Genomic DNA, 195270 nt, shown 5'->3' on the forward strand with positions numbered 1-195270 from the left:
CCTACGGCTTCCACCACGTGAACAACCTCATCGCCCTGATCATGCTCCGATGCGGAGGACTCGACATACACCTACCCCAACCAAGAACCTAACCCACGAAAACAGCAGAAGCCTCCTTTATGTTTTGGTGTGTATGCCTCGTGCGACTCTGGCTTTTCCTCCCGCTGGCGGGAGGTGGCGCGCAGCGCCGGAGGGTGGCCGCGGGGCCAAGGTGTTGGGACGGCGGAGGCCGGCTCCGCTTCGATGCCCTTCGCTTCGCATTGTCTGTCATCGAAGAGGACGGTCCTGAAGGTTTCATGGCATTCCCTGATGGGGATTCGGGCCGGGAATATGGGGGTTCAATGTGGTGTGCCGGAATCCGGTTCCCATGTCGCCCGTCGAACCGGCTTGCGCCTCGGAGTCGCTGTTTCCCTCTCGGTAGGGGGTTGCCGTATCCGCCCCGGCAGGACGACGCACGTCGATATGCGCCCCGGCATCGCAAATCCTGGAGATGAATGGCTTCATCCGGAATATGCGTCGCGCCCTCTCTCAGCGTCCCGGATTCGGGAGGACGGACCCGTCGTCCGGGGTCCTGATGTCGGGAGGAGCGGGACTGGACGGGGAAGCGGCCTTCAAGGGGGATGTGGTCAGCCGGCCTTCGAACCGGGGCGTCTGGGTGCTTCACACTGATCTCATGGCTGCATCGTGCTTCGCAACCGTTTGATTCCTTGTGCTTCACACGTTGGGTCGATTCGCGCCGTGAGGAATTGGCGGCGATGCTCCGCTACGGCGTGTAGGGATTGCGTCATGGCGCGGCCGTGTGCCATTGTGATGTGCGGAATCCGCACCGCGGGGCAGTCGTAAGGGCGACGGCGCTCCATTACGGCGTGCCGGAATCGCGCCGTGGGGTGCGATGGTGCTCCACAACGTTGCTTGGGGATTGTGTTGTGGCACGGCGGTGCGCCACAACATGGTTGCGGGAGGCGATTCACGGGAGTTGTGGCGCGATATGGGGGCCCTTCTGCTCCACAACGCGCGGTGGGAACGATACCGGCGGCTGTTGTGGAGCAGGCCCGCTCCACAACAGGAGCCGGAGCCGGGATTGCGGGGAGTTGTGGCGCGCTTTACGGGTCGGGAACGCCGAAAACAAGGGTTTGCACGGAGGTCGCGGCGGGACGCCGCTCCACAACAGGCCCTCCGGCACGTGTTGTGGAGCAGTCCTACCGGAGACATGGAGATGGGCAACCGCGCGCCGCGCGCGACCGACCGGCCCCTCACCGGCGAACGCACCGAATCCCGGCGCGACCACCCTCCGACGCTGCGCGCCTCCTCCCGCCAGCGGGAGGGGGATGGCGATCATCGCGCAATATATCCGCGACCTGACCGCCACCTCCCGCCAGCGGGAGGGGAGAAGAGACGAAAGCCAGCTCGCGCACATCACCTCCCGCCAGGGGAGGAAGTAAGAGAGCTGCAGGCGCATGGTCCGGCATCACGGCACCTTCGACTCGCGACCACCCTCCGACGCTGCGCGCCTCCTCCCGCCAGCGGGGAGGATAGTGATCATCGCGCAATACATCCGCGACCTGACCGCCACCTCCCGCCAGCGGGAGGGGAGAAGAGACGAAAGCCAGCTCGCGCACATCACCTCCCGCCAGGGGAGGAAGTAAGAGAGCTGCAGGCGCATGGTCCGGCATCACGGCACCTTCGACTCGCGACCACCCTCCGACGCTACACGGCACCTCCCGCCAGCGGGAGGAGGATAGCGATCATCGCGCAATACATCCGCGACCTGACCGCTATCTTCCGTCATCGGGAGGGGAATGCGAGTCGCAACCGCACGGGCCATACGCGCCACAATGCGAAGAGATGCTGTTCTTCACGGCTCAGCCCGCGGGGGCACTTCGTGCCGCAATCTGCTGGCTCACTGTCGTTCGCCTTCGCCTAACAACGCCTCTGCCGTGTTCTTCACGGCTTAGCCCGCGAGGCGCTTGGTGTTGTGGTGTGGAATGTCGGAGCCGTGGTCTATCATCCACTAGGTTCCGGTTCACGCCAGCCACAGGGGCGAGGCGACCCGGGTCACCTGAATTCCTTAGGAGACACCATGAAGCAGGGTATCCATCCCGATTACCATGCCGTCGAGGTTCTGTGCTCGTGCGGCAACACCTTCGTCACCCGTTCCACCTACAAGGGCGACCACATGACGGTCGACGTGTGCTCGAAGTGCCACCCCTTCTACACCGGCAAGCAGAAGATCCTCGACACCGGTGGCCGCGTCGCCCGCTTCGAGCGTCGCTACGGCAAGAAGACCAAGTAGCATACTTGACGCCAGTCCCACGAGACGGATCGGCGCGCTTCGGCGTACCGTTCCGTCATCAATCGCGGGACTGGCGTTTTTGTATGCCCGCATACCCATCCGACCCCAAGGAAGAGAAGACGCCCCATGGCAGACGAGCAGTTCCCCGCGGCGGCGACCGCGTTGGAGGAATACCAGTCCATCGAACAGGAGATGGCCAGCCCCGAAGTGGTGACGAACCCGGACAAGATGCGCAAGCTGGGCCGTCGTCACGCCGAGCTTGGCGCGATCGTCTCCGCATACAAGACCTACCTTTCCGTTCGCGACGACCTTGAGGCCGCCCGTGAGATGGCCGGCGAGGACCCGGACTTCGCGGCCGAGGCGAAGCGCCTCGAAGCCGAGCTGCCGGAAGCGGAGGAGAAGCTTCGCACCGCGCTCATCCCGCGCGACCCCGACGACGCGCGCGACACCATCATGGAGATCAAGGCCGGCACCGGCGGCGAGGAGGCCGCGTTGTTCGCCGGCGACCTGCTGCGCATGTACACCCGTTACGCGGAGAAGCGCGGCTGGACCGTCACCATCCAGTCGGAGAACGGCACCGAGCTCGGCGGCGTCAAGGACGTGCAGATCGCCATCCGCGCCAAAGGCACGCCCGCCCCGGAGGACGGCGTGTGGGCGTCGCTCAAGTACGAGGGCGGCGTGCATCGCGTGCAGCGCATTCCCGTCACCGAATCGCAGGGCCGCATCCAGACGTCCGCGGCCGGCGTGATCGTCTTCCCCGAAGCCGACGAGGACGACGACGAGATCGAGATCGATCCGAAGGACCTCAAGATCGACATCTTCATGAGCTCCGGTCCAGGCGGCCAGTCCGTGAACACCACGTACTCCGCGGTGCGCATGACCCACCTGCCCACCGGCATCACCGTGAACATGCAGGACGAGAAGTCGCAGATCCAGAACCGCGCCGCCGCGCTGCGCGTGCTCAAGAGCCGCCTGCTCGCCATGAAGCACGAGCAGGAGGCCGCCGAGGCCGCCGACATGCGCCACTCGCAGGTACGTTCCCTCGACCGTTCCGAGCGCATCCGCACCTACAACTTCCCGGAGAACCGCATCGTCGATCATCGCACCAACTACAAGGCGTACAACCTCGATCAGGTGCTCGACGGCGACCTGCAGGCCGTGATCGACTCCGACATCCAGGCCGACGAAGCCGAGCGTCTCGCCAATCAGCAGTGATGAACGTCGACGACACGATCCGCAAGACCGCCGCGCGACTGCGTGAGGCCGGTGTCGACACGCCGGAGCATGACGCGAAGCTCCTGCTCGCCGAAGCGGCGGGCGTGGAGCTTCGCGACGTGGACAAGGCGCTGCTCATGGGCGACGCGCTCGACCTGACGGACGAGAGCGCCGTGCGCTTCGACGCGATGGTCGCCCGTCGCGCCGCGCGCGAGCCTCTGCAGCACATCACCGGGCATGCGCCGTTCCGCTATCTCGATCTGAAAGTCGGTCCCGGCGTGTTCATCCCACGGCCGGAGACCGAGACCGTCGTGCAGGCGGGCCTCGACTGGATCACACGCCACGGGCTGTACCATCCGACCGTCGTCGACCTGTGCGCCGGCTCGGGCGCGATCGGCCTCGCCGTCGCGACCGAGGTTCCCGGCGCCGAGGTGTGGGCCGTCGAGAAGTCGCCGGAAGCATACGCATGGACGGAACGCAACCGCGATCTCGTCGCGCGCGCGAACCCGACCGCCGGCTACAACTACCACCTCGAACTGGGGGACGCGACCAGCCCGCTCACTCTGCCGCAGCTCGACGGCCGCGTCGACATCGTCATCACGAACCCGCCGTACGTGCCGCTCGACCAGATTCCCGAACAACCCGAAGTGCGCGATCACGATCCCGCGCTCGCGCTGTACGGCGGGTCCGCGGACGGCACGCTCATCCCCGAGCGGATCGTGCTGCGCGCCGCGGGGCTGCTGCGCTCCGGCGGTGTGCTGGTGATGGAGCATGATGTGACGCAGGGAGAGCGTCTCGTCGCCTGCGCGCGCGCCAACGGATTCGCATCCGCGCGCACCGAGAACGATTGGACCGGCCGCCCGCGGTTCCTCTTCGCCGAACGCGCCTGACCGTCGCCCGTCGCCCGTCGCCGGCCACATGCATATGTCGCACGCCGACGTGCGGCAGGCGACCCCGGTCGGCCGGACCTGCCAAAGCCGTCCGCAATGCGAGATTGTTTCGCAATGCGGGCGGCTTTGTGGGTTGTCTCACAATAAGAAACACCATTGCATCCGGTACCGGCATGCCTGTATAACAGTCGGCGGCAAGCATCGTAGGAGAGAGGGCTTCGGGTGCCGTCCATGGCCACAAGCCATGAGACCGCACGCCGCCTGCAATCGCCTCGCGCGCACATCATGCGCGTTCCCACATGTCCGGCCCGGCCCATAACGGCCCGCCCGGGCGTGGCCTCGATGCGATATTCACGAAGAAGAAAGAAGGAAGAACAGACATGTTCTCCAAGAAGATGATCGCGGCCGGCGCGGCCGCCGTCATGGCCATGTCGCTCGCCGGCTGCTCCGGCGGCAGCATGGACGACTCCTCCAACTCCAGCTCCGCGGCTTCGGGCGACACCATCACCATCGGCTCCGTGACCACCAACTCCGGTACCGCCGCCGCATACGGCGAGGCCGAGGTCAAGGGCTTCGAACTGGCCGTCTCCGAGATCAACGCCAAGGGCGGCATCAACGGCAAGAAGGTCAAGCTCGAGTCCATGGACGACAAAGGCGACGCCACCGAGGCGTCCAACGCGTACAACAAGCTCGCCGCCGACAACAACGTGATTGCCGTGGCCGGCCCGACCATCTCCGCCACGACCGCCGCCGTCGCGCCGCTGGCCGACCAGACCAAGCTGGTCACCATCGCCCCGGCCGCCACCTCCGACTCCATCGAGACCGGCAACTACCTGTTCCGCACCTGCTTCAAGGACTCCTACCAGGGTGAGGTGGCCGCCCGCTTCGCCGCCGAGAACCTGAAGGTCAAGAAGGTCGCCGTGCTCTACGGCACCGGCGATCCGTACTCCTCCGGCGTGGGCGAGGCCTTCGCCAAGGCCGCCGAAAAGCTCGGCATGCAGGTCGTGGCCAAGGAGAGCTCCTCCTCCGCCGACGACACCGAGTACTCCGCCCAGCTGCAGAAGATCCAGGCCTCCGGTGCCGAGCTCCTGTACGCTCCGTACTACTACTCCGTGGCCGGCCCGTACATCATCCCGCAGGCCCGCTCCGTCGGCTTCGAGGGCTACGTGATGGGCCCCGACGGCTACGACGGCCTCAAGCTCACCGGCGACAAGTCCCAGTACAACAAGACCTTCTACACCACCCACTACTCGGCCGACGACACCTCCAACACCAAGGTGCAGGACTTCATCAAGTCCTACAAGTCGAAGAACAACGCCGAGCCGAACACCTTCGCGGCCCTCGGCTACGACACGATCTACATGATCAAGCAGGCCATCGAGAAGGCCGGCAAGAACGCCACCCGCGAGGACGTGCGCAACGCCGTCGCCGGCATGAGCTTCGAAGGCGTGACCGGCAAGTTCACGATGGACAAGTCCGGTTCGCCGACCAAGTCCGTGATCGTGCTCGAACTCAAGGACGGCAAGCCCGTCTACAACACCACCGTCCAGCCCAAGTGAGCCACGCTCCAGTGAGCACCGCCCACCAAGGTCGCGGCGTGTGACGCGACGAGAACAGGAGAGCGGCCGGTTTCGCCGGCCCTCTCCGTTTTTGCGTTTTCATGCGCCCGCTCCATTCGATTCAACCGATACGTCAAGTTAGTTTCGCTTAGTCTCATACTGAGTCTCATACAAGAAAGGGGGAGCGATGACCGATCAGATCATCATGTTCATCAGCCAGCTGTTCAGCGGCCTGAAGATCGGCAGCGTGTATTCGCTCGTGGCCTTGGGTTACACCATGGTCTACGGCATCATCCGACTGATCAACTTCGCCCACGGCGATTTCATCATGGTCGGCGCCTACGCGCTGATGCTCACCATTCCCGCCGTCGTCGCCGCGGGGCTGCCCGCCTGGGTGGCGGTCGTCCCGGCCATCCTCGTGTGCGTGGCCGTCGGCATCATCGTCGAGAAGGCCGCCTACAAGCCGGTGCGTGAGAAGGGCAACTCGATGACCGCCCTCATCACCGCCATCGCCATGTCGCTGCTGCTGGAGAACGGCTCGCAGGCCATCTTCGGCGCCGACTTCCAGACCGTCCCGACGATCTTCCACCTGCCGTCCATCGCGTTCGGCAAGCTCAAGCTGCCCGGCGACACGATCCTGACGATCGTGCTCGGCCTGATCATCATGGTCGGCCTGCAGCTGTTCGTCAAGTTCACCAAGCAGGGCAAGGCCATGCGCGCCGTCTCCGAAGACAAGGAGGCCGCCGTGCTCATGGGCATCAACGTGAACTCCACGATCGCCCTGACCTTCGCGATCGGCTCCGGCCTCGCCGCCGTCGCCTCGCTCATGTACTGCGCCGCCTACCCGCAGGTCTCTCCGATGATGGGCGCCATGCTCGGCCTCAAGGCGTTCGTCGCCGCCGTGCTCGGCGGCATCGGCTCGATCCCCGGTGCCATGGTCGGCGGCATCGTCATCGGCCTCGTGGAAAGCCTCACCAAGGCGTACATCGGCACGATCACCGGAGGCGTGATCACCTCGGCGTTCTCCGACGCCATCGTGTTCGCCATCCTGATCGTCGTGCTGCTGGTCAAGCCGTCCGGCATCATGGGCAAGAACGAGGGGGAGAAGGTCTGATATGAAGAAGTCCATGCTTTCCGTGAAGCAGTCGTACCTCGTCTGCTTCCTCGGCATCCTCGCCTCGTTCGGCGTCGTCATGGCGCTGTGCGAGTCCGGCATCGCCAACTCCTACATCAAGGGCATCATGATGACCGCGTGCATCGCCATCATCATGACCACCTCGCTGAACCTCACCATCGGCGTGCTCGGCCAGCTCACGCTCGGCTGCTGCGGCTTCGAGGCGATCGGCGCGTACGTGGCGGCACTCGCCTCCAAGTACATGGTCGCCACCGGTATGCTCGTCGATCCGACGCTGCGCTTCCTCGTCACCACGCTGCTCGGCGGCGTCGTGGCCTGCGTGTTCGGCATCCTCATCGGCATCCCGGCCCTGCGTCTGCACGGCGACTACCTCGCCATCATCACGCTCGGCTTCGGCGAGATCATCCGCGTGATCATCCAGAACCTCAAGGTGGCCGGCGGCATGGGTCTCGACAAGGGCGCGGCCGGCCAGGCGCTCATCGGCATCGAGCGCACCGCCAACCTGTACATCGTGTTCTGGATCATGGTCATCACCGTCGTGGTGCTGTTCATGTTCGGCCGTTCCCGCTACGGCCGCGCCGTCAAGGCCATCCGCGACGACGAGATCGCCGCCGGCGCCTCCGGCCTCAACACCACGTACCTCAAGGTGCTCGTCTTCGCGATCTCCGCGTTCTTCGCCGGCATCGCGGGCGGCATCTTCGCCCAGTACATCGGCTCGCTCAATCCGACGATGGCCGGCTGGCTCAACTCCATCAACTACGTGATCATGGTCGTCTTCGGCGGCATGGGTTCGATCACCGGCTCCATCGTCTCCGCGATCGGCCTGACGATCCTGCCGGAGCTGCTGCGCGCGTTCTCCGACTACCGCATGCTCGCGTACTCGGTGGTGCTCGTGCTCGTCATGATCTTCCGCCCGCAGGGCATCTTCGGCTCCTGGGAGTTCTCGCTGCCGCGCCTCGTGAACCGTCTGCTGTTCCGCAACCCGAAGGCCGAGGCCGAGGAGAAGGCCGAAGCCGCCGCGGATGAAGCCGCCGCGGGCGAAGCCGTTGCGGCCGAGGCCGTTGCGGCCGAGGCAGAGACCCCCGCAACCGCCACGGAAACGAAGGAGGCGTGACATGGCCGACGCGAAGAACGACGCGAAGAACGATGTGAAGAACGGCGAACAGCCCATCCTCAAGGCCGAGCATCTCGGCATCACCTTCGGTGGTCTCAAGGCCGTCTCCGACTTCAACATGACCATCAACAAGGGTGAGCTCATCGGTCTGATCGGCCCGAACGGCGCCGGCAAGACCACCGTGTTCAACCTGCTGACCGGCGTGTACAAGCCCACCGAAGGCGACTTCTGGCTGGACGGCGAGCACATGAACGGCAAGAAGACCTATCAGGTCGTGCGCGCCGGCATCGCCCGCACCTTCCAGAACATCCGCCTGTTCAAGCAGCTGACCGTCGAGCAGAACGTGCTCGTCGCCTTCGACGAGTCGTTCACCTACCACATGGGCGGTGCCATCTTCCGCACCCCGCGCTTCTGGAAGCAGGAGAACGAGATGCATGCCAAGGCGATGGATCTGCTCAAGATCTTCGACCTCGACGGCCTCGCCTCCACGCAGGCCGCGAACCTGCCGTACGGCCAGCAGCGCAAGCTCGAGATCGCGCGCGCCCTCGCCACCGGCATGAAGCTGCTGCTCCTCGACGAGCCGGCCGCCGGTATGAACCCGACCGAGACCGAGGACCTGCTGCGCTGCATCAACACGATCCGCGACCGCTTCGGCATCGCGATCCTGCTCATCGAACACGACATGAGCCTCGTGATGAGCGTGTGCCAGCGCATCCAGGTGCTCGACTACGGCCGCACGATCGCCTCCGGCACCCCCGAGCAGATCGCGAACAATCCGCAGGTCATCTCCGCCTACCTGGGCGCCGACGATTCCGACGACGCCGAAGCCGACTCCACCGACCACGCGACGCCCGAACCGAGCATCGCCAAGACCATGCAGGAAGGGGCACGCTGATGCTGGAAATCAAGGATCTGTGCGTCTCCTACGGCGCGATCGAGGCGGTCAAGGGCATCAGCCTGACCGTGAACGACGGCGAGATCGTCTCGCTCATCGGCGCGAACGGCGCCGGCAAGACGACGACGCTGCACACCATCACCGGCCTCGTGCCGGCGAAGTCCGGTTCGATCACCTACGACGGCCATGATCTGCTCAAGACGCACGCGAACAAGATCGTGACCCTCGGCATGGCGCACGTGCCGGAAGGCCGCCACGTGTTCACCCGCATGACCGTGCAGGAGAACCTGGAGATGGGCGCGTTCAGCCTCAAGGACCAGTCGGGCCTCACCAAGGATCTTGAGATGGTGTTCGACTACTTCCCGCGCCTCAAGGAGCGCCGCCGCCAGCTGGCCGGCACGCTCTCCGGCGGCGAGCAGCAGATGGTCGCCATGGGCCGCGCCCTGATGAGCCATCCGAAGACCATCCTCATGGACGAGCCGTCGATGGGCCTGTCGCCCAAGCTCGTCAAGGAGATCTTCAACATCATCGTGACGCTGCGCAAGGAGGGCATCACCGTGCTCCTCGTCGAGCAGAACGCGAAGATGGCCCTGTCCATCGCCGATCGCGCCTACGTCCTCGAGACGGGCCGCATCACGATGGAGGGCAAGGCCTCCGACCTGCTCCACGACGAGAAGGTCCGCAAGGCCTACCTCGGCGCGTGATACGCCGGATAGCCCGATATGAGAACGCCTCCCTTCCGATGAGGGAGGCGTTCTCATATCCGGGACGAATCTGCTTGGAATCCGTGTATCTACTTGGCGTAGTCCTGGTAGACGCTGGCATCCTTGTCGGTGATCGTCTTGATCACGCGGGCCGGATTGCCGACGGCCACCGAGTTCGCGGGGATGTCCTTGGTGACGACCGCGCCGGCGCCGATCACGCAGCCGTCGCCGATGGTCACGCCGCCGAGCACGGTCACGTTGCCGCCGAACCAGCAGTTCGACCCGATCACGATCGGTTCGCCGTACTCGTAGTCGTAGGCGGTGCCGTCCTCGCGCGTGCGCACGTTGCGGTCCTGCCACCGAAGCGGGTGCATCGGCGGCAACAGGGAGACGTTCGGCCCGAACAGCACGTCGTCGCCGATGGTGACCGGCGCGCAGTCGAGTACGGTGAAGTTGAAGTTCGCGAACACGCGGTCGCCGATGCGCGTGTGACATCCGTAGTCGAAGAAGACGGGACCCATCACGTCGAGGTTCTCGCCGTGGCCAGGCAGCAGCTCGTCGAGGATCGCGGCGCGCGTCGCGTCGTCGTGGCGGGAGGTCGCGTTGAAGCGGGTGCACAGGTCGCCGGCCTTGCGGCGCATCGCGTCGAGTTCGCTGTCGGAGGCATCATACAGTTTGCCGTCGAGCATCTCCTCGAGTTCGCTGCGGCGCGGCGTGCGCAGCTCGACGGGCGGTACCGCGGACGCGGCGGAATCGTTGGAAACGTTGTCATCGGTGGTGACGTCGGTCATGATGCTCCTTTGCGATGGGGTGATAGGGCCTGCGCTGCGGCATGGTTTCCGCTTCAGCATACGTGTACGACCGTACATAACGGATGGTGTGTGGCGGTCGAGGTGCGATGGTGCAATGATGGACTGTGGAAAACAGGTGTCAGGAGGCGTTCGATGAGTGAGATTCGTGCGATCGACGACGATGCGCTGCGCGAGGCGGCCGCGATCGTGAGGGACGGCGGACTGGTGGTGATCCCCACGGACACGGTGTACGGAATCGCCGGAGACCCGCGTTCCGACCGTGCCATCGACCGCATCTACGAGCTCAAGCGCCGCCCGCGCTTCAAGGCGCTGCAGGTGCTGCTCGCCAGCGTCGACCAGCTGGACGAGATCGGCCTTGACCTGCCGGCCCCGCTCAACCGTCTCGCCGCGCGGTTCCTTCCCGGCGCGTTCTCGCCAATCGCCGTGGCGCGTGAGGGCTGCACGCTGAAGACGATCGCGAAGGACGGCACGCAGGGCATCCGCGTGCCCAACTCGGCGCTCGCATTGCGCGTCCTCAGGGCCACGGGCCCGCTCGCCGCGTCGAGCGCCAACCTGTCCGGCGGCGAAAGCGCGCAAAGCGTCCACGAGGCCGTCGAAGCGTTCGGTGACGCGGTCGCCCTGTATCTCGATGGCGGTTCGACGCCCGGCCACGTCTCCAGCACCGTCGTCGCCGCCGACCCGCACGAGCGCGACGGCATCGCCATCCTGCGCGAAGGCGTGATCGGACAGAACGAGATCCGCGCCGCGCTGCACGTCAACGGGGGAGGACTCGGCGCATGAGAATCTACCTGTTCATCGCCGCCATCGCCGGCGGAGCCACATACCTGCTGACGCCGCTCATCCGCCACATCGCGATCGAGATCGGCGCGGTAGGCGAGGTGCGCGCCCGCGACGTGCACACGATCCCGACGCCGCGCATGGGCGGCCTCGGCATGATGCTCGGCTTCGCCGTGGCCATGCTGTTCGCCAGCCGTATCGGCTTCATCCGGGGATTGTTCCAGGACAGCCACATGCCATGGGTCGTGCTCGCCGGGGCGATCATGATCTGCCTGCTCGGCATGGCCGACGACCTGTGGGATCTCGACTGGATGCTCAAGCTCGCCGGCCAGCTGCTCATCTCCGTGTTCGTCGCGTGGGGCGGCCTGCAGATCATCTCCCTGCCGCTCGGCTCGCTCGTCACCGCCTCGCCGAGTCTGTCGATGGCGATCACCGCGTTCCTCATCGTCGCGTCGATCAACGCGGTCAACTTCGTCGACGGCCTCGACGGCCTCGCCTCCGGCATCGTCGCGATCGGCGGCATCGCGTTCGCGATCTACTCGTACATCCTCGCGCGCACGTCGCCCTCCTACGCGTCGATGGCGACGCTCATCGACGTGGCGCTCGTCGGCATCTGCATCGGGTTCATCCTGCACAACTGGCATCCGGCGAAGCTGTTCATGGGTGATTCCGGTTCGATGCTGCTCGGCTACCTCATCACCTGCGCGTCGATCGTGATGACCGGCCGCATTGATCCCGCATCGGTGCACACCAGCATGTACCTGCCCGTGTTCATGCCGATCCTGCTGCCGATCCTCGTGCTGTTCCTGCCCGTGCTCGACATGTGCCTCGCAATCGTGCGCAGGCTCGCGAAGGGCCAATCGCCGATGCACCCCGACCGCATGCACCTGCACCACCGGATGCTGCGCATCGGACACAGCGTGCGCGGCGCCGTCGCGATCCTGTGGTCGTGGGCCGCGCTCATCTCGTTCGGCTCGCTGATGATTCTGTTCTTCAAGGCGTGGCACGTGTTCATCGGCATGATGGTCGTGGGCGCGGTGCTCGCCGTCGTCACCATGTACCCGTATCTCAAACGCCGCGTGCCGGAAATCATCGAGGAGAACGCGCGCGAGGCGGTCGCCAAGGCGGCGCACGCCTCGGGGCGTGTGAACGAGGACGCCGAACAGGACGGGAAAACCAAGGAATGACGGGGCGCGCGGCGTTTCGCGGCGATGCGCGAGGTGACTCCCGCGCCCCGATACGACGGTGATGGCGACAGGTGCCGGACCGGACGCGGCACCCCGCGTGAACCGGCGGCGGAACGCCGTATACACGATGATCGCACGTAACGTCACCCCACGTTCTTATAGTGGTCACATGGCTACAAACCCCGATATGAACGCGCAGTCCGCGTACGCTCCGCTTCCTCCGATCTTCGCCAAGCTCGGCCTCGCCTATGACGATGTGCTGCTGCTGCCGAACGAGACGGACGTCATCCCCTCCGAGGTGGACACCACCACCCATCTGACCCGTAAGATCACGATGAAGGCCCCGGTCCTCTCCGCCGCCATGGACACCGTGACCGAGTCCGAGATGGCCATCGCCATGGCCCGCAACGGCGGCATCGGCGTGCTGCACCGCAACCTTTCCATCGACGACCAGGCCGCCCAGGTCGACGTCGTCAAGCGCTCCGAGTCCGGCATGATCACCGACCCGCTGACCGTCAACCCGGACGTCACCCTCGCCGACCTCGACAAGCTGTGCGGCAAGTTCCACATCTCCGGCCTGCCGGTCGTCGACAAGGACAACAAGCTCGTCGGCATCATCACCAACCGTGACATGCGCTTCATCGCGTCCGAGGACTACGACCACCTCAAGGTCAAGGACGTCATGACCCGCGAGAATCTCATCACCGGCCCGTCCAACATCTCCAAGGAGGACGCGCACGACCTGCTCGCCAAGCACAAGGTCGAGAAGCTGCCGCTCGTCGACGCCGAAGGCCATCTGACCGGCCTGATCACCGTGAAGGACTTCGTCAAGACCGAGCAGTACCCGGACGCCACCAAGGACGAGCAGGGCCGCCTGCGCGTCGCCGCCGGCGTCGGCTTCCTCGGCGACGCCTGGCAGCGTGCCTCCGCCCTGATGGAGGCCGGCGTCGACGTGCTCGTCGTCGACACCGCGAACGGCGAGGCCCGTCTCGCCCTCGACATGATCTCCCGCCTCAAGCATGATTCCGCCTTCGACGGCGTGCAGATCATCGGCGGCAACGTCGGCACCCGTTCCGGCGCGCAGGCGATGATCGACGCCGGCGCCGACGCCGTCAAGGTCGGCATCGGACCGGGCTCCATCTGCACCACGCGCGTGGTCGCCGGCGTCGGCGTCCCGCAGCTCACCGCCGTGTACGAGGCCGCCCAGGCCTGCCGTGCGGCCGGCGTGCCCTGCATCGCCGACGGCGGCATCCACTACTCCGGCGACATCGCCAAGGCCCTCGTGGCCGGCGCGTCCTCCGTGATGCTTGGCGGCACCCTCGCCGGCTGCGAGGAGGCCCCGGGCGAGAAGGTGCTCCTGCACGGCAAGCAGTACAAGCTGTACCGCGGCATGGGCTCCCTCGGCGCGATGGCCCCGCGCGGCAAGAAGTCCTACTCCAAGGACCGCTACTTCCAGGCCGACGTCACCTCCAACGACAAGGTCGTGCCGGAGGGCGTCGAGGGCGAGGTCCCGTACCGCGGACCGCTCAACGCCGTGCTCTACCAGATGCTCGGCGGCCTGCACCAGTCGATGTTCTACATCGGCGCGCACAACATCGGCGAGATGGCCGAGAAGGGCCGCTTCATCCGCATCACCGACGCCGGCCTGCGCGAGTCACATCCGCACGACATCGTGATGACGGCCGAGGCGCCGAACTACTCCGGCTTCCACGCCAACTGATCGGCGCGTCCAGTCGGGTAGCGTATGACGCGTAAGTGGGGTCCCACCGTTTCCGGGTGGGACCCCACTTCGCGTATGTGTGCGGTGAACCGTGCGCCGCCGTCGCGTCTACGCCGTGAGCCGTATACATGATGGTGGGCCATTGAAACCTGGAACTCGATTCAGAATCGCGTTTTACCGTATCATGCAGAAGCCGTGGCGGAGTTGTCCGGTCATGTATAGTGACAAGTGCAAATCAGGGTCGAGTGTGTCCGCAGTCGAGGCGAGGGAGGGGAATATGGCGAAACTGGTTCATTTCGTCGATAATCGCAAGCGCTCTTTGGGGGAGATGCTGCGTCAAGTGGCTTCCGACCCCGCATACAAGGATTTGTCCATCGTCACCGGCTATTGGGATATGGCCGGAACGTCGATGCTGATCGACCTCATCAAGGACTATCGTTCCGTACGTATTCTGATTGGAGCGGAACCCTATTCCAATCCCAAATTGAATTTGGTGAATCTTTATAAGGATTTTCCTGCGTCGGACATCACCGAAGATCTCAGGGAACTGGGAAGGCTTCCTGAGGATGCTGTGGCGAAATACCGCGAGACTGCACGTATTCTCGCCATCATGATTCATGAAGGGCGTCTTCAGGTGCGCATCTGCAAGAAGCCGTTCATTCACGCGAAGGAGTATGTGTTCGGCTCATATGATACCCAAGGCGCCGTAGGTATCATCGGTTCCTCCAATTTTACGGGCAAAGGCCTTTCTGACATCGTGACCGGCGGCAATGCCGAGCTGAACTACCTTGAAGACGAAGAAGCCGTGGTGCTGTATCGTCCGGTGAATGACCAACAACAGTATGGACATCTCTCCTGGTTCGATATGATGTGGAATCTTCCTGATGTGGAGGATTGGACCGGCGATTTTCAGGAGATTGTGAGCTCGTCGCCGGTGGGCAACAAGACATATGGGCCATATGACGTCTATATCGGCATTCTGATGCGTATGTTCCCTGACGAGCTGGCTTCGGAGACGAATCCGGAAGAGGGGGAACGTTCTGATGCCATGTACTTCTACCAGAAGCGCAATGCCGGTATCCTAATCAATAAGCTGAACCGTTCGGGAACGGCGATCCTTGCGGATTCTGTGGGTCTGGGTAAGACGGTAACCGCGGGCGGGGTCATCCGCCATTATCGGGATAAGGGCAAAAGAAACATCGTCATTCTTCCCCCGGCCAAGCTGAAAAGCCAGTGGCGTATGGATCTGAACGAGTTTTTTGGACTCGGGGAGGGTGATTACGAACTCGTCTCCCAGCAGGATATTCATGCAGTACAGGCACTGCGTGCCTCCTACCGCAAATCGTATCCGGCCGATCTCATCGTGATCGACGAGGCCCATAATCTCCGTAACGAACGTTCCGAAAGATTCAAGGCCATTTTGGGACTGATTGCGGATAATCCAGAGGCGAAGGTGTTGCTGCTGACCGCGACGCCCATCAATAACGGATTCAAGGACTTGGTCAGTCAATTGGAGCTTGGATTGGGCGGTCGCACGCAATCCGGGGTCATCGTATCGTATGAGGATCCGTTGAAGCGCGGCGATACGGTGCAGAGCAAGGATTTCTTCGAGTTCCTCCGCGAACTGGAGAACCGCCGCAAAGCAGCCGAGCGTCGGAACGAACAATTCGAGTGGGAACGATACCGTCAGCCGCTTTCGCAGGGAATCGGCCATTTTGTGGTGAGATCCACCCGTCAAGGCGTGCAGGAAGAGTCAAAACTGCTTGGCTTTGCCTCATCGATTCGATTCCCTGAGAACCGGTTCGAGACGATTGGCTATTCATTCTCGGATACGGCAACCACCGTGACCGAGAAAGTGATCGCCCAGCATGCAGACGTTTTCGAATCGGTGGACCCGTTTGCGGTGGATTTGGATGCATTGGCGGAAGAGACGCAGCGTTTGGCTCATCCGATTGACATCGTCAAGCAGGATCGAACCCGTTTCCTTGGAGAGGTCCGGAAATCTCGTTCGCTGGTCGATTTGGTGTTTCGGTTGATGTCCCTGCTGGGATTCTCCGCCTACCGTTCCATGCTCTACCAATGGCGATACCGTGAGGCCACACTCGACGACATTGCTTCGATGGATCTTTCGGATGAAGAGTCTTCGATGATTCAGTCATGTCTGACCATGCACAACATCTTGCAGACGCTTTGGCTGAAACGTTTGGAATCCTCCTTGGAGGCGCTTCGTCTGTCCGTGGAACGGTACCGCGAACGTCTTGAGCTGTTCCTGAAATACTTGGATGCCGGACACATCATGAAAATGGCTGATCTAGCGATGCCGGATGAGGACGATGATTCGGATTCCTCCTCGTTGTGGGATGACGATTCCCAAGACGTCGAGCGGACGCTTCAAGGAATAGAGGATTCATCCGTTGCGGCGGACGGGACGGTTTTCGATGTGGAGGGATTGCGCCGCGACGTCTGCAGGGACCGGGCTATCGTCGACGTATTGCTTGAATCGTTGGCAGCATGCATCGATGGCAACCTGGATTCCAAGCTCGATGCGCTGTGCGACGAGTTCAAGCGGGTGCTCGATGGTGGCGGACATGGACGGAAGATCCTGGTGTTCAGCGCCTATGCGGACACCATCCGCTACCTGCAGCGTCGACTTCCGTCTTTGCTGGGGACAAAAATCGACAGATTCTCGGAGAAATCAGCGTTTCTGACCGCCGCTTCCACCGATCTGGAAACGACGGTGAAGCGTTTCTCCCCGGTTTCCAAGAAATATGTGTTGGCCAGCGGAGAGCACGAGCTGGATTACCTGTTTTCCACCGATGTGCTTTCGGAGGGACAAAACCTGCAGGATGCCGGTGTGCTCATCAATTACGATCTGCATTGGAATCCGGTGCGCATGGTACAGCGCAATGGTCGTGTGAACCGTCTGGGATCGCCATATGAGGAGGTGCTTATCGGCAATATGGCTCCGGCCGCGGATCTGGAGTACTATCTGGGGTTGCTTTCCAAACTGCAGGGCAAGATCGAGACGATCAAGCAATCGATAGGCACCGATCAGGGCATCCTGACCGTCGAAGACGAGAATCCCATCGAATACATTCAAGACATCTACAGTGGCGATGAGGAACGGACCCAAGAGGCCGTGGCGCGGATGGAAGGGGACAACGATATGCTGTCCTGGCAGAACGAGCATGTATACGCGCTCAGGGAATTCCTGCATCAAGCCACGCCTGCGGATATGGAGCGAATCGAATCCATGCCCGTCGGCAAATGGAACTATCTGCCGGCCAAGACGGCTTCGGCCCGTACCGTGGTGACGTTGTGTGAAAGCCCGAACGGTTCCGGAGCCTTCTCGAACCATCGATTCATCCGCGTGGATGTGGCGGCGAGGAACCGGGCGGAGCTGATTGCTCCGGAAACGGCTTTGGAGTTGTTCAGGACCGATTCCGGTGATAATGCGAGACGTGTGGATCACTCGCACATGAATCGTAATGAGATCGAACGATTGTCAGTGGCGATGGCCGGCGTGAGGAAGCAACGCGCGTCCTCGCAACCCTTCCATCCGAAGAACGCGAAAGACGTACCTTATCTGGGTCTGTTGCAGAAGCGACTGAACATGGGAAACCTGTTGATGGCGCTCAGCAAGGTTCCGGAGCTGTTGCAGGCGGGGCGACGATACAACGAGTTGATGCGGCGGCTCAAGAAGGAAGGAGACGCCGTGCCCGATTTGTCTTCCTTGACGATCAGCGAGAAACTGCTTGATGACTGGCGGATGTTCATCACCGATCTCGAGACGGAGGAAGGCGCCGACTCCGGACAGCGGTGGCGTTGCGTCCTCAGCAGCATGTCCCCGGATCTGTAGAGCCACGGACGCGATAGAATCCATTATCGTGGTGAACCATGGAAGGAGCGTGAGACATGGCCTCGTTCACAGGGCTGCAGCAATCGCTTGACGACTATTCCCGCTATGACTGCACTCAGGCGGAACCGAACGACGACCGTACCATCGCGGCCATGCGCGTGGCCTTGGAAGTGCTTGCGCTGTTGCGAAACCGGACGTTGGCGGAATCCGACATCGAAGACGCACTGTTGAACGAGGTCGGAACGTCCTCCCACGAGGACTGGTTCGTCAGGCATCCGCAATTGGCGGCTCCGATGGTGTGCGAACTCGCCGATCAGGGCTTGCCGTACTCGGCCACGTTCATGGCGTTGAAGGGGTCCGCGGTGAAGGCCCGTGTCAGCGCCTGCGTGTCCATGCAGCCGCATTGGGAAGACGGATTGTCGCTGATCTCCAACCTGTATGAGTTCTATCCGGTGGGTATCCACTTCTTCGCACCTTCCAATAAGAAGTCGGTCATCGTTGTGGTTTCGAAGTGTGGGAACCTGCGTACGATGGAGCTGAGCGGAACGCTGTCAAACACGCAGAAGCGTATCCTGGAGAAACTATCGGGACTGTTAGCTCCGGATGATCTGACCGATGCCGATAAGAGCCGTATTCACACCGCGCTCTGGGACGCGTTCAGCGTGACGGAAGTCAACAAGAACTTCTATCAGGGCATTGCCGTGCGTTTCAACGAACTGGTTCATGCAATCGTCGGATCGGGGCGACGCGAGGAGGACGCGAAGCTGTTCGCCAGTCGCCTGATCGGTCGTATCCTGTTCGCATGGTTCCTCGACAGGAAGGGATTCCTCAATCCTCAGGAACGCTATCTGGAGACCGACGGGCTTGACGCCGCCACCTACTATGAGCGGAAGCTCAGGCGGTTGTTCTTCGCTACGCTGAATACGGCAAAGACCGATCGTGACGATGATGGGGACTTCATCACGCCGTTCCTGAACGGCGGATTGTTCGAGGAGCAGCTTACCGATTTCCCGGACGAGACGATAGCGTTCCCTGACGGATTCTTCACGAGTCTGTACGGGCATTTCCTCCAGTATGATTTCACCACCGACGAATCCACGCCGGACTATGAGCAGGTCGCCATCGATCCGGAGATGCTGGGACGGATCTTCGAATCGCTGCTCGCCGAGCAGATGGACGACACCGGCAAGACCGCGCGAAACGCCAAGGGCGCTTTCTATACGCCAAGGCAGATCGTCTCCTACATGTGCAGGGAATCCCTGCGACAGTATCTGTACAACGTGTTGGGTGACTCCAAGGGCGTCCATACAGGTGTGGACAAGCTGCTGGACACTCCAGACGGTGAGTGGGAGAGAAACGGCGATTCCCGCAGATCCCTGTGGGGCGGCAATACGAACACGATGCTGCCGCTCGCAATTCAGGCGCTTGACGACGTGCACGTGCTTGATCCGGCGGTTGGATCCGGCGCGTTCCCCATGGGCATGCTGCAGCTGCTGATGCGCTGCCATACGAGGCTTCAAGGCAGGAAGGCCGCGGCGGACGCGTATTCGCGGAAGATGCGGATTCTGCAACGGAACATCTTCGGTGTGGATATCGAACCCATGGCTGTGGAGGTCGCGCGACTGCGCGTCTGGCTGTCCATGATCGTGGAGCGCGGGTCCATAGACGAAGTGGAGCCGTTGCCGAATCTGGACTTCAAGTTCGTCTGCGCCGACTCCATCGTGCCTTTGGCCGTGGGGGAGGATGCCGCGGATCTGCTCCCGGCCAACGGGGCTGATTACGATCAGGTGCTTTTGGCTTTGAACGGTGATGATGCGGCCCTGATGGGGGAGCTGGAGACGATTCGCTCACGGTATTTCACCGTCACGGGAACCGAGAACAAAAGTCGTCTGATGAAACGGTTCGAGGGCATCGTGCGGCAACTCGGCCACGGCGATATGGCCTCGGAACGCAGTCGGCAGCTCGCCTCCTTCCACCCGCATGCATCGGCGTCCGCCGAAGCCGGCCATGCGCCGTTCTTCGATCCGGACTTCATGTTCGGTGTGAACAGGTTCGACGTCGTCATCGGCAACCCGCCGTATGTGCAGCTGCAGAAGATGGCGAACAAACAGAAGTATGCATCCTTGGCATACGAGTCGTACAACCGGACCGGTGACCTGTATGAACTGTTCTATGAGCGTGGTCTGAGGATACTGTCCGATAGGGGCGTGCTGGACTTCATCACCTCCAATAAGTGGATGCGCAACAAGTACGGCGCGGAGCTCCGTGCATATCTGGCGCGGAACGCCGAGGTGATCACGCTCATCGATCTGGGTGCCGGACGCTTCAGCAGCGCCACCGTCGACACCAACATCATGTTGCTCAGGAAGGGGCATGTGAACGGCGTGCTCCAAGCGGTGCGTTACACCGGCGAATCGTTGGACGATATCGGCGCGTATGTCGAGGAGAATGCCACGAATATCCCGTTCGCTACTGGCGAGTATGTCAAAACGGGAGTGGTGCGGGGTTCCGAGCCGTGGGTGATTCTCAGCAACGTGGAACGCTCCATCAAACGCAAGATGGACGATGCCGGTACGCCGCTCAAGGAGCTGGACGTTCGCATTTACCGCGGCGTATTGACTGGTTTGAACGATGCGTTCATCATCTCCAAGGAGAAGCGCGACGAACTGGTCGCCGCCGATCCGAAGAGCGCCGAGATCATCCGCCCGGTGCTTCGCGGCCGTGACATCAAGCGTTACCATTACGAGTTCGCGGACCGCTATATCATCGCGGCACACAATGGATACTCTCGGAAGGATTCCGAAATTCCGGCTGTGAACATGGATGACTATCCCGTAATCAAGGAATGGCTTGACTCCCATGAGCCGAAGTTGTCCAAGCGTAGCGATCAAGGGGACACTCCTTACAATCTGCGTGATTGCGCTTATATGGACGATTTCTCGCAACCGAAGATCGTATGGGGTAATCTCAGCCTGAACGCGAGGTATGCGATGGTGGAGGACGACGCAATCGTCTGTGCCCCGTCCCCGTTCATTGCGACTGACGACTGGTTCCTGCTGGGTGCGTTGAACTCCTGTGTCGCGGACTGGTATGTGCATCAGGTCGCAGTTACCCGTAGCGGCGGCTACATGGAATACAAGCCCGTCTTCGTCGAGCAGATTCCTATCCCGATCACACTGGAAGCGGATGTCCGAGAGCGGATTGCGGCTTTGGCGCAGACTGCTCAACGGCAGCGACAGAAAGGACTTCCATCGACGTCCGAGGAACGGGAGATCGATGAGCTGATGTGCGCCGCATTCGGCATTACGCACGAGGAACGGCAGGAAATCGAACGCTTTTCACTGGCGTGAGAATCGTTCGATGAAGTCCATCTCGGAGCGGGTCAGACCGATTCGAGACGCGATGAACTCATCGATGGTACGATCCAGTTCCTGCGGGTCTCCGTCATCTTGGCACCAATCAAGCCTTTGATGGACCAACCGCAGGAACTTGTCCCGTTCCTCATCATCGAACAGCGCTATCGGCAACTGTTCGATGGTGTATTTCTTCCAACGGACGGTTCCCATACCGGTGGTGGTTCCCAACGTCGAGAAGTAATACTCTGCCAAACTGGAGTTAAGGAAACCCAGAGTCGACAGCAGGTCGGATCCCACCATCAGGAAGGTGGTGGCTTCCGGAACATATTCCCCGTCACGGTCGAACGCGAACTTCGCCTTATCGGAAATCTCTCCCCATACGATCTTCGGTTGCGAGAAATCGTCCGGTTATCTGCACCATAGGAACCATGATCTATGGGTACATCAGAGTGAGCAGCGACAAACAAACCGTGGAGAACCAGCGGTTTGAAATCATTCGGTTCGTTGAGTCTGAAGGGTCGAAGGTGGATGGCTGGATCGAGGAGACCATCAGCGGCACCAAAGCTGTGAGCAAGCGTAAATTGGGTGAACTGCTTGAGTCGATAGAGGAAGGTGACTTGATCATATGCTCCGAGCTGTCCCGACTCGGGCGCAGTCTCTTCATGATCATGGACGTGCTCAACCAATGCATGAGCAAGGGATGCCGCGTGTGGAGCGTCAAGGAAGGATACCGGCTTGGCGACGATATCCAAAGCAAGGTTCTTGCCTTCGCCTTTGGCCTGTCTGCGGAAATCGAACGAAACCTTATCAGTCAACGCACTAGGGAGGCCCTCGCTCGTCGCCGTCAGGAAGGAGCGGTGTTGGGGCGACCTGTGGGACGTCGGTCGGATACAGTCAAGCTCTCCGGATGTGAGCGGGATATTCGGATGATGCTGGATGAAGGCATGAGCAAGGCCGAAATAGCACGAAGATATCATGTGCATCGATCTACTGTCGGGAGATTCATTGATACACGGATGGCGGATCTTGTCTAATCGGAGATTGTCATCGCGGCAATACATAACAATACACACATGACGTAGGAACCACCGTTCGGGTAGGTTCCATGTCATGTGTGGGGTGGTCATGTGTCGCGCGGCCGGTGTGCGCGTGGCGACTGCGCGCCGTCGTCACGCCGTGAGCCGCGCCGTGGTCGCGCGCATGAGCAGCGACGTCGGCGCCACCGTGTGCGCCTCGTCCGGCTCGTCGCCGCGCATGAGCGCGAGCGCCTTGCCGGCGGCGGCGCGTCCCAGCTGTACCGGGTTCTGGCGCACGGTGGTCAGGTCGACGACGTCGCCGACGTTGTCGCCGTCGAAGCCGATGAGCGACACCTCCTCGGGGATGCGCCAGCCGAGCCGTCTGAGCTCCTTGAGCAGCATGACCGCGCACCGGTCATTCTCCACGCAGATGCCGGTCGGCTGCGAGAACGCGCCGACGAGCTGCGCGGCGATGTCGGAGATGGCGGCAGCCTCGCCGCCGACCGATTCCTGCGCGTCGTCGTCATCCTCGGAGCCGGCGCGGGTGAGCGAGGGAATCGTGAGGATGTGCTCCTCGTCGTACCCCTGTTGTTCGGCGGCGTCGAGGAATCCCTCCAGACGCACGGAATCGCTGCAGACGAACGGGGAAAGCTGCACCGGCTGCTCGACGTAGGCGATGGACTCGTGGCCGAGCGAGCGCAGCAGGCGCACGACGCCGTGCATCGCGGCCACGTCGTCGATGCGCACGGACGCGTCGAAGCCTTCGGTGGACGGCACGTTGATGCCGATCATCGGGATGGTGAGCGTATCGAGGAACTCGCGTTGCGCGGCGTCGAGGATGAACGAGGTGACGATGACCGCATCGAAGTTTTGCGTGCCGGGCAGTGTGTGGAAGAACCGGTTGAGGTCGCGCTCCTCCCACATGACGTACGGCACCACGTCGTAGCCTTCACACGAGAGTACCTCGTACACGCCTTCGAAGGTGTTCGAGTTGAACCAGCTGTTGATCTCGTTGGGCAGCAGCACGGCCACGCGCATCGATTTGCCGCTGGCCAGCGAGGAGGCGGTCTTGGAGAAGGTGAATCGCAGTTTCTCGGCGGCGGCCTCGACGCGGGCGCGCGTGTCCGGATTGACCTTGTCGAGACCCCGCAGGGCACGTGACACGGTGGATACGGAGACGCCGGCCTCCTTCGCCACGTCCGCGATCGTCGTGCGTTCCGTCTGTTGTCCGGGCATGGATGCTCCTCCTTGTCATGATCGTGTATGTGCGTGCCGCGTACCGCCGGCCGTCTGCGGCTCTGTCACGGTCCTACCGCATACCGTCGGGCTTCGACTGCGAATCCATTGACGGCCTGCCGGTATCGTGCCCGTGCGGTCGTCCGCCTTCGGATTGACGCCGATACTACGATACTCCATGCGTTCAAAGCGCTTTTATCGATATTCTATAAAAGCGCTTGCAATATTGCAAATCCGCCATTTGGTGTCAATGTCAAACCCGTTCGACACGCCGATTTCACCTCGTTTTGCATATCGTCGTGCAAGCGCTATTATGCAAGAGTCACGAAAACGCAGAACATGTTGGAACGCTTGCTTGCAAGCGTTTGTATTCAAGGAGGAACACATGGTCGAAGCCACCGATCCCGCCCTGTGGTGGAAGCAGGCGGTCGTGTATCAGGTCTATCCGCGCAGCTTCAAGGACACTAAGGGCGAGGGCCTTGGCCAGATCGCCGGCGTCACCGAGAAGATCGACTACCTCGCCGACCTTGGCGTCGACGCCATCTGGCTCAGCCCGTTCTACCCCTCCCAGCTCGCCGACGGCGGCTACGACGTGGATGACTACCGCAACGTCGACCCGAAGCTCGGCACCATGGACGACTTCGACGCGCTTGCCAAGGCCGCGCACGAACGGAACATCAAGGTCGTCGTCGACATCGTCCCCAACCACTCCTCCAACCTGCATCCGTGGTTCAAGGAGGCGCTCGCCGCCGCCCCCGGCTCCCCGGAGCGCGACCGCTACATCTTCCGCGATGGCAAGGGACCGAACGGCGACATCCCGCCGAGCAACTGGGAGAACCACTTCGGCGGTCCGGCCTGGACCCGCGTGCCCGACGGCCAGTGGTACCTGCACATGTTCACCAAGGAGCAGCCCGACTGGAACTGGAACAACCGCGAGGTGCGCGAGGACTTCCTCAAGACCCTGCGATTCTGGCTCGACCACGGCGCCGACGGCTTCCGCGTGGACGTCGCCCACGGCCTGGCCAAGGACCTCGACCGCGACGACCTCGATAACTACGTCGTGTGGTGCACCTCCGACCAACCGGACGACGGCTCCCACCCGGTCATCGACCGCGACGAGGTTCACGAGATCTACCACGAGTGGCGCAAGGTCTTCAACGAGTACAACCCGCCGGCGTTCGCCGTCGCCGAGGCGTGGGTGCAGCCCAACCGCCAGTACCTGTACGCCAGCCCGGACGACCTCGGCCAGATCTTCAACTTCGAGTTCGCCAAGAAGGACTGGATCCGCGACAACATGCACCAGGCCATCGAGGAGGGCATTGAAAGCGCCGAACGCTCCGGCTCCTCCGCCACGTGGGTGATGAGCAACCACGACGTGGTGCGCCACGCCACCCGCTACGGCCTGCCGCAGGTGCCGACCAGCGAATACCACCAGCTCGCCAAGGATTGGGTGCTGCGCGACGGCACCACCTACCCGCTCGACAAGGAGGCCGGCACCCGCCGCGCCCGCGCCGCGATCCTCATGGAGATGGCGCTGCCCGGCTCCGCCTACGTCTACCAGGGCGAGGAGCTCGGCCTGTTCGAAGTGGCCGACATCCCGTGGGACCGCGTCGAGGATCCGTCCGGCCACCGCACCTCGCAGGCCGCGTCCACCAAGGGCCGCGACGGCTGCCGCGTGCCGCTGCCGTGGACGGCCGATCCGGCGAACTCCTACGGCTTCACCCCCGCCACCAAGGCGGACGGCACCCCGGCCGAGGAGGCCCACCTGCCGCAGCCGGCCTGGTACGCGGACTTCGCCGCCGACAAGGAGGCCGCCGATCCGGACTCCATGCTCAACCTGTACCGCCGCACGCTGGAACTGCGCCACAAGCTGCAGACCAACGACCTGAGCCTCGAATGGCTGCCCGAGGATCGTTCCACGGGCAAGCCGGACGGCGCGAACGGTTTCACCGGCGGCACCATCGCCTACAAGCGCGCCAACGGATGGGCGTCGATCACCAACTTCGGCGCCGACCCGGTCGACCTGCCCGCCGGCGAGGTGCTCCTCACCTCCGGCCCGCTGACCGACGACGGCAAGCTCCCCCAGGACACCTCCGCCTGGATCCAGCTCGCCTGACACCTGTCTCCCGTCCGGCTCCGCCGGGCCAGGCGGGAGGTGAGCCATCTCAACAACCCAGACTTACCCAAAACTCAACGCAGAGAAAAAGGAAAGAAACCATGACAACAACAGAAGCGGCACCGATCCGCAACACCCCGACCGAGAAGTGGCGCTACGTCGCCGGCTTCATGGCCTTCGCCGTCCTGTCAGGCGTCGCCTTCTTCGGCACCATGTCCGTGCTGGTCCCGCAGCGACTGCGCGCCGACCTCGGCATGGGTGCCGTCGAGTCGACCGCCGCCCTCGGCGCGATCAACTCCGCCGGCTCCATCGCCTCCATCTTCATCGCCCTGTTCATCGGTGCCCTGTCCGACCGCACGCGCAGCAAGTGGGGCAAGCGCACCCCGTGGATCTTCACCGGCGCGTTCATCTACGGCGTGTGCTTCTGGTCGCTGAGCCGCCCGTCCACCGCCGTGCTCATCGGCATCTTCTACGTGCTCGCCCTCGTCGGCCTCAACATGGTGCAGGCCCCGATCTACGCCCTCATCTCCGACCGCGTCGAGGAATCCAACCGTGCTACCGTCTCCGCGGCCATCGGCGGCGGCGGCGTGATCGGCCAGGGCATCGGCACGCTCATCGGCTCCCGCTTCATGGAGAACGTCGAGGTCGGCTTCATCTGCACCGGCCTGTGCGCCCTCGCCGCCGGCCTGCTCGCCGTCTTCCTCACCCCGAAGGAGCCGTCCAGCAAGGACATGCCGAAGGACACCTCCAAGTCCATGGGCAAGGTCATCCTCGAGTCCCTCACCCCGCCGCTCAAGAACTGCGGCGACTTCTAGCGCGCGTTCATCTGCCGCACCTGCCTCATCGTCGCCTACCAGATGATCTTCAGCTACCAGCTGTACATCCTGACCGACCACATCGGCGACTCCGACAAGCAGGCCGCCAACGCCATGATGATCATCTCCACGCTCACCATGGTCGCCTCCCTGGTCGCCTCCCTCATCTCCGGCCCGATCGCCGACGCCCTCCACCGCCGCAAGGCCCCGATCGCCGTCGCCTGCGCCGTGTTCGCCATCGGCTTGGCCATGCCGTGGATCTTCCCGACCGAGATGGGCATGTTCCTCTTCGGCGGCATCGCCTCCTTCGGCTACGGCATGTACCTGTCCGTCGACCAGGCGCTGAACGTGGACGTCCTGCCGAACAAGGAGACCGCCGGCAAGGACCTCGGCTTCATGAACATCGCCACCTGCGCCGGCCAGGCCATCGGCGTGGCGATCACCTCCAGCATCGTCGCCGCCACACACTCCTACACCTTCGTGTTCCCGACCGCCATCGCCATGGCCGCGATCGCCGCGATCGCCGTCCTCGGCATCAAGCGCGTCAAGTAGCACCCCTCCTTCGTCTCCGGCCCGCTCGTTGGCGGATCGGGGCGAGACCCCGAACTTCTCCTACGGCCCGTCGAGGACGGGCCGCGGGAGGAACCACACTTCCCCTTCCCATTCCCTTTCCGACAATGGCCTCCGCCGGTTTCGACCGGTGGAGGCCATTCGTCGTTTGCGCGGTATAGTCTGTACTGTTCTGCCCAGGCATAGGCTAACTAGGAAAGAGGCACACGATGGTGGATGCGCATGATGCGGAGACGTACACGGCGGAGGGCTCCCGCCTCATTTGGATCGACTGCGAGATGACCGGACTCGACATCTTCGGCGGCGACGAGCTCGTCGAGGTGTCCGTCGTGCCCACCGACTTCGACCTGAACGTGCTCGACGAAGGCGTCGACTACGTCATCAAGCCGAGCGAGAAGGCCGTGGCGCACATGAACGACTTCGTGCGCCAGATGCACACCCGTTCCGGACTCATCAACGAATGGGAGCACGGTCTGAGCCTCGAAGAGGCCGAGCGCAAGGTCACCGAGTACGTGCTCCGCTTCACGCCCGACGGCGTCAAGCCGCTGCTCGCCGGCAACACGATCGGCTCCGACAAGAAGTTCCTCGACCACTACATGCCGAACCTGATGAGCCACCTGCACTACCGCAGCATCGACGTGAGCACGTTCAAGGAGCTCGCCCGCCGCTGGTACCCGGCCGTGTACGAGAACCGTCCGCCGAAGAACGGCGGCCACCGTGCCCTGGCGGACATCATCGAATCGCTCGATGAGCTGCGCTACTACCGCGCCGCCGTCATGGCCCCCGCGCCCGGTCCGGACGCCGCGCAGGCCAAGAAGATCAGCGACCGCATCGTCGCCACCAGCCTCAACGCCTGATTCCGCCAGATTCCCCTCCCCGTAGCTCAACAAGCCGGTAGCCATTGGCCGGTGCCGAATCCCCTCCCGCTGGCGGGAGGTGGCGCGTGGCGTATGGCTATGGTGGAGACCGTGGTTCACGAATCCCTCCCGCTGGCGGGAAGTGGCGCGCAGCGTCGGAGGGGGTCGTACCGGCCAGCCGGGAACCCCCTCAGTCTCACTTCGTTCGACAGCTCCCGCCTGCGGGAGCGGAGAGGAAAGACCTATGAGGCAATCCGAGGCGCTGGCGATCCTCAACGCCGGGGCGAACGTGTTCCTCACGGGCGCGCCCGGCGCGGGCAAGACGTATGCGTTGAACGAATTCATCCGTCAGGCGCGCGCAGACGGCGCGAGCGTGGCCGTGACCGCCTCCACCGGCATCGCCGCCACACACGTCGACGGCCAGACCATCCACTCGTGGAGCGGCGTGGGACTCGCGAACGTGCTCACGCCCAGCCTGCTCAAGACGATCAAGACGCGTCGCAAGCGCAAGATCCAGGCGACCGATGTGCTCGTCATCGACGAGGTGTCGATGCTGCACGCCTGGCTGTTCGACATGGTCGACCAGGTGTGCCGCGAAGTGCGACGCGATCCGCGTCCGTTCGGCGGCCTGCAGGTCGTGCTCTCCGGCGACTTGTTCCAGCTGCCGCCCGTTTCCGTCTCCGGGCGCAACCGCGACGTGATCCCGCCTTCTCCCGAGTTCACGGCGTCGCGCGAACGATACGCGCGCGCCGGACTCAACCCGGAAGGCTTCGTCACCGAATCACTGGTGTGGGCGGAACTGGATCCGGTCGTCTGCTATCTAACCGAGCAGCATCGTCAGGACGACGGACGCCTGCTCACCGTGCTTACGCACATCCGTGAAAGCCGCGTCGACGATGCCGATCGTGACACGCTCGTGACCAGACTCGGCGTCGCGCCCGAACCCGGAACCGTCGCCACGCACCTGTTCCCCGTGAACCGCCAGGCCGACAACCTCAACGACCTGCGACTCGCAAGCATCATGCTCGATCCCCACGAGTTCCACGCCCGGCAGGCGGGGCCCGCGAACCTCGTCGAACGGCTCAAACGCAACATGCTCGCGCCCGAACGGCTCGTCCTCAAGGAAGGGGCTGCCGTCATGGCCCTGCGCAACGACGCCGACCGCCAGTTCGTGAACGGGTCGCTCGGCACCGTGCGCGGCTTCGCGAACGAGAACAAAGGCGGCTGGCCGATCGTTGAATTCGAGAACGGCAACATCGTGACGATGAAACCCGCCACATGGGAGATGATGGACGGCGACACCGTGCTCGCCTCCGTCGCGCAGGTGCCGTTGCGCTGCGCGTGGGGCATCACCATTCATAAATCGCAGGGCATGACGCTCGACCGTGCCGTCATGGACCTGAAACGCACATTCGCGCCCGGCATGGGCTATGTGGCGCTCTCCCGCGTCGAATCGCTCGACGGCCTCTACCTGGAGGGCGTCAACAACCGCATGTTCACGGTCTCGCCCGACGCGGTCGCCTTGGACGACGATCTGCGCGAAGCGTCCGCGGCCGCCTCCGAGCTGCTTGCAGGGCGCGGTGCCGCGGCGTTCAAACCGGGCGCTGGCGGGCATGCTGGTACCGGCGGCAGCGGTGTCGGCAGCGGTGTCGGTGGTATCGGTGACGGCAGTATCGGAGACATCGGCGACATTGGTGACGGGACGGCTGGATCCGCTCTCACTGACGGATTCGCCCAGTCCGCCCTCTTCTGACCTCCGGTACACGCGTACGCCACGTTCCCTCCCCGACAAGCACGGTTCCCGTCTTGTTCCGTACGGTTCCCTCCCGTGGAATCACGCAAAACGAGAAGCGGATCGTAACGGATTGGGGGAGTGCACGGCATTGTCCACGTTCGTTGACTGGACAGGGATGCTGGGAGCGGTCCCGTCGCGGATCATGTGGGACAATGAGGTGAGAAATCATCGTGGGGAGGGACATCATGTCCGACAACGAACGTATCGACGACGGCGATGACGGATACGCGTCCGAAATGTTCCGGGAATTCGGGGGCGACGAGGCGGAGTCCCCGGCTGACGGTGCTGCGCCGACGCAATCGGACGCGACGGACACTGCGGAATCATCGGATGTGACGGATGCCGGGGAATCCTCGGAATCAACGGGGATGTCGGGTACGTCGGCATCGTCGGACGTGTCGGATGCGCCGCAATCATCGACTGGGACGGATGTGTCGGACGTATCGAGGTCGTCGATGGTAACGGACATGACGGAGACGCCGATCGTGACGGGCGCGACGGATGACGCGAGTGTCACGGATGACGTGAGCGCGACGGATGACGCGACCGCGACGGCGCGACGGCGGCCGAAGCCGCTTGCCGTCGCGCTCGTCGCCGCGTTCGCGGCAGGCGCGGTCTTCGCCGGCGTGGCCATCACCCGCTCGATCCTCGACCTGAACGCGCGCAGTCACGCATCTGCGCTCGCCGACTGCCGCAGCGCACGTGCGCAGTACACGGAAACACTCACCGGATACACGCCCGTCGCGCGCAAAGCCTCCGCACTGCTCAAGGCTACGGCGTCGCTCACCGGCAGCGAATCGCGCGACCGTCTCCAACAGCAGGTGGACAGTTTGCGCGAAGCCGACGTGACGTCACCCGCCAAACAGGATTGCGCGGCGGACGCGAGCACCAGGGACCTCGCCGCACTCGGCGACCGGTATGCCGCCGCGTCGAGCGCCATGGCCGACGGGCTCATCTCCATCCGCTACGATGCGGACACACTGCAACAGGTGAAGGACGGTCTGACCGTACAGGACGCGCGCAAACAGCTCACCGCGCTCATCGCCCGCGCGCAACTCGCCTACGACCGGTCCTCGGGCAAGGCGGACGAGACGGTTCGCGGCACGCTCAACAACGCGATCGACACGGCACAGGCCGTGCTTGATACGACGGCCTCCGACGACAGCACCGCCGTGAACGAGCAGATCCAGCCGCTCACCGAAGCGACGGCGGCCGTGATCGCCCGGATGCCGCTCGACTGCCATTTCACCGACTGCGTGGCCCTCACTTTCGATGACGGGCCGAACAAGCAATACACGCCGAAAGTGCTCGACGAACTGAAAGCCGCGGGGGTACCGGCCACGTTCTTCCTGCAGGGACAGTTCGTCAGCGGCTCGAACGTGAAACTCGTCAAGCGCATGGCTTCCGAGGGGCATAGCGTCGGATCGATGTCGTGGCGGCACACGCAGATGCACGCGATGCCCGCCGACCAGCTCGCCAAATGGTTCAAGGACACGGATTCGGTGATCTCATCCGCCTCCGGCAAACCGGTCACGCTGTTCCGGCCGCCGGACGGCGCGTGGAGCGACACGCTGCGCGACCAGGCCAAGGCGAACGGGCAGGCGATGATTCTGTGGGGCGTGGATTCGGGCGACTGGGGCAAGCTTGACGCGGCCAAGATCGAGAAACGCACGCTTGATGGCGCGTACGCCGGCTCCATCATCTCCCTGCGCGACGGGAACCCCGAAACGGTGAAGGCGCTGCCCGGCATCATCAAGGGGCTGAAGGACAAGGGCTACCACATCGTCACCGTGGATACGCTGCTCGCCGGCGACATCCGGCCCGGATCGGTCGCCTACGGGCTGAACGACGTGCAGTAGTCGCGTCCCACGTCGTGGGGTGGGGCGTGTCCGTCGTCGCGGCCGCCCGCCCGTGATCCGCCGTGGGCGACTACTGTGATGGGTAGAGGTGATGGCCATGGTGTAGCCTGTGTTCCCGCTGAAGGGGCCCGTACGTCCCGCGGCGGTGGCGGGATCGTTCTATCCGGCCGACCGCGCCGCGCTGGAGGCGACGATTGGACGTCAGCTCGACTACGGCTGGCAGATGCTTGCGCGCCTCGCGCCGGCGCCGCCGGATGGCGCGCCGAAGGCGGTGATCGTGCCGCACGCCGGCTATGTGTATTCGGGCACGACGGTGGCGCTCGTCTACGCGTTGCTCGAACGGGGGAGGGGGACGATCCGCCGCGCCGTCATCGTCGGCCCCACGCACCGTGTGGGCGTACGCGGCGTCGCCTGTCCGACCGCGTCGGCGTTCGCCACCCCGCTGGGTGAGACGAAGGTGGACGTCGACGCGGAGCGACGTGCGCTGGGGTTGGACGAGTCGGGCGTCGTCATGCCGCTGCGCTCCGGCATGCGAGCGATGTCCGGGGCGCGGGCGCGCCGGCTCATCGTCAACGACCTGACTCATGCGCGCGAACACGCGGTCGAGGTACAGATCCCGTTCCTGAGGACCGTGCTTGGACCGGACCTCGCAATCGGCCGCTCAACGTGGGGCTTGCTGAGCCGATGGAGGTGGGCGACGTGCTGCGCGCGTTCTGGGGTGGTCCGGAGACCGTCGTCGTGATCAGCTCCGACCTGTCCCACTACCATCCGCACGAGGTCGCCCGCGCACTCGACGACGATATAATCGGCGCGATCGGACGGCTCGACCTGCCGATCCATCCGGACCGGGCATGCGGCGCGTATCCGATCGACGGACTGCTCGACGTGCTCAGGCATGGACGTCGGTTCTCCGGCAAAGGCGGCCGCGTCAACCGGGGGTGCCCGACCGTGCGGTTCGACCTGCGGCTGCTCGGGCGGTCCACGTCCGGCGACGACGGCGTGGTCGCGCCCGCCGAGATCGAGGAGGCCACCGAGGAGGATCTGAAGCGGCGTCCGGAACTGGTGCTCGGCTACATCGGACCGATGGTGCTCGGCCCGCAGGCCGAGGCCGCCGGCGTCGCCGACCCGTGCCGCTACTTCGTGGACGCCCACGTGGTCAAGGGCTCCGCCTGGTTCACGGGCGCCGACGAGCACGAGGTTGACTACTACGATCTCGTCTATGGCCGCGACTTCGAGGCGGATGGCGTCGAGGTCATCTACGACGACCGCAGGAAGGTCTCCCCGGGCGTCAAGTTCAAGGACGCCGAGCTCATCGGCGTGCCCGTCGTCGCCGTGGTCGGCCGCGACTACGGCGACGACGGGCACTATCGAGATCCGTGACCGCGACGGCGAGAACAAGGTGGTCGTGCCGGCCGCCGACGCCGTCAAGGAGCTCCTCAGGCGCCTGTGAGGCACGTCCGTAGCGCACGGACGATCGCGTCCGCGGCGCTGCGGTGGCTCATCGGTCCCGGATGCAGCGTCGCGCCGTACCCGTCCGGGCCGCATGCGGGCAGCGTGAGATAGCGCACGCGGTCGTCGCCTGTCGCTCGCGCGTACCGTTCCACGGCCGTGCGCAGCGTCGGCTCGATCGCATGCCCCAGCATGCCGTAGCACCATACGATCCACGCGTGCGGATGCCGGGCGCGCACGTCCCCGAGGAACCGCATGACGGCGTCGCCGATGAAGGCGAGGTCGTCGGCGCAAGGGGTCCCGTCGTCGTCCAGTCGCAGGCCGAACGTGCGGCCGGTCGCCGGATCGCGCCACGCGGGCGCATGGAAGGCGGTCGCGTCGTTCGTGCCCAGATTGACGATCACGGCGTCGAAGCCGTGTCCGTCGTCCCCGTCGTGACCGGTGTCGGGCGCCAGCCGCCCACCGCTGCCCGCCGCGAGGTTCGCCTCGCCCTCGGCCGGCGCGCAGACGTACGGATAGACCGAGGGGATCGTGCATCGCGGATCGTTCTCGCAGTTGCAGGTCACGCCCCAGCCGGACTGCGAGACCAACTCGAACGCGGCGTCGAGACGGTCGGCCACGAGCCGTGGGTAGGCGTCCCACGCGCCGAAGATCTGCGAACAGTACGTGCGGCACGAGGCCGGGCCAGCCACGCCCTGACCGCTGGTGATGCTGTCGCCGACGAACTCGAACCGGAACCGGTGCGGCGCCGGTTCGTGGAACACGCCTCCGTCATGCAGCACTCCGGCGACGACGAACGTCTGCGTCGGGTCCTCGTGCATGAACTGTGTCTCCTTGAGCAGCCGCACCCGTCCGACCGCGCCGTCGCCGCCCATGCCGCGGAACACGGGGACGAGGTTCATGCCCGGATGCAGCGCGGTGCGCGTGACGCGCACGCCGTCCACGTCGATCGAGACCCATGGCTCGAACAGCGTGTACCGGGCCTCGACGCACAGCCACAGTTCGCCGCCCTCGTAGGCGAGCTCCACGCCGGACGCCGTCCAATACAAGTGGCCTTCATACGCCGGCCGCGGGTCGCGCCGTCCGAGCGTCAGGTGCCGGATCGCGTCGAGCGGCGCATACGCGAGGCCAGCCTCGGCGGCCCATGCCGGCAGGACGGTGCCGTCGCCGTCCGACGCCGTGCCGTTCATACCGTTCATACCGTGCGCCTTTCCGGCGTTTCCGTTTCCGTTTCCGTGTCTGTGTCGGTCGCCGTCCCGCGCAGCAGGTCCGCGTACCAGCAGAGCACGTCGTGGATGCGTCTGAGGCCCGCCTCCTTGCCGATGGTGCGCCAACGCGCGTCGTAATCGACGAGCCAGTCCCCGATCGCGTCGGCCAGCGCGCTGCCGTCCTCGCGGTGTCCGTCGCCGTTCCCCGAGCCGTCGGCGTCGTCGGTCGCGGCGAGCAGACATGCGCCGATGCGGTTGAACAGCCGCTGGCCGCGCATCATCAGCGCCGCCGTCGCCCGGTATCCGGCATCGCCGACACGTTGCGACGACAGCTGCCCGATGTACGCGTCAAGCGCCGCCTCGGCCTCGGCATTCCGTCCGATCGACGCCCGACGGTCGTCGAGGAAGCGCCGGCGTGCCTCGTCCAGGCTTTCGTCGGCGGGCTGGCCGAGCACGAACAGCACGTCCTGGTTGGCCGCGCCGCGGTCGTCCAGTTCCTTGTACTGCACCAGGTCGGCCCAGCTGAACGTCTGGGCGTGCCCCGCCCTGCGCAGGAGACCGGTGAACGAGCCGGTCGCGTCGCCGAAGGCCAGCGCGGCGATGCGCCGTTCCATCGCGTCCCGATCCGGCGTGCCGGCGTTCCACACGCATTCGGCCGCGAGCAGCAGGCCCGGCAGGCTCATCATCGGATCGTTGACATGCCCGTAGTCGCCCCAATCGGTGGCGATGACGCCACGCGCGCCGTACTGGTGCCCGTACCCGCACATGCCGGTGATGTTCGTCCACGCCGCGTCGAGGTCCGGCAGCAGACGGTTCCAGGTCTGGACGCCCGGGCAGACGACCTGCACGCAGCCGCTGTCCGCCACCTTGCGGATGTTCGCCTCGTTCGGATGCGGCATGTAGTCCCAGTTGGCGAGCAGCACGTCACGCGGCAGCGCGCCGAGCAGTTCGGGATGCTTGATGGGGATGTCCGCATACATCATCGGCCTGAGTCCGTGCGACTTCAGATGTACGCACAGGTCGCCGACGTAGTCCGCGTACAGCCGTGGCACGCCGCGCTCGCGGGCGGCCGCGGCGCTCGTGCCGGTGCCGAGGTCGAAGGTCTCGTCGCCGCCGATGTTGAACCGGTCGGAGCGGAACAACGCCGCGTAGTCGTCCACGCGGCGCTTCATGAACGCGCGCGCGTCCGGGTCGATGGGGTCGAGCGTGTGGTGCAGCATGCGCTCGACGAAGCCGAACGGCCGGTCGGCCCACTCTGGGTGTTCGCCGAGGCGGCGGAACCGTCTGGTGCGCAGGATGTCGTACAGGTGGCCGAAGGACGCCATGGCGGGCACGAGTTCGATGCCGAGTCCGGCGCAATGGTCGTCGAGTTCGACGATCTCCTCTGTGGTGAGCGGGTCGTCGCCCAGCCACGCCTCGCGCGTGTCGTCGAAGTCGACGATGTGCTCCACGTAGAGCTGGAGTTGGTTGAACCCGTACAGGCAGAGCATGTCCGCGAGTCCCATGAGCGTGTCGAGGGTGGGGACGCGTCCGCGCGAGATGTCGTAGGACAGGGCGCGGATCGGCATGTCCGTATGGTCGTTGATGGTCATGGCGGGCAGCGCGTCGCCGTACCGGCGGATGAGCTGGCGCAGGATCTGTACGCCGCGGCGCAGGCCGGCCATGTCCGCGCCGGTGACGTCGATGCGGTCCGCGCCGATTGTGACGTGGCAGGCGTCGATGCGGTCCGCGCCTATGGCCGGGTCGACGTCGAGCGTGATGCCCGCCGTACGGCCGCCTCCGGCGCCGATCGGCCAGTGCCGGCCGGTCGCGGAGAGCAGTTCGTCGCGCAGCTGTCGTGCGGCGACGAGGCAGGCGTGGCGGTCGGCCGCGTGCGGGTCGGCCATGATGACGATGGCGTGCGGTCCGTCCGGCGCGAATGCGCCGTCATGGCGGACGAGCAGTTTCGGGTACGGGATGAGCGCCAGCTCGGCTGCTGCGCTCGTTGTGATAGCGTCCATGTGGACTCCTTTGCGCATGCGCGCGCGATGCATCGCGGCGCGCACGATGGATGATGATGCACCGTCGCCTGTTGTTGCGGCCATCAGTCGCCGGGCGTCGGCTGCGGCTCGCGCAGACGGTCCTGCAGCACGGCGATGCTTTCGCCGCAGATGACGAGGTTGCTGCCGCATTCGCAGCGGCGCACGGTGACGGGACGGTGGTAGGTCGAGGAGATGCAGGCGTTGACGGTCTCCTCGACCGCTTTGAGGAACACGTCGTTGACGATGTCGGCGGGGCCGTAGGCCACCACGTCGCTCAGGTCGAGCAGACTGACCGGCAGGGCGAGCGCCTTGCCGAGCCACCGCCCGGCCTCGGCGAGGATGTCCTGCTGCCGGTCCGGCCGGTCGGCGACGTCGCGGCGTATGCGCGAGGGGGAGATGATCGCCTCGAGGCATCCGCGTTTGCCGCACACGCATGCCGGGCCGTCCGGATCGACGACCACGTGGCCGATCTCGCCTGCCGCATGGTTGACGCCGAGCACGGCGGCGTCGTCGACGAGCACGGCCGCGCCGACGCCCATCGCGAGCTGCACGAAGATGGAGTTCGGCGTGGCGCATCCGAAGAAGCGTTCGGCGAGCAGTGCGCTGTTGGCGTCGTTGTCGATGCACACCGGCACGTGGAGACGGTCCTCGGCCAGCCGCCTGAGAGCGACGTCGCGCCAGCCCAGATTGGTGGAGTCGATGACGACGCCGTCGCGGGTCACGACGCCCGGTACGGCGATACCGACGCCGAGCACGCGGCCGTGCGCCTTGCCGATGAGCGTCTCGCACAGGTCGACCACCGCCTCCGGGGTCTCCTGACCGGGGCGCGACACCGGCGTCTCGACGTGCTCGATGGGGATGCCGAGCAGGTTGGTGACCGCGCCTTGGGGCAGGTACGGCTGCGACAAATCGACCGCCACGATGTTCCAGTAGTCGGGGCGGACGCCGACCAATGTGCCGCGCTTGCCGGGGCGCTTGTGCGTCTCGGCGCCGAACTCCTTGAGGATGCCGTGGTCGATGAGGTCGAGCACCACTTCGGAGACCGAGACCTTCGACAACCGCGTGCGCCGGCCGATGTCGGCGCGGGAGAGCCTCATCTGGGGGAACAGCATGCTGAACACCATCATGCGGTTGTTGATGCGCGCATCCGCGGGCTCGGTCTTCTCGGAGAGCGTCATCAGCTGGTACAGCGTGGATGGGGTGCCGGGCGTCGACTCCGTCGTCGGTGTGTGCTGGTCCATGGTCGGGACTCCCTTTTCGTTGGTGTGGTTTCCGTCTCCTCGCTGACGACATCGGAAGCGGAGGAGGCCGGACTTGTGCGCCGTGCATCTGTTCTTCTTTTCAACTATAGGTGCGGGGCCGTTGTCCGCCAAGGTTCCGTCTTGCGGCGGAAGGAATGGCGCGTGCCCTCACCAGCATTGGTTTGTGTAATTAACGATTAATACTATCCGGATGGATGCGCTGTAATCGTATGCTTTGTTAACAATGTTGCGACATGCCGGAAGAATGGCTTCATTTCAATGAAATTAGGCGTGTCGCGACGGGGCGGCTTGCTGGGTGGAAATCCGTATGTAATAATCAGTTAACCAACTTAACTAACAAACTCATGTATACCGTTTCGCAGTGGAGACGGCACATGGAAGGAAGGTCGAAGACGATGGTTGAGTCCCGGTTGGACGCCCGAACGAACCCGGCGGAGGTCCGCGGCCCGGTCCGCGTCGGCATCGACGTCGGCGGCACGAAGACGCTGTGCGTCGTCGTCGATGCCGCCGGGCGGATCGTCGCGCAGGTCAGGACCTCCACCGGGCGTGGCGGCGACCGGGTGGCCGGCGATACGGTCGCCATCGTCGCGGACGCCCTGCGCGCGGCCGGCTTCGACCCGCGTACGGCGCCGGTCCTGGGCATCGGCGTCGGCATCCCCGGCACCGTGGACCGCGCCACCGGCAAGGTGACGCAGGCCGTGAACCTCGGCGCCGACGAGATCGACCTCGGCGCGGCCCTCATCTCCGCCTACGGCGTCAGGGTCGTCGTCGAGAACGACGTCAACGCCGCGGCGATGGGGGCGTGGGGCCTGAACGGCTGCACGCCGGCCGACGCCGCGTTCCTCAACCTCGGCACCGGCGTGGCCGCCGGGTTCATCGTCGACGGCCGTCTCGTCCATGGCTCCATGGGCGTCGCCGGGGAGATCGGCCACATGGTCATCGACCCGGACGGCCCGCGCTGCGGCTGCGGACAGCGCGGCTGCGCCGAGGCCATCATCTCCGGTCCCGCCGTGGCGCGCGCCTGGCCCACTAACGCCGTCTACCCGATCGTCGACCTGCTCGCGCGGGCCGACGCGGGGGACGCGGACGCCGTGCGCGTGCGCGACGTGTTCGCCATGGGCGTCGCCCGCACCGTGCAGCTCATCACCCTCGCTGTCGATCCGGCCGTCATCCTGCTCGGCGGCGGCGTCACGAACGCCGGCCGGCCGCTGCTCGACTGCATGCGGCGCGCGATCGCCGTGCTGGAGGCGGGGTCCCCCTTCATCGCCTCGCTCGCCATGGGCGATCGGCTGCGGCTCGTGGACGCGAGCCGGCCGGCAGGCGCGCTCGGTGCCGCCCTGCTCGTCGGTCGCGATCCGGCCGACGGCGGCATGGGGGAGGGTGCCGAGGCGGCCGCCGCGGACGCCGCCCCCGTCGGAAGGGAGGCGGGACTTCCGGTATGACGCGGCGCGACGACGCCCCGGCCCAATGCAAGATTTCCCCGATTCCATCGGGAGCGGGAAAGGAAAGGAAAATAACCATGAACAAGATCCTCAAGAAGGTGCTGGTCGCCGGCTGTGCGGCGGCGACGGTGCTGTCGATGGCCGCCTGCGGTTCCGGCAGCAGTTCCGGTGATGCGAACACCATCAAATTCCAGACCTGGAACCTCAAGAACGACACGTTCAGCCCGTACTTCAAGAAGGCGATCGCCAAGTTCGAGAAGGAGAATCCCGGCACGAAGATCGAATGGGTCGACCAGCCGGGCGAGAACTACGACCAGAAGCTGTCCACGGACGCCGCCGCCGGCCAGCTGCCGGACGTGGTGAACGTCTCGGAGACGCAGGGGTACAACCTAGCCAAGGCCGGGGCACTGCTCAACCTCAGCCAAGAGATGCCCGATGCGGCGAAGGACTATTTGCCGCAGGTGTGGAAGGGCAGCACGTTCAAGGGCAACGGCATCGACGAAGGCGTCTACGGTTTCCCGTGGTACCTCAACATCGACGTGGCCTACATCAACAAGCCGCTGTTCGAGGAATGCGGATTGGACCCGAACAATCCGCCGACCACCTATGACGAATTCTTCGAGCAGGCCAACACCTTCGCTGAGAACTGCGCGTCCAAAGGGAAGTATTTCCTCGCCATCCCCCGCATCATGACCTCCGAGTTCGAGGAATACGGTGTCGACACCCTCAACAAGGACCACTCCAAGTTCACGCTCAACTCCGCCAAGGGCGTCGAATACGTGCAGAAGTACGTCGACCTGTATAAGAAGGGCGCCTTCCCCAAGGATGGTCTGACCTCCAACACCATCAGCGCCGAGAAGCTGTACTTCCAGGGCAATATCGCCTACATGCCGAATTCGACCTCCTCGATCGCCAGCTTCAAGACGAACGCCCCGGATCTGTACAAGAACCTGGACGTCGCCCAGCTCGTCACCAACAATGACAACACCATCAATCCGATGACCATCGCCGTCAGTTCCCAGACGAAGAACAAGGAGCTGTCGCTCAAGTTCGCGAACTACATCACGAACAAAGAGAATCAGCTGGCGTTCGGCAAGCTCGCCAATGTCTTCCCCTCAGCCGCCGGTTCGATGGATGACAAGTACTATCATCCGACCGACACTTCGAAGATCGAGAACAAGATCATCGAAGTGGCTTCCAAGGAAATCGACAATGGTGACACGGGCAACCGTGCCCCCGAAGTCTCCGACAGCGACGATACCAACACCATCAGCCCGCAGATCGCGAAGGCCATTCTCGGCCAGCAGACCGCCAAACAGGCCATGGACAACATCGTCAACACGCTGAACGAAAAGTTGGGTGAGTGATCATCATGCCGACGATGGAGAAGAACATCTACGGAAGCGCTTCCTCTGTGAAGCGTTCTCCACGCCCTGCGGCGGCGAAAGGCAGGGGGTTGACCGATGACGGTCCCACGTCATGGCTGTTCGCCGTGCCGGGTCTCATCATTCTGGTGACGTTCTGTCTGTATCCGTTCATCAACACGGTCAGACTCTCGTTCACCAATGCGAGAATGCTCACCGCAGGGCGCTTCGTCGGCATCGACAACTACATCAAGCTTTTCTCGGACGCCCGATTCCATACGGCGTTCCTCAATTCGACGCTGTATGTGGTGTGCGTGGTGCCGTTCATGGTCATCCTGCCGCTGATTCTGGCGTCGCTGGTGACCGGGAACTCCCGCATCATCGGTTTCTTCCGTACGACGTACTACTTCCCCGTGGTGCTGTCCGCCGTGGTCGTCGGTCTCATCTGGACCAACATTCTTGACACCAAGGGCCTGGTCAACTCGATGCTGCAGGCGCTGCACATCATCACGGAGCCCATTCCCTTCCTGACCGATCGCTGGTTGACGTTGTTCAGCGCCATGTTTGTCACCATCTGGTTGGGATTGGGCTACTACATGATCATCTACATCTCGGCTTTGGCGAACATCGACCGTTCGCTGTACGAGGCCGCCCAGTTGGACGGTGCTGGACCGGTCAGGCAGTTCCTGCACATCACGGTACCGGGATGCAAGTCCACGATGTTCCTCATCCTTCTGTTGTCGTCCGTGTCGGCCTTCCGAGTGTTCAACGAAGTGTATGTGATCACCCGCGGTACCGCCGGCATTGGCGGCGAGGACATCACCATGACCTATCTCATCCAGCAGGAGGGCACGGGACTGAACGCCCGTACCGGCTACGCCAGCGCCATCAGCGTGGTGCTGCTGGTCATCGTGGGCGTCATCACCATCATCCAGTTGGTCGCCGAACGAAGGGGCGGGGATAATGACTGAGACAAGACGACGGTTCCGCATTGGCACGGTCATCCAATACATCGTGCTCGTACTGGTGTTCATCCTGCTGGCCGGCCCGCTGGTGTGGGAGATCGCTTTGGCCTTCAAGGGGCCGCAAGACAACGTGTACGCCATGCCTCCATACCTGTTCCCGAAGTCTCCGACATGGAACAATTTCGTGCAGGCGATGAGCCGCATCTCGATGCTGCAGTACTTCAAGAACACGATTCTCGTAGTCATCATCAGCGTGCTCGGCAACATCATAGGATGCACGATGGCCGGCTATGCGTTCGGATGCCTGAAATTCAAGGGCAAGTCCATCGGTTCCGCGTTGTTCGTCGTCGCCATCCTGGTGCCGATGGAAGGCATCATGATCTCGAACTTCCTGACCATCAAGGCCATGGGACTGACCAACACGTTGCTCGCTGTGGCTCTGCCGACTCTCATCGCGCCGCTGAACGTGCTGCTCATGACCAACGCGTTCAAAGCGGTCCCATTGGAACTTATCGAGGCGGCCAAGGTCGACGGTGCGAACCAATGGCAGCGATTCCTCCACATCTGTGTGCCGCAGGTCAAGGGCACGATGACCGTCGTCGGCATTCTTTCCTTCGTGAACGCGTACAACGACTTCCTCTGGCCGCTGCTCGTACTGAACGACGATGCGAACTACACGCTGACGCTGGGGTTGAACCGCTTGCAGGGCACGTTCTTCACCGATCCACGACTGGTCGCCGCCGGCGCGGTTGTTTCCATGGTCCCCATCATCGTATTCTTCGCGTTCTTCCAGAAGTACCTGTTCCAGGGCCTCCAGGAAGGCGGATTGAAGGGCTGACATGCGCATCCTCCTGCTGCCGCTCGACGAGCGGCCCTGCAACGCCAAGTTCCCGGCGATGATCGCGCGCGGCGGCGGCGTCGAACCCGTCGTCCCGCCGCGCGCCATGCTCGGCGACAAGAAGACCCCGGCCGACCCGGACGCCCTGCGCGGCTTCCTCGCCGCGCACGCGCCGCACGCCGACGCCGCCGTCGTCTCCCTCGACATGCTCGTATACGGTGGGCTCATCCCCTCCCGCCTGCACCACCTGCCGCTGGAGACGGCGCTCGCCCGGCTCGACGCGGTGCGCGGTCTCAAACGCGCGAACCCGGGGCTCATCGTGTACGCGTCCATGTCGGTCATGCGCGCGCCGCAATACGACAGCGACGACGAGGAGCCCGACTACTACGCGACCTACGGCCGCGACCTCTTCCGCCGCGCCTGGCTGCGCGACCGCGAGGCACGCGAAGGGCTCGACGCCGCACAGCGGGACGAACTCGACCGCATCGCCATCCCGGACGATGTGGTCGGGGACTACGAGCGCCGCCGCCACGTCAACCTGATCGTCAACGAGGCATGCCTCGACCTGCTGCGCGAAGGCGCGATCGACTTCCTCGTGTTCCCGCAGGACGACTCCAGCCCCTACGGGTACACGGCCGTCGCCCAGCGTCGACTCCAGCGTGCCATCGAGGCGAAGGGCGTGCGCCGCCGCGTCATGGTCTACCCTGGCTCCGACGAGATCGGCTGCACGCTGCTCTCCCGTGCCGTCTGCGCGCTGCGCGGCGAGACCCCGGCCATCCGCCCCCGGTTCGCCTCCACGCTCGGTCCGTCGATCGTGCCCCTCTACGAGGACCGCCCGATGATGGAAAGCCTCAAATCGCACGTGCGCGCCTGCGGCGCCCGCCTCGCCGACCCCGACGAGACGGCGGACATCGAACTCATGGTCGACGCGCCCGGACGCGTCATGCAGGAGGCGCAGTCGGCCGTGGACGGCCGAGACCCCACCTACGACACCTACCGCAACCTGCCCGTCTTCGTCGACGACGTCGCACGGCTGCTGGACCGGGGGCGCCGCGTCGCCGTCTGCGACAGCGCGTACGCGAACGGCGGCGACCCGCAGCTGCTCCACGACCTCGACGCCGCCGACGCGCTCGCCGGACTCGCCTCCTACGCGGGCTGGAACACGAACTGCAACACGCTCGGCACCACGCTCGCGCAGGCCGTCGTCGGCCATGTGGAGTCCTCGGACCGCACGCGCAACCTCGCGTACCGCCTCATCGAGGACGTGCTCTACCAGAGCGACGTGCGCTGGCGGGTCGATGCGCTCCTCGCGGACCACGGCGGCTCCTACCAGGACGTCCGCCCCTGCGCGGACTGGGCGCGGAACACCGCGCGGGAGCTCCTCCAACGCTCCTACGACAGTCTCGCGCTGTCGCGGACACTGCCCGCGGCCATCGACGAAGTGCGGTTCCCGTGGCGCCGCATGTTCGAGATCGACATGGATCTGACCATGGAGGCCACGCGATGAGCGGCACGATGCGACCGCCCGTCACCGCGCCCTTGACCGCGGACGAACGTCGGCTGCTGGCCGGGCCGGTCGACCGCGCGACGATGGATGGCCTGTACACGGACATCGGATTTGCGGACGACGTCATCGCGCGGTTGCGTGCTGTCGACGCGCGGCCGACCGTGGACGACGCCCGTGGCGGGGACATCGCCGACGTGCTCGCCGGCCTGTTCGAGCCGGAACGCTGGAACGACGCCGTGGCGCGGCTCACAATGCTGTCTGGCGACCCGAGCGGCATGACCCTCCTCGCGTGGTTCATGCGCGCGGCCGTCGTCACCCGCGTGCGATACGCGGCGCAGGGCGTCGACGACGAGGTGTTCCGCGCCACGATGGGATTCTTCCCGCGGTTCATCGAACGCCGGCGGGCCGTATACGGCGACATCCGGTTCGACCAAGAGTTCTGGGCCGTGCGGCAGATCGCGATGACGATCTTCCGCATCGGCGAACTCGAATTCGAACTCATCGGCGCGGGGGAGGAGACGGACGACGGCGCGACGACATGCGTGGGCGTCCACATCCCCTCCGACGCACGGCTGGAACCCGACGTGCTGATCCACACGTTCGACGCCTGCGCACGGTTCCTCGCGCGGCATCGCCCCGGATTCACCGGACGTCCCCTCCGCTGCGACTCCTGGCTGCTCGACCCCGCGTTGGGGCCGATGCTGCCCGAAGGTTCGCGGATCGGCCTGTTCCGTTCGCTGTTCGACGTGGACGGGCTGCAATACGGCGACGACTACAAGCAATGGCTGTACGGCCGACCGGACATCCCGGACGCCGACCTGCCCAGACGTACCAGCCTGCAACGGGCGGTCAAGGCGTTCGTGCTCGCCGGCGGACGCATGGGCATCGGCTACGGCACGCTGCGGCCCGACGCTCTGCGGCGACTGGAGGACGTATGACGGGAACACGTATGACGGGAGATGACGATACGACGCCGCGCACGGTGATCGCCATTGACATCGGCGGCACCAAGATCGCCGGCGCGGTGCTGGAGGTCGAAGCGGGACGGTCGACGGCCGCTCCGCGTGCGCTCTGCCACATGTCGCAACCGACGATGGCCGACCGCGGTGGCGCCGACGTACTTCGACGCGTCGCCGCGGCCGCCGTCGAACTGCTGCACCGATGCGAGGACGAGGGCCGTCCCGTCGCCGGCATCGGCGTGAGCGCCGCCGGTGTGATCGACGATCAGGGGTGCGTGGCGTCGGCCACCGACCTGTTGCCTGGATGGGCCGGTATCCCGCTCGGCGCCGCCCTGCATGAGGCCACCGGGCTGCCGGTCCGGGTGATGGGCGACGTGCACGCCCACGCGTTGGGTGAAGCCCGGTGGGGCGCGGGTCGCGGACTCGACTCGATGCTGCTTGTCGCGGTCGGCACTGGCATCGGCGGGGCTGTGGTCGAAGCGGGCCGTGTCCGGCTCGGCGCGCATCACGTGGGCGGCCACATCGGCCATGTGATACACCCCGCGGCGGCGGGACTGCGCTGCTCGTGCGGCAGGATCGGCCATATCGAGGCGATCGCCTCGGGCAGCGGCATCGAGGAACGATACGAGGCCGCGACCGGCGAGCGTGTGTCCGGCGTCGAGATCTCGCGGCGGGCCACATCCGGCGAACGGACGGCGGCTGACGTGCTCGCCGTGGCGGGCCGTGCGCTGGGGAACGTCCTCGGCTGCGAGGCCAATATGACCGATCCCGCCGGCATCGTGCTGTCCGGATCGGTATGCGCGGCCGGCCGTCCTTGGCTCGACGCCGTGTTGGCCGGCTACGCGGAGCAGGCGATGGACGGGGTGGCCGGCGTGCCGCTCATCCTCGGCGCGCTCGGCGGCGACGCCCCGCTGTTCGGCGCCGCTGCCGCGCTGCTCGGCCATACGTGTGAGGTGGCGTCGATGTCCGCGGCGGGGCCATCGACGACGGCAAGGAACGACGACAGGCAATGACGACAAGGAAGGCATGACATGGAATTGGTGATCGAACGCATCCGGCATCAGCTCATCGTGAGCTGCCAGGCGTACCCGGGGGAGCCGATGCGGCATCCGGAGACGATGGCGCAGATTGCGCTCTCCGCGCAGATGGGCGGCGCGGGCGGCATCCGTTGCCAGGGTCTCGCCGACATCAGCGCCATCAAGGGCCAGGTGTCGGTGCCGGTGATAGGCATCTGGAAGGAAGGCGACGACGGTGTGTACATCACGCCCACCCTGCGCCACGCGCGCTGTTGCGTCGCCGCCGGCGCCGACATCGTGGCGTTGGACGCCACTGACCGGCCGCGCCCGGATGGATTGACCCTCCGTGAGACGGCGGCCGCGCTCAAACGCGACGGCGTGACCATCATGGCCGACTGCGGATGCCTTGACGACGCCCGCAACGCCGTCGACGCCGGATTCGACATCATCTCGACCACGCTGTCCGGCTACACCGGGGCGAGGCCCGCCACGCCCGGACCCGATTGGGAGCTGCTCGAGGCGATGCTCCGCGAGTTCCCCGACGTGCCCGTAATCTGCGAGGGGCGCATCCACACGCCCGCCGACGCGCGACGCGTCATGGACATGGGCGCGTGGGCGGCGGTCGTCGGCACCGCCATCACCCATCCGATGCGTATCACCGGATGGTACACGGACGCGTTGGCCCGATGACCACGGACCGACGGCAAGAACGATGAACGATCGACTCGGCCTGTCCGACCGGGGTCGGAGCCGCGACGACGCAGAATATTGAGACGTCGGTGATGCGGTCCGGGTTCCGTCGGACGGCCGGCGTCGAAGTGGATGTCGGCGGCGCGCGTCACGAGAAGCAGAGCGTGTGTGCGCGGGCGCATGAACGTATCAGGAACCGCATTATCAGAAAGGAAATCAATCATGGCTGAAGTGATCATCGTAAGGAACGAGGAGGAGGCCGGCGAGATCTACGGCCGCTCGGTCGCGGACCTCATCAAGGCCAAGCCGGACGCGGTGCTGGGCCTGGCCACCGGTTCGAGCCCGCTGGCCGCCTACCGTGCCCTCGCCAAGATCGTGCATGAGGAGTCGATCGACGTCTCCAAGGTGCGCGGCTTCGCGCTCGACGAGTATCTGGGCCTGCCGCTGACGCACCCGGAGTCCTACCATTCGACCATCCACCGCACGGTCGTGGAGCCTTTGGGTCTCGACCCGGCCAAGGTGCACGTGCCCGGCGACGTGCTGGACGGCGCGCCCCTGGAGGCCGGTGACAGGATCGCGGCCGCCGGTCCGGCCTATGATGCGGCGATCGAGGCCGCGGGCGGCATCGACGTGCAGATTCTCGGCATTGGCACCGACGGTCATGTGGGATTCAACGAGCCGGGGTCGTCGCTCGCGTCGGGCACTCGCGTGAAGACGCTCGCCAAGCAGACGCGCATCGACAACGCGCGTTTCTTCGATGACGACATCGACCAGGTGCCGACGCATTGCATCACGCAGGGCATCGGCACGATTCTCAAGGCGCGTCATCTCGTGCTGCTGGCGTTCGGCGCGGGCAAGGCCGAAGCCATCGAGGAGACCGTCGAAGGAGGCGTGTCCGCGTTCTGCCCGGCCTCCGCGCTGCAATTGCACCCGCACGCGACGATCATCATCGACGAGGAGGCCGCGTCCCGCCTGCGCCACAAGGACTACTACCGCTACGCCTACGCACACAAGCCCGCCTGGCAGGGCATCTGAGCGTAGCCTGTAATCAAGCCGGAACCGGGCTCCCCTTTTCGCTCGTGAAGGGGAGCCCATACGCATATCAAGGAGGCCATGATGGCACAGGACAGAAGCGAGACCGTCGCACGGGTGACGGCGGCGTTGGAGGGCGAGGCCCGGCCGGTCGCGATCCGCGGGGCGCGCAAGGTGGACGCCCGCGGCGAGCAATCCGGATGTTGGGTGGTTGCGGACGCGCGCGGCGTGATCGTCGCGTCCGGCGCGAGTGCGGCGAACGGCGATGGCGAGGAGGCGTTCGAGCACGCCTGCCGCACGGTCGGCATCGACCCGGCCGGTGCGGATGGTTCCGTGATCGACGCCGACGGGCGGATTCTCACGCCCGGTTACGTGGATATCCACGCCCACGGCGCGTGGGAGAAGTCGTTCGACGATGGTCCGGACGGCATCGACGTGGCACGTGCCGGCCACGCGGTGCACGGCACGACCCGTCAGGTGCTTTCGCTCATCACGAACCCGATGGATGTGATTTGCCGCAACATCCGCACTGTGCACGAGAAGATGGCCTCCGGCCGCCCGGACATCCTTGGCTGCCACTTGGAGGGGCCGTTCCTCGCGTTGAAGCGCAAGGGCGCGCACGACCCGAACTGCCTCAAGGACCCGGTGCCCGAACTCGTCGATGAACTGTTGGAGGCCTCCGGTGCCGACCCGGCCGCCGGCAGGCTTGGCTGCATCCGTCAGATCACCATCGCCCCCGAACTGGAACACGGCATCTCCGCCATCAAGCAGTTCGCCGCCGCCGGGGTTGTGCCCGCGGTGGGCCACTGCGACGCCGACTACGAGACCGCTCAGGCCGGTTTCAATGCGGGCGCGGGCATCATGACGCACATGTTCAACGCGATGAACGGCCTGCACCACCGCGAGCCCGGCCCGATTCCGGCCGCCGTGGAGGACCCGCGCGTCGTCATCGAGCTCATCAACGACGGCTTCCACGTGCAGAACCCGATGGTCCGCCTGGGCTTCGGCTTCGCACCGCACCGGATTGCGTTCGTCACTGACGCGATGGCCGCCACCGACTGCCCCGACGGCGCGTACAAGCTCGGCGAACTCGACGTCAACGTGGTGGACGGCCACGCCAGGCTCGTCTCCAACGGTGCCATCGCCGGATCCACGCTGACCTTGGAGGTCGCGGTCCAGCGTGCGGTCAACGAACTCGGTTTGAGCCCGGTCGCCGCCGTCGAGGCCGCCACCCTCACCCCGGCCCGCGCCTTCGGATTTGACAAGGCCAACAGTGTCACCGGTGCGCCGCTCGGCCTCATCGCCCCCGGATACGCCGCCGACCTTAACCTCCTCGACTCCGCCGACTGGGCCGTTGACCACGTGTGGTGCGCGGGGCGGCGGCTTCGTTGACGCGGCATCGTGCTGACGCAGCCGCGATGTCATAGCATCACGGATGACGGCATGACGCGACGGAAGGGGAGGTCATGATGGTCGGGGACGGTCGTATGGCGGCGGAAGACGACGTGACGGAAGGCGCGGCGCGGACGGGGACGACGTCCGACGTGACGTTGCCGGACGTGAGCGCGATGCCGCGGCTCGGCATGGGCACGTGGTATTTCGGCGAAGGCCGCCGGCCGGCGTCACGGGAGATTGAGGCGCTGCGGACCGGACTGGACGCAGTCATCCGACTCATCGACACGGCGGAGATGTACGCGGACGGCGGCACCGAACGGCTCGTCGGCCGAGCCGTCGCCGGCTATGATCGCGATTCGCTGTATCTCGTCTCGAAGGTGTACCTGCACAACGCGGGACGTCGCCACCTGCGCCGCAGTCTCGAGGCGAGCCTCGGACGGTTCGGCACCGATCATCTCGACATGTACCTGCTGCACTGGCGCGGCTCCGTCCCGTTGCGCGAGACCGTCGCCTGCATGCAGGAGGCGGTGGGGGCGGGCTGGTGACGGTCTACGCCAACCCGGCCTTGATGGTCACGCTGTTGGCGGTTTTCGTCGTGGAGTGCGTGATGGTGCCGCCGTACGAGCCGGTGGAGTAGTTGAGCGTGAATTTCACGCCCGTGAGCGTGGTCTGGTAGGCGTCCACGCCGGAGATGGTGAGCGTGTCCGTGGCCAGTTTCGCGTTGCTGGTGTTGGCCTGGTTCTGGTAGGCCATGGTGGACGCGTTCATGGACGGGGATGACGGACGCCTGAGCAGGAGATCGACGACTATGTGAACAACGGCGTGGTGCCGGTCCGCTTCGCACTGCAGGATTGGGGGCGGATCGGGCAGTGAGTCGTGTCGGCGCGGGGTGGCGATGAGGCGGTCTTCGCATGCGACACGCCGGATGTCTTCTGAATAGGCGGGATGACGGAGAAAAACCGGTACATATGTACCGGTTGGTGATTGTTCGGTTTACGGTGGGCGAAGACGACATACAGGTTGGTCGGCGGCGTATCCGCCGATCCGGACGGAAGGAGCCGTCATGAGGGTGCTGCACACCTCCGATTGGCATATCGGGCGCCGGTTCAAAGGCGTCGATCTGCTTGACTATCAGCGCACGGCATTGGAGTGGCTGATCGGCCTGATCGAACGCGAGCATGTGGATGTGCTGTGCGTGTCGGGCGACGTGTACGACCTGTCCGTGCCGTCCGCCGAATCGATTCGCCTGTTCGACACGATGTTCGACCGGCTCGGCCGTCTCGAAGTCGATGGGAATCCGCTGGAGGTCATCATTACGCCCGGCAACCATGACTCCGCGATCAGGCTCGGCGCGGGTGCGGGGCTGATGCGTCCGAACGTGCACATGCGATGCGGCGTCGAGTCTCTCGCCGATCCGATTGTCGTCTCGCGCGGGGAGGAGACGCTCGCCGTATACGCTCTGCCGTATCTCGATCCGGACACGGCACGTTCCGGATTGCAGCTGTTGCTGGAACAGGCGGGCGTGGACTACCGTATCCCGCGGTCTCATGAGGGCATGATGCGCGCCGCCTTGGAACTCGTCACCCGCGACCTCGCCTTCCGGCGCGATGGCGATCCGCATCTTGCGGCGGCGCTCATGGCGCACGTATTCGTTTCGGGAGCCGCCTCCAGCGAATCCGAACGCGGCATCGCCGTCGGCGGGGTCGACAGCGTCCCCGCCTCCCTGTTCACGGGCAGCGGGCTCGACTATCTGGCGCTCGGGCATCTGCATCGCCCGCAGCTGGTGACCATACCGGATGCTCCGGCAGGGGAGTCCGTGTTCGCTCTCGACCGCACGCCGCAGGCGCGTTACAGCGGATCGTTGCTCGCCTACTCGTTCTCGGAAAGCCGCACGCCGCCGGTCGTCGGCAACGGCAAAAGCGTCGTGCTGTTCGATGTGTCGGAAGGAACGGTAGGTGGCATCCGCACGGTGGACGTGCAGTCGGACGAACCCGCGTTCGTGCGGCTGGAAGGCACGGTGGAGGAGATTCTCGGCGGTCTCGCCGCTGCCCATCGCGACGACTGGGTGTCGTTGACCGTGCACGCCTCGGAATTTCCGCAAGGGCTTTACCAGAAGATCGATGACCGATACGCGCACGCTTTGGAGAAGAACATCGTGTACGACCGTCGGCCGGCGGCGGCGCATCGGCGGGCGGTGGACCTGCGCAAGGCAGTCTCGGAAATGGACGTGCTCGAACAGTTCGTCCGTCATCAGCTCGACCGCGACCCCAACGCCAAGGAACGCCGCGTACTGGAATCGGCCGTGGAAGCGGCGTTGAACGGTCATGCCGAGCATGCGGGCGGCGGGGCTGGCATCCCAGAGGCCGGCGGTGTCGGCATGAGGAACGGCGTCGGACGCGTGCCGGCCGAAGCGGACAAGGAGGACTGACCATGAAACTCATCGCCATGAAATTCCGCGGCATCGGACCGTACAAAAGCGAATACGCCATCGACTTCGCCGCGTTGACCCGGTCGGGCATGTTCCTCATCGACGGGGAGACCGGCGCCGGCAAGACGACGATTCTCGACTGCCTCACGTTCGCCCTGTACGGCAACATCTCCGGCAACGAGAAGGACACGTTGGACTCCGGTGGCGACGGCCAGCGCGTCCGCTCGCGGTTCCTCGCCGACAGTCGCGAGGAAACCTACGTCGATCTGATCTTCCAATCCGGAGACGACTACTACGAAGTGCGACGCACGCCGAAATACGATCATCCGAAAGCCAACGGCGAAGGCACGACCGCACACAACGCCACAGGAAAACTCATGCGTCTCGACCGGGGCATCGCCGCGCTCGCCGGGACGCCGGGCGACGGGGCGGAACGATATTTCGACTACGCCGAACAAGCCGGGCACGCCGAGGCGATCACATCGCGCGCCGGCGACGTGCGACCGGAGATCACACGCCTGATCGGACTCAACCGCGAACAGTTCTCCCGCACCATCATGCTCGCCCAAGGCCAGTTCGCCATGTTCCTGTCCCTGAACCCCGAGAAACGCACCGAACTCGTAGAGAACCTGTTCGGTGCGAAAATCTACGAGGACATCCAGAACGAACTCGCCGAACGCCGCAGAACGATGAAAAGCGACATGGAACGCTCCGGAATCCGACTCTCCGGGAACATCGCCGCAGCCAAGGTCACGGCCTCGCGGGTTCTCGCGGAGCGCGGCGTCGGCCTCGAAGGAGGCGACGAGCCGGAGATCCTATCCAATGCGCGCTGGGGCCTCGACCGGGACGACGCCGGCAGGCTCGCCTACCCCGCACGCGAGCCCGATGAGATCAGGGAGACGCTCCACTCCGTCGTCGTAGGAGTCGACGCGGAATGCGAGAAACTAGTGGCGGACGGCGAAACCGCGAATACGGCGGCCGGACAGGTTCTCGAACGCGCACGCGCGCATCATGCGCATGCCGTGGCGTTGCGTGATGCGGCGGCGCACGAGTTGCGAGATCTCCGATCGTTGCACGACGTGCAGGCCGACGGTCCCGTCATCGAACAGGACCGGCACATTCTGGGACTGGCCGACGAAGCCCGGCCGATCGTCGACCTCGCCACGCAGGTCGAATCCCTGGAAGGGGAACGGCAACGACTCGTCGAACAAGCCGCGGCACTGCAACGGCAACTGGAAGGCATGGAAGACCGGAGCGAGTTGGAGCAGCGTCGCGAACAGGCGTTGAAGGCGGCGGCCGGCATCCAGGCTGCCCGATCCGATCTGGAGAACGCCGATGCGCACGAGCGGCTCATCGAAGCCGCCGAGCAGGCCCGAACGCGGCATGAGCAGGCGAAACAGGCTCTCGCACAGGCACATGCCAAGGCGGAAGACGCGCGGAAAGCATTGGACGAGCTGCCGGACGGCGACGACATCGAGCAGGAACTCCAACACATCGCCGAACGGCTGGGCGGCGCGCAAGGATTGGCTTCGGAACTCGAGCAAGCCAACCGCATACTCCAGCACGCGCGACAGGTCGAACGTCTCCGGGACGAACTGCCCGAGCTCAAACGCCGCAGCGAAACCGCCGAAACCGCGCACGCCGCCGCGAAACGAACCCTGCAACTCGCCGACGCCACCATCAGGCAATCCGGAGCCGCCCAATACGCGGCCCTGCTCGAAGACGGGGAACCGTGTCCCGTATGCGGCAGCATCGAGCATCCGTCACCCGCGCTTGCTCCCGACGACGTGGCCGACGCCGCGGAACGTGCCGAATTGGAGCAGCGTGTCGAGAACAAGCAGGCCGAAGCCGAGCAGGCGCGCGCCGTGGTGCGCGACGCCGAACGTGACCTCGCCTCGCACGTCGAACACAGCGAAGGACTCGACGTCGAGCAGGCCGAAGCGCGCATCGCGCGCATCGAAGCCGACCTCGCCGCATTGGATGGACAACGCCACCGGCAGGACGCGCTGCACGCCACCCGACAGACCATAGCCAAGGCGGAGGAGACGTTACGGCAGGCCACAACCGAGCTCGCCGCAGCGGAGGCGAAAGCGGAAGCGGCCGGTGCCAGCGCGGCGGATGCCGCCGAGCAGGCGCAAGGATATACCGCGGCGACGGTCGAACGGGAACGTGCCGACGCCAACGCGCGCATCGCCGAAGCCGAAGCGCGGCAGAAGGAAGCCGAACAGCTCAAACAGGCCATCGGCGAACGCGACGAACTTGAACGCCGATACACCGGGGAACAAGCCCAGGCGGACGCCGCCGCGCACCAGGCTGCCGAAGCCCAAGCGAACCTGACCGACGCCCTCGCACACAGTGGCCACTTCGACACTGTGGGCGCCGCGATCGCAGCGGGTCTCGACGAACAGGAACACGCCGCAATCCAGCAGCGGATACAGCGCCACGAGCACATGATCCAAACCGCGCAGACCAACCTCGCCCGATCGCGAGACGACTTGGGAGCCAGCCTCGCCGGCATCGACGAGCAGGAACTACGCGCGTTCGGCATCGACCTTGACGCGATGGAAACCGATGCAGATGCCGTCGGTCAGGCCATACCGGTCACCGGTGCCACCGGTCTGGCCGCGCCGGCATCCGGTGCGGTCTGCGTCGCCTACACGGATGACGGTAAGCCGACGCCATTGGGCATGGCGATCGACGCCATCGACGTCGACGCATCCAATGCCGCCGTACGCGAAGCCGAACTGCACGCCGACGAAACCGGCAGGCGAGTCGGCGCACTCGCCACGCTCAGGCAGGACTGGAACACCCAAGCCGCCGCCATGGAACAAGCCGCCGTGCAATGGGAACACCAAGCCGCTCGATTCGCGCCACTGGAACGCATGGCCGCCCTCACCAACGGCGACAAAAACGCCTCGGGAGCCCCCGACCGCCTCACCCTCATCACCTACGCCGTCACCGAACGGTTCCGTGACGTGCTCGACCGCGCCAACGAACTGCTCGGCGACATCCAAGGCGGCATCTACGAACTGCGGCTCGTGAAGAACGCCTCGACCGGCAACCGCAAGACCGGACTCGACATCACCGTGTTCGACCGACGCACCGAACGGACACGCAACCCCGGCACCCTCTCCGGAGGCGAGACGTTCTTCGTCTCCCTCGCCCTGGCGCTCGCGCTCGCCGACATCATCCAGGCGGAGAACGGCGGCATCAGCATGGACACGCTGTTCGTCGACGAAGGCTTCGGCACCCTCTCCGAAGACTATCTGTCCGACGTGATGGACATGCTCCGCCGCATCAGCCGCACCCGCGACGTCGGCATCATCTCCCATGTCGACTGGCTCAAGGACCAGATCGCCGAACGAATCGAAGTGAGCCGTGTCACGCCCGACGGGGAAAGCCGATTGGAGGTGATAGCCTGAAGCCGATAGGTGACAGTTGACAACCGACAGTTGGCAGTCGACAGGCGGCGAACGTCAGGGAGAGCGGGCGGAATATGACCGACAGGAAGAAACTCATACTGGATCTCGACACCGGCATCGACGACACGCTCGCCATCGCCTACGCGCTCGGCAGCCCCGACGCCGAACTCATCGGCATCACCGGCACCTACGGCAACGTGACCGTCGAACAGGGCGTACGCAACGCGCTCGCCGTCACCGAGCTGTTCGGACGCGCCGACATCCCCGTGTACCGGGGCGTCGACCATCCGATCAACGCCGACCCGCGCAACGGCGGCGACGGCACGTTCACCGTGAGCAAGGGGTCCGCGTTCATCCATGGCGGCAACGGCATCGGCGAAGTGAGGATTCCCGATTCCACGCGCGAAGCCGAAACGCAGACATCCGTCGACTTCATCATCGACGCCGCCGAAACTTACGGCAAGGACCTGTGGCTCGTGCCGACCGGCGCGATGACCACCATCGCCGCCGTGCTCGAACGCGAGCCGCGCGTCAAGGACATGATCGGCGGCATCGTGATGATGGGCGGCGCGCTCACCGTCCCAGGCAACGTGAACGCATGGACCGAGGCGAACATCGCGCAGGATCCGGAGGCCGCCGACCGGATCTTCCGTTCCGGCGCGCACGTGACGATGATCGGACTCGACGTGACCATGCAGACGCTCCTCACCAAGCGCGAGACCGCATGCTGGCGCGCGACCGGCACGCCGGCCGGCCGTTTTCTCGCCGACATGACCGACTACTACATCGACGCGTACGCGGTCAGCGCGCCCGGCATGGGCGGATGCGGCCTGCATGACCCGCTCGCCGTGGCCGTCGCGCTCGATCCGACGCTCGTGACCACGCTGCCCATCAACCTGAAGGTCGACCTCGACGGTCCCACGCGCGGGCGCACCATCGGCGACTACGACCGTCTCAACACGGCCGACAAGACCGTCGACGCGGCGGTGGGCGTGGGCGTCCGCCGGTTCCTAGACGAGTTCATGGCGCGCGTCGGCGCCGTCGCGGCGGGAGGCGGCGCAACCGCGTGAGACGCGTCTTGCGCGGGGCACGCGGCGTGCTACGATGTGCAACCGAAGTCAAGACATCGATCCGTCATCAGCGGGGAGTCTTCGGAAGAACGGCGAGCAGCCGCCATACCGACGGCCGTGGTCATCGTACCCGGCTGCGTCTGGCGCATATCCTCGCTTATTAGACCCGACGGGATCGGCCCGACATAGCCGAACTCAAGCGGTCGCGGCGTGAGGCGTCTTCAGAAGACGCGATCCGGCGCGGCAAGCGAGGTGGTACCGCGGTGGCGGTGCCGGTGGACTGCACGCACGTCGCATGGAGCGATAGGCGTGGGCACGCCGGAACCAAAGTCGTCCTCGTAAGGAAACCAACGAAGCATTACGAGGAGCCACACGGTGAGCGACAACGTATATCCCAAGGCGAACGAGGGCGGCGAGACCGCGCACGTCGCGCCGAACCCCAGCTTCCCCCACATGGAGGAGACCGTCCTCAACTACTGGGACAAGGACGACACCTTCATCAAGTCGGTGGAGCGCAACCCCTCCGGCGACCACAGCCAGAACGAGTTCGTGTTCTTCGATGGCCCGCCGTTCGCGAACGGTCTGCCGCACTACGGCCACCTGCTGACCGGCTATGCGAAGGACGTGATCCCGCGCTACCAGACCATGAAGGGCCGCAAGGTCAACCGCGTGTTCGGCTGGGACACGCACGGCCTGCCCGCCGAGCTCGAAGCGCAGAAGGAGCTCGGCATCGACTCGGTCGACCAGATCGAGAAGATGGGCATCGACAAGTTCAACGACGCCTGTCGCGCCTCCGTGCTCAAGTACACGCACGAATGGCAGGACTACGTGCACCGTCAGGCCCGTTGGGTGGACTTCGAGCACGGCTACAAGACGCTGAACATCCCGTACATGGAATCCGTGATGTGGGCGTTCAAGCAGCTGTACGACAAGGGCCTCGCCTACCAGGGCTACCGTGTGCTGCCGTACTGCCCGAAGGACCGCACGCCGCTGTCCGCGCACGAGCTGCGCATGGACGCCGACGTCTACCAGGACCGTCAGGACACCACCGTCTCCGTCGCCGTCAAGATGCGCGACGAGGACGCCTACGCCGTGTTCTGGACCACCACTCCGTGGACAGTCCCCACCAACTTCGCGATCGTCGTCGGCGCCGACATCGACTACGTCGAGGTCAAGCCCACCGAGGGCAAGTACGCCGGTAAGAAGTTCTACTTCGGCAAGGCCCTGCTGCCGCACTACGAGAAGGAACTCGGCGAGAACTACGAGATCGTGCGCGAGCTCAAGGGCTCCGAGCTGGAAGGCCGCCGCTACTGGCCGGTCTTCCCGTACTTCGCCGGCGAGAAGGCCGAGGCGCAAGGCAACGTGCCCGGACCGAACGGCTACACGATCTTCACCGCCGACTACGTCGACACCGTCGAGGGTACCGGCCTCGTCCACCAGGCCCCCTACGGCGAGGACGATATGAACACGCTCAACGCGAAGGGCGTCAAGAGTACCGACGTGCTCGACGAAGGCTGCCGCTTCACCGCGCAGTGCCCCGACTACGAGGGCATGTACGTGTTCGACGCGAACAAGCCGATCCTGCGCGATCTGCGCAACGCGTCCGGCCCGCTCGCCGAAATCCCCGAGGAGCGTCGCGCCATCCTCTTCCAGGAGAAGAGCTACGTGCACTCCTACCCGCACTGCTGGCGCTGCGCCACGCCGCTCATCTACAAGCCGGTGAGCTCCTGGTTCGTGTCCGTCACCAAGATCAAGCCGCGTCTGCTCGAACTCAACCAGCAGATCAACTGGATTCCGGACAACGTGAAGGACGGCCAGTTCGGTAAGTGGCTCGCCAACGCGCGCGACTGGTCGATCTCCCGCAACCGTTTCTGGGGCTCCCCGATCCCGGTGTGGGTGTCCGACGACCCGAAGCACCCGCGCGTCGACGTGTACGGTTCACTCGAAGAGCTCAAGGCCGACTTCGGCGACTACCCGCGCGACAAGGACGGCAACATCAATATGCACCGTCCGTGGATCGACAACCTGACCCGTCCGAACCCGGACGACCCGACCGGCAAGTCCACGATGCGCCGCATCTCCGACGTGCTCGACTGCTGGTTCGAGTCCGGTTCCATGTCGTTCGCGCAGTTCCACTACCCGTTCGAGAACAAGGAGAAGTTCGAGCAGCACTTCCCGGCCGACTACATCGTCGAATACATCGGCCAGACGCGCGGCTGGTTCTACCTGCTGCACGTGATGGCGACCGCCCTGTTCGACCGTCCGGCGTTCAAGAACGTGATCTGCCACGGCATCGTGCTCGGCTCCGACGGCCAGAAGATGTCGAAGCACTTGCGCAACTACCCGGACGTGAACGGCGTGTTCGACAAGTACGGTTCCGACGCGATGCGCTGGTTCCTCATGAGCTCGCCGATTCTTCGCGGCGGCAACCTGATCGTCACCGCCGAGGGCATCCGCGACACGGTGCGCCAGGTCATGCTGCCCGTGTGGAGCTCCTACTACTTCTTCACCCTGTACGCGAACGCCGCCGGCTACGACGCGCGTCAGCTCAAGGCCGACGAGGTCGCGTCCCTGCCGCAGCTGGACCGCTACCTGCTGGCCCGCACCCGCCGTCTCGTGCTCGCCGCCGAGAAGTCGCTCAACGAGTTCGCGATCTCCGACGCGTGCGACGCCGCCTCCGACTTCATCGACGTGCTCACCAACTGGTACATCCGCAACAGCCGCGACCGCTTCCTTGCCAAGGACGAGAACGCGTTCAACACGCTGTACACGGTGCTCGAGGCGTTCATGCGCGTGCTCGCGCCGCTCGCCCCGATGGAGGCGGAATCCGTGTGGCGCGGTCTGACCGGCGGTGAGTCCGTGCATCTGGCGGACTGGCCGTTCGTCGTGGACGAGAAGACCGGCGAGAGCACCGAGCTCGGCCGCGTGCTCGTCGACGATCCGGCGCTCGTCGCCGCGATGGAGAAGGTGCGCGAGGTCGTCTCCGGCACTCTGTCGCTGCGCAAGGCCGCGAAGATTCGCGTGCGCCAGCCGCTCTCCAAGCTCACCGTGGTCGCCGAGGACGTGGACGCCGTGCGCGCCTACGCTGAGGTGCTCAAGTCCGAGCTCAACGTGAAGGACGTGGAGTTCTGCACGCTGGAGGACGCCGCCTCGCAGGGTCTCAAGATCGTGCACGAGCTGCGCGTCAACGCGCGCGTCGCCGGCAAGCGCCTGCGCAAGGACGTCCAGTTCGCGATCAAGGCGTCCAAGTCCGGCGCCTGGCACGTGGATGCCGTTTCCGGTGCCCCGGTCGTCGAGACGCCTTCCGGCGAGATCGCGCTTCAGGATGGCGAGTACGAGCTCATCAACCGCGTGGAGGAGAAGGACGCCGCCGAGGAGGCCGTGTCCGTGTCCGCAGCGCTGCCGACCGGCGGCTTCGTGATTCTCGACACGGCGCTCACCTCCGAGCTGGAGGCCGAAGGCTACGCCCGCGACGCGATTCGCGTCGTGCAGGACGCCCGCAAGTCCGCCGGCTTCGACGTGGCCGACCGCATCGCGCTCAAGCTGGTCGTGCCGGCCGACGCCGTCGCCAAGGTCGAGGCGTTCCGCGACCTGATTGCCGCCGAGACCAAGGCCGACGCGTTCGACGTGGTCGAAGGCGCCGAGCTTGCCGCCGAGGTGACGAAGGCGTGAACCCTATGGCAACACGCCGATGAATCGGCTTGATTAAGCCGATAATGAGGAATCCGGATGTCTTGGGAACAAGGCATCCGGATTTTTCTTTGGAAAAATTCCGGTATAGATGCACCGGTTGTTTGAGGCACTTCTATACTGATGCCAATACCGCACGCACAACATTCGGTAAGGAGGATGAAAGGCGGGTCATGTGTCGGCCGGCTCGTCGCGGTGTACTGGCTCTTAACACAGCCTTATTGGATAGGGACACGGGAGTTCCTCGGAAAAGAAAGGTAATGACATGACGGACGATAAGAAGGACATGAGAGAACTGACCCTCGACGATTTGAATCGGGCGGCGAAGCTGGGCGGTCCAAGCACGTTGACCGAACGGACGCTGCTGGAACCGGCGGCTGGCATGGACGGCATTGTGGCACCTGCCAAATATGCCGGTGCCGGAGGGGCCACCTATGTATTCGAAGACCGGTTCATGCCGCTCGATGAGAACGGCAGAGTGACAGTCTCCGGCAGGCCGGTCAGGAGCGGCGAGTGCAGGCGTGTCGTGCTCATCGACTCCCGAACATCGCAGAGCAACCGTGCCGAGGCATATATCGCCCAAGCCATTGAGGACGGGCATCCGGTGTTTTCCAAGATGCCGCGTATGCGTGTGACGTATATGTCCAAGGACGAGCTGGGCGCACCGATTGAACGTGCGGCGTACGACGTGACGTTGCCGCAGCGTGCATTCGACGGACATTTCCGTATCGGTGAGATCGATGGGCAATCCGTTTCCAAGAACCCCGCATACGTCCGGGCCCGCAACGCGACGCTGGCCAATCTGATGCCGTTGTTCGACCTGTCTCCCATCACGGTCGCCTTCGGCGGCTGGGATTCGACGCGTAGGAACAACCAGCTTCGTCTCGCCTCCCCGTACAACGGGGAGATCATCGGAGTGACCGCCCAGCAGGGGAGGGATGCCGCCGTCATCCACCGTGCCGGCGCGCGAATCGATCCCATCGCTGCCAGCATCCGATTCGATAAAAACGACGCCAAGTCGCTTCTCGATGATATTGGGGCGGATCTCACCAATGCGACAAGGAAGAACTTCGGGGACAAGGGTGAGGGCTCCCGTATCGGCGTTGGGGCGATTCCGCCGCAGGTGGACGCCATTGATGGCATCTCCGTCAGTGATATCGTGCGTACGCATGTGCTGAGTTTCTCCATATTGCGCACGCTGCATTTCGGCTGCGGTACCGAAGGTGACCAGTCCATCCGCGTGCTGCTCGCCGCGATGATTCTCGATGCCATGGCAGGCAGCAACCAAGAGCTGAACCTGCGGGCCAACTGCCTGCTGCGCGAGGCCTCCGCTCCGGTGACTGTGCTGGATGAACGCGGTGGCGAGTCCACTGAACTCGCGCCGCTGTCGGTGGAGCATGCCGATGCGCTGCTGGAGGAGGCGTATGAGCAGGCTCAGACGAAAGCTGGGGTGGACTGGCAGGGACAGATGTTCGACATCACCGGCAACCCCTTGGTGATGAAAGTGGCGTCCGCCGAAGGCACCGACGAGTAATCGGAGCTGGGAATGCCATTCACTATTCGAGTTTCCTTCCTGATGCACACGTATCAGGGAGCTGGCGAGACGGGGGAGCCTGAGCTCTATCCGTCCCCGGAACGCTTCTACAAGGCCATGGTGGCCGCCGCCTACAATGCATTCGGTTTTGAATCCGAACATCATGATGGCGGCCATCCTCTGGACGACAAGGAGATACGCGGTGCGCTCTCGTGGCTGGAAGGCAATCCCCCCGACGCGATTCGCCTCCCCAAGGAACGGCATCTGGTCTCGCGGGCCATCGTGTACCGGGATCGCGGCAGCTGGGATCAAAAAAACGCCCGGCCGGCGATTAAGGACGCCCCGGCCTGGCCATCGGTCGCCTACGACTCCTCGGAACAGGGTGACCTGATATGGCAGTGGGAGCAGGCTCCGTGCCAGGAGGTTCAGGACGTATTGGCTGACCTGTGTTGGGAGGTGCCGTATTTAGGAGAAGCATGCACTCCGGTACGTATCACAGTGGAGACCTCCGATGCATACCCGTTGCCGGAATCGTTAATCCACGCGACGGATCTTTCGCTTTCGTCGCTCTCTTCCGTGACGGAATTCCTTGTTCCCCTGCAAGGTCATTTGAAGGATCTGCAACACGGGCATGAACGCGCCTACCCCAAACGGGTATCGGTGCCGTCCGGCAGCGAGAGCGAGAAGAACGTGCTGCCTGACACGTTGTACCCGACCGTCGGCAGCGCCGGATACATCAAAGCGGAGACCCCTGCAAAGCATCAGTTCGTCAAGCCGTGGAATCGATGCTTCTTCATTCCCGTGACGGGTCCCCAACAGTGGTCGCCTCAGGAACGGCAGCTCGTGGCATGGTCCGTGGCCATGCACCGGTTGCTGATACGTCAATGGGGATACGGTGCATCGCCGATGCTGACCGGGCGATACGACCTCGTCTGGGATGCCAGACAGCGCCCCGCCAATAACGTCGCCATTCACGTGTTGACTGCCGATTTCAAGGGAAGCGTGGACAGGAAGCTGCGTGATATTCTTCCAGGGTTCTTGGTGATGGTTCCCCATGACATGCCTATGGATGAGGTCGAAAGGCTTGCTGACGTATGCGCCTCGGTCGAGGGGAAGAGGCTTTTCTTCTCCCGGAACGGAGACACGCTTTATCTCGGTAAGATGCGGGAGATCGATGCCGATGCCGTTTGGGCCGAAGTCCCCGACGGAAGTGTGCGATTCTGGATTCCCTATCCGTTATGCATCCGTGAAACCCACCCCGTGAAACGTCTGAAAGGACGCAGTGCGTCATGGGGAGTCAACGAGAGCATGGCACTGGCCGTAGGCCATGTGCTGCGTGATCGATTCGCCGATGATGACGCCGTCGACGCAGGTGGAACCGGCACTGCAAAGGGCCGGAAACAGTCCTATTGGTCCCTTGTGGACCGCGTATGCGCGAAAGGATCTCCGGTGAGAATGTTCAATGTGCACGCGGAGTCCCGCACATCGATGATCGATTACGTGCACAAAACGCAGCCCGGGACGCTGGTGGCAGGCATGAGTGCATGGCTCTCCTTCTCCGACGTATGCGACATGGACCGCACGGTCATGGCCGTCGGCCAGAGCCGACATCTGGGCGGTGGATTACTCGTCCCCGTCGATGTGCCACGACAATTGATCGACGATTCCGGAAAGCCGGTGATCATATGACGAATACGATGCCCATTCCTGACGAGATCAGGGAACGAATCGACGATGAGTTCGGCAGGTATGTCTCCTGCGTCCATTCTGGTCGTAAACCGTACCAGTGGCAGTATCGGCTGCTGCACAGCGTCATCGATCGTGGCAAATGGCCGGACCGTCTTGAGGCACCTACCGGTGCCGGCAAGACCATGGTCATAGACATACACGTTTTCCTGAACGTACTGGCTGGACTGGCGGCGGATTCCGGGGACGACGGGAACGAATGGCATGGGCTTCTGGCCGGGTTGAAGCTGGATAGGCTGCCGCGTCGTCTGGTGATGACCGTCAACAGGCGCTCTCTGGTGGATGACCAGTATGAGGAGGCTCTCGCGCTGGCGGACAAACTCGGCGAGGAGACCGGCGACCCCGTGCTGAAGGAAATCCGACGGGGTCTCATGCTCCGTGAATCCTCGGGCGCCGATGACGCCGATGACGCGTCGTGCCGGTCCCGCGTCACCCCGTTGCGTGTCACCCGGCTGCGGGGCGGCGAGGCAATTGACGAGACGACCCGTGAATGGCGGTATCATCCGACGGAATGCCAGATTCTGTGCGCCACCCCCGACATGTTCGGCAGTCGGCTGCTGTTCCACGGGTACGGCACGCGTGCGGCTGCTCGGCCGATTGAAGCCGGATTGCTGGCATACGATACCGTTCTGGTCGCTGATGAGGCGCACCTTAACCGGCAGCTGGTCGTCACTGCGAAATCCGTTGCTCGCTTGGAAACGTTATGTGACAGTCCGGTCATGGAATCGCGGCCGGTGCTCCAGGTCGTCTCCACGACCGCGACGCAGAGCGGCCCGTCCACCGACGACATCAGCATCGGCGTCGAGGAAGCCGACTTCGCAGTGGATTCTACGCTTGCCGCCCGCATGATGACGCCCAAGCCGGTGGACCCAGTGAAAGAAGTGAAGACGGACAAGGCCTTGGTGGAGACATTGGCGGAACGATGCATGGAAGCCATTGTGTCCGAGGAGGAGCATGGCGATGATCGCGGCGTGGTCGGATGCATCGTCAATACGGTAGGCACCGCGAGAGCGGTGTTGAAGGAGTTGCGGGAAAAGTATGAGAAGCGCCAGAAGGAATCCGATGCCGATAAAGGCGCGGATGCGAACTCGGTGATTCTCGGGTTCATCGGCCCCATGCGTCAATACGACAAGAACCAACTGATTCGGGGGAAGGTCTTCGAGGCCTTGCGAGGGGATGCCGACGCAATCCGGGAGACGGGATTGCGATGCGTGGTCGCCACACAGACGATGGAGGTGGGCGTCGACGTCGACTTCGCCTCACTGATCACCGAACTGCCTTCGGGAAGCGCGCTCGTCCAACGAGCCGGACGCGTGAACCGCCGTGGCCTGCGCGACCGGGGCGAAATCACGGTGGTGACGCGGGCGATTGATGCCAAGCATGCGGCTCCGTACCGTGCGGAGGATGTGGAAGAGGCCCGGCACTGGTTGGAGAAGCTCCGCGAAGGCGACGGACTATCCGCCTGGCGATGCGCGCAGCAACCGCCCAAGCAGACGACCCCGACGCGCATGCTGTGGCAAAGGCCCGAGATCTGGGATATCGAGAACCTGTCCCATACGGATGAGGAACTTGCCGCCGACATGGGGCTTGCCAATCAGGGGAAGGCTGATCTCGACCTATGGCTGCGTGACGACCTATCCGCGACGGATGGGCCGGACATCGGCTTGGTTGTTCGTGACCTGCCCGAAAACGACGAGACCGCAATAAGCCTGTTGCAGGATATCCCTCCCGTGGCGGATGAATCGTTCCCATTGGCATGGGGGAACATCGACGGCATCGGTAAGAGACTGTCCTCTGGTGATTCGCAATCCCGCATCTTCATCATGAAGCCGCAGCGGCATGGGGTGCAATCCTCTGTATCCCGTTGGAACGGTTCAGGGAGATTGCTGGATTCATTGCAGGCGGGCGACATGCTGATCGTGGACTCCACGGCCAAATTGTTCGACAAAGACATGCATATCGTCAGTCCGGATGCCAGGAAGCCGGAGAAAGAGGAAGACGTTTATAACCAGTGCCAGAGTGGGAGCGTCGTCATCAAAGCCGATTCCAAGCCGGATTCCACGACCAAAGCTTTATACGACGCTATTGTCGCAATCCGGGAAGAGGAGATACAGAACAATGAACCGTCGGAAGACCGGGGAGCTCCCTCCGGCGCATCCTCCGGTGGCGTAGATGGTCGGGTTTTGGCCGATTTCACGCTCGAAATGCGCGAGGCCGTGCAGGAAGCCAATAAACGGTTCGCCATGGATCATGGCGATGCCGAGCTGCTCCTTCCCACGGTGTATCCCGGCGTCGAGACCTTCGACTCGTCCGAAGTGTGGATGGTGCTGAAACCACTCTCCACACTTTCCGATGGTCGGGAACTGCAGGAGATGCGCGCCTCCGATGCGCGCAAGCCTGTGCGGTTGAACACGGAGTCGGGGCATCAACGCGCCGTGGAACGTCGCGTGGAGCGATTCGCGTTCAACCTTGGCCTGCCTGAGGGCATGGTCTCGGATTTGAAGAATGCGGCACGGCACCATGACGACGGCAAAAAGGACTTCCGATTCCAGATGCTGCTGCGGCTGTCCTCCCATCTCCCGGATACCTATTTGGGCGACGATTACCTTGCGAAAAGCGCGATTCGTTCCCCGAAGCGCGAGGCGCGTATCCGTCGTGAGATGAATCTGCAGGGCTGGCGGCATGAGCAGCGGTCCGCGGCGGAGTGTTGGGCATTAGGTGATGATCTGCAGGCCGATGACATCGAACTGGTGACGCGTCTCGCTGGCACGTCGCATGGGCATGGCAGGTCGTGTTTCCAGGACAACGCCGATGCTCTGATTCCCCAAGCGGTGCGGAACCGGGACGACAAGCAGACGCCGCCCATCGACGCCGTCTACGCGTCCGCCCGACGATTGTTCGACGAAGGCGTCTGGGAACGCATCATCGAGCATACTGACGTCCGCTATGGATATTGGGGTATGGCCTACTTGGAGGCGATTCTTCGTTCCGCCGACATCACCGTGTCCGAGGAGGGAAACTGATGGCAAGTGAACTGGAATTACACGGGCGCTTCGACGACGCGTTCGCGCATCTGCTGCTCGTCGGACTCGCCTCGATTCTCGAGGATGCCGACGAGCAGCGGACATGCGAGATATGGTGGAGCGACCATGAGCACGCCCGCATCCGCATCAATGACGACGATTTTGATTGGAGTGCATGCGCGCGAATCGTACACGAGCATGTGCGTCGCTGGCACGAGTCCTCATGGCTCGGCGCTGATGGAACATATTCCGGCACCGCGAAGAAACGGGCGACCCTCAGTCCCCGGTTAGGCATGCCATCCCAGCGCGGAGGGTGGGAATCGTTGCAACATGACAGATGCGAGGCCATCGACGCATTACAGACGGTACTGGACCGACGATACGTGGGAGCGTTGGGTGAGCCGGCCTATTGGGCGGGGTCCATGGATGCGCAGGGCTATACGCCGGATAGGGGTGCATCTCGCTGGGAGATGGTGCCGCGTAACCGTGGCCAGGAATTCATCACTGGTCGTTTGGCGCCTTTGGCGCAAGCGGTCGCGAGCAGAACGGACGAACAGATTGCGAAGGGCCTGTCCGGCGGTTCCAGCGTCGATGAAATCGGCAAGAACAAGCCCGACAGCAGGAGTCCCACAGGTTTGCGTCATCCGTCTATGACCGATAATGCGCAGGTTTGGTGCGCATTATTCGGAGTGTCCGCTTTTCCGGTGTTCCGGTCGACCCAAGCGAAACGTGGTCCGACGACCGCGTTGTTCCAGGTCAAAGGTCAGAATCCGTTCGCGGTGCTGCCTCTATGGGATGAGCCATGGACCTTGCAACGGTATCGCGCCGTGGTGCGTAACCGTGCGTTGCTGATCGTCGCTCTGGAATCCGTGTTGGATGCTCCGACGGGAAACAACGAGGAGAAGAACGACGTCGATGCGCAATCGCTCACGGTGATGAACGTCCAGAAGAGCAGACAGTGGCTTACAAATAAAGGCGTACGGGCATGTGTACTGTTTCCCCAGTACAAGTCCAGCAACGTTTCCGCGCCGGAACGATGGCTCCAGAAAGGCAGAATCATGCCTGTGCAGCCTGAAGGAGAATCCCATGGACGATGATCCCATTCCGATTAGTCTGGTGGCGAACTACATGTTCTGCCCTCGCCGGGCGTGGCTGGAGGCTGCCGGCGAGAAGGTCGACAGCGCGCAGATGGCTCACGGTATGTACGATCATCGCAAAGTCGACCGCATCGATGCCGCCGGCGATGCCGATGAATATCAGGCGATCGACATTCGTCATGAGGCATGGAACGTGTCGGGCCGTCTCGATGCGGCGAAACTTACCGACGATGGCGTCGTCATACGAGAATACAAAGCCACTCCAATCAAACGGGAGATGATCGTCACCGACGCCATGCGCATCCAGTTGGCGTTGCAGGCCGCATGCCTTGAGGATATGGGGTATCGTGTGGCCCGAACCGAGGTCTTCTTCACCTCGCATCACCGCAACGTGGCCGTCGAATTGGATGAAGACGACTATCTGAAGGCGCATGAGGCGGTGGAAAAGACACGGCGTCTCATCGCCGCGGATGCGGCTCCGGAGCCGTTGGAGGACAGTGCGCGCTGCATGCGGTGCTCGCACGTCGGCATCTGCCTGCCGGAGGAACGCAAATTGACGCCGGTGTCCAAGCGTGTCATGGTCTCGTCCCCGGACAACCAGGTCACTCATCTGGCCTGTCCTGGTGCGAAAGCGTTCAGCAGATCCGGCAGAATGGTGGTGTTTAAGGACGGCGAGCAGCTCGCGTCCATCCCATTGGACACCATCCAAGGATTGCAGGTACATGGCAACACGGATTTGTCCAGCGGCCTGATTCATGAACTGATGTGGCGGAACATACCGATTCTGTGGTGCAGCGGCACGGGGCGTCTATACGGTTGGACGATGCCATCATATGGGCCGAATGGTGAACAACGTGCCGATCAGCATGTCGCCTCGCGGGAGGGACGGTTGGGTCTGGCGCGCGAATTCATCATCGCGAAAATCCACAATCAGGCGGTGCTGCTGCGACGATCGGATAAAGCCAATCCCGCGGTCGGCGAGCTTCTTTCCATCGAAAAGACCGTTCGCAACACGAACCGTTGGCAGGACGTGCTGGGACTGGAAGGAGAAGCCGCCTCCATATATTTCGGTCAATTCGGGCAACTCATCAAACCGGACAAGCGTGATGAATGGCCGTGGACATCACGTCGGCGCAGGCCGGCACCCGATGCCGTGAACGCGTTGCTTGACTATGGGTATTCGATGTTACTGTCAGATTGCGTGCGGGCGTTGATTTCCTGCGGATTGGACCCTCACGCGGGATTCCTCCACAGCAGCAAACGCAACAAGCCCGCTTTGGCGCTTGACCTGATGGAGGAATTCCGTGCGCCGGTCGTGGATTCCGTGGTTCAAACGGTCATCAACAACGGAGAGGTGAAACCCCGAGGATTCTCGTATGCGCTCGGATCGGTCAGATTGGGTGATTCCACGCGCAAGTCGTTCATATCCGCATATGAGCGACGTCTGCAAACCGAATTGACGCATCCGATTTTCGGATACAAGGCGTCATGGCGCAGAATCATCGAAATCCAGGCCAGAATGATTCTTGGATATTTGGATGGAACGCAACGTGAATACAGGGGAATTCGTATACGATGAGCGATGAGCAACGAAGCTATTTGATTGCGTACGACATCAACGATGACGTACGGCGCTCGCATGTCGCCAAAGTGCTGCAAAGCCATGGTGAGCGTCTGCAATACAGTGTGTTCCTGCTCCGTATACGTCCCGCGCAGTTGTTGCGGTTACAGGCGACATTGGAACGTGAGATCGATGGAGCATCGGATTCCGTTCTGGTGTGTGACGTTGGTCTGAGCAGCCGAACGAAACGGGATTTGATATTCCTCGGACGTCGACGGTATGAGGACACCGTGATTCCCACGGTGATCTGACAGATCTGATTGAACTCTGTGCGTCATGCATGCGTGATGCTTGATAATAGAAGAGTGGACAGGATTCCGCGAGGGCTGAATCAGAGGTTGTTTACCGGGGAAGCGCTCGCACCTGTCAGTGGCAGAGATTCGACGGTGATGGCGTCGTTTTGCGGCGGTCGGTACTATACTCATGAGCTAAGCGCTCGCGAATACTCGCAGAAGACGAGTCTTTGCAAGTGTTTTACGCACGGCCACCGCCGGAGTAACCTCCGGCGGTTTTCATTGAGGGGCGCTTGTATTGGGCGCGGTGGAACGGTTCGGACAAACCGCCGGAGTAACCTCCGGCGGTTTTCATTGAGGGGCGCGGATGCGGGAGGAGGAGAACCGTCGTCGGCGCGACCGCCGGAGTAACCTCCGGCGGTTTTCATTGAGGGGCAATCCGGGACGGGACGCGTAAACACGGCGACGGGACCGCCGGAGTAACCTCCGGCGGTTTTCATTGAGGGACCTGTGCCATCGTCCACAGTTCAATCTCGTTCACATACCGCCGGAGTAACCTCCGGCGGTTTTCATTGAGGGGCGGATATCGGCGAGGCGGAACCGGTTGAAATCAGGTTACCGCCGGAGTAACCTCCGGCGGTTTTCATTGAGGGCAGACCATCCGCCGACACATCAAGGACCACACCGCATACCGCCGGAGTAACCTCCGGCGGTTTTCATTGAGGGACCGACATGATCGAGGTGCGGAAGCTGAAGGCACCCCACCGCCGGAGTAGCCTCCGGCGGTTTTCATTGAGGGGGCGGCTACACCACCCTGTCGCGCCAGACCATCCAGACCGCCGGAGTAACCTCCGGCGGTTTTCATTGAGGGGCGAACGCGGTTGCCACGGCGGGAATCGTGCCGAACCGCCGGAGTAACCTCCGGCGGTTTTCATTGAGGGCGCAACGCGTTCGCCAAGGCACGTGAACAGGTGCCCACCGCCGGAGTAACCTCCGGCGGTTTTCATTGAGGGTCGGCCTCCTTACCGGCGTCTGCGAGCGCCTGTTCGCATCACCGGAGTACCCCTCCGGTGACTTCATTGAGGGAGGTAGTTACGCACCGCCGTTTCAGTCGCCTTCGCATCACCGGAGTACCCCTCCGGTGACTTCATTGAGGGACCGATTTTGTGAATGAATCCCAGCATAATTTCGACATCACCGGAGTACCCCTCCGGTGACTTCATTGAGGGGCGGTCGAATGTCTTGGCTGGCAGGAAGGCGATCAGATCACCGGAGTACCCCTCCGGTGACTTCATTGAGGGTGAGCGTGATCGGAGATGAGTTTCCATCTCCTGTATTGTCTTGGGGCATAATTGACAGGTGTCTTGGGGCATGGTTGACGTGGTCTCTTGGGGCATGGTTTACATGTGTGCTGGGGCATGGTTGACATCGGGCATGGGTTTGCGGCGTTGGTAGTCGCGTGTGGTGTCGAGGGTCTGTTCGGCGAGGATCTCGCCGGTGGCGGGGTCGGTGACGGTGATGGTGCCGTGGTCGACTTCGAGTTCCACGGTCCTGCCGGCGTTCTCCTTGCCGATGTTGATGGTGCGGCGCCGGCCGGCGATGTTTTCCTGCATGACGCAGCCGCGCGGGTCGGCCTTGTGGATTCTGGGCGGGACGGTGACGTCCGCGGGGACTGGTTTGGCGTGTCCGGCGGCGCGCGCGTTCGCGCGGCGTTCCTCCCCGTCGCGCCTGGCTTGCTCGCGCGCTGCGATCTCGGGGTCGGGCAGCGCCTTGCCCTTGGCTTCGTACGCCTCCTTGGGGGTGCGTCGGTTCAATGCCCGGTGGGGGCGTTCCTCGTTGTATTCGCGGCGGAACTCGTCGAGCTGCCGGTTGAGTTCGTCGAGATCCGCGGCCAGGGGTCGGGCGGCGAGCCATTGCTTCAGCGTGCGGTGCCAGCGTTCGATCTTGCCCTGCGTCTGGGGATGGTAGGGCCTGCCGTTCTTCTGCCTTACGCCCATCAGGGCGAGCAGGCGTTCGAACGAACCGGGATCGGCCGACAGGAGCCGGGTCGTGTACACGGTCCCGTTGTCGGTCAGCGTGGACGCGGGTATCCCGTATCCGGCGCACGCCGTGCGGAACGATTCCTCGATCGTGCGCATGGTGACCGTCCCGTACGCGCGCGAGTACAGGAGGAACCTCGAGTGGTCGTCGAGCCAGGAGACGATGAGCGCGTCGGTGCCGTCGGTGAGGGGCCAGTGCGTGAAGTCCGACTGCCACGTCTCGTTCGGCAGCGACGCCTCGAACCGCGCGTAGCTGGATTTCGGACGTTTCCTCGGCTCGGGGCGCACCAGGCCCGCGTTCACAAGGATGCGGTGGATCGTCGAGTTCGCGGGCGGTTTGACGCCCTCGCGCTCCAATCGGGCGGCGATGGACTCCGCGCCCGAGTCCAGTCCCTTGGCGTCCAGCTCGCGGCGTATCGCGACGATGCAATCCGCCAGGTCCTTGCCGGTCTTGTTCGCGATCCTGTGCGCGCGACGGGAACGCGGCAGCAGACCGGCCTCGCCCTGCGCCTCCCACCGGCGCTTCAGCTCGTACGCCTACTGGCGGGTCACCCCGTACCGTCGCGCCGCCTGCGCGGCCGGCACGCCGTCCGCGATCGCCGCGACGATCGCCTTGTTGCGCAGGAACTCGCTGCGAGCGGTGCTATCGGATTCCGACTGATGCGATTGTGATTGTGATTGTGTATCCATGCCACGATTAACAACAACCACCCGTCAACCATGCCCCAAGACAGATGTAAACCATGCCCCAAGAGACACCTGTAAACCATGCCCCGACACATGCGTCAACTATCCGCTCGGACTAGACAGATTGGAAGCCGCCGGCCCAAATCACCGGAGTGCCCCTCCGGTAACTTCATTGAGGGTACAGCCACTGCGAACAGTGCGGTAAAACCCTCTGCGATCACCGGAGTACCCCTCCGGTGGCTTCATTGAGGGACGTACACGGGCCGGACATGGCACGGGATGCTCGCATCATCGGAGTACCCCTCCGGTGGCTTCATTGAGGGACGAAATGCAGGGTCAGGATCCCCGCCGACGACGCGATATCACCGGAGTGCCCCTCCGGTGACTTCATTGAGGGGTGCTCGACGAGCGGGGCGAGCGGGTGCCGCTCATCATCACCGGAGTGCCCCTCCGGTGACTTCATTGAAGAAGGTTGGTGGCCACGGCAAGCTTGTAATCCGACTGATCATCGGAGCAGTTCTTCAGTGGCTTTGTTGTGAGGAGATTGCTGCTGAGGGTGTTTTCAAAGACAGTTATGGTAGATAAATATTAGACAACATGACCATTATTGACGATGGTGAGAATTAGACAGATTGTCTAGCATGGTGGCAGGCGGATCGACATAGGTGGGTGGACCACGGGTCGACGGACACAAGGAGGTCATCATGACGAACGTCAATCCGAATTTCGATCGGAACCCCGACAGCCCGTATGGGACCGAACCTCGCGCCGGGCAGGGAGGTGACCCGTACGCCAACCCGTATGCGGACCAATCCAACAATCCATATGCGGGTCAGTACGGTCAGGGTTCCCAAAACAGCCAGTCCGGTCGTCCCGGTCGGTGCGGTGGGACGGACGACCCGTTCAAACTCATCGAAAGCCTGTTGCCGCAGCAGACGAAGAACTGGGTACGCGGCTTCTACGCCGTGATCGGCGTCGCGGCCGTCATCCTCGGCGTCGCGTTGCTCGTCTGGCCGGGCATCACCCTGAAGATCGCGGCCGTCATTCTCGGCGTATACCTCGTGGTCTCCGGGCTGGTGCGCGTCGTCGTCGCCATCGTCGAACTCGGCCTGCCGGGAGGTTGGCGCGTCCTCGACATCCTCGTCGGCGTGCTGCTCACCATCGGCGGCGTGCTCATGCTCAAGAACGCGGCCGTCTCCGGTCAGGCACTCGCGTTGCTCGCAACGATGACCGTCGGCATCGGATGGATGCTCGAAGGATTCATGGCTCTCGTCGAATCGTGGAGACTTCCCAGCTCCGGGTGGGCCGTGCTGTACGCGATCGTCTCCATCGTCGCGGGGTTCGTCGTACTCATGTCGCCCGTCAGCTCCACCGTGTGGCTCGTCGTCTTCGGAGGCTGCGCGCTGGTCGTCATGGGCGTTTCCGCACTCGTGCGCGCCTTCACCTTCGGTCGTCTGCCGAAGAGGTGAGCTCGGGACTGTGCCGGACAATGCGGATTCGATCTCTATTCGGGTTGACTGGCACGGAACCTTGCCGGTCAACCGACTGGGGCGCAGTTTTCAGGTTGTCCGGCAGGAATCTCTGCCGGACAACCTGGTGCCGGCCTGTTCGCTGGTTGTCCGGCATCGGCTCCACGTCCTTTAGGGCAGTAGGTGCGAATCGGGGGAGGAATCTGAATGCAATCCGCGACGCGGCGCGTGACGCATTGACGAGGCGGCGCACTATCGTGAGAACCATTCCACGGCGGGACGCCTGGCCCTGCCGCATCAAGGTAGAAAGAATCTCATGATCGAACTGAAGACCCCTCGCGAGATCGAGGAGATGAAGCCCGCCGGCCGCTTCGTCGGCTCCATCCTGCGCGAACTCAAGGAATACACGAAGGTCGGCACCAACCTGCTCGACATCGACGAATTCGTCCACAAGAAGATCGTCGACCGCAAGGGCGCCGAATCCTGCTACGTGGACTACGCGCCCGACTTCGGCACCGGCCCGTTCGCCCACTACATCTGCACCTCCGTCAATGACGCGGTGCTCCACGGCGTGCCCTACGACTACAACCTCAAGGACGGCGACCTCGTCTCCCTCGACCTCGCGATCAGCGTCGACGGCTGGGTGGGCGATTCGGCCATCAGCTTCGTGGTCGGCAAGGATAAGGACCCGGAGGACCTGCGCCTCATCAAGTGCACCGAGGAGGCGCTCGCCGCCGCCATCGAGGTCGCCCAGCCCGGCAACCGCCTCGGCGACGTGTCGTCCACGATCGGCGACATCGCCCGCGAATACGGCTATCCGATTAATCTCGAGTTCGGCGGCCACGGCGTCGGCCACATCATGCACGGCGATCCGCACGTGCCGAACGACGGCAAGGCACGCCACGGCTACAAGCTGCGCCCGGGCCTGGTCATCGCCATCGAACCGTGGTTCCTCAAGACCACCGACGAGATCTACCAGGATCCGAAGGACGGCTGGACCCTGCGCTCCGAGGACGGTTCTCGCGGCGCCCACAGCGAGCACACCATCGCCATCACCGAGAACGGTCCGGTGATTCTCACCACGCGCGACTAGATCGTGATGCAGCCCCGTCAGATCGACGGGGCTGCTCGTTTTTCGGAGCGATTGCGGCGATGCGGCGTGGCGCCCACCCCCAGTCGGCTTCGCCGACAGCCCCGCAGGCGGGCGGAATCATGGTAATGGGCGTCAGGGGCGGCCATGCGGGACTGGTCGGGCCTTTGGCGTCCCGCGTAGTGGGCAATGGCGGCGGGCGGTAACACAAGACGGCTATGGTTGCCGGCAACATCGAACAGGAAAAGGGGACCCATGGCAACAGCACAGCTGAACGTCGACGAAAGCAAGTACACGCTGCCGGTCGTCGAGGCCACCGCCGGGCCGGACGGCATCGTCGTGTCCAAACTGCGCAACGACGGCTGGGTGACGCTCGACCCCGGCTTCCTCACCACCGCGCAATGCGAGTCGAAGATCACGTACATCGACGGCCAACATTCGATCCTGCGCTACCGCGGCTACCCGATCGAGCAGTTGTGCGAGAACTCCGACTTCCTCGAGGTCGCGTGGCTGCTGCGCCACGGCGAACTGCCCAACAAGGAGCAGTACGAGAAGTTCGTCTCCGCCATCAACCACCGCACGATGGTGGGGGAGGACTTCCGCACGTTCATGGGCTCGTTCCCGCGCACCGCGCATCCGATGAGCGTGCTCGCCTCCGCGATCAACGCGCTCGCCACGTTCTATCCGGACACGACCGACATCACCGACTCCGACCAGCTCGACGAATCGGCGATTATCATCATGGCGAAGGTGCGCACCATTGTCTCGTACATCTTCCGCCGCCGCCGTGACGAGCCGATGCTGTACCCGGACTACGCGCGCGGCTACGTGGACGACTTCCTGCGCATGTGCTTCGCCGTGCCGTACGAGCCGTTCGAATCCGACCCGCTGTACGTGCACGCGCTCGGCCGCCTGCTCATCATCCACGCCGACCACGAGCAGAACTGCTCCACGTCGGTCGTGCGCATCGCCGGCAGCGCGCACGCGAACCTGTATTCGGCGGTCGCGGCCGGCGTCAACGCGCTGTCCGGACCGCTGCACGGCGGCGCGAACGAGGCCGTGCTACGCCAGTTGAAGGCGATCCGCGACTCCGGCAAGTCGGTGCGCGAGTTCGTCGAGGACGCCAAGCGCGACGGCCACCGCATCTCCGGACTCGGCCACCGCGTCTACAAGTCGTACGATCCGCGCGCGGCCATCGCCAAGACGTATCTCGAGAAGATCATGGACCGCGAGGACACGTCGAAGCTGCCGGCCGACGAACGCGCCCTGTTCGACGTGGCCACCGAGCTCGAGGACATCGCGCTCCACGACGACTACTTCGTCTCGCGCCACCTCTACCCGAACGTCGACTTCTACACGGGCCTGATCTACCGGGCGATCGGCTTCGACCCGGCCATGTTCACCACGCTGTTCGCGCTGGGCCGCATCCCCGGATGGATCGCCCAGTACCGCGAGATGCTCGACGACCCGGCCACCAAGATCGGCCGACCGCGCCAGGTCTACACCGGCGCCGTCAAGCGGGATTACGTGCCGCTGGAAGAGCGGTAGCAACGACGTGGCACCCGCTGGCGGGCCGATGAACGGCCCGTACGGGATTCACGCCGCTGAGTGGCGGCCGTATGACTTGGCCCCCGCCAGCGGGGGCTGTCGAACGCAGTGAGACTGGGGTGGTCGCAGGCGGAACGCTTATGTTCCCGCCGTGACCACCCCCAGTCCGCTAACGCGGACAGCCCCCGCCAGCGGGGGCCGATATGGGTCAGTTCTTATGCAACTTGGCGTTGAGTTCGATGCCGGTCTTGCGGTAGCGGGCCTCGATGCGGCCGTTCACCGAATTGCGGATGAACAGGATGTTGTCCTTGCCGGACAGGTCCGCGCCCTTGACGACTTCGAGCGGTTCGCCGGCGGCGGCCTTCGCCTTGTCCCAGATGGTGACCTTCGTGCCGGCGGTCACGTACAGGCCGGCCTCGACGACGCAGTTGTCGCCCAGGGAGATGCCGATGCCCGCGTTCGCGCCGAGCAGGGAGTGCTCGCCGATCGAATTGCGCAGCTTGCCGCCGCCGGACAGCGTGCCCATGATGGACGCGCCGCCGCCGATGTCGGAGCCGTTGCCGACGACCACGCCCTGCGAGACGCGGCCCTCGACCATGGAGACACCGAGCGTGCCGGCGTTGAAGTTCACGAAACCGGCGTGCATGACGGTGGTGCCCTCGGACAGGTGGGCGCCGAGGCGCACGCGGTCGGCGTCGCCGATGCGCACGCCGGACGGCACGACGTAGTCGATCATGCGCGGGAACTTGTCGACGCTCAGCACGTTGACGGCAGCGGCCGGAGCGGCGGCGGGCAGGCCGGCGTTCGCGGCGAACGACTGGGCGGCCGCGGTGGCGGCGGCTTCCACGTCGGCCTTGCGGGCGTTGAAGTCCTCGACGGCGAACGGGCCGTAGTTGGTCCACACCACATTGTTGAGCGCGCCGAAGATGCCGTCCAGGTTGAGCGTGTTCGGCTTGGCGAGACGCATGCTCAGCAGGTGCAGCCTGAGGTAGGCGTCGGCGGCGTCGGCGATGGGGGCGTCCAGATCGCTCACGGTGAACACGGGGATGCGGCGCACGCCGCGGGCGTCGGCCTCGTCGTGGGCGAGCACGCCGAAGTCATGGTTCGGTCGGTCGGCCTCGGCGGGGGCGGTGCCGAGTGCGAGGCTCGGATACCACACGTCCAGGGTGTTGCCGGCGGCGTCGACGCTCGCCAGACCCCAGCCGTACGCGGTGCGTTCATCAGTCATCTGCGGTTCTCCTTCATACAAGCGGATTGCAGGTTCTTCCCTGTCCACCATAGCGCCTTCGGCCGAGCGCCGAACGCCGTTGACCAAGCGGTGGGGTACAATCGCGCAACGTGAACGACTTTCAGCAGGATGAGCGCGGCAACCGCGAGCGCCGCCGCCGCACCATGGTGCGCGCGGTGTGCATCGTCATAGCCGCCGCCATGCTGATCTCCTTGGTGGTTCCCGCCATCTACGCCGGTCTTTGACGTTCCGTTGCGCGTGTTCCCGCGTGACGTTCAGCCTCGCATACCCTCGGCAGGTTCGCGGCCGGGCGGGTCTGCGGCGCAAGGCACGTCCCGCATCGGCCGGACGGGGCAGGGAGCACGAGGCCCGACGACGGGCGGCACCCCAAGGTTTTTCAAAGGTACGAAACATAAGGTAGACAACGATGGCTGAATTTGATTATTCCCAGGCGATCGCCGACGTGCGCGCCAAGTACGACTCCATCGCCAAGGCGCTGGACGTGGACCGCATGAAGGCGGACATCGCCGAACTCGAACAGCAGGCGGCCGCTCCGGGCCTGTGGGACGATCCGGAGAACGCGCAGAAGGTGACGAGCAAGCTGTCCGCAGCCGAGTCGCAGCTGAAGCGTCTCACCTCCGCCGGCTCGCGCATCGACGATGTGGAGACGCTCGTCGAGCTTGGCCGCGAGGAGGAGGACCAGGAGTCGCTTGACGAGGCGCAGACCGAGCTCGGCTCGATCGCCGACGACCTCGCCGCGATGGAGATTCAGACGCTGCTCGACGGCGAATACGACGAGCGTTCCGCCGTGGTGACGATCCGCTCCGGCGCGGGCGGTGTGGACGCGGCCGATTTCGCGCAGATGCTGCTGCGCATGTACCTGCGCTACTGCGAGCGCATGGGCTTCAAGGCGAAGGTGATGGACACCTCGTATGCCGAGGAGGCTGGCATCAAGTCCGCGACCTTCCAGGTGGACGCCCCGTACGCGTACGGCCGTCTGAGCGTCGAGGGCGGCACGCACCGCCTCGTGCGCATCTCCCCGTTCGACAACCAGGGCCGCCGTCAGACCAGCTTCGCCGCGGTCGAGGTGGTGCCGCTCGTCGAGGCGACCGACCACATCGACATCCCGGACACCGACATCCGCGTCGACACGTACTGCTCCTCCGGCCCCGGCGGCCAGGGCGTGAACACGACCTACTCGGCCGTGCGCATCACCCACCTTCCCACCGGCCTCGTCGTGACGATGCAGGACGAGCGCTCGCAGATCCAGAACCGCGCCGCCGCCATGGCCGTGCTCCAGTCCCGACTGCTCGTGCTGCGCCACGAGGAGGAGGCGAAGAAGAAGAAGGAGCTCGCCGGCGACATCAAGGCCAGCTGGGGCGACCAGATGCGCTCCTACGTGCTGCACCCGTACCAGATGGTCAAGGATCTGCGCACCGGCTACGAGACCAGCCAGACCCAGGCCGTGTTCGACGGCGACCTCGACGGCTTCATCCAGGCGGGCATCCGCTGGCGTCACGAGCAGCGCCGCGCCGCCAAGGAAGAGAACTAGACCGCATGATGTGCCGCCGGCCGCGCCCCGCGCAAGGCCGGCGGCACGTCGATGAAGGAGAACCATGGCACTCATTTCGCTGGATCATGTCAGCAAGATCTACCCGAAGGGCACGCGTCCCGCGCTCGACGACGTCAACCTTCACATCGAACGCGGTGATTTCGTGTTCCTTGTGGGCGCGTCCGGTTCGGGCAAGACCACGCTGCTGAGCCTGCTGCTGCGTGAGGAGGAGGCCACGGACGGCGAGATCCGCGTGGCGGGCAACGACCTCAGGCGCATCTCCGACCGTCAGGTGCCGCAGTATCGCCGTACCATCGGCTTCGTGTTCCAGGACTACAAGCTGCTCAACAACAAGACGGTGTGGCAGAACGTGGCGTTCGCGCTCGAGGTGATCGGCACGCGCCGTTCCGCCATCAAGTCGATGGTGCCGAAGGTGCTGGAGACCGTGGGGCTGACCGGCAAGGAGAACAACTACCCGCATGAGCTGTCCGGTGGCGAGCAGCAGCGCGTGGCCATCGCCCGCGCCTATGTGAACCATCCGCAGATCCTGCTCGCGGACGAGCCCACAGGCAACCTCGACCCGACCACGTCGCTTGGCATCATGGAAGTGCTCGATGCGATCAACCGCACCGGCACCACCGTCGTTATGGCGACGCATAACGAGGAGATCGTCAATTCGATGCGCAAGCGCGTCGTCGAACTCCACACCGGGCGTATCGTGCGCGACGAGGAGCATGGCTCCTATGATTCGTCCACCTACTTCCCGGATGCGGAGGTCACGTCGAAGGCCCATCAGGCCATCGGCGCCGACGTGCGGTTCCGTGCGGACAGCGCGGATGCGACCGAACGCATGGACGCGCATGCCGCCATCGAGGCGGGGGCGCTTGCGGCCGGCGCGATGGACGGCGACGAGGGCATCGCCCGTCTTGCCCAGTCCGTGCATTCCGGTCGTACCGGCCGTTACGGCGAGGCGTTCGCCCCCGTCGAAACGACGCTCACATGGGGCAAGGGGCTGAATCTTGAGGAGGAGGCCGAGCGGGAGCGTCAGGAACGGGAATCGAAGGCTTCGGCGGGTGAACTTGCGGGATCGCAGGGGGATTCTGCGGAATCGCAGGGGGGATCTGCGGAGTCCGAGGCACATCCTGTGGAATCCGAGGCGCAACCTGCACCCGAGCAGAGCGGATCTGTAAGGCGCACTTCCGAAGCGGACGATCCCGACGCGAAATTCAAGCCGCAGAACGGCTTGTTGACGCCACCCGCTCCGCCGGCCAAGAACGGTGTATCCAGAGAGGTGCTGCACAAGAGCGGGGAAACCGCACAGAAGACAGCGCGAACCATGCAGGAAAGCCCCTCGGTCATGCAGGAATCCTCGTCGACCGTACAGGTCCCCGCGGAAACCCCGCTGACCCCACCGGCTCCGCCAGTGAGCGGCAGGAACGATACGAACGATGGTGTTGCTGACGGCGACGCCGAGAAGAAGAACGAGGAGGAGACCCGATGAGGGCGCGATTCATCCTGTCCGAGACATGGACGAGCCTCAAGCGCAACGTGCCGATGATCGTGTCGGTCATGCTCGTCACGTTCATCTCCTTCGTGTTCATCGGCGCGTCCGCGCTCATGCAGGCGCAGGTCACGCGCGCGAAGGGTGAATGGTACGACAAGGTCGAGGTCATCGTGTGGCTGTGCCCGGACGGCACCAGCCAGGCGGCCAGCTGTGCGACCGGCAAGGCCCCCACGCAGCAGGAGATCGTCGAGCTCGAGGACTTCATCCACCAGGAGCTGCGCGACAACGTCTCCAAGATCTCCTACGTGAGCCGTGAGGACTTCTTCAAGAACACGTTCCTCAAGCAGTACCCGAACGGCGAATACCAGGGCCGCACGCTGACCGCCGCCGACATGCAGGATTCGTTGCAGCTGAAGCTCAAGGATCCGACCAAGTACAAAATGGTCGCCGAAGTGCTCAACGGCAAGACCGGTGTGGAGGAGGTCGTCGACCAGAAGCAGATCTTCGACCCCGTGTTCGCGGTACTCAACCGCGCGACCGTCGTCACCGTGGTGCTCGCCGTCGTCATGGTCGTCGTCGCGATCCTGCTGACGGGCACGACGATCCGCATGTCCGCCGCGTCGCGCAAGAACGAGACGGAGATCATGCGTCTTGTCGGCGCCTCCAACTGGACGATCCGACTGCCGTTCATCCTCGAAGGCGTGGTCGCCTCGCTCGTCGGCTCGTTGCTCGCCTCCGGCGCGCTCGCCGCGATCGTACAGGTGTTCATCACCGACGGCGTCGCCAAGTCCGTCAGCTGGATGCCGTTCGTCACGCAGGGCACCGTGTGGCTTGTCGCGCCGGGCCTCGTCGCCGGAGCCGTGCTGCTGTCCGTCATCGCCTCCGCGGTCTCGCTCCGACGCTATCTCAAGGCGTGACGGGCGTGCGGTCCGGCAGGTGGATGTCGATATATATGTACAGGTGATACCGGGTACCGCGCCCGCAACATGACGGGGGTTGCCGTTTCAGGAACCTTCGTTACAATGTGCGGGAGCAGCCCGAAGGAAGGACCGAAGTGTTGAAACGTTCGAAGACGTTGCAGGCCGGACTCGGATTCATCGTGTCCGCCGCGATGGCGGCGACGTGCGGCCTCGCCATGACCGCCGCGTACGTGCCCGAGGCCAAGGCCGTTTCCGTTCAGGAGTACCAGCAGAAGGTGGCCAGCCACGCCGACCTCAAGGCCAAGCTCGCCGGTGTGAACGCCGACCTCGCCAATCAGATCCTCGAATTGGATTCGTTGGCGAACGAGCAGATTCCGGCGGCGCAGGAGGCGGCCACCAAGGCGCAGCAGGCCGCGCAGCAGGCGCAGGATCTCGCCGACGCCACCAATGAGCGTCTGGATGCGGCCAAGAAGGACAAGTCCGATCTGGAGCAGAAGATCAAGGACACCGGCATCGAATACGACGATGCGAAGGATGCCGTCGCCGAATCGGCGCGCGACAGCTTCCACGGCTCGCAGGCGTCCACGGTGATGAGCGTCGTCACCAACGCCACCACCACCGACGATTTCGTCAACCAGATGCAGTCCGACGCGGCCGCCACACGTTCCGCGGCCAATGCGGCCAACGACGCCGCCATCTCGATGAACACGTCGATGAACCGCAAGGATCGTCTGGCCGCCATCGAAGACCAGATTACCCAGCTGAAGAACCAGGCCGACAAGCAGGCCGCCAGCGCCCAGGCCGCCGCCGAGAACGCGGCCGCCAAGCAGGCGTCGCTCGAAGCGCTGCAGGCCAAGGGCACCGCCGCGCGCGAGTCCTTGGAATCCCAGAAGAGCAGTCTCACCACGCAGTCGGCCAAGGAAGCGGCGGAGATCGCCTCGCTGCAGGCGCAGCTCGCTTCGCAGAGCACCAGCGGCAGTTCCGGCTACACGCCTGGATCGGGAGGGCAGCAGCAGTCCGGCGGCAACACGGGAGGCTCCACCGGTGGTTCGTCAGGAGGTTCGTCCGGTGGTTCCTCTGGTGGTTCCTCTGGTGGTTCCTCTGGTGGAACCAGCTCGGGTGGCGGTACCGCCAACGGCATGGACTACGCGGTGCCTGGCAGCTGCCCGGAGGGGTCGAGCTTCTGCTACAACCACAACACCGGCAACACGGTGGGCGGCTCCGCCTATCCAGCCCGCCAGTGCACGCTGTGGGCGTATATCCGCCGCTCCCAGCTGAGCCTGCCCGTCGGCTCCTACATGGGCAATGGCGGCCAATGGGCGGCCACCGCCCGCAGCCTCGGCTACTACGTGAACAACACGCCGCACGTCGGCGCGGCCATGGTGTTCCTGCCCGGGCAGAGCGTCGGCGGGCACTGGACCGCCGATTGGCAGTACGGCCACGTGGCCGTCGTCGAGCGTGTGAACTCCGACGGATCGGTGCTCATCTCCGAAGGCGGCACCGGATTCGCCACGTTCCCCGCGCAGGAGATCATCTCCAATCCGGGTGCCTATCAGTACGTCCACTACTGATCGTCACGGGGTCATGGGGTCGGTCGCCGCTGGCCGGCTGCCCAATTACCCCAGACTGACCTCGCGGGCTACGCGCCCGGCGTAGGAAGCGCCGTCAGGCTTCGGCCGGCGGCGCTTCGTGCTATCGTGGTGTGCCTTGCCGGCACCCGCGTGCCGCATCGGGGTGGAGCGCGGGAACGAACAGAACGAAAGGAGGTCCCCGATGGCCAAGGAGGAGGGGACGAAGCTCATCGTCCAGAACAAGAAGGCGAGACATGACTACGTCATCGAGGACAAGTACGAGGCTGGCGTCGTGCTCACCGGCACCGAGGTGAAGTCGCTGCGCGAGGGGCGCGCGTCGCTCGCCGAGGCGTTCGTCAGCATCGACCGGCGCAACGAGATCTGGCTGGAGAACGCGAACATCCCTGAATACCTCAACGGCACATGGAACAACCACGCGCCCAAGCGTAAGCGCAAGCTGCTGCTGCATGAACGTGAGATTCTGAAGCTCGCTCGCCAGATCGAGGCGAAGGGCTACACGATCGTGCCGATCAGCCTGTACTTCAAGAACGGGCGCGTCAAGGCGGAGATCGCGCTGGCGCGCGGCAAGCGCGAATTCGACAAGCGTCAGGCGCTGCGCGAGGCGCAGGACAAGCGCGAGGCGCTGCGTGCGATGCGGTACGCCAACAAGCGTTCCAACTGAAATCAAAGAGCTGACGATTTCCCGGACACCCCCGGTTCTCGGTTTTGCCCGATGCGAGACCAAGAACCAGGGGTGTCCACGTTGTGGAACGTATTGGTGAGATTTACGGTCTCGTAGCATAGGAAACCTACTCTCGCGAATCAGTCGGGAAACATACCCGCCCGACCGACATTTTCTGAGAGAGGAAATCCAATGTCATTCAGCAAGGGAATCAAGACCATCACGGCCGCGGCGTTGGGCGCGGCAATGCTGTTCGCCGCGGCCGCCTGCGGCACCTCGGACACGTCCGGCGATTCGACCTCCGGCGCGAAGTCCAGTTCGTCCGATTCGTCGTCCAAGATCGAAAGCTTCGACGTCTCCGGCATTCAGAAGGACGAGGAGATCGCCAAGCTGCTGCCCGAATCCGTCACCAAGGACGGCGTGCTCACCGTCGGCACCGACACCTCCTACGCTCCGGCCGAATTCCTCGCCGAGGACGGCAAGACCCCGGTCGGCTACGACGTCGACCTCACCAAGGCCCTCGGCAAGGTGTTCGGTCTCAAGACCGAGAACGTGACCAGCACCTTCGACTCGATCATCCCGTCCGTCGGCTCCAAATACGATCTCGGCATCAGCTCGTTCACCATCACGGACGAACGCGCCAAGGCCGTCGACTTCGTCAGCTACTACAAGGCGGGCTCCACGTGGGTCGTCAAGAAGGGCAACCCCGAGAAATTCGACTCGTCGAACCTGTGCGGCCTGAAGATCGCCGTCCAGACCGGCACCACGCAGGAGGAGGAGGTCACCGCCGCCAACGAGAAGTGCCCGGCCGACAAGAAGATCGACATCCTGTCCAACAAGCTGCAGACCGATGTGACCACCAATGTGGTCACCGGCAAGGCCGTCGCCTTCTACGCCGACTCGCCGGTCGCCGGATACGCGATCAGCCAGACCGGCGACCAGCTGGAGTCCTTCGGCGAGGACGTCGGCGTCGCCAAGCAGGGCGTCGCCATCAAGAAGGGCGACACGGCGACCGCCGAAGCCGTGCAGAAGGCCATCCAGAAGCTCATGGACGACGGCACCTACGCGAAGCTCCTCGACCACTGGGGCGTCAAGTCCGGCGCCATCGACAAGGCCGAGATCAACCCGACCGACGTGGAGGGGTGATCTCGGAGGAGTGATTGCGGAAGGCCGGGCGCAGCGTGGTCGGCCGCGGCGGGTCGGATTAACCGGCTCGTAGTATCCGGCCCGTATCATCGCCGGAAGGCGATTCACGATCGCAAACACAGCATTGCATATGTATGCAGCATAGTGTATATATGCTTGTATGGCGGGGCGGAGGATGGCCGTCGTGATGAACGCATCATCGCGGCGGCCGCTTTCCGTTCCATGGAACGAAGCAGAAGCAAACAGAAGAGAAGAAGGACATCATGTCGTTCACCACCAGGATGAAGACCATCGCGGCCGCCGCCCTCAGCGTCGCCGTGCTGCTGCCGCTCGCCGCTTGCGGCACCACCGACGCGGCCACGAGCTCGGACGGGGGTTCCGACTCCGCCAACATCACCAGCTACGACGTCTCCGGCGTCAAGAAGGACGACGCAATCGCCAAGCTGCTGCCCGAATCCGTCACCAAGGACGGCGTGCTCACCATCGGCACCAACCCGTCCTACGCTCCGGCCGAGTTCCTCGACGCCGACGGCAAGACGCAGATCGGCTACGACATGGACCTCGCCCGCGCCCTCGGCAACGTGTTCGGCCTCAAGACCGAGATCGTCTCCTCCAACTTCGACACGATCATCCCGGCCATTGGCTCCAAGTACGATCTCGGCATGGCCGCGTTCACCATCACCACCGAGCGCACGAAGTCCGTCGACTTCGTCTCCTACTTCACCTCCGGCATGGCCTACGCCGTCAAGAAGGGCAACCCGAACAAGGTGAACGAGAAGGACCTGTGCGGCCTCAAGGTCGCCGTCGAGACCGGCACCGTCGAGGAGACCGCCATCAATGAGACCGCCAAGCAGTGCAAGGCGGACGGCAAGAAGGACATCGAGATCCAGTCCTCCAAGCAGCAGACCGACGCCACCACCGCCGTCGTCACCGGCAAGGCCGACGTGTTCTTCGCCGACTCCCCGGTCGTCGGCTACGCGATCGCCCAGACCGACGGCCAGCTTGAGCAGCTCGGCAAGGACTTCGACTCCGTGCCGAACGCCATCGCCATCAAGAAGGGTGATACGGGCACCGTCGAGGCCGTGCAGAAGGCCGTGCAGAAGCTGATGGACGACGGCACCTACGACAAGATCCTCAAGCACTGGGGTGTCGAATCCGGCGCGCTGAAGACCGCCGAGGTCAACCCGGACGTCGAAGGCTGAGCGAAGCACCACTAAGGAGCCGAACATGGCAAAGAAACAAGTCGATGGCGAAGGACTGAACATCCCGAACCGCATCAAGGCGCTGCCCGTCAAGAGCCCGGGGCCCATCGTGGCCGCCGTGATCGTCGTGCTGCTCGCCGCGATGCTCATCCAGGGGCTCATCACCAATCCGCGACTGGATTGGCCGACCGTCTGGAAGTACCTGTTCAACGAGAACGTGCTCGAAGGCATCGGATACACGCTGATCCTCACCGTGCTTTCCATGGTCGTCGCGATTATCCTGTCGGTGATTCTCGCGATCATGCGCAAGTCCATCAACCCGGTGCTGCGTGGCGTGAGCTGGTTCTTCATCTGGTTCTTCCGCGGCACCCCTGTGTACACGCAGCTCGTGTTCTGGGGCCTGTTCTCTGTGCTCATCCCGAAGATCAGCCTCGGCGTGCCTTTCACCGATATCGCCTTCTGGAGCATCGACTCCTCGGTGGTCATCACCGCGTTCAACGCCGCCTGGATCGGCCTCGCCCTGAACGAGGCCGCCTATCTGTCCGAGATCGTGCGCGCCGGCCTCGAAGCCGTCGACCCGGGCCAGACCGAGGCTGCCCAGGCGCTCGGCATGAGTCGCACGCTCATCATGCGCCGCATCATCCTGCCGCAGGCCATGCGCATCATCATCCCGCCCACCGGCAACGAGACCATCGGCATGCTCAAGACCACGTCCCTCGTGCTCGCCGTGCCGTTCACCCTCGAACTGCAGTTCGCGACCAACGCGATCGCCAACCGCATCTACAAGCCGATTCCGCTGCTCATCGTGGCCTGCATCTGGTACCTGCTCATCACGTCCATCCTGATGGTCATCCAGTCGCGCCTCGAGAAGCACTTCGGCAAGGGCTTCGACGCCCGCCCGGCCGGCGCGCGCGGCAAGCAGCCGCCGCTGCCCGGCAAGACCGAAGGCGAGCCGAAGGACAATGTCGACAAGCTCAACGACGCCACGTTCAGCGGGCTCACGGCGTGAGCGGGAAGGAAGAGACACGATGACACAGACCAGCATCCCCGTGAACGCGCCCGCCACGCCGACCGCGCCCGTCCCGGCCGTCAAGGCCACGCAGGTGCACAAGGCGTTCGGCTCGCTGCACGTGCTCAAAGGCGTCGACCTGACCGTCCAGCCCGGCACCGTGACCGTGATCCTCGGACCGTCCGGCTCCGGCAAGTCCACGTTCCTGCGTCTCATCAACCAGTTGGAGACGCTCACCGGCGGCTCCATCGAGGTCGACGGCGAGCTCATCGGCTACAAGCATGTGACGAAGAACGGCCAGGACATGCTCCAGACCCTCAACGACAAGGAGATCGCCGCCCAGCGCTCCAAGCTCGGCATGGTCTTCCAGCGCTTCAACCTGTTCCCGCACATGACCGCGCTGGAGAACGTGATGGAGGCGCCCGTCCACGTCAAGCACATGAACAAGGCGCAGGCCAAGCAGCTCGCCGTCCAGGAGCTGGAGCGCGTCGGACTCGGCGAACGCCTCAACTACTATCCGGCCGAACTGTCCGGCGGCCAGCAGCAGCGCGTCGCCATCGCGCGCGCCCTCGCCATGCAGCCGGAGATCATGCTGTTCGACGAGCCCACCTCCGCGCTCGATCCCGAGCTCGTCGGCGAGGTCCTCAACGTCATGCTCTCGCTTGCCAAGGCCGGCATGACGATGGTCGTCGTTACGCACGAGATCGGATTCGCGCGCGAGGTCGCCGACCAGGTCGTGTTCATGGACGGCGGCGTCGTGGTCGAAGCGGGCGGCCCCGAAATCATCGACCACCCCACCGAACCGAGGTTTAAGGACTTCCTACAGCATGTGCTGTAGGAAGGCTGCCATATCTCCTCGGCACTGTCGTGCCTCGGCGTCGCCTACGGTCAGTCCACTGGACTGTCCGTTTCACGGCTCCGCAGCATGTGCTGTAGGAAGGCTGTGATTGTTCCGTATGATTCCGACGCCCCGCGGCTGACTAGTTGCGGGGCGTTGACGTTTTCTTGGTAGGGTAGAGAGCTATGTGTGGAATCGTTGGATACGCAGGACATGTTGAGACCGCATGCGGCAAACCGCTGGAGGTGTGCCTCCAAGGTCTGAAGCGACTCGAATACCGTGGCTATGATTCGGCCGGCGTGGCCCTGACCGCGCCCGGCATGGATCATGTCGAGGTGCGCAAGAAGGCGGGGCGCCTCGCCAATCTCGTCGAGAGCATCGACGCCAAGCCGATGCCGCTCGCGACCGTCGGCATCGGACACACCCGCTGGGCCACGAACGGCGTGCCGAGCGACGTGAACGCCCACCCGCACACCAGCATGGACGGCAAGGTCGCCATCATCCACAACGGCATCATCGAGAATGCCTCCCAGCTGCGCCTCGACCTGCAGGCGGAAGGCTACCGGTTCTCCTCCGCCACCGACACCGAGGTCGCCGCCAAGCTGCTCGGCAAGATCGTCGACACCATCATCCGCGAGGAGGGCCGGCCGAACCTGTTCAAGGCGGTGCGTCGCATGGCGCGCATGCTCAAGGGCGCGTTCACCATCCTCGCCACCGACTGCCGCCAGCCGGACATCGTCGTCGGTGCGCGCCATGACTCCCCGCTCGTCGTCGGTCTCGGCGACGGCGAGAACTTCCTCGGCTCCGACGTGGCCGCGTTCGTCGCGTACACGAAGCGCGCCATGGAGGTCGATCAGGACCAGGTCGTGTGCGTGAGCGCCGACAAAGTCGTCGTCACCGACTTCAACGGCAACGTGGTCGAGAACCCGAAAACCTACACCGTCGACTGGGACGCCTCGGCCGCCGAGAAGGGCGGTTGGGACTCGTTCATGGACAAGGAGATCCACGAGGATCCCGCCGCCGTGCAGCGCACGCTGCTGGGCCGCTACGACAGGAACGGCGATGTGACACTCGACGAGATCCACATCGACGAGCATGATTTCAAGGCGATCGACAAGATCATCGTTATCGCGTGCGGCACCGCCGCCTATGCGGGCATGGTCGCCAAGTACGCGATCGAGCATTGGGTGCGCATCCCCGTGGAGGTGGAGCTCGCGCACGAGTTCCGCTACCGCGATCCGATCCTCACCCCGCGCACGCTCGTCGTCGCCATCTCCCAGTCCGGCGAGACGATGGACACGCTCATGGCGTTGCGCCACGCCCGCGAACAGGGCTCCAAGGTGCTCGCCATCTGCAACACGCAGGGCGCATCCATCCCGCGCGAATCCGACGCCGTGCTGTACACGCACGCAGGCCCGGAGGTCGCCGTCGCCTCGACCAAGGCGTTCGTCGCGCAGATCACCGCCGCCTATGTGCTCGGCCTGTACCTCGCGCAGGTGAAGGGCGCGATGTTCCGCGACGAGATCCAGCAGACCCTCGACTCGCTCAAGGACATGCCCCGCAAGATCCAGTGGGTGCTCGACACGCAGACCGGAGCCATCGAGAAGGCCGCCGAGCAGATGCTGGACGCCCAGTCGTTCCTCTTCCTCGGCCGTCACGTCGGCTACCCGGTCGCCATGGAAGGCGCATTGAAGCTTAAGGAGATCGCGTACACGTTCACCGAGGGCTTCGCCGCCGGCGAACTCAAGCACGGTCCGATCGCGCTCGTCGACGAGGGCGAGCCGGTCGTGTTCATCGTGCCGCCGGAGCGTGGCCGCAACGTGCTGCACGCCAAGGTGTTGTCCGGCATCGAGGAGGTCAAGGCCCGCGGCGCGACCATCATCGCCGTGGCCGAGGAGGGCGACAAGGACGTCGAGCATTATGCGGACGTCGTGTTCTGGCGTCCCGCGTGCCCGACGCTGATGAGCCCGCTCGTCGACGTGGTCCCGCTGCAGCTGTTCGCCATGGACATGGCCAAGCTCAAGGGCTACGACGTCGACAAGCCGCGCAATCTCGCCAAGTCCGTCACGGTCGAGTGACGACGGGCGCGTGATGCCGAAACGTCACCGGTACGTCGTCGACGAGCCGCATATCCCGTTCGACCTGGACGTGGTGTATGAGGATGCGGGGATCATCGTCGTCGACAAACCGCATTTCCTCGCGACCATGCCGCGCGGCATGTGGTACCGCGAGACCGCGCTGATGCGCCTGCGCGAGGAGTACGGCGACGACGCGATCGTGCCGGCGCACCGGCTGGATCGGATGACCGCCGGCATCGTCGTATTCGTACGCGACCGCGCGTTGCGCGGCGCGTACCAGATGCTGTTCCAGGAGCGTCGCGCCGAGAAGACATACGAGTGTCTCGCGCCGTGCGCGCCGCCCGCGCGGCCGCGCACCGGCACGGTCGAACGGCTGGAGCCGCCGCGCGTGTTCCCGCTGCGGCGGCGCTCGCGCATCGTCAAGGAACGTGGGGTGTTGCAGGCATACGAGGAGCCGGGCACGGTGAACGCGGAGACGGTCATCGCACTGGGTGCGCCTGACGGCCCGGGGGAGTGGACGGGAGCCGGTACGCCTGTCGTGTTCGTCGCGTCCGGCTCCCCGAACGCGACGAACACGACACCGGGGACGGGGATGCGCGCGTACACGCTGCATCCGCGGACCGGCAAGACGCACCAGTTGCGCGTGCACATGAACTCGCTGGGACTGCCGATCGCCGGTGACGACTTCTATCCGCGTGTGCGGCAACGCGCCTACGACGATTTCAGCGAGCCGCTTGCGCTCGTGGCGCGGCGGCTCGCATTCGATGACCCGGTGACGGGGGAGCGGCGTGAGTTCGTCTCACGTGTGCCGTTGTAATCCGGGTTGGGGAAGACCACAAGAAGACCTGGAGTTCAGGCGAGTTCGATGAACTTGTCGAACCGGTTCGGCCCGTCGAACCATACGAAACGGCAAGAAAGGAGGCGACCATGGAGACGACACGCGTGCTGCTGGCATCGGATTCGTTCAAGGGGTCGGCGTCGAGCCGTCTGATCGAGGACCTGCTGGAGGAGGGCGTGCGCCGCGTCGTGCCCGACTGCGACGTGCTGAAATACCCGATCGCCGACGGTGGCGAAGGCACGGTGGACGCCGTGATCGCCGGCCGCGGCGGGGAGATTCGCGAAGTGACGGTCTCCGGTCCGCTCGGCGATCCGGTCGCGGCCCGCTACGGACTGTTCGATTCCGGCCGCTCGGCCGTCATCGAGATGGCCGCGTCCAGCGGCATCACGCTCATCGAGCAGAACGCGGCGAACGCGCTCGGCGCCTGCACGGAAGGCGTCGGTGAGCTGATGCTCGACGCGATCGACGCCGGCGCGGAACGCATCATCATCGGTCTGGGCGGCTCTGCCACCAGCGACGGCGGCGCCGGCATGGCGTGTGCGCTCGGCGCGCGCCTGCTCGACGCCGACGGCGTGCCGGTGCCGTGCGGACTCGCCGGATTGCGCCGACTGAAGACCATCGACGTGACCGGCATGGATCCGCGGCTCGCGCACGTTGAGATCGTCGCGTTGACCGACGTGACGAACCCCCTCACCGGCTCCGACGGCGCGATCAGCGTCTACGGGCGGCAGAAGGGCATCGACGAGACGCGCATGGCGGAACTCGACGGATGGATGCACGACTACGCGCGTCTGCTCGCCGAGGCGACCGGGCGCGACTCCGAGAGCACGCCCGGAGCCGGTGCCGCGGGCGGACTGGGGGCGGCGCTCGTCTCCTTCTGCTCGGCGCGGGTCGTCAGCGGCATCGACGCGGTGCTCGACCTGATCGGGCTGGACCGCGTGATGGATGGAGTCGACCTGGTCATCACCGGCGAAGGCCGCATGGATTCGCAATCCGCGAACGGCAAGGCGCCGGTCGGCGTCGCGAGACTCGCCAAACGCCACGGCAAGCCGGTCGTCGCCGTCGTGGGCGGACGCGCCGACGACCTGGGGTGCGTCTACGAGATGGGCGTCGACCTGGTCGTACCCGCCGTCACCGCACCCGCCACGCTCGACGAGTGCATCGCCCGCACCACGGTCTCCGTTCCGATCGCCGGCGAAAGCGCGATGCGCGCCTTCCTGCTCGGCGGCCGGAAGTGAGCGATAATGACCCATATCCACCCGTAAACGAACATCACATAACGGAACATCAGTTCATACCAACCATGGCCGCGACCCGCGGCCGGACGAAAGGACCACATCATGAAGGTCGGATTCGTTGGACTTGGCATCATGGGCAAGCCGATGGCGCTCAACGTCATCAAGGCAGGGTACGAGGTGACCGCCTTCGACTTCAACAAGGCCCCGGTCGAGGCGCTCGTCGCCGCCGGCGGCAAGGCCGCGGCCAACGGCAAGGAGGTCGCCGAAGCCTCCGACGTGGTCATCACCATGCTGCCGAACTCCCCGCACGTCGAGAACGCGCTGTTCTCCGAGAACGGCATCGCCGAAGGCCTCACGGAAGGCAAGGCCGTAATCGACATGAGCTCGATCGCCCCGCTTGCCAGCCGCGACTTCGCCGCCCGCCTGGAGAAGCTCGGCGTGGACTTCCTCGACGCCCCGGTCTCCGGCGGCGAGCCGAAGGCCATCGACGGCACCATCGCCGTGATGGTCGGCGGCGAGCAGGACGTGTTCGACAAGTACGAGCCGCTGCTCAAGACCATGGCCTCCACCGTCACGCTCGTCGGCGGCGTGGGCGCCGGCAACATCACCAAGCTCGCCAACCAGATGATCGTCGCCGTGAACATCGCCGCCGTCTCCGAGGCGTATTCGCTGGCCAAGAAGGCCGGCGTCTCCCCGGAGAACGTGTACAAGGCGATCCGCTCCGGCCTCGCCGGCAGCGTGGTCATGGACCAGAAGTCGCAGAAGATCTTCGACGGCGATTTCACGCCCGGATTCCGCATCGACCTGCACATCAAGGATCTGCAGAACGCGCTCGACACCTCGCACGGCGTGAACGTGTCCGCCCCGTTCACTTCGCTGGCCATGGAAATTCTCCAGTCCCTCAAGGTGCACGGCCACGGCTCCGACGACCACAGCGGCATCGCCGAGTGGTACGAGCTGGTGAACAACTTCAAGCTGCAGAGCGAGGAGTGATCGCCGGTTCGGGCCGGTCCGGTCCGAACCAAGGAGACCTGAGGGCCTGCATCGTCCGCGCGACGGTGCAGGCCCTGCTCGTGTCGGGGTGCCTGGTTCCTCGTGTCCCGGCGTGAGGAAGGCTAGTCGCCGATGTCGCGCACCGAGCCGCGTTCGACGAGTTCGGTGGGGATGACGGTCTTCACGCCGGCCGGCACGTGGCCGCCCTCGCATTGACGTTTGAGCATGGAGAACGCCTCCAGTCCGATCTCGTCGAACTTCATGCGCATCGTGGTGAGGTTGAGGCGCGGCACCATGCCCTCCAGCGAATCGTCGACGCCGACGACGCTCACGTCCTCAGGCACGCGCTTGCCAGCGGCCTTGAGTCCCATGATCGCGCCGTACGCCATCTGGTCGTTCGCCGCGTAGATGGCCGTGCAGTCGGGGTCGCGGGCGAGCGAAAGCCCCGCCTGGTAGCCGCTGTCGGCGTTCCAGTCGCCCACGTAGGTGGGAGGGATGCGCAGGCCCAGCTGTTCGAGCGCGTCACGCCACCCCTGCGCGCGGCTCTGCGCCGCACGCGACGTGGCCGGTCCGGTGATGTGGTAAACCGTCTTGTGGCCTTTGCTCAGCAGATAGTCGACGATGGCGGTCGAGCAGCCGTACTGGTCGGCGTCCACCGTCGGGCAGCTGTCCGACGGATCCTCGCAGATGATGACCACCGGCAGGTCGCGCGGGGGAGCGAAGTCGTTGAAGTCGGGCAGATGCTCTTCCATGACGATGATCACACCGTCCACCGGCAGTTGCTTCATGCGTTCCACGGCGGCGGCGAGCGTCCGCTCCCTGTCCTTGCCCATCATGTGGATGGTGATCGCGTAGCCGCTGTCGTTGGCGGCCGTGGCGATGCCTTTGAGGATGCGGGAGTTGCCGAAGCTCGCGATGTTGAACATGACGACGCCGATGTCCTTGAACCGGCCGTGCTTCAGCGCCCGCGCCGCATAGTTGGGGCGGTAGCCGAGCTTGTCCATCGCCGCTTCGACGCGTCGGCGGGTCTCGGGTTTCACGGCATCGCTGCCGTTCGCCACGCGGGATACGGTCTGGGGCGAGACGCCGGCCTCTCTGGCGACGTCCTGCATCGACACCGTTGATGTGCGTTCCATTGCTGCTCTTCTCCATCAAGGGTTTCGTGTTTTCGTTATCAAATATATCACGGTATATGTGCGTCTAGCCACGCCGGGAAGTGCATGAAATCGCGGATGGTGATATTGTGGTTGCGTAAACATTTTGAACGGGTGATTGATTCGAGGTAGGAATCGACCATCCGGAACGATCCTTCGAAGGAGAGGGTTGGTATGGCCTCAAGTGATGTGACCGCCGCAGTGGCGCCGGGTCATTCCGCTTCGGCCCGTGTGAACAAGCACAAGGCCGATTGGCGTGGGTGGAAGTTCATGTGGCCGTTCGCGGTGGTGTTCGTGTTCGTGTTCATCATCCCGATCGTGTACGCGATCTATATCTCGTTCTTCAAGAAGCAGATGATCGGCGGCACCAAGTTCGTCGGACTGGGCAACTACGCCGCGCTGATGCACGACCACCAGTTCTGGTCGTCCGTCGGCCGCGTGGCCCTGTTCACCGTGGTGCAGGTGCCGATCATGCTGTTCCTCGCCGCGGCGATGGCGCTCGCCATCGACTCGATGAAGCTGCATGGCACGAAGTTCTTCCGCATCTCCACGTTCCTGCCCTACGCGGTGCCCGCCGTGGTGTCCACTCTGATCTGGGGCTTCGTGTACGGCGCGAAATACGGCCTCGTCGGCTCCCTCAACGACCTGCTCGGCACGAACATCGACATGTTCAACCCGAACGTGCTGCTCGCCTCGATCGGCAACATCAACACCTGGGAGTTCACCGGCTACAACATGCTGATCTTCTACAGCTCGCTCTCTACCATCCCGCACTCGCTCTACGAGGCCGCGTCGATCGACGGCGCGTCCGAATGGCAGATCGTCAAGTCGATCAAGCTGCCGGAGCTCAAGGGCAGCCTCGCGATCACGGTGATCTTCTCGATCATCGGTTCGTTCCAGCTGTTCAACGAGCCCTCCATCCTCCAGTCGATGGTCCCCGGCAACGCGATCACCACGTACTACACGCCGAACATGTACGCGTACAACCTGTCGTTCTCCGGCAACCAGGCGAACTACGCGGCCGCCCTCGCCATCGTCATGGCCATCATCACCATGGCCATCGCGTACGCGGTCCAGCTCAACAGCATGAAGGAGCAGATGAAGTGAGCACGGCAACCGGTATCAAGACATTGACCCCCGCTGAATTGAAGGCGCAGGAGAAGGCCGCGAAGGCCGCCGAGAAGGCCCGCCAGAAGCGCATCGCCAAGGACGAGGCCGCCGAGCGCAAGCGCGCGGAGAAGTCCGGCTTCGCGAACGTGAACAATCCGCGTCGTTCGGTGCTGATGACGATTCTGTGCGCGATCTTCGCCGTGTACTGCCTGTTCCCGTTCGTCTATCTGATGATCAACGCCACGAAGACGCAGGCCGACTTCACGTCGACGTTCGGTCTCGGCTTCGGCCACACGTTCGCCCTGTGGGACAACATCACGACCGTGTTCACCTACCAGGACGGCATCTTCGGCCGCTGGCTGATCAACACGCTCCTGTACGTGGTGGTCGGCGCGGGCGGCGCGACCCTGCTCGCCATCATGGGCGGCTACGCGCTGGCCAAGTTCCGCTTCCCCGGCCGCAAGGCCGTGTTCGCGGTCATCATCGGTTCGATCTCGGTGCCGGGCATCGCCCTCGCGGTCCCGCAGTTCCTCCTGTTCGCCAAGCTGGGGCTCACGAACACCCCGTGGGCCATGATCATCCCGTCGCTGATCTCGCCGTTCGGTCTGTACCTCATGTGGATCTTCTCCGAGCAGGCCGTGCCGACCGAGCTGCTCGAGGCGGCGCGCGTCGACGGCGCCTCCGAGCTGCGCACCTTCTGGACGATCTCGCTGCCGCTGCTCGCCCCCGGCATCGTCACCACCGCACTGTTCACGATCGTCGCGACGTGGAACAACTACTTCCTGCCGCTCATCATGCTGAAGGACGCGAACTGGTACCCGCTGACCATCGGCTTGAACCAGTGGAAGGACCAGGCGTCGACTGCTGGTGGTCAGGCGATCCAGAACCTCGTCATCACCGGTTCGCTGATCACGATCATCCCGCTGGTCATCGCGTTCCTGTGCCTGCAGAAGTACTGGCAGTCCGGCCTCGCCGCCGGCGCCGTCAAGGAATGATGACAACGGGTGCGGCGGCGTCGCGCATCCGGCCTCGCCGCCGCACCCCGCTCACCAGGAAAGAGCATCATGACAGAACGTAGAGCATTCCAATGGCCGCAGCCGTTGGGCGGCGATAAGCCGCGCATCTGGTACGGCGGCGACTACAACCCCGACCAGTGGCCCGAAGAGGTGTGGGACGAGGACATCGCCCTGATGAAGGAGGCCGGCGTGAACCTCGTGTCCGTCGCCATCTTCAGCTGGGCGAAGCTCGAACCGCGCGAAGGCGAATACGACTTCAGCTGGCTCGACCGAGTGATCGACAAGCTCGGCAAGGCCGGCATCGCCGTCGACCTCGCCTCTGGTACCGCCTCGCCGCCCATGTGGATGACGCAGGCGCACCCGGAGATCCTCTGGGTCGACTACCGCGGCGACGTATGCCGGCCCGGCGCCCGCCAGCATTGGCGCGCCACCAGCCCCGTCTTCCTCGAGTACGCGTTGAAGCTGTGCCGCAAGATGGCCGAACACTACAAGGACAACCCGTATGTGGTCGCCTGGCATGTGAGCAACGAGTACGGCTGCCACAACCGCTTCGACTACTCCGACGACGCCGCGCGCGCCTTCCGTGATTGGTGCGAGAAGCGCTACGGCACCATCGAGGCCGTCAACGAGGCGTGGGGCACCGCGTTCTGGGCGCAGCGCATGAACGATTTCTCCGAGATCATCCCGCCGCGTTTCATCGGCGACGGCAACTTCATGAACCCGGGCAAGCTGCTCGACTGGAAGCGGTTCAGCTCCGATGCGCTGCTCGACTTCTACCGTGCCGAACGCGACGCGCTGCTCGAAATCGCGCCCAAGCCGCAGACCACGAACTTCATGATCTCCGCAGGCGGCACCGGTCTCGACTACGACAAGTGGGGCTATGACGTGGACTTCGTGTCCAACGACCACTACTTCACGCCCGGCGAGGCCCATCTCGACGAGCTCGCGTACGCCGCCTCCCTCACCGACGGTGTCGCGCGCAAGCGCCCGTGGTTCCTTATGGAGCACTCCACGTCGTCCGTGAACTGGCGTCCGGTCAACTACCGCAACGAGCCGGGCGAGCTCGTGCGCGACTCGCTCGCGCACCTCGCGATGGGCGCGGACGCGATCTGCTACTTCCAGTGGCGCCAGTCCAAGGCCGGCGCGGAGAAGTGGCATTCCGCGATGGTGCCCCACGCGGGCCCCGACTCGCAGGTGTTCCGCGACGTGTGCGAACTCGGCGACGACCTGAACCTGCTCGCCGACAAGGGCCTGCTCGGCACGACGCTCGTCAGATCCAAGGTGGCCGTGGTCTTCGACTACGAGTCGCAGTGGGCCACCGAGCACACCGCCACGCCCAGCCAGAACGTGCGCCACTGGACCGAGCCGCTCGACTGGTTCCGCGCCCTCGCCGACGTCGGCGTCACCGCCGACGTGGTGCCGGTGCGCGGCGACTGGGACGGCTACGACACCGTCGTGCTGCCCGCCGTCTACATCCTCTCCGAGGAGACGTCGCGCCGCGTGCGCGAGTACGTGGCGAATGGCGGCAAGGTCGTCGTCACCTACTACACGGGACTGTCCGACGAGCGCGACCACGTCTGGCTCGGCGGCTACCCCGGTTCGATCCGCGACGTCGTCGGCGTGCGCGTCGAGGAGCATGCGCCGATGGGAAGCGACTTCCCCGGCGCGATGGACCATCTGGACCTCTCGAACGGCGCCGTCGCGCACGACATCGCCGACGTGATCGGCTCCGTGGCGGAGACGACCCGCGTGCTTGAGACCTTCAAGGCCGACAAGTGGACCGGATTCGACGGCGCGCCCGCCATCACCGTCAACGACTATGGCGACGGCAAGGCCGTGTACGTCGGCGCGAAGCTCGGCCGTGAGGGCATCGCGACGAGCCTGCCGGAGATCCTCGATGTACTCGGCGTGAACGTGCCGGCCGGCGACGACCTCGGCGAGGTGTTGCGCATCGAGCGCGCGGACGCGACGGACGAGAACCATTTCGTGTTCCTGTTCAACCGCACCCACGACGTCGCCGTCGTGGACGTGGAGGGCAAGGCGCTCGTCGCCTCGCTTGCGCAGGTCAACGAGAGCGAGCACACGGCCGCCATCCAGCCGAACGGCGTGCTGGTGGTCAAGCTATGATCGCGTGCTGATCGCCTCGGCGTGTGTTTGCGATAACACGCCGAGGCGATTAGCGAAAATTTCAACTGTATGTATAATGATGTTATCGCAACCATCAGCGAGGAAACGGTGGAGGAAACCGGTTCTCACAGTCGAGAATCACCACAGGTGACGATTGGCTGCTGGTGGCGACGGTAGACAACAGGTCTTCGGCCGGACGGACGGCCGGAGGGAAGGAGCACAAGGACGATGAAGTTCACCAATGCGAAGAAGGCCATCGCGCTCACCGGCGCGATCGCGATGCTCGCCAGCGTCGCGGCCTGCGGATCCGACACCAGCTCGCAGCCGGCCCAGGAGAAGGACGCCAAGGAGATCACCGTGTGGGCCTGGGAGCCCACGCTGACCCAGGTCGCCAAGGACTTCACGAAGGAGACTGGCATCAAGGTCAACCTCAAGAACGTCGGCACCAACACCAAGGAGTACACGCAGCTCGACAACGCCATCTCCGCCGGCTCCGGCGCCCCCGACGTCGCCCAGATCGAGTACTACGCGATCCCGCAGTACGCCATCAAGGGCAACCTGCTCGACATCACCGACAAGACCAGCGGCTACGAGGACTTCTACACGCCCGGCCCGTGGGCCTCCGTGCAGTTCGCCGGCAAGGTCTACGGCCTGCCGATGGACTCCGGCCCGATGGCGTTCTTCTACAACAAGGAGGTCTTCGACAAGGCCGGCGTCGACGCCGAGCAGATCAAGACCTGGGACGACTACTACGAGGCCGCCAAGAAGATCCACGCCCTCGGCGACAACTACTACATCACCTCCGACACCGGCGACGCCGGCTTCTACGATTCGATGACCTGGCTGGCCGGCGCCACCCCGTTCAAGACCTCCTCCGACGGCTCCGAGGTGACCATCAACCTCACCGGCGACGCCAAGGTCAAGGAGTTCAACGACTTCTGGCAGAAGATGCTCGACGAGGGCCTGCTCGACACCAAGACCACCGGCTGGTCCGAGGACTGGTTCAAGGGCATGACCGACGGCACCATCGCCTCCCTGCTCACCGGCGCCTGGATGCCGGCCAACCTCGCCAACTCCGCGGCCGCGGGCGCCGGCAAGTGGCGCGTCACCCAGATGCCGACCGCCGACGGCTCCGCCACCAACTCCGAGAACGGCGGCTCCTCGCTCGCCGTGCTCCAGTCCTCCACCAAGGCCGATGCCGCGTACAAGTTCATCGAGTACGCGAACCACGGCGACGGCGTGGCCACCCGCGTGGCCGGCGGCGCCTTCCCGGCCGACAAGGCCTCCATGGAGTCCGACTCCTTCAAGAACGCCACCACGGTGAAGAACTCCGACGGTGAGGACGTCGACTACTTCGGCGGCCAGAAGTACAACGAGGTCCTCGCCAAGGCGGCCGAGAACGTCTCCTCCGACTACCAGTTCCTGCCGTTCGAGGTCAAGGCCCGCACCATCTTCGGCGACTACCTCGGCAAGTCCTACACCGGCGATCAGAAGCTGAGCGACGGCGTCGCCGCCTGGCAGAAGGCCCTGCAGGACTACGGCAAGGATCAGGGCTTCACCGTCAAGTGATCCCATCCGCTTCCGGCCGCATCCGCCGGAAGCGACACCGCAACGCGAACAGCCCCGTCGATTCGTCGACGGGGCTTTCCCGTATGCTCCCCGATGTTCGTCAATCTCCATCCCCGCCGTCCGCCTCCGTCAGCGGACGTGGTGTGTAGACTTGTCACAGAACAACGGCATGACGGCAAGGAGCGGGATCATATGGCATCACGAATGGTCGCACGGATCAGACGCGCCGCCGCCGTGGCGTGCGCCTCGCTCGCCGTCGTCGCGACCGCCGCATGCGGCTCCGCAGCGGATACCCGCACGCACATCACCGTGTGGAGCTGGGAGCCGAGTATGGCGGAGGTCGTCGACCGGTTCGAGGAGGCGAACCCCGACGTCGCCGTCGATCTGGAGGACGTCTCCGGCTACGACAACCTCAACACCGCCATCCAGGACGGCTACGGCATGCCCGACGTGGCGCAGATCGAATACTTCGCGCTCCTCCAGTACGCGGTCTCCGGGCAACTGCTCGACATCTCCGATTATGTAGGCGACGACTACGCGAACTTCTACACGCCCGGCACGTGGTCGAGCGTCCAACTCGCCGGACGCATCTACGGCCTGCCGATGGACTCCGGCCCGATGGCGTTCTTCTACAACAAGGACGTGTTCGACCAGGTCGGCGTCGACGCCTCGCAAATCAGAACTTGGGACGACTACTACGAGGCCGCGAAGAAACTCAAACGCATCGGCGTCTACATCACCGCCGACGCGGGCGACGCCAGCTTCTACGCGGCGATGATCTGGCTCACCGGCGGCCAGCCGTTCCACACCAGCCCGGACGGCAAGACCGTCACCGTCGACCTCGACGGCGACGACGGCACGGAACGGTTCACCGCCTTCTGGCAGAAGATGATCGACGAGGGACTCATCGACACGCGGCGCACCACTTGGTCGGACAGCTGGAAGCGTGCGCTCGGCACCGGCACCATCGCCTCCGTGTTCTCCGGCGCGTGGATGCCGTCCCTGCTGCTCAGCGATGTGCTCGGTGCCGCCGGACTATGGCGCGTCTCCACCATGCCCACGCCCGACGGGCAGGCCACCAACGCCGAGAACGGCGGTTCCGCGATGGCCGTGCTCCAATCCACGCGCAAACCCGAAGCCTCCTACCGTTTCGTCGACTTCGTCACGCACGACCGGCAGGGCATCGAGGCGCGCGTGGCCGGCGGATCGTTCCCCGCGGATCTCGCCACCCTGTCCAGCAAGGAGTTCCTCGACAAGACCACGGTGCGCAACGCGAACGGCGTCGACATCCCCTACTTCGGCGGGCAGCAGTTCAACCGCGTCCTCGCCGAAGCCGCCGAGGACGTGTCGGTCGGGTACCAGTACCTGCCGTTCGAGGTGTACGCGCGCTCCGACTTCCGCAGCACCGTCGGCGAGGCCTACCGGTGGGAGAGCTCATGGCAGTCCTATCTGCGCCGGCAGCGGCAGATCGCGGCCGGCATGACCGACAACGACGGCAAGCCGCTCGAACCGTACGCGCTGCCGGGGGAGAAGGTGAGCCTCGCCAAGGGCATCGCATCCTGGCAGGCCGATCTGCGCGAATACGGCACCAACCAGGGCTTCAACGTGCTGAACCGGTGAGCCGGTGAGCCCGGCGAGCCCGGCGACGAATCCGGTGGCATGGCGGGAGCGTCGGAGCCTGGCGCTCACACGTTGCGCGAATAGATGTACGCCATGCCCTTGAAGATCAGATCCGGATCGTAGACATCGATCATATCCGTGTCGTCCTTGAAGATGCGGCTCAGCCCGCCGGTCGCCACCACCTGGAACGGCTCGTCGATCTCCTTGCGGAATTGGGCGATCGTGCGTTCGATGCCGCCGAGGAACGTGTAGTAGAGGCCCGCCTGCATGGCCGTGCGCGTGTTCGTGGCCAGCACCGACTGCGGCCGCGTGATCTCCACCTCGGGCAGCTGCGCGGTCTGCCCCCACAGCGCCTCCGCGCCCGTGCGGATGCCCGTCGTGATGAACCCGGAGACGATCGTGCCCGTCCCATCCACGTAGTTGAACGTCGTCGCCGTACCGAAATCGGCCACCAGCACCGGGCCTCCGTACGTGTGGTAGGCGCCAGCGCAGTCGGCGATGCAGTCGGAGCCGAGCGTCTTCGGGTCATCGAGGCGGATGTTCATGCCGGTCTTGATGCCCGGCCCCACGACCATCGGCTCAAGGCCGAGGAACTTGATGATCGACGAGCGGAACGAATACATGACCTTCGGCACCACCGAGCAGACGATCACGTCGTCCACGTCGCGGGCCGTGTAGTGGCTCAATGCGAGGAACTGCATGATCATCAGACCGTATTCGTCCGACGTGTGCGTCGCCTTCGTGGTGATGCGGTAGGAGCCGACGATGCGCCCGTCCTCCAGAAAACCGATCACGATGTTCGTATTGCCGATATCGACCGCCATCAGCATGATGCGTATCTCCTTAATGCTCGCGCATACTATTGGCGCAGCGCCGCGAGCCGCAGCAGCAACCGCTTCGCCAACGTCGTCTTGTCCATCTTCTCCCAATGCTCGATATGCGGCGTCTGCTCATCCGGGCCTCCCGGCGTGAGCACGGTCACCACGTTCGTGTCCGTGGCGAACCCGGCGCCCGGTTCTCTCAGATTGTTCGCCACGAGCATGTCGCAATGCTTGCCGGAAAGCTTTTTGGCGGCGTTGCGCACCAGGTGCTCGGTCTCCATCGCGAATCCGCACAGCACCTGCGAGCCGTCGTCGCGCTTGCGGCCGCCCGCCCAGGCGAGAATGTCCGGGTTGGCGACCAGCCTCAACGTGATCGCGTCGCGTCCCGCCTTCTTGATCTTCTCGTCCGCGACCTCTTCCACGCGGAAATCGCCGACCGCCGCCGCCATCACCGTGATGTCCGCCGCCGCGAACGCGTCCGACACCGCCTCGAACATGTCGCGGGCGGTGGTCACCGGCACGACGTCCACGCCGGCGGGCGCGTCGAGCGCGACCGGGCCGGAAACCAACGTGACCTTCGCACCCAGTTCGACCGCCGCCGCGGCGATCGCATAGCCCATCTTGCCGGTCGAATGGTTCGTGAGGTAGCGCACCGGGTCGAGTGGCTCCTGCGTCGGTCCCGCCGTGACCAGCACGTTCACGCCCTTGAGTGGCAGCGATGCGGTCGCGCCGTGGGAATCCGGCCCGGCAATGGGCTCGGTCGGCGTGCCGTCCGCGTTGATCGGCGTGCCGTCCGCGTCGGTCGGCGTGCCGTCCGCGTTGGTCGGCGTGCCGACCGCGTCGGTCGGAGCGGCGTCGCCGCGTTCGTGCCCATCGTGTCCGCTGCCGCTGCCGTCATGGTCTCCGCGGATGCTGCCGTCATGGTCGCCGCCGCCGGGCAGCAGCCTTGCGGCGGCCAGTTCGATCGCCTCCGGTTCTGGCATACGGCCACGGCCCGTGTCGCCGCACGCGAGTGTGCCGGACGCCGGGTCGAGCACCGTCCACCCGAATCCGCGGCAGACGTCGAGATTGCGCTGCGTGGCCGGATTATCGAACATGTGCACGTTCATCGCGGGGCACAGAAGCTTCGGCCCCTCATAGGCGAGGATCGTGGAGGTGAGCGTGTCGTCCGCCATTCCCGCGGCGATGCGCGCGATCACGTCGGCGCTTGCCGGCGCCACGACGAGCAGGTCGGCCCAGGCGGCGTCCCGCACATGGTTGATGGTCGCCGGCGTCGGATTCGCGGCCACGTCGCCGGGAACCGAAGGGGAGTCGGGGAACATCGCGGTGCGCGTCGGCTCGCCGGTCAGCGAGGTGAAGGTGAGCGGCGAGACGAACCGTTCCGCCGCCGCCGTCTCGATCACGCGGACCGTGTGCCCCGTTTTCGTCCAATCGGACGCCAGATGACAGGCCTTGAACGCGGCGATGCTGCCGGTGACGCCCAGAAGAATACGTGCCATGGTTGTGAAAAGCCTCCCGGCCGGGAATCCCGGTCGAATCTATGCCGATGCCGCCGTGCACTGCGGTCGCCGCGGACCACCCGTCGACGCCGCACACCAGTATAGCGGCCGTTTCGGCGTGCGATCGCGGTTCCTTTGGTTCTTCTGGTCTTCCTTTGGTGGTCGTTCCCGGGGTTGCGCGGCGGGGGCGAATCAGGAATGGCCGTATTCCGGCCTCGTCGGCATGGTCTCAGCCAGCGGATGTGCATTCGGTTACCAAGGGAATGCGCCAAGAACCAAAGGAATGACGGAATGGGCGGTGAACGGCGTCATATGGGCCTGCGATGGTTTCTCCACTAGAATGGCGGAGACGAAAGGAGCCGTGGATGGGGTTCAACGTGTTCGGACATGTGGACGGCGAAGGGGATGCCTATGATGCCGATGCCGCCGACGGCTTCGGTGGGGCCGACGGCTTCGGTGGGGCCGACGGCTTCGGATATGGATTCGGCTACGGCGCATGGGATGAGGACGATGCCCGGGGCGATATCTGGAATGACGGGGGCGACACTGGCATCCCGCTGAATTCCCTGCGTGTTTCGCTGGCGACGAACGCCTCGCCCGTGGTGCTCATGCGCGCCCGCGCGATCGCATCGGCGCGCGCCGGCAAGATGGACGACCTCGTCTACGAACTGGACGCGCGCACCGGCCTCGCGACGATCTCCGGGCGGGTCCGCGGCAGTTCCAGCCCCTCCAGCCGGTACACGGTCAACGTGTACTTCCACACGGACACCGGCGATGTCACCGGCGGCGGCTGCACCTGTCCCGCCTATACGCGCGGATACGACATCTGCAAGCATATGGCCGCGCTCGTGCTGGCGTTCGTCGCCGATCCGGAGGCGTTCCGCGGGTATGGATCGGGAGGGGCGGTACGCTCCTCCCGGGGTCTGCTCGCCGCCATGCAGCGCATTGACGAGCAGGAGGAGTTGGAGCGTCAGGCGAAACGCCGCGCGGCCATGATCGCCGCCGGCACATCGGACGGCGACGCAGACGGGCGTGCCGGACATGCCGTGCGCGCCCGGCAACGGCGGAGCGGCGAGCCGGAACGGCACGCGCCGCACCCCGGCGACGTGGAGCTCACGCCGGTCCTCACCTATCTGGACGGCCGGTGGAGCGTGCAGTTCCGCATCGGCTTGCGCGGCGGGGTCTCCTACGTGCTCAAATCCATCGACGACCTGCTTGACGACGTGCGCTTCCGTCGATATCGCGAATACGGCAAGAAGCTCGCGTTCACGCATACTCCCGGCATGTTCGATCCCCATGCACGCGCGTTGCTCGGCTTCCTCGCGCAGGCGGCTGATCTGCGCCGGGCGGTGGATCTTCAGGACTCCCGGTACGGCAGGCTCGGTTCCATCGACATCGGGCGGCATCTCACGCTGGCCGAATCCGAGGTCGCGCGCATACTCGACCTGGTCGCCGGCGACGACATCGGTCTGGTGGTCGATGCCTGGTACATGTCGTCGCCATCCACCGTGCACGTCGAGAACGTTCCGGATGGGGGTGCTGACCTTGACGGCGCTCGGACGGGGGAGCGGACGCCCGCGTTCGCGCCGGTCGTGACGATGACGCGCATCAGCGGTGACGGCGGCGTCGACGGGTATGCGCTCGCCGGCACGCCGCCGGTCGCGGCCACGATCACGGGGGAACGCGGCGTATGGCTGATGTTGCCTCCCGTGGGGAGGGGCGGCCGTGCCGCGCGCCCAGGCGGTACGAGGCTCTCCCGGCAGGGACGTGAGACGTTGCATGTGAGCGCCGCCGGATACCGGTTCGTGCGTTGTCCGAAGGCGCTGGAGCCGGTCGCCGACCTGCTGCCCGTGGTGTGTGCCGCGCCGGACCCGTACTCGGACGGTGCGGACTCGGTCACGGGGGAGCGCATCGCCTTCGATGATGCGCCCCTGTTCGCGCGCACGCTGCTGCCGCGTCTGCTCGACAGCGGTCTCCTGCCGGCCGGCAACGTGCCGAAGGAGATCGTGCTGTTGCGGCCCGTCGCATGCGAGCCCGAGTTCTATCTTGACCGCGACGAGCGGGGCGTCACCTGCGAGGCGAAGGCCCGGTACGGTTCGCGCGAGATGATCGTCGTGCCCCAAAGCGGCGGTGATTTCGCGCCGGGATTGAGGCCCGAGGTCGGTGCCGGGCGTGACTTCGGGGCGGAGCGCACCATGTTCGATACCGTGCGCACGTACTTCTCCGTGGACGACCCCGCGCAGCCCGGGCGCATCGGCCGGGACGAGACCACGCGCATCGTCGCCCTGTTCGACGAGGGACTCGCCGCGTTGCGCGCACAAGGCAAGGTGTTCACCACGCCCGCGTTCGACCGTATGCTCGCGCCGAAGCCGCCGAGCGTGAAGGTCGGCCTGTCGGTCAAGTCGAATCTCGTGGAGATCTCGCCGATCGCCGACGAAGTGCCGGCCGACGAGGTCGGCTCGCTGCTCGCCGCCTACCGTCGCCGTCAACGTTTCCACCGTCTGAAGGACGGCACGTTCGTCGATCTGAAGGGCGCGGATCTGGAGGCGCTCGACCGGTTCGCCGGCGATTTCGACCTGGACGAATCCGAACTTGACGCGGGGCCGGTCACGCTGCCCGGCATGCAGGCGTTCCTGCTCGACGGCGAGCTCGCCGGGGAGGGCGTCGTCAAGGAGCCCTCGTTCATGGCGTATGTGGACGAGCTCAAGGCCATCGACCCCGAGCGCTACCAGGTGCCGGCGGAACTTGCCCACGTGCTCAGACCGTATCAGGTGGACGGCTACCGGTGGCTGCGCACCCTGTGCGACAAGGGGTTCGGCGGCATTCTCGCCGACGAGATGGGACTCGGCAAATCCGTGCAGCTCATCACGCTGCTCGTCGCGCTCGCGGGTGAGCGGTGTGGGGCCGGACAGCAGGACGGCGCGGATGCTGTGAGTGCCGCTGGTGCCGCGGGTGCTACGGACACGGAGGGCGTTGCTGGTGCTATGAACACGGCGGGCGTTGCGGGTGCTGTGGATATCGCGGGTGCTGCGGACGCTCGGTCGGAACGCGCCTTGCCGTCGCTCGTCGTGTGCCCCGCCTCGCTCGTCTACAACTGGGCCGCCGAGTTCGCGAAGTTCGCGCCCGACGTGCGTGCCGTCACGGTCGCCGGTACGAAGGCGGAGCGCCGCGCCGCGATTGCGCGGTATGCGGGCGGCGTGGCGGACGGAGGGCATGATCCGGCCGGCGCGGATGCCGTGGATGGTGCGGATGATGCGGATGATGCGCGTTCCACCGGCGGCGGGACCGCGGCTACCGTGCTCATCACTTCGTATGACCTGCTGCGCCGCGACGTGGACGACTACCGGGACGTGCGTTTCGACGTGATGGCGCTCGACGAGGCGCAGGTCATCAAGAACCACACGACCAAGATCGCCAAGGCCGTCAAGACCGTCGACGCCGCCCATCGGTTCGCGCTGACCGGCACGCCGATCGAGAACCGGCTGAGCGAACTGTGGAGCATCTTCGACTTCCTCATGCCCGGACTGCTCGGCTCATACAAGCGCTTCCACGAACGCTACGAGCTGCCGATCTCGGGCGGCCGCGCCGCGGACGCCGACAGCGCCGAGGGACGCGCCGCCGCGCAGGTCAACCCGGAAGAGCTGCGCGTGGCGCGGCGTCTCCAGGCGCTCGTCGGCGTGTTCATCAAACGACGGCTCAAGTCGCAGGTGCTCACCGACCTGCCCGACAAGATCGAGACCACCGTCACCGTGCAGTTGGAAGGCGAACAACGCAAGCTCTACGCGGCGCACGAGCAGCGGCTGCGCAAACAGCTCGAACACGAGGGCGACGACGATTTCAACACGTCGAAGATCCGCATCCTCGCCGAACTGACCGGACTGCGCCAGATCTGCTGCGACCCGCGGCTCCTCTACGCGAACGCGAAGGACCGGTCCGCGAAGCTCGCCGCCATCGCCGAACTCGTCTCCAGCTGCATGTCCGAAGGCAAGAAGGCGCTCGTCTTCTCCCAGTTCACCGGGTTCCTCGACCTGATTGGCGAGCGGCTCGACCATGAGGGCGTCCGATACTATCGGATCGACGGCTCCACGCCGAAGAAACACCGCCTCGAACTCGTCGACCGGTTCAACGCCGACGCGACACCCGTGTTCCTCATCTCGCTCAAGGCCGGCAACACCGGACTGAACCTCGTCGGCGCGAGCGTCGTCATCCACGCCGACCCATGGTGGAACGCGGCCGCGCAGGATCAGGCCACCGACCGCGCGCACCGCATCGGCCAACGCCACGATGTGGACGTGTACCGGATCGTCGCCAAGGACACGATCGAGGAGCGCATCCTCGAACTGCAGCACACGAAGAGCGCGCTCGCACGGCAATTCACCGACGCGTCGGCGCTCGCCGAGGCGGCGCCCGCGTCCATCGCCTCGCTCACCCGCGACGACCTGCTGGGACTGCTCGAATGACGCAGTGCGGCATGCGCCGGGCTACGGCGCGACGATGCGCCGCGGTGACGTTCCGCGCCGGTCTGCCGCAGATGCGGCGTGTCTGACAGATGGGCGAAACGGCGACGGCCGCGTCCGCGGTGATAGGCTCGTGACGGATACGACAGCATGCGCGTCGCGCACGCGCAGGGAACGAATCGAAGAAAAGGAGCACAACATGATCAGGGTTTCGGTGGTCGGAGCGAAGGGCCGCATGGGATCGCATGTGGTGGACGCGGTGAACGGCGCGGCCGACACGCAGCTCGCGCTCGCGCTCGACGCGGGCGACGACCTCACCGCCATCACGCCGGACAACACGGACGTCGTCGTCGAATTCACCGTGCCCGCCGTGAGCCTGACGAACGTGCTCGCGCTCGTCGCGCAGGGCGTCGACGTGGTCGTCGGCACCACCGGCTGGACCGAGGAGAAGCTCGCGAAGGTGCGTGAGGCCATCGCAGCCGGCCCGCGCCCGGAGAGCCAGAAGGTGTTCATCGCGCCGAACTTCGCGATCTCCGCCGTGCTCGCTGACCACTTCTCCACGCAGGCCGCCAAGTACTTCGAGTCGGTGGAGGTCATCGAGCTGCACCACCCGGACAAGGTGGACGCGCCCTCCGGCACCGCCATCCACACCGCGGCCGGCATCGCCGCCGCGCGCAAGGCCGCAGGCCTCGGCCCCGTGCCGGACAACACGCAGACCGACGGCGGCTCGCGCGGCCAGGTCGTCGACGGCGTCCACGTGCACGCCGTGCGCCTGAGGGGCCTCAACGCGCACGAGGAGGTGCTCTTCGGCAACGCCGGCGAGCAGCTCGTCATCCGCGCCGACAGCTTCGACCGCGGCTCGTTCATGCCCGGCGTGCTCCTCGCCGTGCGCAAGCTCGCCGGCGACGCCCCTGCGGGACTCACCGTCGGCCTCGACCAGTTCCTCGATCTGTGATCGGGTTCTGCGACGGAACGTCATACGTTACATAAAGAGTCCACAACGCGAAGTACGGTGAACACTATGACTGAGAGCGCTATGCATCTGCTGAATCCTGCCCCGTTCGGGCGTATCCTGCCCGCGATGGTCACCCCGATGAAGTCCAACGGCGACGTCGATTACGAGGCGGCGCAGAAGCTCGCCAAGCAGCTCGTCGCCGACGGCGCCGACGGCCTCGTCGTCAACGGCACCACCGGCGAATCGCCCGTCACCCACATGGACGAGAAGGTCGACCTCGTCCGTGCGGTCAAGGAGGTCGTGGACGTGCCGGTCATCTCCGGCGCCGGCTCCAACGACACCGCGCACACCGTGCGCATGGTCGAACAGACCCAGGAGGCGGGCGCCGACGCGGTGCTCGTCGTCATGCCCTACTACTCCCGCCCGTCCCAGGACGGCGTCTTCGGCCACTACAAGGCCGTCGACGAAAGCACCGACAAGCCGATCATCGTCTACGACGTGCCCGGACGCACCGGGCTCAAGGTGACGGTCGACACCTACGACCGTCTCGCTGAGCTCGAACACGTCGTGGCCGTCAAGGACGCCACCGGCGACCTCGCCGCGGCCGTCGAGAAGCAGCAGCGCACCGGCCTCGCCTGGTATTCGGGCGACGACGGCCTGTTCCTGCCGTTCCTCTCCATCGGCGCCGTCGGCATCATCTCCGTCATCGCGCATGCGGCCGCGAACCCCATGCGCCAGCTCGTCGAGGCCTTCGACCGCGGCGACATCCACGAGGCGCAGCGCCTCGCCAACCAGCTCGCACCGCTCGTCCACGCGCTCAACGGCGACGGCTACCAGGCCGTCATGGCCAAGGCCGCGCTCAAGGTCCGCGGCGTGCTCGACTCCACGTACATGCGTCTGCCGAACGTCGGACCGGACGCCAACCAGCTCGAAAAGGCCGAGATGGGCATGCGGGCCGCAGGCCTGCTGTAAAGGGCGACGAGGCCCCGGTGCCCCCGTTCGCGCGTGGCGTGACGACGCCCGCGACGGGGGACCGGGGCCGTTCGCGTGCATACGCGGATTCCCGCGCGCATGGGCCGGCGGGCAGCCGACACATCTGTCGCCTTCGTGAGAGCACGAAGGCAAGAATTACAGGAAACACAAGAAAGCAATGGCACAAGACAAAGACAAGAACACCAAGAACTCCTCCAAGAACTCGGGCACCTCGCGCCGCCGCGGCTCCTCGACCCGCGGCAAGGGCACCGGCCGCGGCCGCGGCGGAGCCTCCCGCGCCCGCCACCAGAACGTCGGCACGCAGGCCACCGCGCCCCAGCAGGACGCCGTGCTCATCGCTCCGCCGAAGTACCGCAAGGGCTCGATGCGCATCACGCCGCTCGGTGGCCTCGGCGAAATCGGCCGCAACATGAACGTCATCGAATACAACGGCCACCTGCTGCTCATCGACTGCGGCGTGCTCTTCCCCGAAGAGGAGCAGCCGGGCGTCGACCTCATCCTGCCCGACTTCCACTACATCAAGGACCGTCTCGACAAGGTCGAGGCGCTCGTGCTCACCCACGGTCACGAAGACCACATCGGCGGCGTCCCCTACCTGCTCAAGCTGCGCAAGGACATCCCGCTGATCGGCTCCAAGCTCACCCTCGCCTTCGTCGACGCGAAGTGCAAGGAGCACCACATCAACCCCACCAAGGTGGAGGTCGAAGGCCGCGACAAGCTCAAGGTCGGCCCGTTCGACCTCGAGTTCATCACCGTGACCCACTCCATTCCGGACGCGCTCGCCGTGCACGTGAAGACCCCGGCCGGCTCCCTCATCGACACCGGCGACATCAAGCTCGACCAGCTGCCGCTCGACCATAAGATCACCGACCTCGTCGAGTTCGGCAAGATCGGCGAGAAGGGCGTGGACCTGCTCATGATGGACTCCACGAACGCCGAGGTGCCGGGCTTCGTCAAGCCGGAGACCTCCATCGGCCCGGCGCTCGACCAGGCGTTCGCGCAGGCCACCCGCAAGATCATCGTCGCGAGCTTCTCCTCGCACGTCCACCGCGTGCAGCAGGTCGTCGACACCGCCCACAAGTACGGCCGCAAGGTCGTGTTCGTCGGCCGTTCGATGGTGCGCAACATGTCCATCGCCGCCGACCTCGGCTACCTGCACATCCCCGAAGGCACCGTCGTGGATCTCAAGCAGGCCAACGACATCCAGGACGACAAGCTCGTCTACATGTGCACCGGCTCCCAGGGTGAGCCGATGGCCGCCCTCGGCCGCATTGCCGACGGCAACCACCGCGACATCCACGTCAACGAGTTCGACACCGTGATCCTCGCCAGCTCGCTCATCCCGGGCAACGAGCACGGCGTGTACAAGGTCATCAACAAGCTCGTCCAGCTCGGCGCGAAGGTCGTCAACCGCGACAACGCGGCCGTGCACGTCTCCGGCCACTGCAACGAGGGCGAGCTGCTGTACATGTACAACATCGTCAAGCCGAAGTGCGCGATGCCGATCCACGGTGAGAACCGCCACCTCGTCGCCAACGGCCTGATCGCCGTGAAGACCGGCGTCGATCCGCAGAACGTCGTGCTCGCCGAGGACGGCGACGTCGTCGACCTGTACCACGGCAAGGCCGCGGTCGTCGGCTCCGTGCCGTGCGGCTACGTGTACGTCGACGGCGACTCGGTCGGCGAGCTCACCGACGAGGAGCTGGAGAAGCGCCGCATCCTCGGCACCGAGGGCTTCGTCTCCGCGTTCGTCGTGGTCGACTCCGAGGCCCGCGAGGTCGTCTCCGGTCCGAAGATCTACCTGAACGCCGTGGCCGAGGACGAGAGCGAGTTCGACAAGGTGCGCCACCAGATCGTCGAACAGCTCAACGACGCGCTCATGGCCGGCACCACCGACACGTACAAGCTGCAGCAGATCATGCGCCGTACACTCGGCGGCTGGATCGCCCGCCAGCTGCGTCGCAAGCCGATGATCGTGCCCGTCGTGGCCGACATCGCCACCGATGTCACCGAACAGCACTGACCGGATCTTCCGGCAGCCCCCTCAGCCCGGCTTGACGGCCGGCCAGCTCCCCCTGAATCCAGGGGGAGCATGTTCATAGGAAAGGAACAGTAGGAACACCATGCCCGGATCAAACCTGACCCGCATCGAGGCCGAGGAGCGCAAGACGATCGTCGAGGCGCCCATCCACTACCACGTGGACCTCGACCTGACCGTCGGCGCGAAGACCTTCGGCTCCCACACCCTGATCTGCTTCAACGCGAAGCCCGGCTCGTCCACCTTCCTCGACCTCATCGCCGACGAGGTGGGCGCGGTCACGCTCAACGGCCGCGAGCTCGACCCGGCCGAGGTGTTCGCCGACGACCGCATCGAACTCAAGGATCTTCAGGAGAAGAACGAGGTCGTCGTCGACGCCACGTGCCGCTACTCCAACACCGGCGAGGGCCTGCACCGTTCCGTCGACCCGTCCGACGGCAACGTGTACCTGTACTCCCAGTTCGAGGTGCCGGACGCCCGCCGCGTGTACGCCGTGTTCGACCAGCCCGACCTCAAGGCCACCTTCGACTTCAAGGTGCTCGCCCCGAAGAGCTGGATCGTCACGTCCAACATGCCGGTCGCGTCCGTCGAGGACTTCGCGCGCGAGACCGCCGACGGCACGCTCGAGGCGAAGCCGAACGAGACGACCAAGCTGTGGAGCTTCGAGCCGACCCCGGTGATGAGCTCCTACCTGACCGCCATCTGCGCCGGCCCGTACGCCGAATGGCACACCGAATACGCCAACGAGGACGGCCGCATCGTGCCGATGGCCCAATACTGCCGCCAGTCGCTCGCCGACGCGTTCGCCAAGGACGTCGACTACCTGTTCGACATCACCAAGAAGGGCTTCGCCTTCTACGCGAAGACCTGGGGCGTGCCCTACCCGTACGCCAAGTACGACCAGATCTACGTGCCGGAATACAACGCGGGCGCGATGGAGAACATCGGCATGGTCACCATCCGCGACTCCTACGTGTTCGAATCCAAGGTGACGGACGCGCTCGCCGAGCGCCGCGTCGTCACCGTCCTGCACGAGCTCGCCCACATGTGGTTCGGCGACTACGTGACGATGAAATGGTGGAACGACCTGTGGCTCAACGAGTCCTTCGCCGAGTTCACCTCCACGCTCGCCACCGCCGAAGCCACCGAATGGCACGACGCGTGGGCCACGTTCTGCTCCGGCGAGAAGAGCTGGGCGCTGCGCCAGGACCAGCTGCCCACCACGCACCCGATCGTCGCGCCGATCAACGACCTCAACGACACGTACGTGAACTTCGACGGCATCACCTACGCGAAGGGCGCCTCCGTGCTCAAGCAGCTCGTGTTCTACGTGGGCCGCACGAAGTTCTTCCAGGGCATCCACAACTACCTCGACAAGCACGCGTACTCGAACGCGACGCTCGCCGATTTGCTGGGCGAACTGGAGGCCACCTCCGGCCGCGACCTCAAGGCGTGGAGCGCGAAGTGGCTGGAGGAATCCGGCATCAACACGATCACGCCCGCCGTCGAGGAAGGCAAGGACGGCACGATCGCCGCGCTCACGCTCACGCAGACCGCGCCTGCCGAACACCCCGTGCTCCGCCCGCACCGTCTCGTCGTCGGCTTCTACGATCTGGACAAGACGAGCGGCAAGGTCGTGCGCACCGACCGCGTCGAACTCGACGTGGACGGCGAGACCACCGTCGTCGAGGCGGCCGCCGGCAAGCGCCGTCCCGCACTGCTGCTCGTCAACGACGAGGACCTCACCTACACGAAGATCCGCTTCGACGAGGCCTCGCTCGCCTTCGCCGAAGAGCATCTGCAGGACGTGGACGACGCGCTCGCCCGCGCCGTGATCTGGCTCGCCTTCTGGGACATGACCCGCGACGGCGAATTCCCGGCCGAGCGTTTCGTGGATATGACGCTGCGCCTGCTCGCCCACGAGACCGAATCCACCACGTTCCGCTACGCGCTCGCCTGCATGAGCACCACCGCGCACCACTACGTGGCCGCCTCGCGCCGCGACGAAGTCCTCAAGCATGTGGCCGCCGAACTGTTCAAGCTCGTGCGCGCCGCCGAACCCGGCTCCGACGCGCAGTTCCAGCTCGCCACCGCCTACCTCGGCTACGGCGAGGAGGGCGACGCCGCGTTCGCCGCCAACGCGCGCGGCCTGCTCTCCGGTTCCGTGACGTTCGACGGCCTGGAGATCGACAACAACTTCACGTGGACGATCGTCAACGCGCTCGCCAGCGTGAACGAATACTCCGACGAGGACATCGACGCGCAGCTCAAGCGCAAGGAGACCACCGAGAACCGCGAGTTCGCCTACGGCGCGCACGCGGTCAAGGGCACCGCCGAGGCGAAGGCCTGGGCGTGGGACCAGGCGCTCCACAACGCGGACCTCACCAACAGCCAGCTGGAGGCCGTGGCCCGCGGGTTCGCCGCCACGCCGCGCCCCGACCTGGCCGAGCCGTACGCCGCGAAGTACTTCGACACGATCGACTGGATCTGGTCGAACAAGACCTACCACATGGCCGAGGCGCTGCTCAACGGCCTCTACCCGGGCTACGCCGATCCGGCCACGCTGGTCTCGCTCGGCGAATCCTGGCTCGCCGCCCACGCCGACGCCGACGCCGCCCTGAAGCGTCTCGTCGTCGAGAACGTCGCCTCCTCGCGCCGCACCCTCGCCGTGCGCAAGTACAACGAGACCCTGTGACGTAAGTCCGCATAGCAAGAGAAAACCCGCGATTCGTCCCCAACGGCGTATCCTCGCTCAAGGCCCGGTGACGGGCCCTGAACCGTAAGGAGATGCAAGGGATGATCGCGGGTTTCTCCGTTCTTACGTTGTTGTTGATCCTGCTCGCCGGAGTGGGTGCCGGATTCGTCGGATACGCGGTGGGCGCGTCGTCGCTCGTGTCGTATCCGGCGCTGCTCGCCTGCGGCATCCCCCCGGTGCTCGCGAACGCGTCGAACACGGTGGGTGTGGTCGGCACCGGCATCGGCGGCGTGATGGGCGCGCGCCGCGAGCTCAAAGGACAGGCGCTGCGCGTCGCCGTCTACGTGTCCATCGGCGCGGTAGGCGGCGTGGCCGGCGCGTACCTGCTGCTCGAACTCGACCCGAAGGTGTTCGAATTCGCCGCGCCCGCGCTAATCCTGTTCTCGTCGCTCATCATCGCCGTCAATCCGCGCGGGCGCATGCAGGCCAAGCAGGCGGCCGCCGACGCGCACGCGCAGCTGACGCGCATGCAGGACGGCGACGGCAATGATGGCGGCAGCGGCGCGTCCGTCGGCGCGGATTCCCTCGAACGGCCGGTGCAGCCGTTGAAGCAGGACTCCTGGTGGGTGTGGATCGGCGTCGTCGCGGTCGCTGTCTACTCCGGATATTTCGGCGCCGGCGCGGGCACGCTCGCGCTCGCCGTGCTCGACGCGGCGAAGATCGGCCCGTTCCACAAGATCAACGCGTTGAAGACGCTGATCGGCACGGGCGCGAACATCACCGCGTCCATCGTGTTCATCGTGTGCGGCGCGGTCGACTGGCCGGCCGCGATTATGCTGTGCGTCGGATGCTTCATCGGCGGCTACATCGCCCCGCCCATCACCCGCCGCATCCCCGCGAACGTGATGCGCGCCGCCGCCGTGATCGCCGGCATCGTCCTCACCATCGACCTCGCGCTGAAGACGTACTGAGCCGCCGGGCCGTGAGGACCGCTGGGCCGTGGTTGTAGACTGGACGGTACCGGAAGCTCGATCGGGGAGCGGCCGGGATCGGAAAGCGAGGCGACGATGCGCAGACCCAGGGGACGCTTGCTGGACAATCCGCTGTCGCAGGGGAACGTGGCGGCGCGCGTGGTGTCGAACCGGACGGAACGGTGGCTGGCTGGGCCGGGCGCCGCGGACCGTCTGGCGTCCGCGTATGCGGCCGGTTGGATGCTGCTCGACTACACGCACGGCCGTCTGATCGGATGGCAGTCCGGGCCGAACGATGTGTACGGTGTGACCCGGCATTGGCGGCATGTGGTGTTCACCATGCCGAGCGCGGAGTCGGAGCAGGCGATGCTCGCCGCGTCGGTCGGTCAATTGGTCGTCGGGCATGCGCTCCCGTTGGGCGCGGACATCGCGGCGAGCATGGCGATCGGCGACGCGGCCGCCCGGTCGGATTCCCGGTCGCGTTTCGCGTTGCAGCCGCCGGACGGTCCGGACATGCGCCCGTTGACCATGCGCGGGAACGAGTTGTTGCGGTGGGCGGATGCGACGGTCCGGGCGATGGCGTTCGTGGACGTGCCGCTGCTGATGGCGAACGTGGCGGCCGCGCGCGTCTCGCTCGCGGAGTACACGTTCCGCGAATCCCGCGGGCTGATCTGCGAGAGCATACCGGGCGCGGGCATGAGCCCGTACCCGCCCGCCTGCCCTCCCGGATGGACGCCGCCCGTACGCGCGACGGCGCGAGGGACGGGCGTGCGGTGAAACGGCGGAATCGTTGGCGGTTCGGCTAATTCCACGTGAATTCAGGAGGAACCGCGTGAGACATGGCTTTCGCTGGGAACGATATGGGGGTACCCTGAATAGGGAAGGGGTTTCTTGTATGGAAATCTCCTCGGCATATCATCCAACGACGGCGTGAGCCGGGAGAACATAAAGGAGTGTGAACGCCATGGCGAACCAGATTTCCGCCGAAGCCGGTGCGCTTGCGAAGGGCCAGCAGGCCGTTCAGGACGCGCAGGACGGCATCAAGAGCGAGATTTCCCGAGTCCGGGGGGAGCTTGAGAATCTCGGCCAGTATTGGAGCGGCGATGCGGCCACCGCGTACCGCAATCTCGTCGAACAGTGGGATCAGAAGACCAGCAGCATCAACGAGCAGCTGACCCAGCTGAAGGACAGCCTGAAGAGCACCGAGCAGGAGCAGGAGCGTAACGAAGAGGCGAACAAGGCTTCCGTCTCGAAGATCGCCGGAATGCTCAGCTGAATCGGCTTCCGAAACCAACGACATTCGATTTATTACGGGGAAACAGACAACAACGATTGGAGGATGGTCATGTCCATTGGATCTTTTTCGGTGAGGCCCGAGCAGGTAACCGCTCTGTCCGAAAGCATCGGCCACGGCGCCGACGGCATCGCCCAGAAGCTGTCGGATCTTGAACGCGAGGTCGGCCACCTGCGCGAACAGTGGAATGGCGAAGCGCAGCAGGCGTACGATCAGGCGCAGCAGCGTTGGAATCGCGATCTCGATGACGTGCGCAACATTCTCTCGCGCATCGCCAGCGCCACCGCCGAGATCTCCGGAGGCTACACGGACAGCGATCAGAGGTCCGCGAAGTTCTTCGGCTGATTCGAAGGGGACGGTCGTCGGCATGGCAACCGGCATATCTCGGTATGCCGATGCCGACGGTCGTATGCGATGGTCGGCATGATGTGGGTCACACGCCTCATGCCGACCATCGGTCATTCGCGCAGACAAGAACGAACAACGTCCGAACACGGTGAGGAGAAGGGACGGATACGATGACGTATGGATATGATGCCGACGAGGCCCGGCAGTTGTCGCGCACGCTTGACGACAAGGCGCTGCAATGCGCCTCCGCTCCCGACATCCAGGTGCATGGCGGTGTCCGGATGACGTTCACCGAGCACATCAACGAGTCGTTGCGGAATCTCAGGGATACATCCAACAAAGACAAGATCGCCTATGCGAAGTGGATGCACACGTATGCGCGGAATCTGGAGCTGGCCACGCAGAGCACGGAGGCGTTCGAGGAGGGGCTGACGCAGAAGCTCGCCACCGCGGCCGTGCAGGTCGACCAGGTGCCGACGCATGCGCCAGTGCCTGCGCCGCCGACCGGCAAGACGTCGTCGGTCGACGACGACGATTTTCCGTCCGTCGACATCTGATTTCCGATTGGGATTACGGAAGAAGGGGAGAACCAGCATATGGCGACGACGTTGGAACGGGGATTACGGCGATTGGCCCGGGCCGCCACATGCGCTGTGGCGTTCGCCGCGTGTCTGGGCATGGTGGTGCCGTCGGCGTACGCCGAGGAGCCTGGACGCTGGCCGGTGGAGAACGACGTGGTGCAGAACGCGTGGAAGCAGGGCATCGACGGTTCCGGCGTCAAGATCGCCGTAATCGATACTCAACCGATCGGGGAGTATCCGGGGCTGGCGGATGCCGACATCACGTATCAGGTGGGCAGCTTCCGGAAAGCGGATTCCAAGAAAAGAGTGAAAACCCAATGTGTGATTAACGGGAAACCCCTGACGGCTACTCTTCGTCGGGGCGAGGACAGCTGGCAGTATACGCATGGCACGGATATGTTGACTTGGATTGCCGGCAACGGCAAGGACTATGACGGCAAAACGGGGGTGCTGGGAGCAGCCCCGAAAGCGAAACTGCTGAGCATCGCGAACGGGCGTGAGATCAAAGGATCCAATTTGTCGTACGACTGTAAATCCGGCAAGTCGGATTGGGCCTCGGTGGATTACGGTGTCGATGAGGCGACGGCCGTGAAATGGGGGGCTCGTGTTATCAACCGTTCGCAGGGATCGTTGATGATGTCCTACGATTATGAGGGTTTCGTCACGGCATTGAGATACGGCGTGATCACCATCAGTGCACGCGCCAATACCACCGACACCGGATTGCGGGATTTGGTTGGCGACCCGAGGAAGATGAATTACTTTCCCGGGGTAGTCACCGTAAACAATGTTGACCGAAATGGGGTTCTTTCACAGGCTTCGGATACGGTCGACGGCAATATCGCGGTGCTTTCCTATGGGCAGGGGGTATTGTCCCCCGCGGAACATCTCATGGCGGGAACATTGACCCCCACCAATGGAGGTACTTCGACCGCCGCGGCCGTGTTGTCGTCATATCTGGCATTGGCGATGCAGAAGTGGCCGGATGCGACGGGCAACCAGATTCTCCAGTCGCTGGTTCGTAACACAAAGGAAGGCAAAGGCAAGCCGACCATCGATCCGGAGAGGAAACGCGGTTTCGGAGAAGTGGATCTGAACGCGTTGCTGACGGTCGATCCAACCCAATACAAGGATGTGAACCCGATTCTGGAATATCAGATGAAGGCCGCGGCCCAGTATCCGGAATACAAGGATTGGTATACGCAGGATTGTTCGAAAAATCCTGATGGCATCCAACCGAACGGCGATCTGACCGATTTTGCGATTCCCTGTGAGGCTGGTCTGATTGGTAAGGAATATGAGCGTCAGCAGGCCGCATGGAAGAAGGTCGAGCAGTGCCGTGCGGATGGCGGTTCGGACTGCATGAAGTATTCGGCCACGAACACCGCCGACGCAAAGGGTTCGGGGGCCGTGTCCGGCGAACGGTCGGATGCGAAGCCGGCGGCAGGATTGCCCGTGTGGGCGTGGGGTGTGATCGCGGGCGTCGGTGTGGTCGTGGTGTCGGCGGGCATCGTGCTCGCGGTCGTGCTGGCGAAGCGTCGTCGCCGCTCGCAGCGTCCGCAGCGGAATGTCGTGCCGGCCCCCGCGAGTGGCTATCCGCCGGCTGGACGGTATTCGGTCCAGTCTTCGCCGGCTCAGGCGTATCCACCGGCTCAGGCATATCCACCGGCACCGGCGGCTCCGCCGGTTCCCGCGGCTCCGGCACCAGTCTCGTATGCGAGGCCGCCTATGCCGCAGCAGCCCGCGCAGGGGTATCCGCCGGTTCCCGCGCCCGCTCAGGCGCCGCAGCCCCCGCATGGTCGTCATTCACGGTAGGAAGAACACGGAAAGGGAATGAACAATGGCCGAGAACAAGGATGACGACAAGGACGTCGTCGAGCAGCTCGTCGATTCGATCACCGATTATTCGGAGTCGAACATCGGCTCATGCGAGCGTACGTTGAACCAGATCGTCCAGAGTCCGCGATGGGAGATGCCAAGCGCGAGAAGCGCGAAGGAGGAGTCCCAGGAGGCTCGTGATTCGGTGAACTCGGTGCGTTCGACGTTGGAGTCGTCGGGAGGCTTCCAGGGGCGGACAGCCGATGACGCTATCTCATTCGGCGAAGGCATCGTGAACCTCAGGTACGAGGAGAAGCTTGAGGCACAGACGGATCGGATTCGAGACATCGTCGATCGGAGCAACGCGGTCATCGATTATCTCAAGGATCAGCAGGACGCGTTGCCGGGCAATACGTTGGACGGCACGTCGAGCTCGTTGATCAGCGGGGCTACGAATCTCGCCAAGGTCGCCATCCCCGCGTTCGGGTGGGTACTGGATGTCACCGGATGGTCCGATCCCGTCGCGCGTATCAACGGCATGCTGAAGGAGAACCGGGAAAAGGAAGCGAAGAAGATCCTCCAAGAAGTGAAGGATCGTTTTGCGGCAATCGGCAATGGAGGAGGACGGTACGAGTCGTTGCCGGAACCTGATGATTCCTATCCTCCCATTCCCGAGCCTTGGCCTCGGGATGATGACGACCCCATCATCCCGGATCCGAATCGTCCCGGTGGCACGTCGGTGACGCCGGCCTCGCAGACTCCCTCGGCCCGTGTTCCGGGGCCGGGCACGTATCTGGGCAATGGCGCGTACGACCTGAATGGCGACGGTCTGCCCGACTACTACGACTACGACATGGACGGCGTGCCGGACGAGTGGGTCGATTCCGATGGAGACGGTATCCCCGACATCTACGACAGAGACGACGCGCGGGACGAGGAGCAGCGGAGACGCTACGAGGACGCGCTCAAGCAGATCGAACAGAACAAGAAGGACACCGGATGGCCGAATGGCGGGAACAGGCACGTCGACGACTACCCCTATGACGATCATCAGCGCTACGACGATTCCGACTATGTGCGTCCGGTGGATCGGGACGACTATACGAGAGTCTATCCGAACACGAACGACGATCAGATCTGGAAGCCGACGGACCGGAGCGAATGGGGGTACGACGGCCCGTCAACGGATTACACGCATCTCGACGTCGACTCCGATATGGGCTCGTCGCTGGTGGGTCCCGGTGGCTCCGGATATTCGCCCGTGTCGGGTGGTTTGGGATCCTCGGCCACATTCGGCGGCTCGTCGCTGTCGGGCGCGATGGCGGGCGTAGGCACGGCGGGCGTCGGAGCCGGCGCGATCGGCGCGGGCGTGGGAGCGGCGGGATCGTATTTCACGAACACCCCCGTGCAGGCGCAGGTGATGCCGTCAGGTGTGACCGGTGCGACCGGCATGGCCGCCGGGTTGAAGTCCGCTTCGGCCGGGGCCGGTGCTTCGGGCGCCGCCGCGACGGGCCGTGGCGGCATGATGGGCGCTCCGGGCGCGGCCGGTGGATCCGACCGGTCGAAAGGCAAACGTCAGGGGCTCGGCTATGTCGCGCCGAAGCTTGAGGACGATGACATCGAGATTCGTTCCATCGGCGTGATGGCGGGCCGTCGCGTGCCCAAGCCCACGGAACGGTGACCGGAAAGGAAGTGTGACCCATGGATTCCCCGTTGATGGTGAGGCCCTCCGGCATGGAGCGCCTCGTACAGGTGCTTGGCACCGGTGCCGACAATCTCGATTCGGTCCTGGATGATCTGGAAGCTCGGGTGGAGCGTCTGATCGACAGTTGGAGCGGTGACGCGCAACTGGCGTACTATCACACGCAATCACAGTGGACGCGCGACATCACCGAGTTGAAGGACATTCTCGGCGACATGCGCGATGCGGTCGATGAGATCGGTCAGGACTACGCGCAAACCGACGGCAAGATCGCCGCCACATTTAACTTCTAGTCAGGAAGGAGGGGACACGATGGGCAAGGATTTGTATTATGACGGCGACCAGTTGAACGAGGTCGCGAAGACGTTCTCGGACGCGGCCACCAAGTTCTCGGGTACCGTGGATGATTTCCGCGGCAACGAGGCGCCGAGCTTCGGTTTGTTCTTCCAATGGCTGTCGCCGATGTATCAGGCGGCCAAGGAGCAGACCGTCAACTATGTGGATGACATGTCCGCGATTTTCGGCGCGATGTCCTCGAAGGTCGAGGATGCGGTCCGCACCATGGATGAGCTGGAGCAGAACAACAAGGATCGTCTCGACAAGATCTCCTCCAGAATCGACGATGTCGACACCACGCTCAACCAGCACACGACCAGCGACGGTGGTGACGATGGCGGTGACGGTGGCAGCGACGGTGTCGATGACACCAAGCCGGAACCAATCGTTGAGCCGCACGTTCCGACTGGCGGCGGCTCCGGCGGCAACGGTGGGGATGGCGGCAATGGTGGCAACGGTGGTAGCGGAACCACATACCAGCCGGTGCAGCCCGTTGAACAGACGGACGGATCGGACCGTGACCGGTATGTCCGGTCCGACGATGACGATGAGCCGATGCCCGGCGACATCGGATACCAGGAGCCGTCCTCCGACTCACGTGGCGATGACACCGGTGACAAGGGCTCCGATGACGGGGACGACGATCGCATCGATGTGGATTCGTCGTCCACGCCGTCCACCGACGGAATGATCGACGTGGATCTCGATGGCGACGGCACCGTCGACTATGGCATCCGGATGGAGGACGGCACCGATCTCGATGCCACCATCACCGATACGGACGGCAGACGGCAGATGGGATTGACGCCTGAACGTAGCCAGTGGGGAACAGTGCGGCAGGACGGCAAGACCGGGGACTTCAACATCGACGCGGACGGTGACGGTACGACCGACGCGACCCTGCATGTCGACGACGGTCAGCAAGCCGGACTCACCTTCGGCGACGACGCACAGGGACGATATGTGTCCGTCGACTTCGACCATGACGGCGATGCCGATTTCACTTACCGCGTGCCCGGTGACACACCGCCGGAGTTCGGGCATACGCAGGCCGAACGGCAGGTCCTGGATGAGGCATGGGAGCAGATCGCCGCCAACGATCCGCTCGGACGCACGGCCGAGGAACTGCGCCGCCAGTTCGAGGAACGTGACGTCATCTCCTGGGATGACGAGGACGGCGATTTGGAATACGGGACGAACACGTTCGCCGGAGCCCAGCCGGCCAGCACCGCATACACGACCACGAAGGCAGGTGAATCATGGATTCGCTCATGACATTCCCCATGGGGCGCGCGGCGCAGCTCCGCCGCGTCAGGTACGTTGACAGCTTCGCCGGTTCGAGCGGTGGCTCCGGTAACGGTTCCGGTGGTGGCCGCGGTAGTGATGACGATGGTGACGATGATGACGAGTTCGACTGGTCTTCCGTCACCAAGAGCGTGCTTACCGGGAATCCTATGTATGCGGTCGATGAGGCTCTACCGGATTACCATGCCGATAAGGAAGGTTCGCCTGAAATCTCCATTGACACCATAGATACGGCAACTGGTGGAAAAATCGAAGAATACTTCAACGATAATTTCAAAAGCGTAGACCAGGAGTTACGGCGTAATCTCGAAAGCATTGATGATGGGCTCAAGACTAAGCATTCGTACAAAATAGGGGATAAGGTTTCGCAGGGTATTGCGGTGGCGTCGTTGGCGATTTCCGCAATCGATACATTGTGTCAGCTGTGCGGCTGGCCGAACCCCATTGACGAGTTCATACGAAAGCCGTTCTTCGGTGATTGGGACGCGATGGAGAAGTCGGAGGCGCAGTGGCGTGCCTTGTCGACGAATCTCAATGAGCTGAGCCAGACATTGTCCCAATACGCTGCGGCGGCGCGTGACGGAGCGTGGCAGGGTGAGGCGGGGGATTCGTTCGCCTCGTGCTGTGACACGTTCTCCGGCCTGTTCGAGGCAGGGGTCTCCCCGTGTGAGGAAGTCGCCGATGGATTGGATGGTTTGGAGCAGCTGGCGCAGAACACCTTGGATTTGGTATTGCAGACCATTGATGCGGTGATCAGTATTGCCATGGATGTGCAGGAGCTTGTCGCCGCCGGCGAACTCGCGTGGACGGGAGTCGGAGCGGTGGTGGCCGCGGTCAAGGCGGTGGATCTCGCACAGTCAATCAAGTCCGCTGTGGAATGCATGCAGAAGATGGTGGAGGCCATCAACCAGCTTGCCGATGCGGTGGAGGCGTTCGTCGCATGCGTTGTGTCGATGAACCAGATGGCGAATCAGGCGGCTGGCATCCGCGCAATCGCCGCCGCTTGACCAACAGCATATGTGAATCGTAAAGGAGATGGGTGATGGCCTCGCAGGGGTTCGAAGCGTTCATGGAGAAACTGCAAGCCGCAAATGCGCGTGTCGATGTGATGCGTGCCGAAGTGGGGGAACTCAGGAAGAAGATCGACAAAGAACATGAGGAGGTGTCCGCCGAATTGGTCGCCAAGCGTCGTAGCGGCGAATTAGGCAAGGACTGGCAGGTACTGCAGCAGCGGATTGACATGCGTCGTACTACGGAACGCGACATTTATTCTGGTGTCGACAAGTCTCCGGAAGCGCGCAGGATTCGTGAACTGATGGTGCGTAACATGCGTACGGTCAAACGAGCGATGGACAAAGCGCGCGATGACGAGCACAGCGACCTGGGCGAGGCGGTGCGTCGCATGGACGAGGTGCGCCGGTCTACAGGTCGGTGAACCGGGGCTGGTGTGTTCGATAGTATCCGTGCGATAAGCGTCTTGAACAATCCGGCGACGAATCCGCATCATTGGGCCAACAGGGGATGGGTGGATTCGTATGGCGGCGCATGCTTGGACAGGTTCGATCTGCCGCAGGGGTTGTTCTGGACGGCAGTATCCGGCAGGGAGACGCCGGCGGTCAGGGATCTTGGCGGCACCATGCTTCGGCCGAAGGTGCCCGGTGCCAGTGATTATTGGCCTGTGGGATTCTGCGAACGTGACGGCTGGCTGGTGATGAGGGTCGACAGCGAGGATGAGGTGGTGACGAACCGCTTCATCCGTTACTATCGTCCGGTACGTCCCATGCCTCGATATCATGGCCGCACCCGACACGCTCTGTTTGCCGTGTTGCGTGCTCCGTTTCCGTTGATTGTGGATTCGTCGTTGACGTTGCATGCGACGTGTTCGTTAGGTCATGTGGATGATCCGCCGTTCATGCCGTCGTATACGGGCAGGCCGTCGGCTCGTATGGTCGAGTTGATGAACGGTATGGCGATGAAGCCGGGGTGGATCGTATGGGACGGGTACTTGCATGTGTGGGTGAACTACCTGTACTGGCGACAATCAATGGGCAGGCGATCTGCTCATACGCTTTTCGGTGTGTCCGTTCCCGTGGAATTGGCCTTGTTCCGTGCGTATCGCGCCTATTACGAGCAGTTGCGGTGTGAGCTGCCGTATCCGTATGCGGGGCCTGTTTTGTGGCCGGATCAGTGCGATCCGAGGTTCCCGTTGCCGTCCGATCCGCGTTACGGCGCGTACGTGTAGGGGGCTGCCGGTGTCACGTCTTATGGAATGGTCGGATCGTCTGGCGGAACGTTTGACGCTGATTCATGTGGAGATGGAGGTGGCCGACAATCATGTTCGATAACATTCGTGCGGAATATGCTTTGAACAATCCGGCGACGAATCCGCATCATTGGATGAACCGCGGATGGCATGATGTCGTGGCGACAGCGGGTGGGGATCCATTCAAGTTCGATCTTCCGCGGGCATTGTTCTGGACTGCCGTGTCCGGGCGTGAGAAGCCCGCGGGTAACGACCATGGCGGAACGCTCATGCATCCGTGGATTTCGTGGAAGGGCAGTGAGCGGTGGAACACCTATTATCTATGTAACGATATGGAGTGGAAGCTGCTGAGTATGTACAGTTATCGGCGCAATATGTATCAGCAGCTGTATCGGCCTGTCCGTCTGATGCCGAGAACGGGTTTCGACAATGGCAGGGATGCGCGGTTCGCCGTGTTGCGTGCTCCGTTTCCGTTGACATCGGATTCGTCGTTGACGTTGCATGCGACGTGTTCGTTGGGTCATGTGGATGATCCGCCGTTCATGCCGTCGTATACGGGCAGGCCGTCGGCTCGTATGGTCGAGTTGATGAACGGTATGGCGATGAAGCCGGGGTGGATCGTATGGGACGGGTACTTGCACGTGTGGGTGAACTACCTGTACTGGAGTAAGCGGTATGGGGCGCAGTGGAAAGGAACGGAGCAGCTCGGGGTTCCCATTCCTGTGGAATTGGCCTTGTTCCGTGCGTATCGCGTGTATTACGAGCAGTTGCGGCGTGAGCTGCCGTATCCGTATGCGGGGCCTGTCCTGTGGCCGGATCAGTGCGATCCACGGTTCCCGTTGCCGTCCGATCCCCGCTACGGCGCGTACGCGTAGGAGGATTCACGCGTCAGGCGGGTACAGACGTGCTCGGGAATAGGAATTGACAGCGGGTGTCCGCCCGATGATTGGAAGTTGTTGCGATGGGCTATCTGGCGTATATGCGGGCGAACCGTCCGGGCTGGAGCAGGATGCATTGGAAGAACCGCGGCTGGGATGCGAGCGTCGATCATTTCGGTGCCAAACACGAGGCATTCGACCTGCCGATTCCATTGCTATACACGTGCGCGTCGGGGCGGAATCATCCAATGTTCCCGGACGATGGCAGCACGTTGATGAATCCCATCGGAGAGTTCGAAAAGGCATCGCGCCCGACGACCTACGCATGGCGTGACCATTGGATCGTGGCATCCGCGTCCAGTTATGCGTTCAATAATCATTCGGCAAGCACCGTGTCTTGCTGGTATTGCGCTCCGGTGCGTCCATTCCCCAGACAGATCGGCGACAAGGGGGACGGCAGCAGGCGTATGGACGTCAGCATTCTGCGCGCCCCGTTCCCCATCACCGAAGACACCGGCCTCACGTCGTTCTCCACATGCTCGCTTGGCCATACCGACGACCCGCCGTTCATGCCGCCCTACAACGGCGATCCGTCGCAGGCGATGGTGCGGTTGATGAACTCGTTCCGCATGAAGCCGGGTTGGATCGTATGGGATGGGTATCTGCACGTGTGGGTAAACTCCCTGTACTGGAAACAACTGCCGGATGCGAACGATGATTTTCGTTACGCCATAGGCGGCGTGCCCGCGACGTTGGAGCTTGAACTGTTCAAGGCCTATCGCGTGTATTACGAGCAGTTGCGGTGTGAGCTGCCGTATCCGTATGCGGGGCCCGTCTTGTGGCCGGATCAGTGCGATCCGCGGTTCCCGTTGCCGTCCGATCCACGTTACGGCGCGTACGTGTAGGAGGCTGCCGGTGTCACGTCTTATGAAATGGGTGGATCGTCTGGCGGAACGTTTGACGCGAATTCATGCGGATTGGCTGTTGTATGCGGTGTGGTTGGCGGCGCTGATCACCCCTTATCGGATTCCGGCGGGCCGACTCGCCCCTTCTCACGCCTTGCTGGCCGTGTTGCTGTTGTTGCTTCTGCCATCAATGACCCTCGTATGTCAGGCGTGTCTGAAGGAACGTCACCGACAGGGGCCTGACCTGTTTCTGCTGAACTACTGGTATCGGAACGGGCGTATCGCATGGTGGATTCTGACCGTCATCACCCTGCTTGTGCTGATGGCCGAACTGGCGGGAGGACGATGGTGGTGAGACGTGCGTTTGGCATCTGGCGGTCGAACACTCCGGCGTTGAATCCGCGTCACTGGGTGCATCGCGGCTGGTTTGGGCCGGGGCGTACGGGCGGCGCCTCGCGTCCGTCGTTCGATCTGCCGCGCTGCCTGTTCTTCACGGCCGCTTCGGGGCGCGATACGCCTGTCGTCCTTGATGATGGCATGTCGTTGGGCGACCCCGCGGACCGTCGTTGGCGGGCGCGTCTGACTTGGCGTGACGGCTGGGTGGTGGCCGCCTGCGACTCCGTCGACCGTCTGCCTGGCGGGTTGGACGCATCAAGCGACGGGACGGTGTCCCCGTATTATCGGCCAGTCCGGCCGATGCCGCCCGTCCGGAACCGTGAGGCGGATGAAGCGTGGTTCGCCGTGTTGCGTGCTCCGTTTCCGTTGACTGTGGATTCGTCGTTGACGTTGCATGCGACGTGTTCGTTGGGTCATGTGGATGATCCGCCGTTCATGCCTCCTTATACGGGCAGACCTTCGGCTCGTATGGTCGAGTTGATGAACGGCATGGCGATGAAGCCGGGGTGGATCGTATGGGACGGGTACTTGTATGTGTGGGTGAACCGGATGTACTGGTGCCGGTTGCCCGGCGTCGACCCGGATCTGGAATATCTGGCGTCTGGTCTGTCGGCATCGATGGAATTGGCCTTGTTCCGTGCGTACCGCGCCTATTACGAGCAGTTGCGGTGTGAGCTGCCCTACCCGTATGCGGGGCCCGTCTTGTGGCCGGATCAGTGCGATCCGAGGTTCCCGTTGCCGTCCGATCCACGCTACGGCGCGTACATGTAGGAGGATGCCCGTGTCGCGTCTTGTGAAACGTGTGGATCGTCTGGCGGAACGTTTGACGCTGATCCATGTGGATTGGCTGTTGTATGCGGTGTGGTTCGTGGTCTGGTGCGTGCCCGGTTCGATGGCGGACGAGCCGTGTGACCTGCTGCGGTGGCTGGTGCTTGGTCCGTATGTGCCGTTCCTCCCTGTGCTGACATTGGTGTGTTGGCGGTGTATGCGCGTGAGGAACCTGCGTCATCCGTATTGGCGGTATCCGGGCGGCGTGGCCGGCCTGTGGTTCCTGACGGTGACCGGGGTTCTCGTCGCAGTGACGCGGTTGATCGCATGAATGAGGGGATGGCAGGACCGGCACAGGCGCGGGGATCCACGCGTCGGGCGGGTGGGGGCGTATTCTGGCATGTAGGGATCGCGGGCTCGCGCGGCGCATGCGCGGGCCGGATCGGAACGGATCGGGAGAGGGGCCATGGTGGCGGCGAAGGATGCATACGCGCGGCGTCAGGCGGACGGTGCCGTCGTCTGGACGTGCGTAAGCGTCGTTTGCCTGCTCGTCGCGGCGTTGGCGTTCGCCTCGCTCGCCGCACCTGCATCGTTGCCGGCTTGGGCGTCGACGCCGGACGGCATGGCCGTCATGGCGGTCGTCGACCTGCTCATGGCGTTGTTTGTGTTCGCCGTGATGTGCAGGGCGAACGGCGTGCTCGCCCATCTCCGATGGCATCACGATGTCGATTACGCCGGATCGTTCGCCGCGACCATATGCGCTTCGATCGCAGTGGGCGCGACGCTGGCACGCGTCATCCAGCTGGGACCGTTCACGCGGACGGTGCCGTTCGCCGTGTTCCTCGCCGGGGCGGTATGCGCCATGGACGCCGCATACGTGCAGTACGCCGCGTCGAATCGGATGACCGTCGCGTTGTCGCGTTTCGCGATCGCGGCGGGCGGCATCGTCGCCGTGTCGGTGGCGTTGACGGTCGAGGCGGGTGTGCCGGTGAGCGTGGTGGCTGCCGCCTGTTCGGTGGGCGGCGCATGGTACATGCACGCGCAGGCGAACGTCATCCTGCGGGTGCCGGACCGGTATCTGCTGGAATGGCGGCGGTACATGACGCAGAAGTGGACGGTCCGCGGTGTCGTCCCCAAGGAATCCCGGCCGCTTCGCACCGGCGACATCTCCGAGGACATGCGCATCTTCGGCGCGGAGTATACGGTCGGTCTCGTCGTCTCCCATCTCTATATGGTCGGCGGCTACGGCGTGATGTGCGTGACATTGCCCACGGACCCCGATCCGTTCATCACGGGCGGTTTCGCCGCATATTCCGTGCTGCTGCCATGCTACCTGCTGTTCAAGCCGCGTACCGCGGGCAGCATGCTGGAACGCATGCTCATGCGTTCGTGCGCTTCGCTCATGCCGTTGATGGGTCTCGTCGCCGCCTCCCGGCAGGAGTCATGGAACTGGCTCATGCCGTATCTCGTGTTCGCCGTGATCGGCATCGGCGTAATCGTCGCGGCGACCACGCTCGTCGTGTCCACCGGGTTCAAGTCGTTGATGCTGTCGCGCATCGGCGACTGGCTGGTGGCGTCGAGCGTCGCGCTGATGGGACCGGCGGCGTTCCTCGCCTCGAACGCCATGGATATGATCAGGGGGTTCATGTCATGACCGCTGCCGCCGTGCCGCAACGTCCGCGCGTACCCGCTCCCTCCGGGCCATCCGGTCCGGTGCCGCATGCCCCGGCGGCGCCGATGCCGGGATCGCCCGAGCCGCAGCCGGTGATCGGCGAAGGATACGGATACGCCTCCACCGGAAGACGCTTGGCGGCGTTGCTCATCGATGTGGCGTTCGTCGTCGTGGTCTGCGTCGCGGCGTTCCTGCTGTCGCATCGTGATCCGGCGATGACCGGATTGTGCGTGGCGCAGGCGGTCGCCTTCGACTGGGGATGGGAGGCCGCGCGGGGGCTCACGGTCGGCAAGGCCGTCATGGGATTGCGCGTGGTGCGCGCCACGAAGCATATCGACGAGCCGGGCGGGGGACTGTTGCCGCCCGGGATGCGGCGCGCCGTGGTGCGGACGGCTATCACTGTGCTGGGATGCGCGTTGGGACTGGTCGTGGCGGTCGGTCTGGAGACGTTGTCGGGAATCGACCGGATTCGTCACCGCGGTCCGCAGGATCGGATCAGCGGCACGTCCGTGATCGACGTGCGCACCAGATACGTCATGCCCGACGGCGGCGAGACTCCCGCTCTGCCGGACGGCACGGGGACGGCGGACGCCGCCTCGGGATTGACTCCGGTCCCCATGGTGCCGTCGATGCGGTCGGCCGCGTCCATACCGTTGCCCGCCGCACGGGCCGTGGTGCAGGGGGTTCCGGCCGCGGATGCCGCCGCGGCGAAGCAGGTGGCCGTGCTGTACTTCGAGAACGGCAAGGGCGTCCGTCTCGACATTCCCAGCCGCGCCCTGCTCGGACGCTATCCCGCGCCCGCCGATCCGCAGGACGTGCCCGTGCAGGTGCCCGATACCACCGGCACCATGTCGCGCACGCACGCCCTGCTGGAGATCACCGCGGGCAGGATGTGGATCACCGATCTGAACAGCACCAACGGCACGGCACTGCCCCGTGAGGATCAGGGCGGCATGACGCGTCTCGCCGCCGGCGCGCGCACCGAGATCCCCTTCGGTACGCGCATCTTCCTCGGTGACACGGCGATCAGCGTGAGTCTGTTGAAGAACAGGGAGAGAAGATGATGAGCGGCGACATGCAGCAGCAGGTTTCATCCCGCATCGACCAGCCGAAGGCACCGCACGGCAAGATCGTGCTGCAGGCGCCTCCCGAATTGGAGGCGAGCGACGGCATCAACACGCTGCTGACGATGCTCGTGCCGTTGCTCGGCAGCCTTTCGGCCATCGTGATGATGGTGATGTCCAATTCGGGCGTCACCGGATTCCTCACCGGCGGCATGTTCATGCTCTCCTCGGTGGGATTCGTGCTCGTCAACGGCGTGCGTCAGCGATCCCAGCGCAAGGCGAACCTCACGTCGTCGAGGCGTGAGTATCTCGCCTACCTCGCCGACCTGCGCACGACCGTGCGCACCGCCGCGAAGAAACAGCGGCGCGCGGAGCTGTGGAACGCCCCCGCCCCGGACGCGCTGGTCGCCATCGCGCAGGAGGGCGTCCGTCGTTGGGAACGCATCCCCACGGACGAGGATTTCCTCGACGTGCGCATCGGATCCGCCGAGGAACCGTTATGCCTCGCCCTCGAAGCCCCCGAACTGCCGCCGCTCGCGGAACTCGACCCGGTGTCCGCCTCGGCCGCCCACAGGTTCATGATGGCGCATCGGAACCTCAAGGACATGCCCTGCACGATCGACATACGCAAGTACAAGCGCATCGAAGTGCTCGGCGACGCCGACCAAGCCCAGAGCCTCGCGCGTACGATGCTTTGCCAGGCGGCCGTATGGCATGGTCCCGAATACCTGAAGATCGTCGTGATCGCGTCGAAATCCCAGCGGCGTGCATGGAGCTGGGTCGAGGATCTGCCGCAGGCGTGGAGCGACGAGGTCGAGGACGGCGTCCACGGTCATGGTCGTGCGATGCTCGCCTCCAGCGTCGAGGAGGCGAACCGTCTCATCGGCGACGACATCCTCCATCGCAGCCGGTTCACCGGCACCGGAGAGGCCACGCTGCCCCACCTGCTGGTCGTGCGCGACGGTTCCGTGCCGGTCGGCGACATCACGCACGGCGAGGACGGCAGCATCATCCGTCGTGACGGCTTCGACGGCGTGACCCTCATCGACCTGCCCGAGGAGTGGGGCGATCTGGAGGAGGACGACGTGCTGCGCATCATCTTCTCCCAATCCTCCATCGAAATGGGCTTGAATGTGGTACGCACGTCCACCGTGAACCAGATCGAGGCGATCACCACCGCCGGACGCGTGGCCATCTGCGAACCGGACGCCATCAGCGTGCAGGAGGCGTGCGCCGTCGCGTCCCGGCTCGAAACGGTGCCGCAGGCGGAACAGGACGAGGAAGGCAAGGAGAAGGCGTCGCATAAGAAGTCGTCCGAACTGGCCGATCTGCTCGGCATCGCCGACATCCACCACATCGACCTCAAACGGCTCTGGGCGTACAAGACCGGCAAGGACCGTCTGCGCGTCCCCATCGGCCTCAACGCGGACACCAGCACCACGTACCTCGACATCAAGGAGTCGGCCCAGTTCGGCATGGGCCCGCACGGCGTGCTCGTCGGCGCGACCGGATCGGGCAAATCCGAGGTGCTGCGCACGCTCGTCCTGTCGCTGGCGCTCACCCACAGTCCGGACCAGCTCAACTTCGTGCTCATCGACTTCAAGGGCGGCGCCACCTTCGCCGGCATGGAGGGGATGCCGCACATCTCGTCGATCATCACCAACCTCGGCGAGGAGGCGTCGCTCGTCGACCGTATGCAGGACGCGCTGACCGGCGAGATGACCCGCCGACAGGAGCTGCTGCGCAAGGCCGGCAACTTCGCCAACGTGTCCGACTACGAGAAGGCGAGACTCAACGGGCGCTCCGACCTGAAGCCGCTGCCCGCCCTGTTCGTGGTGTGCGACGAGTTCTCCGAACTGCTCGCCGCCAAACCCGACATCGTCGATTCGTTCGTGAACATCGGCCGACTCGGCCGTTCGCTGGAGGTGCATCTGCTCATCGCCTCCCAGCGTCTCGAAGAGGGCAAGCTGCGCGGCCTCGACTCGCACCTGTCGTACCGCATCGGCCTGCGCACGTTCTCCGCATCCGAGTCGCGCGCCGTGCTCGGCGTGCCGGACGCGTACACGCTGCCCAGCATTCCGGGCGTCGGCTATCTCAAGCCCGATCCGAGCACGATGATCCGCTTCCGCGCCTCCTACGTGTCCGGGCCGCCGAAGGGCGAGCCGGACACGAACCCCTCGAACTTCGATGTGGCCGTCGACCAGATGCGTCGGGCCGGCGGTACGCCTGCGCATCAGGTGTGGCTGCCTCCGCTGAACGTGCCGAACACGCTCGACGAGTTCTTCCCCGATCTGGCGGCGGTGCGCGGTTTCGGCCTCGTCTCCGCCTCCGGCCGCAAGGCCGGCTATCTGTCCGTGCCGGTCGCATTGGAGGACAAGCCGAAGGAGCAGAAGCGCGAGGTGCTGCGGCTCGACCTGTCCGGAGCGGGAGGCCACGTGGCCATCGCCGGCGGCCCGCTGACGGGCAAAAGCACGTTCATGCGCACGATGGTCGCCTCGCTCGCGCTCACCCACAGCCCGCTCGAAGTGCAGTGCTACGCCCTCGACCTGGGTGGCGGCACGTTCGCCGGCATGGAGGATCTCGCGCACATGGCGGGCGTGGCCCTGCGCGGCGACGACGAGCGCATCAACCGCATGCTCGCCGAGGTCGCCAGCATCATCAACGCGCGCGAACGCTACTTCAAGGCCAACCGGATCGACTCGATCGGCACCTACCGGCAGCTGCGTGCCAAAGGCAAGGCGGATGACGGCTATGGCGAGGTGTTCCTGTTCATCGACGGCTGGCAGAACTTCAAGACCGAATACGAGGATCTCCAGGCCAAGGTGCTCGACATCGTCTCACGTGGTCTGACGTTCGGCGTGCACGTGATCATCTCCACCAGCCGGTGGATGGATCTGCGCGCCAACATCAAGGATCTCATGGGCACGCGTCTCGAATTGAGGCTCGGCGACCCCGCCGACTCCGAAATCGACCGCAGGATCGCCGTGACCGTGCCGAAAGGTATGCCGGGACGCGGCCTCGCATCCAGCAAACGACACATCCTCGTCGCCCTGCCGCGCATCGACGGCGACCACCGGGCGGACACGATGGCCGACGGCATCAAGGACCTCATCGCCAAGGTGAACGCGGCGTGGAAGGGACCGAAGCCGCCGAAGCTGCGCCTGCTGCCCACACGGCTGGAACGCGGCGGATTCCTCAAGGGGATCCCGAAGCGTACGCTCGACGCGCGGTTCATCCTCGGCGTCGACGAGGCGGACCTCAAACCCGTCCTGCTCAACCCCCGCCGCTCCCCGCACATGTACGCGTTCGGCGACTCGCGTTCCGGCAAATCCTCGTTCCTGCGACTCGTCGCGCAGGAGATCGAACGCTACTACGACGCGAACGGCGGCAAGGCGAAGATCTTCCTCGTCGACTACCGGCGCGCGCTGCTCGACGAGGTGAGCGACAAGTATCTCGGCCAGTATCTCACCAACCACAACGAGACGTCCTCGGCGATGACCGAACTCGCCGAATTCCTCGCCACGCGCATCCCCGGCTCCGACGTCACCGCCGAACAGCTGCGGTCCCGCTCCTGGTGGACCGGCTCGGACGCCTACGTGCTCATCGACGACTACGATCTGGTCGCCACGTCGCGCGGCAATCCGATCCAGCCGTTGCAGCCGCTGCTCGCCCAAGCCTCCGACATCGGCCTGCACGTGTTCCTCGTGCGCCGCATGGGCGGCGCCAGCCGAGCCCTGTACGATCCCATCCTGCAGACCTTCCAGGATCTCGGCGTGACCGGCCTGCTGTTCTCCGGCGACCCGAACGAGGGCGCGCTGATCGGCAAAACGAAGCCGAAGCCGCTGGTTCCCGGCCGTGTGCAGGTGGTCAGCAGGGATTCCGGCACCTTCCTCGCGCAGCTCGCCTATGCGGCGTCCAAGATTCCCGAATCGGAGGACGACTCCGCCGACTGAGCGGCATCCAATCGGGTGGCATCCGACCGGGCGTCGTCGTCCGGCTTCCCGTCGCGCGCCACGCGCACCGCGACCAGCCCGATCGTCACGGTCACGGCCAGCACGCCTACGATTCCGGTCAGAATCATGGTCGGACGGTCGGGATCGGGCGAAGGGGTGACGAGGATGCGATGCGCGTCGGAGGTCGGCGGCGTCTCATAGGTCGTGTACTGGGAGTCCCGCGGGCCGCGCAGGCCATTCGCCAACGTGATCGTGATCGCACCATACGGGTTGAGCATGCCCCAGCCGCGCTGGTCGTCGCGCGCGTCCGGGTCGGGACGATTGCCCGCCGCCTCGATTCGCTCCATCCACTCCGAGGCGTCCTCGTCCGGATGCGCCTGCGCGACGAGCGCCGCCGCGCCGCTCGCATAGGCGGTGGCGTAGCTCGACGATGCGGCGTCGGGGGAGAACACGCAGTCGACGCCCTTCGGAATCGTCGACGTGACCGACATGCCCGGCGCGAGAATATCGACCTGAGGGCCGTTGATTGAATCGGCGGAGGTATGGAACGACGTGTCCGCCGCGGCGACGCCCAGCACGCCCGGCCATGAGGCCGGATACCGCGCCCCGTCCTGCGTGGACGACGATGTGGCGCGGTTGCCGGCGCTGGCGACCACCAGACTGCCCCTGTCCTGCGCGTACTGCACGGCGAACTGCAATGTGGCGCTCACCGTCACCGTGCTCTGCGAGATGTTGATGATCTGCGCGCCCTGATCGGCGGCGTAGCGGATGCCGTCGGCGAGCGTCTGCGCCGACGGGCCGCCCGAGGAATGGCTCTGCGAGTTGTCGATGCGGTCGTAGACGCGCACGGGCAGGATCGTGGCCTTCGGGGCGATGCCGACCAGCGACGAGCCGTTCACCTGCCGCGCCGCGATGATGCCTGCGATCACCGTACCGTGGCCGTAGTTGTCGGTACGGCCGTCGGGAGCTCCGTCGCCCGCCAGATTGACGCCGGGCAGGACCGCGTCGCCGTCAAGATGCGGATTGTTCGTGTCGACGCCGGAATCGACCACGGCGACGGTGATGCCGGAGCCGTCGCCCAACGCGCGTACCGCGCTCATGCCCAACGCCGATTCGGTCCACGGCGTGTCCGTGATGTAGTTGGTCTTGCCGATTTCGCAGCTCGATTCGGCGGCCGAGGCGGTCGGCGTCGTCATGGCGGACGGCAGGATCGTCAGAGCCGACAGGGCCGCCGCCACGGCGAGCGCTGCGGCCGTTCGGCGGAACCATCCGCGGCGGGGAAGAGGATGGGCGTATGGAAGCATCGTCGTCACTTCCCGTCGGTGCCGTCGCCGGAGGAATCCCCATCGGAGGAATCCCCGTCGGGATTGGTCGCGTCCTGCGTCTGCCGCCGCGTGTCCTGCGCGGTCACCTGAAGACCCGCGTTCTTGCTGCTCAGCGCCACGCCCACGTGGAACACGTTGATCCATGCGCGGGGGATGGGCGTGATGTCGCCCGTCTGATAGCCGAGACGCTTGAGCGTCTCCTCGTCGTCGTCGGGCACCGGATAGGCGACGCCCGTGCCGTCCACCACGTACAAGGTGCCCTGCTTGGCTTCGGAGGTGGACACGGTGCGGAACAGCGCGCCGGTGGCGTTCTGCACCGTGGTGCCGGAATCCGAGTGCTTCGGCCTGTTCCGCGGGTCACGGAACGTCACCATCGACACGCCGACGGAGGCGTCTTTCCTGCCGGTCTCGCCGTTCTTGAGCCGCGTGTCCAGAGCCACGCAGGGGGCGTCGCCCGAAGCCATGGCGGTGAGCCTGCGCTTCGGCCAGTCGTCGGGGACGACCGACGAGGTGGCGTTGCGGAATCCCGCCCGGCTCTGCTCCTGCGCGGTCATCGAAAGCGTCTTGCGCGACGCGGGCAGCGACAGCTTGTACATCTCCAGTGCCGCCCCGGTGAGCGGTGCGAGCGTGCCGTCCTTGAGGATCACGTACATGGTCGACTCGGATGAGGGGTCGGCGACGAGCGAGCCCACCGTATAGGAATCGCCTCCGACCTCGATCGTCGTTCCGGAACCGGGCACGCTGATGGGGCCGATGTCCGAGCCTCCGGCGAACAGGTCCAGCCACTGCGCGCTCGCCTTGGGGGCGCCGTCCAAAGTGAGCTGCCCGACGCCGAGGATACGCAGGGTGGCGTCGCGGATCAGTCCCTCGCGGGGCAGCCGGTGACGGGTGCCGTCGGCCAGCAGGTATCCGGTGCCGTCCACGTTGACCACCATGGCCTGCGTCGCGTCGACGGGCGTGACGAGGGCGTCGTCGGTGATGAGATTATCCGTGTCCGCATGCTCCGCGTCGAGACAACTGACCAGATGGCGCGACGCGAGACGGGAACGGTTAGGCAGGATGTCCGGCGCGCCGACGATGCCCACGCTCGAACCGACCGGAATGCCCTCCAGCTCGTCGTCGTCCACGGTGATGACCTTGTATTCGGACGAGGGGATGAGCAGGCGGGCGCTCGCCGTGTTGATGACGGGGTGGAGCACCCCGTTCACGCTGACGAATCGCGATGCCGTGTCCTTGCCGATGATCAGCTTGTTGTTGCTCCAATCCGACGGCAATCCCGGACTGATGATGCCGTAGAACACGCTCACCAGCACCATGATGGCGGTCAGACCGACGCCCACGGCCACGGGCATCAGCCCCTTTTTCGGCGTCAGCTCCTTGCCGTCCGGCATGCCCGAGGTGAACGCGGTGACGAGTCGGGCACGCGAATAGTTCTGCGCGTCCTGCAGATCCTTCTTGTTGGCCATGATCCAGCTCCCGGTCCTTCCTACGTTCCTTGCGGCCTCGCCTACAATCCCATCGCGAGGTACGCGAGCGGCAGCGTGGCCACCACGCATACGACGTTCGCCGTATCCGCGAGACGCGTCATCGCGATGGAATCACGCTTGGTGATCTGCGTGGCGATCACGCACAGCAGCGCGCACACGCAGAACACGCCGATCACGTACGAGGTCCATTCGGGGTGGGCTCTCGCGCACGCCGCGCACGCCAGGCAGATGCCGGCGCCGGCCATGACCACGGTGAGCAGCATCTCGGAACGCGCGTAGATGCGACGCGAATCGAGCAGCATGGCGGCGAACAACGCGAACGTAAGCAGCAGGCCCGCCACATTGCGTCCGGAGACGACGATCGGCACGCCGAGCACGATGATCGCGCCGGTGGCGGCACGCAGGTCGAACAACAGCGACGAGCCGAACCGGTAGCGTCGCCGCACCTCATGGGCGTCGATGGTCTTCGGCAGTGCGAAAATCTCCGATTCACTGGTCGGACTGTCCACCGAAAGACGCGAAGCGGACAGGCTCAGCCATGGCAGCGCCGTGGCCGCCAATCCGGTCAACGCCACGGCGGCGATCCACACGCGGCCGCTCCATTGCGGGAATATCGCGCACAGCGCGCCCAGCACCGTCACGATCAGACCGAGCAACGTCGGGATGGTGGCGTGGATGCGGGTCGCGGGCATCGTCAGGCATGCGAATGCGCCGGAGACCATCAGCCCGATGCCGGCGCCCAAAGCGGGAAGACCATAGAACGGGACGTCGAACAACGCTCCCATGAGCTGGTATCCGGATACGCCGGCGAGCGCGCAGGCGGTCATGGACAGGGCGAGGGCCTGCCGGTTCATGCGTCGGCTGGCCAATACGCCGCCGATGGCGAGCGCCGCGACGGCCGCCAATCCGGCGATCACGGCGTTGATGACGGATCTCGGGGCGAACGCCAGGCACGCCGCGCCGACGCCCAGCAGCACGCAGCTGACGATCAGCGAGGTCCATGTGGTGTTTTCGTTCGTCCATGGACGATGCATGCGGGACACGGAATCGGCGACCGCTTCGACCACGTCGTCGTAGACGACGTCCTGATCGTCGAGCGCGTTGACGCGCAGGGTGAGCCGGTCGCCGTCGCGCACGCCCTGTTCCGCGAGGGACGGGGGATTGTCGATCGGGGTCTCGTCCTCGCGCAGCAGGCGGTAGCCGGCGTACACGAGCGTGGGGTCGAGCACGCCGAGTCGTTTCGCGAGATCGGGCAGCAGCTCCGCCACCGGTCGTGCGGCCGGGATGCTGACTTTCGTTGATCTCCTGCCGTATGAGACGCGTACGACCATGCGTGAGGCATCGTTGCTTGCGTTCCTTGTCGGCGTATGGGGCCGTTGCGGAGGGATGTGCCGTTGCGTCTGTCGCGCTCGGCGGCCTGTTCCGGTCGTCGGTTTCGGCGCGGGGGTGCCGCCGGACGTGCCGGAACGGGCGGGGCGACGGTCGGTCGGGGAGTCGGGGGCGGTACGACGGACGGCGCCGGTGGAACGGCCGGCATGGCCGGCGGAACGGAAGACTTGGAGCGGTGCGGCAATGCCATGGCTCGGATTCCTCTTCTCTGCTGTGTTCCCGATTGGTCTTCCACCATTCTCTCACGACCATGGCCGTCGCGGGGCCTCACGCCCTGATTGTGGCCGAATTGAGAGGCAATCGGGCGGATCGGGTGATTTCCCGGCGTATGCCGATTACCATGGGGCAAGGTAATGGGGAGGTGCGTCTGCGCGTCGTGCGTCGTGCGGGTGCGCGTCTTCCCGAGGATGTCCGAACGCTCGAATGAAGGATGTAGAACAATGCCGAAGATGTTTGGAACCGATGGTGTTCGCGGTCTGGCGAACCGTGATCTGACCGCGCGTCTCGCGCTCGACCTGGGCGACGCCGCCGTGCGCGTGCTGGGCGACGCCGGCACCCAGGACGACAGGCCGGAGGGGCGTCGTCGCGCGCTCGTCGGCCGTGACACGCGCGTGTCCGGCGACTTCCTCGCCTCCGCGCTGTCCGCCGGCATGGCGGCAGGCGGCTTCGACGTGATCGACGCGGGCATCATCCCGACGCCGGGCGTCGCGTTCCTCACCTCCGTGCTCAACGTGGAGATGGGCGCCGTGATCTCCGCCTCCCACAACCCGATGACCGACAACGGCATCAAGTTCTTCGCACGCGGCGGCTTCAAGCTGCCCGATGCGAAGGAGGACGAGATCGAGGCGGTGCTCGGTCAGGACTGGGAGCGTCCGACCGGCGCCGGCGTGGGCCGCGTCAGCCATGACACGGTGACCGCCACCAACCTGTACATCGACCACCTCGTCTCCGCGATCGCCCCGCTCAACCCGGACAAGACGCAGCCGAAGCCGTTGCGCGGCCTCAAGATCGTCGCCGACTGCGCGAACGGCGCCACCTCCGTCGTCGCCCCCGAGGCACTGCGCCGCGCCGGTGCCGACGTGATCGTCATCAACGCCTCCCCGGACGGCTACAACATCAACAAGCACGCGGGCTCCACCCACCCGGAGCAGCTGCAGGCCATGGTCAAGGCCACCGACGCGGTCATGGGAGTCGCGTTCGACGGCGATGCCGACCGCTGCCTCGCGGTGGACGAGGACGGCAACATGGTCAACGGAGACCAGATCATGGGCATCCTCGCACGCGCGAAGAAGGAGGCGGGCAAGCTCGCCGACAACACGCTCGTCGTCACCGTGATGAGCAACCTGGGTCTGAAGCTCGCTTTGAAGGACATGGGCATCAAGACCGTGCAGACCGCCGTCGGCGACCGCTACGTGCTCGAGGAGATGCTGCGCGGCGGCTACACGCTGGGCGGCGAACAGTCCGGCCACGTCATCAACCGCGAGTTCGCGACCACCGGCGACGGCACGTTGACCGCCCTCACCCTGTGCAATGAGGTCGTCCGCTCCGGCAAGAGCCTCAAGGAGCTGGCCGCCGACTTCCCGCAGCTGCCGCAGACGCTCGTCAACGTGCCGAACGTCGACAAGATGGCCGCCACGACCAACGCCAAGGTGCAGGCCGCCGTCGAACGCGAGGAGAAGCTGCTCGGCGAGACCGGCCGCGTGCTGCTGCGCCCCTCCGGCACCGAGCCGCTCGTGCGCGTCATGGCCGAGGCCGCCACGCAGGAGCAGGCCGACGAAGTGTGCGAGCGCCTCGCCAAGGTCGTCGCCGACGAGCTCGCCCTGTAGCCCCTGTAGGAGGACACGCGTATATGTTCGGCAAGAACACGAAGGTCGACCTCGCGCTCAACCGTGACGTCGAGAAGCTCATCAAATCCGGCGGCACGGAAGGCATCCTGCCGATCGTCGAAGCCGGCGAACCGGTGTTGCGCATCGAATGCGCCGCCTACGACGGGCAACTGTCCAAGCGCACGCTGGCGAAGCTCATCGATGCGATGCGCGCCACAATGCTCGACGCGCCCGGCGTGGGCCTCGCAGGCCCGCAGATCGGGCTCGGTCTCGCGCTCGCCGTCGTCGAAGACCATGTGCGTGACGACGAGGACGATCCGCGTGAGATCGCGGAATTCCCGTTCCACGTGATCATCAACCCGAAGTACACGCCGGTGGGGGAGAAGACCGCCAGTTTCTACGAGGGCTGCCTGAGCTTCGAAGGCTACCAGGCGGTGCGCCGCCGCTGGCTCGACATCACGGCCGAATGGGATGACGAGGACGGCAACCATCACAAGGAGCAGCTGCACGGTTGGCCGGCGCGCATCTTCCAGCACGAGACCGATCATCTGAGCGGCGAGCTCTACATCGACCGGGCGGAGATCCGTTCCCTGACCACCACGGAGAACCTCGAGGACTTCTGGTGCGAGGATCCGGTGCCCACCGCGGCGGCCGAGGAGCTCGGCTTCGAACTGTAGGCGGCGGGTTCTCGGGAATCGTCGTGGAGGGTGTGCGCCGGTGATGCGGCCGCACGCCCTCCACGGTATCGTGGAGGGAGATCAGCCCATCAGCCCGTGCACTGCTTGTTATGCACGCGTTCGGCCGCCTGATCGCTCGCGTCCGACATCGTGTACTCGGGGAAATCCTGGATGTTGCGTTGCAGATTGTCGCGATTGCCGCCGAGATATTTCAGCGCGTAGCTGTTCGCCAGCGCCTCGCCGTTCACGCCGACCGGAGGTCGTGTCGTGCCGCACTGCTGGTAGACGAGCGCGTGTCCCATCTCGTGTTTGATCACGTCCGCGTAGTACGGCGTCGTGATGTTGGTCGAATAGCCGGCGTGCGCCTGATTCACGTAGATCACGCGGGGATTCGCCGAACAGAACGCCGCCATCGTGTATTCGTCGCTGCCGGAGCGCGAACAATACTGGTAGATCTGCTGGAAATCGTAGTTGGCGGACAGTCCGGCCGCTGTGATGATGTTCTCGCCGACGCTCAGATACGTGCCGTCGCCACCCGCCGTGACCGGCACCGACCGGATCGCGTTCTCCACGTCGGAGATGGTCTGTTCGGGAGGTGCCCCGCCGTCGGACTCGTAGACGGAACCGTCCGAGCGTGTGATGCGGATGGTGATGTCGAAGCTTTCGTGCGCGTTGAGTTTGCGCTCGTACTCCTTCACCTCGTTCGTTTTCGCCTCGTAGATGTCGTCGAGTTCGTCGACGTCGGTGGTGATCTCGCAGCCGAAGCGCAGCGCCGCCTTGCGGTCGGTGATGATGATCAGGAAATCGTGTATGTAGTCGGCGGACTCCTGCGTGGCCGGCAGGTTGAGATCGGTGAAGATCGTGCCCGCGTCGATTTTCTGCGTGTACTTGTCGTATGTGTCGTTCACAAGCTGCGAATACGAGACGTACTGTCGTGACGCGGAGCAGGGAACGATGTCCCCGCCATCGTCCGGTAAGGTGCCGCCATCCCCGGAATCCGAACCGGAACCCGAGCCGGAATCCCCTCCCGATGCGCCGCCGAGACCGTCTCCCGACGATCCGCCGGAATCCCCGGTCCCGCTGTCGAGTCCGCTGGTGATCTCCTGCGTGAGACTGTGCACCTTCCAAGCCACGCCGGCGAATACGAGACCGACCGCCAGCAGCACGACCACCACCGCCGAGATGGCCACCACGGCCACCGTCGTACCGTTGCTTTTCCGTGCAGGTCTTCGTGGCGGCGGTGCCGGGCCGCCATACGGGTATTGCGGTCCATATCGGTTCGGATACTGCGGCCCTCCGGAATATCGCCCGTTCGGGTATTGCGGCCCGTTCGGATGGTTTCCGTTCGGATACTGCGGGTATTGCGGCCCTGGATATTGCGGCGGCGGATATGGTTGGCTCATCTGATGTTCCCCTCTCGCATGTCCCCGTTGAACATGACTGTTCCTCCAGCATACCGCCGCGGACGAGGAAGCGCCATCCTCGCACAAGCGGGGCGTGAGGCGGACGCGCACGGTCGGCGGCGGCGTGGTCTATAGTGGGACGCGGTGATCGACCCTATGGGCGGTCAACCATGAACACCACGACGGAAACGCGGGCCACGCGTGCGCGAGCATGCCCGACGCGCGGCCGGACGATGGCGCATGACAGACAGGAACCATAAGGGAGCATTGCATGTCCCAGCATGATGGTGTGCACGGCGAGGCCGGCGCAACCAATGAAGACAAGACCGGTGCGGGTGAACCGGAGCGTGCCGCCGGAGCGGCCAGCACTGACGCGAGCCTCGAAGGCCGCGCGAAATCATCGAAACGAGGCGGCGGCAAGTCGAAGGCGTGGCTGTGGTCGCTGATCGCGGTCATCGTCGTCGCGGCGCTCGTCGTCGGCGTCAACGCGTTCTTCACGAACAAGCAGGACGGCGGCGCGGACGGCACAGGAGCAGGCGCCTCCGCGGCGAAGACCGCCGACACCGTCTCGATCGGCCTCAAGCTCGCCCCCGTCAACCTCGACATCCGCCATCAGTCCGGATCGGCGCTCGAACAGATCCTCATCGGCAACGTGTACGAAAGCCTCGTCTCCCGCGGCTCCGACAACAAGGTGCATCCGGGCCTCGCCACAAGCTGGGACGTCTCCAAGGACGGCCTCACCTACACGTTCCACATCAACGACCACATGAACTTCTCCAATGGCGACACTCTCGACGCCGAGGACGTGGCCTGGTCCATCAACGAACTCAAGGCGAAGCAGTACTACAACTACGATCAGGTGAAGAACCTCGACAAGGCCGAGGCCGTCGACGCGCATACGGTCAGGCTCACCCTGACCGCGCCCGACTCGAACATGCTGTGGTACCTGACCGGCCGACCCGGCCTCGTCTACGACAAGGACGCGAAGTGGGACGAGAAGACCGGCGCGCTCGGCTCCGGCCCGTACACGGTCGAATCCTTCGACCCGAGCGACAAGATCGTGTTCAAGGCCAACCCGAAGTATTGGGGCACCGCGCACAAGGCGAAGACCGAGAACGTGATCATCCGCTTCCTGCCCGACGACAACGCCGGCATCAACGCGCTGAAATCCGGCGACGTGCAGGTGCTCTCGCCGATCACCGCGACCCTCGCCCAACCGTTCCGCGACGATCCGAACTACGTGGTCAAGGCCGGCGACGGCTCCGACAAGTTCGTGCTCGCCTTCAATATGACCGACGCCAAGCTCACGGACAAGCGCGTGCGCCAGGCCATCCGGTACGGCATCGACCACCAGCAGCTCATCGCCTCGCGCGGCGGCGTCGATGCGAAGCTCGGCGGCCCGATCCCCAAGGTCGACCCCGGCTACGAGGATCTGACCGGCGTCTACCCGCACGACGTGGCCAAGGCGAAGCGGCTGATGAAGGCCGCCGGCTACAGCGAGTCGAAACCGCTTGAGCTCACCCTCACCTACGCGAACGTGTACGGCAGCGAACTCGGCGATCAGCTGAAGAGCCAGCTGAAGCCCATCGGCATCGACCTCAAGATCAACTACGTGGAGTTCTCCACCTGGCTGCAGGACGTGCATACGAACGGCGACTATGAGCTCTCCCTCGTCGACCACGCCGAAAGCCATGACTTCTACAAGTGGGCCACGCCGAGCTACTACTACCACTACGACTCCAAGCAGGTGCAGGACCTCTACGCGAAGGCGCTCGCCGCCACAACGGACGAGGAGGCCTCGGACTATCTCGCCAAGGCCGCGAAGATCGTCTCCGAGGACGCCCCCGCCGACTGGCTGTTCTCCTGGCGCGTCACCATCGCCTACGCCAAGGGCGTCCACGGATTCCCGCAGAACCTCAGCCAGACCGTGCTGCCCCTGTGGCGGATCGTCTACGAGAAGTGACGGGGCGGCCATGCGATTCGTGATACGACGGCTGCTGCTGTTCGCTGTTGCCCTGTTCGGCATCTCCGTGCTCGTGTTCGCCGCGTTGCGCATCCTGCCCGGCGACGTGGCCGTCGTCATGGCCGGTACCAATGCGACCGCCTCGCGCGTGGCCGAACTGCGCGCCGAATTCGGTCTCGACCGCCCGTACCCGGTCCAATACCTCGACTGGGCGGGCGGGTTGCTGCATGGCGACCTCGGCGTATCCGCGCTGACCGGTCGCGCGGTCGCCGCACAGGTGGGCGCGCGCGCCGCGATCACGTTCCCGCTCATCATCATGAGTCTCGTCGTCGCGCTCGTCGTCGGCCTGCCGCTCGGCTGCGCCGCCGTCATCACCAGGAACCCTCGACTGCGCGGATTCTTCCACGTACTCGCCATTGTGGGCGGTGCCGTGCCCGCCCTGTGGAGTGGTCTGCTGCTGCTCCTCCTGTTCGGTCAGGGCGTGGGTCTGCTCGGTGTGCTGCCGTCACAGGGATTCCCCGCCGACGGTTGGTCGGGCGCGCCCGGACGCGCGTTCGTCTCGCTCATCCTGCCCGCGCTCGCCACAGGATTCGTTGCGGCCGCCGGCATCATGCGCTACACGCGCGCCGCCCTGGAGGACATCGCCGCCGACGGCGGCCCGGTAGACATGGCGATGGCGTGCGGCATGACACGCACGCAGGCGCTGCTGCGCGTGGGGCTCCGCCTCGCCACCCCGCAGCTCGTCTCCGTCGTCGGCCTGACGTTCGCCTCGATGATCACCGGCGTGATGGTCATCGAGAACCTGTTCGCCCTGCCCGGACTCGGCGCGCTGCTCGTCGGCGACGTCGGCAACCGCGACCTCGTCGCCGTGCAAAGCGAACTGTTCTTGCTGGCCGCGTTCTTCCTGACACTCGGCCTCATCGTCGACCTCGCGCACCGCGCGCTCGACCCACGTCTCGCCGCCGGAGAGGAGGCATGATGACAGGGCATGACATTCCGCCCGTCGACCACCCCCAGTCGGCCGCGCCGACAGCCCCCGCCAGCGGGGGCGGAGAGGTTATATCCATCGGCAATGGTGATGTCCTCCCGCTGGCGGGAGGTTCGAACGGGAGACTGCCCCGGCTCCGACACCGCGGGGGCGGTATTGGGAATGTCCTCCCGCTGGCGGGAGGTGGCGCGCAGCGTCGGAGGGTGGTCTCACGGCGTATCGCCGTGATCGTGCGCACCATGTGGTCGCATGGCGCCGGACGATACGCGCTCGTCGCACTTGGCATCTGGCTGCTCGTCGCGCTCGTCTCCCTGTTCTGGACGCCGCAGCCGCTGCTGAAGACCGACGGATACCACGTGTGGGCCGTGCCGTCCGCCTCGCACTGGCTCGGCACCGACGGCACCGGCGCCGACGTGCTCAGCTGGCTCATGGCCGGCTCACGTACGAACCTCGTCATCGCCCTGCTCACCGTCGTCTGCTCGGGTGCGCTGGGACTGCTGCTCGTCGGACTCATGGTCGCGCGTTCGCGCGCGCTCGCCTCCGTATCCGTCGCCGTCGCCGACGCGCTCATCTCCATCCCCACCGTGCTCATCGCGCTCCTGCTCGCCGTGCCGTTCGGCGCGTCCGCCGCGGTCGTCGTCGGCGCCTGCTCGATCGCCTACGGGCTGAACCTCGCCCGCGTCGCCCGCCCCGCCGCCCTGCTCGCCGCGCGCTCGCAGTACGTCGAATCGGCACGCTCGAACGGCATGGGCGGATTCGGCGTGCTCGTGCGGCATATCGTGCCGAACATCACGCCGGTGCTCGCCGTGCAATTGTCCATGTCCGCCGGCACGTCCGTGCTCGCCGAGGCGGGACTCACGTATCTCGGCGTCGGCGTCGGCGCCGGCGTGCCCAGTTGGGGGCATTCGCTCGCCACCTCGGTCAAACTCATCAACGTGTTCCCGCTGACCGTCCTGTGGCCGGGCCTCGTCGTCACGCTCGCCGTCGTCGCATTGAACCTGTTCGGCGACGCGCTGCGCGACGCCGCCGACCCGGTCGCGAATCCCGCGTTGCGAGAGGAGGCAACCGATGGCCGTTGACATCCGTGACCTGCACGTCACGCTCGGCGCGAAGGAGATCGTGCACGGCGTGGACCTGCATATCGGCGACGGTGAGCGCGTCGGACTCATCGGATCGTCCGGCTCCGGCAAGTCGATGATCGCGAAGTCGCTGCTGGGACTGCTGCCGCGCGAGGCGGCGCTGCGCGGCGACATCGTGATGGGCGATACGGCGATTCTGGCATCGGGAGCCGCGGACGCTGCGGGAACCGCGACGGACAACCGTGGCGGTTCCCGCAGAGGGCGTGACGGGCATGACGGCCGGAGCGGTGGCTCATCCGTCTACGCGGACGAGCGTGCGCTCGCCGACCTGCGCGGACGATACGTGGGCGTCGTGTTCCAGAATCCGACGCGCGCGCTCAATCCGGTGATGACCGTCGCGCAGATCGTCGGATTGCCGCTCTACCTGCATTACGATCTGACGGCCGCCGAACGCGCGGAACGCGTCAAGGCGATGCTTGACAAGGTCGGTTTGCCGCAGGACGTGTTGCGCAAACGGCCGCACGAACTGTCCGGCGGTCAACGGCAGCGCGTCGGCATCGCCGCGGCGCTCATCACCTCGCCACGCCTCATCGTCGCCGACGAGCCGACCACCGCGCTCGACTCGATTACGCAACGTCAGATCGTCGACCTGCTCGTCTCGCTCGTCGACGATGCAGGTGCATCCATGCTGTTCATCACCCACGATTTCGCCGTGCTGCAACGCGCCACCACACGCTGCTACGTGTTGGACGAGGGGCGCATCGTCGAATCCGGCGAGACCGCCGACCTGCTCGCCGCGCCCGAGACGGTACCGACCCGCGAGCTCGTCGCCGCGGCCCGCACGCTCACGCTTGATTCGGATCATGCCGGCTGAGGGGGATTACCATGATTGACCACAATGAATCCGCTGTCGTCGCCGCACCCATCCCGGCCTCCGACATGCCGCTGCTGTCGGCGCGGAACATCGACGCATCCTTCGCGACGCGCGACATGCGCGCCGGGGTGGCCGGATTGTTCGCGCCGAAACGCCGCCGGCAGGTGTTGTCCGACGTGTCCGCCGAGGTGCGCGCGGGGGAGTGCCTCGCCGTGATCGGCGCGTCCGGTTCGGGCAAGACCACATTGACGCGCATCATGCTGGGGCTTGACGCCGCCGATTCGGGTGAGATCATCTACCGGGGGCAGGCCGTCGCACACGGTTCGGCCGGCATGAAGGCCCTGCGCGCCGAATCGTCCATCGTGTTCCAGGACCCGTACGGCTCGCTTGACCCGCGGTGGACGGTCGAACGTTCCGTGTCCGAACCGTTGTGGCTGCGCCGCCGTGCGCTCGGCTATGCGTTCGACGAGGTCGGCGCGAAGACCGTGCAGGCGCTGGCGCGCGTCGGCCTCGACCCGCGCGAGTTCCTGGACCGATACCCGTGCGACCTGTCCGGGGGGCAGGCGCAGCGCGTCGCCATCGCGCGTGCCATCGTCAACGAACCGAGGGTGATTCTCGCCGATGAGCCGATGAGCGCCATCGACGTGGCCGCCCGCGTGCGGATTCTCGAAACGCTGCAATCGATCGTGCACGGCGTGGGGGCGGACGGTGCGACCACAGCCCCGGTCGAACGCCCTGCGCTGATCGTCGTATCGCACGATCTGGGCGTGGTCCAGCACATCGCCGACCGCATCCTCGTGCTGCATGACGGTCGTGTAGAGGAGACCGGTCCTACGGCGCAAGTGCTCGGATGCCCGCGATCCGACTACACGCGCCGTCTCATCGAGGCCGCCTCGCTGTGACGTATTGCGTGTGTTGCGTTCGACGTGCCGAAGGGTGAATCGCTATAGCCGGGATTTGACCATGCCCACTACATCGGCGTTGATTTCGCGAATACGCGGGTCGGTGAGCATCTCGTCCACGGTCATCCAACGGCAGTCCTTGGAATCCACGTGGAAACGGTCGGCCTTCCAAACGTCGGGCATGCGCGTGATGTCCGCCTTGTATAGGGTGTAGTCATAGAAGCGCGTCTCATCATGTTCGGTCGACCACTTCTCATGGGATTCGCCGACTACCCGCGTGAGTGTGAAATCCGCCTGCGGGATGTCGAATCCTCGTGACAGATATTCCGTGAGTGCGCGAAGGTTCTCGGTCTCATCGTCGCGCGTCGCATGATTGGGGAAGAAATCGCAGTCCCAGCCGATGTCGTGGTACAGCAGGTAGCGGTTGCCGTCGTTGATGGCGATGATGCTGCTGCGTATCTCCGTGCGGTCCAAATCAATCAGCTCCCTGTACAAGTCCCCGGCGTTGTAGCCTTTGCTCCAAGTAATGATAGTGGACACCACGGCATATGCAGTGACGGCTACGGCGATTGCGGTGAATGAGAACCGCCACAGTATGTCGATGTTGACGAAGTGGTCGGTTGGTTATATGGTTAGTTACACAAGCAACTAACCAACAAGGTTGCTTGCATCGGACCTGATGTTCGGAAGACCGCAAGGAGGTCATCATGAAGATTCAAGGAAAGTACGCGGCCGTCGCCGTCGTATGCGCGATGCTGATCCCGCTGGCGGGATTGGCCGCCGGAGCCTGGGCCGATTCCCCGGCCGAACCCGTACCATCCTCCGCGTCCGTGCGGCCGGCCGACGCATTGGAGCCGGTCGTGTCCGACGGCGTCCAGAAGACCTACGCGGCCGAGATCATGCGACTGCGCGACTCCGTTTCCAGCGCCGAGGCGAAGCGGGTGCTGGCCGACGGCATCATCACCGAGGATGAGCTGGCCGGCCTCACCACCGGCTATACGCAGTGCCTCGCCTCCAAGGGCATCCGGTGGGTCGAACCCACGGAGCCGACCTACGCCGCCAAGGCCGACTACAACACTCTGCCCACCGGCCCTGTCACCAAGAGCTCCGACGGTGCCTTCTCCGGCAACGAGGAGGTCAAGGCATGCAGCGACCGGTACGGGTACGATGAGGTGTTCGGCCTGTACGCCGATATGCGCGCCGACTCGGCCGACGTCGCCGAGGAATGACGCCGCCGGCGGCCGTGCGCGTATGCCGCACGCATGGCCGCCGGCCCATCATGAACGGAGTTGAAACCATATGCGATTCGATTTTTCGGGGACCACACCGTTGTTCCGTCAGGTGGCCGAACAGCTGGGCGAGGCGATCGTCTCCGGGGCTTTCGCCGAGGGCGAGCAGGTGCCCAGCACCACGGAGATCTCGACCACATACAAGATCAACCCGGCCACCGTGCTCAAAGGCATGAACCTGCTCGTCGATCAGGGGTTGTTGGAGAAGCGCCGCGGGCTCGGCATGTTCGTCACCGCCGGGGCCCGGCGCAGGGCCGGCGACGCCAAGCGCGGCGAGTTCCTCACCACGCGCGTCGGCGAATTCATCGCCGAGGCGAAACGGCTCGGCATCGGCGCCGACGAGCTCAAGGACATCATCGACAGGGGGTATCGCTCATGAGCCTCATCATCAACGATCTGACCAAGACCTTCCATAAGGCGTCCGTGCCGGCGCTCGACCACGTGAACCTCAGCTTCGAACCGGGCATCCACGGTCTGTTCGGGCGCAACGGCGCAGGTAAAAGCACACTGCTCGCCACCATAGCCAACCGCCTGCTGCCCACGGGCGGCGACGTCGAACTCGACGGCGAGAACGTGCGCGACAACGAGCACGCGCAGGTGCGCATCCATCTCGTCAACGAGACGACGCCGTTCCTCATACCCGCGCGCGTCTCCGCCCTCCTGCGCCGCGAAGGCCGGTATTACGGCGGCATCGACGGCGAGGAGGTCGCGCGCATGCTCGCCGCGTTCGGCATCAGGGAGAACGACTCGTATGGCGGACTTTCGCTCGGCCAGCGCCAGATCGTGCGCCTCGTCGCCGGCCTGTGTCTGCCCGTCGACGTGCTGCTGCTCGACGAGCCGGTCAACGGGCTCGACGCCGCGAACCGCGAGCGTTTCTACCGGCTCCTCATCGAGTCGTACGCGGAACGTCCGCGCGTCATCGTCGTCTCCACGCACATCATCGACGAGGTTGCGCAGGTCGTCGAACGTGCCGTCATCCTCGACCATGGTCGCGTCGTCGACGCATTCGACGCCGGCGACGTCGCCTCCCGTGCCACCGTGCTCGTCGGTGACGGGACGCGGGTGAACGCATTCATCGGTGCGGAGGGGCTGCAGCCGGTCGCGGTCGAACGTATGGGACGGCTCGTCACCGTCACCGTGCGCGGCCGCGTGGACGAACACGACGTGCCCGACGGCATCGCCGTGAGTGGGCTCGGCCTGCAGGACTACTTCATCCGCGTCACCGGCGATGGCGGCGTGGCGGGGGAGAGACCGGGCGACGGCATGGCGGCTGGCGGGGCCGCCGGCGATGCCATCGCCGCCGAGGAAAGGAAGGTAGCGCGATGACCACGACGGATACGACGAGGACGATGGCCGCGCGCCGTCGGCGGTTCGGCCGGCAGACGGGCGTCATGATGCGGCGGTGCGCGGGATTGTACGCGGCGGCGCTCGGCATGGGCGCCGTGATGGCCGTGATCGGCGGAGGCGTGCGGTATCTGGCCATGCGGGAGAACTGGCGCCGGGTGCCCTATGGCTTCGACGGCATGATGGGTGCCGGGGCGTCGGACATCGAATCGCTGATGGGGCTGATGCTGTTCGCGGCCGGCGCGATCTGGTTCCTCGCATTCGCGGGGCCGGAACTCTGCCATGGCGTGAGCCGGCGTTCGCTGGCGATCGCGCCCGCCATATACGGCACGGTATCCGCCGCGGCGTCGGCGGCGGTGATGACCGTGGCGGAATACGCGTTGGCGGACCGTGACTGGCAGCGCGTCGCGACGAGCGTCGATATGGCCGGCGCCGCCTACGGCTGGTGGGGCAACGACGTGATTCAGATGCCGTTCTCCTACCGGTTCCTGTATGCGTGGCAGTACGAGCCGGTGTCCACCGGCGGTTCGATGAAGGTGTCGGGCATCATCCCCGGCGGGTGGCTGTTCATGGGTGTGGCCTGCTTCGCGCTGATGCTCGCCGCCGCGGCGCTGGGGATCTTGGCCGGTGTGGTCGTCGCATGGGCGTGCGCCGGCGGGGCGAAACGGTTCGGCGCGACCGTGGGTGTGATCGTTGTGGCGTATCTGCTGGCGACGCGGCTGTTCCTGTTCGGCGGTTCCGTGAAGGCGGCCTGGCTGGCCCAGGCCATGACCGGCGAGATCGTTCGGTACGAATCGAACTGGAACGAATGGCATCTGTACGTCGCGTGGATCCCGCTCGCGGAGGCGGTCGTCCTGTTCGCCGTATGCGTGGCGGTCGCGCGCCGGCTCACCCTGCGCCGCGAGGTCGTCGCCTCGCGACGCTGGCTCATCTGACGTCCGACGTCACCACTCCGGGTTCACGGTCTGCATGGCCACGCCGTCGGCCATGACCGTGAACCCGTGGCGTTCGTAGAACGACGCGTTCTTGCTTTCCTCCGGCATGACCTCGACATAGAGGTAGTCGCGGTACTTGTCCTTGAGCATCTCGATCATGTGGCCCGCGATGCCGTTGCCCTGGTACTCCGGGTCGACGAGCACGTAATGCACGTAGGCGAGCATCGCGCCGTCGTCCAGCGCGCGCACGAGGCCGACCAGACGGTCGCCGTCCCATGCGGTGATGACCGTGGACGAGCCCATCAGCGCCCGGTGCAGGTGCTCCGGATACTCGCCCGACACCCAGCCGACCGAGCGGAACAGGCGCTGCGTCTGCTCCTGCGTGAACCGGCGTTCCTCGGTGAATGTGATGGCCATATGCGTCTCCTTTACCGTTTCTGGCGGTCGCTTTCGCGATGATGCGTTGTTCCGCATAGCCTAACGCGCCCGGCCCGGCCCGCATCCGCCGATTCCATGATGCATCCGCGGCTCGGGCGGATTCCATGATGCGGACGCGGGCCCCGCTCCGACACGCGGGCGCGCGGGAGAGTGGTATGGTGTGAGGCATGCAGATTCTCATGTGTTGTTGTCGCTAACCGACGCCCCCGGGCGAACGGTCAGTGACGCATAACTTGAGATAGGGCATTCGAACGCGGCAGGGAATCGCCGCGATCTTCGTTTCGGATTTCATACGCGTGATTCGTCGGCGTCGGCCGATGGCGGGCGCGTGGATTATTGGCACGTTGGGGGTGCCGATACTCGTTCGGGATCCGCGAGGGAAGCATACGGGAACGGCGACGGGTACGCGCATACGACGCATACCACAGTGTTCCCGATTCGCAAGGCCTTCATCACCATCGGACATCGTCATTCATCGTCTCGCAGGGGAACGTCGGTTCACGACACCGACCAGCCGCAACCCGATCAAACCCAACCAGTCCACCGGAAACCCCGAACCACAGGAAACGAGACGATCATGACCATCGCGAACAGCACCGCTGAACTCATCGGAAACACCCCGCTCGTCAGACTCGGCCACATCCCCACCGAAGACGGCGTGAACGCCACCATCGCCGTGAAGATCGAATACATGAACCCGGGCGGCTCCTCCAAGGACCGCATCGCCGCGCGCATCATCGACGCGGCCGAACGCTCCGGGGAGCTGAAGCCCGGAGGCGTCATCGTCGAACCCACGTCCGGCAACACCGGCGTCGGCCTCGCCATGGTCGCCCAACAGCGCGGCTACCGTGCCATCTTCACCCTGCCCGACAAGGTCTCCGAATCGAAGCGCGCCGTGCTGCGCGCGTACGGCGCCGAAGTGGTCGTCACCCCCACCGACGCAGGACCCAACGACCCGCGCTCCTACTACCAGGTGGCCGAACGCCTCGCCAAGGCCATCCCCGGCGGCTACCGCCCCAACCAGTACGACAACCCGAACGGTCCCGCCAGCCACTACGCCACCACCGGCCCCGAGATCTGGCGGGATACCGACGGCAAGGTCACGCACTTCGTGGCCGGCATCGGCACCGGCGGCACCATCTCCGGCACCGGACGCTACTTGAAGGAGGCATCCGACGGGCGCGTCGTGGTCGTCGGCTCCGACCCGGAAGGCTCCATCTACTCCGCATCCAACCCCGCTGCCGTGCACCAGTACGACATCGAAGGCGTCGGCGAAGACTTCTATCCGAAGGCCTATGACCGTGCCATCCCCGACGAAATCGTCAAGGTGAACGATGCCGAAGCGTTCGAAATGACCCGTCGCCTCGCCTCCGAGGAGGCGCTGCTCGTCGGCGGCTCCTCCGGCATGGCCGTCGCCAGCGCCATCAAGTACGCGAAGGCGCACGACCTCGACGAGACCCAGCTCGTCGTCGTGCTCGCCCCCGACTCCGGTCGCAGCTACCTGGAGAAGATCTTCGACGACGACTGGATGCGCGCCAACGGCTACGGCGACGTGGTCGACCGCACCACCCGCCCCTCCCTCGCGGAGCGATACCTGTAATCCCGCAATCATCCTGTACTCACTCAATCCCGACCACCACCATTCGAAAGGAAACCACCATGACCACCGCATACAACGCCCAGTTCGCCTCCACCGCACTCGCCACCCGCGCCATCCACGCCGGGCAGGAACCCGACCCGACCACCGGCGCCGTCGTCACGCCGATCTACGCCACCTCCACGTTCAAACAGGACGGCGTGCTCGGCCTCAGGGGCGGCCACGACTATTCGCGCTCCATCAACCCGACGCGCACCAGCTTCGACGAGCAGCTCGCCGCCGTCGAAGGCGCGACATACGCGCTCTCCTTCTCCTCGGGCCTCGCCGCCATCGACGTGCTGCTGCGCGCTACCCTCAAGCCCGGCGACAACATCCTCCTCGGCAACGACGTGTACGGCGGCACCTACCGCCTGCTCGCCAAAGTGTTCGTGCCGTGGGGCGTCGGCCTCGACGTGGTCGACATCACCGACCCGAAGGCGGTTGAAGAGGCGCTCGTCGCCAAGCCGTACCGCTACATCTGGGTCGAGACCCCGTCGAACCCGCTGCTCAACATCACCGACATCGCCCTGACCGCCGAACTCGCGCACAAGCACGGCGCGAAGGTCGTCGTCGACAACACGTTCGCCTCGCCCGCGCTCCAGCATCCGCTCGCCGACGGCGCCGACGCGGTCGTCTACTCGACCACCAAGTACATCGGCGGCCACTCCGACGTGGTCGGCGGCGCCGTCGTGCTCGACGACGACGAGACCCGCGAGAAGATCGCGTTCCTGCAGAACGCGGCCGGCGCCGTGCCATCCCCGTTCGACTCATGGCTTGACATCCGCGGCCTCAAGACACTCGATCTGCGCGTCAAGCGTCACTCCGCCAACGCGCTCAAGGTCGCGCAGTGGCTCGAATCTCAGCCGTCGGACGTGATCGAACGTGTCTGGTACCCCGGTCTCGAATCCCATCCGGGCCATGAGATCGCCGCGCGTCAGATGCACGGCGGCTTCGGCGGCATCGTCTCCGTGCAGCTCACCGCCGGCGCCGAAGCGGCGAAGCGCTTCGTCGACCACACGACCATCTTCACGCTCGCCGAATCGCTCGGCGGCGTCGAAAGCCTCATCGAAGTGCCCGCCGCCATGACCCACGCCTCCGTGTCCGGCACAACCCTGCAGGTGCCCGACAACCTGATTCGCATCTCCGTCGGTATCGAGGACGCCGACGACCTCATCGCCGACCTCGACCAGGCGCTCGGGGCCATCTGACCGGTCCAGGCCCGGCGTGGTCGTGGCCTACGGGCCCGGGCGGCATACACTGGAAGGCATGACTGGACAGACGACGGATGCGCATGCCGCGGCTTTGGCCGCGCTCGAACGGTACTTCGGCTATGAATCGTTCCGCCCCGGGCAATCCGGCGTGGTCGACGCGCTCCTGCATGGCCGCGACGTGCTCGCCGTCATGCCCACCGGTGCCGGCAAATCCGTGTGCTACCAGATACCGGCCGCGTTGCTGCCCGGCGTCACCATCGTCATCTCGCCGCTCATCTCCCTCATGCAGGACCAGGTCGACTCGCTGAACGACCAAGGGCTGCCTGCGGCGTTCGTCAACGGCATGCAGACGCCGGACGAGCAGTCCATGGTGCTCGCCCAGGCGGCGGCCGGACAGGTGAGGATTCTGTACGTCGCTCCGGAACGTCTTGAAACCGGGCGGTTCCGGGACTTCGCCATGCGCACGCCGATCGCGTTCGTCGCCGTCGACGAGGCGCACTGCGTCTCCCAATGGGGGCAGGACTTCCGTTCCTCGTATCTCGGCATCGGCGACTTCATCCGCTCGCTGCCGAACCGACCGGTCGTCGGTGCGTTCACCGCCACCGCCACCGAGAAGGTGCGGCGTGACATCGTCGGGCTGCTCGGCCTCGTCTCCCCGCAGGTGACGGTCACCGGATTCGACCGGCCGAACCTGTATTTCGACGTCATCAACATGGAACGCAAGCGCAAGGCCGCGTGGATCGTGGATTACGTGGCCGCGCATCCGGATGAATCCGGCATCGTGTACTGCGCCACGCGCAAGGAGACTGAACGGATCGCCGACACGTTGAACCAGTCGGTCCCGCAGCGCCCCGGCGCGGGCGCGGGCTCTGCCGGTGCTGCGGGTGGTGCCGGTGGCGCAGGTGCCGCTCCCGTGGCCGTCGCCTACCACGGCGGCATGAGCCCCGAGGTCCGGGCCCGGGCGCAACGCGACTTCGTGACCGACCGGGTGCCGGTCGTCGTCGCCACGAATGCGTTCGGCATGGGCATCGACAAGTCGAACGTGCGCTACGTGATCCACCACAACATGCCCGAATCCATCGAAGCCTACTACCAGGAGGCCGGGCGTGCGGGGCGCGACGGCGAACCCAGCCGATGCACGCTGCTGTGGAACGAATCCGACATCGGCACGCGCCGTCGACTGCTCGATTCGGACTACGAGAACGAGCGCATGACCGCCGAGGAGCAGGAAATCGCGCAACGCAACCGTCGCCGCCTGCTCGACGGTATGATCGGCTACTGCCGCACCACCGAATGCCTCCACCGCTACATGACCCGCTATTTCGGGCAGGAAGACAATCTGCAGGTCGTCGGGAACGCGGCCGGGACGGCGGCCGGTGCCGGTGCCGGAGCCGCGGAGGCCGCCGCGCATGTCGGATGCGGGGCGTGCGCGAACTGCGAGCACACGTTTACCACCATTGACGTGACGGACATCGCGCGCAACATCAGCCGCTGTGTGCATGACGTGATGTTCGACCATGACGAACAGGGGCGGGAGACCACGCCGCGTCCGGTGCGCCGCGGCGTGGGCGCCGGCAAACTCGTGAAGATACTGCGCGGCTCGCAGGCGCAAGATCTCGCCTGGCTCGCCCCGGAACGCATGCCGAGCTTCGGCGCGTTGAAGGACGTGCCCGAATCGCGGGTGCGTGACGTGCTCAGCCAGATGTCCAGCGACGGCCATCTCGTCGTCGCCGATGGCCGTCTGCCGATCGTCGGCTTCGGTCCGCGCGCGGGGGAGACGGTCGCGCCGGACTTCCATTACGAGATCAAGCGCGTGGACCGTCGGTCCGAACGTCCCGATGGCGGTGCGGCGGGCGGTGGCCGGCGACGTCGCGGTGCCGCAGGTGCGCCGTCGTCCACCGTGTTCGGTGCGGCGGGCACGACCGGTCCCGTCGATGCGGACGCCTACGTGCCGGGCGATGAGGAGGAGGCGCTGTTCCAGCGTCTGCGCGAACTGCGTCGCACCATCGCGCAGGAGATCGGCAAACCGCCGTACATCGTGTTCTCCGATCGCACGTTGCGCGACATGGCGCGCGTCAGACCAGTCAACGACGCGCAGTTCCTCGCCGTCAACGGTGTGGGTGAAAGCAAGCTCGAACGGTATGGCGCGCGGTTCATGGAGGCGATCGCCGCGTTCGGCAACTAGGATGGGCGGGACGGGCGCCGTGCGCGCCGAAGGAACGCAACACGCAAGCGGAAAGGAACGGACATGGCGGATCAGGACAAGACCGATCAGGACAAGACCGACAAGCCGGTGGTGGAGAGCTTCCAGCTCGATCACACGAAGGTGAAGGCGCCGTACGTGCGCTACATCGACACGGAGAAGGGGCCGCACGGCGACGTGATCTCCAACTACGACCTGCGTCTCGTGCAGCCGAACGAGAACGCGATCCCGACGGCCGGGCTGCACACCATCGAGCACACGATCGCCGTATTGCTGCGCGAGCGAATCGACGGCTACATCGACTGCTCGCCGTTCGGCTGTCGCACGGGCTTCCACCTGCTCACGTGGGGCGAGCATCCCACCGAGGAGGTCGCGAAGGCGCTGAAGGAGTCGCTGGAGTTCATTGCCTACGAGGCCACGTGGGACGACGTGCCCGCCACCACGATCGAAAGCTGCGGCAACTACCGTGACCACAGCCTGTTCACCGCGAAGGAATGGTGCAAGGACATCCTCGCCAAGGGCATCAGCTCCGACCCGTTCGAGCGCAAGGTCGTCTGATCGTCGAATCCGTCTTGGCGGCGGTGCGCCGCATCCGCCGTGTCCACCGCGTCCGAGCCGAGACGCGTAGGTTCCCGTCCGCCGTGCAAGGCGGGCGGGGATTTTCCGTATGTGCGGGCATCATCCAGCCGCATCACAGGAGACACACGGTGTTTGTGAGGCGGGCATGGTAGCGTAGCGCGTCAGTTGATTGTTTCCGATCGAATCCCCGTGCGGGGCTCTCGCGCCAACGTGAGGTGAGGTGTGGTGTCCGATTCCAATGCGTCGTCCCGTCGTTTCCGTCACGCGACCATGCGTGACTTGCCGCATATGCTCAAGGTGTATGCGCATGCGCGCGAGCTGATGGCGCGCAACGGCAATCCCACGCAGTGGGGGAACACGTTCCCCCGCGAGGAGGTCGTGAGGGACGACATCGCCAACCAGCGCACGATGCTGCTGGTCGACACGCAGAACGGGCATGAGCGCATCCTCGCGCAGTTCGCCCTGTGCCCGGGCGAGGATCCCACGTACCGACATATCGACGGCGCGTGGCTCGACGGCGACACGTATGTGACCATCCATCGCATCGCCTCGTCGGGTCTGGTGCGTCACGCCGCCCGCGACTGCATCCGCTGGGCGCTGAAGCATTACGGTAACGTGCGCGCCGACACGCATCCGAACAACAAGGCCATGCAGCACGTGCTCGAAACGAGCGGGTTCGCCCGTTGCGGGCTCATCCAGCTGCTGGACAGGCCGACCGACACCACGAGAATCGCCTACCAGCGCCACGAATGGTGACCGGGCTTCGCGTGTAAGCGCGTGATGTGTCGGGGAATCGTCGTGATTCCGCCATTCCTTGGGATTGTTGGACTGTCATGCATTGAAATGGTGGAATGTGTGGAGTCGCCGACAGGTCCTGCACGGTTCGGATAGGGATCTGCACGGTTCAGACATGATCTTGCATGATTCGAGCGACGACCTGTATGGCCGCATTCGGAAGACGACACTGTTTCTAATGATTCCCGTAGCCGGGATGCCCGGAATTATGCGGATTCGTCAAATGCGGGGAGCTGACGAACAGGCCGTCTTCAAGGAGACACTCTGCACATCTATGTCTAGGGTACGCACAACCGTCGTGAAACCCCACAGGTTCATCGCGAAGTTCCACAGAACCTGTAGTGGGCCACATATGGAGCACAGGAAGACCTCCGGTCTCGTTTCCGTATCTTTTTCCGGTAGTGTCAGCTCGACACCGAGAAAGCCCCCTCGGATATGAACCGAGGGGGCTTCGTCGTGAAACAGGTTGCCGAGGGGGCGACGCGGCTATTCGGCCGGCACCGCCACGGGAGCCGGATCGCCGGCGCTTTCCAGCTTGGAATGCTTGCGGCTGTAGCCGAAGTAGACGGCCAGGCCGATGGCCAGCCAGATCGCGAACCGCACCCAGGTCTCCCAGTTCAGGCCGGCGATGAACACCAGGCAGAAGATGATGGACAGCGCCGGCACGACCGGCACGCCCGGCGCCTTGAATCCGCGGTGCGCGTCCGGAGCGGTCTTGCGCATCCACAGCACGCCGGCGGAGACGATGATGAACGCGGACAGCGTGCCGATGTTCACCAGCTCGAACAGGATGTTGATGTTGATGAAGCCTCCGGCGATCGCGGTGAGGATGCCGAAGAACCAGGTGCCCTTGAACGGGGTGCGGTGCTTCGGGTGCACGTCGCTGAAGAACTTCGGGAACAGGCCGTCGCGGCCCATCGCGTAGCAGATGCGCGACTGGCCGTACAACTGCACGAGCATCACCGTGGTCATGCCGACGAGCGCGCCGATGTTCACGATCACGGCCAGCCAGTTCATGCCGGTGTACAGGATCACGCCGGCGACCGGGGCGTCGATGAACTTCGCGAACTCCTGGTAGGGCACGATGCCGGTCATCACCAGCGTCATGATGATGTAGATCACCGTCGAGACGGCGAGTGACAGGAGGATGCCTCGCGGCAGCGTCTTGTTCGGCTCGATGGTCTCCTCGGCGGAGGAGGACACGGCGTCGAAGCCGATGAAGCTGAAGAACACGATCGACGCGGCCGGCAGGATGCCGTACGGCTGGGTGGAGCCGGGCTGGAACGTGTAGATGCCGTACGGGGAGAACGGCTGCCAGTTGGACGGCTTGACGTACCACACGGCGCAGATGATGAACAGCGCGATGATCGCGAGCTTGATCATCACCATGATGTCATTGGTTTTCTTCGTCTGGTTGATGCCGATGGACAGCACCCAGGTGATGAGCAGCACGACGATGAAGCCGGGCAGGTTGAAGTAGGTGGTCACGCCCGGCGTGGTGCCGTACGCGGCCGTCAGCTCGACAGGAAGGCTCAATCCGAAACCTTCGAGCAGCTTGTTGAAATAGCCGGCCCAACCGGCGGACACGGTGGCCGCCTGCAGGGCGTATTCGAGGATCAGATTCCAGCCGATCACGAACGCGATGAGTTCTCCGAATGCCAGATACGCGTACGAGTATGCGGATCCGGACACCGGGGCCATCGACGCGAACTCGGCGTAGCACAGGCCTGCGAAACCGCAGCAGATCGCGGCCAGCAGGAAGGATACGGACAGCGCCGGACCGGCGGTGAGCGCGCCCTTGCCGGTCAGGACGAAGATGCCGGTGCCGATGATCGCGCCGATGCCGAGCATCGTCAGGTCGAAGGTGCGCATCGTGCGCTTGAGCGGGGTGGAATCGGCAACAAGCTGATCCACCGTTTTCTTACGGAACAGATTCATGGTCTTCTCTCATGAACACGTGGAATGGGCTTGGCCGGACGGAATTCCGGGACCCCGGCACGCCTCAACGCCGGGAGTCTTGAAGTACGGTCGCGATTGTTGCCCCCGAACATTACGGGCGGGAAAACGGCAAACGAACCGTGACCTGTGAGTGTACATGGACTGCCGGAAAACCGGCGCGGCGCGTCTCAGGATGCGGCGTCATGCGTGGCGCGGACGCGGATTTGTCGTGGACGTCGGGCGTGGGTGTCGGGTGTGGCATCGTCTCGCTCGACGGTGTCCGCGGGCCGCCATGTGGTCGGGAACGCGGACACGTCACAGTGCCGCGCCACAATAAGGCACCATGAGTATGAACGCAGCTCCCGAAATCGAATTCAGCTCGCAGGAGGGCAAGGCCAACTACGAGGCCGCCCGCCGCCGCTACCCCGCGCAGGCCATCGTCGACCTCAAGGCCATGCGCGACAACATGGCGCACCTGGTGAACGTCGTAGGCGGCCCCCACTCCGGTACCGCCGTGATGGGCGTGGTCAAGGCCGATGCCTACGGACACGGCCTGCTGCCCGCCGCGCTCGCCGCGCTCGCCGGCGGTGCCACCTGGCTCGGCACCGCCCAGTCGCATGAGGCGCTGCTGCTGAGGAAGCTCGGCATCGGCCCCGACCGCTGCCACATCCTCACGTGGGTCTACAACGGTGCCGAGGTTCCGTTCGACGAGCTCATCGCCAACGACATCGACGTGTCCGTCGGCTCGCTGCCTGGCATCGACGCGGTGGCCGCCGCCGCGCGCAAGCTCGGCAGGACGGCGCGCGTGCACGTGAAGGTCGACTCCGGTTTCGGCCGCAACGGTTTCACGCCGGAGGGCTTCGACGCGGCGCTCGCCAAGCTGGTGCCGCTCGCCAAGGAGGGGGTGCTGCACATCGTCGGACAGTGGAGCCATCTCGCCGTGGCCGATTCGCCGGATGTTCCCGAGTTCGTCGCCTCCACCGACCGCCAGGTCGAGAACTTCAAGGCGTTCACCGCCCGCATGGAGGCTGCGGGCATCGCCCCCGAGATTCGTCACCTCGCGAACACGGCGGCCACGCTGTCCCGTCCGGAGATTCATTTCGAGCTCACCCGCCCGGGCATCGGCCTGTACGGCTACGAGCCGGACCCGGCGATGGGCACGCCGTCCAGCTATGCGTTGAAGCCGGCGATGCGCCTGCAGGCGCAGCTCGGCACCGTCAAGGACGTGGAGGCCGGTCACGGCATCTCCTATGGCCGCACCTATCTCACTCCGGACGACACGTCCACCGCAATCGTGCCGCTCGGATACGCGGATGGCATCCACCGTTCCGCCTCCGGATTCGACATGCAGGGTGCCAAGCACGTGGAGAAGCCGGGCGGCCCGGTGCGTGTGATGACCGCCGAGGGCCCGAAGCTGTACCGCGTCTCCGGCCGCGTGTGCATGGACCAGTTCATCCTCGACCTGCACGGCTCCGCTGCGGCGCTCGGCGTGCATGAGGGCGACACGGTGGAGCTGTTCGGTCCTGGCCGCGGCGAGGCGTTCGCCGAGCCGACCGCCGACGACTGGGCTCGCGCCGCCGACACCATCAGCTACGAGATCTTCACCTGCCTGCGCAACCGCATCCCGCGCCTGTACGAGCACGCCGCCGAAGTGCTGCCCGCGGCGGATCTCGCCAAGCTGGATCAGTCCTCGCTGCTGTAGACTGCTGTAGCTCCGATGGACGCTCCGTAGGGGAGCGGGTGCGCATCGATTCCGTGGATTCCGGGGGTTCTTCTCTGTTCGCCAGAGAAGAACCCCCGTTTTCTTTGTCAGTTTCCCCTTATATGGGGGTATGTGTGTGAAGTTTATGCGCGACATGGAATCTGTGGTGATAACGAGGGTATAAGCGCTTTTTGTACGGGTGTTAAGGGGGTGTTCGCGACGGGGGAAAACCCGATACTATGCGACGCAGAAGGGTCGTCGTGGTCGGCGTGTCGCGATGTCGGGCCGTTTTCCGGTAGATGTGTACCGGTCGGTTGTGTCGCACGGTATCAATGGTGGTATTGGATGCCGTCGGTGTCGTGCCTGCCGACGCACGCCGATCGGACACGTCGAAAGGAGGCCGCCATGGGATCCGGAGGGTTCACCAACGAGGAGATCACGTACCTCCGGTCGCTGCCCGCCGTCGAGCGCGTGTCGAACGGGCGGATCCGCTACTCCGAGACGTTCCGGCGGGAATGCATGCGCCGGTACCGTGCGGGCGAATCGCCGGTGCGCATCTTCCGCGATGCCGGACTGGACGCGTCGCTGATCGGCTACAAGCGCATCGAACGCTGCATTGCGCGCTGGCGTTCCATGACGGATACCCCCGAAAGCGTCGCGGATACGGGGGAGGGGACGACCGCCCCTGCCCACGGCGACGGGCAGGTCGCGAAGCCGTTCACGCCGGATCTCAGCGTGCGCGCCGGCAAACGCGACCTGCGCGACCTGCTCATCTCCCAACAGGTGCTGCTCATCGAGCGCCTCGAATCGGAAGTCGAACGGCTGCGCGCCGAAATCGACGAACGGTCGCGGATTCCGAAGCGGTAGACGCCGCTGCTAGTCTGGAGCCCAGGGGAGGTGCGCCATGGAATCCAGCCATCACGACGACATGCCTACCGACCGCGTCGAACGTGTGCCGAAAGGGGAGGAATACACCGCATTCGATGAGGAACGTTGGGCGTCAGAGCCGCCCAAATCGAAGTCTCGCACCGCATTCGAACGAGACCGGGCGCGGCTCATCCACTCGTCCGCGCTACGTAGACTCGGCGCGAAAAGCCAGATCCTCGTCGCCGGCACCGACGACTTCGCGCGCACGCGCCTCACCCACACGCTCGAAGTCGCCCAGATCGGCCGCCAGATCGGCAAACTCCTCGGCTGCGACCCCGACGTGGTCGACTGCGCCTGCCTTTCGCACGACCTCGGCCACCCGCCGTTCGGGCACAACGGCGAGGCGGCGCTCGCCCGCATCGCCCAAGACATCGGCGGGTTCGAAGGCAACGCGCAGACGCTGCGCCTCCTCACGCGCCTCGAACCCAAGGTCCTCCACCCCGACGGGCGGTCCGCCGGTGTGAATCTCACGCGCGCCTCGCTCGACGCCGCGGTCAAGTACCCGTGGACGCTCGCCGAGGCCGCGTCGCACCCCAAAGGCGAACGCAGCGCCAAATACTGCGTCTACCCGGACGACGAACCCGTATTCCGCTGGCTCAAGCAAGGACTCCCCGACCCGACGGAACGCCCCATGGAATGCCGGATCATGGATCTTTCCGACGACATCGCGTATTCGGTGCACGACGTGGAGGATGCCATCGCCACCGGCGCGTTCGATCCGATCGCGCTCGCCGACTCGCGCGTGATCGACGTCATCGTCGAGCAGACGCGGGACTGGTACGGGGAGCAATGGGATTCGGATCGACTCGTCGAAGCATTCCTGCGTTTGAAGCGACTCGACATGTTCCCCGACCGTTTCAACGGGTCGCGTGCCGCGCTCGCCCGGCTCAAGAACATCACCTCCGACCTGATCGGCCGCTTCGCCTGGAGCGTCGAGGAGGCGACGCGCGACACCTACGGCCCCGGCCCGCTCACCCGGTATTCCGCGCGACCCGTCATCCCCGAGGAGACCTCATACGAGATCGTCGCGCTCAAAGGCATCGCCGTGCACTTCGTCATGGCCCCCGGAGAGAAGGAGCCGATGCACGAAGAGGAACGGCGCATCATCGAGGACCTCGTCGACGTGCTCATGGCCGAATCGCCGCGTCCCAGCGACATCCTCGAACGCCAGTTCCTCGACGACTGGGAGGCCGCCGACGGCGACGGCGGACGCCTGCGCGTAGCCGTCGATCAGGTCGCCTCCCTCACCGACTCCTCGGCGCTCGCGCTCCACTCGATCCTGTGCTGAACGCGTTCCTGCCGTGACTCCGCGCCGCACGCGACGGAACACACGCCGACGGCGGAAACCGGCATACTTGTACCGGTGCCCCGCCGAGGCGGTAGGGTAGTATGTCATGGCCGGAATGATCAAGAAGGAAGACATCGAGAAGGTGCGCGCAGTCGCGGACCTCTACGACATCGTATCCGCATCCGTGTCGCTCAAGCCCTCGGGCACCGGCACGTTCGTCGGCCTATGCCCGTTCCACGACGAGAAGACCGGCAGCTTCAACGTGCGCCCCGCCCTCGGCGTCTGGCACTGCTTCGGCTGCGGACTCGGCGGCGACGTGTTCAAATTCGTCGAACAGCAGGAGAACATCGACTTCCGCGAGGCCGTCGAACTGCTGGCCGACAAATACCATATCGAACTGCACTACGAGAACACGGATGTCGGCAGACAGGACGGTTATTCTGGGTCGAAACGCGCGCGCCTGCTGGAGGCGAACGAGGAGGCTCAGCGCTTCTTCACCAGCCAGATCATGAGCAAGGAGGCGCTCGCCGCCAGAAAGCTGCTCGGCGGACGCACGTTCAGCCAGGCCGATTGCGAGCGGTTCGGCTGCGGTTACGCGCCGCAGGGCTGGGACAATCTCGTCCGTCACCTCGCATCCAAGGGCTTCACGCAGCAGGAGATGCTCGACGCGGGCCTCGCGCGCCAGGGGCAGCGCGGCGTCTACGACTACTTCCGAGGCCGCGTCACCTGGCCGATCCGCGATTCGACCGGACGTACGCTCGGCTTCGGCGCGCGCAAACTGTACGACGACGACCAGATCGCCGCGAAGTACATCAACACGCCCGACACGCAGCTCTACCGCAAGACGCAGGTGCTCTATGGCATCGATCTGGCGAAGAAGGCGATCGTGAAGAAACGCCAAGTCGTGATCGTCGAAGGCTACACGGACGTGATGGCCATGCACTTGGCCGGCATCGACACGGCCGTCGCCACGTGCGGCACCGCATTCGGCGCCGAACACGCGAAGATCGTGCGTCGCCTCATCGCCGACGATTCGCTCGGCGCCGTCCAGCTTGTGGGGCCGCTGAAGGTCGAGGGGCAGGCGTTGAGCTCGCGCGTCGTGTTCACGTTCGACGGCGACGCGGCCGGGCAGAAGGCCGCGCTGCACGCGTTCGGTCTGGACTCCGCGTTCCTGTCGCAGACGTTCGTCGCCGTCGCCGACGACAACCTCGACCCGTGCGACCTGAGGATCGAACGCGGCGACGAGGCGGTGCGCTCGCTCATCGAGCATGCGAAACCCCTCTACGATTTCGTCATCGACGCGGCAATCGGGCGTTTCGACACCCAGTACGCGACCGGCCAAATGGGGGCCGTCAAGGCGGTGGCCCCCCTGGTCGCGCAGATCCGCGACCGTTCCCTGCTGGACTGGTATACGCGGCGTGCGACGCGCCGCATCGGCATCGACCTCGACATCATGCGCGACGAGGTGAACCGGGAACGTCGCCGTCTGCACGTGCGCGACGAGGACGCGTACGCGTCGCGGCGACGTCCCGTCGGCTCCGGGGCGTTCGGCCGCGACGGCGCGCCGCGCGGCGACGCGAGGAACGACCCGTACGCCGACCCCGCGAAACGCCGCGCGCTCGAACACCGTGACGCGACGGAACAGACCTATTTCCGCATCGACGACGCCGTGTTCATCGCCGAGCAGCAGTTCATGGCGCTGCTCATCCAGGTGCCGCGCGCCGTAAGCCCTCACGGGTTCGCCGAACTGACGCTCGCGAACTTCATGACCCCCGTGTTCCGCACGATGTTCCAAGCGGTCGCGGCCGCGGGCGGGCTTCCCTCCGCCGACACGCCACAAGGCCTGTGGATGCACAACCTCACCAAGGCGGGCGGGCCGATGCTCGAATCGACGATCAACGAGCTCGCCGTCATGCCGTTGCCGCTGCCTGATGCGGGGCAGGGGGCGGCTGGCGGCCCCGCCGGGGCCGGAGAGGGCGGCGACATGTCGGACGCACGGCTCAGAACGCCCACCAAGGCCGAAAGCAGATACGCCTCCGAACTGCTGGCCAAGCTGCTCGACATGGGGTACATGCGGCGCATCGGCGCGGCGAAACGCAGGATGGCCATGATGCCGGACGGTGCCGAGAAGATCGCGCTGCTGGGCGAGATCACGCGGATGGAGACGCATCGCAAGGACATCCAATCGCAGGTCTACGGCAACGACATCGGCTAATGCGGGTGGCCGACGCGCATTGGTCGGGTCATAAAACCGCAAATTGGCCCCATCCAAATTGGACTGGTTCGGACGGTCTGCATCGCCGGCGGCCGATAATGGGCGGCGTCGCATGCCGCGCATGATTCGCATGCCGCGCGTGCATCGCACGAACCAGAAGGGAACCGATATGACGCAGAACCGTGCCGAACTCAACCGCAACCTCGCCCAAATGCTCAAAGGCGGTGTGATCATGGATGTGACCACGCCCGAACAGGCCAGGATCGCCCAGGACGCGGGCGCCTGCGCCGTCATGGCGTTGGAGCGCATCCCCGCCGACATCCGCGCCGCCGGCGGCGTGAGCCGCATGTCCGACCCGGCCATGATCAAGGGCATCCAGGAGGCCGTGTCCATCCCGGTCATGGCGAAGGTGCGCATCGGCCACATCGCCGAGGCGCGCATCCTGCAGGCCATCGACATCGACTACATCGACGAATCCGAGGTGCTCTCCCCGGCCGACGACGTCTACCACATCGACAAGAACCAGTTCGACGTGCCGTTCGTGTGCGGCGCGAAGAACCTCGGCGAGGCGCTGCGCCGCATCGCCGAAGGCGCGGCCATGATCCGCACCAAGGGCGAGCCGGGCACCGGCGACGTGATCCAGGCCGTGCGTCACATGCGCACGATGAACAAGCAGATCCACGAGCTCGTCTCCCTGCGCGACGACGAGGTGTACGAGGCGGCCAAGCAGCTCGCCGTGCCGTACGACCTCGCCAAGTACGTGCATGACAACGGCCGTCTGCCCGTCGTCAACTTCGCCGCCGGCGGCGTCGCCACCCCGGCCGACGCGGCCCTGATGATGGAGCTCGGCGCCGAGGGCGTGTTCGTCGGCTCCGGCATCTTCAAGTCCGGTGACCCTGCCAAGCGCGCCGCCGCCATCGTCAAGGCGACCGCCAACTGGCAGGACGCCGACCTGCTCGCCAAGCTCTCCGAGAATCTCGGCGAGGCCATGGTCGGCATCAACGAGGACGAGATCCAGACCATCATGGCCGCCCGCGGCGAGTGAGACCCGGAGGCGAATGACATGGTCGTAGCCGTCCAATACATCTCCAAGGAGGAATCCGACGGCGTCCAGGCCGGCCGTGACCGGCACGGCGTGACCGGCATCCTCGCCGTGCAGGGCGCGTTCGCGGAACACGCGGCCGTGCTCGACCGGCTCGGCGCGCCGTGGAAGCTGCTGCGCGCCGCCGAGGACTTCGACGATTCCATCGACCGGGTGATCCTGCCCGGCGGCGAATCCACCACGCAGGGCAAACTGCTGCACTCCACCGGCCTGTTCGGGCCGATCGCCGAGCACATCAAGGCCGGCGAGCCCGTGTTCGGCACCTGCGCCGGCATGATCCTGCTCGCCAAGAGGCTCGACAACGACGAGCACGTGTACTTCGGCGCGCTCGACGCCGTCGTGCGCCGCAACGCGTACGGCCGCCAGCTGGGCAGCTTCGCCGTCACCGCCGACTTCGGTGAGCCCGGGGACGCCGGGTACATCAAGGATTTCCCGCTCGTGTTCATCCGCGGGCCGTACGTCGTCTCCGTCGGCGGGTCGGCGCGCGTCGAAACCGAGGTCGACGGGCATCCGGTGGCGCTGCGCCAGGGCGGCATCCTCGCCACTGCGTTCCACCCGGAGCTCACCGACGACACGCGCCTGCACGAGCTGTTCCTCTCCCTGTGATCGGAAGATAATCGTCGGGAGGAACGGCGGGGGAGACGCCCCGACGGATACGGGAAGGGAAAGGACGGTGGCCATGCGGCTGGAACTCGACCGGCGCGCGAGCGTGCCGATGTACCGGCAGCTGGCCGCACAGCTGCGCGAACGCATCGTCTCCGGCGAGCTCGCCGAAGGCTACCGGCTGCCGCCCGAGCGCGAGCTCGCCGCCCGCCTCGGCGTCAACCGCACCACCGTCCTGCAGGCGTACCAACGGCTCAAGGACGAAGGCCTCGTCGCGTCGAAGGTCGGCAAGGGCACGTTCGTGACCCCGGCGGACGGCGCCGCATCCGGCGCGCCGGGCATCCGGGCATCCGGTGCGCCGCAGACCTCGGGAGGTTCCGGCGCGGTCCATACGATCCACGACGTGCGCACGGCGGGCGGCGCCGGTGCGCGGCCATCGCCCGGTACAATCCGCACGATCCGCGGCGCCGGCGTCCCCGCGCACGACGGCACGCCCGAGCCGTCCGTCATCCGGCCCCCGTGGTCGGTGCTGTTCAGCGACTACTCCAACCGGTTCACCTACCACGACATCGCCGAGATCGACCGCGCCCGGCGCGGGGGAGCGGACGGGCGCGTCATCGACTTCGCGACCGGCTCGCCCAACCCGGCGGACATCCCCGACGACCTGCTGCGCGCGGTGAGCCTCGAGGCGTTCGCCTCGCACGAGTTCGACGGCCAGCCGGAATCGCCCATCGAAGGCTTCGACGAGCTGCGCGCGCTGCTCGCCGAACACATGCGCACGCGCGGCGTCGCCTGCGAGGCGCGCAACGTCATGGTCCTGTCCGGATCCGAACAGGGCATCGACCTCATCGTGCGCGCGTTCGTGAACCCGGGCGACCGCGTGCTCGTCGAACAGTCCACGTTCTTCCCCGCGTTGCAGACGTTCCGCTCCGCCGACGCGTCGATCGTCGGCGTGCCGGTCGACGCCGACGGCATGCGCACCGATTTGCTCGAGGGCTACTGCGCGCGCTTCCGGCCCAAGATCATCTACACCATCCCCACCTTCCACAACCCCACCGGCACGACGATGCCGATGGAGCGCCGCCGCAGGCTCGTCGACGTGGCGCGCCGCCACCAGTGTCTCATCGTCGAGGACGACGCCTACGGGGAGCTGTGGTACGGCGGGAACGGGGACGGCGACCGCCCCGTGCCGCTCGCCGGCATGGAGAACGCCGGATACGTGATGTACCTGTCCACGTTCTCGAAGACCGTCACCTCCGGGCTGCGCACCGGATGGGTGGCGGCCGACCCGCACGTCATCGCGCGTCTGGCCGCATTGCGGCGCATGGTCGACCAGCACACGAGCACGTCGTCGCAGCGCATCTGCCTCGAACTGCTCAAGGAGGGGCGCATCGCCGGGCACGTGCGCGACCTGACCGCCGCCTACCGACGCCGCCGCGACACGGCCGTCGCCGCGCTGGAACGGCATGCGCCGCAAGGCATGCGCTGGACCGTGCCGCAGGGCGGATACTACATCTGGGTCTCGCTGCCCGACGGCGTGCGCGCGCTCGACCTGCTCGCCCGGTGCCGCACGCTCGGCGTCACGTTCATGCCCGGCGGCGTGTTCGACGTGGACGAGACCGACGAGACGCACATCCGCCTCAACATGGTCCGTCCCGACGCACGCGACCTGGAGGACGGCATCCGCCTGGTCTGTGGCGCCGTGCGCGCCATGACGCGTTGACGGGCGGCGCCGCGGGCCGGGCTACCATGGTCCTCCATGGGAACGAATGCCATATGGAACCATGACCTGTACGACGGCCCCGCGGGGAAGCGGGACCTCATCACCGACGTGCCCGGCGTGAGGGTCGGCCATGTCACGCTGCGCTCGCCCGACGGCGCCGCGCCCACGATCCGCACCGGCGTGACCGCCATCGTGCCGCCCGGCGACTGTTTCGCAAGCAAACCGCCCGCCGCCGCATACGTGTCCAACGGTTTCGGCAAGTCGATGGGACTCGTGCAGGTCGAGGAGCTCGGCAGCCTCGAAACGCCGATCCTCATGACCAACACGCTGTCCTGCGGCGCCTGCTTCGACGCGCTCGTGGACCACGCGCTCGCCGGCCACCCCGCCATCGGCGTCGACACCGGCACGGTGAATCCGGTGGTCATGGAATGCAACGACGGTCCCATCAACTCGATACGCGCCCGCGCCGTCACGCCGGCGCACGGGCTGGAGGCGATCGCCGCGGCCGGCGAGGACTTCGACGAGGGAGACGTGGGCGCCGGCACGGGCATGACCTGCTTCGGCCTCAAAGGCGGCATCGGGTCGGCCTCGCGCGTGGTGCGCGTGGACGGGCGCGACCATGTGCTCGGCGTGCTGGTGCTCACGAACTTCGGTTCGCGCGAATGCCTGCGTCTCAATGGCGAGCCGGTCGGCCTCCGCCTCGCCGAAGCGGAACACGCCGCCCCGGCATCGGCCTCGGACGGGACCGCTGGCGGGGGCGCGGCCGGCGCCGGCGAGGACAAGGGCAGCATCGTCGCGGTCATCGCCACCGACCTGCCGGCCGATTCACGCCAGTTGAGGCGCATGGCCAAACGCGTCACCGTCGGCATCGCGCGCTGCGGCGGCTACATCGGCAACGGCAGCGGCGAGATCGTCGTCGCGTTCAGCACCGCCAACCGCATCGACCACTGGGCCGGCGACGACCAGACCAAACCGTCCGACCGTCCCACGCCCGCCGGCGGGCCGCTCATCGAGACCGTGACACGGCTCAACGAGAACGCGATGGACCGGTGCTTCCGCGCCGTGGCCGCCGCAAGCGAGGAGGCCATCGTCAGCTCGCTGCTCCACGCGCGCGGCGTGCGCGGCCACGACGGCAAGGTCACCCCCTCGCTGCGCGATGCGTTGCGTGACGCGGGGCTGGAGCTGCCGGGATCCCTGGCGGAGGCGTAGCGCACCTGCGGTGTGGCCGTATGGTCGCGTTGCACGCCGCGGCCGCGTATCATACACATGGCGCATGCGGCGCCGGGCGACCGGGGCCGCGGCGCGGACATCACGACGCAGGAAGCACGGCCCCGCGCATCCGTCGGTCTTCGACGGCACGGGCCGGCAAGGAAAGGGACAACAGACACTATGGGCACGGCATCGTCCACATCTCCGGTGACCGCCATCTCGGCGGGCAGCGAAAGCGGCATCACCCTGATCATCCACGCGGGCGCGGGCAGCCGCGGCAAGCGCAGCACGCCGGAACGCATCGCGCAGGTCGAGAAGGACCTCAACCGCGCGCTCGACGCCGGCTACGCGCTGCTCGAGGCGGGCGCGCCGGCCCACGAGGCCGTCATCGCCGCCATCCACGTGATGGAGGATTCCCCCGAATTCAACGCGGGCCACGGCGCCGCGCTCACCAGCGACGGCATCGCCCAGATGGACGCCTGCCTGATGACCGGCGACGGCGAGGTCGGCGCGGTCACCGGCGTGTCCACGGTGAGGAACCCGATCGACGCGGCCCGCGCGGTCAAGGAACAGACCAAGCACGTGCTGTTCGCCGACCCGACCGACGGCGAGATCGCCGACTGGGGCGTCGCGACCGAACCCAACGAGTACTTCATCACCGAGCAGCGCCGCCAGTCGCTCGCCGAGGCGCAGTCCGGCGGCGACGAGTGGGAGAAGCACGGCACCATCGGCGCCGTGGCCCGCGACGTGAACGGCGACATCGCCGCCGGCACGTCCACCGGCGGCATCACCAACCAGATGCACGGCCGCGTCGGCGATTCGCCGCTGCCCGGCTGCGGCACCTTCGCCGACCAGCGCACCGTGGCGGTCTCCTGCACCGGCATCGGCGAGGCGTTCATCAAGGTCGTCGCCGCGCACCAGGTGTCCGACCGCGTGCGCTTCGCCGGCGAGTCCGTGCACGACGCGGCCGTCGCCACGCTTGACGAGGTCGCCGCCCACCACGGCGACGGCGGCATGATCGTCCTGCCCGCCCGGGGCCGCGGCGTCATCGCCTACAACAGCGAGATGATGAACCTCGGCTACCGCAGCGCGGATGGCGGCATGGTGCAAGGCTGATAATCTCCTGTGAACGAAAAGCCCCGACGGGAAATCCCGTCGGGGCTCTCTCATACGGTCATGCGGCCAGGCCGCGCCGCATCACCGTGTCACTTGGTGATGGTGTTGTACGTGGGCATGTTCGTGTAGTCGAACTGCACGTTCTTCACGTTCTGCGCGGAGACGGCCGCCACGTTGTCGCACCACAGCGGGATGGACGGCAGATCCTGCATGAGGATCTCCTGGGCGGTGCGCAGGGCCTCGGTGCGCTTGGTCACGTCGGTCTGCGACAGGGCGTTGGCCAGGTCGGCGTCGAACTCGGGGTTCTTGTAGTCGCCGTCGTTGGAGCCGTGGCCGTCCGCGGAGGCGGAGGCGTACAGCGGGGTCATGTAGTCCTCGGCGGACGGGTAGTCGAGCATCCAGCCGGAACGGAACGCGGTGGAGATGCTGCGGTCGGTGACGCGCTCGCGGATGTCGCTGAACGTCGGGTAGGCGTCGCCCTGGGCGTCGATGCCGAGCGTGTTCTTGAGCTGGTTGGACACGGCGTCGACCCACTGCTTGTGGCCGCCGTCGGCGTTGTAGGCGATCTTGAAGCTGCCGCTCCACGGGGAGATGGCGTCGGCCTTCTTCCACAGCTCCTTGGCCTTGGTCGGGTTGTACTCGAGGTTCTCCTCGCCCTTGAGCGTCTTGGAGTATTCGGGCACCAGCGGCGAGGTGAAGTCGGTGGCCACGGTCTTCGTGTTCGAGTACACCTTCTCGACGATCTGCTTGCGGTTGATGGCCATGGAGATGGCCTGGCGGCGCAGCTGGCCCTCCTCGTCGAAGCCGAAGTGGTCGAGGCGCTCCGGGATCACGAAGCCCTGGTAGGAGGAGCCTGGCTGGCTGTAGGCGGTCACGCTCCTGTTGGAGCGGAAGGTCTTGACGGCGCTGGCGGGCACCTCGTCGAGCACGTCGAGGTTGCCGGAGAGCACGTCGGAGTAGGCGGCGTTCTCATCGGTGTAGACGCGGAACTCGATGCCGTCGTTCTTCACGGTGCGCGAACCCTTGTAGTCGGGGTTCTTCACCACGGTGATGTCCTTGCCGACGTTCCACGACTTGAGCTTGTACGGGCCGTTGCCGACCGGGTTCTTGCCGAACGCCTTGATGTCCTTGTAGGCCACGGACGGCAGCGGGAAGAACGACTGGTGGGCGATCTGGACCGGGAAGACGGAATCCGGGTGGTCGAGGGTCACGACCAGCGTGTGGTCGTCCTTGACCTCAAGGCCGCTCAGCTGCGCGTCGTCGGCCACGTTCGGGTCCTGAAGCTCGTCGTAGCCCTTGATGATGGACATGCGGCTCGCCTGCTTCATGGCGTGCTTCACGTTCGCCGCGTAGCTCCACGCCTTGGCGAACGATTCGGCGGTCACGGCCTCGCCGTTGGTGAACTTCCAGCCGTCCTTGATCTTGATGGTGTACTGGGTGGCGTCGTCGTTCGGCGTGATGGACTTGGCGACCTCGAGGTGCTGCTTGCCCTTGACGTCGTAGCTGACCAGACCCTCGAACAGGTAGCGGATGACCTTGCCGCCGCCCATCTCGTTGGTGTCGGCGGGCACCAGCGGGCTCTGCGGTTCGGTGTTGTTCACCGAGATGATGGTCTGTCCGTCGGACTGCGACGAGCTGGACGAGCCGCCGCAGGCGGCCGCCGTGAACAGCATCGCGCAGGCCGCGCCCAGGGCGGCGATGCGCTTGGCATGGGTTGAGAACATGAACCTCTTCTTTCTCCTATTCCATAATGGCCGCGAACCATTGTATGAACGGCAGGTAACGGGGAGAGGCCGCTGTCCATATTCGTAAACGTTCTTATATATGCGCGTGTTCCTGTATATGCGTTATATGCGTGGATGCTGTGCGTCCGCGCCCGTCGGCGGATGTGCGTCGGCGGATGTGCATCGACGGATGTGCATCGACGGCGGCGGCCCCGCGGCGGTCTCCGTCCTTTCGGGGAGGAAACCGCCACGGGGCCGCCGTTCGGAATCGCCGGGATTCGCCTGGACCCGGCGGGGTCCGATGGATCAGGCCATCTGGGCGAGCAGCGCCGGCAGCTCGGCCATCGTGTCGATGACCGCGTCGGCGCCCGCGTTCACGAACGCGTCGCGGGCCGCCGCACGTGCGGCCTCCTTGTCGGCGTCGCCCAGCGCCTCGAACTCCGCCTGGCTCAGGGCCATCTGCGAGCTGCCCTCGGTCACGCCGATCGTGAAGAGCCCCGCGTTCTTGCCCTCGCGGATGTCGGAGAGCGTGTCGCCCACCTTCGCGGCGCGGCGCACGTCGGTGACGTGCAGGGCCTCGAGGTTGCGGAAGATCATGTACGGATAGGGGCGGCCGTAGCCGTCCGTACCGTCCGGGCTGATCCAGAAGTCCGGGTCGTAGCCGTTCTCCTTGGCCTTCGGCACGACGATGTCCATCATCTTGTCGGTGTAGCCGGTGGTCGAGCCGATCTTGAGCCCAGCCTCGCGCAAGGCGGCGACGGCCTCCGTCACGCCCGGCTTCGGGTCGGCGAACCCGTCGAGGATCGACAGCAGCTTCGGCTCGAAATGCGCATACACGGCATCCGTGTCCGCGTCGGTGGGGGCGGCGCCATGACGCTCCTCCCATGCGCGGGCGATGCGGTCCATATGCAGCATCGTGTCGATATGGTCGTGCTTGAGCATGCCCATCGGCTTCCTGGTCTCGGCCATCGTCGGCTCGACGCCGAATTCCTTGAACGCCTCCTGGAACGCCTTGACGGGGGCGAAGCAGCCATAGTCCACGGTCGTGCCGGCCCAGTCGAAGATCACGGCTTCAAAACGGTTGGTCATCATATTCTCCTTCGTATGAAACGCCACGTGAAATGCCACGTGAAACGCCACGTGAAACGTTGCGTATGGGATGGGCGGGGTCAGGCGGTGAGCTTCACGTTCGCCGGGGCGGCGGCCTTGATCGGCTCGCCGGCCTTGTCCATCGCGGCGATCGCCTCGGGCACGGAGGCCGAACCAGTGGCCGCCTCGAGCAGGCCGCGTTCGCCCATGTACAGGGCCAGCAGCTCGGTCACCTTCTCGATGTCGTCCGTGTAGATCTCGCCGATGTTGCCCAGACGGAACGTCTCCTCGTCGGTGAGCTTGCCCGGGTAGATCGCGTAGCCGCGCTCCTTGATGAACTCGTACATGTCGTGGAAGTCGAACGTGGTGCTCTCCGGGTAGAGGAACGTGGTGATGATCGGGCCCTGGTTCTTCTGGAGGAACGTGCGGAAGCCGAGCGCCTTCATGCGCGCGATGAGCAGGTCGTTGTTGAGCTGGTAGCGGGCGGAGCGGGCGGGGATGCCGCCTTCGGCGAACATCTCGTCGAGCGCCTTCGAGAAGGCGAGCACCACGTGGGTCGGGGAGGTGTAGCGCCACTTGCCGTTCGCCTTCTCCAACGTGTTCCACTGGTCCCACAGGTCGAGCGACAGCGAACGCGCCTTGCCCTTGGAGGCCTCGAGCTTCGCCTTGTTGCAGATGATGAAGCTGAAGCCGGGCACGCCCTGGATGCACTTGTTGGCGGAGGAGACGAGGAAGTCGATGCCCCAGCCGGAGAGCGGGATGTCGACGCCGCCGAAGGAGCTCATCGCGTCGACCATGAACGTGCAGCCGTGCGCCTTGGCGACGGTGGCCACGGCGGCGATGTCGTTGAGCAGGCCGGAGGTGGTCTCCGAGTGGATCATCGACACGTGCGTGATGGACGGGTCGCGGCGCAGGTACTCCTCGACCTTGTCGGCGTCAGGGATGCGGTCGTACGGCTCGGCGTACTGCACGTAGTCGATGCCCGCGTGCTCGCAGATCTTGACCTGGCGGTCGCCGTACGCGCCGTTGGTGCACAGCAGCACCTTCTCGTCCTTGCCGATCACGGAGGTCAGGACGCTTTCCACGCCGAACGTGCCGGAGCCCTGCATGAGCACGACGGTGTAGTCGCGCGGGTCGCAGTGGGCGAGTTCGAGCAGCTGGCGGCGGATCTTCTGGGTGATCTGCTGGTAGTCCTCGTCCCACGTGCAGTGGTCGAAGAGCATCTCCTCCTTGACCGTGCGGGTCGTGGTCAGCGGTCCGGGGGTGAGCAGCTTGTATTCGTTGGCCATGATGGTCGTTTCCTTTCTGTTCCGTGGATTCCATGGATCCGTCGGATCCTATGGCTCTCTTGGCTTGGACGAAGTATGCGTTGTACGCCGTGGATGTTCGTTAGGCGCTTTGAATATGGCTTCCGCCCGCAGAGTGTAATCACGAAGGAACTTTTCGGATATTTCTACGTAGATTTCGCCCTGCGGGCGGAGTGTCGTTTGTAGTAACCGAGTTGCGTTCAGACCGCGTTCACCTGCGCGGTCCGAACGCCGCCCGTCACTCGCCGCCCTCCGCGGCCCGCTTGCACTCGGACGAGAAGTCCTGGTGCTTCTGGAGCAGGTCGACGGTCAGCGGTTCGGGGAAGGACTTCGAGCGCTTGGAGGCGTTCGCCGGTGCCTTCTCGCCCTGGTAGAGCGGGGTCGGGTAGGTTTCGAGCAGCTCCTTGCGGCCCTGGTCGATGATCACGCCGGCCATCTTCTGTGCCTTGGGGTTGGTGGCGCGGCCCTTGTCAAGCACCGCCACCGACTCGGTCAGCGAGTAGTTGCCTTCGGTCGGGTCCACGTAGTCGATGGGCAGGCCCTTCTTCTTGTCGGCGACCGCCTGGTGGCGCAGGCCGAAGCCGATCGCCACCTCCTTGGCGCGCACCGACTTGAGCGGTCCGGAGCCGGACTGCTCAAGATGCGGGCCGGCGTTGCGGTAGATGTCGGTGAGGATCCGCTTGCCCTTCGCGCCGGTGCCGTAGGCGTCGACGATGGCCTGGACCATCAGCCAGCCGGTGGACGAGCCCTCCATGTCCGGCACGGAGATCAGGCCCTTGTACTCGGGCTTGGCCAGGTCGGCGTAGCTCTTCGGGCGGTCCACGCCCGCGGCCTTGAGCGCCTCGGTGTTGATGATGATGGCGCCCTCCTGCGCGGTGGTGGGGGAGCGGTAGGCCGGTGCCTTCGAGTTCTCCGTGTCGCCGAGTAGTTGCGAGTGCACGTCCGTCAAGTCGGCGAACATGTGGTTGCGTTCCTGGGCGGAGTCCACGTAGTAGGAGCTCATGGTGAGCATGTCCGCTTCGAGCGCCTTGCCTTCGGCGAGCATCTTGCCACCGAGCTCGGAGGTGCCGAACTCCTGGATGATGTACTGGTCCTTGTAGCCGTTGCGGTCGAGCGCGTGCTCGAAGGCGGTGACGGCCTCCTCATCGGCGTTCGTGTAGATGACGACCTTGCCGCCGGCAGCCGCCGCGGACGTGGAGATGGCGCCGAAGCCGACGAGCAGCGCCACGCACACCGCGGAGGCGATGCCGGTGAGCAGGCTGCGGTTCCTGCGGTTGCCGTTGTTCGGCAGCTGGAAGGTGGCGGCCGCCGCCGCGAGCTGGCGGCTCGGACGCACGGTGCTGAACGAGGCGGCGACCTGCGGGGTCTTCACGGCGGCCTTGGCCTTGCGGGCCTCCTTGGCGCGTTCGGCGGAACGGTCGCGGGTGAACAGGGCGATCAGGCCCTTGACCACGAGGTTGACGACGAGGATGAGCAGGGAGAGCACGAACACGTCGTCGAACTTGGCGATGTGCTGCAGGGCGGAGATCTTCGTCGTGATGACCTGCGTGCGGGCACCGGTCAGGAAGACGACGGCCGAGATGGTCACCATCGCGTTGACGAAGTAGTAGCCGAAGATCTGCAGCAGCGTCGGCCACGCGTTCGGCGTGACGACGCGCACCAGCGTCTTGATCCAGTTGTCGCCCATGAGTTTGGCGGTGGTCTCCCATCCGGCGTTCATCTTGGTGAGCGAATCCTTGATCATCTGGTACGGGGTGGCGAAGTAGTGCACGATGTTCGCGATGATGAGGATCCAGAACGTGTTCTGCAGCGGCGAGCCGGAGAACATGAACAGGAACGCGATGCCGAGCACCATGCCCGGGACGGTGTTGATGATCGCGGAGATCGCGTCCACCGAGCGGCGGGCCCACGCGGGCAGCTTCGAACGGGAGGTGACGAGGCCGGCGGCGTAGACGAACACGCATCCGAAGATGGCGGTCATCACGGCGACGTACAGCGAGTTGGTGAACACTTGCGTGAGCTGCGAATCGGTGAACAGGTTTGCGATGTGCGCGAATGTGAAGCCGAGATGATCCGGCCACTCCTGGACGAACGGGATGAGCAGGATCACGAGGAACACGGAGAGCGTGCACACGAGCGTGACGACGGAGGCGATGCCGCAGATCCAGTCGCGCTTCCTCCCCTTGGGCAGGTCGATCTGGCTGATCTGCTTGTAGCGGATCGCGAAGCGTTCGAGCACGGTCATCAGAATGATCGAGATGATCGAGGGGATGAGCATGAACACGGCGATCACGGCGCCGCGGTTGAAGTTCGGGATCGAGCCGAGCATCTGGTTGAACAGGGTCATGGCCAGCACGTCGTAGGTGCCGCCCACCGAGGTCGGGATGCCGTAGTCGGTGAACGCCAGGAAGAACGACTGGATGAACGCGACGGCCATCGTGCCGACCAGCGGTCGCAGCACGGTGTTGAGGAAGGTCGTCAGCGGGTTGTCGCCCATGATGTGCGAGACGATGATGAACTTCTTGTCGACGAACTGGAAGCTGTTGTTGATGAGCAGGAAGCAGGTCGGCAGCGTGTAGATGACGTAGCCGATGAGCAGGCCGTTGAAGCCGTAGATGTCGAACAGCGGGTGGCCGACGAGCTGCGTGATCAGGCCGTTCTTGCCGAACGAGTAGATGATCGCGAAGCCGTAGGTGATGGTCGGCAGCAGCATCGGCAGCTGCGCGAGCAGGGCGACGGCCTTCTTGAACCCGCGGGGCACGTTCGTGCAGTTGATCGTGTAGCTCAGCAGGAAGGCGAGCAGCACGGCGACGAGCGCGGAGACGGCGGCCACGGTCAGCGAGTTGGTGATCGAGCGGGTGAACTCGGGCCGCGACAGGATCGTCGCGTAGTTGTCGAGCGTGGCCGCGCCGCCGGCGGTGGTGAACGAGCGGATGATCACGAGGACCATCGGCACGACGAGGAAGCCGATGAAGCATACGGCGACGATCGCGAGCAGCGTCCACAGCTCGGTCTGCTTCGGCTTGGAGGGTCGTGTCTCGTAGTTGTGGATCTCGGGACGGATGTTGGGCAGCTGTTTGCCCGCCTGGATGGATTCGACCGACATGGCTCAGGCCTCCTGGCCCGCGGCGGCGAGCTCGGCGTTGACGTGCGCGGCCGAATCGGCCTCGTCGCCCTCGTTGAACAGGGTGTAGATGTTGTTGCGCTTCACCTCGAGCTGGTGGAGGATGAACTTGCGCACGAAGTCGGACGCCGGGTGCTCGATGATGTTCTCCGGGGAGTCGTACTGCGCCACCTTGCCGTGGTTGATGATGAGGACCTTGTCGCTCATCGTGCAGGCCTCCTCCGGATCGTGGGTGACCATGATCGTGGTGAGATCGTACTGCTCGACGATCTGCTTGATCTTCGCCTTGATGGACTCCTTGATCACGCCGTCCAGGGCGGACAGCGGCTCGTCGAGGAGCAGCAGCTTCGGCTTCATGACCAGCGTGCGGGCGAGCGCCACGCGCTGCTTCTGGCCGCCGGACAGCTCGTCGATGTGCTTGTTGAGGTGCTCCTCGAGGCCGAGCAGCGAGATCATCTCCTTGATCTCCTCCGGCGAGGAGATGCCCGGGTTGTTCCTCAGGCCGTAGGTGATGTTCTCGTAGGCGGTGAGGTTCGGGAACAGCGCGTAGTCCTGGAACACGATGTTGAAGCCGCGCTTCTCCATCGGCACGTGGGTGAGATCCTCGCCGTTGTAGATGAGCCTGCCGCTGGTCGGTTCGGTGATGCCCAGGATGATGTTGAGCAGCGTGGTCTTGCCACCGCCGGAAGGGCCGAGGATCGACATGATCTTGCCGTTGTCCAGTTCGAGGCTGATGCCGTTCAGCACATGGGTGTCGCCGAACGACTTGGTGATGTCTTTGAGTTCGAGCATATTTCGTCAACTGCCTTCTTGTTCGGGTCGTGGGGTCGCGGCCCGTTCGCGGGTGGCGTCGCGTGATGCGGCGTCGTGATCGGTATTCAGTTATCGCGGTTGGGACTTCGTACCGTGGCAGCCGAACCGCGCTGCATCTCCTATCGTGCCGTCGATTCGGGCTCCGCTGGCGGCGTGCAGGGGAAAGTTGACTGAAACGATGGTGAACAGCAAGTGAAACTACGCGGGCGGCGTGTAGTCGACGTAGTTTCGCCATATGCGGCGATTCGCCGCGGCTACGTGCGGAACTTGTTTTTCATCATGCGTTCATGTCGTATTCACATAGAGAAAATCGAAAAAGTCGGGAGATGAGGCCAATGACGAGTAAGCGTGACGCGCGATTTCATGGAAAACGGTCGGAAAACAGCACGCCGAGGCTACGTATCGGGGCGCGGTTTCCGTTAGGATACTTACGGTAAATCCCCTTATTCCACGGAGGAATCGATGCGGCGCTGGCTGGTCGAATTGTTGAAGAGCGAGACGATTCTCATCGTCGCCACGGTGCTGGCATTGATCTCATGCTTCATCGTTCCGCCGGACGCCGACTACAAGGGCTACGTGCATATGAGCACGATCAGCCAGCTCGTGTGTCTGATGCTCGTCGTGTGCGGATTGCAGCGCATCGGCGTGTTCCGCATCATCGGTTCGCGTCTGCTGCACCATGTGAGGACCGCGCGCGGTCTCGTGCTCACGCTCATCTCGCTCACGTTCTTCTCCGCGATGCTCATCACCAACGATGTCGCGCTCGTCACGTTCATCCCGTTCGCGATCTCCGTGCTCGTCATGGCGCATATGGAGGAGCATGCGGTGCTTGTCGGCACGCTGATGACGATCGGCGCGAACGTGGGCAGCATGCTCACGCCGATCGGCAACGCGCACAACCTGTATCTCAAGGCGCTCACCGGCATGCCGTCGATGGAGATGATCGGCATCATGGCACCCTATTCGGCGACCGCAGCCGTGATGCTCGTCGTCATCACCTGCGTGGTGTTCGGCTCCAAGCCGGTCTCCGAGTTCCAGTCGTTGGACGGCACCGGCATCGAACAGGGCGTGCTCGCGCCGGAGAGCGATAAGCATCAGCCCGACGAGATCCGCATCACCGGCTACGGCGCCGGCTACGGCGGATGGCGCACCGTCGTCTACGCATTGCTGTTCGTCGTCTGCCTGCTTGCGGTGAGCGATGTCATCCCGCTGTGGCTCATGTGCGTCATCGTGTTCGCCGCGTTCCTCGTGTGCGACCGCAAGGCGTTCAAGAACGTGGACTGGGGCCTGCCGCTCACGTTCACCATGTTCTTCATCTTCATCGGCAACATGAAGCGCGTGCCTGAATTCTACGAGCTCGCCGCCTCGCTGGTGGGCGCGCATCCGTTGGAGGTTGCGGTCGGATCCAGCCAGCTCATCAGCAACGTGCCCACCACGATCCTGCTGTCCGGCTTCACCGACCAGTGGCGTCCGCTCATCATCGGCACGAACCTGGGTGGCATGGGCACGCTCATCGCCTCGATGGCCTCGCTGATCGGCTACAAGAACGTCGTGCGCAAGTATCCGGACCGCAAGGGCCGTTACCTCGCCGTCTACTCGGCCGTCAACGTCCTCTTCCTCATCGTGCTCGTCGGATTGAGCTGGATCATCGAGCCGTGACGGTGCCGCGTCGCATGGCATGCGCATGACCGTCGTCCCCGCCGCTGTGGTGTAACGTTTATACGGATTGACGGAGCCGTTGCGGGGCATCGGTGTGACGGAAGGGGACGGTGCTATGGCTACTTTGCGTGATGTCGCCAAGGAGGCGGGGGTGTCCGTCGCCACCGCGTCGGTGGTTCTGCGCGGCGAACCGGGCTTCAAGCCGGAGACGCGTGCGCGGATTCTTCGTGCGGCGGAGAAGGTGCATTACAGCGCGAACCTGTCCGCGCGGTTCCTCAAACAGGGCAGCAGCGGCATCATCGCGTTCGTGGTCCCCGAACTCGCGAACCCGTATTTCTGCGATCTGGCGTGTGCGGTGTCCCGTGAGGCCGCGGCGCGCGGCTACCAGACCATCGTGATGCAGACGAACGCCTCTCCGGAGGAGGAGAAGACCTCGCTGAAGCGCATCAGCACGCCGATGTGCGATGGGTTGATCGTCAACCTGCACAACACGTCCGAGGAGGAGTTGCAGGCATTGCTCGGAGGGCATCCCGCGGTGTTGTTCGAGGACTATGCCGAGCATCCGCACTATGACAATGTGGCGCTGCCGTTGGCCGCGTCGTTCAAGGCGGCGTTCGCCTATCTGAATCAGCGTGGGTATGGGCACGCCGCGGTCGTCGGCGGAAGGCGGTTCGCGTCGGGGGAGTTCGGTCAGGAGGGGCGCAACGCCGGCTCCCGGCTGGCGGTCGAGGCCATGGTCGAGGCCGGCTTGGGGGAGCCTACCGATACCGTTCCGTGCGAGTGGACCGTCGAGGGCGGCGCGAAGGCCGCCGTGAACATCGTGCAGGCCGATCTGGGTTATGACGTGTTCTTCTGCATGAACGACCTGATCGCCTTCGGTCTTATCCGGGGGTTGCGCGAGATGGGGGTCCGCGTGCCCGAGGACAAGGCGGTGTTCGGCTTCGATGGCGTGAGCCCTGTCTCATATTGCTCGCCGCGGCTGAGCACCATCGCGGTGGATTTCGGGGGCATGGCGAAGACCGCCGTGTCGATGCTGGTCGACCGCATCGAGAAGGGCGACGACCTGCCCGCCCGGCGTGAAATCGCCGGCTTCTCTTTGGTGCGCGGCGAATCCGCCTAAGCGCGTCCGTGCGTTCGGCAGCTGGCGCCCATGAGCGTGTCTCATTGAAATAACGTTTAACTAACAATTGAGCAAGAACGTTTCAACACGCCGATATTCCAACATGGTTGCGATGTTGTAAAACGTTGCAAGAGCGGCATTTTTGATGCTCTTGTATGGTGGTCGAACCTCAGTAGTTAAACGTTCTTGTAAAATTGTGTTATGCTGATTGTGCACACGGAAACATCGCATACGAAGCCACCAGTGGTGGCGGGCTTCTGGTGTCTCCGATCACGCAATCCCGAATCAAAGGAACAACCATGACAACGGAAGTCAAGAAGTACGGTCTCAACGTGCAGTTGGCGGTGTTGGCGGTATCGCTGCTGCTCACCAGTTCGAACATCATCAACGGCATCCTGCCGCAGATCCGCGATGGTCTGCACGTCTCGAACGCGGCCGCCGAGCTGCTGTCCACCACGCCGTCGCTCACCGCGTTGGTCACGCTGCTGCTCAGTCCGGCGATGGCGCGGTTCTTCGGTCTGAAGAACGTGATCGGGCTCGGCGTCGCCCTCGTCGGCGTCTCGGGCGTCATGCCGATGTTCGTCAGCGACTACACGGTCATCCTCATCTCCCGCATCGTGCTCGGCCTGGGGCTGGGCTGCTACAACTCGCTGGCCGTGGCCATCATTCAGGTGATGTGGTCCGGCGACATGCGTTCCACGCTGCTGGGCATCCGAGGCGCGTTCGAGAACATCGGTCAGATGATCCTCACCGCTCTGGTCGGCGTGCTGGCCTCCTCGTTCGGCTGGCAGGGCTCCTTCTCCGCTTACATCCTCGCCTTCGCCGCGCTCGCATGGTTCTGGATTGTCGTGCCGGACGTCAAGCTCGCCGATGACGACACGAGCGACGAATCCGCCGAGGGCGGCGACGTGTTCGCTGAGAAGTCCAACTACGTGATCCTCACGCTGTTCGCGCTGTTCGCGGCCGGCTACCTCGTCGCCATGCAGTCCGGCTTCGTGCGCTGGGCGGCCGTCACCCAGGAGGCTCTGGGCGCCGACTTCAACACGTCCACCGTCATGTCCATCGGCGTGGCCGCGGGCATCGTCTCCGGCTTCGGCTTCGGCGCGCTCAACAAGTTCCTCGGCGATATGAACACCCTGTATCTGGGCATCGCCATCGAGGCGCTCGGCTGCTTCCTGCTGTACTTCGCGAACGGCAGCTGGCCGTTGCTCGTCGCCTCGATCATCTGCTTCTACGTGCCGGGGCCGATCCTCGGACCGTGGCTGTTCAACCAGCTGCCCAAGTACGCCACGAAGTCCCAGCAGGCGTTCTGGTCCACCGCCATCATGATCGGCTTCCACGTGGGCATCTTCCTTGCGCCGCTCGCCATGACCGCCATCGAGGCGATCCTCGGCAGCACCGACTTCGCCGTGTCCTTCCTACCGTTCGGCATCGCGCTGCTGCTCATCATCGTCGGCGTGTTCGCCTACACCCACATGCCCCGCAAGGCCGGCAAGCCCATCGAGGCCTGAACGACACGGAAGGAGGGAACCGTCATGACCGAGGTCTATCAACCCGTCGAGGAGTTCACCGCCCCCGCGCCGTCGCGCGACCCGCATGAGGTGATCGACCATTACGTCGAAACGTTCAACCGCAACGACGAGGAGCTGTACCCGCAGGACATCACCAATGCGATGGCCGCGGAATGGATGAAGAGGGAAGTGCCGTTCTTCGAATGCGCCGACCGTCTGCTGGAGCGTGTCTACTACTTCCGCTGGTGGACGTTCCGCAAGCACATCACGTCGACGCCGGAAGGGCGCATCATCACCGAGTTCCTGCCCGACGTGTACTGGGCCGGCGCATACAACTCCATCAACTGCGCGAACGGGCACCACATCGCCGAGGCGCGTTGGCTGAAGGACGGCGACGATCTGGTCCGAGGGTACGTGGATTTCTGGCTCAAGGGATCCGGCGACGAGCTGTCCTATTCGTCATGGATCGCCGACGCGGTGCGCCGCTACGCCGAGACCCGCGCGGACCACGACTTCGCCGTATCGGTGCTCGACGATCTCGTGCGCTTCTACGGAGAGGTGGAATCCCGCAACATGACGCGCTACGGCCTGTTCTGGTCGTACGACGACCGCGACGCGATGGAGGATTCGATCTCCGGTTCCGGACTGCGCCCCACGCTCAACAGCTACATGGCAGCCAACGCGAGGTCCATCGCCACCATCGCCCGATGGGCAGGGCGGGACGAACTCGCCGACCGGTTCGATGCGAAAGCCGCCTCCCTGACCGGTCTCATCCACGACAAACTATGGGACGCGGACGGGCGGTTCTTCAAGGTGCTGCCGTTGGACGACAAGGAGGGAATCCTCGAAACGGACGATTTCGCCGACGTGGATCCCGCGCGCAACGTGCGCGAGGAGATCGGATACATCCCGTGGGCGTTCGGTCTGGCGGACGGTCGCCATGAGGAGGCGTGGCGTTTCCTCGCCGACCCGAAGCACTTCGCCGGCGCGGTGGGCATCCGCACGGCCGAGCGTTGCCATCCGCGGTACATGAACCGCGATTCCGCCCACGAATGCCAGTGGAACGGGCCCTGCTGGCCGTACGCCACCACGCAGACGCTCAACTCGATGATCGCCGAGATCCGTTCCGGTCGCGGAGGAGTGGGGGTCGGCGACTTCATGCGCGAGCTGCGCCGGTATGCCGTGATCCACACCAGGCAGACGGCCGACGGCGGAGTCGTCGACTGGATCGACGAGGATCTCGACGCCGACACCGGCGCGTGGATTTCCCGCGACCAGCTCGAAGCGTGGCGATGGCGTGAGGACAAAGGCGGCTACGAGCGCGGCAAGGACTACAACCACTCCACCTTCGCCGATCTCGTCATCTCCGGTCTCGCCGGCATCGACGTGCATCCCTCCGCCGACGGGGACATGCTTACCGTCGCGCCGATCGCCGAAGGCCACGACATGCCGTACTGGCGTCTACTCGGCCTGCCTGTCGGTTCCACCACGGTGGATGTTCTGTATGACCGCCTTGGCGACCGCTACGGGCATGGTCCCGGTCTCACCGTCGTCATGAACGGCACGGCGCACCATGACGACGGCGTCGCGCCCCGGATCGACGTGGCGTTGTGAATCCGGTCGGGATGGGCCTCCGGCGCGTCCCGACCTCCATAGGTACGGGTCGGCGGGAAAGTTAACCTACGGTTCATCGGACGGACAACCGCAGTCAGCCGGCGGCACACCCGCGCGGTCTATCGTCGTCCTCGACAATACGAGATGATGGTGGAACTGTCGCAGGAGATGAAACCGTGCAGCCTTCGGTGGGAATTCGCGAGCGCATCGACCATGTGTATCCGTCGCTGAGACCGGCCGAACGAGCCGTCGCACGGTATATCCGCGACCATATTGAGGAGGCCGCCGATCTCACCGTCGGCCAGTTGGCGGATGAAACGCATGTCAGCCAGCCGACCGTGATTCGTTTCTCGCGCAAACTCGGTTTCGGCGGCTATCGTGAGCTGCGCTACGTGCTGCGGCATCCGGAGGCGGAACGCCAGGTGACGTTCGATCCGCTGGAGGGATTCGACCTCAACCCGTGGGACGATCCCGAAAGCGTACCTGCGAAGGCGGCCGCCGGTGCCACGTCGCTCATCGAGGAGCTGCGCCGCTCGCTCGACGTGAAGGCGTTCCGCAAGGCGACGGCGCTGCTGGCGGGGGCGAGAATCGTCGACATCTACGGCGTGGAGAATTCGCTGGTTCCCGCCACCGACCTGTTCACCAAGCTCATGTATCTGGGATTGGACTGCCGTCTTAATACGGACGCCTACCTCCAGCAGATCGGCGCCGGCCATCTGCGTCAGGAGGATGTGGCGATCGCATTCTCCCATTCGGGCTCGTCGGCGGATACGGTGAAGGCGCTGCGCCTCGCCCGGTCGGCGGGCGCGCACACCATCGCCGTGACCAATCACATCGGCTCGCCGTTGGCAGGTTCCGCCGACGTGACGTTGGTCACCGGTTCCGGGTCGCACACAATCTACGGCAACGCGATCTTCTCGCGTGTCGCGAACGTGGCGCTCGTCGACATGCTCTACATGGGCGTGATCCTGTCGGACTACGGCCGGTTCTCCACCGCGCTCGACCAGTCCGGCAGGATGATCGCCGACCGGGAGTACCGCGGTTAGGCGGCTCCCGGTCCGTCGGCGTGTCCCGGCTCCCGGCGGCTTCCGGCGGCTCAGCCCACGTGGCGTTCGAAGCGGTGGAAGCCGGTGATCGCGTCGATTTCGTCCATCGCGTCGGCGGGAATCTCGAAGCCGGAGGCCTTGAGGTTGTTCTCCAGCTGGCTGGGCTTGCTGGCGCCGGCGATCACGCAGCTGATCTCCTGATGCTGGAGGATCCACGCGAGGGAAAGCACCGGCAGGTTCGTGCCGAGTTCCTCGGCCACGTGGCGCAGCTTCTCGACCATGTCGAGGTTCGCGTCGGTGAGCAGGTCGTTGATCTGGTGGTCGGCCTGCCATGTGGCGCGCGAGCCGGCCGGCAGCGGCTGGCCCTTGCGGTATTTGCCGGTGAGCAGTCCCTGCGCGAGCGGGGAGAACGTGGTGATGCCGATGCCGAGCTGACGGCACACGCCCATGATCTCGTGTTCGATGTAGCGGTCGGCGAGGTTGTACTGCGGCTGCACCACGGTGATCGGGTAGAGTCCGAGACGGTCGATGATGCGCTGCGCCTCCTGGAGACGCGCGCCGCCCCACTCCTCGGAGACGCCGTAGTAGAGCACCTTGCCCTGCGCGACGAGGTCGCTCATCGCGCGCAGCGTCTCCTCCAGATCGGTGGACTCATCGAAGCGGTGGCAGTAGTAGAGGTCGAGGTAGTCGGTCCTCATGTTCTTCAGGCTCTGCTCGCAGCTTTCGAAGATGTGTTTGCGCGACAGTCCGCGGTCGTTCACGCCGTCGCCGGTGGGGAAGAACACCTTCGAGGAGATGACGAGTTCACGGCGGGGGAAGCGGCTCAGCGCTTCGCCGAAGAACCGTTCGGCCGCGCCGGCGGAGTATGCGTCGGCGCAGTCGAAGAAGTTCACGCCGTTGTCGAACGCGAGGTCGACGGTCTGCTTGGCCACGTCCTCGGCGGCGGTGCCTTTCAGGTCGGTCACCCAGCTGCCCAGCGCGATTTCGCTGATCTTCAGTCCGGACTTGCCTACGTTGCGGTACTTCATCGTTGCTGTGTTCTCCTTAATCCCGACGTCGTCGCGTCGGATCGTGGTCGTCGTCGGTCGCGGTCGTCGTGACGTTCGCCGCGACCGTCGACGTCGCTGCGCGTGGTGTCCGCGGCGGCGTCGACGACGGTGCTGTTATCGCTCACAGTCCATTGAACCACTTCAAGTGCACTTCAACGCAACCGTCGCATGGCGGACACGCCGGGACGGCGGCCGCGCCGGCGCGCCGGCCGCACGTCGCGCTCACCGTGCGCCGTGGCGCTCCCGTATCCGGACACGACACCGGTGTAGTGTCTATGGCGGGAGAGGGCGGAATGCGACATGATGTCTGATAGGCGGAATTGACGTTCTGTCAACATATCCTCAAGGAGGCGGCATATGTATTATTCCAACGGCAACTACGAGGCGTTCGCGCGGCCGAAGAAGCCGGAAGGCGTCGACGGCAAGCATGCGTACATCATCGGCACCGGTCTCGCGGCACTGTCCGCCGCATGCTATCTCGTGCGCGACGCGCAGATGCCCGGTGCGAACATCCACATCCTCGAGAAGGACGATGTGCCCGGCGGCGCGTGCGATGGTGCGGAGATTCCCGGACTCGGCTACGTGATGCGCGGCGGACGCGAGATGGACAACCACTTCGAGGTGATGTGGGACCTGTTCCGCTCCATCCCCTCCATCGAGAGCCCCGACGTCTCGGTGCTCGACGAATACTATTGGCTCAACAAGGAGGACCCGAACTACTCGCTGTGTCGCGCCACCAAGAACCTCGGCAAGGACGCCGGCACCAAAGGCAGGTTCGGCCTGTCCGACAAGGCCTCGCAGGAGATCATGAAGCTCTTCTTCACCCCTGACGAGGAGCTCTACGACAAGCCGATCACCGACTTCTTCGACGACGAGGTGCTCGACTCCAACTTCTGGATGTACTGGCGCACCATGTTCGCGTTCGAGAACTGGCACTCCGCGCTGGAGATGAAGCTGTACATCAAGCGCTACATCCACCACATCGGAGGCCTGCCGGACTTCAGCGCCCTGCGCTTCACCCGCTACAACCAGTACGAGTCGATGATCCTGCCGATGGTTCGATACCTCGAATCGCACGGCGTCGAGTTCCGCTACGGCACCAAGGTCGAGAACGTCGAATTCGCGATCGGCGGCGGCGACGGGCCGAAGCGCGAACGCACCGGCGTCGGACAGGACACGATTCTCAAGATCCAGGCGACGTCCGGCGTGTTCAAACGTAACCCGTACGGCAGTGACGTCAAGAAGATCGCCGTGCGCCTCGACCTCGACCACGAAGGCGACAAATCCTCCATCGACCTGACCGAGAACGACTACGTGTTCATCACCAACGGCGGCTGCGTCGAGAACTCCACCATGGGCTCGCAGCACGCGCCCGCGCCGTGGAACCCGGACCTGAAGCCGGGCGGCGGCTGGGACATGTGGCGCCGCATCGCCGCGCAGGACCCGAGCTTCGGCCACCCCGACAAGTTCTGCTCCGACCCGCAGGCCACCAAGTGGATGAGCGCCACCGTCACCACGCTCGACGGCGAGATTCCGCCCTACATCCAGCGCATCTGCAAGCGCGACCCGTTCTCCGGGCGCGTCGTGACCGGCGGCATTGTCACCGTCACCGACTCCAGCTGGCTGATGAGCTGGACCCTCAACCGCCAGCAGCAGTTCCGCGACCAGAGCAAGGACCAGCTGTGCGTCTGGGTCTACGGCCTGTTCCCCGACAAGCCCGGCGACTACGTGAAGAAGCCGATGACCGAATGCACCGGCGAGGAGATCTGCGCCGAATGGCTCTACCACATGGGAGTGCCGACGGAGAAGATCGAGGCGCTCGCCAGAAGCCACGCCAACACCGTGCCGGTCATGATGCCGTACATCACCGCGTTCTTCATGCCTCGCGCCGCCGGCGACCGTCCGGACGTCGTGCCGGACGGCGCCGTGAACTTCGCGTTCCTCGGTCAGTTCGCCGAGACCCCGCGCGACACGATCTTCACCACCGAGTACTCGATGCGCACCGGCATGGAAGCCGTCTACACGCTGCTCGACGTGGATCGCGGCGTACCCGAGGTGTGGGGCAGCGTCTACGACGTGAGGAACCTCCTCAACGCCACGGTGAAGCTGCGCGACGGGGCTCCGGTCACGGACATGAAGCTCAACTTCGTGGAGCGCGCCGTGCTGGGCAAGGTGCTGAAGAAGCTCGACGGCACCGACATCGCCGCGTTGCTCAAGGAATATCACGTGATTTGAAATATCACGTGATCCGGCCTCGGGGTCTCGGCTGCGTGCTTCGGGACGTGCGGCCCGTGGCGTGCGGGGACGGCGACGGTCCGGTCGCAGGTGATGGACCTGCGTCGGGCCGTCGTTCGTCGTTCCCCGCGGTCGTCGTCGGTGACGGTCGCGGCGGGTTCAGATATTGCCGCGCACGTGCTGGTCCGCCCACGATTGCGAGTGCGCGAACGTGGCCGGATCGGCGCTGACGTTCGCATGCGGGTCGTCGAGCGCGTCGATGGCGGCGATCTCGGCGGCGGTCAGGTCGAATCCCGCGCTCGCGAGGTTCTCGCGCATGCGCTCCACGTGTTTCGACTTCGGGATGATGATGCGTCCCTCCTGCGTATGCCAGCGCAACACCACCTGCCCCGGCGTCACGCTATGCGCTTCGGCGGCCGCGGTGACCGGCCCGGACGCGATGTCCTGGCCGTGGCCGAGTGGACTGTACGCCTCGACCGCGATGCCGTGTGCCTTGCAGAACGCGCGCACGCCGGGCTGGTTGAAGCGTGGATGCGCCTCGATCTGGTTCACGGCCGGCGCCTCGCCGGAATCCTCGATGATCGCGCGCAGGTGCTCGGGCAGGAAGTTGCTCACGCCGGGCACACGGATCGCGCCCTCGTCGCGCAGCCTCAGCAGCGCGCGCCACGTCTCGCGGTAGAAGTCCGCGGCGGGGAACGGCCAGTGGATGAGATACATGTCGATGACGTCGACGCCCAGCTTGCGGCGCGACTCGTCGAACGCGACGCGCGCCGCATCGTAGCCTTGATCGCAGTTGCGCAGCTTCGTGGTCACCCAGACCTTGCCGGCCATGCCGGTGGCCCGGAGCGCGTCGCCGACCTGCTGCTCGTTGTAGTAGGCGGCGGCCGTGTCGATATGCCGGTAGCCGATTTCCAGCGCCTCCTCGACCGCGCGCTGCGTGTCCTCGGGAGGAATCTGGAACGTGCCAAATCCGATCTGCGGGATGCGTGTGCCCGCATTGTCGTGCAACGCCAGCTCGGGTGATGTTGTTGCCTGCCGATTGCTCATCGTGCCCCCCATTCGTCGATGATGTGGAATCGTCTCCATTGTAGGTTTCGTAGGTTCGGGATTGTGCACGGAGTCGGCGCATTCGGATTGTTTCCGGGACGTTATGCGATGATGTCGCGAACCGTTGCGGTGTGGTACGTCCGGGTGGGCGACACGCCGACGGAACGGCGGTATGACAACAGTCTGAAACCGGTTTCAGAATACGTTTGCAAATCGATGGGGTGGTGTCTATCATGTGAGATGTCAGCCGGAATGTGAGGCTGGCGGAACAATACAGGAAAGGTGGACATCATGACCAACAAGAACATCTTCGGCGATATCGTCAGCTTCTGCGCGGACAACATGTTCCCGGAGAACATCGCCCGTGAAAAGATGGCCGAGTGCGCTCGTCGCCGCGGCAACCGCTGAACCGCATATCCGATTCGATCAGCATCCAAGTAGCGGATCGACGACGGCACGATGGGTACGATGCCGCGCGAAGATTCGCGAGTTCGATACACAGTGAAGATACGGACAACGGCGTCCGCCCACATCGTCTTTGATTCCCGTCCGCGTCATGCGAGGCGGGTTTCGTCGTATTCAATCCGATTCGTCGCCGTCGAGGTCTGCGCCCGCGTCGGAATGTTGCGGCAATAATGCGGAATGTGCGGGTTCGCCGCAGCACTCGGTGGATATCATGGTGATGAACATTCGCTAAGAGAGCGGAGGGGTCCCGATGGGCGCTGAATCCCCTATGTTGCAGTCGCAATCCAATGGCGTGGAGGGGCGGCCGGAGCCGACCGGACGCCATGGGTTCGTGCCGGATCACGGGAAGACCAGCGGCGGGTGCGACGCATGTCGGCCGGCGACATCCGCACCGCGCGGGCGCTTGGTGGCAATCTGCCGTTGCCGCAGGAACAGCCGAAGCGCAAAACCGGGCTGTTCGGGCGACTGTTTGGAAAGGAGTGATCGATGACATCGACTGCCTACACCCGTCCCGTCGAGAGCGTCGCGGTATATCTGCGCGATGAATTAGGTGAGGCGCGCGGATTCGAGACCGTGTTGGCGAGGATGCGTGGCGGAGTGATCTATACGCTGCTGTGCGCCGTCAATTCCGTGTTCGTATGGGTCGCCATGCTCATCGTCGGAGTCCTCGTGCTGGATACGGCCGTTCCCGACGATACGTCCCCGATCTGGGCGCCGGTGAACGCGTTCATGCTGTGGGCGAGCCGCGGCGCGGCCGCGATGACGGGCGCGCCGGTGCCGGGCACGTTGGATGACATGCTGGTGTTGCTCGACCGGCCTCTGGCCGTGGCCTGTCTCATGGTGATGCTCTGGTCGCCCTACGCGGTGCTGTCGGCCGTGATCGCGCTGTTCGGCTTCGCCGGTGGGCGTGGACCTAGGCGTCTTTCCCTGCTCGGTCGATTCGCGCGGGCCGTCAACCTGCCCGGCCGGTTGTGGATGGGACTGGTGCGGCTGCTGTTCGGCTGGGTGTTCCGCCGCAAGTTGCATTTCATGGTAGCCGGAGCCGCATCGGCGGCCGCCACGCCGTTCACCAACCCGTTCCCCGGGGGCAAGGAGCGCCGGTGGGGGAACCAGTACGGCTCGGGTTGGACGCAGAGCAATGCCGGCAGCGGCACCCTGTTCGCGATCGTGATCCTGACCCAGTTGTTCGTCCTCTTCGCGACACTGATCAGTTGGTCCGTGTCCGCTATGCCCTACCTGTTTCCCATCATCGGCATGATGGTGCAGACGACGGTTCAGCGGTCCGATGCGATTACGTTCGCTTGGGGTGCGGCCGTGGCGTTCATAGGTCTTGGACTGGGAATGTGGCTGCCCGCGGCATGCGATTTCTATGCCACTCACGGTGCTCACCTGACGCTCCGCCAGCGCTTCGACTGGTTCCCGCTGGTGCCCAAGGCATCCGATTTGGTGGGCCATAAGGTCGACATCCCCGGTACGTCGGCTCCTGCGGCCCCGTCGGCCTCCGCGGCTGTACGACCTGTCGCTCGCCGCGTCGGGACTCCGACGGCTCCCGCGACTCCGTCGGTCTCCGCGGCGACGGTTCCGGTCCAATCGCAACAGACACACCGGTCGATGCCTTCTCCTGCGCCCGTGCCGCTGCCACCATCGAGTGCATCCCCCGTTCCGGCGCCTCCGCGGCCGGGCGCGTCTCCTGTCCCGTTGCCCCCCGCAGGCTTCGCCCTCGACCGGGACGGCTCCCGCACCGGCCTCGGGTAAGGGCCGGTACAGCGCCATCACCATGATTGCGGCCCTCGCCGTATGCGCATCACCGTTGGTGCTGTCGCTCTGGTTCGTGGTGCTGCTCATCCACGGCAACGCGATGTGGCTGCTCGTTACGGCGATCGCGTGCTTTGTGGGCGGTTTCGCTGTTGTTCTCATCAGCACCAGAGGGCAAGGCGGTAAATAGCGTCGACCCGCGGTTTCCCCGTGCGGTCGTGCCGTTTGGTGGTGGTGTGTGGTTGTTTCCTCCCGCTGGCGGGAGGTGGCGCGTGAGCGCCGGTGGGTGGTTTGGTGGTGCGGGGTGGTGTGTTGTTTCCTCCCGCTGGCGGGAGGTGGCGCGTAGCGTCGGTGGGTGGTCCGGTGGCGTGTGGTGTTTGTTGTCTGTTTTCGACACGCCGGGGGAGCCGTGTTGTTTCTAGGGTTTTGGTGGTGTTGTGTTGGGGTTGGTTTGCGTTGTGGTGGTTGGTGGTGTAGGTTAGTCACTCGCTGCCGCTGAGCGGTCCGGTTCTTTCCTTTCTGGTTGGTTTTCCGGGGTTGTTCGGTTGTGTGTGGTGGTTTGAGAACTCAAGAGTGTGTTGTACTACTTACTTCTTTATAGTCAATGATTGCCAGTCCGATTCCCGCTCCGGGGTTTGTTTTCCTGGAGTCCACGAGGGTGGTTGATGGGGGTCGGGGTTTTTGTGCGAACCTCTTTCCTTATAAGGGGTTCCGTCTTTTTTCTTTTTGAGAGTCGTTTTTCGATGTCTCTTTGCAAAGGTTTTTTGTGGAGGGTTCGATTCTGGCTCAGGATGAACGCTGGCGGCGTGCTTAA

General features: G+C 64.9%; 149 protein-coding genes, 4 pseudogenes and 2 CRISPR repeat arrays. Of the genes and pseudogenes, 124 read left to right on the forward strand and 29 right to left on the reverse strand.

Translation table 11 applies throughout. From position 1 onward, the window contains the following. Positions 1-2080 precede the first annotated feature (2080 nt). The 8 genes from rpmE to AC1AYR_RS02235 all read left to right on the forward strand — a co-directional run bounded on the left by rpmE (position 2081) and on the right by AC1AYR_RS02235 (position 9805). Entirely contained in the window at positions 2081-2293 is a 213-nt protein-coding gene (rpmE, locus tag AC1AYR_RS02200) for a 50S ribosomal protein L31 (protein ID WP_151917191.1), read from the forward strand. Positions 2294-2419: 126 nt separating this feature from the next. After that, complete coding sequence (gene prfA, locus AC1AYR_RS02205; RefSeq protein WP_476511338.1) at positions 2420-3508, forward strand: peptide chain release factor 1; 1089 nt, start codon at positions 2420-2422, stop codon at positions 3506-3508. Then, complete coding sequence (gene prmC / locus AC1AYR_RS02210) at positions 3508-4398, forward strand: peptide chain release factor N(5)-glutamine methyltransferase (RefSeq protein WP_476511337.1); 891 nt, start codon at positions 3508-3510, stop codon at positions 4396-4398. The genes prfA and prmC overlap by 1 nt, the downstream gene beginning before the upstream one ends. A gap of 380 nt (positions 4399-4778) precedes the next feature. Then, positions 4779-5957 (forward strand): ABC transporter substrate-binding protein, encoded by a 1179-nt coding sequence (locus AC1AYR_RS02215; protein ID WP_476511336.1) that lies wholly within the window; start codon positions 4779-4781, stop codon positions 5955-5957. 187 nt (positions 5958-6144) lie between these two features. Beyond that, on the forward strand, positions 6145-7071 hold the full coding sequence (locus tag AC1AYR_RS02220) for a branched-chain amino acid ABC transporter permease (protein ID WP_476511335.1): 927 nt from the start codon (positions 6145-6147) through the stop codon (positions 7069-7071). A 1-nt stretch (position 7072) separates the two neighbouring features. Next, positions 7073-8206 carry a branched-chain amino acid ABC transporter permease gene (locus AC1AYR_RS02225; protein WP_476511334.1) on the forward strand — a complete coding sequence of 378 codons (1134 nt, stop codon included), beginning with the start codon at positions 7073-7075 and terminating at the stop codon, positions 8204-8206. Between the two features lies 1 nt (position 8207). After that, on the forward strand, positions 8208-9101 hold the full coding sequence (locus tag AC1AYR_RS02230) for an ABC transporter ATP-binding protein (protein ID WP_476511333.1): 894 nt from the start codon (positions 8208-8210) through the stop codon (positions 9099-9101). Next, positions 9101-9805: an ABC transporter ATP-binding protein gene (locus AC1AYR_RS02235; RefSeq protein WP_476511332.1), complete on the forward strand. Its 705-nt coding sequence runs from the start codon at positions 9101-9103 to the stop codon at positions 9803-9805. Before AC1AYR_RS02230 ends, AC1AYR_RS02235 begins: the two co-directional genes overlap by 1 nt. 89 nt (positions 9806-9894) lie before the next feature. Here AC1AYR_RS02235 and AC1AYR_RS02240 read toward each other — a convergent pair whose 3' ends face one another. After that, on the reverse strand, positions 9895-10596 hold the full coding sequence (locus AC1AYR_RS02240; RefSeq protein ID WP_476511331.1) for a sugar O-acetyltransferase: 702 nt from the start codon (positions 10594-10596) through the stop codon (positions 9895-9897). 153 nt (positions 10597-10749) lie between these two features. Here AC1AYR_RS02240 and AC1AYR_RS02245 point away from each other — a divergent pair, with 153 nt between their 5' ends. The 5 genes from AC1AYR_RS02245 (at position 10750) to AC1AYR_RS02265 (ending at position 21510) form a co-directional block, all read left to right on the forward strand. Continuing rightward, entirely contained in the window at positions 10750-11397 is a 648-nt protein-coding gene (locus tag AC1AYR_RS02245) for an L-threonylcarbamoyladenylate synthase (RefSeq protein ID WP_476511330.1), read from the forward strand. Beyond that, positions 11394-12581 (forward strand): MraY family glycosyltransferase, encoded by a 1188-nt coding sequence (locus AC1AYR_RS02250; RefSeq protein ID WP_476511329.1) that lies wholly within the window; start codon positions 11394-11396, stop codon positions 12579-12581. Before AC1AYR_RS02245 ends, AC1AYR_RS02250 begins: the two co-directional genes overlap by 4 nt. A 169-nt stretch (positions 12582-12750) precedes the next feature. Beyond that, positions 12751-14301, forward strand: coding sequence for an IMP dehydrogenase (gene guaB / locus AC1AYR_RS02255; protein ID WP_476502501.1), 1551 nt, complete (start codon positions 12751-12753; stop codon positions 14299-14301). Between the two features lie 277 nt (positions 14302-14578). Beyond that, entirely contained in the window at positions 14579-18160 is a 3582-nt protein-coding gene (locus AC1AYR_RS02260; RefSeq protein WP_476511328.1) for an SNF2-related protein, read from the forward strand. A gap of 56 nt (positions 18161-18216) precedes the next feature. Next, positions 18217-21510 carry an Eco57I restriction-modification methylase domain-containing protein gene (locus tag AC1AYR_RS02265; RefSeq protein WP_476555126.1) on the forward strand — a complete coding sequence of 1098 codons (3294 nt, stop codon included), beginning with the start codon at positions 18217-18219 and terminating at the stop codon, positions 21508-21510. On the opposite strand, the pseudogene AC1AYR_RS02270 reads toward AC1AYR_RS02265, so the two are convergent. Next, positions 21499-21903: pseudogene (locus AC1AYR_RS02270) on the reverse strand (TaqI-like C-terminal specificity domain-containing protein); the annotation flags it as partial. The gene AC1AYR_RS02265 and the pseudogene AC1AYR_RS02270 overlap by 12 nt on opposite strands. 41 nt (positions 21904-21944) lie before the next feature. On the opposite strand from AC1AYR_RS02270, the gene AC1AYR_RS02275 reads away from it, so the two are divergent. After that, complete coding sequence (locus tag AC1AYR_RS02275) at positions 21945-22550, forward strand: master DNA invertase Mpi family serine-type recombinase (protein ID WP_476511326.1); 606 nt, start codon at positions 21945-21947, stop codon at positions 22548-22550. A 135-nt stretch (positions 22551-22685) separates the two neighbouring features. Here the strand turns inward: AC1AYR_RS02275 and AC1AYR_RS02280 are convergent, their stop codons facing one another. Beyond that, a complete protein-coding gene (locus AC1AYR_RS02280) occupies positions 22686-23768 on the reverse strand; it encodes a LacI family DNA-binding transcriptional regulator (protein ID WP_476511325.1) in 1083 nt (360 codons plus the stop codon). Positions 23769-24153: 385 nt separating this feature from the next. Here AC1AYR_RS02280 and AC1AYR_RS02285 point away from each other — a divergent pair, with 385 nt between their 5' ends. The 8 genes and pseudogenes from AC1AYR_RS02285 to amrB (AC1AYR_RS02320) all read left to right on the forward strand — a co-directional run bounded on the left by AC1AYR_RS02285 (position 24154) and on the right by amrB (AC1AYR_RS02320) (position 33230). Then, on the forward strand, positions 24154-25884 hold the full coding sequence (locus tag AC1AYR_RS02285; RefSeq protein WP_034526700.1) for a glycoside hydrolase family 13 protein: 1731 nt from the start codon (positions 24154-24156) through the stop codon (positions 25882-25884). Next, a complete protein-coding gene (locus tag AC1AYR_RS02290; protein ID WP_476555132.1) occupies positions 25881-26699 on the forward strand; it encodes an MFS transporter in 819 nt (272 codons plus the stop codon). The genes AC1AYR_RS02285 and AC1AYR_RS02290 overlap by 4 nt, the downstream gene beginning before the upstream one ends. Positions 26700-26708: 9 nt before the next feature. Next, a complete protein-coding gene (locus AC1AYR_RS02295; protein WP_476555133.1) occupies positions 26709-27251 on the forward strand; it encodes an MFS transporter in 543 nt (180 codons plus the stop codon). A gap of 227 nt (positions 27252-27478) precedes the next feature. Then, positions 27479-28126, forward strand: a complete 648-nt coding sequence (orn, locus tag AC1AYR_RS02300) for an oligoribonuclease (protein ID WP_476511323.1) — start codon at positions 27479-27481, stop codon at positions 28124-28126. Positions 28127-28370: 244 nt separating this feature from the next. Next, positions 28371-29879, forward strand: coding sequence for a DEAD/DEAH box helicase (locus AC1AYR_RS02305; protein WP_476511322.1), 1509 nt, complete (start codon positions 28371-28373; stop codon positions 29877-29879). 509 nt (positions 29880-30388) lie between these two features. After that, positions 30389-31780, forward strand: coding sequence for a polysaccharide deacetylase family protein (locus tag AC1AYR_RS02310; protein ID WP_476511321.1), 1392 nt, complete (start codon positions 30389-30391; stop codon positions 31778-31780). A 109-nt stretch (positions 31781-31889) separates the two neighbouring features. Continuing rightward, a complete protein-coding gene (gene amrB / locus AC1AYR_RS02315) occupies positions 31890-32522 on the forward strand; it encodes an AmmeMemoRadiSam system protein B (protein ID WP_476511320.1) in 633 nt (210 codons plus the stop codon). Further along, positions 32465-33230 (forward strand): annotated as a pseudogene (amrB, locus tag AC1AYR_RS02320) (AmmeMemoRadiSam system protein B). The gene amrB (AC1AYR_RS02315) and the pseudogene amrB (AC1AYR_RS02320) overlap by 58 nt, the downstream one beginning before the upstream one ends. Here the strand turns inward: amrB (AC1AYR_RS02320) and AC1AYR_RS02325 are convergent. From AC1AYR_RS02325 to AC1AYR_RS02335, 3 genes are all read right to left on the reverse strand, one after another. Continuing rightward, complete coding sequence (locus tag AC1AYR_RS02325) at positions 33217-34428, reverse strand: GDSL-type esterase/lipase family protein (protein ID WP_476511319.1); 1212 nt, start codon at positions 34426-34428, stop codon at positions 33217-33219. The pseudogene amrB (AC1AYR_RS02320) and the gene AC1AYR_RS02325 overlap by 14 nt on opposite strands. Next, positions 34425-36437 carry a glycoside hydrolase family 20 zincin-like fold domain-containing protein gene (locus AC1AYR_RS02330; RefSeq protein ID WP_476511318.1) on the reverse strand — a complete coding sequence of 671 codons (2013 nt, stop codon included), beginning with the start codon at positions 36435-36437 and terminating at the stop codon, positions 34425-34427. The genes AC1AYR_RS02325 and AC1AYR_RS02330 overlap by 4 nt, the downstream gene beginning before the upstream one ends. Positions 36438-36520: 83 nt before the next feature. Next, entirely contained in the window at positions 36521-37699 is a 1179-nt protein-coding gene (locus AC1AYR_RS02335) for an ROK family transcriptional regulator (protein ID WP_476511317.1), read from the reverse strand. 416 nt (positions 37700-38115) lie between these two features. On the opposite strand from AC1AYR_RS02335, the gene AC1AYR_RS02340 reads away from it, so the two are divergent. The 11 genes from AC1AYR_RS02340 to AC1AYR_RS02390 all read left to right on the forward strand — a co-directional run bounded on the left by AC1AYR_RS02340 (position 38116) and on the right by AC1AYR_RS02390 (position 49473). Further along, positions 38116-39162: an ROK family protein gene (locus AC1AYR_RS02340; RefSeq protein ID WP_476511316.1), complete on the forward strand. Its 1047-nt coding sequence runs from the start codon at positions 38116-38118 to the stop codon at positions 39160-39162. Between the two features lie 77 nt (positions 39163-39239). Then, positions 39240-40529 carry an ABC transporter substrate-binding protein gene (locus AC1AYR_RS02345; protein WP_476511315.1) on the forward strand — a complete coding sequence of 430 codons (1290 nt, stop codon included), beginning with the start codon at positions 39240-39242 and terminating at the stop codon, positions 40527-40529. Between the two features lie 14 nt (positions 40530-40543). Then, positions 40544-41497, forward strand: a complete 954-nt coding sequence (locus AC1AYR_RS02350; protein ID WP_476511314.1) for a carbohydrate ABC transporter permease — start codon at positions 40544-40546, stop codon at positions 41495-41497. Continuing rightward, the gene (locus AC1AYR_RS02355; protein WP_476511313.1) at positions 41490-42329 is read left to right on the forward strand and encodes a carbohydrate ABC transporter permease; all 840 of its coding nucleotides are present in this window, start codon (positions 41490-41492) and stop codon (positions 42327-42329) included. The genes AC1AYR_RS02350 and AC1AYR_RS02355 overlap by 8 nt, the downstream gene beginning before the upstream one ends. A 1-nt stretch (position 42330) precedes the next feature. Further along, on the forward strand, positions 42331-43836 hold the full coding sequence (locus AC1AYR_RS02360; RefSeq protein WP_476511312.1) for a DUF4127 family protein: 1506 nt from the start codon (positions 42331-42333) through the stop codon (positions 43834-43836). After that, positions 43833-44774 (forward strand): acyltransferase domain-containing protein, encoded by a 942-nt coding sequence (locus AC1AYR_RS02365; RefSeq protein WP_476511311.1) that lies wholly within the window; start codon positions 43833-43835, stop codon positions 44772-44774. Before AC1AYR_RS02360 ends, AC1AYR_RS02365 begins: the two co-directional genes overlap by 4 nt. Before the next feature lie 11 nt (positions 44775-44785). After that, positions 44786-45808 (forward strand): ROK family protein, encoded by a 1023-nt coding sequence (locus AC1AYR_RS02370; RefSeq protein ID WP_476555127.1) that lies wholly within the window; start codon positions 44786-44788, stop codon positions 45806-45808. A gap of 18 nt (positions 45809-45826) precedes the next feature. After that, on the forward strand, positions 45827-46501 hold the full coding sequence (locus tag AC1AYR_RS02375) for an N-acetylmannosamine-6-phosphate 2-epimerase (protein WP_476511309.1): 675 nt from the start codon (positions 45827-45829) through the stop codon (positions 46499-46501). 222 nt (positions 46502-46723) lie between these two features. Further along, positions 46724-47536, forward strand: coding sequence for a glucosamine-6-phosphate deaminase (gene nagB / locus AC1AYR_RS02380; RefSeq protein WP_476511308.1), 813 nt, complete (start codon positions 46724-46726; stop codon positions 47534-47536). Positions 47537-47617: 81 nt separating this feature from the next. Continuing rightward, a complete protein-coding gene (gene nagA, locus AC1AYR_RS02385; protein ID WP_476511307.1) occupies positions 47618-48925 on the forward strand; it encodes an N-acetylglucosamine-6-phosphate deacetylase in 1308 nt (435 codons plus the stop codon). A gap of 74 nt (positions 48926-48999) precedes the next feature. Beyond that, positions 49000-49473: an aldo/keto reductase gene (locus AC1AYR_RS02390; RefSeq protein ID WP_476511306.1), complete on the forward strand. Its 474-nt coding sequence runs from the start codon at positions 49000-49002 to the stop codon at positions 49471-49473. A gap of 4 nt (positions 49474-49477) precedes the next feature. Here AC1AYR_RS02390 and AC1AYR_RS02395 read toward each other — a convergent pair whose 3' ends face one another. Continuing rightward, positions 49478-49696 carry a hypothetical protein gene (locus AC1AYR_RS02395; protein WP_476511305.1) on the reverse strand — a complete coding sequence of 73 codons (219 nt, stop codon included), beginning with the start codon at positions 49694-49696 and terminating at the stop codon, positions 49478-49480. Between the two features lie 295 nt (positions 49697-49991). On the opposite strand from AC1AYR_RS02395, the gene AC1AYR_RS02400 reads away from it, so the two are divergent. The 10 genes from AC1AYR_RS02400 to cas2 all read left to right on the forward strand — a co-directional run bounded on the left by AC1AYR_RS02400 (position 49992) and on the right by cas2 (position 68810). Further along, positions 49992-51356 (forward strand): metallophosphoesterase family protein, encoded by a 1365-nt coding sequence (locus tag AC1AYR_RS02400; RefSeq protein WP_476511304.1) that lies wholly within the window; start codon positions 49992-49994, stop codon positions 51354-51356. 2 nt (positions 51357-51358) lie between these two features. Next, a complete protein-coding gene (locus AC1AYR_RS02405) occupies positions 51359-54778 on the forward strand; it encodes an AAA family ATPase (RefSeq protein ID WP_476511303.1) in 3420 nt (1139 codons plus the stop codon). A gap of 74 nt (positions 54779-54852) precedes the next feature. Further along, positions 54853-55848: a nucleoside hydrolase gene (locus AC1AYR_RS02410; protein ID WP_476511302.1), complete on the forward strand. Its 996-nt coding sequence runs from the start codon at positions 54853-54855 to the stop codon at positions 55846-55848. A gap of 375 nt (positions 55849-56223) precedes the next feature. Beyond that, entirely contained in the window at positions 56224-59520 is a 3297-nt protein-coding gene (gene ileS / locus AC1AYR_RS02415) for a mupirocin-resistant isoleucine--tRNA ligase (RefSeq protein WP_476511301.1), read from the forward strand. A 283-nt stretch (positions 59521-59803) separates the two neighbouring features. Beyond that, positions 59804-61072, forward strand: a complete 1269-nt coding sequence (locus AC1AYR_RS02420; protein ID WP_476511300.1) for a type I-G CRISPR-associated protein Cas7 — start codon at positions 59804-59806, stop codon at positions 61070-61072. 12 nt (positions 61073-61084) lie between these two features. Next, positions 61085-62761 carry a type I-G CRISPR-associated protein Csb2 gene (csb2, locus tag AC1AYR_RS02425; protein WP_476511299.1) on the forward strand — a complete coding sequence of 559 codons (1677 nt, stop codon included), beginning with the start codon at positions 61085-61087 and terminating at the stop codon, positions 62759-62761. Beyond that, on the forward strand, positions 62758-65841 hold the full coding sequence (gene cas3g, locus AC1AYR_RS02430; RefSeq protein WP_476511298.1) for a type I-G CRISPR-associated helicase/endonuclease Cas3g: 3084 nt from the start codon (positions 62758-62760) through the stop codon (positions 65839-65841). The genes csb2 and cas3g overlap by 4 nt, the downstream gene beginning before the upstream one ends. After that, positions 65841-66938 (forward strand): hypothetical protein, encoded by a 1098-nt coding sequence (locus tag AC1AYR_RS02435; protein ID WP_476511297.1) that lies wholly within the window; start codon positions 65841-65843, stop codon positions 66936-66938. The genes cas3g and AC1AYR_RS02435 overlap by 1 nt, the downstream gene beginning before the upstream one ends. After that, the gene (cas1, locus tag AC1AYR_RS02440; protein ID WP_476511296.1) at positions 66928-68517 is read left to right on the forward strand and encodes a CRISPR-associated endonuclease Cas1; all 1590 of its coding nucleotides are present in this window, start codon (positions 66928-66930) and stop codon (positions 68515-68517) included. The genes AC1AYR_RS02435 and cas1 overlap by 11 nt, the downstream gene beginning before the upstream one ends. Beyond that, positions 68514-68810, forward strand: a complete 297-nt coding sequence (gene cas2, locus AC1AYR_RS02445; protein ID WP_476511295.1) for a CRISPR-associated endonuclease Cas2 — start codon at positions 68514-68516, stop codon at positions 68808-68810. The genes cas1 and cas2 overlap by 4 nt, the downstream gene beginning before the upstream one ends. 235 nt (positions 68811-69045) lie before the next feature. After that, a CRISPR array of direct repeats spans positions 69046-69805; the repeat unit is 36 nt; unit sequence ACCGCCGGAGTAACCTCCGGCGGTTTTCATTGAGGG. 387 nt (positions 69806-70192) lie between these two features. On the opposite strand, the gene AC1AYR_RS02450 is transcribed toward cas2, so the two are convergent. Further along, positions 70193-71359 (reverse strand): IS481 family transposase, encoded by a 1167-nt coding sequence (locus AC1AYR_RS02450; protein WP_476511344.1) that lies wholly within the window; start codon positions 71357-71359, stop codon positions 70193-70195. A gap of 9 nt (positions 71360-71368) precedes the next feature. After that, the gene (locus AC1AYR_RS02455; RefSeq protein ID WP_476511294.1) at positions 71369-71521 is read right to left on the reverse strand and encodes a hypothetical protein; all 153 of its coding nucleotides are present in this window, start codon (positions 71519-71521) and stop codon (positions 71369-71371) included. 140 nt (positions 71522-71661) lie between these two features. Beyond that, positions 71662-71984: direct repeats of the CRISPR family, unit length 33 nt; unit sequence ATCACCGGAGTGCCCCTCCGGTGACTTCATTGA. A 238-nt stretch (positions 71985-72222) separates the two neighbouring features. Between AC1AYR_RS02455 and AC1AYR_RS02460 the strand changes: the two genes are divergently transcribed. The 3 genes from AC1AYR_RS02460 (at position 72223) to AC1AYR_RS02470 (ending at position 75625) form a co-directional block, all read left to right on the forward strand. Next, positions 72223-72987, forward strand: coding sequence for an HdeD family acid-resistance protein (locus AC1AYR_RS02460; protein ID WP_476511293.1), 765 nt, complete (start codon positions 72223-72225; stop codon positions 72985-72987). A 316-nt stretch (positions 72988-73303) separates the two neighbouring features. Then, positions 73304-74080 (forward strand): type I methionyl aminopeptidase, encoded by a 777-nt coding sequence (map, locus tag AC1AYR_RS02465; protein ID WP_476511292.1) that lies wholly within the window; start codon positions 73304-73306, stop codon positions 74078-74080. 252 nt (positions 74081-74332) lie between these two features. After that, complete coding sequence (locus tag AC1AYR_RS02470; protein ID WP_476511291.1) at positions 74333-75625, forward strand: citrate synthase; 1293 nt, start codon at positions 74333-74335, stop codon at positions 75623-75625. 208 nt (positions 75626-75833) lie between these two features. Here AC1AYR_RS02470 and dapD read toward each other — a convergent pair whose 3' ends face one another. Next, the gene (gene dapD / locus AC1AYR_RS02475; RefSeq protein WP_476511290.1) at positions 75834-76853 is read right to left on the reverse strand and encodes a 2,3,4,5-tetrahydropyridine-2,6-dicarboxylate N-succinyltransferase; all 1020 of its coding nucleotides are present in this window, start codon (positions 76851-76853) and stop codon (positions 75834-75836) included. Positions 76854-76963: 110 nt separating this feature from the next. Between dapD and AC1AYR_RS02480 the strand changes: the two genes are divergently transcribed. The 14 genes from AC1AYR_RS02480 to garR all read left to right on the forward strand — a co-directional run bounded on the left by AC1AYR_RS02480 (position 76964) and on the right by garR (position 92424). Then, the gene (locus tag AC1AYR_RS02480) at positions 76964-77098 is read left to right on the forward strand and encodes a hypothetical protein (protein ID WP_476511289.1); all 135 of its coding nucleotides are present in this window, start codon (positions 76964-76966) and stop codon (positions 77096-77098) included. A 182-nt stretch (positions 77099-77280) separates the two neighbouring features. Continuing rightward, complete coding sequence (gene prfB / locus AC1AYR_RS02485) at positions 77281-78405, forward strand: peptide chain release factor 2 (RefSeq protein WP_476511288.1); 1125 nt, start codon at positions 77281-77283, stop codon at positions 78403-78405. 64 nt (positions 78406-78469) lie between these two features. Next, the gene (gene ftsE / locus AC1AYR_RS02490) at positions 78470-79906 is read left to right on the forward strand and encodes a cell division ATP-binding protein FtsE (protein WP_476511287.1); all 1437 of its coding nucleotides are present in this window, start codon (positions 78470-78472) and stop codon (positions 79904-79906) included. Then, positions 79903-80826: a permease-like cell division protein FtsX gene (ftsX, locus tag AC1AYR_RS02495; protein WP_476511286.1), complete on the forward strand. Its 924-nt coding sequence runs from the start codon at positions 79903-79905 to the stop codon at positions 80824-80826. The genes ftsE and ftsX overlap by 4 nt, the downstream gene beginning before the upstream one ends. A gap of 194 nt (positions 80827-81020) precedes the next feature. Further along, on the forward strand, positions 81021-82400 hold the full coding sequence (locus tag AC1AYR_RS02500; protein WP_476511343.1) for a CHAP domain-containing protein: 1380 nt from the start codon (positions 81021-81023) through the stop codon (positions 82398-82400). A gap of 202 nt (positions 82401-82602) precedes the next feature. Next, on the forward strand, positions 82603-83082 hold the full coding sequence (smpB, locus tag AC1AYR_RS02505) for an SsrA-binding protein SmpB (protein WP_476511285.1): 480 nt from the start codon (positions 82603-82605) through the stop codon (positions 83080-83082). A 192-nt stretch (positions 83083-83274) separates the two neighbouring features. After that, on the forward strand, positions 83275-84228 hold the full coding sequence (locus AC1AYR_RS02510) for an ABC transporter substrate-binding protein (RefSeq protein ID WP_476511284.1): 954 nt from the start codon (positions 83275-83277) through the stop codon (positions 84226-84228). A gap of 263 nt (positions 84229-84491) precedes the next feature. Continuing rightward, positions 84492-85430, forward strand: a complete 939-nt coding sequence (locus AC1AYR_RS02515; protein ID WP_476511283.1) for an ABC transporter substrate-binding protein — start codon at positions 84492-84494, stop codon at positions 85428-85430. A gap of 25 nt (positions 85431-85455) precedes the next feature. Beyond that, a complete protein-coding gene (locus tag AC1AYR_RS02520) occupies positions 85456-86439 on the forward strand; it encodes an amino acid ABC transporter permease (RefSeq protein WP_476511282.1) in 984 nt (327 codons plus the stop codon). 19 nt (positions 86440-86458) lie between these two features. After that, a complete protein-coding gene (locus tag AC1AYR_RS02525) occupies positions 86459-87277 on the forward strand; it encodes an amino acid ABC transporter ATP-binding protein (protein ID WP_476511281.1) in 819 nt (272 codons plus the stop codon). A gap of 185 nt (positions 87278-87462) precedes the next feature. Beyond that, entirely contained in the window at positions 87463-89355 is a 1893-nt protein-coding gene (gene glmS / locus AC1AYR_RS02530) for a glutamine--fructose-6-phosphate transaminase (isomerizing) (protein WP_476511280.1), read from the forward strand. 13 nt (positions 89356-89368) lie between these two features. Next, on the forward strand, positions 89369-90172 hold the full coding sequence (locus AC1AYR_RS02535) for a pseudouridine synthase (RefSeq protein WP_476511279.1): 804 nt from the start codon (positions 89369-89371) through the stop codon (positions 90170-90172). Positions 90173-90282: 110 nt separating this feature from the next. Continuing rightward, positions 90283-91431 carry a glycerate kinase gene (locus tag AC1AYR_RS02540; RefSeq protein ID WP_476511278.1) on the forward strand — a complete coding sequence of 383 codons (1149 nt, stop codon included), beginning with the start codon at positions 90283-90285 and terminating at the stop codon, positions 91429-91431. 102 nt (positions 91432-91533) lie between these two features. Then, positions 91534-92424, forward strand: a complete 891-nt coding sequence (garR, locus tag AC1AYR_RS02545) for a 2-hydroxy-3-oxopropionate reductase (protein WP_476511277.1) — start codon at positions 91534-91536, stop codon at positions 92422-92424. A gap of 122 nt (positions 92425-92546) precedes the next feature. Here garR and AC1AYR_RS02550 read toward each other — a convergent pair whose 3' ends face one another. After that, a complete protein-coding gene (locus AC1AYR_RS02550) occupies positions 92547-93536 on the reverse strand; it encodes a LacI family DNA-binding transcriptional regulator (protein ID WP_476511342.1) in 990 nt (329 codons plus the stop codon). A gap of 216 nt (positions 93537-93752) precedes the next feature. Here AC1AYR_RS02550 and AC1AYR_RS02555 point away from each other — a divergent pair, with 216 nt between their 5' ends. The 5 genes from AC1AYR_RS02555 to AC1AYR_RS02575 all read left to right on the forward strand — a co-directional run bounded on the left by AC1AYR_RS02555 (position 93753) and on the right by AC1AYR_RS02575 (position 101020). Beyond that, entirely contained in the window at positions 93753-94685 is a 933-nt protein-coding gene (locus AC1AYR_RS02555) for a carbohydrate ABC transporter permease (RefSeq protein ID WP_476511276.1), read from the forward strand. Next, complete coding sequence (locus AC1AYR_RS02560; protein WP_476511275.1) at positions 94682-95683, forward strand: carbohydrate ABC transporter permease; 1002 nt, start codon at positions 94682-94684, stop codon at positions 95681-95683. Before AC1AYR_RS02555 ends, AC1AYR_RS02560 begins: the two co-directional genes overlap by 4 nt. Before the next feature lie 69 nt (positions 95684-95752). Further along, positions 95753-97831 (forward strand): beta-galactosidase, encoded by a 2079-nt coding sequence (locus AC1AYR_RS02565; RefSeq protein WP_476511274.1) that lies wholly within the window; start codon positions 95753-95755, stop codon positions 97829-97831. A gap of 228 nt (positions 97832-98059) precedes the next feature. Further along, positions 98060-99400: an ABC transporter substrate-binding protein gene (locus AC1AYR_RS02570; protein ID WP_476511273.1), complete on the forward strand. Its 1341-nt coding sequence runs from the start codon at positions 98060-98062 to the stop codon at positions 99398-99400. Positions 99401-99604: 204 nt separating this feature from the next. Continuing rightward, a complete protein-coding gene (locus AC1AYR_RS02575; RefSeq protein ID WP_034529286.1) occupies positions 99605-101020 on the forward strand; it encodes an ABC transporter substrate-binding protein in 1416 nt (471 codons plus the stop codon). 65 nt (positions 101021-101085) lie between these two features. Here the strand turns inward: AC1AYR_RS02575 and AC1AYR_RS02580 are convergent, their stop codons facing one another. Continuing rightward, positions 101086-101850, reverse strand: a complete 765-nt coding sequence (locus tag AC1AYR_RS02580) for a type III pantothenate kinase (RefSeq protein ID WP_476511272.1) — start codon at positions 101848-101850, stop codon at positions 101086-101088. A gap of 29 nt (positions 101851-101879) precedes the next feature. Beyond that, positions 101880-103340 carry a bifunctional phosphopantothenoylcysteine decarboxylase/phosphopantothenate synthase gene (locus AC1AYR_RS02585; protein WP_476511271.1) on the reverse strand — a complete coding sequence of 487 codons (1461 nt, stop codon included), beginning with the start codon at positions 103338-103340 and terminating at the stop codon, positions 101880-101882. A 365-nt stretch (positions 103341-103705) separates the two neighbouring features. On the opposite strand from AC1AYR_RS02585, the gene AC1AYR_RS02590 reads away from it, so the two are divergent. From AC1AYR_RS02590 to eccCa, 25 genes are all read left to right on the forward strand, one after another. Then, on the forward strand, positions 103706-107800 hold the full coding sequence (locus AC1AYR_RS02590) for a DEAD/DEAH box helicase (protein WP_476511270.1): 4095 nt from the start codon (positions 103706-103708) through the stop codon (positions 107798-107800). A gap of 196 nt (positions 107801-107996) precedes the next feature. After that, positions 107997-108752 (forward strand): 4-hydroxy-tetrahydrodipicolinate reductase, encoded by a 756-nt coding sequence (gene dapB, locus AC1AYR_RS02595; RefSeq protein ID WP_476511269.1) that lies wholly within the window; start codon positions 107997-107999, stop codon positions 108750-108752. A 66-nt stretch (positions 108753-108818) separates the two neighbouring features. Beyond that, positions 108819-109724, forward strand: a complete 906-nt coding sequence (dapA, locus tag AC1AYR_RS02600; protein ID WP_476511268.1) for a 4-hydroxy-tetrahydrodipicolinate synthase — start codon at positions 108819-108821, stop codon at positions 109722-109724. Positions 109725-109902: 178 nt separating this feature from the next. Next, positions 109903-111768, forward strand: coding sequence for a ribonuclease J (locus AC1AYR_RS02605; protein ID WP_476511267.1), 1866 nt, complete (start codon positions 109903-109905; stop codon positions 111766-111768). Positions 111769-111868: 100 nt separating this feature from the next. Next, a complete protein-coding gene (gene pepN, locus AC1AYR_RS02610; protein WP_476511266.1) occupies positions 111869-114478 on the forward strand; it encodes an aminopeptidase N in 2610 nt (869 codons plus the stop codon). 101 nt (positions 114479-114579) lie between these two features. Then, a complete protein-coding gene (locus AC1AYR_RS02615) occupies positions 114580-115449 on the forward strand; it encodes a sulfite exporter TauE/SafE family protein (protein ID WP_476511265.1) in 870 nt (289 codons plus the stop codon). A gap of 117 nt (positions 115450-115566) precedes the next feature. After that, entirely contained in the window at positions 115567-116226 is a 660-nt protein-coding gene (locus tag AC1AYR_RS02620) for a hypothetical protein (protein ID WP_476511264.1), read from the forward strand. A gap of 187 nt (positions 116227-116413) precedes the next feature. Then, positions 116414-116725, forward strand: a complete 312-nt coding sequence (locus tag AC1AYR_RS02625) for a WXG100 family type VII secretion target (RefSeq protein ID WP_476511263.1) — start codon at positions 116414-116416, stop codon at positions 116723-116725. 69 nt (positions 116726-116794) lie between these two features. After that, positions 116795-117088 (forward strand): WXG100 family type VII secretion target, encoded by a 294-nt coding sequence (locus tag AC1AYR_RS02630; RefSeq protein ID WP_476555128.1) that lies wholly within the window; start codon positions 116795-116797, stop codon positions 117086-117088. 173 nt (positions 117089-117261) lie between these two features. After that, entirely contained in the window at positions 117262-117648 is a 387-nt protein-coding gene (locus tag AC1AYR_RS02635; protein ID WP_476511261.1) for a hypothetical protein, read from the forward strand. Positions 117649-117687: 39 nt separating this feature from the next. Then, positions 117688-119487, forward strand: a complete 1800-nt coding sequence (locus AC1AYR_RS02640) for a S8 family serine peptidase (RefSeq protein WP_476511260.1) — start codon at positions 117688-117690, stop codon at positions 119485-119487. Between the two features lie 25 nt (positions 119488-119512). Beyond that, entirely contained in the window at positions 119513-121171 is a 1659-nt protein-coding gene (locus AC1AYR_RS02645; RefSeq protein ID WP_476511259.1) for a hypothetical protein, read from the forward strand. A gap of 20 nt (positions 121172-121191) precedes the next feature. After that, complete coding sequence (locus tag AC1AYR_RS02650) at positions 121192-121485, forward strand: WXG100 family type VII secretion target (RefSeq protein ID WP_476511258.1); 294 nt, start codon at positions 121192-121194, stop codon at positions 121483-121485. A gap of 19 nt (positions 121486-121504) precedes the next feature. After that, positions 121505-122803, forward strand: coding sequence for a hypothetical protein (locus tag AC1AYR_RS02655; protein WP_476511257.1), 1299 nt, complete (start codon positions 121505-121507; stop codon positions 122801-122803). After that, the gene (locus AC1AYR_RS02660; RefSeq protein WP_476511256.1) at positions 122788-123840 is read left to right on the forward strand and encodes a hypothetical protein; all 1053 of its coding nucleotides are present in this window, start codon (positions 122788-122790) and stop codon (positions 123838-123840) included. Before AC1AYR_RS02655 ends, AC1AYR_RS02660 begins: the two co-directional genes overlap by 16 nt. 35 nt (positions 123841-123875) lie before the next feature. Then, positions 123876-124268, forward strand: coding sequence for a hypothetical protein (locus AC1AYR_RS02665; RefSeq protein ID WP_476511255.1), 393 nt, complete (start codon positions 123876-123878; stop codon positions 124266-124268). Between the two features lie 42 nt (positions 124269-124310). Beyond that, positions 124311-125075, forward strand: a complete 765-nt coding sequence (locus AC1AYR_RS02670; RefSeq protein ID WP_476555129.1) for a hypothetical protein — start codon at positions 124311-124313, stop codon at positions 125073-125075. A 92-nt stretch (positions 125076-125167) separates the two neighbouring features. Continuing rightward, positions 125168-125971 (forward strand): hypothetical protein, encoded by an 804-nt coding sequence (locus AC1AYR_RS02675; protein ID WP_476511253.1) that lies wholly within the window; start codon positions 125168-125170, stop codon positions 125969-125971. A 278-nt stretch (positions 125972-126249) separates the two neighbouring features. Beyond that, complete coding sequence (locus AC1AYR_RS02680; protein WP_476511252.1) at positions 126250-126879, forward strand: hypothetical protein; 630 nt, start codon at positions 126250-126252, stop codon at positions 126877-126879. A 31-nt stretch (positions 126880-126910) separates the two neighbouring features. Continuing rightward, a complete protein-coding gene (locus AC1AYR_RS02685; protein WP_476511251.1) occupies positions 126911-127234 on the forward strand; it encodes a hypothetical protein in 324 nt (107 codons plus the stop codon). Then, a complete protein-coding gene (locus tag AC1AYR_RS02690) occupies positions 127225-128046 on the forward strand; it encodes a hypothetical protein (protein WP_476511250.1) in 822 nt (273 codons plus the stop codon). Before AC1AYR_RS02685 ends, AC1AYR_RS02690 begins: the two co-directional genes overlap by 10 nt. A gap of 10 nt (positions 128047-128056) precedes the next feature. Beyond that, positions 128057-128374 carry a hypothetical protein gene (locus tag AC1AYR_RS02695; protein WP_476511249.1) on the forward strand — a complete coding sequence of 106 codons (318 nt, stop codon included), beginning with the start codon at positions 128057-128059 and terminating at the stop codon, positions 128372-128374. Between the two features lie 135 nt (positions 128375-128509). Then, positions 128510-129697 (forward strand): hypothetical protein, encoded by a 1188-nt coding sequence (locus AC1AYR_RS02700; RefSeq protein ID WP_476511248.1) that lies wholly within the window; start codon positions 128510-128512, stop codon positions 129695-129697. Beyond that, positions 129694-130779 (forward strand): RDD family protein, encoded by a 1086-nt coding sequence (locus AC1AYR_RS02705; RefSeq protein WP_476511247.1) that lies wholly within the window; start codon positions 129694-129696, stop codon positions 130777-130779. The genes AC1AYR_RS02700 and AC1AYR_RS02705 overlap by 4 nt, the downstream gene beginning before the upstream one ends. Beyond that, positions 130779-134732, forward strand: coding sequence for a type VII secretion protein EccCa (eccCa, locus tag AC1AYR_RS02710; RefSeq protein ID WP_476511246.1), 3954 nt, complete (start codon positions 130779-130781; stop codon positions 134730-134732). The genes AC1AYR_RS02705 and eccCa overlap by 1 nt, the downstream gene beginning before the upstream one ends. Here the strand turns inward: eccCa and AC1AYR_RS02715 are convergent. Genes AC1AYR_RS02715 through eccD form a run of 3 tightly spaced genes read right to left on the reverse strand, consistent with a single transcriptional unit; the run spans position 134684 to position 138875 of the window. Then, entirely contained in the window at positions 134684-136036 is a 1353-nt protein-coding gene (locus tag AC1AYR_RS02715; protein WP_476555130.1) for a S8 family serine peptidase, read from the reverse strand. The genes eccCa and AC1AYR_RS02715 overlap by 49 nt on opposite strands. 5 nt (positions 136037-136041) lie before the next feature. Next, positions 136042-137523, reverse strand: a complete 1482-nt coding sequence (eccB, locus tag AC1AYR_RS02720; protein ID WP_476511244.1) for a type VII secretion protein EccB — start codon at positions 137521-137523, stop codon at positions 136042-136044. Between the two features lie 41 nt (positions 137524-137564). Beyond that, positions 137565-138875, reverse strand: coding sequence for a type VII secretion integral membrane protein EccD (eccD, locus tag AC1AYR_RS02725; RefSeq protein WP_476511243.1), 1311 nt, complete (start codon positions 138873-138875; stop codon positions 137565-137567). A gap of 498 nt (positions 138876-139373) precedes the next feature. Between eccD and glmM the strand changes: the two genes are divergently transcribed. Together glmM and AC1AYR_RS02735 are read left to right on the forward strand one after the other, a co-directional pair. Beyond that, positions 139374-140759, forward strand: coding sequence for a phosphoglucosamine mutase (gene glmM / locus AC1AYR_RS02730; RefSeq protein ID WP_476511242.1), 1386 nt, complete (start codon positions 139374-139376; stop codon positions 140757-140759). Positions 140760-140782: 23 nt separating this feature from the next. Next, positions 140783-141436, forward strand: coding sequence for a peptide deformylase (locus tag AC1AYR_RS02735; protein WP_476511241.1), 654 nt, complete (start codon positions 140783-140785; stop codon positions 141434-141436). A gap of 89 nt (positions 141437-141525) precedes the next feature. On the opposite strand, the gene AC1AYR_RS02740 is transcribed toward AC1AYR_RS02735, so the two are convergent. Further along, positions 141526-142629 (reverse strand): hypothetical protein, encoded by a 1104-nt coding sequence (locus AC1AYR_RS02740; RefSeq protein ID WP_476511240.1) that lies wholly within the window; start codon positions 142627-142629, stop codon positions 141526-141528. Between the two features lie 481 nt (positions 142630-143110). On the opposite strand from AC1AYR_RS02740, the gene AC1AYR_RS02745 reads away from it, so the two are divergent. The 5 genes from AC1AYR_RS02745 to AC1AYR_RS02765 all read left to right on the forward strand — a co-directional run bounded on the left by AC1AYR_RS02745 (position 143111) and on the right by AC1AYR_RS02765 (position 148645). Next, complete coding sequence (locus AC1AYR_RS02745) at positions 143111-144802, forward strand: ABC transporter substrate-binding protein (RefSeq protein WP_476511239.1); 1692 nt, start codon at positions 143111-143113, stop codon at positions 144800-144802. A 10-nt stretch (positions 144803-144812) separates the two neighbouring features. Then, a complete protein-coding gene (locus AC1AYR_RS02750; RefSeq protein ID WP_476511238.1) occupies positions 144813-145781 on the forward strand; it encodes an ABC transporter permease in 969 nt (322 codons plus the stop codon). A gap of 248 nt (positions 145782-146029) precedes the next feature. Next, a complete protein-coding gene (locus tag AC1AYR_RS02755; protein ID WP_476511341.1) occupies positions 146030-146869 on the forward strand; it encodes an ABC transporter permease in 840 nt (279 codons plus the stop codon). Next, positions 146859-147743 (forward strand): ATP-binding cassette domain-containing protein, encoded by an 885-nt coding sequence (locus tag AC1AYR_RS02760; RefSeq protein ID WP_476511237.1) that lies wholly within the window; start codon positions 146859-146861, stop codon positions 147741-147743. The genes AC1AYR_RS02755 and AC1AYR_RS02760 overlap by 11 nt, the downstream gene beginning before the upstream one ends. A gap of 11 nt (positions 147744-147754) precedes the next feature. Then, positions 147755-148645 carry an ABC transporter ATP-binding protein gene (locus tag AC1AYR_RS02765; RefSeq protein ID WP_476511236.1) on the forward strand — a complete coding sequence of 297 codons (891 nt, stop codon included), beginning with the start codon at positions 147755-147757 and terminating at the stop codon, positions 148643-148645. A 42-nt stretch (positions 148646-148687) separates the two neighbouring features. On the opposite strand, the gene AC1AYR_RS02770 is transcribed toward AC1AYR_RS02765, so the two are convergent. Continuing rightward, positions 148688-149185, reverse strand: a complete 498-nt coding sequence (locus AC1AYR_RS02770) for a hypothetical protein (protein ID WP_476511235.1) — start codon at positions 149183-149185, stop codon at positions 148688-148690. 167 nt (positions 149186-149352) lie between these two features. Here AC1AYR_RS02770 and AC1AYR_RS02775 point away from each other — a divergent pair, with 167 nt between their 5' ends. The 4 genes from AC1AYR_RS02775 to AC1AYR_RS02790 all read left to right on the forward strand — a co-directional run bounded on the left by AC1AYR_RS02775 (position 149353) and on the right by AC1AYR_RS02790 (position 152213). Beyond that, on the forward strand, positions 149353-149874 hold the full coding sequence (locus AC1AYR_RS02775; RefSeq protein WP_476511234.1) for a hypothetical protein: 522 nt from the start codon (positions 149353-149355) through the stop codon (positions 149872-149874). A 70-nt stretch (positions 149875-149944) separates the two neighbouring features. Further along, the gene (locus AC1AYR_RS02780; RefSeq protein WP_476511233.1) at positions 149945-150313 is read left to right on the forward strand and encodes a GntR family transcriptional regulator; all 369 of its coding nucleotides are present in this window, start codon (positions 149945-149947) and stop codon (positions 150311-150313) included. Beyond that, positions 150310-151260, forward strand: a complete 951-nt coding sequence (locus tag AC1AYR_RS02785) for an ATP-binding cassette domain-containing protein (protein ID WP_476511232.1) — start codon at positions 150310-150312, stop codon at positions 151258-151260. The genes AC1AYR_RS02780 and AC1AYR_RS02785 overlap by 4 nt, the downstream gene beginning before the upstream one ends. Further along, complete coding sequence (locus AC1AYR_RS02790) at positions 151257-152213, forward strand: hypothetical protein (protein WP_476511231.1); 957 nt, start codon at positions 151257-151259, stop codon at positions 152211-152213. Before AC1AYR_RS02785 ends, AC1AYR_RS02790 begins: the two co-directional genes overlap by 4 nt. A gap of 9 nt (positions 152214-152222) precedes the next feature. Here the strand turns inward: AC1AYR_RS02790 and AC1AYR_RS02795 are convergent, their stop codons facing one another. Further along, positions 152223-152630, reverse strand: coding sequence for a GNAT family N-acetyltransferase (locus tag AC1AYR_RS02795; protein WP_476511230.1), 408 nt, complete (start codon positions 152628-152630; stop codon positions 152223-152225). 598 nt (positions 152631-153228) lie between these two features. Here AC1AYR_RS02795 and AC1AYR_RS02800 point away from each other — a divergent pair. From AC1AYR_RS02800 to AC1AYR_RS02825, 6 genes and pseudogenes are all read left to right on the forward strand, one after another. Then, positions 153229-154251 (forward strand): pyridoxal-phosphate dependent enzyme, encoded by a 1023-nt coding sequence (locus AC1AYR_RS02800; protein ID WP_476511229.1) that lies wholly within the window; start codon positions 153229-153231, stop codon positions 154249-154251. A 59-nt stretch (positions 154252-154310) separates the two neighbouring features. Next, positions 154311-155495 (forward strand): cystathionine gamma-synthase, encoded by a 1185-nt coding sequence (locus AC1AYR_RS02805; RefSeq protein WP_476511228.1) that lies wholly within the window; start codon positions 154311-154313, stop codon positions 155493-155495. A gap of 58 nt (positions 155496-155553) precedes the next feature. After that, positions 155554-157326: pseudogene (locus AC1AYR_RS02810) on the forward strand (RecQ family ATP-dependent DNA helicase); the annotation flags it as partial. A gap of 147 nt (positions 157327-157473) precedes the next feature. Further along, positions 157474-157683 (forward strand): annotated as a pseudogene (locus tag AC1AYR_RS02815) (HRDC domain-containing protein); the annotation flags it as partial. Positions 157684-157746: 63 nt separating this feature from the next. Continuing rightward, entirely contained in the window at positions 157747-158259 is a 513-nt protein-coding gene (locus tag AC1AYR_RS02820; protein WP_476511227.1) for an S-ribosylhomocysteine lyase, read from the forward strand. Between the two features lie 291 nt (positions 158260-158550). After that, entirely contained in the window at positions 158551-159036 is a 486-nt protein-coding gene (locus AC1AYR_RS02825; RefSeq protein WP_476511339.1) for an N-acetyltransferase, read from the forward strand. 525 nt (positions 159037-159561) lie between these two features. Here the strand turns inward: AC1AYR_RS02825 and AC1AYR_RS02830 are convergent. Next, the gene (locus AC1AYR_RS02830) at positions 159562-161013 is read right to left on the reverse strand and encodes an amino acid permease (RefSeq protein ID WP_476511226.1); all 1452 of its coding nucleotides are present in this window, start codon (positions 161011-161013) and stop codon (positions 159562-159564) included. A gap of 343 nt (positions 161014-161356) precedes the next feature. Between AC1AYR_RS02830 and alr the strand changes: the two genes are divergently transcribed. From alr to AC1AYR_RS02875, 9 genes are all read left to right on the forward strand, one after another. Then, the gene (alr, locus tag AC1AYR_RS02835; protein WP_476511225.1) at positions 161357-162715 is read left to right on the forward strand and encodes an alanine racemase; all 1359 of its coding nucleotides are present in this window, start codon (positions 161357-161359) and stop codon (positions 162713-162715) included. Between the two features lie 405 nt (positions 162716-163120). Further along, a complete protein-coding gene (locus AC1AYR_RS02840) occupies positions 163121-163582 on the forward strand; it encodes an HTH domain-containing protein (RefSeq protein ID WP_476511224.1) in 462 nt (153 codons plus the stop codon). A 37-nt stretch (positions 163583-163619) separates the two neighbouring features. Next, complete coding sequence (locus AC1AYR_RS02845; RefSeq protein WP_476511223.1) at positions 163620-164930, forward strand: deoxyguanosinetriphosphate triphosphohydrolase; 1311 nt, start codon at positions 163620-163622, stop codon at positions 164928-164930. A 106-nt stretch (positions 164931-165036) separates the two neighbouring features. Next, complete coding sequence (dnaG, locus tag AC1AYR_RS02850) at positions 165037-167145, forward strand: DNA primase (protein WP_476511222.1); 2109 nt, start codon at positions 165037-165039, stop codon at positions 167143-167145. A gap of 169 nt (positions 167146-167314) precedes the next feature. Further along, positions 167315-168190 (forward strand): pyridoxal 5'-phosphate synthase lyase subunit PdxS, encoded by an 876-nt coding sequence (pdxS, locus tag AC1AYR_RS02855; RefSeq protein WP_476511221.1) that lies wholly within the window; start codon positions 167315-167317, stop codon positions 168188-168190. Positions 168191-168208: 18 nt separating this feature from the next. Continuing rightward, complete coding sequence (gene pdxT / locus AC1AYR_RS02860; RefSeq protein WP_476511220.1) at positions 168209-168853, forward strand: pyridoxal 5'-phosphate synthase glutaminase subunit PdxT; 645 nt, start codon at positions 168209-168211, stop codon at positions 168851-168853. A 73-nt stretch (positions 168854-168926) separates the two neighbouring features. Then, the gene (locus AC1AYR_RS02865) at positions 168927-170573 is read left to right on the forward strand and encodes an aminotransferase-like domain-containing protein (RefSeq protein ID WP_476511219.1); all 1647 of its coding nucleotides are present in this window, start codon (positions 168927-168929) and stop codon (positions 170571-170573) included. 36 nt (positions 170574-170609) lie between these two features. After that, on the forward strand, positions 170610-171782 hold the full coding sequence (locus tag AC1AYR_RS02870; RefSeq protein WP_476511218.1) for a DmpA family aminopeptidase: 1173 nt from the start codon (positions 170610-170612) through the stop codon (positions 171780-171782). 180 nt (positions 171783-171962) lie between these two features. After that, positions 171963-172898 carry an isoaspartyl peptidase/L-asparaginase family protein gene (locus AC1AYR_RS02875; RefSeq protein WP_034526844.1) on the forward strand — a complete coding sequence of 312 codons (936 nt, stop codon included), beginning with the start codon at positions 171963-171965 and terminating at the stop codon, positions 172896-172898. 89 nt (positions 172899-172987) lie between these two features. Here AC1AYR_RS02875 and AC1AYR_RS02880 read toward each other — a convergent pair whose 3' ends face one another. The 5 genes from AC1AYR_RS02880 to AC1AYR_RS02900 form a co-directional block, all read right to left on the reverse strand. After that, positions 172988-174622 (reverse strand): peptide ABC transporter substrate-binding protein, encoded by a 1635-nt coding sequence (locus tag AC1AYR_RS02880; protein ID WP_034526846.1) that lies wholly within the window; start codon positions 174620-174622, stop codon positions 172988-172990. 306 nt (positions 174623-174928) lie between these two features. Then, complete coding sequence (phnX, locus tag AC1AYR_RS02885) at positions 174929-175711, reverse strand: phosphonoacetaldehyde hydrolase (RefSeq protein ID WP_476511217.1); 783 nt, start codon at positions 175709-175711, stop codon at positions 174929-174931. An 80-nt stretch (positions 175712-175791) separates the two neighbouring features. Then, positions 175792-177000: a 2-aminoethylphosphonate--pyruvate transaminase gene (locus AC1AYR_RS02890; RefSeq protein WP_476511216.1), complete on the reverse strand. Its 1209-nt coding sequence runs from the start codon at positions 176998-177000 to the stop codon at positions 175792-175794. Positions 177001-177256: 256 nt separating this feature from the next. Then, positions 177257-180124, reverse strand: coding sequence for an extracellular solute-binding protein (locus tag AC1AYR_RS02895; protein ID WP_476511215.1), 2868 nt, complete (start codon positions 180122-180124; stop codon positions 177257-177259). A 3-nt stretch (positions 180125-180127) separates the two neighbouring features. Next, on the reverse strand, positions 180128-180934 hold the full coding sequence (locus tag AC1AYR_RS02900; RefSeq protein ID WP_476511214.1) for an ABC transporter ATP-binding protein: 807 nt from the start codon (positions 180932-180934) through the stop codon (positions 180128-180130). A gap of 483 nt (positions 180935-181417) precedes the next feature. Between AC1AYR_RS02900 and AC1AYR_RS02905 the strand changes: the two genes are divergently transcribed. The 5 genes from AC1AYR_RS02905 to AC1AYR_RS02925 all read left to right on the forward strand — a co-directional run bounded on the left by AC1AYR_RS02905 (position 181418) and on the right by AC1AYR_RS02925 (position 187905). After that, entirely contained in the window at positions 181418-182614 is a 1197-nt protein-coding gene (locus tag AC1AYR_RS02905; protein ID WP_476511213.1) for an SLC13 family permease, read from the forward strand. A 115-nt stretch (positions 182615-182729) separates the two neighbouring features. Then, positions 182730-183734 carry a LacI family DNA-binding transcriptional regulator gene (locus AC1AYR_RS02910; RefSeq protein WP_476511212.1) on the forward strand — a complete coding sequence of 335 codons (1005 nt, stop codon included), beginning with the start codon at positions 182730-182732 and terminating at the stop codon, positions 183732-183734. Positions 183735-184033: 299 nt separating this feature from the next. After that, positions 184034-185245, forward strand: coding sequence for an MFS transporter (locus AC1AYR_RS02915; RefSeq protein WP_476511211.1), 1212 nt, complete (start codon positions 184034-184036; stop codon positions 185243-185245). Positions 185246-185269: 24 nt separating this feature from the next. Beyond that, positions 185270-186859: an MGH1-like glycoside hydrolase domain-containing protein gene (locus AC1AYR_RS02920; protein ID WP_476511210.1), complete on the forward strand. Its 1590-nt coding sequence runs from the start codon at positions 185270-185272 to the stop codon at positions 186857-186859. A gap of 176 nt (positions 186860-187035) precedes the next feature. Further along, the gene (locus tag AC1AYR_RS02925) at positions 187036-187905 is read left to right on the forward strand and encodes a MurR/RpiR family transcriptional regulator (RefSeq protein WP_476511209.1); all 870 of its coding nucleotides are present in this window, start codon (positions 187036-187038) and stop codon (positions 187903-187905) included. A 50-nt stretch (positions 187906-187955) separates the two neighbouring features. Here AC1AYR_RS02925 and AC1AYR_RS02930 read toward each other — a convergent pair whose 3' ends face one another. Both AC1AYR_RS02930 and AC1AYR_RS02935 read right to left on the reverse strand, forming a co-directional pair. Continuing rightward, positions 187956-188933, reverse strand: a complete 978-nt coding sequence (locus tag AC1AYR_RS02930; RefSeq protein WP_476511208.1) for an aldo/keto reductase family protein — start codon at positions 188931-188933, stop codon at positions 187956-187958. Then, a complete protein-coding gene (locus AC1AYR_RS02935) occupies positions 188930-189079 on the reverse strand; it encodes a hypothetical protein (protein ID WP_476511207.1) in 150 nt (49 codons plus the stop codon). Before AC1AYR_RS02935 ends, AC1AYR_RS02930 begins: the two co-directional genes overlap by 4 nt. A gap of 232 nt (positions 189080-189311) precedes the next feature. Between AC1AYR_RS02935 and AC1AYR_RS02940 the strand changes: the two genes are divergently transcribed. Further along, positions 189312-191189 carry an oleate hydratase gene (locus AC1AYR_RS02940; protein WP_476511206.1) on the forward strand — a complete coding sequence of 626 codons (1878 nt, stop codon included), beginning with the start codon at positions 189312-189314 and terminating at the stop codon, positions 191187-191189. Between the two features lie 159 nt (positions 191190-191348). Here the strand turns inward: AC1AYR_RS02940 and AC1AYR_RS02945 are convergent, their stop codons facing one another. Further along, positions 191349-192236, reverse strand: a complete 888-nt coding sequence (locus tag AC1AYR_RS02945) for an aldo/keto reductase (RefSeq protein ID WP_476511205.1) — start codon at positions 192234-192236, stop codon at positions 191349-191351. Between the two features lie 951 nt (positions 192237-193187). Between AC1AYR_RS02945 and AC1AYR_RS02950 the strand changes: the two genes are divergently transcribed. Both AC1AYR_RS02950 and AC1AYR_RS02955 read left to right on the forward strand, forming a co-directional pair. Beyond that, the gene (locus AC1AYR_RS02950) at positions 193188-194456 is read left to right on the forward strand and encodes a hypothetical protein (RefSeq protein ID WP_476511204.1); all 1269 of its coding nucleotides are present in this window, start codon (positions 193188-193190) and stop codon (positions 194454-194456) included. 22 nt (positions 194457-194478) lie between these two features. Beyond that, positions 194479-194646: a hypothetical protein gene (locus tag AC1AYR_RS02955; RefSeq protein WP_476511203.1), complete on the forward strand. Its 168-nt coding sequence runs from the start codon at positions 194479-194481 to the stop codon at positions 194644-194646. Positions 194647-195043: 397 nt separating this feature from the next. On the opposite strand, the gene AC1AYR_RS02960 is transcribed toward AC1AYR_RS02955, so the two are convergent. Beyond that, on the reverse strand, positions 195044-195270 hold a 227-nt coding region (locus AC1AYR_RS02960), incomplete at its 5' end, for a hypothetical protein (protein ID WP_476555131.1).

This window comes from Bifidobacterium sp. LH_417, assembly GCF_056357035.1.

Excerpts from the sequence above, each read along its gene's own strand:
- AC1AYR_RS02755 (WP_476511341.1), top strand. The coding sequence starts at position 146,030 with ATGTGGTCGCATGGCGCCGGACGATACGCGCTCGTCGCACTTGGCATC.
- AC1AYR_RS02275 (WP_476511326.1), top strand. The coding sequence starts at position 21,945 with ATGATCTATGGGTACATCAGAGTGAGCAGCGACAAACAAACCGTGGAG.
- AC1AYR_RS02795 (WP_476511230.1), bottom strand. The coding sequence starts at position 152,630 with ATGGCCATCACATTCACCGAGGAACGCCGGTTCACGCAGGAGCAGACG.
- alr (WP_476511225.1), top strand. The coding sequence starts at position 161,357 with ATGAGTATGAACGCAGCTCCCGAAATCGAATTCAGCTCGCAGGAGGGC.
- AC1AYR_RS02590 (WP_476511270.1), top strand. The coding sequence starts at position 103,706 with ATGGGGTTCAACGTGTTCGGACATGTGGACGGCGAAGGGGATGCCTAT.
- AC1AYR_RS02555 (WP_476511276.1), top strand. The coding sequence starts at position 93,753 with ATGGCCTCAAGTGATGTGACCGCCGCAGTGGCGCCGGGTCATTCCGCT.
- AC1AYR_RS02345 (WP_476511315.1), top strand. The coding sequence starts at position 39,240 with ATGAACAAGATCCTCAAGAAGGTGCTGGTCGCCGGCTGTGCGGCGGCG.
- AC1AYR_RS02820 (WP_476511227.1), top strand. The coding sequence starts at position 157,747 with ATGGCGGATCAGGACAAGACCGATCAGGACAAGACCGACAAGCCGGTG.
- rpmE (WP_151917191.1), top strand. The coding sequence starts at position 2,081 with ATGAAGCAGGGTATCCATCCCGATTACCATGCCGTCGAGGTTCTGTGC.
- AC1AYR_RS02640 (WP_476511260.1), top strand. The coding sequence starts at position 117,688 with ATGGCGACGACGTTGGAACGGGGATTACGGCGATTGGCCCGGGCCGCC.
- AC1AYR_RS02700 (WP_476511248.1), top strand. The coding sequence starts at position 128,510 with ATGGTGGCGGCGAAGGATGCATACGCGCGGCGTCAGGCGGACGGTGCC.
- AC1AYR_RS02565 (WP_476511274.1), top strand. The coding sequence starts at position 95,753 with ATGACAGAACGTAGAGCATTCCAATGGCCGCAGCCGTTGGGCGGCGAT.
- AC1AYR_RS02865 (WP_476511219.1), top strand. The coding sequence starts at position 168,927 with ATGCGGCTGGAACTCGACCGGCGCGCGAGCGTGCCGATGTACCGGCAG.
- AC1AYR_RS02805 (WP_476511228.1), top strand. The coding sequence starts at position 154,311 with ATGACCACCGCATACAACGCCCAGTTCGCCTCCACCGCACTCGCCACC.
- AC1AYR_RS02435 (WP_476511297.1), top strand. The coding sequence starts at position 65,841 with ATGGCAAGTGAACTGGAATTACACGGGCGCTTCGACGACGCGTTCGCG.
- AC1AYR_RS02395 (WP_476511305.1), bottom strand. The coding sequence starts at position 49,696 with ATGAACGCGTCCACCATGGCCTACCAGAACCAGGCCAACACCAGCAAC.
- AC1AYR_RS02420 (WP_476511300.1), top strand. The coding sequence starts at position 59,804 with ATGACGGACGATAAGAAGGACATGAGAGAACTGACCCTCGACGATTTG.
- AC1AYR_RS02605 (WP_476511267.1), top strand. The coding sequence starts at position 109,903 with ATGGCACAAGACAAAGACAAGAACACCAAGAACTCCTCCAAGAACTCG.
- AC1AYR_RS02220 (WP_476511335.1), top strand. The coding sequence starts at position 6,145 with ATGACCGATCAGATCATCATGTTCATCAGCCAGCTGTTCAGCGGCCTG.
- dapB (WP_476511269.1), top strand. The coding sequence starts at position 107,997 with ATGATCAGGGTTTCGGTGGTCGGAGCGAAGGGCCGCATGGGATCGCAT.
- AC1AYR_RS02520 (WP_476511282.1), top strand. The coding sequence starts at position 85,456 with ATGGCAAAGAAACAAGTCGATGGCGAAGGACTGAACATCCCGAACCGC.
- AC1AYR_RS02410 (WP_476511302.1), top strand. The coding sequence starts at position 54,853 with ATGACCGACAGGAAGAAACTCATACTGGATCTCGACACCGGCATCGAC.
- AC1AYR_RS02285 (WP_034526700.1), top strand. The coding sequence starts at position 24,154 with ATGGTCGAAGCCACCGATCCCGCCCTGTGGTGGAAGCAGGCGGTCGTG.
- AC1AYR_RS02455 (WP_476511294.1), bottom strand. The coding sequence starts at position 71,521 with ATGGATACACAATCACAATCACAATCGCATCAGTCGGAATCCGATAGC.
- AC1AYR_RS02370 (WP_476555127.1), top strand. The coding sequence starts at position 44,786 with ATGACGGGAGATGACGATACGACGCCGCGCACGGTGATCGCCATTGAC.
- AC1AYR_RS02235 (WP_476511332.1), top strand. The coding sequence starts at position 9,101 with ATGCTGGAAATCAAGGATCTGTGCGTCTCCTACGGCGCGATCGAGGCG.
- AC1AYR_RS02875 (WP_034526844.1), top strand. The coding sequence starts at position 171,963 with ATGGGCACGGCATCGTCCACATCTCCGGTGACCGCCATCTCGGCGGGC.
- AC1AYR_RS02355 (WP_476511313.1), top strand. The coding sequence starts at position 41,490 with ATGACTGAGACAAGACGACGGTTCCGCATTGGCACGGTCATCCAATAC.
- AC1AYR_RS02470 (WP_476511291.1), top strand. The coding sequence starts at position 74,333 with ATGGCAACAGCACAGCTGAACGTCGACGAAAGCAAGTACACGCTGCCG.
- AC1AYR_RS02765 (WP_476511236.1), top strand. The coding sequence starts at position 147,755 with ATGATTGACCACAATGAATCCGCTGTCGTCGCCGCACCCATCCCGGCC.
- guaB (WP_476502501.1), top strand. The coding sequence starts at position 12,751 with ATGGCTACAAACCCCGATATGAACGCGCAGTCCGCGTACGCTCCGCTT.
- AC1AYR_RS02800 (WP_476511229.1), top strand. The coding sequence starts at position 153,229 with ATGACCATCGCGAACAGCACCGCTGAACTCATCGGAAACACCCCGCTC.
- glmM (WP_476511242.1), top strand. The coding sequence starts at position 139,374 with ATGCCGAAGATGTTTGGAACCGATGGTGTTCGCGGTCTGGCGAACCGT.
- AC1AYR_RS02840 (WP_476511224.1), top strand. The coding sequence starts at position 163,121 with ATGGGATCCGGAGGGTTCACCAACGAGGAGATCACGTACCTCCGGTCG.
- AC1AYR_RS02215 (WP_476511336.1), top strand. The coding sequence starts at position 4,779 with ATGTTCTCCAAGAAGATGATCGCGGCCGGCGCGGCCGCCGTCATGGCC.
- AC1AYR_RS02650 (WP_476511258.1), top strand. The coding sequence starts at position 121,192 with ATGGATTCCCCGTTGATGGTGAGGCCCTCCGGCATGGAGCGCCTCGTA.
- AC1AYR_RS02895 (WP_476511215.1), bottom strand. The coding sequence starts at position 180,124 with ATGTCGGTCGAATCCATCCAGGCGGGCAAACAGCTGCCCAACATCCGT.
- map (WP_476511292.1), top strand. The coding sequence starts at position 73,304 with ATGATCGAACTGAAGACCCCTCGCGAGATCGAGGAGATGAAGCCCGCC.
- AC1AYR_RS02400 (WP_476511304.1), top strand. The coding sequence starts at position 49,992 with ATGAGGGTGCTGCACACCTCCGATTGGCATATCGGGCGCCGGTTCAAA.
- AC1AYR_RS02950 (WP_476511204.1), top strand. The coding sequence starts at position 193,188 with ATGACATCGACTGCCTACACCCGTCCCGTCGAGAGCGTCGCGGTATAT.
- AC1AYR_RS02375 (WP_476511309.1), top strand. The coding sequence starts at position 45,827 with ATGGAATTGGTGATCGAACGCATCCGGCATCAGCTCATCGTGAGCTGC.
- cas2 (WP_476511295.1), top strand. The coding sequence starts at position 68,514 with ATGAGCGATGAGCAACGAAGCTATTTGATTGCGTACGACATCAACGAT.
- eccCa (WP_476511246.1), top strand. The coding sequence starts at position 130,779 with ATGAGCGGCGACATGCAGCAGCAGGTTTCATCCCGCATCGACCAGCCG.
- AC1AYR_RS02775 (WP_476511234.1), top strand. The coding sequence starts at position 149,353 with ATGAAGATTCAAGGAAAGTACGCGGCCGTCGCCGTCGTATGCGCGATG.
- glmS (WP_476511280.1), top strand. The coding sequence starts at position 87,463 with ATGTGTGGAATCGTTGGATACGCAGGACATGTTGAGACCGCATGCGGC.
- AC1AYR_RS02930 (WP_476511208.1), bottom strand. The coding sequence starts at position 188,933 with ATGAAGTACCGCAACGTAGGCAAGTCCGGACTGAAGATCAGCGAAATC.
- AC1AYR_RS02390 (WP_476511306.1), top strand. The coding sequence starts at position 49,000 with ATGATGGTCGGGGACGGTCGTATGGCGGCGGAAGACGACGTGACGGAA.
- AC1AYR_RS02585 (WP_476511271.1), bottom strand. The coding sequence starts at position 103,340 with ATGGCACGTATTCTTCTGGGCGTCACCGGCAGCATCGCCGCGTTCAAG.
- eccD (WP_476511243.1), bottom strand. The coding sequence starts at position 138,875 with ATGGTCGTACGCGTCTCATACGGCAGGAGATCAACGAAAGTCAGCATC.
- AC1AYR_RS02890 (WP_476511216.1), bottom strand. The coding sequence starts at position 177,000 with ATGGCCAACGAATACAAGCTGCTCACCCCCGGACCGCTGACCACGACC.
- AC1AYR_RS02360 (WP_476511312.1), top strand. The coding sequence starts at position 42,331 with ATGCGCATCCTCCTGCTGCCGCTCGACGAGCGGCCCTGCAACGCCAAG.
- AC1AYR_RS02790 (WP_476511231.1), top strand. The coding sequence starts at position 151,257 with ATGACCACGACGGATACGACGAGGACGATGGCCGCGCGCCGTCGGCGG.
- AC1AYR_RS02845 (WP_476511223.1), top strand. The coding sequence starts at position 163,620 with ATGGAATCCAGCCATCACGACGACATGCCTACCGACCGCGTCGAACGT.
- AC1AYR_RS02870 (WP_476511218.1), top strand. The coding sequence starts at position 170,610 with ATGGGAACGAATGCCATATGGAACCATGACCTGTACGACGGCCCCGCG.
- prfA (WP_476511338.1), top strand. The coding sequence starts at position 2,420 with ATGGCAGACGAGCAGTTCCCCGCGGCGGCGACCGCGTTGGAGGAATAC.
- AC1AYR_RS02240 (WP_476511331.1), bottom strand. The coding sequence starts at position 10,596 with ATGACCGACGTCACCACCGATGACAACGTTTCCAACGATTCCGCCGCG.
- AC1AYR_RS02660 (WP_476511256.1), top strand. The coding sequence starts at position 122,788 with ATGGATTCGCTCATGACATTCCCCATGGGGCGCGCGGCGCAGCTCCGC.
- prmC (WP_476511337.1), top strand. The coding sequence starts at position 3,508 with ATGAACGTCGACGACACGATCCGCAAGACCGCCGCGCGACTGCGTGAG.
- AC1AYR_RS02900 (WP_476511214.1), bottom strand. The coding sequence starts at position 180,934 with ATGCTCGAACTCAAAGACATCACCAAGTCGTTCGGCGACACCCATGTG.
- AC1AYR_RS02825 (WP_476511339.1), top strand. The coding sequence starts at position 158,551 with ATGCGTGACTTGCCGCATATGCTCAAGGTGTATGCGCATGCGCGCGAG.
- AC1AYR_RS02910 (WP_476511212.1), top strand. The coding sequence starts at position 182,730 with ATGGCTACTTTGCGTGATGTCGCCAAGGAGGCGGGGGTGTCCGTCGCC.
- AC1AYR_RS02310 (WP_476511321.1), top strand. The coding sequence starts at position 30,389 with ATGACGGAGACGCCGATCGTGACGGGCGCGACGGATGACGCGAGTGTC.
- AC1AYR_RS02715 (WP_476555130.1), bottom strand. The coding sequence starts at position 136,036 with ATGCTTCCATACGCCCATCCTCTTCCCCGCCGCGGATGGTTCCGCCGA.
- AC1AYR_RS02830 (WP_476511226.1), bottom strand. The coding sequence starts at position 161,013 with ATGAATCTGTTCCGTAAGAAAACGGTGGATCAGCTTGTTGCCGATTCC.
- AC1AYR_RS02735 (WP_476511241.1), top strand. The coding sequence starts at position 140,783 with ATGTTCGGCAAGAACACGAAGGTCGACCTCGCGCTCAACCGTGACGTC.
- AC1AYR_RS02745 (WP_476511239.1), top strand. The coding sequence starts at position 143,111 with ATGTCCCAGCATGATGGTGTGCACGGCGAGGCCGGCGCAACCAATGAA.
- AC1AYR_RS02305 (WP_476511322.1), top strand. The coding sequence starts at position 28,371 with ATGAGGCAATCCGAGGCGCTGGCGATCCTCAACGCCGGGGCGAACGTG.
- phnX (WP_476511217.1), bottom strand. The coding sequence starts at position 175,711 with ATGACCAACCGTTTTGAAGCCGTGATCTTCGACTGGGCCGGCACGACC.
- AC1AYR_RS02915 (WP_476511211.1), top strand. The coding sequence starts at position 184,034 with ATGACAACGGAAGTCAAGAAGTACGGTCTCAACGTGCAGTTGGCGGTG.
- AC1AYR_RS02760 (WP_476511237.1), top strand. The coding sequence starts at position 146,859 with ATGGCCGTTGACATCCGTGACCTGCACGTCACGCTCGGCGCGAAGGAG.
- pdxS (WP_476511221.1), top strand. The coding sequence starts at position 167,315 with ATGACGCAGAACCGTGCCGAACTCAACCGCAACCTCGCCCAAATGCTC.
- AC1AYR_RS02405 (WP_476511303.1), top strand. The coding sequence starts at position 51,359 with ATGAAACTCATCGCCATGAAATTCCGCGGCATCGGACCGTACAAAAGC.
- smpB (WP_476511285.1), top strand. The coding sequence starts at position 82,603 with ATGGCCAAGGAGGAGGGGACGAAGCTCATCGTCCAGAACAAGAAGGCG.
- AC1AYR_RS02350 (WP_476511314.1), top strand. The coding sequence starts at position 40,544 with ATGGAGAAGAACATCTACGGAAGCGCTTCCTCTGTGAAGCGTTCTCCA.
- garR (WP_476511277.1), top strand. The coding sequence starts at position 91,534 with ATGAAGGTCGGATTCGTTGGACTTGGCATCATGGGCAAGCCGATGGCG.
- AC1AYR_RS02880 (WP_034526846.1), bottom strand. The coding sequence starts at position 174,622 with ATGTTCTCAACCCATGCCAAGCGCATCGCCGCCCTGGGCGCGGCCTGC.
- AC1AYR_RS02780 (WP_476511233.1), top strand. The coding sequence starts at position 149,945 with ATGCGATTCGATTTTTCGGGGACCACACCGTTGTTCCGTCAGGTGGCC.
- AC1AYR_RS02645 (WP_476511259.1), top strand. The coding sequence starts at position 119,513 with ATGGCCGAGAACAAGGATGACGACAAGGACGTCGTCGAGCAGCTCGTC.
- AC1AYR_RS02635 (WP_476511261.1), top strand. The coding sequence starts at position 117,262 with ATGACGTATGGATATGATGCCGACGAGGCCCGGCAGTTGTCGCGCACG.
- AC1AYR_RS02460 (WP_476511293.1), top strand. The coding sequence starts at position 72,223 with ATGACGAACGTCAATCCGAATTTCGATCGGAACCCCGACAGCCCGTAT.
- AC1AYR_RS02550 (WP_476511342.1), bottom strand. The coding sequence starts at position 93,536 with ATGCAGGACGTCGCCAGAGAGGCCGGCGTCTCGCCCCAGACCGTATCC.
- AC1AYR_RS02615 (WP_476511265.1), top strand. The coding sequence starts at position 114,580 with ATGATCGCGGGTTTCTCCGTTCTTACGTTGTTGTTGATCCTGCTCGCC.
- AC1AYR_RS02955 (WP_476511203.1), top strand. The coding sequence starts at position 194,479 with ATGATTGCGGCCCTCGCCGTATGCGCATCACCGTTGGTGCTGTCGCTC.
- AC1AYR_RS02920 (WP_476511210.1), top strand. The coding sequence starts at position 185,270 with ATGACCGAGGTCTATCAACCCGTCGAGGAGTTCACCGCCCCCGCGCCG.
- AC1AYR_RS02905 (WP_476511213.1), top strand. The coding sequence starts at position 181,418 with ATGCGGCGCTGGCTGGTCGAATTGTTGAAGAGCGAGACGATTCTCATC.
- AC1AYR_RS02690 (WP_476511250.1), top strand. The coding sequence starts at position 127,225 with ATGGTGGTGAGACGTGCGTTTGGCATCTGGCGGTCGAACACTCCGGCG.
- pdxT (WP_476511220.1), top strand. The coding sequence starts at position 168,209 with ATGGTCGTAGCCGTCCAATACATCTCCAAGGAGGAATCCGACGGCGTC.
- csb2 (WP_476511299.1), top strand. The coding sequence starts at position 61,085 with ATGCCATTCACTATTCGAGTTTCCTTCCTGATGCACACGTATCAGGGA.
- AC1AYR_RS02580 (WP_476511272.1), bottom strand. The coding sequence starts at position 101,850 with ATGCTGATGGCGGTCGATATCGGCAATACGAACATCGTGATCGGTTTT.
- nagA (WP_476511307.1), top strand. The coding sequence starts at position 47,618 with ATGGCACAGGACAGAAGCGAGACCGTCGCACGGGTGACGGCGGCGTTG.
- AC1AYR_RS02225 (WP_476511334.1), top strand. The coding sequence starts at position 7,073 with ATGAAGAAGTCCATGCTTTCCGTGAAGCAGTCGTACCTCGTCTGCTTC.
- AC1AYR_RS02500 (WP_476511343.1), top strand. The coding sequence starts at position 81,021 with ATGGCGGCGACGTGCGGCCTCGCCATGACCGCCGCGTACGTGCCCGAG.
- AC1AYR_RS02280 (WP_476511325.1), bottom strand. The coding sequence starts at position 23,768 with ATGCCCGGACAACAGACGGAACGCACGACGATCGCGGACGTGGCGAAG.
- AC1AYR_RS02510 (WP_476511284.1), top strand. The coding sequence starts at position 83,275 with ATGTCATTCAGCAAGGGAATCAAGACCATCACGGCCGCGGCGTTGGGC.
- AC1AYR_RS02750 (WP_476511238.1), top strand. The coding sequence starts at position 144,813 with ATGCGATTCGTGATACGACGGCTGCTGCTGTTCGCTGTTGCCCTGTTC.
- dapA (WP_476511268.1), top strand. The coding sequence starts at position 108,819 with ATGACTGAGAGCGCTATGCATCTGCTGAATCCTGCCCCGTTCGGGCGT.
- AC1AYR_RS02525 (WP_476511281.1), top strand. The coding sequence starts at position 86,459 with ATGACACAGACCAGCATCCCCGTGAACGCGCCCGCCACGCCGACCGCG.
- AC1AYR_RS02675 (WP_476511253.1), top strand. The coding sequence starts at position 125,168 with ATGTTCGATAACATTCGTGCGGAATATGCTTTGAACAATCCGGCGACG.
- AC1AYR_RS02250 (WP_476511329.1), top strand. The coding sequence starts at position 11,394 with ATGAGAATCTACCTGTTCATCGCCGCCATCGCCGGCGGAGCCACATAC.
- AC1AYR_RS02265 (WP_476555126.1), top strand. The coding sequence starts at position 18,217 with ATGGCCTCGTTCACAGGGCTGCAGCAATCGCTTGACGACTATTCCCGC.
- AC1AYR_RS02570 (WP_476511273.1), top strand. The coding sequence starts at position 98,060 with ATGAAGTTCACCAATGCGAAGAAGGCCATCGCGCTCACCGGCGCGATC.
- AC1AYR_RS02940 (WP_476511206.1), top strand. The coding sequence starts at position 189,312 with ATGTATTATTCCAACGGCAACTACGAGGCGTTCGCGCGGCCGAAGAAG.
- AC1AYR_RS02325 (WP_476511319.1), bottom strand. The coding sequence starts at position 34,428 with ATGAACGGTATGAACGGCACGGCGTCGGACGGCGACGGCACCGTCCTG.
- AC1AYR_RS02330 (WP_476511318.1), bottom strand. The coding sequence starts at position 36,437 with ATGGACGCTATCACAACGAGCGCAGCAGCCGAGCTGGCGCTCATCCCG.
- AC1AYR_RS02945 (WP_476511205.1), bottom strand. The coding sequence starts at position 192,236 with ATGAGCAATCGGCAGGCAACAACATCACCCGAGCTGGCGTTGCACGAC.
- AC1AYR_RS02515 (WP_476511283.1), top strand. The coding sequence starts at position 84,492 with ATGTCGTTCACCACCAGGATGAAGACCATCGCGGCCGCCGCCCTCAGC.
- ftsX (WP_476511286.1), top strand. The coding sequence starts at position 79,903 with ATGAGGGCGCGATTCATCCTGTCCGAGACATGGACGAGCCTCAAGCGC.
- AC1AYR_RS02575 (WP_034529286.1), top strand. The coding sequence starts at position 99,605 with ATGGTCGCACGGATCAGACGCGCCGCCGCCGTGGCGTGCGCCTCGCTC.
- AC1AYR_RS02655 (WP_476511257.1), top strand. The coding sequence starts at position 121,505 with ATGGGCAAGGATTTGTATTATGACGGCGACCAGTTGAACGAGGTCGCG.
- AC1AYR_RS02785 (WP_476511232.1), top strand. The coding sequence starts at position 150,310 with ATGAGCCTCATCATCAACGATCTGACCAAGACCTTCCATAAGGCGTCC.
- AC1AYR_RS02680 (WP_476511252.1), top strand. The coding sequence starts at position 126,250 with ATGAATCCCATCGGAGAGTTCGAAAAGGCATCGCGCCCGACGACCTAC.
- orn (WP_476511323.1), top strand. The coding sequence starts at position 27,479 with ATGGTGGATGCGCATGATGCGGAGACGTACACGGCGGAGGGCTCCCGC.
- dnaG (WP_476511222.1), top strand. The coding sequence starts at position 165,037 with ATGGCCGGAATGATCAAGAAGGAAGACATCGAGAAGGTGCGCGCAGTC.
- AC1AYR_RS02260 (WP_476511328.1), top strand. The coding sequence starts at position 14,579 with ATGGCGAAACTGGTTCATTTCGTCGATAATCGCAAGCGCTCTTTGGGG.
- AC1AYR_RS02665 (WP_476511255.1), top strand. The coding sequence starts at position 123,876 with ATGGCCTCGCAGGGGTTCGAAGCGTTCATGGAGAAACTGCAAGCCGCA.
- AC1AYR_RS02230 (WP_476511333.1), top strand. The coding sequence starts at position 8,208 with ATGGCCGACGCGAAGAACGACGCGAAGAACGATGTGAAGAACGGCGAA.
- AC1AYR_RS02245 (WP_476511330.1), top strand. The coding sequence starts at position 10,750 with ATGAGTGAGATTCGTGCGATCGACGACGATGCGCTGCGCGAGGCGGCC.
- AC1AYR_RS02535 (WP_476511279.1), top strand. The coding sequence starts at position 89,369 with ATGCCGAAACGTCACCGGTACGTCGTCGACGAGCCGCATATCCCGTTC.
- prfB (WP_476511288.1), top strand. The coding sequence starts at position 77,281 with ATGGCTGAATTTGATTATTCCCAGGCGATCGCCGACGTGCGCGCCAAG.
- cas1 (WP_476511296.1), top strand. The coding sequence starts at position 66,928 with ATGGACGATGATCCCATTCCGATTAGTCTGGTGGCGAACTACATGTTC.
- AC1AYR_RS02365 (WP_476511311.1), top strand. The coding sequence starts at position 43,833 with ATGAGCGGCACGATGCGACCGCCCGTCACCGCGCCCTTGACCGCGGAC.
- AC1AYR_RS02335 (WP_476511317.1), bottom strand. The coding sequence starts at position 37,699 with ATGGACCAGCACACACCGACGACGGAGTCGACGCCCGGCACCCCATCC.
- pepN (WP_476511266.1), top strand. The coding sequence starts at position 111,869 with ATGCCCGGATCAAACCTGACCCGCATCGAGGCCGAGGAGCGCAAGACG.
- cas3g (WP_476511298.1), top strand. The coding sequence starts at position 62,758 with ATGACGAATACGATGCCCATTCCTGACGAGATCAGGGAACGAATCGAC.
- ftsE (WP_476511287.1), top strand. The coding sequence starts at position 78,470 with ATGGCACTCATTTCGCTGGATCATGTCAGCAAGATCTACCCGAAGGGC.
- AC1AYR_RS02540 (WP_476511278.1), top strand. The coding sequence starts at position 90,283 with ATGGAGACGACACGCGTGCTGCTGGCATCGGATTCGTTCAAGGGGTCG.
- eccB (WP_476511244.1), bottom strand. The coding sequence starts at position 137,523 with ATGGCCAACAAGAAGGATCTGCAGGACGCGCAGAACTATTCGCGTGCC.
- AC1AYR_RS02630 (WP_476555128.1), top strand. The coding sequence starts at position 116,795 with ATGTCCATTGGATCTTTTTCGGTGAGGCCCGAGCAGGTAACCGCTCTG.
- AC1AYR_RS02625 (WP_476511263.1), top strand. The coding sequence starts at position 116,414 with ATGGCGAACCAGATTTCCGCCGAAGCCGGTGCGCTTGCGAAGGGCCAG.
- nagB (WP_476511308.1), top strand. The coding sequence starts at position 46,724 with ATGGCTGAAGTGATCATCGTAAGGAACGAGGAGGAGGCCGGCGAGATC.
- AC1AYR_RS02705 (WP_476511247.1), top strand. The coding sequence starts at position 129,694 with ATGACCGCTGCCGCCGTGCCGCAACGTCCGCGCGTACCCGCTCCCTCC.
- dapD (WP_476511290.1), bottom strand. The coding sequence starts at position 76,853 with ATGACTGATGAACGCACCGCGTACGGCTGGGGTCTGGCGAGCGTCGAC.
- AC1AYR_RS02340 (WP_476511316.1), top strand. The coding sequence starts at position 38,116 with ATGGTTGAGTCCCGGTTGGACGCCCGAACGAACCCGGCGGAGGTCCGC.